This is a genomic window from Achromobacter sp. SLBN-14 (genome assembly GCF_006715415.1).
Taxonomy (GTDB): Bacteria; Pseudomonadota; Gammaproteobacteria; order Burkholderiales; family Burkholderiaceae_B; genus Achromobacter; species Achromobacter mucicolens.
The window spans coordinates 3,766,518-3,990,637 of record NZ_VFNE01000001.1; the positions used below are offsets into that span (position 1 = coordinate 3,766,518).

Annotated in this window: 212 protein-coding genes, 6 tRNA genes and 3 pseudogenes (2 of these 221 cut by a window edge); 82 read left to right on the forward strand and 139 right to left on the reverse strand. The window is 66.9% G+C overall.

What is annotated here, in order from left to right; translation table 11 throughout:
• Positions 1-219, reverse strand: the 5' portion of a protein-coding gene (locus FBY20_RS17055; RefSeq protein ID WP_142053594.1) for a PTS sugar transporter subunit IIC/EAL domain-containing protein. Its footprint begins 1,890 nt before the window's first position; 219 of the gene's 2,109 nt are visible here — the first part of the coding sequence; it begins with the start codon at positions 217-219; the stop codon falls past the left edge of the window.
• A 261-nt stretch (positions 220-480) separates the two neighbouring features.
• On the opposite strand from FBY20_RS17055, the gene FBY20_RS17060 reads away from it, so the two are divergent.
• The 5 genes from FBY20_RS17060 (at position 481) to FBY20_RS17080 (ending at position 5,410) form a co-directional block, all read left to right on the forward strand.
• The gene (locus tag FBY20_RS17060; protein ID WP_056326242.1) at positions 481-723 is read left to right on the forward strand and encodes a hypothetical protein; all 243 of its coding nucleotides are present in this window, start codon (positions 481-483) and stop codon (positions 721-723) included.
• 153 nt (positions 724-876) lie between these two features.
• Positions 877-1,353, forward strand: coding sequence for a sigma-70 family RNA polymerase sigma factor (locus tag FBY20_RS17065; protein ID WP_223572599.1), 477 nt, complete (start codon positions 877-879; stop codon positions 1,351-1,353).
• 11 nt (positions 1,354-1,364) lie between these two features.
• Complete coding sequence (locus tag FBY20_RS17070) at positions 1,365-2,366, forward strand: FecR domain-containing protein (protein WP_056326244.1); 1,002 nt, start codon at positions 1,365-1,367, stop codon at positions 2,364-2,366.
• 144 nt (positions 2,367-2,510) lie between these two features.
• Positions 2,511-4,994, forward strand: a complete 2,484-nt coding sequence (locus FBY20_RS17075; RefSeq protein WP_142053598.1) for a TonB-dependent siderophore receptor — start codon at positions 2,511-2,513, stop codon at positions 4,992-4,994.
• 71 nt (positions 4,995-5,065) lie between these two features.
• Positions 5,066-5,410, forward strand: coding sequence for a hypothetical protein (locus tag FBY20_RS17080; RefSeq protein ID WP_142053600.1), 345 nt, complete (start codon positions 5,066-5,068; stop codon positions 5,408-5,410).
• A gap of 11 nt (positions 5,411-5,421) precedes the next feature.
• Here the strand turns inward: FBY20_RS17080 and FBY20_RS17085 are convergent, their stop codons facing one another.
• Positions 5,422-7,068 (reverse strand): ATP-binding protein, encoded by a 1,647-nt coding sequence (locus tag FBY20_RS17085; protein ID WP_142053602.1) that lies wholly within the window; start codon positions 7,066-7,068, stop codon positions 5,422-5,424.
• Between the two features lie 140 nt (positions 7,069-7,208).
• Between FBY20_RS17085 and FBY20_RS17090 the strand changes: the two genes are divergently transcribed.
• The 3 genes from FBY20_RS17090 (at position 7,209) to FBY20_RS17100 (ending at position 11,256) form a co-directional block, all read left to right on the forward strand.
• Positions 7,209-7,730 (forward strand): sigma-70 family RNA polymerase sigma factor, encoded by a 522-nt coding sequence (locus tag FBY20_RS17090; RefSeq protein WP_142053604.1) that lies wholly within the window; start codon positions 7,209-7,211, stop codon positions 7,728-7,730.
• Positions 7,727-8,698 carry a FecR domain-containing protein gene (locus FBY20_RS17095; RefSeq protein ID WP_142053606.1) on the forward strand — a complete coding sequence of 324 codons (972 nt, stop codon included), beginning with the start codon at positions 7,727-7,729 and terminating at the stop codon, positions 8,696-8,698. The genes FBY20_RS17090 and FBY20_RS17095 overlap by 4 nt, the downstream gene beginning before the upstream one ends.
• A 95-nt stretch (positions 8,699-8,793) precedes the next feature.
• Positions 8,794-11,256 (forward strand): TonB-dependent receptor, encoded by a 2,463-nt coding sequence (locus FBY20_RS17100; RefSeq protein WP_142053608.1) that lies wholly within the window; start codon positions 8,794-8,796, stop codon positions 11,254-11,256.
• Here FBY20_RS17100 and FBY20_RS17105 read toward each other — a convergent pair.
• From FBY20_RS17105 to acnA, 3 genes are read right to left on the reverse strand one after another with little or no spacing between them, the layout of a single operon-like run.
• On the reverse strand, positions 11,253-12,302 hold the full coding sequence (locus FBY20_RS17105; protein WP_142053610.1) for a lactonase family protein: 1,050 nt from the start codon (positions 12,300-12,302) through the stop codon (positions 11,253-11,255). The genes FBY20_RS17100 and FBY20_RS17105 overlap by 4 nt on opposite strands.
• Before the next feature lie 49 nt (positions 12,303-12,351).
• Complete coding sequence (locus FBY20_RS17110) at positions 12,352-13,248, reverse strand: GntR family transcriptional regulator (protein WP_142053612.1); 897 nt, start codon at positions 13,246-13,248, stop codon at positions 12,352-12,354.
• Positions 13,245-15,875, reverse strand: coding sequence for an aconitate hydratase AcnA (acnA, locus tag FBY20_RS17115; RefSeq protein WP_142053614.1), 2,631 nt, complete (start codon positions 15,873-15,875; stop codon positions 13,245-13,247). Before acnA ends, FBY20_RS17110 begins: the two co-directional genes overlap by 4 nt.
• 89 nt (positions 15,876-15,964) lie before the next feature.
• On the opposite strand from acnA, the gene FBY20_RS17120 reads away from it, so the two are divergent.
• The gene (locus tag FBY20_RS17120) at positions 15,965-16,948 is read left to right on the forward strand and encodes a tripartite tricarboxylate transporter substrate binding protein (protein WP_142053616.1); all 984 of its coding nucleotides are present in this window, start codon (positions 15,965-15,967) and stop codon (positions 16,946-16,948) included.
• A 35-nt stretch (positions 16,949-16,983) separates the two neighbouring features.
• On the opposite strand, the gene FBY20_RS17125 is transcribed toward FBY20_RS17120, so the two are convergent.
• Positions 16,984-17,634, reverse strand: a complete 651-nt coding sequence (locus tag FBY20_RS17125) for a 2OG-Fe(II) oxygenase (protein ID WP_142053618.1) — start codon at positions 17,632-17,634, stop codon at positions 16,984-16,986.
• A gap of 148 nt (positions 17,635-17,782) precedes the next feature.
• Between FBY20_RS17125 and FBY20_RS17130 the strand changes: the two genes are divergently transcribed.
• Positions 17,783-18,472, forward strand: coding sequence for an HAD family phosphatase (locus FBY20_RS17130; RefSeq protein WP_142053620.1), 690 nt, complete (start codon positions 17,783-17,785; stop codon positions 18,470-18,472).
• 94 nt (positions 18,473-18,566) lie between these two features.
• Positions 18,567-19,085 carry an MgtC/SapB family protein gene (locus tag FBY20_RS17135; RefSeq protein ID WP_056326273.1) on the forward strand — a complete coding sequence of 173 codons (519 nt, stop codon included), beginning with the start codon at positions 18,567-18,569 and terminating at the stop codon, positions 19,083-19,085.
• Positions 19,086-19,151: 66 nt separating this feature from the next.
• On the opposite strand, the gene FBY20_RS17140 is transcribed toward FBY20_RS17135, so the two are convergent.
• The 8 genes from FBY20_RS17140 to FBY20_RS17175 form a co-directional block, all read right to left on the reverse strand.
• Complete coding sequence (locus tag FBY20_RS17140; protein WP_056326277.1) at positions 19,152-19,898, reverse strand: SDR family oxidoreductase; 747 nt, start codon at positions 19,896-19,898, stop codon at positions 19,152-19,154.
• Between the two features lie 42 nt (positions 19,899-19,940).
• Positions 19,941-20,309: a cupin domain-containing protein gene (locus tag FBY20_RS17145; RefSeq protein WP_056326280.1), complete on the reverse strand. Its 369-nt coding sequence runs from the start codon at positions 20,307-20,309 to the stop codon at positions 19,941-19,943.
• A gap of 101 nt (positions 20,310-20,410) precedes the next feature.
• Positions 20,411-21,220, reverse strand: a complete 810-nt coding sequence (locus FBY20_RS17150) for an AraC family transcriptional regulator (RefSeq protein ID WP_142053622.1) — start codon at positions 21,218-21,220, stop codon at positions 20,411-20,413.
• A gap of 16 nt (positions 21,221-21,236) precedes the next feature.
• Positions 21,237-21,629 (reverse strand): VOC family protein, encoded by a 393-nt coding sequence (locus tag FBY20_RS17155; RefSeq protein ID WP_142053624.1) that lies wholly within the window; start codon positions 21,627-21,629, stop codon positions 21,237-21,239.
• A 60-nt stretch (positions 21,630-21,689) separates the two neighbouring features.
• On the reverse strand, positions 21,690-22,691 hold the full coding sequence (locus FBY20_RS17160) for a formylglycine-generating enzyme family protein (RefSeq protein WP_142053626.1): 1,002 nt from the start codon (positions 22,689-22,691) through the stop codon (positions 21,690-21,692).
• 160 nt (positions 22,692-22,851) lie between these two features.
• On the reverse strand, positions 22,852-23,511 hold the full coding sequence (alkB, locus tag FBY20_RS17165; RefSeq protein WP_062839703.1) for a DNA oxidative demethylase AlkB: 660 nt from the start codon (positions 23,509-23,511) through the stop codon (positions 22,852-22,854).
• Position 23,512: 1 nt separating this feature from the next.
• On the reverse strand, positions 23,513-24,226 hold the full coding sequence (locus tag FBY20_RS17170) for a 2OG-Fe(II) oxygenase (RefSeq protein ID WP_142053628.1): 714 nt from the start codon (positions 24,224-24,226) through the stop codon (positions 23,513-23,515).
• Between the two features lie 78 nt (positions 24,227-24,304).
• A complete protein-coding gene (locus FBY20_RS17175) occupies positions 24,305-25,846 on the reverse strand; it encodes a phospholipase D family protein (RefSeq protein ID WP_142053630.1) in 1,542 nt (513 codons plus the stop codon).
• Positions 25,847-25,964: 118 nt separating this feature from the next.
• Between FBY20_RS17175 and FBY20_RS17180 the strand changes: the two genes are divergently transcribed.
• Both FBY20_RS17180 and FBY20_RS17185 read left to right on the forward strand, forming a co-directional pair.
• Positions 25,965-26,540, forward strand: coding sequence for a helix-turn-helix domain-containing protein (locus FBY20_RS17180; RefSeq protein ID WP_142053632.1), 576 nt, complete (start codon positions 25,965-25,967; stop codon positions 26,538-26,540).
• Positions 26,541-26,547: 7 nt separating this feature from the next.
• A complete protein-coding gene (locus FBY20_RS17185) occupies positions 26,548-27,084 on the forward strand; it encodes a GNAT family N-acetyltransferase (protein WP_056326289.1) in 537 nt (178 codons plus the stop codon).
• Positions 27,085-27,105: 21 nt separating this feature from the next.
• Here FBY20_RS17185 and FBY20_RS17190 read toward each other — a convergent pair whose 3' ends face one another.
• Complete coding sequence (locus FBY20_RS17190; protein ID WP_056326291.1) at positions 27,106-27,438, reverse strand: hypothetical protein; 333 nt, start codon at positions 27,436-27,438, stop codon at positions 27,106-27,108.
• Positions 27,439-27,698: 260 nt separating this feature from the next.
• Here FBY20_RS17190 and FBY20_RS17195 point away from each other — a divergent pair, with 260 nt between their 5' ends.
• The gene (locus FBY20_RS17195; RefSeq protein ID WP_056326294.1) at positions 27,699-28,514 is read left to right on the forward strand and encodes an SDR family NAD(P)-dependent oxidoreductase; all 816 of its coding nucleotides are present in this window, start codon (positions 27,699-27,701) and stop codon (positions 28,512-28,514) included.
• Here FBY20_RS17195 and FBY20_RS17200 read toward each other — a convergent pair.
• Together FBY20_RS17200 and FBY20_RS17205 are read right to left on the reverse strand one after the other, a co-directional pair.
• Complete coding sequence (locus FBY20_RS17200; protein WP_142053634.1) at positions 28,511-29,266, reverse strand: sulfite exporter TauE/SafE family protein; 756 nt, start codon at positions 29,264-29,266, stop codon at positions 28,511-28,513. The genes FBY20_RS17195 and FBY20_RS17200 overlap by 4 nt on opposite strands.
• Positions 29,263-29,679 carry a sel1 repeat family protein gene (locus FBY20_RS17205; RefSeq protein WP_142053636.1) on the reverse strand — a complete coding sequence of 139 codons (417 nt, stop codon included), beginning with the start codon at positions 29,677-29,679 and terminating at the stop codon, positions 29,263-29,265. Before FBY20_RS17205 ends, FBY20_RS17200 begins: the two co-directional genes overlap by 4 nt.
• A 122-nt stretch (positions 29,680-29,801) precedes the next feature.
• Between FBY20_RS17205 and FBY20_RS17210 the strand changes: the two genes are divergently transcribed.
• A complete protein-coding gene (locus FBY20_RS17210; RefSeq protein WP_142053638.1) occupies positions 29,802-30,815 on the forward strand; it encodes a LysR family transcriptional regulator in 1,014 nt (337 codons plus the stop codon).
• On the opposite strand, the gene FBY20_RS17215 is transcribed toward FBY20_RS17210, so the two are convergent.
• On the reverse strand, positions 30,739-32,139 hold the full coding sequence (locus FBY20_RS17215) for an MATE family efflux transporter (RefSeq protein ID WP_142053640.1): 1,401 nt from the start codon (positions 32,137-32,139) through the stop codon (positions 30,739-30,741). The two genes, FBY20_RS17210 and FBY20_RS17215, sit on opposite strands and share 77 nt — an antisense overlap.
• 133 nt (positions 32,140-32,272) lie before the next feature.
• On the opposite strand from FBY20_RS17215, the gene FBY20_RS17220 reads away from it, so the two are divergent.
• Positions 32,273-32,749, forward strand: a complete 477-nt coding sequence (locus FBY20_RS17220; protein WP_056326992.1) for a MarR family winged helix-turn-helix transcriptional regulator — start codon at positions 32,273-32,275, stop codon at positions 32,747-32,749.
• Positions 32,750-32,781: 32 nt separating this feature from the next.
• On the opposite strand, the gene FBY20_RS17225 is transcribed toward FBY20_RS17220, so the two are convergent.
• The 4 genes from FBY20_RS17225 to FBY20_RS17240 form a co-directional block, all read right to left on the reverse strand.
• The gene (locus FBY20_RS17225) at positions 32,782-33,273 is read right to left on the reverse strand and encodes a hypothetical protein (RefSeq protein ID WP_255452386.1); all 492 of its coding nucleotides are present in this window, start codon (positions 33,271-33,273) and stop codon (positions 32,782-32,784) included.
• Positions 33,270-33,818 carry a hypothetical protein gene (locus FBY20_RS17230; protein WP_142053641.1) on the reverse strand — a complete coding sequence of 183 codons (549 nt, stop codon included), beginning with the start codon at positions 33,816-33,818 and terminating at the stop codon, positions 33,270-33,272. Before FBY20_RS17230 ends, FBY20_RS17225 begins: the two co-directional genes overlap by 4 nt.
• Before the next feature lie 122 nt (positions 33,819-33,940).
• Positions 33,941-36,679, reverse strand: coding sequence for a cation-transporting P-type ATPase (locus tag FBY20_RS17235; protein WP_142053643.1), 2,739 nt, complete (start codon positions 36,677-36,679; stop codon positions 33,941-33,943).
• Between the two features lie 105 nt (positions 36,680-36,784).
• Entirely contained in the window at positions 36,785-37,753 is a 969-nt protein-coding gene (locus tag FBY20_RS17240) for a LysR substrate-binding domain-containing protein (RefSeq protein ID WP_056326315.1), read from the reverse strand.
• A gap of 106 nt (positions 37,754-37,859) precedes the next feature.
• Between FBY20_RS17240 and FBY20_RS17245 the strand changes: the two genes are divergently transcribed.
• Positions 37,860-40,157 carry an NADP-dependent malic enzyme gene (locus FBY20_RS17245; protein ID WP_128827249.1) on the forward strand — a complete coding sequence of 766 codons (2,298 nt, stop codon included), beginning with the start codon at positions 37,860-37,862 and terminating at the stop codon, positions 40,155-40,157.
• A 98-nt stretch (positions 40,158-40,255) separates the two neighbouring features.
• Here the strand turns inward: FBY20_RS17245 and FBY20_RS17250 are convergent, their stop codons facing one another.
• The 3 genes from FBY20_RS17250 to FBY20_RS17260 all read right to left on the reverse strand — a co-directional run bounded on the left by FBY20_RS17250 (position 40,256) and on the right by FBY20_RS17260 (position 41,733).
• Positions 40,256-40,636 (reverse strand): hypothetical protein, encoded by a 381-nt coding sequence (locus FBY20_RS17250; protein WP_142053645.1) that lies wholly within the window; start codon positions 40,634-40,636, stop codon positions 40,256-40,258.
• A gap of 137 nt (positions 40,637-40,773) precedes the next feature.
• Positions 40,774-41,139, reverse strand: coding sequence for a DUF4148 domain-containing protein (locus FBY20_RS17255; RefSeq protein WP_056326321.1), 366 nt, complete (start codon positions 41,137-41,139; stop codon positions 40,774-40,776).
• 378 nt (positions 41,140-41,517) lie between these two features.
• A complete protein-coding gene (locus FBY20_RS17260) occupies positions 41,518-41,733 on the reverse strand; it encodes a SlyX family protein (RefSeq protein WP_056326323.1) in 216 nt (71 codons plus the stop codon).
• A 98-nt stretch (positions 41,734-41,831) separates the two neighbouring features.
• Between FBY20_RS17260 and FBY20_RS17265 the strand changes: the two genes are divergently transcribed.
• The gene (locus FBY20_RS17265) at positions 41,832-43,898 is read left to right on the forward strand and encodes a TonB-dependent receptor (RefSeq protein ID WP_142056044.1); all 2,067 of its coding nucleotides are present in this window, start codon (positions 41,832-41,834) and stop codon (positions 43,896-43,898) included.
• Positions 43,899-43,903: 5 nt separating this feature from the next.
• Here FBY20_RS17265 and FBY20_RS17270 read toward each other — a convergent pair whose 3' ends face one another.
• The 4 genes from FBY20_RS17270 to FBY20_RS17285 form a co-directional block, all read right to left on the reverse strand.
• Positions 43,904-44,161, reverse strand: coding sequence for a PAAR domain-containing protein (locus FBY20_RS17270; protein ID WP_142053647.1), 258 nt, complete (start codon positions 44,159-44,161; stop codon positions 43,904-43,906).
• A gap of 201 nt (positions 44,162-44,362) precedes the next feature.
• Complete coding sequence (locus FBY20_RS17275; RefSeq protein WP_142053649.1) at positions 44,363-45,304, reverse strand: hypothetical protein; 942 nt, start codon at positions 45,302-45,304, stop codon at positions 44,363-44,365.
• 58 nt (positions 45,305-45,362) lie between these two features.
• Complete coding sequence (locus FBY20_RS28140) at positions 45,363-45,626, reverse strand: PAAR domain-containing protein (protein WP_142053651.1); 264 nt, start codon at positions 45,624-45,626, stop codon at positions 45,363-45,365.
• Positions 45,623-46,714 carry a DUF6708 domain-containing protein gene (locus FBY20_RS17285; protein ID WP_142053653.1) on the reverse strand — a complete coding sequence of 364 codons (1,092 nt, stop codon included), beginning with the start codon at positions 46,712-46,714 and terminating at the stop codon, positions 45,623-45,625. The genes FBY20_RS28140 and FBY20_RS17285 overlap by 4 nt, the downstream gene beginning before the upstream one ends.
• Positions 46,715-47,034: 320 nt before the next feature.
• On the opposite strand from FBY20_RS17285, the pseudogene FBY20_RS17290 reads away from it, so the two are divergent.
• Positions 47,035-47,223 (forward strand): annotated as a pseudogene (locus FBY20_RS17290) (hypothetical protein); the annotation flags it as partial.
• Between the two features lie 5 nt (positions 47,224-47,228).
• Here the strand turns inward: FBY20_RS17290 and FBY20_RS17295 are convergent.
• The 11 genes from FBY20_RS17295 to FBY20_RS17345 all read right to left on the reverse strand — a co-directional run bounded on the left by FBY20_RS17295 (position 47,229) and on the right by FBY20_RS17345 (position 59,438).
• Positions 47,229-47,486 (reverse strand): PAAR domain-containing protein, encoded by a 258-nt coding sequence (locus FBY20_RS17295; RefSeq protein WP_142056046.1) that lies wholly within the window; start codon positions 47,484-47,486, stop codon positions 47,229-47,231.
• 69 nt (positions 47,487-47,555) lie between these two features.
• Positions 47,556-48,533: a hypothetical protein gene (locus FBY20_RS17300; RefSeq protein ID WP_142053657.1), complete on the reverse strand. Its 978-nt coding sequence runs from the start codon at positions 48,531-48,533 to the stop codon at positions 47,556-47,558.
• A gap of 189 nt (positions 48,534-48,722) precedes the next feature.
• Complete coding sequence (locus FBY20_RS17305) at positions 48,723-49,700, reverse strand: hypothetical protein (RefSeq protein ID WP_142053659.1); 978 nt, start codon at positions 49,698-49,700, stop codon at positions 48,723-48,725.
• Between the two features lie 124 nt (positions 49,701-49,824).
• Positions 49,825-50,766 (reverse strand): hypothetical protein, encoded by a 942-nt coding sequence (locus FBY20_RS17310; RefSeq protein WP_142053661.1) that lies wholly within the window; start codon positions 50,764-50,766, stop codon positions 49,825-49,827.
• A gap of 58 nt (positions 50,767-50,824) precedes the next feature.
• The gene (locus FBY20_RS28145; protein ID WP_142053663.1) at positions 50,825-51,088 is read right to left on the reverse strand and encodes a PAAR domain-containing protein; all 264 of its coding nucleotides are present in this window, start codon (positions 51,086-51,088) and stop codon (positions 50,825-50,827) included.
• Positions 51,085-52,176: a DUF6708 domain-containing protein gene (locus tag FBY20_RS17320; protein WP_142053665.1), complete on the reverse strand. Its 1,092-nt coding sequence runs from the start codon at positions 52,174-52,176 to the stop codon at positions 51,085-51,087. Before FBY20_RS17320 ends, FBY20_RS28145 begins: the two co-directional genes overlap by 4 nt.
• Complete coding sequence (locus FBY20_RS17325; protein ID WP_142053667.1) at positions 52,177-54,810, reverse strand: T6SS effector BTH_I2691 family protein; 2,634 nt, start codon at positions 54,808-54,810, stop codon at positions 52,177-52,179.
• Between the two features lie 24 nt (positions 54,811-54,834).
• Positions 54,835-55,716, reverse strand: a complete 882-nt coding sequence (locus tag FBY20_RS17330) for a DUF4123 domain-containing protein (protein WP_142053669.1) — start codon at positions 55,714-55,716, stop codon at positions 54,835-54,837.
• Positions 55,713-57,821, reverse strand: a complete 2,109-nt coding sequence (locus FBY20_RS17335) for a type VI secretion system Vgr family protein (protein WP_142053671.1) — start codon at positions 57,819-57,821, stop codon at positions 55,713-55,715. The genes FBY20_RS17330 and FBY20_RS17335 overlap by 4 nt, the downstream gene beginning before the upstream one ends.
• Before the next feature lie 163 nt (positions 57,822-57,984).
• Positions 57,985-58,503 carry an Hcp family type VI secretion system effector gene (locus FBY20_RS17340; RefSeq protein ID WP_056326349.1) on the reverse strand — a complete coding sequence of 173 codons (519 nt, stop codon included), beginning with the start codon at positions 58,501-58,503 and terminating at the stop codon, positions 57,985-57,987.
• A 305-nt stretch (positions 58,504-58,808) separates the two neighbouring features.
• Complete coding sequence (locus FBY20_RS17345) at positions 58,809-59,438, reverse strand: nitrogen fixation protein NifQ (protein WP_142053673.1); 630 nt, start codon at positions 59,436-59,438, stop codon at positions 58,809-58,811.
• Between the two features lie 179 nt (positions 59,439-59,617).
• Here FBY20_RS17345 and FBY20_RS17350 point away from each other — a divergent pair, with 179 nt between their 5' ends.
• On the forward strand, positions 59,618-62,134 hold the full coding sequence (locus FBY20_RS17350) for an ankyrin repeat domain-containing protein (protein ID WP_142053675.1): 2,517 nt from the start codon (positions 59,618-59,620) through the stop codon (positions 62,132-62,134).
• Positions 62,135-62,271: 137 nt separating this feature from the next.
• Here the strand turns inward: FBY20_RS17350 and cyoD are convergent, their stop codons facing one another.
• From cyoD to FBY20_RS17395, 9 genes are all read right to left on the reverse strand, one after another.
• Positions 62,272-62,622 carry a cytochrome o ubiquinol oxidase subunit IV gene (cyoD, locus tag FBY20_RS17355; protein ID WP_056326358.1) on the reverse strand — a complete coding sequence of 117 codons (351 nt, stop codon included), beginning with the start codon at positions 62,620-62,622 and terminating at the stop codon, positions 62,272-62,274.
• Positions 62,622-63,236, reverse strand: a complete 615-nt coding sequence (gene cyoC / locus FBY20_RS17360) for a cytochrome o ubiquinol oxidase subunit III (protein WP_142053677.1) — start codon at positions 63,234-63,236, stop codon at positions 62,622-62,624. The genes cyoD and cyoC overlap by 1 nt, the downstream gene beginning before the upstream one ends.
• A 3-nt stretch (positions 63,237-63,239) precedes the next feature.
• Positions 63,240-65,216, reverse strand: a complete 1,977-nt coding sequence (gene cyoB, locus FBY20_RS17365; RefSeq protein WP_056326363.1) for a cytochrome o ubiquinol oxidase subunit I — start codon at positions 65,214-65,216, stop codon at positions 63,240-63,242.
• A gap of 2 nt (positions 65,217-65,218) precedes the next feature.
• Positions 65,219-66,127: a ubiquinol oxidase subunit II gene (cyoA, locus tag FBY20_RS17370; protein ID WP_056326366.1), complete on the reverse strand. Its 909-nt coding sequence runs from the start codon at positions 66,125-66,127 to the stop codon at positions 65,219-65,221.
• A gap of 259 nt (positions 66,128-66,386) precedes the next feature.
• Positions 66,387-66,938 (reverse strand): response regulator transcription factor, encoded by a 552-nt coding sequence (locus tag FBY20_RS17375; RefSeq protein ID WP_056326369.1) that lies wholly within the window; start codon positions 66,936-66,938, stop codon positions 66,387-66,389.
• A gap of 5 nt (positions 66,939-66,943) precedes the next feature.
• Positions 66,944-68,149 carry a HAMP domain-containing histidine kinase gene (locus FBY20_RS17380; protein WP_142053679.1) on the reverse strand — a complete coding sequence of 402 codons (1,206 nt, stop codon included), beginning with the start codon at positions 68,147-68,149 and terminating at the stop codon, positions 66,944-66,946.
• 251 nt (positions 68,150-68,400) lie between these two features.
• Positions 68,401-68,889, reverse strand: coding sequence for a copper chaperone PCu(A)C (locus FBY20_RS17385; RefSeq protein WP_142053681.1), 489 nt, complete (start codon positions 68,887-68,889; stop codon positions 68,401-68,403).
• A gap of 22 nt (positions 68,890-68,911) precedes the next feature.
• A complete protein-coding gene (locus FBY20_RS17390; protein WP_142053682.1) occupies positions 68,912-69,535 on the reverse strand; it encodes an SCO family protein in 624 nt (207 codons plus the stop codon).
• A gap of 103 nt (positions 69,536-69,638) precedes the next feature.
• Complete coding sequence (locus FBY20_RS17395; RefSeq protein ID WP_142053684.1) at positions 69,639-70,076, reverse strand: DUF2946 family protein; 438 nt, start codon at positions 70,074-70,076, stop codon at positions 69,639-69,641.
• Between the two features lie 244 nt (positions 70,077-70,320).
• Here FBY20_RS17395 and FBY20_RS17400 point away from each other — a divergent pair, with 244 nt between their 5' ends.
• Positions 70,321-70,989, forward strand: a complete 669-nt coding sequence (locus FBY20_RS17400) for a peptidoglycan DD-metalloendopeptidase family protein (RefSeq protein WP_056326379.1) — start codon at positions 70,321-70,323, stop codon at positions 70,987-70,989.
• Between the two features lie 200 nt (positions 70,990-71,189).
• On the opposite strand, the gene FBY20_RS17405 is transcribed toward FBY20_RS17400, so the two are convergent.
• The 3 genes from FBY20_RS17405 to FBY20_RS17415 all read right to left on the reverse strand — a co-directional run bounded on the left by FBY20_RS17405 (position 71,190) and on the right by FBY20_RS17415 (position 73,486).
• Positions 71,190-71,942, reverse strand: coding sequence for an amino acid ABC transporter ATP-binding protein (locus FBY20_RS17405; RefSeq protein WP_056326382.1), 753 nt, complete (start codon positions 71,940-71,942; stop codon positions 71,190-71,192).
• Positions 71,939-72,619, reverse strand: a complete 681-nt coding sequence (locus FBY20_RS17410) for an ABC transporter permease subunit (RefSeq protein WP_056327000.1) — start codon at positions 72,617-72,619, stop codon at positions 71,939-71,941. The genes FBY20_RS17405 and FBY20_RS17410 overlap by 4 nt, the downstream gene beginning before the upstream one ends.
• An 84-nt stretch (positions 72,620-72,703) precedes the next feature.
• Complete coding sequence (locus FBY20_RS17415; protein WP_063952100.1) at positions 72,704-73,486, reverse strand: amino acid ABC transporter substrate-binding protein; 783 nt, start codon at positions 73,484-73,486, stop codon at positions 72,704-72,706.
• 187 nt (positions 73,487-73,673) lie between these two features.
• Here FBY20_RS17415 and FBY20_RS17420 point away from each other — a divergent pair, with 187 nt between their 5' ends.
• Together FBY20_RS17420 and FBY20_RS17425 are read left to right on the forward strand one after the other, a co-directional pair.
• Entirely contained in the window at positions 73,674-74,759 is a 1,086-nt protein-coding gene (locus tag FBY20_RS17420; protein ID WP_174245476.1) for a P1 family peptidase, read from the forward strand.
• Between the two features lie 75 nt (positions 74,760-74,834).
• Positions 74,835-75,464, forward strand: coding sequence for a hemolysin III family protein (locus FBY20_RS17425; protein ID WP_056326386.1), 630 nt, complete (start codon positions 74,835-74,837; stop codon positions 75,462-75,464).
• A gap of 33 nt (positions 75,465-75,497) precedes the next feature.
• Here FBY20_RS17425 and FBY20_RS17430 read toward each other — a convergent pair whose 3' ends face one another.
• On the reverse strand, positions 75,498-75,971 hold the full coding sequence (locus tag FBY20_RS17430; protein ID WP_142053685.1) for an Lrp/AsnC family transcriptional regulator: 474 nt from the start codon (positions 75,969-75,971) through the stop codon (positions 75,498-75,500).
• A gap of 138 nt (positions 75,972-76,109) precedes the next feature.
• Here FBY20_RS17430 and kynU point away from each other — a divergent pair, with 138 nt between their 5' ends.
• Together kynU and FBY20_RS17440 are read left to right on the forward strand one after the other, a co-directional pair.
• Positions 76,110-77,360, forward strand: a complete 1,251-nt coding sequence (gene kynU / locus FBY20_RS17435; protein WP_056326391.1) for a kynureninase — start codon at positions 76,110-76,112, stop codon at positions 77,358-77,360.
• Between the two features lie 77 nt (positions 77,361-77,437).
• Positions 77,438-78,844: an amino acid permease gene (locus FBY20_RS17440; protein ID WP_062838690.1), complete on the forward strand. Its 1,407-nt coding sequence runs from the start codon at positions 77,438-77,440 to the stop codon at positions 78,842-78,844.
• An 83-nt stretch (positions 78,845-78,927) separates the two neighbouring features.
• On the opposite strand, the gene FBY20_RS17445 is transcribed toward FBY20_RS17440, so the two are convergent.
• From FBY20_RS17445 to FBY20_RS17460, 4 genes are all read right to left on the reverse strand, one after another.
• The gene (locus tag FBY20_RS17445) at positions 78,928-79,338 is read right to left on the reverse strand and encodes a VOC family protein (RefSeq protein ID WP_056326395.1); all 411 of its coding nucleotides are present in this window, start codon (positions 79,336-79,338) and stop codon (positions 78,928-78,930) included.
• A gap of 69 nt (positions 79,339-79,407) precedes the next feature.
• Entirely contained in the window at positions 79,408-80,097 is a 690-nt protein-coding gene (locus FBY20_RS17450; protein WP_142053687.1) for a YafY family protein, read from the reverse strand.
• 117 nt (positions 80,098-80,214) lie between these two features.
• The gene (locus FBY20_RS17455) at positions 80,215-81,072 is read right to left on the reverse strand and encodes a hypothetical protein (protein ID WP_142053689.1); all 858 of its coding nucleotides are present in this window, start codon (positions 81,070-81,072) and stop codon (positions 80,215-80,217) included.
• Between the two features lie 146 nt (positions 81,073-81,218).
• Positions 81,219-81,686, reverse strand: a complete 468-nt coding sequence (locus tag FBY20_RS17460) for a CopD family protein (protein WP_142053691.1) — start codon at positions 81,684-81,686, stop codon at positions 81,219-81,221.
• Between the two features lie 171 nt (positions 81,687-81,857).
• Between FBY20_RS17460 and FBY20_RS17465 the strand changes: the two genes are divergently transcribed.
• From FBY20_RS17465 to FBY20_RS17505, 9 genes are all read left to right on the forward strand, one after another.
• Positions 81,858-82,367 (forward strand): sigma-70 family RNA polymerase sigma factor, encoded by a 510-nt coding sequence (locus FBY20_RS17465; protein ID WP_056326405.1) that lies wholly within the window; start codon positions 81,858-81,860, stop codon positions 82,365-82,367.
• Positions 82,346-83,356 (forward strand): FecR domain-containing protein, encoded by a 1,011-nt coding sequence (locus FBY20_RS17470; protein ID WP_142053693.1) that lies wholly within the window; start codon positions 82,346-82,348, stop codon positions 83,354-83,356. Before FBY20_RS17465 ends, FBY20_RS17470 begins: the two co-directional genes overlap by 22 nt.
• Before the next feature lie 163 nt (positions 83,357-83,519).
• Positions 83,520-86,144 (forward strand): TonB-dependent receptor, encoded by a 2,625-nt coding sequence (locus FBY20_RS17475; RefSeq protein WP_142053695.1) that lies wholly within the window; start codon positions 83,520-83,522, stop codon positions 86,142-86,144.
• Between the two features lie 82 nt (positions 86,145-86,226).
• Positions 86,227-87,273 (forward strand): hemin-degrading factor, encoded by a 1,047-nt coding sequence (locus tag FBY20_RS17480; protein ID WP_142053697.1) that lies wholly within the window; start codon positions 86,227-86,229, stop codon positions 87,271-87,273.
• Positions 87,274-87,301: 28 nt separating this feature from the next.
• Entirely contained in the window at positions 87,302-88,144 is an 843-nt protein-coding gene (locus tag FBY20_RS17485; RefSeq protein ID WP_142053699.1) for a hemin ABC transporter substrate-binding protein, read from the forward strand.
• Positions 88,145-88,166: 22 nt separating this feature from the next.
• Entirely contained in the window at positions 88,167-89,141 is a 975-nt protein-coding gene (locus tag FBY20_RS17490) for an iron ABC transporter permease (protein ID WP_056326421.1), read from the forward strand.
• The gene (locus FBY20_RS17495) at positions 89,138-89,926 is read left to right on the forward strand and encodes a heme ABC transporter ATP-binding protein (protein ID WP_056326423.1); all 789 of its coding nucleotides are present in this window, start codon (positions 89,138-89,140) and stop codon (positions 89,924-89,926) included. Before FBY20_RS17490 ends, FBY20_RS17495 begins: the two co-directional genes overlap by 4 nt.
• A 77-nt stretch (positions 89,927-90,003) precedes the next feature.
• Positions 90,004-90,486: a YajQ family cyclic di-GMP-binding protein gene (locus tag FBY20_RS17500; RefSeq protein WP_056326426.1), complete on the forward strand. Its 483-nt coding sequence runs from the start codon at positions 90,004-90,006 to the stop codon at positions 90,484-90,486.
• A 17-nt stretch (positions 90,487-90,503) separates the two neighbouring features.
• The gene (locus tag FBY20_RS17505) at positions 90,504-91,409 is read left to right on the forward strand and encodes a LysR family transcriptional regulator (RefSeq protein ID WP_142053701.1); all 906 of its coding nucleotides are present in this window, start codon (positions 90,504-90,506) and stop codon (positions 91,407-91,409) included.
• Between the two features lie 22 nt (positions 91,410-91,431).
• Here FBY20_RS17505 and FBY20_RS17510 read toward each other — a convergent pair whose 3' ends face one another.
• Complete coding sequence (locus tag FBY20_RS17510; protein WP_142053703.1) at positions 91,432-92,877, reverse strand: AlkA N-terminal domain-containing protein; 1,446 nt, start codon at positions 92,875-92,877, stop codon at positions 91,432-91,434.
• Positions 92,878-93,023: 146 nt separating this feature from the next.
• Between FBY20_RS17510 and FBY20_RS17515 the strand changes: the two genes are divergently transcribed.
• The 3 genes from FBY20_RS17515 (at position 93,024) to FBY20_RS17525 (ending at position 95,838) form a co-directional block, all read left to right on the forward strand.
• The gene (locus FBY20_RS17515; RefSeq protein WP_174245423.1) at positions 93,024-93,590 is read left to right on the forward strand and encodes a methylated-DNA--[protein]-cysteine S-methyltransferase; all 567 of its coding nucleotides are present in this window, start codon (positions 93,024-93,026) and stop codon (positions 93,588-93,590) included.
• A gap of 85 nt (positions 93,591-93,675) precedes the next feature.
• Positions 93,676-94,761, forward strand: coding sequence for a tartrate dehydrogenase (locus FBY20_RS17520; RefSeq protein WP_056326436.1), 1,086 nt, complete (start codon positions 93,676-93,678; stop codon positions 94,759-94,761).
• Between the two features lie 96 nt (positions 94,762-94,857).
• Positions 94,858-95,838 carry a tripartite tricarboxylate transporter substrate binding protein gene (locus tag FBY20_RS17525; protein WP_142053704.1) on the forward strand — a complete coding sequence of 327 codons (981 nt, stop codon included), beginning with the start codon at positions 94,858-94,860 and terminating at the stop codon, positions 95,836-95,838.
• Positions 95,839-95,874: 36 nt separating this feature from the next.
• Here the strand turns inward: FBY20_RS17525 and FBY20_RS17530 are convergent, their stop codons facing one another.
• The 7 genes from FBY20_RS17530 to urtA form a co-directional block, all read right to left on the reverse strand.
• The gene (locus FBY20_RS17530; protein ID WP_142053706.1) at positions 95,875-96,480 is read right to left on the reverse strand and encodes a phosphatase PAP2 family protein; all 606 of its coding nucleotides are present in this window, start codon (positions 96,478-96,480) and stop codon (positions 95,875-95,877) included.
• Positions 96,481-96,571: 91 nt separating this feature from the next.
• Complete coding sequence (gene arsC, locus FBY20_RS17535) at positions 96,572-97,000, reverse strand: arsenate reductase (glutaredoxin) (RefSeq protein WP_142053708.1); 429 nt, start codon at positions 96,998-97,000, stop codon at positions 96,572-96,574.
• Between the two features lie 111 nt (positions 97,001-97,111).
• Positions 97,112-97,810, reverse strand: coding sequence for an urea ABC transporter ATP-binding subunit UrtE (urtE, locus tag FBY20_RS17540; RefSeq protein ID WP_056326447.1), 699 nt, complete (start codon positions 97,808-97,810; stop codon positions 97,112-97,114).
• A 2-nt stretch (positions 97,811-97,812) separates the two neighbouring features.
• Positions 97,813-98,652 (reverse strand): urea ABC transporter ATP-binding protein UrtD, encoded by an 840-nt coding sequence (gene urtD / locus FBY20_RS17545; RefSeq protein WP_062838708.1) that lies wholly within the window; start codon positions 98,650-98,652, stop codon positions 97,813-97,815.
• Positions 98,649-99,776 (reverse strand): urea ABC transporter permease subunit UrtC, encoded by a 1,128-nt coding sequence (gene urtC, locus FBY20_RS17550; protein ID WP_062838709.1) that lies wholly within the window; start codon positions 99,774-99,776, stop codon positions 98,649-98,651. The genes urtD and urtC overlap by 4 nt, the downstream gene beginning before the upstream one ends.
• Positions 99,773-101,404, reverse strand: coding sequence for an urea ABC transporter permease subunit UrtB (gene urtB / locus FBY20_RS17555; protein WP_142053710.1), 1,632 nt, complete (start codon positions 101,402-101,404; stop codon positions 99,773-99,775). The genes urtC and urtB overlap by 4 nt, the downstream gene beginning before the upstream one ends.
• 25 nt (positions 101,405-101,429) lie before the next feature.
• A complete protein-coding gene (gene urtA / locus FBY20_RS17560) occupies positions 101,430-102,683 on the reverse strand; it encodes an urea ABC transporter substrate-binding protein (RefSeq protein WP_063952076.1) in 1,254 nt (417 codons plus the stop codon).
• A 369-nt stretch (positions 102,684-103,052) separates the two neighbouring features.
• Between urtA and atzF the strand changes: the two genes are divergently transcribed.
• From atzF to FBY20_RS17575, 3 genes are read left to right on the forward strand one after another with little or no spacing between them, the layout of a single operon-like run.
• Positions 103,053-104,891: an allophanate hydrolase gene (gene atzF / locus FBY20_RS17565; RefSeq protein WP_142053712.1), complete on the forward strand. Its 1,839-nt coding sequence runs from the start codon at positions 103,053-103,055 to the stop codon at positions 104,889-104,891.
• Positions 104,892-104,918: 27 nt separating this feature from the next.
• Positions 104,919-108,557: an urea carboxylase gene (gene uca / locus FBY20_RS17570; protein ID WP_142053714.1), complete on the forward strand. Its 3,639-nt coding sequence runs from the start codon at positions 104,919-104,921 to the stop codon at positions 108,555-108,557.
• Entirely contained in the window at positions 108,554-109,282 is a 729-nt protein-coding gene (locus FBY20_RS17575) for a GntR family transcriptional regulator (RefSeq protein WP_056326468.1), read from the forward strand. Before uca ends, FBY20_RS17575 begins: the two co-directional genes overlap by 4 nt.
• Before the next feature lie 74 nt (positions 109,283-109,356).
• Here the strand turns inward: FBY20_RS17575 and FBY20_RS17580 are convergent, their stop codons facing one another.
• The 12 genes from FBY20_RS17580 to FBY20_RS17635 all read right to left on the reverse strand — a co-directional run bounded on the left by FBY20_RS17580 (position 109,357) and on the right by FBY20_RS17635 (position 119,726).
• Positions 109,357-110,172, reverse strand: coding sequence for an anti-sigma factor (locus tag FBY20_RS17580; RefSeq protein ID WP_142053716.1), 816 nt, complete (start codon positions 110,170-110,172; stop codon positions 109,357-109,359).
• On the reverse strand, positions 110,169-110,699 hold the full coding sequence (locus FBY20_RS17585; protein ID WP_142053718.1) for an RNA polymerase sigma factor: 531 nt from the start codon (positions 110,697-110,699) through the stop codon (positions 110,169-110,171). Before FBY20_RS17585 ends, FBY20_RS17580 begins: the two co-directional genes overlap by 4 nt.
• A 24-nt stretch (positions 110,700-110,723) precedes the next feature.
• Positions 110,724-111,092 (reverse strand): hypothetical protein, encoded by a 369-nt coding sequence (locus tag FBY20_RS17590; RefSeq protein WP_056326478.1) that lies wholly within the window; start codon positions 111,090-111,092, stop codon positions 110,724-110,726.
• Between the two features lie 103 nt (positions 111,093-111,195).
• Positions 111,196-111,660 carry a GNAT family N-acetyltransferase gene (locus FBY20_RS17595; RefSeq protein ID WP_142053720.1) on the reverse strand — a complete coding sequence of 155 codons (465 nt, stop codon included), beginning with the start codon at positions 111,658-111,660 and terminating at the stop codon, positions 111,196-111,198.
• A 96-nt stretch (positions 111,661-111,756) separates the two neighbouring features.
• Positions 111,757-113,133, reverse strand: a complete 1,377-nt coding sequence (locus FBY20_RS17600) for a DUF1501 domain-containing protein (protein WP_142053722.1) — start codon at positions 113,131-113,133, stop codon at positions 111,757-111,759.
• Positions 113,130-114,680, reverse strand: a complete 1,551-nt coding sequence (locus tag FBY20_RS17605; protein WP_056326492.1) for a DUF1800 family protein — start codon at positions 114,678-114,680, stop codon at positions 113,130-113,132. The genes FBY20_RS17600 and FBY20_RS17605 overlap by 4 nt, the downstream gene beginning before the upstream one ends.
• Positions 114,681-114,799: 119 nt before the next feature.
• Positions 114,800-115,504, reverse strand: a complete 705-nt coding sequence (locus FBY20_RS17610) for an SDR family oxidoreductase (RefSeq protein WP_056326495.1) — start codon at positions 115,502-115,504, stop codon at positions 114,800-114,802.
• Between the two features lie 80 nt (positions 115,505-115,584).
• Complete coding sequence (locus tag FBY20_RS17615; protein WP_056326498.1) at positions 115,585-116,901, reverse strand: sorbosone dehydrogenase family protein; 1,317 nt, start codon at positions 116,899-116,901, stop codon at positions 115,585-115,587.
• A 48-nt stretch (positions 116,902-116,949) separates the two neighbouring features.
• A complete protein-coding gene (locus tag FBY20_RS17620) occupies positions 116,950-117,378 on the reverse strand; it encodes a universal stress protein (RefSeq protein WP_142053724.1) in 429 nt (142 codons plus the stop codon).
• Between the two features lie 9 nt (positions 117,379-117,387).
• Positions 117,388-117,813: a universal stress protein gene (locus FBY20_RS17625; protein WP_056326504.1), complete on the reverse strand. Its 426-nt coding sequence runs from the start codon at positions 117,811-117,813 to the stop codon at positions 117,388-117,390.
• An 83-nt stretch (positions 117,814-117,896) separates the two neighbouring features.
• Complete coding sequence (murI, locus tag FBY20_RS17630) at positions 117,897-118,715, reverse strand: glutamate racemase (protein ID WP_056326506.1); 819 nt, start codon at positions 118,713-118,715, stop codon at positions 117,897-117,899.
• Between the two features lie 78 nt (positions 118,716-118,793).
• On the reverse strand, positions 118,794-119,726 hold the full coding sequence (locus FBY20_RS17635) for a LysR family transcriptional regulator (protein WP_142053726.1): 933 nt from the start codon (positions 119,724-119,726) through the stop codon (positions 118,794-118,796).
• Positions 119,727-119,862: 136 nt separating this feature from the next.
• On the opposite strand from FBY20_RS17635, the gene FBY20_RS17640 reads away from it, so the two are divergent.
• From FBY20_RS17640 to FBY20_RS17650, 3 genes are all read left to right on the forward strand, one after another.
• The gene (locus FBY20_RS17640) at positions 119,863-120,441 is read left to right on the forward strand and encodes a chromate transporter (protein ID WP_056326511.1); all 579 of its coding nucleotides are present in this window, start codon (positions 119,863-119,865) and stop codon (positions 120,439-120,441) included.
• Positions 120,438-120,962: a chromate transporter gene (locus FBY20_RS17645; protein ID WP_062838727.1), complete on the forward strand. Its 525-nt coding sequence runs from the start codon at positions 120,438-120,440 to the stop codon at positions 120,960-120,962. Before FBY20_RS17640 ends, FBY20_RS17645 begins: the two co-directional genes overlap by 4 nt.
• A gap of 69 nt (positions 120,963-121,031) precedes the next feature.
• Positions 121,032-121,715 (forward strand): DUF1345 domain-containing protein, encoded by a 684-nt coding sequence (locus FBY20_RS17650; RefSeq protein ID WP_142053728.1) that lies wholly within the window; start codon positions 121,032-121,034, stop codon positions 121,713-121,715.
• Here FBY20_RS17650 and FBY20_RS17655 read toward each other — a convergent pair.
• Entirely contained in the window at positions 121,684-122,964 is a 1,281-nt protein-coding gene (locus FBY20_RS17655; RefSeq protein ID WP_142053730.1) for an MFS transporter, read from the reverse strand. The two genes, FBY20_RS17650 and FBY20_RS17655, sit on opposite strands and share 32 nt — an antisense overlap.
• Before the next feature lie 52 nt (positions 122,965-123,016).
• Positions 123,017-123,775, reverse strand: a complete 759-nt coding sequence (locus FBY20_RS17660) for an SDR family oxidoreductase (protein WP_056326519.1) — start codon at positions 123,773-123,775, stop codon at positions 123,017-123,019.
• Positions 123,776-124,036: 261 nt separating this feature from the next.
• Between FBY20_RS17660 and FBY20_RS17665 the strand changes: the two genes are divergently transcribed.
• From FBY20_RS17665 to FBY20_RS17675, 3 genes are all read left to right on the forward strand, one after another.
• Complete coding sequence (locus tag FBY20_RS17665) at positions 124,037-124,993, forward strand: GlxA family transcriptional regulator (protein ID WP_056326522.1); 957 nt, start codon at positions 124,037-124,039, stop codon at positions 124,991-124,993.
• A 174-nt stretch (positions 124,994-125,167) separates the two neighbouring features.
• Entirely contained in the window at positions 125,168-126,355 is a 1,188-nt protein-coding gene (locus tag FBY20_RS17670) for an MFS transporter (protein ID WP_255452387.1), read from the forward strand.
• Positions 126,356-126,370: 15 nt separating this feature from the next.
• Entirely contained in the window at positions 126,371-127,615 is a 1,245-nt protein-coding gene (locus FBY20_RS17675; protein ID WP_056326527.1) for an arsenic transporter, read from the forward strand.
• 23 nt (positions 127,616-127,638) lie between these two features.
• On the opposite strand, the gene FBY20_RS17680 is transcribed toward FBY20_RS17675, so the two are convergent.
• The 10 genes from FBY20_RS17680 to FBY20_RS17725 form a co-directional block, all read right to left on the reverse strand.
• Positions 127,639-130,062, reverse strand: a complete 2,424-nt coding sequence (locus FBY20_RS17680; protein ID WP_255452388.1) for a TonB-dependent siderophore receptor — start codon at positions 130,060-130,062, stop codon at positions 127,639-127,641.
• A 201-nt stretch (positions 130,063-130,263) separates the two neighbouring features.
• Positions 130,264-131,247: a FecR domain-containing protein gene (locus FBY20_RS17685; protein ID WP_142053736.1), complete on the reverse strand. Its 984-nt coding sequence runs from the start codon at positions 131,245-131,247 to the stop codon at positions 130,264-130,266.
• Positions 131,244-131,756 (reverse strand): sigma-70 family RNA polymerase sigma factor, encoded by a 513-nt coding sequence (locus tag FBY20_RS17690; RefSeq protein WP_142053738.1) that lies wholly within the window; start codon positions 131,754-131,756, stop codon positions 131,244-131,246. The genes FBY20_RS17685 and FBY20_RS17690 overlap by 4 nt, the downstream gene beginning before the upstream one ends.
• 135 nt (positions 131,757-131,891) lie before the next feature.
• Complete coding sequence (locus FBY20_RS17695; RefSeq protein WP_142053740.1) at positions 131,892-133,010, reverse strand: class I SAM-dependent methyltransferase; 1,119 nt, start codon at positions 133,008-133,010, stop codon at positions 131,892-131,894.
• Between the two features lie 141 nt (positions 133,011-133,151).
• Positions 133,152-134,819 carry an OFA family MFS transporter gene (locus FBY20_RS17700; protein ID WP_056326541.1) on the reverse strand — a complete coding sequence of 556 codons (1,668 nt, stop codon included), beginning with the start codon at positions 134,817-134,819 and terminating at the stop codon, positions 133,152-133,154.
• 128 nt (positions 134,820-134,947) lie between these two features.
• Positions 134,948-135,205, reverse strand: coding sequence for a formate dehydrogenase subunit delta (locus FBY20_RS17705; RefSeq protein WP_062838734.1), 258 nt, complete (start codon positions 135,203-135,205; stop codon positions 134,948-134,950).
• Between the two features lie 18 nt (positions 135,206-135,223).
• Complete coding sequence (gene fdhD, locus FBY20_RS17710; protein WP_142053742.1) at positions 135,224-136,045, reverse strand: formate dehydrogenase accessory sulfurtransferase FdhD; 822 nt, start codon at positions 136,043-136,045, stop codon at positions 135,224-135,226.
• 22 nt (positions 136,046-136,067) lie between these two features.
• Positions 136,068-138,944 carry a formate dehydrogenase subunit alpha gene (fdhF, locus tag FBY20_RS17715; protein ID WP_142053743.1) on the reverse strand — a complete coding sequence of 959 codons (2,877 nt, stop codon included), beginning with the start codon at positions 138,942-138,944 and terminating at the stop codon, positions 136,068-136,070.
• A 13-nt stretch (positions 138,945-138,957) separates the two neighbouring features.
• Positions 138,958-140,538 carry an NADH-quinone oxidoreductase subunit NuoF gene (locus FBY20_RS17720; protein ID WP_142053746.1) on the reverse strand — a complete coding sequence of 527 codons (1,581 nt, stop codon included), beginning with the start codon at positions 140,536-140,538 and terminating at the stop codon, positions 138,958-138,960.
• Entirely contained in the window at positions 140,535-141,092 is a 558-nt protein-coding gene (locus FBY20_RS17725) for a formate dehydrogenase subunit gamma (protein ID WP_142053748.1), read from the reverse strand. The genes FBY20_RS17720 and FBY20_RS17725 overlap by 4 nt, the downstream gene beginning before the upstream one ends.
• 158 nt (positions 141,093-141,250) lie before the next feature.
• Here FBY20_RS17725 and FBY20_RS17730 point away from each other — a divergent pair, with 158 nt between their 5' ends.
• Genes FBY20_RS17730 through mobA form a run of 3 tightly spaced genes read left to right on the forward strand, consistent with a single transcriptional unit; the run spans position 141,251 to position 144,105 of the window.
• Positions 141,251-142,360 (forward strand): substrate-binding domain-containing protein, encoded by a 1,110-nt coding sequence (locus tag FBY20_RS17730; RefSeq protein ID WP_142053750.1) that lies wholly within the window; start codon positions 141,251-141,253, stop codon positions 142,358-142,360.
• A 7-nt stretch (positions 142,361-142,367) separates the two neighbouring features.
• Positions 142,368-143,471, forward strand: coding sequence for a GTP 3',8-cyclase MoaA (gene moaA, locus FBY20_RS17735; RefSeq protein ID WP_142053752.1), 1,104 nt, complete (start codon positions 142,368-142,370; stop codon positions 143,469-143,471).
• Positions 143,464-144,105, forward strand: coding sequence for a molybdenum cofactor guanylyltransferase MobA (gene mobA / locus FBY20_RS17740; protein ID WP_255452389.1), 642 nt, complete (start codon positions 143,464-143,466; stop codon positions 144,103-144,105). Before moaA ends, mobA begins: the two co-directional genes overlap by 8 nt.
• Here mobA and glp read toward each other — a convergent pair.
• The 5 genes from glp to moaC are packed head-to-tail and all read right to left on the reverse strand — an operon-like array spanning position 144,090 to position 147,024.
• Complete coding sequence (gene glp / locus FBY20_RS17745; RefSeq protein ID WP_142053754.1) at positions 144,090-145,295, reverse strand: gephyrin-like molybdotransferase Glp; 1,206 nt, start codon at positions 145,293-145,295, stop codon at positions 144,090-144,092. The two genes, mobA and glp, sit on opposite strands and share 16 nt — an antisense overlap.
• A gap of 3 nt (positions 145,296-145,298) precedes the next feature.
• Positions 145,299-145,820, reverse strand: coding sequence for a molybdenum cofactor biosynthesis protein B (gene moaB, locus FBY20_RS17750; RefSeq protein ID WP_056326575.1), 522 nt, complete (start codon positions 145,818-145,820; stop codon positions 145,299-145,301).
• Positions 145,817-146,299, reverse strand: coding sequence for a molybdenum cofactor biosynthesis protein MoaE (locus tag FBY20_RS17755; protein WP_142053756.1), 483 nt, complete (start codon positions 146,297-146,299; stop codon positions 145,817-145,819). Before FBY20_RS17755 ends, moaB begins: the two co-directional genes overlap by 4 nt.
• 4 nt (positions 146,300-146,303) lie before the next feature.
• Positions 146,304-146,555, reverse strand: a complete 252-nt coding sequence (locus FBY20_RS17760) for a MoaD/ThiS family protein (RefSeq protein WP_056326580.1) — start codon at positions 146,553-146,555, stop codon at positions 146,304-146,306.
• The gene (gene moaC / locus FBY20_RS17765; RefSeq protein WP_056326583.1) at positions 146,536-147,024 is read right to left on the reverse strand and encodes a cyclic pyranopterin monophosphate synthase MoaC; all 489 of its coding nucleotides are present in this window, start codon (positions 147,022-147,024) and stop codon (positions 146,536-146,538) included. Before moaC ends, FBY20_RS17760 begins: the two co-directional genes overlap by 20 nt.
• Positions 147,025-147,190: 166 nt before the next feature.
• Here moaC and FBY20_RS17770 point away from each other — a divergent pair, with 166 nt between their 5' ends.
• Complete coding sequence (locus tag FBY20_RS17770) at positions 147,191-150,775, forward strand: DUF748 domain-containing protein (RefSeq protein ID WP_142053758.1); 3,585 nt, start codon at positions 147,191-147,193, stop codon at positions 150,773-150,775.
• Positions 150,776-150,844: 69 nt separating this feature from the next.
• Positions 150,845-151,723 (forward strand): dienelactone hydrolase family protein, encoded by an 879-nt coding sequence (locus tag FBY20_RS17775; RefSeq protein WP_056326589.1) that lies wholly within the window; start codon positions 150,845-150,847, stop codon positions 151,721-151,723.
• Positions 151,724-151,753: 30 nt separating this feature from the next.
• Here the strand turns inward: FBY20_RS17775 and FBY20_RS17780 are convergent, their stop codons facing one another.
• Complete coding sequence (locus tag FBY20_RS17780) at positions 151,754-152,176, reverse strand: hypothetical protein (RefSeq protein WP_056326592.1); 423 nt, start codon at positions 152,174-152,176, stop codon at positions 151,754-151,756.
• A 251-nt stretch (positions 152,177-152,427) separates the two neighbouring features.
• Between FBY20_RS17780 and FBY20_RS17785 the strand changes: the two genes are divergently transcribed.
• Together FBY20_RS17785 and FBY20_RS17790 are read left to right on the forward strand one after the other, a co-directional pair.
• Positions 152,428-152,931: a peroxiredoxin gene (locus FBY20_RS17785; RefSeq protein WP_056326595.1), complete on the forward strand. Its 504-nt coding sequence runs from the start codon at positions 152,428-152,430 to the stop codon at positions 152,929-152,931.
• Positions 152,932-152,996: 65 nt separating this feature from the next.
• Positions 152,997-154,493, forward strand: a pseudogene (locus FBY20_RS17790) (MFS transporter); the annotation flags it as partial.
• A 7-nt stretch (positions 154,494-154,500) separates the two neighbouring features.
• Here FBY20_RS17790 and FBY20_RS17795 read toward each other — a convergent pair.
• The 9 genes from FBY20_RS17795 to FBY20_RS17835 form a co-directional block, all read right to left on the reverse strand.
• Positions 154,501-155,376 carry a DMT family transporter gene (locus FBY20_RS17795; protein ID WP_056327004.1) on the reverse strand — a complete coding sequence of 292 codons (876 nt, stop codon included), beginning with the start codon at positions 155,374-155,376 and terminating at the stop codon, positions 154,501-154,503.
• On the reverse strand, positions 155,373-156,392 hold the full coding sequence (gene bioB / locus FBY20_RS17800; protein ID WP_142053762.1) for a biotin synthase BioB: 1,020 nt from the start codon (positions 156,390-156,392) through the stop codon (positions 155,373-155,375). The genes FBY20_RS17795 and bioB overlap by 4 nt, the downstream gene beginning before the upstream one ends.
• A gap of 256 nt (positions 156,393-156,648) precedes the next feature.
• Positions 156,649-158,184, reverse strand: coding sequence for a helix-turn-helix transcriptional regulator (locus tag FBY20_RS17805; protein WP_174245424.1), 1,536 nt, complete (start codon positions 158,182-158,184; stop codon positions 156,649-156,651).
• A 179-nt stretch (positions 158,185-158,363) separates the two neighbouring features.
• Positions 158,364-158,440: transfer RNA gene (locus FBY20_RS17810), tRNA-Asp, on the reverse strand.
• A gap of 80 nt (positions 158,441-158,520) precedes the next feature.
• Positions 158,521-158,596 (reverse strand) — tRNA-Glu (locus FBY20_RS17815).
• Between the two features lie 49 nt (positions 158,597-158,645).
• Positions 158,646-158,721: transfer RNA gene (locus tag FBY20_RS17820), tRNA-Ala, on the reverse strand.
• A 104-nt stretch (positions 158,722-158,825) separates the two neighbouring features.
• A tRNA-Asp gene (locus FBY20_RS17825) sits at positions 158,826-158,902 on the reverse strand.
• Between the two features lie 64 nt (positions 158,903-158,966).
• A tRNA-Glu gene (locus FBY20_RS17830) sits at positions 158,967-159,042 on the reverse strand.
• Positions 159,043-159,074: 32 nt separating this feature from the next.
• Positions 159,075-159,150 (reverse strand) — tRNA-Ala (locus tag FBY20_RS17835).
• Between the two features lie 449 nt (positions 159,151-159,599).
• On the opposite strand from FBY20_RS17835, the gene FBY20_RS17840 reads away from it, so the two are divergent.
• Positions 159,600-160,607, forward strand: a complete 1,008-nt coding sequence (locus FBY20_RS17840) for an aldo/keto reductase (protein ID WP_142056059.1) — start codon at positions 159,600-159,602, stop codon at positions 160,605-160,607.
• A gap of 7 nt (positions 160,608-160,614) precedes the next feature.
• Here FBY20_RS17840 and lnt read toward each other — a convergent pair whose 3' ends face one another.
• The 5 genes from lnt to miaB all read right to left on the reverse strand — a co-directional run bounded on the left by lnt (position 160,615) and on the right by miaB (position 166,225).
• Positions 160,615-162,243: an apolipoprotein N-acyltransferase gene (gene lnt, locus FBY20_RS17845; protein ID WP_142053764.1), complete on the reverse strand. Its 1,629-nt coding sequence runs from the start codon at positions 162,241-162,243 to the stop codon at positions 160,615-160,617.
• The gene (locus FBY20_RS17850) at positions 162,240-163,130 is read right to left on the reverse strand and encodes an HlyC/CorC family transporter (RefSeq protein ID WP_056326602.1); all 891 of its coding nucleotides are present in this window, start codon (positions 163,128-163,130) and stop codon (positions 162,240-162,242) included. Before FBY20_RS17850 ends, lnt begins: the two co-directional genes overlap by 4 nt.
• 155 nt (positions 163,131-163,285) lie before the next feature.
• The gene (gene ybeY, locus FBY20_RS17855) at positions 163,286-163,759 is read right to left on the reverse strand and encodes an rRNA maturation RNase YbeY (protein WP_142053766.1); all 474 of its coding nucleotides are present in this window, start codon (positions 163,757-163,759) and stop codon (positions 163,286-163,288) included.
• Positions 163,749-164,774, reverse strand: coding sequence for a PhoH family protein (locus FBY20_RS17860; protein WP_142053768.1), 1,026 nt, complete (start codon positions 164,772-164,774; stop codon positions 163,749-163,751). Before FBY20_RS17860 ends, ybeY begins: the two co-directional genes overlap by 11 nt.
• The gene (gene miaB, locus FBY20_RS17865) at positions 164,771-166,225 is read right to left on the reverse strand and encodes a tRNA (N6-isopentenyl adenosine(37)-C2)-methylthiotransferase MiaB (protein ID WP_142053770.1); all 1,455 of its coding nucleotides are present in this window, start codon (positions 166,223-166,225) and stop codon (positions 164,771-164,773) included. The genes FBY20_RS17860 and miaB overlap by 4 nt, the downstream gene beginning before the upstream one ends.
• 171 nt (positions 166,226-166,396) lie before the next feature.
• On the opposite strand from miaB, the gene FBY20_RS17870 reads away from it, so the two are divergent.
• Positions 166,397-167,164: a phosphatase PAP2 family protein gene (locus tag FBY20_RS17870; protein WP_142053772.1), complete on the forward strand. Its 768-nt coding sequence runs from the start codon at positions 166,397-166,399 to the stop codon at positions 167,162-167,164.
• A 109-nt stretch (positions 167,165-167,273) separates the two neighbouring features.
• On the opposite strand, the gene FBY20_RS17875 is transcribed toward FBY20_RS17870, so the two are convergent.
• From FBY20_RS17875 to queA, 8 genes are all read right to left on the reverse strand, one after another.
• A complete protein-coding gene (locus FBY20_RS17875; protein ID WP_056326610.1) occupies positions 167,274-167,951 on the reverse strand; it encodes a VOC family protein in 678 nt (225 codons plus the stop codon).
• A 50-nt stretch (positions 167,952-168,001) separates the two neighbouring features.
• A complete protein-coding gene (locus FBY20_RS17880) occupies positions 168,002-168,319 on the reverse strand; it encodes a helix-turn-helix domain-containing protein (RefSeq protein ID WP_056326611.1) in 318 nt (105 codons plus the stop codon).
• Positions 168,316-168,684 (reverse strand): type II toxin-antitoxin system RelE/ParE family toxin, encoded by a 369-nt coding sequence (locus FBY20_RS17885; protein ID WP_142053774.1) that lies wholly within the window; start codon positions 168,682-168,684, stop codon positions 168,316-168,318. The genes FBY20_RS17880 and FBY20_RS17885 overlap by 4 nt, the downstream gene beginning before the upstream one ends.
• Before the next feature lie 160 nt (positions 168,685-168,844).
• A complete protein-coding gene (secF, locus tag FBY20_RS17890; RefSeq protein ID WP_056326612.1) occupies positions 168,845-169,780 on the reverse strand; it encodes a protein translocase subunit SecF in 936 nt (311 codons plus the stop codon).
• Positions 169,781-169,834: 54 nt separating this feature from the next.
• Positions 169,835-171,715 (reverse strand): protein translocase subunit SecD, encoded by a 1,881-nt coding sequence (gene secD, locus FBY20_RS17895; RefSeq protein ID WP_056326613.1) that lies wholly within the window; start codon positions 171,713-171,715, stop codon positions 169,835-169,837.
• Between the two features lie 108 nt (positions 171,716-171,823).
• Positions 171,824-172,168 (reverse strand): preprotein translocase subunit YajC, encoded by a 345-nt coding sequence (gene yajC / locus FBY20_RS17900; protein WP_054451553.1) that lies wholly within the window; start codon positions 172,166-172,168, stop codon positions 171,824-171,826.
• A 232-nt stretch (positions 172,169-172,400) separates the two neighbouring features.
• Entirely contained in the window at positions 172,401-173,537 is a 1,137-nt protein-coding gene (gene tgt / locus FBY20_RS17905; RefSeq protein WP_142053776.1) for a tRNA guanosine(34) transglycosylase Tgt, read from the reverse strand.
• Entirely contained in the window at positions 173,534-174,592 is a 1,059-nt protein-coding gene (queA, locus tag FBY20_RS17910; RefSeq protein ID WP_056326617.1) for a tRNA preQ1(34) S-adenosylmethionine ribosyltransferase-isomerase QueA, read from the reverse strand. Before queA ends, tgt begins: the two co-directional genes overlap by 4 nt.
• Positions 174,593-174,795: 203 nt before the next feature.
• On the opposite strand from queA, the gene dacB reads away from it, so the two are divergent.
• Both dacB and upp read left to right on the forward strand, forming a co-directional pair.
• On the forward strand, positions 174,796-176,244 hold the full coding sequence (dacB, locus tag FBY20_RS17915; protein ID WP_056326619.1) for a D-alanyl-D-alanine carboxypeptidase/D-alanyl-D-alanine-endopeptidase: 1,449 nt from the start codon (positions 174,796-174,798) through the stop codon (positions 176,242-176,244).
• 212 nt (positions 176,245-176,456) lie between these two features.
• Positions 176,457-177,092, forward strand: coding sequence for a uracil phosphoribosyltransferase (upp, locus tag FBY20_RS17920; RefSeq protein ID WP_056326620.1), 636 nt, complete (start codon positions 176,457-176,459; stop codon positions 177,090-177,092).
• Positions 177,093-177,171: 79 nt separating this feature from the next.
• On the opposite strand, the gene cysG is transcribed toward upp, so the two are convergent.
• Both cysG and FBY20_RS17930 read right to left on the reverse strand, forming a co-directional pair.
• A complete protein-coding gene (cysG, locus tag FBY20_RS17925; RefSeq protein WP_142053778.1) occupies positions 177,172-178,581 on the reverse strand; it encodes a siroheme synthase CysG in 1,410 nt (469 codons plus the stop codon).
• A gap of 115 nt (positions 178,582-178,696) precedes the next feature.
• Positions 178,697-179,278 (reverse strand): ANTAR domain-containing response regulator, encoded by a 582-nt coding sequence (locus tag FBY20_RS17930; RefSeq protein WP_056326624.1) that lies wholly within the window; start codon positions 179,276-179,278, stop codon positions 178,697-178,699.
• A gap of 405 nt (positions 179,279-179,683) precedes the next feature.
• Here FBY20_RS17930 and FBY20_RS17935 point away from each other — a divergent pair, with 405 nt between their 5' ends.
• The 9 genes and pseudogenes from FBY20_RS17935 (at position 179,684) to FBY20_RS17975 (ending at position 188,766) form a co-directional block, all read left to right on the forward strand.
• Positions 179,684-180,982, forward strand: coding sequence for a CmpA/NrtA family ABC transporter substrate-binding protein (locus tag FBY20_RS17935; RefSeq protein WP_142053780.1), 1,299 nt, complete (start codon positions 179,684-179,686; stop codon positions 180,980-180,982).
• Positions 180,983-181,008: 26 nt separating this feature from the next.
• Positions 181,009-181,839, forward strand: a complete 831-nt coding sequence (ntrB, locus tag FBY20_RS17940) for a nitrate ABC transporter permease (RefSeq protein WP_142053782.1) — start codon at positions 181,009-181,011, stop codon at positions 181,837-181,839.
• Between the two features lie 4 nt (positions 181,840-181,843).
• Positions 181,844-182,728, forward strand: coding sequence for an ABC transporter ATP-binding protein (locus FBY20_RS17945; protein WP_142053784.1), 885 nt, complete (start codon positions 181,844-181,846; stop codon positions 182,726-182,728).
• A 10-nt stretch (positions 182,729-182,738) separates the two neighbouring features.
• Positions 182,739-183,941, forward strand: a pseudogene (locus FBY20_RS17950) (NAD(P)/FAD-dependent oxidoreductase); the annotation flags it as partial.
• Between the two features lie 21 nt (positions 183,942-183,962).
• Positions 183,963-186,680, forward strand: a complete 2,718-nt coding sequence (locus tag FBY20_RS17955) for a nitrate reductase (protein WP_142053786.1) — start codon at positions 183,963-183,965, stop codon at positions 186,678-186,680.
• A gap of 108 nt (positions 186,681-186,788) precedes the next feature.
• Positions 186,789-187,514, forward strand: a complete 726-nt coding sequence (locus FBY20_RS17960) for a hypothetical protein (RefSeq protein WP_174245477.1) — start codon at positions 186,789-186,791, stop codon at positions 187,512-187,514.
• A gap of 83 nt (positions 187,515-187,597) precedes the next feature.
• Positions 187,598-187,915, forward strand: a complete 318-nt coding sequence (locus tag FBY20_RS17965) for a YqjD family protein (protein WP_056326638.1) — start codon at positions 187,598-187,600, stop codon at positions 187,913-187,915.
• A 68-nt stretch (positions 187,916-187,983) separates the two neighbouring features.
• Positions 187,984-188,400 carry a phage holin family protein gene (locus FBY20_RS17970; protein WP_056326639.1) on the forward strand — a complete coding sequence of 139 codons (417 nt, stop codon included), beginning with the start codon at positions 187,984-187,986 and terminating at the stop codon, positions 188,398-188,400.
• Positions 188,401-188,403: 3 nt separating this feature from the next.
• Positions 188,404-188,766, forward strand: coding sequence for a hypothetical protein (locus FBY20_RS17975; protein ID WP_056326640.1), 363 nt, complete (start codon positions 188,404-188,406; stop codon positions 188,764-188,766).
• A 68-nt stretch (positions 188,767-188,834) separates the two neighbouring features.
• Here the strand turns inward: FBY20_RS17975 and ubiD are convergent, their stop codons facing one another.
• The gene (gene ubiD / locus FBY20_RS17980; RefSeq protein WP_142053790.1) at positions 188,835-190,379 is read right to left on the reverse strand and encodes a 4-hydroxy-3-polyprenylbenzoate decarboxylase; all 1,545 of its coding nucleotides are present in this window, start codon (positions 190,377-190,379) and stop codon (positions 188,835-188,837) included.
• 81 nt (positions 190,380-190,460) lie between these two features.
• Here ubiD and FBY20_RS17985 point away from each other — a divergent pair, with 81 nt between their 5' ends.
• Positions 190,461-191,279, forward strand: a complete 819-nt coding sequence (locus FBY20_RS17985) for a lytic transglycosylase domain-containing protein (RefSeq protein ID WP_056326644.1) — start codon at positions 190,461-190,463, stop codon at positions 191,277-191,279.
• 59 nt (positions 191,280-191,338) lie between these two features.
• Here the strand turns inward: FBY20_RS17985 and FBY20_RS17990 are convergent, their stop codons facing one another.
• The gene (locus FBY20_RS17990; RefSeq protein WP_142053792.1) at positions 191,339-192,499 is read right to left on the reverse strand and encodes a pyridoxal phosphate-dependent aminotransferase; all 1,161 of its coding nucleotides are present in this window, start codon (positions 192,497-192,499) and stop codon (positions 191,339-191,341) included.
• Positions 192,500-192,542: 43 nt separating this feature from the next.
• Here FBY20_RS17990 and FBY20_RS17995 point away from each other — a divergent pair, with 43 nt between their 5' ends.
• From FBY20_RS17995 to FBY20_RS18010, 4 genes are all read left to right on the forward strand, one after another.
• Positions 192,543-193,454, forward strand: a complete 912-nt coding sequence (locus FBY20_RS17995) for an FAD-binding protein (RefSeq protein ID WP_142053794.1) — start codon at positions 192,543-192,545, stop codon at positions 193,452-193,454.
• Positions 193,455-193,586: 132 nt separating this feature from the next.
• Positions 193,587-195,875 carry an NADP-dependent malic enzyme gene (locus tag FBY20_RS18000; protein WP_142053796.1) on the forward strand — a complete coding sequence of 763 codons (2,289 nt, stop codon included), beginning with the start codon at positions 193,587-193,589 and terminating at the stop codon, positions 195,873-195,875.
• Positions 195,856-197,085 (forward strand): patatin-like phospholipase family protein, encoded by a 1,230-nt coding sequence (locus tag FBY20_RS18005; protein WP_062838766.1) that lies wholly within the window; start codon positions 195,856-195,858, stop codon positions 197,083-197,085. The genes FBY20_RS18000 and FBY20_RS18005 overlap by 20 nt, the downstream gene beginning before the upstream one ends.
• A complete protein-coding gene (locus FBY20_RS18010) occupies positions 197,082-197,549 on the forward strand; it encodes a barstar family protein (RefSeq protein WP_056326651.1) in 468 nt (155 codons plus the stop codon). The genes FBY20_RS18005 and FBY20_RS18010 overlap by 4 nt, the downstream gene beginning before the upstream one ends.
• A 1-nt stretch (position 197,550) precedes the next feature.
• On the opposite strand, the gene FBY20_RS18015 is transcribed toward FBY20_RS18010, so the two are convergent.
• Complete coding sequence (locus tag FBY20_RS18015) at positions 197,551-198,282, reverse strand: 16S rRNA (uracil(1498)-N(3))-methyltransferase (protein WP_056326652.1); 732 nt, start codon at positions 198,280-198,282, stop codon at positions 197,551-197,553.
• Between the two features lie 206 nt (positions 198,283-198,488).
• Between FBY20_RS18015 and tkt the strand changes: the two genes are divergently transcribed.
• From tkt to FBY20_RS18035, 4 genes are all read left to right on the forward strand, one after another.
• Positions 198,489-200,525, forward strand: coding sequence for a transketolase (gene tkt / locus FBY20_RS18020; RefSeq protein ID WP_142053798.1), 2,037 nt, complete (start codon positions 198,489-198,491; stop codon positions 200,523-200,525).
• Between the two features lie 15 nt (positions 200,526-200,540).
• Positions 200,541-201,551, forward strand: a complete 1,011-nt coding sequence (gap, locus tag FBY20_RS18025; RefSeq protein ID WP_056326654.1) for a type I glyceraldehyde-3-phosphate dehydrogenase — start codon at positions 200,541-200,543, stop codon at positions 201,549-201,551.
• A 93-nt stretch (positions 201,552-201,644) separates the two neighbouring features.
• Entirely contained in the window at positions 201,645-202,841 is a 1,197-nt protein-coding gene (locus FBY20_RS18030) for a phosphoglycerate kinase (RefSeq protein WP_056326655.1), read from the forward strand.
• A 148-nt stretch (positions 202,842-202,989) separates the two neighbouring features.
• Positions 202,990-204,678: a SulP family inorganic anion transporter gene (locus FBY20_RS18035; RefSeq protein WP_142053800.1), complete on the forward strand. Its 1,689-nt coding sequence runs from the start codon at positions 202,990-202,992 to the stop codon at positions 204,676-204,678.
• Between the two features lie 85 nt (positions 204,679-204,763).
• On the opposite strand, the gene fabI is transcribed toward FBY20_RS18035, so the two are convergent.
• From fabI to FBY20_RS18070, 7 genes are all read right to left on the reverse strand, one after another.
• Positions 204,764-205,537, reverse strand: a complete 774-nt coding sequence (gene fabI, locus FBY20_RS18040) for an enoyl-ACP reductase FabI (protein ID WP_142053802.1) — start codon at positions 205,535-205,537, stop codon at positions 204,764-204,766.
• Positions 205,534-206,718, reverse strand: a complete 1,185-nt coding sequence (locus FBY20_RS18045; RefSeq protein ID WP_142053804.1) for an acetate/propionate family kinase — start codon at positions 206,716-206,718, stop codon at positions 205,534-205,536. The genes fabI and FBY20_RS18045 overlap by 4 nt, the downstream gene beginning before the upstream one ends.
• Positions 206,719-206,790: 72 nt before the next feature.
• Entirely contained in the window at positions 206,791-207,735 is a 945-nt protein-coding gene (locus FBY20_RS18050; protein WP_142053806.1) for a phosphate acetyltransferase, read from the reverse strand.
• 5 nt (positions 207,736-207,740) lie between these two features.
• Positions 207,741-210,242, reverse strand: a complete 2,502-nt coding sequence (locus tag FBY20_RS18055) for a DUF3141 domain-containing protein (protein WP_142053808.1) — start codon at positions 210,240-210,242, stop codon at positions 207,741-207,743.
• Between the two features lie 177 nt (positions 210,243-210,419).
• Positions 210,420-211,052 (reverse strand): glutathione transferase, encoded by a 633-nt coding sequence (gene yfcF / locus FBY20_RS18060; RefSeq protein ID WP_142053810.1) that lies wholly within the window; start codon positions 211,050-211,052, stop codon positions 210,420-210,422.
• 103 nt (positions 211,053-211,155) lie between these two features.
• The gene (locus tag FBY20_RS18065) at positions 211,156-211,485 is read right to left on the reverse strand and encodes a DHCW motif cupin fold protein (RefSeq protein ID WP_056326667.1); all 330 of its coding nucleotides are present in this window, start codon (positions 211,483-211,485) and stop codon (positions 211,156-211,158) included.
• Positions 211,486-211,546: 61 nt separating this feature from the next.
• Positions 211,547-212,032, reverse strand: coding sequence for a GNAT family N-acetyltransferase (locus FBY20_RS18070; RefSeq protein ID WP_056326671.1), 486 nt, complete (start codon positions 212,030-212,032; stop codon positions 211,547-211,549).
• A 162-nt stretch (positions 212,033-212,194) separates the two neighbouring features.
• Here FBY20_RS18070 and FBY20_RS18075 point away from each other — a divergent pair, with 162 nt between their 5' ends.
• The 4 genes from FBY20_RS18075 (at position 212,195) to FBY20_RS18090 (ending at position 214,600) form a co-directional block, all read left to right on the forward strand.
• Positions 212,195-213,136 (forward strand): DnaJ C-terminal domain-containing protein, encoded by a 942-nt coding sequence (locus FBY20_RS18075; RefSeq protein WP_142056063.1) that lies wholly within the window; start codon positions 212,195-212,197, stop codon positions 213,134-213,136.
• 2 nt (positions 213,137-213,138) lie between these two features.
• Positions 213,139-213,453, forward strand: a complete 315-nt coding sequence (locus tag FBY20_RS18080; protein ID WP_056326673.1) for a chaperone modulator CbpM — start codon at positions 213,139-213,141, stop codon at positions 213,451-213,453.
• 80 nt (positions 213,454-213,533) lie between these two features.
• Complete coding sequence (locus FBY20_RS18085) at positions 213,534-214,256, forward strand: AzlC family ABC transporter permease (protein ID WP_056326674.1); 723 nt, start codon at positions 213,534-213,536, stop codon at positions 214,254-214,256.
• The gene (locus FBY20_RS18090; protein ID WP_142053812.1) at positions 214,253-214,600 is read left to right on the forward strand and encodes an AzlD domain-containing protein; all 348 of its coding nucleotides are present in this window, start codon (positions 214,253-214,255) and stop codon (positions 214,598-214,600) included. The genes FBY20_RS18085 and FBY20_RS18090 overlap by 4 nt, the downstream gene beginning before the upstream one ends.
• Before the next feature lie 15 nt (positions 214,601-214,615).
• On the opposite strand, the gene FBY20_RS18095 is transcribed toward FBY20_RS18090, so the two are convergent.
• The 4 genes from FBY20_RS18095 to FBY20_RS18105 all read right to left on the reverse strand — a co-directional run bounded on the left by FBY20_RS18095 (position 214,616) and on the right by FBY20_RS18105 (position 218,176).
• Entirely contained in the window at positions 214,616-215,272 is a 657-nt protein-coding gene (locus FBY20_RS18095) for a DsbA family protein (RefSeq protein ID WP_142053813.1), read from the reverse strand.
• 98 nt (positions 215,273-215,370) lie between these two features.
• Positions 215,371-216,846, reverse strand: coding sequence for an inorganic phosphate transporter (locus FBY20_RS18100; protein WP_142053815.1), 1,476 nt, complete (start codon positions 216,844-216,846; stop codon positions 215,371-215,373).
• A gap of 83 nt (positions 216,847-216,929) precedes the next feature.
• Positions 216,930-217,055, reverse strand: coding sequence for a hypothetical protein (locus FBY20_RS27995; protein ID WP_255357224.1), 126 nt, complete (start codon positions 217,053-217,055; stop codon positions 216,930-216,932).
• On the reverse strand, positions 217,052-218,176 hold the full coding sequence (locus FBY20_RS18105; protein ID WP_142053817.1) for a D-alanyl-lipoteichoic acid biosynthesis protein DltD: 1,125 nt from the start codon (positions 218,174-218,176) through the stop codon (positions 217,052-217,054). Before FBY20_RS18105 ends, FBY20_RS27995 begins: the two co-directional genes overlap by 4 nt.
• Before the next feature lie 263 nt (positions 218,177-218,439).
• On the opposite strand from FBY20_RS18105, the gene mog reads away from it, so the two are divergent.
• From mog to FBY20_RS18120, 3 genes are all read left to right on the forward strand, one after another.
• Positions 218,440-219,072 carry a molybdopterin adenylyltransferase gene (gene mog, locus FBY20_RS18110; protein ID WP_056326684.1) on the forward strand — a complete coding sequence of 211 codons (633 nt, stop codon included), beginning with the start codon at positions 218,440-218,442 and terminating at the stop codon, positions 219,070-219,072.
• Between the two features lie 97 nt (positions 219,073-219,169).
• Positions 219,170-219,508 (forward strand): hypothetical protein, encoded by a 339-nt coding sequence (locus FBY20_RS18115; RefSeq protein ID WP_056326686.1) that lies wholly within the window; start codon positions 219,170-219,172, stop codon positions 219,506-219,508.
• A gap of 5 nt (positions 219,509-219,513) precedes the next feature.
• Positions 219,514-220,380, forward strand: a complete 867-nt coding sequence (locus FBY20_RS18120; RefSeq protein ID WP_142053819.1) for a peptidoglycan DD-metalloendopeptidase family protein — start codon at positions 219,514-219,516, stop codon at positions 220,378-220,380.
• A gap of 30 nt (positions 220,381-220,410) precedes the next feature.
• Here the strand turns inward: FBY20_RS18120 and FBY20_RS18125 are convergent, their stop codons facing one another.
• The 6 genes from FBY20_RS18125 to FBY20_RS18150 all read right to left on the reverse strand — a co-directional run.
• On the reverse strand, positions 220,411-220,698 hold the full coding sequence (locus FBY20_RS18125) for a hypothetical protein (RefSeq protein ID WP_056326690.1): 288 nt from the start codon (positions 220,696-220,698) through the stop codon (positions 220,411-220,413).
• Positions 220,699-220,858: 160 nt separating this feature from the next.
• Positions 220,859-221,122 carry a translation initiation factor IF-1 gene (infA, locus tag FBY20_RS18130; RefSeq protein ID WP_006221179.1) on the reverse strand — a complete coding sequence of 88 codons (264 nt, stop codon included), beginning with the start codon at positions 221,120-221,122 and terminating at the stop codon, positions 220,859-220,861.
• Between the two features lie 518 nt (positions 221,123-221,640).
• The gene (locus FBY20_RS18135; protein ID WP_056326692.1) at positions 221,641-222,180 is read right to left on the reverse strand and encodes an SRPBCC family protein; all 540 of its coding nucleotides are present in this window, start codon (positions 222,178-222,180) and stop codon (positions 221,641-221,643) included.
• Between the two features lie 36 nt (positions 222,181-222,216).
• Positions 222,217-222,669 carry a GFA family protein gene (locus FBY20_RS18140; RefSeq protein WP_142053821.1) on the reverse strand — a complete coding sequence of 151 codons (453 nt, stop codon included), beginning with the start codon at positions 222,667-222,669 and terminating at the stop codon, positions 222,217-222,219.
• 152 nt (positions 222,670-222,821) lie between these two features.
• Positions 222,822-223,337, reverse strand: a complete 516-nt coding sequence (locus FBY20_RS18145; RefSeq protein WP_142053823.1) for a GAF domain-containing protein — start codon at positions 223,335-223,337, stop codon at positions 222,822-222,824.
• On the reverse strand, positions 223,334-224,120 hold the 3' portion of the coding sequence (locus FBY20_RS18150; RefSeq protein ID WP_142053825.1) for a tripartite tricarboxylate transporter substrate binding protein. The gene runs 188 nt beyond the window's last position; the window shows 787 of its 975 coding nt (coding positions 189-975); the start codon falls outside the window, past its right edge; its stop codon occupies positions 223,334-223,336. The genes FBY20_RS18145 and FBY20_RS18150 overlap by 4 nt, the downstream gene beginning before the upstream one ends.

Consider the following 224,120-nt stretch of genomic DNA (forward strand, 5'->3'; position numbering starts at 1 on the left):
GACGGCGGACAGCGCGCCGTGCAGGTCGGCCAGGGCATCGGCAATGCCGCCCGGCAGGCCCAGCAGCCGGGCGCAGACGGACAGCACCAGGAACAGCGCGGACACCAGCAGGCAGGGCATGGCCCAAAGCAGGCCTTCGCGGATGGCGCGCAGGGAATTGGCGCTTGCCAAAGCGGCCAGCCGATCCCTCGGGTACTGCGGGAAGATCGATTTCGGCATTGCCGTCGTAGGGCGCAGGGGGAGCGGGCGGCCCGTGTCCGTCCGGCGGGTAAAAATCCGTTGCCGCATGCTAGCGCCTGAATTCGGGCTTTAGCAATCCAAAAAAATGCGGTCGGCCTAGGGATTCCCCTCTGTCAATAATGCGTTGTCCCGGCTTTTCGACCGGGGACAAGTCTGGCCGGACGCTATACGATCGGAGGAACGCCGCTCTTTCGTAGACGGCGGCGCCTAGCGCACACGCTTCACCAGGAGGAGACCTGGATGTCTCAGTTGGATTGGACGCCCGGCGATACCGTGCCGGATCGTCAGGGTTATTACGAGACGCGGCTGGACACGGGCGGCACCGCGATTTCGCTGTACAGCGTATTGGGGTGGATGCCCGTGAAGACACCGGGCAACCTGGTGAGCTGGCGCGCCTTGCCCCCCGCCGTCGAGCGCCAGGAGGCCGAACGGCATCTGCAGGAGATCCGCGCCGCGCAGAGCCACGTGCCGATGGATTACTAGGCTGCGCGGCCAGACGGTTGCCGGCGGGCCACGCCTTGCAAAGACGAAAACCGCATTTATAATTGCGAATCATTTTCATCTTGTCTTTGCTCTCAGGCGGTGACGCCGGGCCGCACCGTCATGCCATCCTCCTCGTTTGCCTCTCATGCAGAGGTGCAGTCCGTTTACCAAGCCCATCACCAGTGGCTGCGTGGCGTGTTGCAACGCAAGCTGGGCAATGCGTCGGACGCGGCCGACCTGGCTCACGACACGTTCGAACGACTGATCCGCGCCAATGTCCGCGAACCGCTCAATGAGCCGCGCGCCTATCTGCGCACCATCGCCACGCGTCTGCTGATCGGCCGGGCACGCCGCGCCGCGCTGGAGGCCGCCTATGCCGAGACGCTGGCGCTGCAGCCCGTGGCGGTCGAGCCTTCGGTCGAGGCTCGCGCCCTGATTCTGGAGGCGCTTGCCGAGGTTTGCGAACTGCTGGACACCTTGCCCATGACCAGCCGCCGGATCTTCCTGATGGCGCAGATCGACGGCCTTTCCTATGCCGAGATCGGCAAGGCCCTTGGCCTGACGCCCAACGCCGTGCAGAAGTCGCTGGCGCGCGCGCTGGTGCACTGCTACACGGCCGTGTACGGCTGAATCCCGGTTCCATGGACAACGCCAAGCTGCTGCGGCCGCACGCACCCGAGGCGGGCGCCATCGACCCCAAGGTGATCCGGCAAGCGGCGGACTGGTGGGCGCGTCTGCGCGAAGACGCCAGCGCCGCAGACCGGGATCGCTTCGAGCAATGGCGGCGGGCGGCGCCCGCCCACGAGCTGGCTTGGCAGCGGCTTGGCGCATTGACGCGCGACGTGGCGGCGGGCGTGGCGCAGGCCGGGCCGTCGGTGGCGTCGCGCACCCTGGCGCAGGCGCCGCTGATCCAATCGCGTCGCACGGCGATTCGCCTGATGGTGGCGGCCGTTGGCATGGGCCTGGGCGCCTGGGCCGTCGGCGAGCGTGAAACGATCCGCCAGTTGTCCGCGGACCTGCGCACCGGCACCGGCGAACGCCGGTCGGTGACGCTGCCCGACGGCACGCAGGTGCAGTTGAACGCAGGTACTGCGGTCGACCTGCGCTATACCGCCAGCCAACGCGAACTGGTGCTGCTGCAAGGTGAGATCCTGATCGAAACTGCGCCGGACGCGAATGGCCGGCCGTTCCGCGTACGCACGCGCGGCGGCGTGCTTACGCCGGTGGGCACACGCTTTGTGGTGCGCGATCTGGAAATGGGCCGAATGCGGGTGGCGGTGCTGCAAGGCGCGGTGGACGTTCGCGGCTTGGCGCAGGACGCGGCGCCGCGGCGCGTGCGGGCCGGCGAGCAGGCGGACTTCACCGTGGACGGCGGCTTTACGGCGCGGACGCTGGAACCGGGCGTGTCCGCCTGGCTTGACGGCATGCTGATCGCGGATGAAATGCCCTTGTCGGAATTCCTGAATGAACTCGGACGCTACCGGCCGGGCCTGCTGCATTGCACCGGCGAGGCGGCCGGGCTGCATGTGGTGGGCGCGTTCCCGCTGGCTGACACCGACAAGGTGCTGGCCATGCTTGAGGAAATCCTTCCGGTGCGGGTGCGCCGCTACACCCGCTACTGGGTGACGGTGAGCCGGACGTGAGCCACCTCGTTGCAGGCCGATTCCCGGTGGCAGCGGGCTTTTTTGTAACAGCAACGGCGGATATCCCGACCTCGCGCTTCATGTAGGAAAAGCAGCCCGTGTCTTGGGGCTGCGCCGATCCTTCATGAGCCTGGGAACCCTTTCATGTCACCTCGTCCTGTCCGCGCCGCGAGCGCCGCGGCGCTTGTCCGTCCATCCCTGCGGCGCACGGCGCTGAACATCGCATTGCGCCGTCTCGCGCCCTGGTTTGCGGCGGCCGTGTTGGCGCCGGCGCCGGTGCACGCCCAGGCCCAGGCGCAGACCCAGGCCCCGGCGCCGCGCACCGTGGCGTTCAGCATTCCCGCCGGTCCGCTGAGCGCGGCGCTCGGCACGTTTGGCGTGCAGGCGGGCGTGATGGTGGCGTCCGATCCCGGCCTGACGGCCGGCGCCATGACGCGGGGACTGACGGGCACGTATGGCGTGCAGGCCGCGTTGGAGCGCCTGCTGGCGGGCACGGGACTGCAGGCGGTGGCACGCGCCGAGGGCGGATACCGCCTGCGGCAGGCGCCCGCCGAGACGACCGCGACACTGGCGCCCGTGATGGTGACGGGCACCTACAACACCACGACGGACGGGACGGGTTCGTACACGTCGCCAGCGGTCACCATCGGCAAGACCGCGCAGGCGCTGAAGGACATTCCGCAATCCATCACCGTGCTGACGCGCCAGCGGATGGACGACCAGGACATGACCAGCCTGCCCGACGCCGTCAACAACACGGCGGGCATGGTGGGCGTGCAGGGCGTGGGCGCCGGCGTCGCGATCAATTCCCGCGGCTTTCCCGTGGACCTGCTGCAATACGATGGCGTGTCCCTGCTGCGCAACAGCTACAGCCTGGGCAACTGGGAGCAGGACTCGCTGGTGTTTTATGACCGCGTGGAGATCCTGCGCGGCGCAGCCGGCCTGTTGCAAGGCGCGGGCAGTCCGGGCGGGGCGATCAACCTGGTGCGCAAGCGGGGTGGCGCGGAGCCGTCGGTGGTCGTGACGGGCAAGGTTGGGTCGTGGGATCACTATGGCCTGACGCTGGATGCGGGTGGCCCGCTCAATGAATCGGGCACGCTGCGCGGGCGGGTCGTGCTGGACGAGGATCGCAGCCATTCGTACATCGACTACGTGTGGGACAAGACGCGCAACCTGTACGCCGCGCTGGATTTCGACGTTACCGAAGCGACGACGGTAGGCCTTGGAGTGAGCAACCGGTACAGCCGGTCGCGGCCGATGTTCGTCGGTTATCCGCGGTTCGAAGACGGTGGCAGCATCGACCTGCCGCGCTCGACGTTCACCGGCTCGACCTGGAACCGCGCCACCAACGACCAGACCATCTTCAATGCCGACGTCACGCATCGCTTGAACGCATCGTGGCGTTTCAGGCTTGCCGGCGTGGCGATGGACGAAGACAACACGACCGTGCACCAGCGCGTTGCCGGGGCCGTGCAGCGCGACGGCAGCGGTCTGGACTACGGCAACTTCGGCGTGGATTTCAAAAGCCGCCAGCGCGGGATGGACATGTCGGTGGCGGGCGACTTCGACGCTTGGGGCATGGCGCAGGAAGTGGTGGTTGGCGCCAACTATTCCAAGCTCACGACGAATGACCGGTTCACCCGTGCCTGGGAGAGCGGCGGCAACATTTTCGATCTTGACCACCACCGTCCGTGGCAGGACATGGACTCCATCGCCCAGGCCAGCGGCTACGACTCGCGCAGCGCCTACGACATCCGGCAGAAGGGCGTCTATGGCACGTGGCGCGTCAAGCCCATCCAATCCCTGGCGCTGATCGGCGGCGGCCGCGTCGGCTGGTTCGATTACAGCTACAGCGGGGACGGCGACACGACGACATCCACCACGTCTGGCCGTTTCATTCCCTACGCCGGGATCGTGTATTCGCTGACCGACAACTGGTCGGTCTACGGCAGCTACACCACGGTGTTCGAGCCCCAGACCCAGCGCACCGTATCGGGCAGCCTGCTCAAGCCGATCGAGGGCAACAACTACGAGGTCGGCGTCAAGGGCGAACTGGCGGACGGCCGGGTCAACGCCCTGCTTGCGCTGTTCCGCTACGACCACAAGAACCGCGCCGTCAACGATTACGACGCCGGGTTTGCCTGCAATGGCTGGTACTGCTCGCGCGCGGCGGGCAAGGTCCGCAGCCAGGGCGTGGAAGCCGAGATTTCCGGCGAGGTGGTCAAGGGGCTGGAACTGTATGCGGGCTATGCCTACAACACCACGAAGTTCCTGGAAGATCCGGACAACCAGGGCAAGGTCTTCAGCACCTGGACGCCCAAGCACATGCTGCGACTGTGGGCCAATTACAGGCTGCCGGGCGCGTTGAACCGCCTGAGCGTGGGCGCCGGCGTGAATACGCAGACCGCCACGATCAGTTCGGACCGTGCGTTCAAGCTGGCGGGATTCACAATCTGGAATGCGCGCCTGGGTTACCAGGCCACGCCGGAACTGAGCTTCGGACTGAACGTGAACAACGTGTTCGACAAGAAGTACTACGTGCCGTCCTACAACACGCTATCCGGCAACAACTACTATGGCGAGCCGCGCAATGTGATGCTGACGGTGCGCTACGCGCCCAAGCTGTAAGGATGCTCTCGGCGGCTCGTGTATAACCTCCTGGACGGCGCCACCGGTGCGCGCTGTGCAAGGAGCTGATTTTGCGCGAGTTTGTTGCGACGTTCCTGGATGCGGGCCTGCTGGTGCTGGCGGTGCTGGCCTTCCTGTTGCCGGCGCTGTCGGCGCTAGCCCTGGTGCTGCGCGCAAAGGCCGGCAGGTTTCCCCGTCTGAACACGCCGGGCTGGCGCCGCGCAGGCATCGTGGTCCTGTGGCTGCCGTTCATCGTGATGGCCGTGTATGGCGGCACGGCATGGTGGGCGGCCAGCGTCTACGACCGCTACTATTTCTTCGGCCTGCTGATCTGCTTTGCGTATCTGCTGTGCGCCATGCTGTTGTCGGCCGCCGGCCTGTTCTGGATCCGCACGACGCGGGGCCGGCACCCCTGAGCGCCGCCCCGTCAGCGCATCAACGCATGCACCTGGCTCGACAGGTCATCGAGCATGAAGGGTTTGAGCAGCACCGGCGCGTCGCTGGCCGGAACATTGGCGCCTTCGCCGCCTTCGCCGTAACCGGTGATGAACAGCACCTTCATGCCGGGCCGCATCGCGCGGCCGGTTTCCGCCACGCGCCGGCCGTTCACGCCGCCCGGCAGCGCCAGGTCGCAGACCAGCAGATCAATTCGCGGCAGGGCGGTCAGTTGCCGCAGCGCGCTGGCGCCATCGGTAGCCTCGACCACGTCGTAGCCGATTTCCCTGAGCACTTCGGCCGTGACCTCGCGTACCGCGGGGTCGTCCTCGGCCAACAGGACCGTGCCCCCTTGCAGGACGCGGGGCGGCTGGGCCGCCGCCGCGACGGCCGAGGCCATGTCAATGTCGGCGCCGCGGTGGCGCGGGAAAAACAGGTCGATGTCGGTACCCTGGCCCGGTTGGGAGCGCACCTGCACGTGCCCGCCCGATTGCCGGACGAAATCGTGCACCAGCGCCAGGCCCAGACCCGTGCCGCGGTCGGCCGGCTTGGTGGTGTAGAAGGGCTCGAACATGCGTTGCACGGTTTCCGCCGTCATGCCGCAGCCCGTGTCGGAGACGCGCAGCAGCACGTGATCGCCGGCCTGCAGGCCACGGTCGCGCGCGGCTTGCGCGTCCAGCGTGACGTTGCGCGTTTCGATGCGCAAGAGGCCGCACGCGCCGAGGGCGTCGCGCGCGTTCAGGCACAGGTTCAGAAGCGCGTTCTCGAGCTGGTGCGAGTCGACCCATACGGGCCACAACCGGGGCGCGCAGTCCATTTCCAGCGTGACGGCGGATCCGGCGCTGCGCGCGATCAACGCTTCCATGCCGGCGATGACGCCATTGATGTCCACCACCGTGCGCTCGAGCGGGTGGGTGCGCGAGAAGGTCAGCAGGCGCCGCGTCAGGACGGCCGCCTTTTCGGCGCCGCTTTTTGCCACGGCGATGTGGCGGTCGAGGTCGTCGGTGTGGCCGCGCGCAAGACGTTGCGAGAGCAGTTCCAGGCTGCCTGAAATCCCCGTCAGCAGGTTGTTGAAGTCGTGCGCGACGCCGCCGGTCATCTGGCCGATGGCTTCCATTTTCTGGCTTTGCCGCAGGGCCTCTTCCGTCAGGCGCAGCGCATCGGCCTGGGCCTTTTCGGCTTCGACCCGCGCGGTGGTCTCGATGACGGTGTCGATCATGCCGACGACCTTGCCATGTTCGTCGTGCACCGGGCTATAGCAGAACGTGAAGTGCGCCAACTCCAGGCGGCCGTACCGCGCGAGCTCGACGGGATAGTCCTCGATGAAGGTGGCCTCGCCGGCAAAAGCGCGTTCGGCGATGGGGCCGATCTGGGACCAGGCTTCGCGCCAGACATCACTGAACGGGCGGCCCAATGCATCGGGCTTGGCGCCCAGGATGGGCACAAAAGCGTCGTTGTAGATGGAGATCAGGTCCGGGCCCCACACCAGACAGGACGGAAACCGGGACGACAGCACCATGCTGACGGCGATGCGCAGGGAGGGGGACCAGTCGGAGAGGGGGCCGAGCGGGGTGGCCGACCAGTCATGGCTGGCGACCCGGGCGCCCATTTGCCCGCCGCTGGCAAGGAACTGAGGCATGGACGGGGCGTTCGGCATGGCACTCGTGGCTGTGGCGGGAAGGTGTCCGATTCTATCGCACCACCCCGAAGCACGCGCGGGTGAGGACGGCTCGTATAGAATAAAAACAATTCCTATTTGCATGAAAGCCGAGGTGCGCCTTGCCTGCGCCGCTAATTCCATCCGCCGACAACGTCACGAAGCTCTATCGCGAACACCACGGCTGGCTCTCGGCATGGCTGCGCAAGAAGCTGGGCAGTTCCTTCGATGCCGCCGACCTGGCGCACGACACGTTCGTGCGGCTGATGGCGGGGCGGCGCCGGGAAGACACCGGCGACGAGCCGCGCGCGCTGCTGGCCCACATCGCCAAGGGCCTGGTGGCGGACCACTGGCGCCGCCGGTCGGTCGAAGACGCCTACCTGGCCGCGGTGGCGCAAGTGCCGCCTGCCGAAGCCCCCTCGCCGGAGGCGCGCGCACTGATCCTGGAAACGTTGCACGCCATCGACGCCGCCCTGCATTCGCTGCCGTCGCGTACACGCGAGGTCTTCCTGCTGTCGCAGTTCGACGGCATGGGCTATGACGAGATCGCCCGGCAGCTTCGCGTGTCGCTCTCGACCGTAAAGCGCCATATGCAGGCTGCTTTCGCCGCCTGCCTGATCGCCTACCAGGCAGATGCGGCATGAACGCGGTCATCGACCCCGCCATCCTTAAAGAGGCGGCCGGCTGGCTGGTGCGCGTGCAGTCCGAGACGCTGTCGGCGGCGGACAGCGCGGCGCTGGACCGTTGGCGGGCCCGCAGCGCCGATCACGAAGCCGCGTGGCAACGCGCCGAGACGATGTTGCGCAGTTTCGGCCAGGTCCCGCCGCACATCGGCGGGCAGACGTTGCGCCAGGCGCACCGCGCCGGGCGCCGGCAGGCCGTGCGGGCGCTGGCCGGGTTGCTGGTGCTGGGACCGGCGGCCTGGATGGGCGCGCGCGAACTGCCCTGGCGCGAATGGCGCGCGGACCTGCGCACGGCCACGGGCGAGCAGCGCCGCATCGCGCTGGCCGACGGCACGCAGCTGGTGCTGAACACGGCCAGCGCCGTGGACGTCGACTACACCCCTGCCCAACGCGTGCTGTGGCTGCGCGCGGGAGAAATCCTGCTCACCACGGGGCAGGATCCCGCGCCCGTGCGGCGCCCCTTCCTTGTGCAGACGACCCAGGGTGTGCTGCGTGCGCTGGGAACGCGCTTCATGGTGCGCGACGAGGGCGCCCGCGTCCGCGTGGCGGTGTACGAGGGCGCGGTCGAGGTCCGGCCTGCCCGGGAAGGCGCAAACCCGTTGGTGCTGGCCGCGGGCGAACAGACCGTCTTTTCCGCCGGGGGGGCCGCCGCGCCCGTCTCCGCCGATCCGCTGGCGGCATCGTGGGCGGACGGGATGCTGGCCGCGCGCAACTGGCGGCTGGCCGACCTGGTGGCCGAGCTGGGCCGATACCGCCACGGCGTGCTGCGCTGCGATCCTGCGGTGGCCGGCCTGCGGGTGTCGGGGGCGTTCCCGTTGAACGACATCGACGCCAGCCTGCGCCTGCTGGAAAAGACGCTGCCGGTGCGGGTGAGCCAAGTGACGCCGTGGTGGATCACGGTCGCCCCGCGCGACGCCGTTACACATTAATCGCCGAACGGCTGACACTTTTTTCCGCTTCGTCCGGTGTACCGGGTGAACCGCCGCGACATGCGCGCCACCCCATACCCACGAAGGATCGCTTGATGGTTTCCCGACTCTCCCGTCCGCCCCGCCTGCCGCGCGGCCTTGCCGTTCTATCGCCAGCGGCGTCGCTGGTCCGGGCCGCCGGCCTTGGGCTGGCGCTGATTGCGGCCACGGGAACGCTGGCGCCGGCGCACGCGGCCGAGCCCGCCGCTGCCGCCGCGCGCAAGTCCTACGCCATCGCGGCCGGACCGCTGGGCGACGTGCTGGCGCAGTTTGCCGCCACCGCAGGGGTGCCGCTGTCGTTCGATCCCGCCTTGGTGGCGGGCCAGCATAGCGACGGGCTGCAGGGCGTGTACACCGTGCGCGAAGGGTTCGCCCGCCTGCTGTCGGGGTCGGGCTATGCGCTGTCGGAACAAGGCGGCGGCGCGTACTCGTTGCGCAAGCTGCCGGTGGCCGCTGGCGAGACCACCGTGCTGCCCGCGGTGACCGTCGCCGGGGCAGGCGTGAGCCCGTCCGCGCTGCCCGCCGAATTTGCCGGCGGCCAGGTGGCGCGCGGGGCGCGTCTGGGCCTTCTGGGCAATCGCGACGTGATGGATACGCCGTTCAATGTCACCAGCTATACGTCGGAATTGCTGGCGAACCGCCAGGCCGTGACGCTGGCTGATGCGCTGACCGTCGAACCGTCGGTGCGCTTTACCGGCCAGATCGGCGGCGTGACCGACTCGTTCTACATCCGCGGCTTTCCGATCGGGGAGGGCAACCTCGGCGAAATCGCCTTCGACGGCGTCTATGGCGTGGCGCCCAACTACCACGTCTTCACCGACTACATCGAACGGGTGGAAGTGCTGAAAGGGCCCGCGGCGCTGCTGTACGGCATGTCGCCCAACAGCGGCGTGGGTGGCGTGATCAACATGGTGCCCAAACGCGCGCTGCCCGAGGACCTGACCCGCGTGTCGGCCGATTACGTCGGCGACTCGCAGTTCGGCGCCCGGGTCGACCTGAGCCGCCGGTTTGGCGACGCTGGCGAGTGGGGCGTGCGGGTCAACGGCATGCAACGGCAGGGCGACACGCCGCTGGACAACATGTCCTCGCGCACGACCATCGGCGCGCTGTCGCTGGATTACCAGGGCGAACGGCTGCGCGCCTCGCTGGACCTGCTGACGCAGCACGAGAAGATCGACGCCCCGACGCGGCCGTTCCTGGTGGCGCCCGGCATTGCCGTGCCCCGCGCGGCGGACGGCCGCCGCAATGCCACGCAGCCGTGGGGATGGTGGAAGTCCGACGGCCAGTCGGCGCTCTTGCGCGTGGAGTACGACATCAGCGACCGGCTGACCGTCTTTGCGGACGCGGGCGGTTCGGACACCGCGGTCTCGCGCCTGTCGGACCAGACGCCCACCATCGTGAACGAGGCCGGCGACACGGTGGTGACGCCCAACAACTTCCGCTTCCAGGTCGACCGCAGCACCTACAACGCCGGGCTGCGCGCCAAACTGGACACGGGGCCGGTGCGCCACGCCGTCAGCTTCATGGGCAGCCTGTACAGCGACCGCAACAGCCAGGCCGGCGTGAACGGCACGCCGCTCACGTCCAACATCTACCGTCCGATCACCCGTCCCGAGCAGCATATTCCCGCGCCGGCCAACGTGCCCAAGGTGTCCTCGTCCGATCTGTCCGGGCTGGCGCTGGCCGACACGCTCAGCATCCTGGACGAGCGCGCGCAGCTGACGCTGGGCCTGCGCCACCAGCGCATCGAGTCACGCAACTTCAATGGCGCGACGGGCGTGCGCACCGTCAGCTACGACGAAAGCGCGACCACGCCGCTGGCGGGCCTGGTCATCAAGCCCTGGCACAACGTGTCGCTCTATGCCAACTACATCGAAGGCCTGAGCAAGGGCGACGTGGCGCCCGCCACCGCCATCAATTCGGGAGAGGTCTTCAAGCCCTACAAGGCCAAGCAGAAGGAAGTGGGCGTCAAGGTGGAGGTGGACAGCGCGATGGTGACGCTGAGCGCCTTCGAGATCACCAAGCCCAGCGGGCAGCTCACGAACGGGGTGTATGCCGCCGACAGCGAGCAGCGCAACCGCGGGCTGGAGCTGAATGTGTCCGGCGAGCCGTTGCGCGGCCTGCGCCTCTTGGGCGGCGTGACGCTGCTGGATGCCGAGCTGACGCGCACCAGCAGCGCGGCCACGCAGGGCAACCGGCCGGTGGGCGTGCCGACCGTCGCGGTCAATCTGGGCGCCGAATGGGATACGCCGTGGGTGACCGGGCTGACCTTGACGGGCGGCATGGTCTATACCGGCCGCGAATACATCAACCAGGCCAACACGCAGTCCGTGCCGTCGTGGACCACGTTCGACCTGGGCGCGCGCTATGCCCTGAAGGTGCAGGGCCGGGACGTCACGCTGCGCGCCAATGTGGTCAACGTGTTCAACCGCGCGTATTGGTCCGGTGTGGCGTCGTACGGCACGATCTCGCAAGGCGTGCCGCGCACCGTGATGCTGTCGGCGTCGATGGACTTCTAAGCGCCGGCGAACACCATGCACACCGGGCTGCCAATGGGCAGCGCGTAGTCGTCATGCGTCAGCGTGCCGCTGGCCGGATCGACGCGAAAGCGTTGCAGCGTATCGCTGTCTTCGTTCAGCGCGAACAGGAACCGGCCATCGGGCGACAGCGTGAAAAAGCGCGGCGTGCGGCCGTGGGTGCGGGCGTGCTGCACCGCCGCGAGCCGTCCGCTGGCCGGGTCCACGCTGAACACCGCCATGCTGTCGCCGCCCCGGTTCGACGCATACAGATACAGGCCGCCCGCGCCGAGCGCGATGCCGGCGGCGCGGCTGTTGCCGGTGTAGGTGTCGGGCAGCGTGGGCAGCACTTGAAAGGGTAGCAAGACCCCTTCCTGCACGGCGTACGCGGTGACGGTGTTGTCCAGTTCGTTGACGACATACAGCCATTGGCCGGAAGGATGAAAGACGGCGTGGCGCGGCCCCGCGCCCTCGCGCGTGGCGACGGCGCTGGCGGGCTGCGCGGCCAGGCCGCGCGCGTCGGCCGCATACAGAAAGACCCGGTCCAGTCCCTTGTCCGGCACCGCGACATACCGGCCCGAGGGGGCCAGCACGTTGAAATGCGGCTTGGAAAACGGCTGTTCCTTGCGGTGCGGTCCCGGCTCGCCGGCCAGCGGCACGGTCTGCGCCACGGCCTGCAACGCGCCGTCCGCCGCCACCGGCAGCACCGCCAGCGTGCCCGTCAGGTGGTTGGACACCATCAGGTAGTGGCCCGAGGGCCCCAACGCGAGGTGCACGGGATTGCGGCCTTCGCATCCTTGCGTGTGCCACGGCGTCAGCGTGCCGTCGCGCGGATCGCGGCGCAGGGCGCTGACCTCGCTGCTGTCGCCATGCACGGTGTAGAGCACGGCAAGGGTGGGGTGCGGCAACAGATACGACGGGTTGTGCAACCCGCCCACGACCTGCTTGAGCGTCAGCGTTCCCGCGCCGGGCGCGTAGTCGTACACGCTGATGCCCTCGCCGCGGGCGTTGCGTTCCCGGGTGGTCCGGGAGCCGATGTAGACATGCATGGCGCGAGCCTCTTTTCTGCCAGTTGAAAACGGCCGCGCCCCGCGCGGCCTACGAAGTCAGGATGCCGCTGATGCGGGCCAGGTTGTCGAGGGTGCTGCGCAGATGGGCGGCCAGCGCGTCGGCCGCTTCGTCGTTGCGCTCGCGTTCCAGCAGGTCCAGGATGGCCAGGTGCTGATCGCAATGCTGCTTGTAGCGGCTGCGGTCCTGCATCGAGCGGTACGACAGCAGGCGGCGCACGCGATTGACGCGTTTGATCGTGTCGATGAAGAACGGATTGCCCGAGGCTTCCACCAGCGACTCGTGGAATCGCACGCCGCGATCGTGCAACTGATCGGCCGTGTCGGTGGCAATGCCGCCCTCGAGCAGGTGCATTTCGGCGGCGCGGCAGCGCGCCAGCACGGATTTGTCGATGTGAAAGCCCGGTTCGCGCAGCGCCGCCGGCTCCAGCGCCAGGCGCAGCCGGTAGGACTGCAGCAGGCTGTCGGGCGTGGTCATCATGGACGAAAACTCCCACCCGTAGCCCGGCCGGCGCTGCGCCCAGCCCTCCTGCGAGATGCGGGCCAGCAGCGCTTGCGTCTGCGCCTGCGTAAGCGCGTAGCGCGTGCGCAGCAACGCTTCGCTGCACTGCATGGGCAATTCGCCGCGCAGCAGATCGTCGGCCAGCGCGAAGTACGTCTGCGTGACGATGTCGTCCGCCGACGGGGGCGTGATGTCCGCGGGGGCGTCGCCCGTCGCGTCGAAGTCGCGCAACAGGAAATACCCGCGGTTGGGCTTGCGCGCCACGACGCCGTGCTGCGCGAGGATGCCCAGCGCATCGTTGACAGGCGACCGCGACAGCCGCAGGCGGTCGGCGATCTGTTGCGCGCGCAGGTGCGCGCCCTCCAGCAGGCGGTCTTCCCGGATCAGGTCCAGGATTTTTGTGACGGTATTGGTTTGCGCGCTCATGGGTGGCGGACGGCCGATGACAGGGTGTCCGACAGGATAGCGGGAATGACGCCGCCCAACTGCAACAGGCGGATCTCCAGCCGCGTTTCGACCGCGGCCGTGGCGGTTAGCGGTTCGGTCCCGCCCTGTGCGCGCAGGACGCGCACCGGGATGGCGGCGCGGGGCGTCAGCGCGGCGGCATCGGCATCGATGTCGATCCGGTCGCCCGCTTCCAGCCGCAGGGTGCCGGGCGTTACGCCGTCCGGCAGGCGCAGCGGCAGGATGCCCATGCCGATCAGGTTGGACCGGTGGATGCGTTCGAAGCTGACAGCCAGCACCGCGCGGATACCGAGCAGGCGCTGGCCCTTGGCCGCCCAGTCGCGCGACGAGCCCGTGCCGAAGCGTGCGCCCGCCACCAGCACCACCGGCTGGGAGGCCTCGGCGTAGTGCGCGGCGGCCTCCCAGATGGGTTCCAGCCTGCCGCTGGGCGCGTGCAGGGTGTGGCCCACGGGCGCCGGCGGACAGAGCAGATTCGTCAGGCTCTTGCTGTAGAACGCGGCGCGCATCATGACTTCCCAATTGCCGCGGCGCGAGGCGAATACATTCAGGTCATTGCGGTCGTCGCCGCGTTCGACCAGGAAGTCCGCGATCAGGCTGTCCGGCGGGATCGCGCTGGCCGGCGACAGATGGTCGGTCGTGACGTCGTCGCCCACCACCAGCAGCGGATACGCGGTGTAGCGGCCAAGCTGGCTGCCCGCCTCGGTGCTGGCAAACGGCGGCCGTTGCAGCGCGGTCGAGGCGGGGTCCCACGGAAATCGGGGCGTGTCGGGCGATTGCAGGGCCTGCCAGGCGGGATTCGCGCTGGCGATCTTGAAGGCTGCGCGATAGTCCTCGGGACGCTGCCCCGCGGCCAGGGCCGCATCGATCTCCGCTTCCGCCGGCCACAGGTCCGCCAGATGCACCGCGCGGCCATCAGGCGTCACCTGAATGGGTTCGCGGCTCAGGTCCCGTTCCGCGTCGCCCGCCAGCGCGAACGCGATGACTAGCGGCGGCGACATCAGAAAGCCCAGGTCCAGGTCGGGATGAATCCGCCCCGTGAAATTGCGGTTGCCGGACAGCACCGCGACGGGGTGGATGGCGCCGTCGGCCAGGGCATCGCGCACCACGGCCGGCAGCGGGCCCGAGTTGCCGATGCAGGTGGTGCAGCCGTAGCCGACGATGTCAAAACCCACGGCGGCCAGGTCGTCCAGAAGACCCGCGCGCGCCAGATAATCGGCGGCGGCCGGCGACCCCGGACCGAGCGAGGTCTTGACCCACGCTGGCGGCCGCAAGCCGGCCTGTCGCGCCTTGCGGGCCAAGAGGCCGGCGGCGGTCAGCAGGCGCGGATCGGACGTGTTGGTGCAGCTGGTGATCGCGGCGATGGCGATGGCGTGGCGGGGCAGGGCCGCGTGCGTGCGCGGCGTGAAAGCCAGCGCGGCAAGAATGGCGCGGGTCTGGCCGTAGGGATGCAGGTCCTGCGGGCGCTTTGGGCCCGCCACGTGCATTTGCACGGCGTCCAGCGCAAGGTCGACCACGCGGGTATAGCGCGGTTCGGCGTGCGGATCCAGCGCGATGCCGGTGCATCGCGCGTAGGCCTCGATGCGCGCGATCTGCGCCTCGTCGCGGCCCGTCTGGCGCAGGTAGGCCAGCGTTTCCCCGTCGATCGGAAAGTAGCCCGTGGTGGCGCCGTACTCGGGCGCCATGTTGGCGACGACGCAGCGGCTGCCGGCGGGCAGCGTGGCCACGCCCGGTCCGAAGAATTCGACGAATTCGCCGGAGACGTGGATGGCGCGCAGGCGCTGCGTGACGGTCAGCGCCAGATCGGTGGCGGTCACGCCCGGCTGTAGCGCACCGGTCAGCCGCACGCCGATCACATCGGGAATGCGCAGCATCGTCGGCATGCCGAACATGACCGTCTGCGCCTCCAGTCCGCCCACGCCCCAGCCCAGCACGCCGATGCCGTTGATCATCGGCGTGTGGCTGTCGGTGCCGATCATCATGTCGGGATACAGCGCGATGCCGTCGGGACCGGGTTGCTGGCAGACCACCGTGGCCAGCTGCTCCAGGTTGATGGTGTGCATGATGCCGGTGCCCGGCGGGTGGATGCGCACATTCGTCAGCGCCTTGGAGGCCCAGCGCAGGAAGCGGTAGCGCTCGGCGTTGCGGCGCAACTCAAGGTCAAGGTTGCATTGCGCCGCGTCGGCGCGCGCATAGGCTTCGACGGCCAGCGAGTGGTCGACCGACACGTCAACCGGCAGCACGGGGTTCAGGACCGCCGGATCGACGCCGGCCTCGGCCAGCGCGTCGCGCATTGCGGCAATGTCGACCAGCGCGGGGGTGCTGGTCGTGTCGTGCATCAGGACGCGGCCGGGTTGGAAGGCGATCTCGGCTTCGCTGGTGCCGTGCGCCAGCCAGCCGAACAGGGCGGCCACGGCGGCGTCGCGCTCGGCGCCCTGCATGTTGCGCAGCGCGTTTTCCAGCAGCAGGCGCAGCACGACCGGCAACCGGAAATAGTCCGCGCCGAACGCAGCCGGCAGGTCCGGGCAGGTGTACCGGGTGCCGTCCTGGGTGAAGTGCGTGCGGCGCAGCGGGGCATTGGTGTTTTCCATAGCTGCCAGTTTTGCATATTGACTGCATAAAATGCAATTAAGGAAAAACCCGGCCGCGCAATGACGCTGGCCCCACCGGAGACAAAACCATGCCCCCCATTCGCATCCTGGCCGCTGCCGCGGCCCTGACAATCGCCGCCTCATCGCCCCTGCACGCCGCAGACCTGCCGGCAAACCGGCCGATCACCTTGATCGTCCCGTTTGCGGCGGGCGGCGGCGTGGATGGCATGGGCCGGCTGCTGGCCGAGCGGCTGCGCAGCGAACTGCCGCAGGGCGTCGTCGTGGAGAACAAGCCCGGCGCCAGCGGCATGCTGGGCGCGGCGGCGGTCGTGCGCGCCGCGCCGGACGGCGGCACGCTGCTGCTGGGGTCGGCCGGCGAGACCGCCATCAATCCCCTCGTCTTCAAGACCAAGATGCAGTACCAGCCCGACAAGGACCTGGCGCCCATTGCGCTGATCGCGCGTGTTCCCAACGTGCTGGTCGCCAATCCCAAGCTGCCGGTCGCCTCGGTCGAACAGCTGGTCGCCTATGGCCGCGCGCATCCCGACAAGCTGACGTATGCGACCAGCGGCGTGGGCAATCCGCAGCACCTGAACGGCGAGCTGCTGCAGTCGCTGGCGGGCATCAAGATGGTTCACGTGCCGTACAAGGGCGCCGCGGCGCAATTGGTGGACGTGGCCGCGGGCAGCGTGGACCTCACCTTCGTCAGCCTGGCGGGCGCCTTGCCCTTCATCAAGAGCGGCAAGGTCAAGCCGCTGGCGGTGACGTCGGCCAAGCGCGCGTCGTTTGCGCCGGACATTCCGGCGCTGGCCGAGTACGCGCCGCTCAAGGACTACGCGCTGGAAAACTGGTTCGGCGTTTTCGTCCCGGCGGGCACGTCGCCGCAGGTGCAGCAAAAGTTGGCAGCCGCCATCGACGGCGCGCTGAAAGATGAGAAATTCGTGGCCAGCATCCGCGAGTTGGGCGGCGAAGTGCAGCCCATGAGCCAGGACGCATTCCGGGCATTCATCAAGGCGCAGACGGCGGTGTTTGCCAAGGTCGTGGCCGACGGCAACATCACGGCCGAGAACTGATCGGGACGCGCGCCGGACCGCTGCGTGGTGTGCGGCTACGGCGCGTCGTGCAGCATCAGATTCAGGCTGACGTGTTCGCCGCTGCGCACGCGGCTGATCGCCTGGCGCGCGGTGACGCGGTAGATGCCCTGCGCGCCCTGCACGGGCCGGTGCGACGTCGCGATCACCGCCGCGTCGCCCAATCCCATCGGCAGCACCAGGGGACGTGACTGCATCCGAGGGCGCTGCTCGGTCATGACCAGTTCGCCGCCCGTGTGGTCAACACCGGGTTCGGACAGCAGGACGATCAGCCGCAGCGGAAATACGCAGGTTCCGTCGGCGTGCTGCAGCAGCGGCTGGTAGCCGTCCGTGGGGGTGCGCTGGAGGGCGGACAGACTGCGCGATTGGCCCGCCTGGCGGTTCATTTGCGTGTAGGCGGCCAGCGTGTCCGGATACAAAGTGTCCAGATCCAGCGCGGCCGCCCAGGCGCGTGCGACCGGGAGCAGGCGGGCATAGAGCTCGGCGCGCAAGCGGGCAAGCGGCGCGGGCAAGGGCGCGGGCAGGGGGCCAGACTGCTCGGACGCCAGCGCGCGCGCGTCGTCCGCCGCGTAGAGCTTGGACAGGATCGTCCAACCCTGCGTGTCCAGGTCCTGGGCAACGCGTGTCCAGTCGTAGTGGCCGAGCGGCCGGGAGGCGGGCGTGGTCATGGTCAGTTGGTGGTCGAAGCGACAGCTTAGCCACTCCCGCCCGCCCGGGCACTCCGCCGCTTGCTGCGTGGCGGCCCCGCCCGCCCGGGGAGGCCGTGGCCGTGCAGTATGCTTACCCGCTTCATGGACACTCCCTTCGCTGCCCCCAATGACTGATTTTCCCTTTGACGCCGTGCTGTTCGACTGTGACGGCGTGCTGGTCGATTCCGAACCCATCACCAGCCGCGTGCTGACCGAGATGCTCAATGAGCTGGGCTGGGGCATCACGCACGCCGAGACGATGGAGATCTTCACGGGCAAGGCGGTCAAGGACGAACTGCCGCTGATCCAGGCGCGTACCGGCGCCACGATCACGCCAGCGTGGTTCGACCAGTTCCGCCAGCGCCGCAACGACGCGCTGGACCGCGACCTGGTCGAGATTCCCGGCGCGCCGCATGCCGTGCGCGCGCTGCACGACGCGCTGAGCGGACGCATTGCCGTGGCCTCGGGGGCGGACCGGCGCAAGGTCGAGCTGCAACTGGTCAAGGTCGGGATTGCCGACTGCTTCGAGGGCCGCGTCTTCAGCGGCCACGAAATGCCGCGCAGCAAACCCTTCCCGGATGTGTACCTGGCGGCCGCGCAGGCGCTTGGCGTGGATCCGAAGCGTTGCGCGATCGTGGAAGACACCGTCACCGGCGCGACGGCGGGCGTGGCCGCCGGCGCCACCGTGTTCGGTTATAGCCCGGGCGAACCCGGCCACAGCGGCGCCCAGGCGCTGCGCAGCGTGGGCGTGGCGCACGTCTTTACCGACATGCGCGCGCTGCCGGCGCTGCTGGCGGGTTGGCAAGCGGCCGCCTGACACGCAACGGCCGCGCCGCACGCGGGCGTCCGGGCGTGGCGGACTGCCGGCCGCCTGCTATGCTCGGTTTCTCCTCGAATCCAAGGACTCGTCGATGTCGCAAATCTGGCTGGAAATCTGGACTGCCGTGCGCACTGAATTTGCCGATATTCCCGATGTGGCAGAGGCAACGCGCATCGTGCTGCGCTTGAGCATGGCCGTCCTGTTGGGCGGCCTGCTGGGTTACGAACGGGAACGCAGCGGCAAGGCGGCCGGGTTGCGCACGCATATGCTGGTCGCGCTGGGCGCGGCCATTTTCGTGCTGGTGCCGTTGCAGGGCGGCATGGACGTCGGCGACCTGAGCCGCGTGCTGCAAGGCGTGATCGCGGGCATCGGCTTTCTGGGGGCGGGCGCCATCATCAAGCTGGGCGCCGAGCGCGAAATCCACGGGCTGACGACGTCGGCCAGCATCTGGATGACGGCCGCCATCGGCGTGGCCGCGGGCATGGGACGCGAGGCCACGGCTGTCGTCAGCACCTTGATGGCGCTCTTCGTGCTGGCCGTGCTGCGGCGCGTCGAAGCGCGCATTTCGGAAAGCCAGGCGAAGCCCGTGATTTCCACGGACGACAAGTAGCCGTCCCGCATTGCAGGCCTGGCCGGATGCCGGTGCCGGCCCGGCACAAGCTTGCCGGGCCGCGCGTTAGCTGCCGCCCGATACCTCGATGAACGATCCGCTGGTATAGCCGGCCTCGTCCGAAAACAGCCACATTACCGCCCCGGCCACTTCTTCCACCGTGCCGCCGCGGCGCAGCGGAATGACGCTTTTCAAGCGGTCCACGCGGCCCGGTTCGCCGCCGCTGGCGTGCATCTCGGTGTAGATCGTGCCCGGGCGCACGCCATTCACACGGATGCCTTCGGGCGCAACTTCCTTGGACAGGCCAATGGTCAGCGTATCCATCGCGCCCTTGGACGCGGCGTAATCCACGTATTCGTTGGGCGATCCCAGACGGGCCGCGGCCGAGGACACGTTGACGATGGCGCCGCCCTGGCCGCCGTGGCGCGGCGACATCCGCCGCACCGCTTCGCGCGCGCACAGGAATGCCCCGACCACGTTGGTGGACAGCACCCGGTGCAGCCGGGCGGCGTCCATGTCTTCGACGCGCATCTGCTTTTCCAGGATGCCGGCGTTGTTGACCAACGCGTCGATGCGGCCCAGGCGCTCGTCCAGCGTGCGGAACATGCGTACCACCTGATCCTCGTCGGCCACGTCTGCCTGGATGGCAACCGCCTTGCCGCCGCCGCGTGCGATCTCGTCCACCACGGCTTGCGCGGCATTGGCATTGGCATGGTAGTTGACGCCGACGGCGTAGCCGCGGCGGGCCGCCAGTTTGGCGATGGCGGCGCCGATGCCGCGGCTGCCGCCGGTGACCAGCATGACTTTGGACATGGTTTCCTCCTGTTGGGGCATCACGTTAGCAAAGCCTGACGCTCAGATCCATACGTCGTTGGGCGCGCGGCGCTCCTCGCCCGCGTCGCCCGTGTTGGCCACGCCGCGCGGCTCGATCAGCATGACTTGTGTTTCCTCCAGCGCACAGGGCTTGTGCTCGACGCCCTTGGGAATCACCGTCATTTCGCCAGGGCCCAGGTCGATCTCGCCGTCCCGCAGCGCGATCCGCAGCCGGCCGGCGATGACGATGAACGTCTCGTCCGTGTCGGCGTGCGCGTGCCAGACGAAGTCGCCCTTCAGCTTGACGAGCTTGAACTGGTAGTCGTTCATCTCGGCGATGACCTTGGGCATCCAGTGGTCGTGGATGAGGGCCAGCTTGGCGGCCAGATTGATGGGGGCGGGAGCGGACATGGCGTTGCCTCGGGATGGGGGAACCCCCACGATACGGCCATGCCGGGCAACGCGTCTTGTACGATCGAGCAGGTTTGCCGGGTTACTGCCGGCGCCGCGCCTCAGGCGTGCAGCATCCGCCGCCAGCGGTCGGGCGCCATGCCGTAAGCCTGCACGTGGCGGCGCGTCAGATGGCTTTGGTCGGTGAACCCGGCGTCGATGGCCGCCTGCGCCAGCGGATGACCCGCGGCAATGAGCCGCCGCGCGAGGTCCAGGCGACGCAGCATCACGTAGCGGTACGGGCTGGTGCCGAACAGGGCGCGGAAATCGCGCGACAGGCTCCAGCGGTCCGTGTCCGCGGCGCGCGCCAGATCATCCAGGGTGATCGGCTGGTCCAGCGACGCAAGGATGTAATGCCGCGCGCGCTCGGCGGCAATGTAGTCAGGCGCGCGCCTGCCCGTCCTGCGCCCCGCGGCGGCGCACAACGCGTGCGCCAGTGCAAACAGCGCGTCGTCTTCCTGCAGCGGGTCGATGGCGTGGCCCGTGGCCTGCAGCAGCGCGCCGCTTGCGGCGTATAGCCGCGGGTCGGCGCTGATGCCGTCGCGAATGAACGGCAGGGCTTGCCCGCCCAGGATCTGCTGGATGAGCGCCGGCTCGATGTAGATCATGCGGTAATGAAAGCCCGCGTCCGTGCCCGCCTGGCCGTCGTGGGCCTCGTCCGGATGCAGCACGATGGTGCCGCCCGGCAGGCTGTGCTGCATTGCGCGCCGATAGTGAAAGCTCTGCACCCCGGCGAGCGTGCGGCCGATGGCGTAGGTGTCGTGGCGGTGCATGTCGTAGCCATGCCCCCCGAAATACGCTTCGATGCGCTCGAGGCGGCTGGTCGGCGCGGCGCGCCGGATCCAGTCGTTGCAGCGCGCATGGCGGGGCATGGCCGCGGGTCCGTGTTCAGCCCGGCTGCTTCAATTGCACCAGCACGAACTCGTTGCCGTACAGGTCGATGAAGTGCGCGTAGGCGGCGGTTTCCTCGTGCACGGGCTCGCGGGTAAAGCGCACGCCCTTGGCCGCGAAGTGCGCATGATCGCGCAGCACGTCGTCCGTGTAGAACACGCCGACCGGCTGGCCGCCGGTCTGGTCGCCCACGCGATCGCGCTGCGCCTGCGTCTGGGCTTGCAGCAGCCACACGCCCACCGAAGGCTGATCGTGCAGGCGCAGGTGCACATAGCGCTGCTGGCCGACAGGCATGTCGACAGACACCTCCATCCCGAGCTTGTCCCGGTAGAAGGCGATGGCGGTGTCGTAGTCGTTTACAAGCAGGACGAGACGGCCCAGCGTGTGCATGTGAGGATTCTCTTCAAATGGATCGTGCGGCCATGCTAACCCACCAGGCAGTCTTTTTCTTCAGTCGGCGGCGTGGGCTTCGCGCACGAGGCGCACGCCGACCAGCGGATAGCGCGTTTCCTGCGTGTTCCAGTTGCGGTACGACGCGCGGGTGTACAGCGCCCAGGTGTGCCAGGAGCCGCCGCGCCGCACGCGCACGTTGCCGGTGTCCGGACCCTGCGGGTCGTCCGTGGGGGACTTTGCGTAGTAGTCCTCGCCGTACCAGTCCGCCACCCATTCCCAGGCGTTGCCGTGCATGTCGTACAGGCCGAATGCATTGGGCGCGTAGCTGGCGACGGGCGCGGTGAAGCTGTTGCCGTCGTGGCGCGGCGAGGCGAAGGCCTGCCATTTCGGCCACAGCGGGCTGGCGTCGGCATCGAAGCCGTTGCCCACGTCCGGCATCGCGGCCGGGTCGTCGCCGTTCTGGTAGCGGGTGCGCGTGCCGGCGCGGCAGGCGTATTCCCATTCGGCCTCGGTGGGCAGGCGGTACACGCGGCCCTCCGTCTTCGTCAGCCACTGCGCCAGCGCGGTGGCGTCGTTCCAGCTGATGTTCACGACCGGGTGATCGTCGCCCTGCGCGAAACCGGGATTGCGCCACGAATACCGGCGGTCACGGCCTTCGAAGGCGTCGCCCGAGGCAGACGTTTCCGGGTCGTAGGCGGCGTTGTAGCCGTAGCCGCCCGTGCCGTCGGCCTCGGACTCCGGCACGTAGCCGGACGCTTCGATGAACCGGCGGAACTGGCCCACCGTGACTTCGGTGCGTTCCAGGTAGAACGGCCGCGTGATGCGGACGGTGTGCACCGGCGCTTCGTCAAAGAGCTGGGCGTGGCGCTCCGGCGGATACTGCGGATAGGCGGCGGCCAGCGCGCGGGGGTCTTCGTCGCTGCCCATCTGGAACGTGCCCGCCGGCACGCGCACGAACGTCATGCCCAGCGAGTTCTCGATGATGTCGGGCGGCGTGGCCGCCAGGACGGGCGCGCAGGTCAGGGTGCAGAAGAGGGCGATGGCGGTGCGGGTACGCATGGGTGTCCGACGGGTTGGGCCAGAGGGTGCGCCATAGTAGGGCCGCCGCGCAGCCGCCGCCAGACATGGTGAACCCTCATGTTGCAGGCATCGGACGGCCAGCATGCGCATCCTGCCAAGTCGCACCAAGGCGTGCGGCCACGTCATGGCCGCCGCGCGCCTAACCCGCCTTGCGAATCGTGAAGTTGATGCGCTGGCTGCCCAGCCGCGGATGCGGCAGGTCTTTCAGCGGCATCACGCCGTGAAACCGCAGGCGGTCCACGCCGCCCCACACGACGACGTCGCCGTGAAACAGCGGCACCCGCGCGGCCCGGTCCGCGCGGTCGTCGCCGCCGAACAGAAACATCGCCGGCATGCCGAGGGACACGGAGACAATCGGCGCGCCGTAATCGCGTTCGTTGCGGTCCTGATGCAGCGACAGCCGCGAGCCGGGCGCGTAACGGTTGACCAGGCACGCATCCGGCGCGAAGTCCGCAAAGCCGGCTTCCCGCGCCGCGTCTTCGGCCAGCTGCCTGAAGGCCTGCGGCATCGCCGGCCAGGGTTGGCCGGACACGGGGTCGATGCGGCTATAGCGGTAACCGCGGGCATCCGTCGTCCAACCCAGCTCGCCGCAATTGGTCAGCGCCACCGACATCGTGTAGCCGCCGGGCGTTTCCATGTGGCGGAACGGGGCCTGCGCGATCACGTCGTCCACGCCGGCCAGCAGCGCGTCCACGGCGGGTAGCGCAAACCCGCGCAGCACCACCGACTGCGCACCGAGCGCCACGCGGCCGTGCTGGGCGGGATCGTCGCCGCCGAATAGGTCCAGGGTCGAGGTCATGTCACACCGCGTCGTGAAAGATGATGCCCAGTGTGTGGCGCCGGCCCGCGCGCAGTTCGCTCACGCCGTGGCGCATGGCCGCCTTGCGCCAGCCGCGCACGCCCGCGACGGGGCGCTGGTTCACCGTGAAGATCAGCGCATCGCCTTGCTGCAAGGGCAGCACGTCGGCGCGCTGCTCGCGGCTGCTGGTCTCGGTCATGACGAATTCTCCGCCCGTGAAGTCCACGCCGGGCGCCGACAGCAAGAGCGCGACCTGCAACGGAAAGACGTGTTCGCCGTACAGGTCCTGATGCAGGCAGTTGTAGTCGCCCGGCCCGTACCGCAGGATCAGCGGCGTCGGCCGGCGCTGTCCGGCCGCGTGGCACCGCGCCAGAAAGCCGGCGTGGTCTGCCGGGTACTGCACGTTGATGCCCATCTGGCGGTTCCAGCGGTTGGCGATGGGCGCTAGCCGGGCATACAACGCGCCGCGCAGCCGGGCAATCGGGCCGGGCAAGGGGTAGCGGAAATACTTGTATTCGCCGCGTCCGAATCCGTGGCGAGCCATCACGACGCGGCTGCGGTAGCGGTCGTCCTGGTCGTACGCATTGGACAGCACATTGCATTGCGCGGGCGTCAGCAGGGCGGGCAGGATGGCATTACCGTGCGCGTCGAGGTCTGCGGCGGCGCGGGTCCAGTCTTGCTGCGCGAGCAAGGCGTCGGCGGGCGTCAGGGTCATGATCGGCAAAAAAAGGAATATCGCTGCGTCCAGTCTACGCCTTGTGCATGCGCCGGCCACTCCGCTTGTTGCGGCCGCCTATAGCAGCGGTTCCAGCGGCAGCTTCGATGCAAACCACACGGTCGCGCGTTGCAGCAGGGTGGCGCCCGGCTCGCGGTCGTGCCGCACCGTCTGGCCGTCGCGTTCCTCCAGCCAATAGAGCTTGCCCATGTCGTCCAGCCGGACGCGGTAGGCGGTGCGGGGCAGCTCCTTGTCGAATGCGTTTTCGATGCCGCGGGCCAATGCAGGGCTGTCGATCACAAAGCCCAGCTCGGTGTTCAGCCGCGCCGAACGCGGGTCGAAATTGAACGAACCCACGAAGACGCGTTCACCGTCCACGGCGAAGGTCTTGGCGTGCAGGCTGGAGCCCGAACTGCCGAAGGGGCCCATGCTTCGGTTGCGCTCGACGCCGTGCGACGCGCGCTTCATTTCGTAGATCTCGACGCCGGCGGCCAGCAGATCCTTGCGGCGCTTGGCGTAGCCGGAATGCACCACCGCCACGTCGGTCGCTTCCAGGGCGTTGGTCAGCACCCGCACCCTGACGCCGTTGCGCGCCATCTTGGCGAACGCGCGCGTGCCGGCGGCGGTGGGCACGAAGTAGGGCGACACCAGCAGCAGATCCTTGGCCGGCACGCCCACGATGTCGTGCAGCTGGTGCGGCAGCATCGCCTCGGGCGGCGCGGTGCCCAGCGTCTTGCGGGGATCGTCACTGACCATGCGTGTCTTCGACCATTCCAGGGGCAGTTCGCCCCTGAGCAACTGGCGGATGAACGGCAGGTCGCGCATGGCCTGGGCATAGGCCGCGGCCTGCGGCGATCGCTCGACCGTGGCGGCATCGGCTTCCAGTTCCTCCAGTTCGTTGGAGGCCGCCTTCTTGACCAGGCCTTCCACGGGATAAGCGGAATCGCTGCACCAGTAGCGGTCGAAATCGGCCGACACGTCGCTGACCGTTTCCCCAATGGCCAGCACGTCCATGTCCGTGAACACGACGCCGTCGGTGGCGCCAAAGTATTCGTCGCCGATGTTGCGGCCGCCGACGATGGTCACCTGGTTGTCGGCGGTGAACGACTTGTTGTGCATCCGGCGGTTCAACCGGTTGAAGTCGGTCAGGTAGCCGAGCGGCTTTGGCCAGCGCACCGCAAACGGGTTATAGAGGCGGACTTCGATGTTCGGATGCCCGTCCAGGGCGGACAGCGTCCGGTCGAGCCCTGCCGTGCCGTTGTCGTCCAGCAGCAGGCGCACGCGCACGCCGCGATCGGCGGCCTCGTGCAGCGCCTCGAACAGCATGATGCCCGTCATGTCGTCGTGCCAGATGTAGTACTGCACGTCCAGGCTGCGCTCGGCCGCGCGCGCCAGCATGATGCGGGCGGCGAACGCGTCCAGGGGGTTGGCAAGGGCATGGATGCCGGATTTGCCGGGATGCGCGGCGGCCAGCGGCGCAATCGCCTGTCCCAGCGGCGTGGTCTGGGCCTGGTCTTCGGGAAGCGCCTGCGACACGCTGCGCTTGTCGAGCGAGGGAAGGGAACAACCGGAGGTCAACGCGCAAAGGATGGTCATGTAGAGGAGTTTGCCCAGTTGCATGACCGCTATTGTGCCGAATCCTGCGCGGGTCCTCCGTAGTGTCCGGCGGCCGAACGAATCGCGCATTGGGGAAACCACGCAGTCGACGGTTTTTCATATACGGGATAAATTCCCAAATATGGAAAACGCAAACGCTTCTGCCGACGCCGGGCTGGACCTTCGTCTTGCCGCCCGGCTCAAAATGCTGCGCCAGGAACGCGCCTGGTCCCTGGACGACCTGGCCGGCCGGGCCGGCATCAGCCGCGCCACGCTGTCCCGGCTGGAGAATGGCGAGGTCAGTCCCACCGCCAGCGTGCTCGGCAAGCTGTGCGCCGCCCACGGCATGACCATGTCGCGCCTCATGCTGTTGGTCGAGGTCGACTTTGCCGCCTGCGTGCCCGAAGCCACGCAGGCCGTTTGGGTGGACGAGAGCGTGGGCTTTACGCGCCGCTCGGTGTCGCCGCCCTCGCAACGCCTGGCCGGCGAGGTGCTGGCTTGTGAATTGGCTGCCGATGCCCGCATCCATTACGAGCAATCGCCCCGGCCCGGTCTTGAACATCACCTGCTGATGCTGGACGGCGAGCTGTCCGTCACGGTGGACGGGCAGGCGCACCGCCTGCTGCCGGGCGACTGCCTGCGCTACCAGTTATTCGGCGCCAGCGCTTTCGTCACCCCGCCGCATCGCGGCGCCCGCTACCTGCTTTTCATCGTCTGAGCCCCTCATGTCCCCTTCAAATCTTGAATTGATCCTGCTGCCGGCCGACGCCGCCGCGGCCGCCGTGTCCGACCTTGCCACCTTGCTGCACGCGTGCGTGCAGGGCGGCGCCAGCGTCAGCTTCGTGCTGCCGTACAGCCATGACGACGCGCAGGCGTTCTGGCGCAGCAAGGTGCTGCCGGCCGTGGAAAGCGGCGGGGTCAAGTTGTGGGTGGCGCGGGTGGACGGGCGGGTGGCCGGTTCCGTGCAGCTGGATGTGGATACGCCGCCGAATCAGCCGCACCGCGCCGAGGTGCGCAAGCTGTTGGTGCATCCGGATTTCCGGCGCCAGGGCATTGCGCGGCGGTTGATGGGCGAGGTCGAGGACATGGCGCGGCGGCTGCATCGCAGCCTGCTCACGCTGGACACGCGCACGGGCGACTCGGCCGAGCCGCTATATGCGTCGCTGGGCTACCAGACTGTGGGGGTGATTCCGGGCTTTGCGCGCGATCCGCTCGACCCGGACAAGGTGGATGGAACGACGATCATGTACAAGCAGCTATGACCGGCGTTCGGGGCGGGGCGATCAGGCCAGCGGCTTGATGCCCACGCTGTAGGGCGGCGCGTTGCCGCGGGCGGCGGCCTTGATCTTCAGCATGGAGCCGCCCGGCGTGAACTCGAATTCCTGGTAGGGCACTTCGAACCACTGGTGAAAACTGGTGCGCGAGAACTCCGGCACCCACACCTTTGCGCGCTTCGCATCGCAGTGGAATTCCACCAGCGTGCGGTCGATGCCCAGCGGGCGGGTGTTGCCGATGCGGTAGCTGACGCGCAGTTCGGCGCGTTCGGCTTGGCCGGGCCGCCAGGTCAGGCCAATGGATTCCATGAAGTGTTCGATCGCCTCAATGCCGCGATACATAGCTGACTCCGAAAGCAGCGGGGGCGGTTGCCCCCGTGATGATCCGCCGCGCAAGGCGGCGGCAAACAGACGGATTATCCGCCATATCGCATTGCCGTAGAAATAGGCAGGTTTCACGCAAGATCCTGCCTGTACGCCCGCGCGGGCGATTCTTACTATCCTGTCCAGGGCCGCGCCGGCCGTGGTTTTGCCAAGCGCGGCGGCATCGGCCGGGCGGCACGGCATCTTGCCGGCCGCCGCAAGCAAGGAAAGGGAATCGCATGAATACCGAAAAAATCTGGTTGGTGACGGACGTATCGGCGGGCCTGGGCATCACCCTGGTCAAAATGCTGCTGGACCAGGGACACAAGGTGGCCGCCACCTCGGGTGATGGCGATGCGTTGCTGGAGGCGGTGGGCGCCAAGCTCGAAGGGCGGTTCCTGCCGCTGACGGTCAACCTGGCCGACGAGCGCGCGGCGCGCCGCGCCGTCGATGCCGCCGTCGCCGCGTTCGGCGGCATCGACGTGGTGGTGAATGGCGCCGGGCAAGGGGTGCAGGGCGCGCTCGACAGGTTGACCGACGCGCAGTTGCGCGGCACGTTCGATACCCACGTGTTCGGGGTGCTGAACGTCATCCGCGCCGTGATGCCGCGCCTGCGCGCGCAGCGCGGCGGGCATGTGTTCAACATTTCGTCCATCCTGGGCTTCGACGGGCGCACGACGGAATGGGGCGCCTACAGCGCTGCCAAGTTCGCCGTCAGCGGGCTGACCGAATCCTTGGCCGCCGAAGCCGCGCCGCTGGGCATCCGGGTTTCGCTCGTCTATCCCGGGGCGATGCGCACAGGCGAATCCGAGGTGTCGCCAGAGCTTTCCGCGCGCGGCGCGCAGGGGTGGGATCAGAGCGGCGATCCGGCCAAGGCGGCGCAAGCGCTGATCGATGCCGCGCAGGCGCAATACGCGCCGCTGCATCTGTTCCTGGGCCGCGATTCCTTCGACCAGGCGCGCAGCAAGATCCAGTCGGTGCAGCAGGAGCTGGCGCGCTGGCGCGAGATGTCGGTCTCGATCGGTTTTGCCGACGCAAGACGGCTGGCCGCCTAGACGCCCAGCAGACCGCGTCCGGCCTGATAGGCGCCCAGCAGCGCCAGGCTGACCATTAAGCACAGCTTGAAGGTGCGTGCGGACATCCGGTTGCGCAGCCGTTGCCCCAAGGCCATGCCGGCCAGCGCGGGCAGCAGCATCAGAAGGGACGCGCTTGCCGCGCCTGCCGTGTAGCCGCCGTTGAGCCACAGCCCCGCGGCAAGCGCGACGGTCGACACTGTGAACGAAATTCCCATGGCCTGGATGAGCGCGTTCTTGTCCAGGTTCAGCGCCTGCAGATACGGCACGGCGGGGATGACGAAGACGCCCGTGGCCGCCGTGATGACGCCAGTAACGGCGCCGGTGGCGATGCCCAGCCAGGGTTCGTGACGGGGCTGCACCATGCGCGGCGCGCCAAACAGTCCCCACCCGGCATAGGCCACCAGCGCCAATCCCAGGCAGATGCCCGCCCACTCGCCCGAAGGCGGACCCAGCCACAGCGCGCCCGCCACCGTCCCGGCGCAGACGCCCGCCTGCATGCCCGCGATCCGGCCAAGCACCGCCCGCAGCGTGACCCACGGCCGCGCCTGCCACAGGTTGGTGATGAGCGACGGCACGATGAGCAGCGCCGCCGCCTGCGCGGGCGCCATCACCAGCGCCAACAGCGCCATGGAAATCGTGGGCAGGCCCAGGCCGACCACGCCCTTGACCACGCCGGCCAGGACAAACACCGCGACAACGGCGGCCAGCAAAACCGGATCCAAGAGATTCATGCGGGCTCGCAGTGCGCGGTCAGCGCATCCTTGGGCCGGCCGAACAAGGCATAGACCACGTCCTGCGACGGGCCCTCCTTCTGGCGGGCGGCGCGCAGCAGCCACGCGCGTCCTTCGCACAGATCGGCGGGCAGCGATGGACCATATAACGCCGGGCCGGCGATCAGGACGACGCCCAGCATCCGTTGCGCGGGCGCGTGGTCCCCGCGCGCCGCGGCGCGCAGCCACGCCAGCATCGCGGCATGATCGCCCTGGGTCTGCGCTTCCAGCGCCAGCGCGTATTGTTGGGCGGGCGTGATGGCGCCGCCAAGGCCGTTGTTCGCTTCGGCCACGCCTGAGGCCGGCAGCGCGAGTGCGATCGCGGCGGCGCCCGTCCAGCGCGCGGCGCGGGTACGCAAGGGTGCGAGGTTCATGTGTTTCGCCTGTTCTGAAGGGGGGTGAACACATTCTGCCGATCGCGCCCCGCTACACCTATCGGGATCTGGCTTACCCAGCCTATGGATGCGCCTGAGGCTCGCGTGCTACGCTTTTTTCCATGCGTTTCGACCTGACCGACCTTCGCCTATTTCTGAATGTGCACGAAACCGGCTCCATCACGGCGGGCGCGGGGCGTTCGCACATGACGCTGGCCTCGGCCAGCGAGCGCATCCGCGGCATGGAAGACGCGCTGGGCGTGCCGCTGCTGGTGCGCGAGCCGCGCGGCGTGCAGGTCACACCCGCCGGGCGCACGCTGGTCCACCATGCCCGGCTGGTGCTGGGCCAGATCGACCGCATGCGTGGCGAACTCGACCACTACGGGGCTGGCCTGAAGGGGCACGTTCGCGTGCTGTGCAACACCACGGCGCTCAGCGAATACCTGCCGCCCGTGCTCGGCGCGTTCCTCAAAGACCGCCCGCATATTTCCGTCGACCTGGAAGAGCGCCTCAGCCACGAGATCGCCGACGCGCTGCGGGCGGGCGCGTGCGACATCGGGGTGCTGGCGGACTCGGCCGACCTGCATGGCTTGCGCACGCGCATATTCCGGCACGATCCACTGACGCTGATCGTGCCGCGCGGCCATCCGCTGGCGGCGCAGTCGCAGGTGCTGCTGCAGGACGTGGCCGGGCATGACTTCGTGGGACTGGTGCAGGGCAGCGCGCTGCAGGAACACATTGCGCATCATGCGCGCCGCAGCGGCAGGCCCCTGTCCTATCGCGTGCGGCTGCGCAGCTTTGACGCTGTGTGCCGGATGGTGGGCCAGGGCGTGGGCGTGGCCATCGTGCCGCGGGCAGCGGCCCTGCGCTATGGCCGCGCGGCCGGCGTGAGCCGGGTGGCCCTGGCCGATCCCTGGGCCGCGCGCGACCTGGTGCTGTGCGTTCGCGACGATCTGCCTGCGTACGCGGACGAGCTGGTGGCGTATGCGTTGCGGGATGCGCCGGGAAATGCACGGGCAAATGCGCCGGAAAATGCGCCGGAAAAAGCGCCGGCAGGCGTCACCGCGCGAACAGCCGGCGCCCCGGCAGGTGCCCGGGGCCGAACCAGGACCCCGACGCGACGGCGGCCAGGATGACCAGGCCGTAGACGCACATTGCCACGGCCGCAATCACGAAGAACACGGTCAGCGACCCGGTCAGGTGCAGCGCAATGCCGCCCGCCCCGATGCCGATGAGCAGCCGCAGGAATCCCGCGGTCAATGGCCACTTCAGCCGTCCCGCGCCCTGCGACGCAAAGTACAGCGAAAAGCCGAGCGCAAAGAATCCGTACACCGGGCCCACCGTGCGCAAGTAGTCGGCGCCCGCCTGCAGCATGTGATCCTGCGCGCCAAAGAGACGCAGCCATGCCTCGGGAAAACACGCCGCGGCCAGCCCGATCGCCTCGGCCAGCACGAAAGCCATCGCCCCGCCGGTCAAGGCGATGCGCATGGCGCGCTCGGGCTGCCCGGCGCCGATGTTGGAGCCCACCATCGCCACCATGGGAGCGCCCAGGCCGAATGCAATCGGCATCAGCAGGTATTCAAGCCGGACCGCCACCCCATAACCCGCGACAGCCGCCTCGCCCGCGTAGGCGCCCACCAATGCGGCGGTCAGGGCCACCAGCGCGTTGGTCAGCAGCGGGTTGATGGTGGCCAGCGCACCCACGCTGAGAATGTTGCGCATCAGCGTCACGTGCAGCCGGCTGGCCACGAGCCGCGCCGCGTTGCGGCCGCTGGCGCAGTACGCGCCCAGGATGAGCGTGCCCACCGCGTAGTAGGTCACCAGCGCCCAGCCGCCGCCGGCCACGCCCAGCGCGGGGAAGGGGCCCCAGCCAAAAATGAGGCACGGCGACAGGGGAATCAGCAGCAGCGCGCCGCCGCAGATGACCGCGCCCGGCACCAGCATGTTGCCGGTGCCCCGGATGGCGCTGGCAAAGGCGTTCATCAGCCACATCAGCACGATGCCGCCGAAGATGACGTTGGAATAAGCCAGCGCCGCATCGAGGGCCGCGCCCTCGGCGCCCAGCGCCCGGTACAGCGCCGGACCGAAGGCCAGCAGCAGCACGCAGAACAGGACCCCCAGCAAGGCGTTGAGCACGACTGCGTGCAGCACGAGCTGATCCGCCTCTTGCTGGCGGCCGCCGCCCAGCGCCCGCGCCACCGCCGCGGATATGCCGCCGCCCATTGCGCCCTGCGACATGTTCTGCATCAGCATCAGGACCGGCACGACCAGCGCCACGCCCGCCAGCACCGGCGTGCCCAAGCGCGCGAGAAACCAGGTTTCGATCAGGCCGGTGGACGACTGCGCCAGCATCATCAGGATGTTGGGCCACGCCAGCCGCGCGAGCGTGGGCGCGATGGGGGCGTGCAGCATGGCCTGCAAACGCGCATTGGCGGGGCGAGGCGGAACGGTCGCGGTCATGGGACGGGCCGGTGAAAGGGGTCGGCAAAATTTACGTGCATATGCCAATATCTGTCAATATCGCGCTGGACGCGGGGCCTGCCCCGGCGTTAGCGTTATGTCCTTGCCCGCACACTTTCCTTCGCCGCTCGCCATGTCCGACGCCCCGCTCCCTGGCCCCGCCGTTCCTCCGGATCCGCTCATCTGCAACGGCGCGGCGTTGCGCAAGGCGACGCGCCGCGTGTCCCAGTTGTACGACACGGTGCTGGCGCCCTGCGGGCTGAAAGTGTCGCAGCATTCAATCCTGGTGCACATCGCGCGCGCAGGTTCGCCCTCGATGACGGATCTGGCCCGCGCAATGGTGCTGGACCGGTCTGCGCTGGCCCACAACCTCAAGCCCCTGCAGCGCGACGGCTACGTGCGCATGATGCGCGACCCGCTGGACGGCCGCAGCCGCCGGGTCGAACTGACCGAGACCGGCCGCGCGAAGCTGGCCGAGTCGCGCCGCCTGTGGAAGGACGCGCAGAACCGTTTCGAGGCCGCCTACGGCGCCGAGCGCGCCGCGGCCCTGCGGCACGCGCTGGCCGACATCTTTTCCGACGAGTTCGCGCTGGCCTTCAGCCGGGGGTAGCTGCCGCCCGGCGTTTGGCCCATTCAAGCGGGCTATTGCAGCCCGTTCCAGCGCGCCACCGAGGGCTCGGCAGCGGCCCACTTCCATTGGCCGTCCGGGCGCTGGCAGATCGTGCTGGCGTAGGCCGGGGCGGCGCCTTCGACCTCGACCGTGAACAGCACCTCGCGGCAATGCGCCAGCGGCGTCTTGATGTCGCGCACCGCCTGGATGCTGCCGCGCTCGTTGCCCACCGCCAGCGTGCGCTTGACCTGCCATTGCCGGACTTCGCCCAGGGGCAGCGCGCCCACCGCGTTGGCCATCACGTTCTGCTGGTCGTTCTTCCACTCGCGCAACACGTACTTCACCGTGGCGTCGACCACGGCCTGCACCGATACGCCGATGGCGAAGCCGGCGACGGGATTGGCCGTGGCCGCGCCGCTCAGCGTGCCGACCACCGCGCCCGTGGCCGGACCGATGGACGAACTCTGGCAGCCCGCGAGCGCGAGGCTGGCGGCCAGCGCCAGCATCCCAAACGCGCGCGTCACTGGAGCGAACCCCAGCGGGCGGTCGCCGGTTCGGCGCTGGCCCAGCGCCAGTGTTCGCCGTCGCGGCAGACGGTCGTGACGTAGAACTCGCGCTCGGGATCGGCGCCGGGCTTGTCGGCGGGGGTGTCCACCGAGAACACCACCTCCTTGCATTGGAGATCGCCGCCGCCGATCAGCCGGCTGACGGTGACCTGGCCCCGCGCGTCGTCTTCGATGGGCAGCTTGTGCTTGACGTTCCAACTGGCGACCTTGCCCACCGCGAGCGGGCCGGCGGCCTTGGCGATGGCGTCCTGTTCTTCGCCGCGGGTCTGGCGCTGCGCATAGGCCAGCGCGGCCTTGGCGCCGGCCTGCACGCCCAGGCCGATGCCGGTGGCGACGGTAGCGTTGTCCGTGACTTTATTGGCGATGGCCGTGCCGGCGATACCGGCCGCGGCGCCCGTGCCTTCGCCGAGCATCGAGCTGCAGCCGGAAAGCGCGGTCAGCGCGGCGATGCCCACGGCGGTAAGCGCGCGGCGGCTCGCAAGGATTGGCGAGATGGTGAACACGCTGCGTGCCCTCCTGCGTGAAACTTGGCGGGCGCAAGTATAGGAGCGCACACGGCCTTGCGGCCGCGGGCTTTACATTTGTTGGCATTTTCGTGGGCGGGCGCCTTACGCCGCCGGACGCTTCACGCCGCCGTTCGCTGCGCCAGCGCCACGCGGTCGCGCCGCGCCCGCCACATGCGCAGCACCAGCTTCTCGGCCTCGACCACGCAGAACAGGATGCCGGCGGCCACCAGAGTCAGCGTCCAGTACTCCGGCGGCAGCGGCACGGTGCCAAAGACGCGGTTCATCACGGGCAGGTAGATCAGCGCGCCTTGCAGCACGCCCAGCATGATCGTCACCAGCCAAAGCGCCTTGTTGCGGAACATGCTGGGCGTAAGCGGAAAGCGGTCCTGCAGGCGGCAGTTGAACAGGTAGGTCCATTGCGCCGTCACCAGCGTCTGCAGGATGACCGTGCGGATGAAGTCCGGATCGCGGCCGGCGGCGATCAGGCTCTTTTCGATGACGAAGGCCGACGCCATGAAAAGCAGCCCCACGAAGGCGATGCGCCAGATGGCGAAGGCGTCCAGGATGGACTTGGCCGGATCGCGCGGCGCGCGCTGCATCACGCCGGGCTCGGCCGGTTCGAACGCCAGGCCAAAGGCCAGCGTGATGGAGGTGGCCATGTTCATCCACAGGATCTGCAGGGGCGTCAGCGGCGCCTGCGCGCCCGCCAGCAGCGCCGCGATGACGAGCAGCCCTTGCGCCAGATTGGTCGGCAGGATGAAGAGGATCGTCTTTCTCAGGTTGTCGTAGACGCGGCGCCCTTCGCGCACCGCGTAGGCAATCGAGGCGAAGTTGTCGTCCGCCAGCACCATGTCGGCGGCTTCCTTGGTGACCTCGGTGCCCTTGATGCCCATGGCCACGCCCACGTCCGCCTGCTTGAGCGCGGGCGCGTCGTTGACGCCGTCGCCCGTCATGCCGACCACTTCGCCCATCGCCTGCAACGCGCGCACCAGGCGCAGCTTGTGCTCGGGACTGGTGCGGGCAAAGATGTCGTGGTCGCGCGCCAGCGCAGCCAGCGCTTCGTCGCTGGTCCGCTCCAGCTGCGCGCCGGTCACCGCCTCGCTGACGTGCGTCATGCCCAGCATCGTCCCGATGGCCAGCGCGGTTTCGGGATGGTCTCCGGTGATCATCTTCACGCGGATGCCGGCCTGGTTGCACTGCGCGATGGCCTCGATGGCCTCGGGCCGGGGCGGATCCATGATGCCGGCCACGCCCAGCAGTATCAGGCCGGTCTGGAAATCCGGATGGTCCAGTGCCGTGGCGCCGGCGGCGCCGGGCTTGTAGGCGGCAGCCAACGTGCGCAGGCCCTCGTGCGCAAAGGCTTGCAGCCCGCTTTCCCAATAATCCAGCCGCAACGGCTGCGGTCTGTCTTCGCCCTGTTCCTGCGCGCACAACTGAAACAGCACGTCGGGCGCGCCGGTGACGTAGATGACGTTCTGGCCGTGGTCGTCGCACCGGCGCGCCATGTATTTGTAGCCCGAGTCGAACGGCACCTTGCCATGCTTGGCCACGCCATCCAGGCCCTGGCCCGCCTTGGCGGCTAGCACCATCATGGCGCCTTCGGTGGGCCCGCCCACGATGCGCCACTGCCCGTCGGCGTCTTCGTGCAGCTGGCTGTCGTTGCAAATGGCCGCCGCGCGCACGAAGCGCGTCAGCGCGTCCTCCTGGCTCCAGTCCACCGGCATGCCGTCGGACTCGCGGGTGACCTCGCCGACCGGGCGGTAGTTGTCGCCCGACACACGATAGACGCCCTGCGCCAGCAGCACATTCTTGGCGGTCATCTCGTTCATGGTCAACGTGCCGGTCTTGTCCGAGCAGATCACCGTCATCGCGCCCAGCGTTTCCACGGTGGGCAGCTTGCGGATGATGGCGCGATTGCGCGCCATGCGCTGCACGCCCAGCGACAGGATGATCGAGATGATGGCCGGCAGCCCTTCGGGCACCGAGGCCACCGCGATGCTGATCAGCGACAACAGCAGGTCGGGCAGGGGCATGTCCAGCACGTAGCGGCCCAGCACGAACAGCGCCGCCACCATCACCAGCACCACCTGGAAGATGCGCTTGCCCAGCAGCTGCATCTGCCGCAGCAGCGGCGTCTGCAGCGTCCGCACGTTGCTCATCATCCGGTTGATGTGGCCGATCTCGGTGTCGCTGCCGGTGGCCACGACGATGCCGCGCGCGTTGCCCGCGCTGACGTTCGTGCCCGAGAAGCCCAGGTTCAGGCGGTCGCCCAGCGGCGCCTCGCCGGGCAGCGGCGCATCGTGCTTCTCGACGACGGTGGACTCGCCGGTCAGCATCGATTCCTCGACGCGGAAGTTGTGGGTGTCAAAGAGCCGCACGTCGGCCGGGATCTTGTCGCCGGGACGCAGGATCACGATGTCGCCCGGCACCAGGTCGCGGGCGTCGATCTCTTCCTTCTGGCCGTCGCGCACCACGCGGGCGTGGTTCGACAGCATGTTGCGGATGCCGTCCAGCGAGCGTTCGGCGCGGCTTTCCTGCACGTAGCCGATGACCGCGTTGATGACGGCCACGGCCAGGATGACGATCGTGTCCAGCCAATGGGCCATCAGCGCCGTCACCACGGCCGCCGCCAGCAGGATGTAGATCAGCACGTCGTTGAAGTGGCCCAGAAAGCGCAGCCAGGCGCTGCGGCGGGCGGGCGGGGGCAGGGCATTCAGGCCGTGGGTTTCCTGCCTGCGCCGGATCTGGTCCTGCGTCAGGCCCGACGGGCTGGTCACCTGCGCGTCCAGCGTCTCGTCGACGGAGAGCTGGTGCCAGGGGCGAGGAGTTTGCGGAGCCTGCGTGTGCGCCTGCGTCATTGCGACGGCCTCCCGGGAGGACCGGCGCCGTGGCCGGGCCGGGGGTCGGGGGCCGCACGCGTCAGTCCGGCGTCCATGATACGACGGCCAACTGCCCGTGGACGATCAGAGCGGCGGGCGGGCGCCCTTCAGATAGACCTCGCGCAAGGCGGCGGCGAAAAGGGCTTCGACGTTGCGCCGCAAGCCATCGGACCGCGTGAAAAGCGAGATCGGCGGCAGCGTCCAATCGAACGAGTACGGCACGATGGCCGCGCCCGCGATGCGGACCAGTTCGTCGGCGATGTCGGCCGGCAGGATCGTGACGGCGCGGTCGCTGGCCACGATCATTTCGCCAATCAGTTTGGACGAGTCGCTTTGCACGGACGGCGGCGGGGGCGCCAGGCCGGCCCGCAGAAAGATGTCGGCCACCTGCTCGCGGATCGGGCTGCCCGGCGTGCCCAGGATCCAGTCCAGGTCGGCCAGCCGGTTCCATTCCAGGCGCGACCGGCCCAGACGCGCGGCCAGCCGGCGGCTGGCGATCAGGCGCGGCTGCTGGTGATACAGGACCTCGAAGCCGATATGGGTCAGGTCCACCGAAGGCGTGGCCCAGCCCACCACCACGTCCAACGTGTGGTCACGCAGCTGGCGCAGCAGGGCCGGCCCCTGGCCTTCGTGGATGGTGGCCGTGAGCTGCCGGCCCTGCGGCAGCGTGCGGCCGATGGCCGCCGACAGCATCTGGCCCGACACGAAGGGGATGACGCCGATGTGCAGGTGGGCGGCGTGCCCGGCCGCGACCGTTTCCATTTCCTGCACCAGATGCCCCAGATCGTGCACCAGCCCGCGGGCGCGCGCCAGCACCACCGCGCCCATCGGCGTGGGCGTCATGCCCCGCACGGAACGGTCGAACAGCGGCACGCCGAACATGCTTTCCAGTTCGGCCAGTGCGTTGGTCACGGCCGGCTGGCTGGTCGCCATGTGTTCGGCCACCCGGGTCAGCGATCCGTGCTGCTCGATTTGCAGCAGCAGCATCAGGTGGCGCATCTTCAGGCGCGAGGTCAGTTTCCGGAAGACGGCATCCGGGTCGAAGGCTGTCATAGACAAGGCATTAGGAAAACATAATGGAACAATATTAAATCCGAATGATCGCCTTATGTCTTAACGCCTAGAATTTTGCTCATTCAAGACAGCGAGGCCACAGCCCATGAACAACCCCTCCGACCGCCAGGCAGCCCTGGACTATCACGAGTTCCCCACCCCGGGAAAGATCTCTGTCGTGGCGTCCAAGCCGCTCGTCAACCAGCGCGACCTGGCGCTGGCGTATTCGCCCGGCGTGGCGGCGGCCTGCGAGGAAATCGTGGCCGATCCGGCCAACGTGTACCGCTACACGGCGCGCGGCAACCTGGTGGGCGTCATCACCAACGGCACCGCGGTGCTGGGCCTGGGCAACATCGGCGCGCTGGCCTCCAAGCCCGTCATGGAAGGCAAGGCCGTGCTGTTCAAGAAGTTCGCCGGCCTGGATGTCTTTGACATCGAAATCAACGAGACCGACCCGGACAAGCTGGTCGAGATCATTGCCGGCCTGGAAGCCACCTTCGGCGGCATCAACCTCGAAGACATCAAGGCGCCGGAATGCTTCACCGTCGAGCGCAAGCTGCGCGAGCGCATGAAGATTCCGGTTTTTCACGACGACCAGCACGGCACCGCCATTACCGTGTCGGCGGCCTTCATCAACGGCCTGAAGGTCGTGGGCAAGGACATCAAGCAGGTCAAGGTGGTCACGTCCGGCGCGGGCGCTGCGGCGCTGGCGTGCCTGGACCTGATGGTGGACCTGGGCCTGCCGCTGGAAAACATCTGGGTGACCGACATCGAAGGCGTGGTCTATGAAGGCCGCACCACGCTGATGGACCCGGACAAGGCGCGTTTTGCGCAAAAGACCGACGCCCGCAAGCTGGCCGAAGTGATCGGCGGCGCGGACGTGTTCCTGGGCCTGTCGGCCGGCGGCGTACTCAAGCCGGAAATGGTTGCCGCCATGGGGCCGCGTCCGCTGATCCTGGCGCTGGCCAACCCCACGCCGGAAATCCTGCCGGAAGTGGCGCACGGCGTGCGCGACGACGTGGTGATGGCCACGGGCCGGTCGGACTATCCGAACCAGGTCAACAACGTGCTGTGCTTTCCGTACATCTTCCGCGGCGCGCTGGACGTGGGCGCCACGACCATCACGCGCGAGATGGAAATGGCGGCGGTGCATGCCATCGCCGACCTGGCCGAAGAAGAGCAGAACGAAGTCGTCGCTGCTGCCTACGGCACGTATGACATCTCGTTCGGCCCTGAATACCTGATCCCCAAGCCGTTCGATCCGCGCCTCATCGTGCGCATCGCGCCCGCCGTCGCCAAGGCCGCGATGGAAGGCGGCGTTGCGACGCGTCCGCTGGCCGACCTGGAAGCCTACGAAGAACAACTGCAGCAGTTCGTGTATCACTCGGGCGCGTTCATGAAGCCGCTGTTCTCGGCCGCCAAGCGCATCGTGCGTTCGGGCGGTAAGGCGCGCATCGTCTTCACCGAAGGCGAAGACGAACGCGTGCTGCGCGCGGTGCAGGTCATCGTCGACGAGGGCCTGGCGCGTCCCATCCTGGTGGGCCGTCCCGCCGTGCTGCTCTCGCGCATCGAAAAATTCGGCCTGCGCCTGCGTCTGGGCGAGGACGTCGAAGTCACCAACCCCGAATACGACGAGCGCTTCCATCAGTACTGGACGACGTATTGGGAACTGATGAGCCGCCGCGGCATCACCAAGGAAATGGCACGCGTGGAAATGCGCCGCCGCCTGACGCTGATCGGCGCGATGATGGTGCACCTGGGCGATGCCGACGGCATGGTTTGCGGCACGGTGGGCGCGTACCACGACCACCTGCGTTTCGTGGACGAAGTGATCGGCCGCAGCCCCGGCCACAACGTGTATGCCGCCATGAACATCCTGCTGCTCGACGAGCGCACGGTGGTGCTGGTGGACACGCACGTGAACGACGATCCCACGGCCGAGCAGATCGCCGAATTCACCATCATGGCCGCCCAGGAAATGGCGCGCATGAACCTGGCGCCAAAGGTCGCGCTGCTGTCGCGTTCGAACTTCGGCTCGGGCAGCTCGGCCTCCGGCGAAAAGATGCGCCGCGCGCTGGAACTGGTCCGCGAATCCGCGCCCGAACTTGAAATCGACGGCGAAATGCACGGCGACTGCGCGCTGGACGAGGCGCTGCGCATGCGCATCCTGCCGTCCTCCACGCTGAAAGGCGAAGCCAACCTGCTGGTGTGCCCGAACGTGGACTCGGGCAACATCGCCTACAACCTGCTCAAGACCGCCGCGGGCGGCAATGTGGCGGTGGGTCCGTTCCTGCTGGGCGCCAATGCCCCCGTGCACATCCTGACCAACAGCTCCACCGTGCGACGCATCATCAACATGACGGCCATGACCGTGCTGGACGCCAACCGCGTCGAAGGCGCCTGATCGGCCTTCACCAGCCCGCGCGTCTTGCGCGGGCATGACAATGCGCGCCACCCCTTACGGGGCTGGCGCGCATTTTTCTTCGGGGGGCGCCGGGCGGCCTAGTTGGCGCTGGCCTTCCAGGTGCCGTCGGGCTGTTTGCAGAACCAGAACTGCCACGTTTCCGTGGTGCTGGTCCGCGCAAAGTTGCCCACCAGGAAGCGGCAAACCCGGTCGTTGCCGGCGCGGGTGGTCTGCTTGGGAGTCAGCTGCACCGTGATCGGCGCCGCACGCTTGGGCTGGTGCGCGCTTTTCCATTCGGTGCTCTGGCCGTCGGCCGAGCTGTTCAGCGCTTGCGCCACGGCTTCGTGGAACGAGGCGCGGTCGGCCTTGGATATCTGGGTGATGAGGGCGTCGTTGAGCATGACGGGCGGGGCGGCAACCGCCACCGACGCCATGCCGCCGGACAGCAGCAACGCGGCAAGAACGCGGGGGTATATCAAGATGGGCTCCCTGATGTGAACAGCCGGTTTGGCGGTAAGCGAGTCTGCATCATGAATCTGAGCCGATAGTACGCCAAAAAAAGGCCGCCCAACCGGGCGGCCAACATACAACAAGGGGAGGGTAAATCTGCGCCGCTTCAGTTGCCGCGATACACGCCCGCGAACGGCATGTCATTCGGTTCCACGTTGGACACCTGGCCCGCGGCCTTCGCGGCGGCCAGTTCGGCCTGGACCTCGGCGCGGGTCTTGCCCGTGTACGGCGTGCCGTAGACACCCTGGAAGGGCGTGTTGTTCGGTTCGGCGTTGGTGTTGATCCCGGCGGCCTTGGCGGCGGCCTTCGCGGCGGCCAGTTCGGCCTGCACCTGGGCGCGGGTCGGACCTTCGTAGGGGGTGCCATAGACACCCTGGAAGGGCACGTTGTTGGGTTCGATGTTGGGCGAGGCGTAGGCGCCGGCGCTCAGTGCAGCCAGCGAAAACATCACAGCGGTTGCAAGGGTCTTCATGGTAAACCTCCGATTTCTAGAGCCTGGGAGCGAATACGGCGGCCTTTCCGTCGTGGTTCGTTGCTGTTTCCCGATGGCTGAATCTTGCGCCGATCTAGAATGCGGATAAACCCGGATATCCGTAAAAGATAATTCCATCAACGGAAAATTCTGGCCGTATTTCAGGCTTTGATGCCGCTGATGGAACGTTTGGTCGTGAGATAGTCTCGGCGTCGCCGGCGCGCACCGGCCGCTTCGACGAGCCGCGGCCAAGAACCCGATGGCCCCCGCGCAGCGGGCACGATATTCGCTGCGGGCGCGGGCGCGCCCCTATGGCGGATGCGCCAGCCAGGACCCTTGGGTAGGATGACCAGGCTGCAGCGCCTTCAGGCTTCGCGATCAGTAGTGCGGCGGCAGTTCGTCGCGCAGGCTGCGAAAAGGGGCTGCGCCCTCGGGCGCCTGCTGGCGCAGGTCGGCGACCTCGCGCATGAGCCGGTCGATCTGCTGTTGCTGGCGGACGATGATCTGGTTCAACTGCTCCAGAAGATCATCCGAGAAGCTGGCCTTGACCTCCAGGTCCAACAGCCGGCGTTCAATGTCTTGCGTATTTTCCATGGCGGGTATTAGAACCCATTCCCGCCCAGGCACAGGAGAGAAGTTTGGTACAGCGGCAATGGCGGGACAGCGGGACCTGGCGGTGGACGGCGGGCACAATACTGGCGCTTGCGCCGGCTGCCACCGCGCTGGCGCAGGCCGACACGCTGGCCCCGGTGGTGGTGACCGGCACACGGCTGGGCACCGAGGTGCTGGAGACGCCGGCTTCGGTCGACGTCGTCCAAGGCAGCGCCATGCGCTGGCAGCAGCCGGGCATCAACCTGTCTGAAGGGCTGGCAAGCGTGCCGGGCCTGCAGATCCAGAACCGCCAGAACTACGCGCAAGACCTGCAGATATCCAGCCGCGGCTTTGGCGCGCGCTCCACGTTTGGCGTGCGGGGCGTGCGCCTCTACGTGGACGGCATTCCCGCAACGATGCCGGATGGCCAGGGGCAGACCTCCAATATCGACATCGGCTCCATCGACCGCGTCGAGGTGCTGCGCGGCCCGTTCTCGGCGCTGTACGGCAACTCATCCGGCGGTGTCATCCAGGTCTTCACGCAGGACGGCGCCGACCCGCCCGAGATCACCGCCAGCGGCTGGGGCGGCAGCTATGGCACATGGCGCTATGGCGCGATGGCAAGCGGGGTGTCGGGCACGGGCGCCGGTCAACTGGACTATGTGCTGGACCTGTCGCGCTTCACCACCGACGGCTATCGCGACCACAGCGCCGCCCGCAAGAATCTGGGCAATGCAAAGCTCGGCCTGCAACTGAATGACGACAGCCGCCTGACGCTGGTCGTCAACAGCGTCGACCTGAAGGCGCAGGATCCGCTGGGCCTGACCTACCAGCAGTTCCAGGACGACCCGCGCAGCGCGCCACTTGCCGAGCAATACAACACGCGCAAGACGGTAAAGCAGACGCAGGGCGGGCTGGTCTTCGACCACCAGGTCGACGGCCGCAACGCGCTGCGCGTGATGGTCTACTACGGCCAGCGCGACACGACGCAGTACCAGTCGATTCCTCCCGCGGTGCAAATCCCACCCACGCAAGCCGGCGGCGTCATCGACCTCAAGCGCGAATATGGCGGCGCCGACGTGCGCTGGACGTCCGAGCTTGCCCTGGGCGGCCGGGCGCTGACCCTGATCGGCGGCTTTGCCTACGACGCCATGCAGGAAGACCGCAAGGGCTACCAGAACTTCACTGGCGCGGGCTCCAGCCGGCAACTCGGCGTGCAGGGCGCCCTGCGGCGCGACGAGACCAACCGCGTCTACAACGCCGACCCCTATGTCCAGGCGTCCTGGAACTTCGCGGACCGCTGGACGCTGGACGCCGGCCTGCGATACAGCACGGTCCGCTTCGATTCCGACGACCACTACATCACCCCCGGCAACGCCGACGACAGCGGCAGCGCGCGCTACCGCAAGGCCTTGCCCGTCGCCGCGCTGCGCTACGCCGTCAATGACGACGTCAGCGTCTACACCTCGTACGGTCGCGGTTTCGAGACGCCGACGCTGAACGAAATCTCGTACCGGCCCGACGGCGACCCGGGCCTGAACTTCGGCCTGATGCCGTCGGTCAGCACCAATCTTGAAGCCGGCATCAAGGCGCGCATGGCTGGCGGCCTGCTGACGGCTGCAGTCTTTCATACCCGCACCGACGACGAGATCGTCTCCGCCGGCAGTTCAGGCGGCCGCACCAGTTACCAGAACGCCGGTCGCACACGCCGCGATGGCCTGGAACTGAGCTGGTCCGGAGAATTCGCGCAGCACTGGCGCACGCAAGTGGCCTACACGCTGCTCAACGCCCGCTACGCCGACGACGGTTCGGGCAACATCCGCGCGGGCAACAAGATCCCGGGCATCGCACGCCAGGCGGCCTTCGCGTCCCTGGCCTGGGCGCCGCCCGAAGGCTGGCAAGCAGGCGTGGAAGGCCGCTACCTGTCCAAAATCTACGTCAACGACGCCAACAACGCGGACGCTCCCGCCTACTTCGTGGCCGCTGCCAGCGTCGGGTACGTGAAGCAGGTGGGCCAATGGAAACTGAACGCTTACGCCCGCGTCGACAACCTGTTCGATCGCGACTACGCGGGTTCGGTGATCGTCAACGAAGCGAACGGACGCTACTACGAACCGGCACCCGGCCGGAATGCGGGCGTTGGGGTGGGGGCGACTTATCGGTTTTGATGCCCTCAGTCCACCAGCCACGCCGATTCTCCCTCGACCAACACTCCACCATGGCTCGTGGTGTCGCCCAGCCGGGCGATGGCCCGTCCCTCCAGCGTGGCAGTGGACGACGCGGTCACGACCACTGCCCCGCAGCTGATCTTGTCCCCGACCCGCGCGATGGGGCGACCGTTGACGTGGGCTTGCTCGGCGCCGGTAATGACAGTGCCGCTGCCGTGAGTGGGGCAGGCGTGGCGATGGCCGACTAAGACGATGGGTTGCATGGGTGGTTCCTCGTATCGTGTGTTCAAAGCGCGGTAGAAATGCTGTGATGCGACTTCCGCGGAAGCAATGCCTCAAGCTGAGATAGGCTTCCGGCGCACAAGGTCGTTCGTCCGCAACAGGCCATTGACCGTTGGCGGCGCATCGTCAGAGGACGTGGGCGCGAAGGACAGTGGCATGCGGCGCTAACGCTGGGGCGGTGCTCATCCAATTGCGTTCCCGTCGTTGCCGACGATTTCGATCCCTCGCCCATCGAATCGGTAAAAGTGGTGCTTGTGAGGTCGAACAGGTGTGGTGTCATAGCCGCTAAGATCCGCGTCCGGCGCACAGAGGCGCTCGACCTCGGCGGGCCATTGGAGAAGCGACGCGCGACGCAGGAGGTAGCGATCGATGAACGGACCGCCGGCCAAGCAGTACGCGGGAAAGACGAAAAATTTCGCTAGGAGGAAACTGAGCACTCCATCTTCTTTCAGGGTGACAGATTTTGTGAATCCGCTTGGCTTGCAAGGGATGCGCTGAGGGTCGGGCTGCACGGCTGTTAGGCCCTCGGCCATGTAACGGCGCAAGAACTCCAGTCTTGTTAGGTTGTCGATCATTGCCGATTCATCACCGATGTCGAATGCACCTGACGCCATCGCCAGATCGGCCGGCCCAGTCTGAAAGACTAGTCTGATAGCGAACTTTCCGTCTGCCGAGGTACTGAACTCGGTGAAGGGGTGCACATCCCGCCATGCAACCGTGGTCGCTTTGCTCGGGCCGTCATAGATGTGAACGACCTGAGCTTGACGGTTGAACCGAACGCAGGCGGGTTCCAGCTTGAGCAGGACGCCAGCTAGCCAACCTGTAAGGGCCGAAAGCAGCAGGATTACCCAACTGTCGGTCAATGCCTCGTATGCCGTTCCGCCTTCGTCTAAGGTCCACCATACGAAGTAGACGATGAATGCAAACGACGTCAAAAATGCTCCGCAAAGCAGATAGAGGACAAACGCCATTTTTCCCGCAAATACGCGGCTCTCCACGTAGCGTTCGTTGAACATTCGAGGGTCAGATAGGTCATCTGAAAAACTCACCTGGCCCGGCCACATGGCAATCCGTATGTCCGGAAGCGCCTGCCAATCCGGGCGTGCCTTCAGGTTGGCCAGCATTTGTTGAAACGTGAGTAGGGGTTTTGGGTGCGGCATCAGTCTTTGCCCTCCAGTACGGCTAGCTTCCTGCGTTCACGCCGCGCTGAGACGCAACGAGTATGGCGCCACACGAAGTGCTGTCACCCTCGCGGGCAGGGGTCTTGCCGTTACTTTGGAAACCGGCGCAACTAGCAATGATTGAAGTGGCACCGTGGAGGGGGCAATGAACGGCATCTCCATACCCTGCCACGGGTGAGCCTCCTGCGGTAAAGCCGGTCGTCGCTGAGACCACCTTCCCGGCGTGTGTGGTGGAATCGCTCAACACAACAAATGGTTTGTTCATAGACGCCCCGTATGGGCATGAGGAGCGCTCGTCGGTGGGGGAACAGGTGGCCAGTCGGCTGCCACCGACAGGGGGGGGCACGGTTTTCCAGGAAGTCCCGCTTGGCGAATGATCTTGGGCCAGCGCGGCTCCCAACACAGAAGCAGCGAAATCCAATGCCCTGCTGTATGAATCAACATGACGGGAGATAGCAACACCGACAGCCAAACGACTAGCCGCCGCTGGCCAGCTCGCCAGAGCGGCTTAAGGAAGCTCCAGGGGGCCGCGAGCGACAGCCAAGGCCAAGGCAGCTTGGTCAGCAGTCTGCGGGGGCGCGGTACGGAATCGGGGCCTTCTTCCATGTATCGCCGAATGAACTCCCAGAGATTGACCAAGTCACTGGTCCCATCGGCCGTCTTGCCCACAAACATGAGGTGACTGTGAGGCAGTCCCGTCATGTCCTGCGTCCAGGCCAGCAAAAGCTGAGTGCCCGTGCCGGCAACCTCAGGCTTGCCCACCCCAGCTTCCGCCGAGACCTGTTCCCATGCGAGGACCGCAATTCCACCGGCGTATCGAGGGCGGTGCAGATACACCTGGCGAGTAATGCGATTGAAGCGGATCAGCAGACGGCGTTGAACAAAGTTCTCGAGGCGTAGCCAGCGCCATGCAAATCGGCGAAGCACGAGAATCAGCACCAGCGTTATCAGGGGCAACGCAAGAGCGGCAATGTAGTCGCCCGCATCTGCCGGCCTGCTCGACCATGGATAGACGTGAGTCCACCATACTGTGCTGAAAATGCTACTCATCTCCAGCAGCGTCAACACTAGATAGAGCGCCGGCAAAGTGAATAGCGTAAGGAAACCACGCTTATCTTGAAGTGCGCCAGCTCGAAGCTCGATATAGATATCGTTAAACGCGTAGATAGACCCTGCAGCACTGGGATGCTCGCTGACTTTCTCATCAATGCCGATCTCCCGTACAAATTCTTTCCCGATATTGGCCTTAAGCTCCTTTTCATCCGCTGTAGCTACCTTAATGGCATCCTCATACTCCCCGCGTAATGTTGCCGTTGTCTGCATTGCCCAGGCCTGCGCTTCGATAAAATACATTCAGTTCACCGTCCTCAAAGCTTCATACAATTTCCGTAGTTCGGTCGCCTCGTCTACGAATGGCTTGGCAAAACTATCCTGCGAGCGCGAGCCGAAGCAGCAGTGGGCGCACCACGTTGGCGAACGAGAACGGGCAGGGCGGCTCGAAGTAGTTGCCGCTCCGTGTTCAGAAGGATCCAACGGAGCAGCGCGCAGGAGGTCGATAGCGATAGCGATATGGACGCGGAGATTCCGGTGTGATTGCGCGTCAGAGTGCGCAGCCTGAATTCTGGGAGCCCAATTTCGGTATCGGTCCACCAGCCATCCAGACCGATTCCGGGGCGACCGCGAGCATCGGCTACATCAACCGCCGCGGCGCCCGGAAACTGAACGCCTACGCCCCCGTCGACAACCTGGTCTCTCGCGACTACGCGGGTACGGTGATCGTCAACGAAGCGAACGGACGCTACTACGAACCGGCGCCCGGCCGGAATGCCGGCGTTGGGGTGGGGGCGACTTATTGGTTTTGATGCCCTCAGTCCACCAGCCACGCCGATTCTCCCTCGACCAATACTCCACCATGGCTCGTGGTGTCGCCCAGCCGGGCGATGGCCCGTCCCTCCAGCGTGGCAGTGGACGACCCGGTCACGATCACTGCCCCACAGCTGATCTTTTCCCCGACCCGCGCGATGGGGCGGCCGTTGACGTGGGCTTGCGCGGCGCCGGTAATGACAGTGCCGCGGCCGTGAGTGGGGCAGGCGTGGCGATGGCCGACTAAGACGATGGGCTGCATGCGAGCTCCTTTCATGGGGTGTTCAATACCAGGCAAAAATCCGTGATGTGGATGCAAGACATTCCGTCTTCAACCGATCACTTCACCTTGCAAATTGACCAAGTCGAATCCTCGGCCGTTGAATCGGTGATACACGTGTTCATGGGCCTGCACGGGAGCCGTGTCGTAGCCGCTCAGATCGGCTTCTGTGGCACAAAGGCGTTCAACCTCGGCTGGCCACTGAGCGTCGGCAGCGCGCCGCAGTAGATAACGATCGATCAGCGGGCCGCCCGCCAATAAGTACGCCGGCAGCACTACAAATTTTGCGATGAGGAAGTCGATCAAACCGTCGTTTTTGAGCATGACGCGCGGTGTGAAGCCGCTTGGCTGGGTGGAAACGCAACGTGGATCGGGCTGAATGGATGAAAGGCCTCCGGCCATGTAGCGACGAAGAAACTCGAGGCGGGTGAGGTTCGAGACGAGCGCTGACTCATCAGCCACATCGAAAGCGCCGGAGGTCATGGCGAGGCCGGAGGGCTCCGTCTTGAACACGAGTCGAAGGGTGAACTTACCGTCCGCGGACGCGCTGAATTCGGTAAACGCGTGGACGTCTCGCCACGAGACCGTAGTTGCCTTGTACTTTCCGTTGTAGATGTGAACGGCCTGAGCTTGGCGATTGAACCGGACGCAAGCAGGTGTAATTCTGCTTAGCGCATATCCTAAAACGAGGCTGAACAGTCCAAAGGCGCCCATGTCCCAGTGCAGCACCAGCCCCTCTGCCACAGACCCGCCGCCTGATATCCAGTCGAACATGAGCCACACGAACGCGCTCGTCGTGAAGATGAATGCGCCGGATACGAGATAGAGAACAAAAGCCAGCTTTCCGACGAAGATCCGGCTCTCTATGTATCGCTCGTTAAACAGACTCCGATCTGAGAGATCGTCGGAAAAACTCACCTGGCCCGGCCACATTGCGAGACGGATATCGGGTAGCGATTGCCAGTCTGATCGTGCCCGCAGGTTGGACAGCATTTCTTGAAAAGTGAGCAGAGCATTTTGGTTGGACATGAGCTAGTTCGCGTCGTAGTGGCGAATGGGTGCGCGTTCTTGGAACCGGACGCCCGCTGCGCAGGAGCGGTATCTGCGCTGCCGACATGAAGCAGACAGGACGATAGGTTGCATGAGTCCTTCCGGGATAGTTCTGATGCTGTTAGGTAATGCGCCGGATACATGGCGGAGGCAATCTATGTATGTCGTTCAGCCGAGCACGGTTCCGTTGATGTCGACCAGGTCGAAGCCCTGACCGTTGAATCGGTGGAATATGCTTTTGTTTGCTTGCACGGGCGTCGTGTCATAACCGCTCAGGTCGGCGTCATGGGCGCAGAGCTGTTCGACTTCGGCAGGCCACTGCAGATTCGAGGCACGGCGCAAAAGATATCGATCTATGAGCGGGCCGCCCGCCAGGTAGTAGCCGGGCAGGGCCACGAGTTTTGCAAACAGAACCGTGATCAAATGGTCGTCTTTAAGCGAGACGGCTTTTGAGAACCCGCTGGGTTTGTACGCGCTGCGCGCCGGATCTGGCTGTATGGAACCTAAGCCCTCGGCCATGTATCGGCGCAGAAATTCCAGGCGAAGGAGGTTGTCTGATAAGGACGAGTCGTCACCAAAATCGAATGCGCCTGGAGCTACCACCCAATTTGCGGTGCCGATGCGAAAGACGAGTTTGAGCGAAAACGAACCTTCGCCGGGTGGCCTGAACTTGGTAAAAGGATGAACCTCGCGCCATGCGGCAGTGATCGCCTTTCCAGGGCTCTGATATATGTGGACCAACTGGGCTTGCCGATTGAACCGAACACAAGCCGGCTCGGATCTGCCGAAAAAGTATGCCAATGCGACCATCAGGACAGCGAAGACAACCATTATCCCGTACTGGAAAGCGATGTCGCCCAAACTTTTTTTCGCAAGGACATCATGCGTAATGGCAATAGCCAGGACCGTTGATGTAGCGACGAACGCGCCGCACGTCCCGTATAGCGCAAATGCCATTTTCCCAACGAAGACGTGACTCTCCATGTAACGCTCGTTAAACATCGTCTTGTCAGACACATCGTCTACGAACGTGACGTGCTGCGGCGACATTGCAAGTCGGATATCAGGAAGTTGTTGCCAATCTGGTGCGGCTTTCAAATTTGCCAGCATCTCATCGAAGCTGTGGGTCGGCTGCAATTCGGTCATTGGTGGGTCATCTCTGATGGCGGCTGTGGTTCAGTGAAAGCGTTAAGCCGAACAGAATCCGTTAGTAGCGATATGAGAAAAGCCGGCCGGCGGAAAATTGATTTTGGCGTGAGGTAACGGGTACTCAACCGATCACTTCGCCTTGTAGATTTACCAAGTCGAATCCCCGGCCATTGAAGCGGTAAAAGACGTCCCTGCTCGCTTGCACGGGCGTGGCGTCATAGCCGGTCACATCAGCGCCCGGCGAGCACAAGCGCTCCACCTCCTCCGGCCACTCGACGTTCGCCGTGCGACGGACTAGATGGCGATCGATCAAGGGGCCGCCGGTGAGGTAGTAGGCGGGCTTCACCAGCAGGATCGCGAAGAGATAAGTGAGCAGCCCATCTTCCTTGAACGTGACTGCCTTGGAAAAGCCGCTGGGTCTGTAGGGTGTACGTGCCGGATCGGGTTGGATCGCGCACAGGCCTTCGGCCATGTAGCGTCGCAGGAATTCGAGACGGGTGAGGTTGTCGACGAACGCCGACTCGTCGCCGATGTCGAACGCGCCAGAAGCCATCGTGAAGGCAGTCGGCCCCGTTTGAAACACGAGGTTGATTGCAAACTTGCCGTCTGCGGTCGGACTGAATTCGGTGAAAGGATGCACGTCTCTCCATGCAACCGTTGCTGCGCTTTTCCGCCCCTTGTAGATGTGAACGACCTGAGCTTGGCGATTAAAGCGCACGCATATCGGCTCCAGCTTCAGGAGCGCAATCGCCAAAACGCCTGTGAACGCGGCGAAAGTCAGCAATATCCAGCTCTTGGAAAGAAACCTGTAGAGCGTGCTGCCCGCAGAATGGCTCAGCCATGCGTCATAGGCGAAGCAAACGAGCGAGGCCAATGTGGCACCACACAATAGGTAGAGAACGAACGCTGCCTTTCCTGCAAATAGGCGACTTTCAATGTACTGTTCGTTGAATAACCGTTCGTCCGAGATGTCGTCGCAGAAGCTGACCTGCTGCGGCCACATGGCAACCCGTATGTCTGGAAGCGCCTGCCAATCCGGACGCGCCTTCAGGTTGGCCAGCATTTGTTGAAACGTGAGTAGGGGTTTTGGGTGCGGCATCAGTCATTGCCCTCCAGTACGGCTAGCTTCCTGCGTTCACGCCGCGCTGAGACGCAACTAGTATGGCGCCACACGAAGTGCTGTCACCCTCGCGAGCAGGGGTCTTGCCGTTACTTTGGAGGCCAGCGCAACTAGCAATGATTGAAGTGGCACCGTGGAGGGGACATTGAACGGCATCTCCATGCCCTGCCACGGGTGAGCCTCCTGCGGTAAAACCGGTCGTCGCTGAGACCACCTTCCCGGCGTGTGTGGTCGAATCGCTCAACACAACAAATGGTTTGTTCATGGACGCCCCGTATGGGGATGAGGAGCGCTCGTCGGTGGGGGAACAGGGGGCCAGTCGGCTGCCACCGACAGGGGGGGGCACGGCTTTCCAGGCAGTCCCGCTTGGCGAATGATCTTGGGCCAGCGCGGCTCCCAGCACAGGAGCAACGAAATCCAATGCCCTGCTGCATGAATCAACATGACGGGAGATAGCAACACCGACAGCCAAACGACTAGCCGCCGCTGGCCAGCTCGCCAGAGCGGCTTAAGGAAGCTCCAGGGGGCCGCGAGCGACAGCCAAGGCCAAGGCAGCTTGGTCAGCAGTCTGCGGGGGCGCGGTACGGAATCGGGGCCTTCTTCCATGTATCGCCGAATGAACTCCCAGAGATTGACCAAGTCACTGGTCCCATCGGCCGTCTTGCCCACAAACATGAGGTGGCTGTGAGGCAGTCCCGTCATGTCCTGCGTCCAGGCCAGCAAAAGCTGAGTGCCCGTGCCGGAAACCTCAGGCTTGCCCACCCCAGCTTCCGCCGAGACCTGTTCCCATGCGAGGACCGCAATTCCACCGGCGTATCGAGGGCGGTGCAGATACACCTGGCGAGTAATGCGATTGAAGCGGATCAGCAGACGGCGTTGAACAAAGTTTTCGAGGCGTAGCCAGCGCCATAGGAATTGGTAAGACCCAATACATGCCGCCACCGTCATCAAGGTTAAAAAGATCGTGAAAATGTAGAGCTCAACGGTCGCTGGACTACCGCTCATTACATTGACACCCCTGATGCAACTTACCCACGAGAGTACCGTGGTGTAGACGAGTGTCCACATGAGATACATCCATGGCAGTGTTACTAGGGTGACGACTCCACGCTTCGTTTGAAGAGCCCCAGCCTGCACCTCAATATAAGTTCTGTTAAATGCCAATATTGACCCTTCAGCATCTGGTTGATCGCTGACCCGATCACGAATTCCGATTGTGAGATCACGCTCCACCGAATTATTTCTTTCGGCTTTTTCTTCGCGAGCAAGCGATTCCTGGATGGTCTCGTCAAGCTCCATTCGCGATCTTGCGGTCGTCTGCAAATTCCACGCGCGCTCTTCAATAAGGTACATTTAATTCACCGCCTCAAGTGCTTCATACAGCCTCTGAATCTCTGTCGCTTCGTCCTTGTGTGGCTTCTCAAAGCTGCCGGGATCTCTCAAGCCGAAGCAGCTGTGGCGACACCAAGTTTCCATCGCGTCCGGTTCAAGCGTCCAAACGACCACTGTGATGGCAATTCCTAGCGCTGCGGACCAACCCAAGGCCAAACCTAGCATGGCGGCAATCTGAGTGGTGGCGAGGGCTTCCGCTTGTCGGACGACCGCTGGCAAGAGTGCCCGGAGAAGTTGCTTTTGCGTGCTCTCGAGTAACCAGCGAAGAAACGGGGCAGATGCTGATAGCGAAATGGCAGCGGAAAGTCCGGCTATTCCAAAACAAACGATTGCATGAGCCAGATATGCCGAGGCCAGGGCGTAGCGATCCCGACTAAATGCTCTCTGAAAGTCTACGGCATCCAACACGGCCATAATTGCGCCGCCGAGCGTCGCCAATCCCCCTCCCGCCAGTTTCAGTCCGCCCAACATAATCGATGAACCTCTGCCTACTACCGTAGCGGGGCCATACCTTGCAGCCACCGATCCCACGCTCATCGCAGCCAACTCGAAACCTGCGGCCGCCGTTGTCAGTCCTGCGGCAGTCAACTCCGCCCATTGCCGTGTGTCCTTGTCAGAGGCGCTACCCTTGGCCAGCAGCAAGACGGCCTCGATAAGCGCGATGATTGCCCCGCCTCGAATTTTGTAGAACTCGCTGTTACCTCCGGTCTGGAATTCGCGCGCAAGCGCTTCTCGGGCGCGTCCGATATGTGCATTCAACTGACCGGAAACGCGCGACGCGCTGGCAGCCTGACCCGCATGCGCCAGGTCTTGAAGCCGTATGTTCGTTGCTGCACGCCCCAATTGGGCGTGCATCAGGCCCATAAAGGGAACAAGTAATCGGCGGTCAACGGCGTTGCCTGGCACTTGCTTGAGCACGAACTGGTTGAGCTGCGCGAAGAGCGTAAAAACGTGCCCCAGTGGCCTGCCGGTGAACCAAGCGTGAGTGCCTGCCTTTCTAGCCGCCTCGACTGCCGCATCCGACTTCGCAATAAGGTCAGCCACATTCTTAAAACGTTCCCCCGCCGTACCGAGCAGCAAGGCAGCATTATCAACAGTCAAGACGTCGTCCGCTTTTGCTTTTGCCAGTGCCATCCTTGTTTCAACCTCGATGGCAATCTGATTGCGCGTCATCGCACGCAGCCCTAAATTTCCCGGTCCAATCTCGGTGTCGGTCCACCAGCTTTCCAGATGTGAGTTGCCATCAGGGCATCCGTTCAGACCAATCACGCTCAGGCCGATCTGTTCAGCAAAGGCCATCCCCCACACTGGCTCGTCCCGGTCGTACAAGTCAAGCGCGGCGTGCATCGCCGGACTTGCAATCCAGGCCAGGTGATCCGCGCTACGCGCATCCATTTCTTGCTGGACCGCTTTGTCGCGTTGATGAAATTCGCGCTGTACACCTGCCTTGGCGGTATCCCAGTCCAAAAGCTTCTGATACCTATCGAAGGCAGTCGCCGATTCTTTGGCTGCGATCTCTCGTACGCGTTCGGGCGTATAAAGATGCTGGTATTGACCTCCAAACTGCAACCCGGGTGGGTACCCAGCGTTGATTTTCGTGACCTGTTCCAATAGCCGCTCACCTCGCCGTGTCGCACGCGCCAGGTGACCTTTCTGCATTGCGGACTTGACGTTGTCCAGTGCCTGGGCCACGGCGTAACGGCGTTCGTTACTGATACCCTCGTGGTCTTTCGTTTCCAGCCAGGGGCGCATTTTTTCGACCGCGTCATTGCGCCAAGTATTGAGCTCCTGCGCGATGCCGATTGCATCTTCCAGGACAAAGGCGAACCCTTGGTCTACGCACAGCTCCCGATGAACGCTGGTCAAGATCGAACCCATGTCGGCCGGGGCGGCACCAGGATTGAGTCCGCTCCGAAAAGGCGGAAACGCCTGATCTTCCAGCGCGTTTTGGGTAGCCGGATTGGAGCTTGCGAGATACTCGGCGACTCTGGCGGGGATCTCATCTGGAGCAAGGACGTCGTGATAAACGCTGCATCCTTGAACGAGACCCCGAACGTCGAACTTTTGCAAGCGATTGCGGAAGGCGCTGATATCGCGATAGCGCGCCAATATGACGGGGCTCAGTGGATCTCTCGAAAACAGGAATCGCGATTCCTCCACATCCTCGGGGTCTGGAAGGGTGATGGTCCATGATCCGAGCGCGGCAATGCCCGTCCGAGGTACACCGGGATTGTCGGGCCACACGGGGTGCAGTAGGCCGCTCGCGTGTACCTGATAAGCCGCCTCGCACGTGAAGTGTCCACCAATCCGCTTGGTAAGCACGTATACGTATCCCTCTCGTAGCCAGCGTATGGCATAGCGCGGCGTGCTCAATTTGGGCACAAGCGCCTTTCCGAGGGTAGGGGGCCGATCTGGGGCCAGTATTTTCAGCGCAGACACATCCGTGCTGGCGATAACGCCGTATCGAAGCGGTAGTATCTTTACCGAGCGCTTGCATCCCACGCAGGGGCCCGTTGGCGTGTTTGCGGGATTCCGATTTGCAGCGTTGCCGCTGGATAAAAACAACCTCTCGATAGCGTCGGTGGAGTTGGTCATAGAAATTGTCGAATTTTTTAAGGTTCAGGTTTTCTGACTGACAAGCGCCAGATACGCTGCGCCGAGCCGTCCGTTGCCCGATGCGGCCATTTGGAGCGCTAGTTGCCACTGCGAGTCATCTCTCAGCTGCTGAGCGGGCCGGCTCAACGCCATGAAGACGTAGTCATGGAGGTCTTCAGACGATGACAGGCCCAGCATTTCTGCCGCTTTCAGGTGTGTTCGAACCCGCGCAAGCCTGACGTACCGGCAATCCGTGTCGAACAGGGACGGTTCGTGTGTTTGTGCTTCTCTGAGCAAGCGATGTGGAAATGGGTCTTCAGCCAACGCTTGCCACAGGTCGGCGTCCATGGTCAGCATCTCCAGCGGAAAGGTGTTGCCGGCTTGGGCGCCATTACCCGGAACACGACCCCACAGCCGGCGCTCCACGTTGGCCCCCGGTACCCACCAAGAAACAATCGGCGCGACAAAGGAGTTCCACCAGCCTGGATCCGCCCGCTGGTGAAGTATCGGCAGCACCAGCGGGTCGTAGTACCGCAGCAAGTAAGTGCAACCGTCGGGCCCCCTCGCGAGCGTCGCATCGCTAAGATGGGTTGCCAGTGCGTCGGCCGGTTGTGTGCTGATGATCCACCCCTGTAGGGCATTGAGAAGGCGGCCGTGAAACGCTTCCATCAGGTTGCCGCAATCTGCGAGAGTCGTGGAGCGAGCTGCAAGAAGAAGCGGCGAGTAGGGGCGCAGCGCAGCCCATTTCTCGTTTTGTAGTAGCGGATAACAGCGGCCGCCGAATAGATCGTTCACCGCATGGCGCATTGAATCGTCCAGACCGGCGATATCGCTTACCGCGATCAGGTGGCGCTGCGGCCCTGGCGCCGACAGCTCGGTGATCAGTTTCCGACTCAGCTCGCTCATGTTTTCACCACCGGGCTGTGATCGACGGCAGCTTTGATCCAGCACCCAACGCACACCGGTTCGCCCACGACGGGCATTCCGTCGAGGTTGAGGGGAACTCCGCCTTGCCCGCCCGACAGGTCGATGTTGCCCGCATTGAAATTGACGGCCGCGCCATTGAACTTCAGACCTCCAGAATCCAACGAGAGAACGCCGCCGGGCGTGCTCCAGCGTATCGAGTCCGCATGGACTTCATGATGTTGTGTCGTGATAGAGGCCATCTGGGCGGCTCGAAGTCTATGATGTCCTTCGACATCGATTTCGATGTGGCCTCCCACTGTCGTCGTGTAGTCCGCTGCGATCCGCTCCACTCGATGGTTACCAATTTCCTCTAGGTAATCCTTGGAGATCGACACCTGCTGGCTTCGTTCAACAACGATGATTTGATCGCGTTTGACGATTAGATGCCGGTCTTGGCCAACATCGATGCGCTCGTCGCGCATGATCCGGTCTTGCCTGTCCTGTCCGACTTTCAGCATTTCGTCACGACCGACGCTTTCGCTGCGGTCATTTCCCACAAACGTCGTCTCGTCGTGTTTGACGTGAATGTTCTGGTCCTTCTGCGCATGAACGTAGATCTCTTCTTGATCCAGTTCATCCTCGAAACGCAGCTCGTTGTACCCGTCGCCTTTGTGCGATTTGCTCTTGATCGTCATCCGCGTCTTGTGCTGCGGTAATTCGTAGGGGGGCAGGTTGGTCGCGCGATACGTGCGTCCGATGATGATGGGCTGATCGCAATCACCATCCAGAAAGTCCACGATCACTTCCTGTCCAATGCGCGGAATCGCCATGTGGCCCCACGCGGCGCCTGCCCAGTTTTGCGAGACGCGGATCCAGCAGGAGCTGTGTTCGTCGTGCCTGCCCAGGCGGTCCCACGGGAACTGGACCTTCACGCGGCCGTAGTCGTCGCAGTAGATTTCTTCGTTGGCGGGACCCACCACCGACGCGATTTGCGGGCCGTCGATGCGCGGTTTGCGAGCGGGTTCCGGCTTCCAGTCCACGCGGTCCGGGATGATGTCGGCGGTGTAGCGGTACTGGGTTCCTTGCAGGGCTTCTGCGGCTTCTTCCTGCTGGCTCGTGTGCTGCACGCCGTGATGGCGCATGCGCACCGGCCGCCAGCCGTGGTTCCAGTCCTCTCGCGGATGGCCGGTCAGGTCGAACGCGACGCCGGGCACGAGCCGCGCGTCGTCGCCCTCGACCGTGGCCATGCGCGCATCGCGGCGCAGGCCCAGCAGGCGGCTTTGGGTGAAGGGCTTGCCGGCTTCGTCGCGCTTGTAGCGGCCGGGATAGTCGTAGCGTTCGTAGCGGGTGGAGTGATGGGGCATGTCGCGCGTGACCGAAGAATGTTCCTGGTCGTACTGCGGATGCGTGTAGGTGTAGTCGCGGTGCGTCTGGCGCGCGGTGCGCACGTGCTCGGCGTAGGTGAAGCGGTGCAGTGCGGGTTCCGGCTGGTCGCCTCCGGGCGTCGGGTTGTAAGCCACGGGACCGCCGTCGATCGTCCCATGCACGTAGATGCGGTCGCCGTGGATCAGGCGGTGGCCGTGGTCCGAATGGACAAACCGGTAGAACAAGCCTTCTTCAGCGGCGAGTCGATCGAGAAACTGCAGGTCGGTGTCGCCCGCCTGCACGCAGTACTCGCGCGCCAGGTGCTCGTTGGTAGCGACCTGTTCGTAGTCGGTGATGCCATGGGATTTGAGGATCTGCTCGAGGATCTCGGGCACGGATTGCTGCTGGAAAATGCGCCAGTCCGAGCAGAGCGCCGTGCGCGCCAAGGCTGGTTCGACGACAGCGCGGTAGCGTGTCCTTCGGAAACCGGTATCGCCTTGCTCGAAACCGGTGACGACGCCGTGCACGTGCCGCACAGGCGTGTCGCCGCGCCAGATCGTGAATAGCGCAGGCTGGTCCAGCAGCGCGCCAAAGTCCACCGCGGGGTCAAAGCTGGACAGCTCCACGCGCAGTTGGTAGGTCGAGGAGAGCGCTTCGTCGAGCGTGAATTCGATCACTTCGAAGTTGGCGCTGGCTGCGATGGGGGCGAACGTGAACCGCATGTCGGATAAACGGGGCATCTCGGTATCCTGTGCGGCCATGACGATTGGGGCAATCGTTATGGCCGCAGATGGTCAAGAAGAGGACTGAGTTACCGGTGTGGGCAACTCCGGCGCCTGTGAGGCGCGATGAGCGCGAAGGCGCCGGGCCGTGCGGCGATTGGCGCGGCCCGGCGCGCCCGGCTTAGCTTTCCAGCGGCTTGCGCCAGTCGTCCGAAGCTTCCGTGCCGGCGATCGCATGCGTCCAGGTGATCTTGCGATACGCCATGGCCACCTTGATGAGCTGGGTGTAGTCCGCCTTGCTGGGGTCCTGCGCATGCGGCAGGACGCTGGTGATGTCCACGATCGTGGCGTCTTCCAGTTCGGTGGTGAAGAAGTGCTCCTGCTTGCCGTCAATGGAAGTGCGGTACCACTTCACTTCGACCTTGGGCAGCATTTCGCCGGCGGCCAGGGCCTGGTACAGCAGCGGCGTCGCCTTGTTCAGCGCGCTGGTGAACGTAAAGGGTTTGTGCACGCGCTGGCCGGAGGGTTGGCCGCTTTGCGGGTCGGTCGGGGTGTTGACGCGGTGCTCGATCTCTTGCACCAGGATCTGGTCTTCGTGGCCTTCCACGTAGACGTTGCCGACCGAGTCGGCGGTGAAGGCGCCCTGGGTGATGTTGCCTTGGGTCTTGCCGGTGATGCTGATATAGGCGGGAGTAGGCATGACGGATTCCTGTGTCGTCGTTGGGCCCGGTGGGGCCAGAAGCATCCCGAAGGTGGGATGCAACGACATATGCGAAATCCGTGCCAGGTTTGGCGAAGCGAAAAATACTGCAGTGAAATCAACGCTCTACGAACAATAAGCGCCGAATGCGCTGCACGCGGGCCGCCGTCTTTGTCCGGCCACGCGCGTGTTTGCGCGATGAGCCGGGCCAGTTTTGACCCGGCTCATCGTAAGCCGTTGATTCATAAGATAAGAGACCGGGCCATATTTGGCCCGGGCGGGTCAAATATGGCCCGCCCCGCTGCTTATGCCGCGGCCCGGTAGCAGAACTCGCTGTCCTCGCAGTCGCCGCATCCGGGCGCGGCTGCGCCGGGCAGGCCGGCGTGTTCGCAGGCGGAGTAGGCCAGGAATTTCTTCCAGCGCATGTTGTCGACGTTGCGGCTCACCAGTCCGGGGTAGTGGCGCGCGAGCAGCACGGTGACGTCTTCGCGTCCGGACAGGCCCAGGTCGCGCCACAGGTGATCGGGCCGCAGGCAGGCGTGCGCGAGGATGCTGCTGACCCATTGGGTCGTCTCGGGGCCGGGCGCGCGGTAGGCGTCCAGCAGCACGCGCATCAGTAGCGTGAACCCGGGTTGCGGATCGCTGGCGCCCCTGCCCACATAGGCGGCGAACTGTTCGCGCAGCGCGGACAGGGACGTGTCGAATCCGGTCAGGGCGCCGGGGAACAGATAGTCCAGAAGGTCCTTCAGTTCGGCGGGCGACAAGCCGCTGCGGGCAAGGTCCTCGTGCGCGATGCTGGTACCCAGGACCGCGGCAAAAAAACCGGCATCGGGATGGACGGGCGGCGCGTGACGCAACAAGGCGTCGGCAAACCGTTGGGCCCGATCGGCGATGCGGGGGTCGGGAGTAAAGGTCGGCACGGGCTCGGCGTCCATGGTGATCTGCTGCGGAAATGGTTTGCTAAGGTGTTAACTAAACAATGTAGGGGCGACTATATAACGAATAATCGGCGGGTTTGTGCCATCTACGGGTCAATCCCGTTGGGACATACCCGAGGGTGTCCAGCGGGGACAGGTATCATCGGCATCCCTTTCATTGCCGACGTCTCCTGTACATGCCGCGCCCGTTCCGCCCCGTTGTCACCCGTCTGTTTGGCGCCGTCGCGCTGACGCTGGCCGGCATGGCGGCAGCGCCGCCACCGGCCCTGGCATCCGACATCGGCGCGGTCATCGAATCGATCCGCCTGTCGCGCTATCCGCTGCGCGAACCCGAGCGCCGGGTCTGGGGTACCGAGAACGTCAAGGACGTGGTGCTGGTCGGGCAGATGGAGAACCGCCTGTACCTGTACCGCTATGTGCGCGAGGGAGGCAAGGACTTCCGGCTGGATTTCCGGTCGCAGCCGCTGGTGATCGACCCCGAAGGCTGGACGGCCTCGCGAGAGGAGAATGTGGCGGTCAGGTCGCCGCGCGCAGGCGAAGCCTTTTATTGGGTCGGCCTGGCCGATCACCGCACCCCGGCCAGCAAGGCCACGGGGTTTCTGGTGGACGGCAAGGGCGAGGCTGCATCCGTGAATGCGGACGTGCAGCTTGCCGTGGTCACGAGCGGCCGGCCGTGGGATGAGGCGCGCCGGGCGCAGGCCATGACGACACTACAGGCGGTGCTGCGCGAGTATCCCTCGCGGCTGGACGCGTTTCCCGCGCAGGTGCGCTTCGAGCACCAGACGGCCCCGGATGTGACGGCCACGTTCCGAACCCTGCATCAGGTGGCGCGCGCCATTCCGCGTGCCAAGACGGCCGAGTTCCAGCGGGCGCTGGCCGATCTGCGCCGTTTTGTGATGGCGCAGGATTATCGCGAGATCGATCCGGCCGGCAAGGACGCCGGGATGACGACCGCCTTGAACGACTACGGCTTCTGGCTGGCCGAGTCGGGCGACACGGCGCAGGCGGACCGCATCCTGACCGACGTGCTGCGGCGCGATCCGTCGCGCACCGCCGCCTACCTGAACCGCGCCGACGCCCGCTGGAAGCAGCGCGAGACGTCGCGCGAGGAACGTGCCTACTACGAGTCGCTGGCGCGCGAGGACTACCGGCTGTATTGCACGCGGCGCCTTGCGGCCAAGGAAGCCATTCCCGGCAACGTTGCCGCCCGCATCGGCGCCGCGCTGGAATCCCCGGCGCTTGATGCGACGGCCTGCCGTCCGCGCCTGGCGATCTTTCAGGCGATCCAGGCCGGTGATGTGAACGCGGTGCGCGCCGAGCTTGCCGGCGGTCAGGATCCGAATGGCGTGAACGAACACGGCAGGTCCGCGCTGGCCGTGGCCGTGTCGCGCAAACAGCTCGAGATGGTGCGCGCGCTGCTGGATGCGGGCGCGAAGGCGGATGGCCCTGACAACGGGTTCTCGCTGGTGGCCAGCGCATTGCCCGACGCCAAGGACACCCGCCCGGCCGCGGAGCGCTACGCGCTGGCCGACATGCTGATCGCCGCGGGCGCGCCGGTGGATGCATTGGACTCCAACGGCACACCGCTGCTGATGCGCCGCATCTCCTACTACAGCGACAGCAAGGACAACCTGGTCTACCTGCTGGAAAAGGGCGCCAATCCGAACGCGCGCGAAAAGAATGGGCGCTCGCTGCTGCACGCGGCGCTGCAAACCCCGAAGAACTTCTGGTTCGCCGAAAAGCTGCTCGCGCGCGGCGCGGACATCAATGCCGCCTATATCCGCATGTATTACGGAAACAGCCCCATGTGGGAAACGCCGCTGCTTTCGGCGTTGCGCGAATTTCCGGGCGGCGACCTGACGCCGGCCGCGACCTTTCCCGTCCCCGAGCGCGTGACGTTTGCGCTGGCGCACGGGGCCGATCCCGCGGTGGGCGGCTACGGCGCGACGAAAGAGAAGCCGGACCGCAATGGACTGGACGAGGGCCTGTCGCTGGCGGCCCGCTATCTTCAGCCGGGTCTGATCGATCAATTGGTGCAGGCCGCGCGCCCGCCTCAGGCGCCGCTGTCCACGGAGCCGCTGTCCAGCCTGCTGTCGGTGTGGAACCGCGCGGAGCAACGCGCGGCGGCTGACGGCAACAGCGCGGCATGGGACGGTCAGCGCGCGCGGCTGCGCGCCACCGCCGACCGCCTGGTGGCGGCGGGCGTGCCGCTTGCGGCCGCCGCGGACGCGGCGGTGCCGCTGCGCAACCGGATCGCGCCGCTCGGCCTGCCGTGGCTGCCCGACGATCTATATGAGTCCTGGTTGAAGGCGGGGGCGGACCCCACGGACCGGAGCGATCCGGACCTGCGGCTGGAAGGCGTTGCCGCGCCGGACGCGCTGCCGCTCGTGACCATGCTGAACCTGGGCAAGGACAACAAGGTGCGCTTGTTGCTGGAATACGGCGGCAGGCCCCGGACGCCGGCGCGTTGCGGCATGGCGGTGGCCGATGTGTTGGCCTGGCAGCTGGGCAATAGCGGTCCGGTGAGCCCGATGGGCGGACGCGCGGTCAAGCAGGTGCTCGATGCGGCCGCAGGCCCGGCGGGGTGCGACCTGAACCAGACCGCGCGCGTGCAGCCCTTCGTTGGCGTGACGGCCGCGGAACTGGCGCGTCGCGCCGACGTGACCCTTACGGCTGCCGGCCCGGCGCGCTGACCCACGCGGGCGCGCCGGCAGCGCAGCCCGCTGCCGCCGTGTTGCCCACCACGCGCGGTCGCGGCTTTCATTTGAGCGCAGAAAAAAAAAACAGGCGCCCGAGGGCGCCTGTTCCGCTTGCCTGACGGCAGGCCGTCTTACATGGCGTGGCCCATGTTGACGTTCATGTTGTACAGCACCCAGGCCGAACCACCGACGATGATGAAGATGATCATCACGGTGAAGACAAACGTGGCCAGGTTGTCGCGGGACGACTTCGATGCGCCCATGTGCAGGAAGTACACCAGCTGGACCAGCAGCTGGAGTATGCACAGCGCCACCACGCCAATGATGGTGGCGGTGTGGGACAGCGCGCCGTGCATCACCAGGCCGAACGAGCCGAAGGTGAGCAGCAGCGAGAGCACGAAACCGATGATGTAGGACTTCAGGCTGCCGTGATCGGCGGCGTGATCGTCGTGGCCGTGTGCGGCCGCAGCGGAGTGCGACATCAGAGGGCTCCCAGGAGGTAGACAAAGGTGAAGACGCAGATCCAGACGATGTCCAGGAAGTGCCAGAACAGGCTCAGGCACGCCAGACGACGCTTGTTGATCGAGTCCAGGCCATGGCGGCGGATCATGTCGAGCATGACGATGATCCAGATCAGGCCAAAGGTCACGTGCAGGCCGTGCGTACCGATCAGCGTGAAGAACGCGGACAGGTAGGCGCTGCGGCCCGGACCGGCGCCGATGCTGATCAGGTGATGGAATTCATAGAGTTCCATCGCGATGAAGCCCGCGCCGAACAGGAACGTGACCATCAACCAGCCCATGGCACGGCTCTTGTTGTTGGCGTGCACGTTCAGGTTGGCCATGCCGAAGGTGAAGCTGGACACCAGCAGCAACAGCGTTTCGACCAGGACGAAGTTCAGGTCGAACAGTTCCTTGCCGGACGGTCCGCCCGCGGTGGCGTTGGACAACACCGCGAACGTGGCGAACAGCACCGAAAAGATCAGCAAGTCGCTCATCAGATAGACCCAGAAACCGAAAACGGTCTTGGATCCATCGTCGTGATGCGCGTGATCGTCGTGACCCGCGTGGGGGTGAGTGGCTACGGCTTGAATCATGGCTCAGGCGGCCTTCTGCATTTTGTCAAAGTGAGCGTTTTCGATGCGTTCGACTTCCGCGGCCGGGACCCAGTAGTCGACGTCGCGGTCATAGGCGCGAACGATGAACGAACCGATCATGCCCACGAGGCCGGCGATCGACAGCCACCAGATGTGCCAGATCAGCGCAAAGCACATGACCAGGCCAAAGGCGCCAATCCAGACACCAGCGGCGGTGTTCTTCGGCATGTGGATGTCTTCGTACTTGGCCGGGCGCTTGTAGGCCTTGCCGCTTTGCTTGTCTTCCCAGAACTGGTCCAGTTCATCGACGTGAGGAACGTGGGCGAAGTTGTAGAAAGGCGCGGGCGACGAGATCGACCATTCCAGGGTGCGGCCATCCCAGGGATCGCCGGTGACGTCCTGGTTCTGCTTGCGCTGACGCACGGAGACGAACACTTGCTGCAGCAGGAAGAAGATGCCCAGCATGATCAGCGCGGCGCCAGCCAGCGCGACCAGCAGGTACGGCTGCCATTCGGGGTTGTCGTAGTGGTTCAGGCGGCGCGTCATGCCCTTGAAGCCCAGGATGTACAGGGGCATGAAGGCCAGGAAGAAACCGACGAACCAGCAGTAGAACGAGTAGCGGCCCAGACGTTCGTTCAGCGTGAAGCCGAACGCCTTCGGGAACCAGTAGATCATGCCGGCGATGCAGCCGAACACCACGCCACCGATGATGGTGTTGTGGAAGTGCGCGATCAGGAACAGGCTGTTGTGCAGCACGAACGACACGCCGGGGATGGCCAGCATCACGCCGGTCATGCCGCCGATGACGAAGACGATCATGAAGCCCAGCGTCCACAGCACCGGCGTCGTGATGCGCAGGCGGCCGCGGTAGATGGTGAACAGCCAGTTGAAGATCTTCGCCCCGGTCGGGATCGAGATGATCATTGTCGCTATGCCGAAGAAGGCATTGACGTTGGCGCCCGCACCCATGGTGAAGAAGTGGTGCAGCCAGACCAGGAACGACAGCACGCCGATGGCGGCCGTGGCGTAGACCATGGACTTGTAGCCGAACAGCGTCTTGCGGGCGAACGTGGCAACGATTTCCGAATACACGCCGAAAGCCGGGAGCACCAGGATGTAGACCTCGGGGTGGCCCCAGATCCAGATCAGGTTCACGTACATCATGACGTTGCCGCCACCGTCGTTCGTGAAGAAGTGCGTGCCCAGGTAGCGGTCCATCGTCAGCAGCGCCAGGGTCGCGGCCAGCACGGGGAAGGCGGCGACGATCAGGACGTTGGTGACCAGCGAGGTCCACGTGAAGATCGGCATCTTCATCAGGGTCATGCCAGGCGCGCGCATGCGCAGGATGGTGACGATGAAGTTGATGCCGCTAAGCGTTGTTCCCAGACCCGAGATCTGCAGCGCCCAGAGGTAGTAATCCACCCCCACGCTTGGACTGTAGTCCAGCCCGGACAGCGGCGGATACGCGAGCCAGCCGGTCGCGGCGAATTCGCCCACGAACAGCGAGATCATCATCAGCGCGACGCCGGCGCCGAACAGCCAGAAGCTCAGCGAGTTCAGGAACGGGTACGCCACGTCGCGTGCGCCGATCTGCAGCGGCACGACGATGTTCATCAGCCCGGTGATGAAGGGCATCGCCATGAAGAAAATCATGATGACGCCGTGGGCGGTGAAGATCTGGTCGTAGTGGTGCGGGGGCAGGAAGCCGGCCGAGTCTGCTGACGCGACGGCAAGCTGCGTGCGCATCATGATGGCGTCGGCAAAGCCGCGCAGCAGCATGATGAGCGCAACGATGATGTACATCACACCGATGCGCTTGTGGTCGACGGTGGTGAGCCACTCCGTCCAGAGGTACTTCCACTTCTTGAAGTAGGTGATGGCGCCGAAGACCGCTAGGCCTCCCAGGCACACGGCGGCCAGCGTAACCATGACGATAGGTTCATGGTACGGAATGGCCTCGAGGGTGAGTTTCCCGAGCATTGTTAGTTGATTCCTGCGATCAGATTATTCGACGTGGAGGTGCACGTGGCGGAGTCCACGCCGGCCATCTTGCTCATCGTGCTGCCCAGAATGAAATCAAACATGGCGGGCGGCGCCGACGAGTACTTCACGACCGGATTGCGCTCGCTGCGCTTGGTCAGTTCCGCGTAGACCTCGGGGGTCAGGGCGGTGGGAGAAGCCTTGGCTTCCTTGATCCAGTTGTCGAATCCTTCCTGCGACATGGCGTGGGCCTTAAAGCGCATGCCCGAGAAACCGCCGCCGCTGTAGTTGGCCGAAATGCCGGCGTAGGTGCCGATTTCGCGCGCATTCAGGTGCAACTTGGTTTCCATGCCGGCCATCGAATAGATCTGGCTGCCGAGCTGGGGGATGAAGAAGGAATTCATCACCGATGCCGACGTGATCCGGAAGTTGACCGGAACGTCCACGGGGAACGCGATCTCGTTGACCGTGGCGATGTCGTACTCGGGGTAGATGAAGAGCCACTTCCAATCCAGGGAGACCACCTCAATGGTCACCGGCTTGTGTTCGGACACGAGCGGCTTGTAGGGATCCAGCGCGTGCGTCGAGCGCCAGGTGATCACGGCCAGGATCGCCACGATGATGCAAGGGACGGTCCAGACGACGGCTTCGATTGCCGTGGAGTGAGCCCACTTGGGCTGGTAGTCGGCTTTGGTGTTGGAAGCGCGGTACTTCCACGCAAAAGCCACGATCATGATGAGGACGGGAATGACAACGATGAGCATGAGCCCGGTCGCCGTCAGCAGCAACGTCTTTTCCTGGATGCCGATATCTCCCTTGGGGGAGAGGATTTCCATGTTGCAGCCGCCAAGCAGCATGACCGCGCCGACGCCAAATATGCGCGTAAGGGTCGCAAGGAGGGGGTGTTTCACGTACAGCCTTGGATGGAAAGGTGGGAAATGCTGCAAAGCAGCAGACTGGAATGCTGCTAGGCAGCAACCTCCATCCTATCGGTTTGATTTTGGTCAAGCGTGCGACGAATGGTCGCATTGCCTGGGAAGAATCCGGCCCAAGGGCGTCGGATTCAGGGTTTTCCTAGGGGAGCAGACGCCCCGAGGGGAGGGGGTGGGGTGCGACGATATGTCGCACCTGCACACGGGGGTGTTGTAAAGATGTGTCGCCCCGCAGCATTCAATCCGCGACGACCTCGCGTTCCGGCCCCGGTTTTTTTGCCAGCTTGCGCTGGAGCGAGCGCCGGTGCATGCCCAGGAGGCGCGCCGCGGCGGAAACGTTGCCGCCGGTCTCGTGCAGGGCCTGATGAATGTGCTCCCATTCTAGGCGGTGCAATGGGGTCATGGTCGTTTCGATCGTAACTGTTTCTGGCTTCACCAGACCCAGCGTGCGCAGGATCATGGGCGCCGTGGCCGGCTTGGGCAGGTAGTCGTCGGCGCCGCGCTTGATGGCTTCCACGGCGGTGGCCACGCTGGCGTAGCCCGTGACCAGCAGGATGCGCATGTCCTCGCGCAGCGCGCGAAGCGGCCGGATGAGGGTCAGGCCGGAGTCTTCGCCCAGGCGCAGGTCGACCAGGGCAAAGGCCGGACGGATTTCTTCGGCCACGCGCAGCGCCTCGGCGATGCCGGTGGCGGTGCGGGTTTCCAGACCACGGCGCGACAGGCTGCGTTGCAGGGTGCGCACGTAGAGTTCGTCGTCGTCGATCAGCAGGCCAAGATCGTTTGCATTCATCACATTCAGGTCCCGGGGTTGCCGAGAGGTAAATAAAAGCGGATGCGGGTGCCGCCGCCTTCGGCCGCGGTCATGGTCATTTCGCCGCCCAGTTGCTCCACGGTGGCATGCGAGAGGGCCAGGCCCACGCCCAGTCCTCCCGGCTTGCCGCTGTTGAACAGGCTGGTCGCCGGCAGCATGGCATGGTCGGGATCGAAACCCCGTCCGTAATCGCGGACTTCGCCTCGCAGGGCGCCGTAGCCGTATTCCAGGTGCAGGTCCACGCGGGGCGCGTCGGCGGCCTCGCCCGCGTCGGCGGCGTTGTTCAGCAGCGCCTGCAAGAGGTGGGCGATGGCCGGATCGACGCGCAGGCTGGTGGGCAACGTGCCCGAGCGCTGCAGGTCGATGGTCGGGCGGATCAGGCGCCATTGCCCCACCACACGAACCAGATCCACGGCGGTTGGGACCGCCAGATTGCGGATCCGTTCCCGGCACAGGGCCAGAAGCTGGCTCAGGGTGGTGACGTCGGCCCGCAGGTCTTCGTCGTCCTGGACTTCGGCGGCAATCTCGTCGGTCAGCAGCGTCATGGTGGCGAGCGGCGTGTTCAGCTCGTGCGCCATGGCGGCCGCGTGCGTGGCCAGGGCGACGATGCCCTCGTTGCGGGTGAAGCGTTCGCGCAGGCGGGCAAGCTCGCGCTCACGGGCGCGCATGTCGGCGGCCAGCCGGGTCGAAAACACCAGCACGACCACCACCGAAATCAGGAAATTGGCGCCCAGGCCCCAGAGCAGCAGGCTATGGGGATCGACGTCGCCGCGCAGGGGCTGCCCGAAGATCGCGGCGGCGCCATAGCCCAGCACGCCGGCCAGCGCGGCCGCAAGCGCCCAGTTGCGCGGCAGCGCCAGCGCCGCCAGGGCGGTCAGGATCAGGAACATCGTTCCGAACGGGTTGCTGATGCCGCCGCTCCAGCCCACCATCCAGGCGAGCACCGCCATGTCGACGAACAGATGGCCGAAGGCGGTGGCGTGGGAGAGGTCGCGCGGGTGGCGCAGGCGCAGGCTGGCGTAGACGTTGAAACCGATCAACAGGCCCACGCCCAGCCACAATGGTTCCAGCGGCAGATCCAGGCGCAGCAGGCTGCTGGCCAGCAGGACGGTGGCGGCCTGGCCCGCGATGGCGAGCCAGCGCAGGCTGCAGAGGGTACGCAGGAATGAAAAGGCGGAACTACCGGGCATATCCAGATACAGAGGCGCCGGCCAGCCTGCCGGCAGTTACGGGCGCCCGGCTGCGCGGAACGCTGGCATCCTGAGCGCGGCGGCGGTGGCCGGCTGCCGCCTGGCCGGGTGGGCGCGGGCGGCGGATGTGCAGGCATTGTATGGCGAATCGGAGCCAGCCGCCGGGCGATGCCCGGCGTTATGCGTCCCTGATATCGCCGGTCTTACTGAATGGCGCCCTTGCCGCGACGCGGCACTGGCCACTATATAGTTCAGTGGCCGTGGCTGGCCGCCGGCGCGGCAGTTGCGTTCAGCGGCCGCGCCACCGCGTCCACGGGAATGCGCCGCTGCTGCTTGGAGCCGTCTTCAACGATCAGCGTCAGCGCGACGTGGTCGCCGGCCGCGATGGGCTTGGCCAGGTCGATCAGCATCACGTGGTAGCCGCCTGGTTTCAGTTCCACCGCCTTGCCGGCCGGCAGGTCGATGCCCGCCACCTGGCGCATCTTCATGACGTTGTCCTGCATGGCCATTTCGTGCACTTCGACGTGCTTGGCGGCCTGGGACTCCACGCCGACCAGCCGGCCGGATTCGGCGGCGGTCAGGCGCATGAACGCGCCGGTCGCGTGCTGGTTGGGCACCGTGGCGCGCACCCATGCGTCCTCCACGGTCAGTCCGGCGTTCTGGGCCAGCGCCATCGGGCCAAAGCCGGCCAGCGCCAATGCGAGCGCGGCGGCCACGGGTTTGATCGAAATCTTCTTCATGAGCGTTTCCTTGGGTATCGGATCAGAGGACGGTGCGCAGATCCTGCGCGCTGTCCTGGGCACTTTGTTCGTGGCGCAGCGCGATGCGCAGCTTGCCCTGGGCATCGATGACATAAGTCAGCGCGGTGTGGTCCATGGTGTAGGAGGAACCGGTGGGCACCTTCTGGAAGAACACCTTGAACGACTGGGCGGCGGCGCGGGTCTGTTCGGCCGTGCCGCGCAGGCCGATGAAGCCGGGATCGAAGGCCTGGGTGTACGCGCGCAGGATCTCGGGCGTGTCGCGCTCGGGGTCCACGGTGATGAACAGCACGCGCAGCTTGTCCGCGTCGGCGCCCAGCAGGGACTTGATCTCGACGGCGCGGGTCAGCGCGGTCGGGCAGACGTCCGGGCATTGCGTGAAGCCGAAGAACAGCATGATGGGGTGGCCCTGGTAATCGGCCAGCCGCCGCGTCTGGCCGTCGGTGTCCTGCAGCTGGAAGTCGCCGGTGGGCATGCCGGACAGATCCATGCCGTGCAGGGGCGGGGTGTCCTTGCCGCAGCCGGCCAGGGGCAGCAGGGCCAGGGTGGAAAGCAGCAGACGGCGCCGCGGATCGGGCGCGACGCCGCGCGGCGCGCCAGCGGACGCGCGGGTAAACAGCGAATTCATGGGTACCTCTGGATTGACGAGTCGGCCGCGCAGCCGGGGCGCGCGGCGGGGCAGTCCGTGCCCGTTGCGGATGCGCAAGGGGCACGGAAGATCCGGGACGGGGTCAGGCCAGCGGGGGTGGGGCGCGCGATCCGAGGGGTGGACCGTGGGCGGGCTGCGCGGGCAGCGCGCGATGGGCGGAGCAGGGCGGGGCGTGCCCGGCTGCCGTCAGCAGCAGCGGCACCATGGGCGGCGCGGTGGCGGGCGTGACGTGGGCGAGCAGTCCGAAGGGACATTGGGCGCCGGTATTGGCGGTGTCGTGCCCGGCCTTGCCGCCGTCGGCGGGGAGCGCCAGGCTGATCGCCGACAGGTTGCCCGCCGCCGAGCAGAAGGTGACTTCCAGGCGGCCGTCATGCAGGGCGCGGGTGTCCGGCATATAACCGGCCGGCACCAGCGCGCGCAGCGCCAGGGCCAGCAGTGCCAGCCACAGCACGCCGTCGGCGCGCAGAGCGCGCAGCGTGCAAAGGAGGCGGGTCGGGTAAGACCGGGTCGCGTAAGACATGAGAGGCATTCTATGCCAAGCGGTCCCGATTTCTTGGTACCCTTGAACGCACTTCTTTCCGACACGCGACCCCGTGCCCCAGGTTTCAGAGCTTTCCTTGTCCGTTTCGAGCGTGTCCGTTCCGACCTTGTCCGTTTCGACCGTGTCCGCTTCGACCTTGCCCATTTCCAACTTGTCCAGCAGCGTACCGCCCGCCGGACGGGGGCGTGCCGGGCCCTATACGCGCTTATGGTTGGGCGCGTTGATGGCGGCATTGCTTGTGCTGCTGACCGCGTGCGGCACGACCAAGGTCCAGCCTGGGTATTACCGGGTCCAGTCGGGCGACACGCTCTATCAGATTGCGCGCAAGGAAGGCACCACGGTCAGTAATCTGGTCCGGTGGAACAATCTGTCGAACTCCAATACGATCGAAGTCGGCCAGCTGCTGCGGGTCGAGCCGCCCGCCGGGCAGGCGCGCTCCTCGCCGCCCAGCAAGGCCAGCACCAAACCCAAACCCGCGCCGCGCGCCACCACCTCGTCCGGCAAGCGGCGCACGGCGCCGCCCGGCGCGATTTCGCTGGTCTGGCCCGCACAGGGCAAGGTCACGCGCGGCTACGACGGTTCCGGCTCGAACGGCATCGTCATCAGCAACGCCGCCGGCACGCCGGTTGTCTCGGCGGCCCCGGGCACCGTGGCTTATTCGGGCAGCGGCCTGCGCGGTTACGGGCATCTGGTGATCGTCAAGCACAACGCCAACTTCCTCAGCATCTACGCGCACAACAGCAAGCTGCTGGTCAAGGAAGGCCAGCGCGTGACGCAAGGACAGAAGATCGCCGAGATGGGCAACAGCGACAGCAAGCAGGTCGGGCTGTACTTCGAACTGCGCTACGACGGCCAGGCGGTCGACCCGGCGGGCTCGCTGCCGCCGAAGTAGCCGGCCATCTGCGCGTTGCGGCAGGTGTCTGACACCCTGGGGAGATGACCGTCAACTCGTGGCAGCTCCGCAGAGGGTGTCAGACACCGAGATAGTCGGCAGGCGTGGCGGCAGGTGTCTGACACCCTGGGGAGATGATCGTCAACTCGCGGCAGCCTCGCAGAGGGTGTCAGACACCGAGATCCACGAGCCCCCCGGATCTACGGCGCTTCCTGCGTCAGCGTCGAGATGAACGTGGCCGTGCGCGGATCCTGCGGTCGCGAGAACACCGTGCGGGAATCGCCGGCTTCGACCACCACGCCATCCAGCAGAAACACCACTTCCCGCGACACGCTGGCCGCCAGCCGCAAATCATGCGTGGCCATCAGCATCGTCATGCCTTCCGCGGCCAGCTGGCGCAGGACATCCACGACTTCCGCCGCCAAACCCGGGTCCAGCGCCGACGTCGGCTCATCGCACAGCAGAACACGCGGCGCGGGCGCAAGCGCGCGGGCGATCGCCACGCGTTGTTGCTGGCCGCCGGACAGGTTTGCGGGCCACGCATCGGCCTTTTCCAGCATCCCCACCTTGCGCAGCAGTTCCTCCGCCCGCGCCCGCGCACGATCGGCAGGCCATTTCTGGACAGTCACCAACCCTTCCATCACATTGCCGATCACGGTCTGATGCGGAAAGAGCTGGAAGTTCTGGAATACCATGCCGGTCTGCATGCGCACGGCCTGGACCTGTTCACGCGTCAGCTTACGGCCGGGTTCAAAGTCGACCGTTTCCGGTCCGATCTCCAGCCGCCCGCGATCCGGCACTTCCAGCAGGTTCACGCAGCGCAGCAGGGTGCTCTTGCCGCTGCCGGATGGGCCGATCAGGGCGGTGACGCTGCCTTCGTCGATCTGCACATCCACCTGCTTGAGCACGGGATTGCCGCCGAAGGACTTTTCGATTTTTTCAAGCCGGATCATCGGGTCTTCTCGCTAAACATCGCGTGCTGGCCGAAGCGCCGCTCCAGCCGCACCTGCGCCGCGGACAGGACGGAACTGAAGGCCAGATAGATCAGCGCGGCCTCGGTGTACAGGATCAGCGGCTCGTACGTGACCGCGGCGATGCGCTGGGCGGCCTGGAAAATCTCGGGCACCGTCAGCACGGCGGCGAGCGAGGTGTCCTTGACGAGCGCAATGAAGGAATTGGACAGCGGCGGCACGGCCACGCGGGCCGCCTGCGGCAGGATCGTGCGGCGCAGGGCCTGGCCGCGCGTCATGCTGAGCGAATAGGCCGCTTCCCATTGGCCCTTGGTGATCGATTCGATCGCGCCGCGGATCACCTCGGAGTTATAGGCGCCGACGTTCAGCGTGAAGCCGATGAGCGCGGCGGGCAGCGGGTCCAGCACGATGCCCACGCTGGGCAGGCCATAGAAGATCACGAACAGCTGCACCAGCAGCGGCGTGCCGCGGATCAGCCAGACGTAAAAGCGCACCACGGCCACCAGCGGCGCCGGGCCGAACAGGCGGATGAGCGCCACCACGAACGCCAGCGCCAGGCCCAGCGCAAAGGACATCAGCGTGAGCGGCACCGTGAACACCAGCCCCGCGTGCAGCAGCGGCCAGAACGAATCCGCCATCAGCTGCACCCAGGCCGGCACCGACCATTCGCCTATTTTTGCCAGCAGCCAGTCCGGCAGGAAGGCGTGAAGCCAAGGAGGCAGCGTCATGGGCGCTCCAGAGGTTTACTGCGCGGACAGGTCCGTGCCGAAGTATTTGACCGAGATGGTCTTGTACGTGCCGTCCGCCTTGATGTCGGCCAGGGCCTTGTTGATGGCGGCCTGCAGTTCAGGATTGTTCTTGCGGATCAGGACGCCCGAGTTGCTGAACTCCGCCGTCTTGTCCGTGGCCGCGATCTTCACGCGGGCATTGGGCTTTTGCTTCTTGAAGTCCAGGAACGACAGGTTGTCGTTGACGGTGGCCTCGACGCGGCCGGAGGTCAGGAGATCGATGGCTTCGTTAAAGCCCTGCACGGCGACCACTTCCGCGCCGTGGCTCTGCGCCAGCTTGCCGAAATTGCTGGTCAGCGTGTTGGCGGACTTCTTGCCCTTCAGGTCCGCGAAGGACTTGATGCTGGTGTTGTCGTCGCGCACGATCAGCACGGCGGCCGACGAGATGTACGGATCGGAGAAGTCGTACTTCGCGCGGCGCGCATCGGTGATGCCCACCTGGTTGATGACGGCGTCGTAGCGCTTGGCATCCAGGCCGGCGATCAGGCCGTCCCACTTGCCTTCGATGAATTGCGCCTTCACGCCTAGGCGCTCGGCGATGGCGCGGCCGATGTCCACGTCAAAGCCGGTAAGCTTGCCGGATGCATCGTGGAAGGTGAACGGCGCGTAGGTGCCTTCGGTGCCAATCTTGAAGACGCCCGCGGATTTGATCTGGTCCAGTTCGGACTGGGCATGAGCGGCGGACAGGGCGGCGACCTGGACGAGGCCGGCGATGAAAAGCGTGCGAAAGAGTTTCATGGCAATGCTCCACGGATGATCACTGTGGAGAGCATGTGGGCCTGCAATGCCCTCCGGCGTAGCGGCACTCTAACAACCGGCCTATTTTTCCACAAAGCATAAGGAATAGTAAAAATATAGCCACAGGTCATATAGCGTTACCAGACACCCGGCGCAGTCGGCCCGGGATCCTTCAGGCATTACCTTGATGGAGACGGATGTGCAACAGCAATGGAACAGGCGCGCGTTCATGATGGCGGCCGCGGGCGCGGCGGCGGCGGGATCGATGCCCGCGCAAGGCGCCGGTGGCGCGGCGGCGCTGCCGGGCGGCGGCAGCATCACCGACGTGGCGGGCTTGCGGGTCGGGCATTACACGGAAACGCGTCGCCCTACCGGGTGCACGGTCATCATTGCCGACGCGGGCGCGACGGGCGGCGTGGACGTGCGCGGCGCGGCGCCGGGCACGCGCGAGACCGACCTGCTCAATCCGATCAACATGGTCGACAAGGTGCACGCGATCGTGCTGACGGGCGGCAGCGCGTTCGGGCTGGACGCGGCCTCGGGCGTGATGCGGTATCTGGAAGAAAAGAAGATCGGCTTTGATGTGGGCGTGGCCTTCGTGCCCATCGTGCCGAGCGCGGTGCTGTTCGACCTGGGCGTGGGCAATGCGTCGGTGCGGCCCGATGCCGCCGCGGGTTATCAGGCCTGCCGGGCCGCCACCGCCGACGCGCCCCAGGAAGGCAACGTGGGCGCGGGGGCGGGGGCGACGGTAGGCAAGCTATATGGTCCCCAGCGCGCCATGAAGGGCGGCATCGGCAGCGCGTCGCTGACCGTGGCGGGCGTGACGGTGGGAGCGATTGTCGCGGTCAACGCGGTGGGCGATGTGCTGGACCCCGCTACCGGGCGCATCCTGGCCGGCGCGCGCACGGCGGACGGCAGGACGCTGCACGACACCCGCGCGGCCATCCTGGCGGGCGATCTGCCCAAGTCCATGCGCGCGGGCGCGGCCACCACCATTGGCGCGGTGGCCACCGATGCGCGGCTCACCAAGGCCGAAGCCCAGAAGATCGCCGGCATGGCGCATGACGGCCTGGCTCGCACGATCAACCCCATCCACACCATGCTCGACGGCGACACGATCTTTGCGCTGGGCACGGGCGCGTCGGGCAAGACGGCCAACGTGATGCTGCTGGGCGTCATGGCGGCCGAAGCGATGGCGATCGCGGTGCAGCGCGCAGTCCTGGCCGCGCGCGCCATCGAAGGCTATCCGGCCGCGGTGGATTTCGTGGGGTGATGCCGCTGTCCCGCCGCTGTCATATAAGCGCGCCATGATGACAGGCGCCGGCATGCCGCCGGCGCGGGGGCGCACATGCAGGAAGGCGAACGACTCAATGGCGTGACGCATCTGGCCGGGCTGGCGCTGGCGGTGCTGGCATCCGGCGCATTGATCACGCGCGCGGCCGAGCTGCGGGTGGACACGCGCCAGATCATCAGTTGCGCGGTGTTCGCGGCGTCGATGATCGCGGTGTATGCGTCGTCTTCGCTGTTTCATTGCTCGCGGGGGCGCCGCAAGGAAATGTGGGCCAAGGCGGACCACTGCGCCATCTACCTGCTGATCGCCGGCACGTACACGCCGCTGGCGTTTGGCCCCGTGGACCATCGTTGGGGCGCCGCGATGGGCGTGGCGATCTGGCTGCTGGCCTTCGTGGGCATCAGCCGCGAACTCTGGTGGGCGCGCAACGCGCCGCCCGCCTTGCCGCTGTACCTGGCGATGGGCTGGCTGGGCGTGGCCTTCGCCGCCCCGATTGCAGGCGCGCTGTCGACGGCGGGGCTGACGTGGCTGCTGGCGGGCGCGGCCATCTATACCTGCGGCACGCTGTTCTACGCCAACGACCAGCGCTGGCGGCATGCGCACGGCATCTGGCACCTCTTCGTCATGGCTGGCACGGCCTGCCATTTCGTGACGGTGTTCGGGTTTCTGGAGCACGCGCCGGTATAGCGCGTTCCGGTTGCGGACGGCGGACGGAAGCGGCTATCGCCAAGCCGCCAGCGGCAGCATGCCCTCGCGGTTCTTCACCTTGCGCATGACGATGTGCGAGCACAGATCGCGCATGCCCGGGATCTTGCTGAGCTTGTCTTCGACAAAATTCGAAAACGCAGACAGGTTGCGCGTCCGCACGGTCAGGATGTAATTGGACGCGCCCGTGACGATGCAGGCTTCGGTGATCTCGTCGTGCAGCGCGATGCCCGCCATGAATTCCTCGTGCCAGCCGGCGCGCGACTGGTCCAGCGACACATGGACGATGGCTTCCAGCTCGAAGCCCAGTTTTTCGGCGTCCAGCACCGCGCGGTAGCAGCGGATGAGGCCGGCTTCTTCAAGCGCGCGCACGCGGCGCAGACAGGCGGACGGCGACAGCGCCACCTGTTCGGCCAGGTCCTGATTGCTGAGGTGTCCGTCCTCCTGCAGGCGGGCAAGTATGCGCTGGTCTATGGCGTCGATCTGCATGGCGCAATCCAGTTCGAAAAAATGATGGTGAATGCAATTTAATGCGGAAAACTCGGGTAAGTCACGACCGATTTTGCAATTTTTCGGACCGAGTGCGCTGATAGCATGTATCCCGAATCCAGTTGGAAGGAACGGAACATGAACACTCGTGAAGCCTGCGTCAACGCCGATCGCCAGGACCCCCTGGCTGGCGTGAAAGAACAATTCGATCTGCCGCCCGGCGTGCTCTACATGGACGGCAATTCCCTGGGCGTCCTGCCCAAGACCGCCGCCGCCCGCGCCGCGCAGGTCATCGCGGACGAATGGGGCAACGGCCTCATCCGCAGCTGGAACACGGCGGGGTGGTTCGACCTGCCGGCGCGCCTGGGCGACAAGCTGGGCCGCCTGCTGGGCGCGCGCGAGGGCGAACTGGTCGTCACCGACACCACGTCCCTCAACATCTTCAAGGCGCTGGCCGCCGCGCTGCGCATCCAGCAGCACAAACAACCCGCGCGCCGCGTCATCCTGTCCGAGCGCGACAACTTCCCCACCGACCTCTACATGATCCAGGGCATGATCGACCTGCTGCAGCAGGGCTACGAAATGCGCCTGATCGATGACGACCTGCCGCTGGACAAGGCGCTGGACGATTCCGTCGCCGTCATGCTGCTGTCCCACGTCAATTACCGCAGCGGCCAGATGCACGACATGGCCGCCGTGACGGCGAAGGCGCACGAGCGTGGCGCGCTGGCCATCTGGGACCTGGCGCATGCGGCCGGCGCGGTGCCCGTCGACCTGAATGGCGCCAACGCCGACTTCGCCGTGGGCTGCACGTACAAGTACCTGAACGGCGGCCCGGGTTCACCGGCCTTCATCTGGGTCGCGCCGCGCCATACCAAGGATTTCTGGCAGCCGCTGTCCGGCTGGTGGGGACACAGCCGCCCCTTCGACATGGCCGTGGCCTATGAGCCCGCGGGCGGCATCCGCCGCTACCTGTGCGGCACGCAGCCGATCGTGTCGCTGTCGCTGGTCGAGTGCGGCCTGGACGTGGCGCACGCCGCCGGCATGGACGAAGTCCGCAAGAAGTCGCTGGCGCTGGGCGACCTTTTCATCGACCTCGTTGAATCGCGTTGCGCCGGCCACCCGCTGACGCTGGTGACGCCGCGCACGCATGCCGATCGCGGCAGCCACGTGAGCTTTCGCCATCCCAACGGCTTTGAAGTCATGCAGGCATTGATCGCGCGCGGCGTGATCGGCGATTACCGCGAGCCCGAGGTCCTGCGTTTCGGCCTGACACCGCTGTATTTCGGCTATGCCGACGTGTGGGACGCGGTCGACATCCTGAAGGACGTGCTGGACAACCGGGAATGGGACAAGCCCGAGTTCAAGCAGCGGTCCGCCGTGACCTGATCGCCGGAAATCAGGCCTCATCGCGCCGGCCCCGGGGGCCGTACATCCAACAAGAATGCGCAGTACAGGAGGAGACAATGCAACAACAAAAGGGGTTCGGCCAGATCGCCGAACGCGAACAGGGACTCAAGCGCCGGCTGACGTCCGGCCAGATGAGCATGATCGCCATTGGCGGGGCCATAGGAACAGGGCTGTTCCTGGGCAGCAAATTCGCCATCGGCTTTGCCGGTCCCAGCGTGCTCATCAGCTATGCCATCGGCGGCGTCATCACGCTGCTGCTCATGGCCTGCCTGGCGGAAATGACGGTCGCGCATTCCACGTCCGGCTCGTTCGGCGCCTACGCCGAGCACTACATCGGCCCGCTTGCGGGCTTTTTGGTGCGTTATGCGTACTGGTCCTGCGTGGTGCTGGCCGTGGGCACCGAGGTCACGGCGGTGGCCAAGTACATGGCCTTCTGGTTTCCCAGTGTGCCGGGATGGCAGTGGGTCTGCGTATTTTCGGCGGCGCTCATCCTCATCAATGCCCTGAGCGTGAAGGCGTTCGGCACGATCGAATACTGGTTCTCGACCATCAAGATCAGCGCTATCGTGGGTTTCATCATCCTGGGCGCCTATGTGGTCTGGGGCGATCCGCAGTACGGCACCGCGAACTACACCGCGCATGGCGGGTTTTTTCCGAACGGCGTGTGGGGCATGTGGATCGCGGTCGTGATCTCGATCTTCAGCTATCTGAGCGTCGAGATGATCGCCGTGGCGGCCGGCGAAGCCGAAGACCCGGAACGTGCGGTCAAGCAGGCGTTTCGCGCCACCATCGTCCGGCTGGTCGTGTTCTATCTGCTGACGCTGGCGCTGATCCTGGCCATCGTGCCCTGGAATGAAGCCGGCAAGGACGGCAGCCCCTTCGTGAAGGTGATGCAGGTGCTGGATATTCCGGGGGCGGCGGGCGTCATCAATTTCATCGTGCTGGTGGCTGCGCTGTCGGCCATGAACAGCCAGCTCTACATCACCACGCGCATGATGTTCAGCCTGTCGCGGGCGGGTCACGCGCCGTCGGCGATGGGCCGGCTGTCCCGCAACGGCACGCCGCTGAACGCGCTGCTGCTGTCCACCAGCGGCATCGCCATCGCCACGGTGCTGAACGTGCTTTATCCGGAAACGGCCTTCACGCTGATGATGGCGATCTCGATGTTCGGTGCGCTCTTTACCTGGATGATGATCTTTGTCACGCATTACTTCTTTCGCCGCCGCTGGGTGCGTGAGGGCGGCGCGAAGCTGTCATTCCGCATGCCGGGATTTCCGGTGCTGACGCTGCTGGGCGCGGGGGCGATGCTGGCGATTCTGGTGACCACGTACTTCACCAGTGTCTTCAAGCTGACGCTGGTGTTTGGCGTGCCGTTTCTTGTGCTGCTGGCCGCGGCGTATTACCTGCTGTTCAAGAAGCGCGGCGAAGCGGTGGCCATGAGCGCGCGCCGGCAGCGTGCGTGATGCATTATCGGCGGCCGCGCTCAAAGGCGCGGCCGTTTGCCGTCAAGCGGCCGTTTGCGGCCAATACGGCCGCCGAAATGCCTTCAAACGGCGGCGACCGCGCGCTCTGTCCGGACGGCAGCCGGTTCCGGCGCGGGGGCGAATACCCGCAGGCGGTGGCCGTCGGGATCCAGCGCCACAAAGGTGCGGCCAAAGTCCATGTCGGTAGGCGCCTGCAGGATGGGCAGGCCGCGCAGGCTCCAGTCCACATGACGCTGGTTGACCGCGTCGGCATCCGCCACGGTGAATGCCAGTTCGGACGCGCCGCCGCGTCCGGCCGCGGGGGGCGCCACGGTGTAGCGCGACCACAATCCCAGCATCAGTCCGGAGTCGAGCGCAAACAGCGCGAACGTGGGCGAGGACTCGACGGGCGGGCGCTGCAGCAGCGCGCTGTAGAAGGCGGCGCTGGCCTGCGGTTTTTCCACATACAGAATGACGAAATTGGTGTCTGACATGATGCGCTCCAGGGGGGTGATGCGCTCATGATAGGCAGGGGTACTGTCAGATTTTGGCAGTAGTCGATATCAATTCTTGCGGGCCTCGTGATCGAGCGCGCGCCACTCCTTGAGCAGGATGTGGCGGCGCCTGGGATATCGGCCTGCAATTGTCAGCGTCGCGATGCGGTCGGTGCGGAAATGCCGGAAGTCGCCGCGCAATTCGCACCAGGCCATCACCAGCCGCACGCTGTCGAAAAAGCCCAGCGCGAACGGCCAGATGATCCGGTTGGAGTCGGCGCCCTTGTCATCGCGGTACGTGATTTCCAGCTTCTGTTCGCCGCGGATCGCCTGGCGGATCAGCGACACGTCCACGCGATCCGTGACGGCCACGGCGCTGGGCGCGACCAGCAGCGGGATGGCGTCGAGCTCGTCCCGTAATTCCTGCGGCAGCACCGCGCCGATCTTGGCCAGCGCATTGCTGGCGGCCAGCCCCAGGCGTTCGTCCGAGCGGCGCGCCACCCAGCGCGTGCCCAGCACCAGCGCCTCGATCTCTTCGGTGCTGAACATCAGCGGCGGCAGCATGAAGCCGGGCCGCAGCACGTAGCCCACGCCGGGTTCTCCCTCGATCTCGGCGCCCTGACATTGCAGAGTGGCGATGTCGCGATACAGCGTGCGCAGGCTGACGCCCATTTCGGCCGCAAGCCGATGGCCGCTGACGGGCAGGCGGTGGCGGCGCAGGGTCTGGAGCAGGTCCAGGAGGCGTTCAGTGCGGGACATGGGGGCGGGCGCAGGGCGGACGGCGCAATACTGCCATGAAATGGCAGCAGGCGGGAACAGTCTGCCGCGGATCGTCCCCGATCTTCAACGCCGTTTGCCAGCCCTACCTGCCCGGCCTTAGTTGCGGACCGGCTTGCCCGACGCGACGTCCAGCACCGACCCGTCCTCCAGGCTGACGCGGTAGATCTCGCGCACGACGTTGCCGGCAAAGCCGATCTCCACGATCGAGACGTCCTTGAACGTGGTCTGGATGCCGTCGGGCAGCACGGCGTTGAACTTGTCCGATTCGGCCTTCATGGCTTCCTGCATGCGCGCGTCGTAGGGCGTCATGCTGTAGACCAGCGTGGTGTGCGGGTTGTGCGCGCGGACTTCCTTGCCGTCCTGCACGGTGTTCACGCCGCTTACGCCCAGCGTCTTGACCAGCTCCTTGCCGGCGTCGCTCATCTTGGCGTAGACCGGGCCCGTCACGCGCGGCAGCGGGCCGTCGCGCAGCGGGGCAAGAGCGGCGGTGGCCACGGTGTTGTAGCGCATCATGTCCTCGAAGCCCTGGCCGCTCTTGACGACGCCCAGGTCCAGCCACCACGGATGGCCCGCGCCCTTGGCGGCCTCGGTGGGATAGAAGGTCTTCAGTGTCACGGGCAGCGGTCCGGGCGGCTTGGGCAGCGCCTTGAGCATGCGCGCGGGCGTCTGCGGATCGGCGTTATGGATGTGGACCACGGTCACGTGCGGCAGGTTGGGCGTGTCGGCCTCGGTTTTCAGGCCGAGCACGATGAGGTCCTGCTTGAGGGTGCCGTTGACCTTGGCGTCGAGGATGGCGTTGACCTCGGCCGGCAGGCGGTAAACCACGCCGTAGGTGGCCTGGTGCGCGCGGAACCCGGGTTGGGCGAGGGCGCTGTTGTCGATGGGCTCGGCGTGGACGGCGCCGGTGGTGGCGAGAAGGCCGATGGCGGCCAGATGCAATGCACGTTTGATCATGGGTGTTCCCTGTTTTTGTGGACGTGACCCGCGAGAGTCATCCGCAGTGTGGCCAACGGGGATGTACGGCGTATTGCACCAAGGCCAAGATTTCCGATGGCAACCGGCAATTGTCCGATCGGTCCGGGGGGCGGCACGCCCCTTCGCTAGCCCAGGAACATGACGCCCACGATGGCGATGCCCAGCAGCAGGTTCACGCCGACCCAGCGCCGGATGCCGGCCATCGCGCGGCCGCCCGCCGGCCAGTCGGACGCCGCCACGGCCGTGGCCAGCCGCTTGTACAGCGCGAAGCGGATGTGGCCGAAGATCGCGATCATCACGATGCCGCCGCTGGCCATCAGCGTCCAGTTCCGGGGCATGAAGAACGCGCCGCCGGTCTGGGCGGCCTGGCTGGCCGACGCGCCGATCATCCAGGCGCCCGTCACCAGAATCAGGACGATGGCCCCCAGCACGGCGTTCAGAAACGGCCCCAGCACCGACGCCATGAGCGGCAACCGCACGGGAGGCTCCAGCTTGGCGGCCGCCGGCCGCAGAAAACAGTGGGCAAAGAGCATGCCGCCCACCCAAAGGATCACGGCCATGACGTGGACGAATTGCAGGACGGCGTAGAGCATGGGGATCAGCCTGTAGAAAGCGGCGCCACGGAAGGCGGCGCGTGTGGTTGGGATGATATATGGCGCGAAGCCGGCGCGCGGACTTGACCTGGATCATGGTTTTGCATTTAGAATGAGATTGATTTCTATTTGTAGTTGTGATTTTTGCAGTTGTGAGTCAGGGAGCCATCCGTGCCGAATTCCGTGCTCGCCTCGGGCGACGCCGTCAACCTGCTGTACCGCGCCCATCACGGATGGCTGCATGGCTGGCTGCGCGCCAAACTGGGCAACAGCTTCGATGCCGCCGATCTTGCGCAGGACACGTTCGTGCGTGTGTTGCGCCACCGGCACGAACTGAATGCGCTGCGTGAACCCCGCGCCTACCTGACCACCATCGCGAAGCGCCTGCTGCTGAACCACCATCGCCGCCGCTCGGTCGAGCAGGCGTACATGGAGGCGCTGGCGCTGATGCCCGAGGCGCTGGCGCCGTCCGCGGAGCAGCGTCTCATCATCCTGGAAACGCTGCAGGAGATCGAAGAAATGCTGGCCGGCCTGTCGCTGCCCGCCCGCCAGGCGTTCCTGATGGCGCAGCTGGAGGGGCTGAGCCACGCCGAGATCGCCAGCCGGCTCGATGTGTCGCTGCGCACGGTGCATCGCTACATCACCAAGGGACTCGAGCAATGCATCATGGCGGTGATGTGAGCGCGCAGGCCGATCCGGCGGGCGAGCTGCCCGCCGTCGAACGCAACGTCGCGCGCGAGGCCGCGCGCTGGCTGTTGCGCCTGAGCTCGGAACGCGCCACCGACGCCGACGTCCATGCCTGCGCCCAATGGCGCGCCAGCAAGGCCGAACACGAACATGCCTGGCAGCGGGCGCAACGCGTGAATGCGCGCTTCGGGCTGATTCCGTCGGCGCTGGGCATGGCGGCGCTGAATCGCCCGGATCTGAAGTCCCGCCGCGCCGCCGTCAAGACGCTGATCGCACTGATCGTGGCGGGGCCGGCAGGCTGGGCCGCATGGCGGGCCGATCCCCTGGACTGGCGCGCGGACTACCGCAGCGCCGCGGGCGAGCGGCGCGACGTGGTGCTGGCCGACGGGTCGACGCTGCATCTGAACACCTCCAGCGCCGTCGACGTGCTGTTTGACGACGCGACGCGGCTGTTGCGCTTGCGCGGCGGCGAGATCGCCGTGCACGCGGTGGCCGATCCCGCCAGCCATCCGCGCCCGTTCATCGTGCGCACGCGGCTGGGCGATATCGAAGCCCAGGCCTCGCGCTTCTGCGTGCGCCAGGAGGGTGGACGCTGTCAGCTCAGCGTGCAGGAAGGGCGCGTGCGCGTCGCCAGCAGCGGGCAGCCAGGGCATTACGTCGACGTGTCGGCCGGCGAGCAGAGCCAGCTGTCGCCCGGGTCCGTGGCCGTGGCCACGCCCGCGGACCCGCACGCCAGCGACTGGCTGCGCGGCGTGCTGTACGCCAGCGCGCTGCGGCTGGATGCCTTTGCGGCCGAACTGGGCCGCTACCGCCAGGGCATCGTGCGCTGCGATCCCGACATCGCGCACCTGCGCATTTCTGGCGCCTTCCAGTTGCACGACACCGATGCGGTGCTCGCTGCGCTGCCCGCGACCCTGCCCGTGCAGGTGCGTTACCGCACGCCGTATTGGGTGACGATCCTGCCGCGCGACGCCGCGGCATGAGGCCGGGCGAAGACATGACAGGCCGCTCGCGCGTCGTGTTGGCGGGCGCGATTTCCAGCGCACCGAAATTTTTTCGATCCTTGTTGTCCGGTTTTGAATTCACGAGGGTCATGGTCTGTATGGGCACACAGATGCCGATACCTGTTGGATCGAAAGGACGACCATGGCTTACTACCCCGCCGGCCGCGCAAGCGGCTCCCGATCAGCCCGAGGCGCGCAATGCCGGCTGACCCGTCTGGCCGCCGCCGTGCACGCGGCGCTGGCCTTGTGCGCGGCATCCGCCGCGATGCTGCCGATGTCCGCCGCGCAGGCGCAGGGGGCCGCGGCGGCGCAGGCCGGCATGCGCGGCTACAGCATCCCGGCCGGGGCGCTGGCGGATGCGTTGCCGCGCTTTGCGGACAGCGCCGGCGTGACCGTGCTGTTCGACGCGGCGCTGGTGGGGCAACGGCGCACTGCGGGATTGCAGGGGGCCTATTCCGTGCATGAGGGGTTCTCGCGTCTGCTGGCCGGCAGCGGACTGGGCGTGCAGGAACGCAGCGCGGGCGTCTTCGTGTTGCAAGCCCTGCCGCAGGGCGGCGTGACGCAGCTTGCGCCGGTGCGGATCGACGGCGAGGCCGCCGTCGTCACGCCGGCCTGGGACACCAGCACCGACCGCCGCCGCATGGACGATCTGCAGATCCGGAACTGGACCGACCTGGGCCGGCGCGCCGAACCGGGCGTGAACTTCAATCGCACGACCAATAGCATCAATATCCGCGGCCTCGACCAGGACCGCGTGCTGACCCGCGTGGACGGCATCCGCCTGCCGTGGCTGGACGACGGCGCGCGCGGCGTGAAAGGCGGCCTGGAGGCCGTGGACTTCAACAGCCTGTCGCGCCTGGACATCGTGCGCGGCGCGGACGCGACCGGCGGCGGCTCCGGCGCCATCTCGGGCATCGCCGACCTGCACACGCTGAACCCCGCGGACTTGCTGAGCGGCGGCAAGACCTTCGGCGCGCTGGCCAAGACCGACTTCGACTCCGCGGACAACAGCTGGGGCGCCAACGCCGCGCTGGCCGGGCAGATCCACAGCAACACGTTCTGGCTGGTGCAGGCGGGTGTGCGCAACGGTCACGAGCTGGACAACCGGGGCGACGTCGGCGGCTACGGCGCCACCCGCAGCGAGCCCAGCCCAGAAGACTACGACCAGCGCAGCTTCCTTCTGAAGCTGCAGCAGCGCGTGGACGGCGCGCATCTGTTCGGCCTGACGGGCGAATACTTCAAGCGCAATGCCGACATCGATAACATGTGGGAGCAAGGCCCCGGCACCAGCTACCTCATCGGCGAAAACAGCACGCGCAAGGAAACCGAGCGCGAGCGGGTGTCGTTCGACTACACGTACACGGCGCCGGACTCGGGCGGCCTCATCGACACGGCCCACGCCGTCGTGTACTGGCAGCGCGTGCGCCTGGACAACTCGCTCACCGGCATCCGCGGCGTCGACGCGCGTGCTCGCATTATTCCGGGCGATCCGTTCCGCTACGGCTTTCCCAACGGGCCGTATGGCCGCAGCAACTCGATCCAGCAGACGCTCTTTGGCGCCAGCACGGAATTGACCAAGCGCATCGCGGGCGCGTCGGTGTCGCAACTGTGGTCGTTCGGCGGCGAGTGGTACGGCAACAAGACCGAGCAGAACTCCAGCGGCTATGACAATTGCCCGGTGATCCGTCCGGGCACACCCGCGCCGTTCGGTCCGCGTGCGTGCGACATGCTGCACACCAACCAGGCCGACGTGCCGCAGTCCAAGGGCGACCAGTGGGCGCTGTGGGTGCAGGACGAGTTCAGCTTTGCCGACGGGCGCTACACGCTGGCCCCCGCCTTGCGCTACGACCACTACGAGCAACGGCCGCAGTCCACGGCCGGCTACGAAAGCAATCCCAACGCGGGCGCGCTGCCGCCCAGCAACAGCGGCAGCCGCTTCTCACCCAAGCTGCTGGGCACGTGGCGGGCGGCCGAGCAGCTCAGCCTCTATGCGCAGTACGCCTACGGCTTCAAGGCGCCCAGCGCCACGCAGCTCTACACCAACTATGGCGGCCCGGGCACCTATCTGCGCGTGGGCAATCCGTACCTGAAACCGGAGACCAGCAAGGGCTGGGAACTGGGCGCCAAGATGGGGTCCGACGACCTGGGCGGTGCAGTATCGTTCTTTGATAATCGCTATCGGAACTTTATCGATGGCGATGTGCCGCTGAACGCCAGTTCGCCGCAGTGGCAGCCGGGTTGGGCAGGGCAGTATCCGCTGGGCGTGACGGGCAACGTCAACCGCGCCAAGGTCCGCATCTACGGCGCCGAGGCAAGCGCGCACTGGAAGTTCGCGCCGGGCTGGCGCACGTGGGGTTCGCTGGCGTGGGCAGTGGGCAAGGACGAGGGCACGGGGCAGTACCTGAATTCCGTGGCGCCGCTGAAGGCGGTGCTGGGCTTGGGGTATGGCCGCGACGTGTGGGGCGTGGACGCCATGCTGACCACGGCGATGCAGCGCAACAAGGTCGAGTACCCCGAGGCGTCGGCCGACGCGCCCAATCCCGACTTCAAGGCGCCGGGCTACGGCGTGGTCGACCTGATGGGCTACTGGCGTCCGGCCGCGGTGAAGGGCTTGCAGGTGCAGGCGGGCGTTTTCAACCTGTTCGACAAGAAGTACTGGGAGGCCATCAACGTGCCGACCGCTGGCGCCACCGCGATTCCGCGCCCGGTGGACTGGTACACGGAACCGGGACGCAGCGTGCGCGTCTCGCTGACGTATCAATATTGAGCTCGGTCCGCCGCCATTCGGCGTTGACCGGACCCGGCGGCGGTTTTCAGCAATGTGTTTTGCACTGGCCGGAGGGCCTACGATGACGACTACCGATTTCACCACCCGCGCGCAAGCACTGCGCGCTCGCAACGAGGCGCTCGCCGCCTCGCAACCCGGGCTGCGCGCCCGCAATCTGGCGCAAGCCCTGGGCGTGTCCGAGGCCGAATGGGTGGCCGCGGGCTGTGGCGGGGTACAGGCGACGGCGCTCATTGGCACGCCGCAGGAGATCTTCCGCGAGCTGGGCACGCTGGGCGAGGTCATGGCGCTGACGCGCAACGACTGGTGTGTGCACGAGCGCCACGGCCGGTATGAGGACATCCAGGCCGACGGTCCGGTAGGCCTGGTGCTGGGGCCGGACATCGACCTGCGCGTTTTCTTTACCGCCTGGAAGTCGGCCTGGTCGGTCGAGCAGGATGGCCGCCGCAGCCTGCAGTTCTTCGACGGCGCGGGCGTGGCGGTGCACAAGGTCTACCGTACCGACGGCACGGATGCCGCCGCGTGGGACGCGCTGGTTGCGCGATTTGCGGGCCAGGCGCAGTGGCCCGTCACGCAAGCCTACGCGCCGTCTTCGGACGCCGCGCAGGTCGAGGACGCGCAAGCGTGGCGCGAGGCCTGGCTGGCCATGAAGGACACGCACGAGTTCTTCCCGCTCCTGCGCAAGTTCAAGGTGTCGCGCCTGGCGGCGCTGTCGGCCGCGGGTGAAGACCTGGCGCAGCCGGTGCCGGCCGACGCCGTCGAGCGCATGCTGCAGGCCGCCTCGGAATCGGGCCTGCGCATCATGTGCTTCGTCGGCAACCGCGGCATGATCCAGATTCATTCCGGACCGGTGCAGTCGCTGCGCCGCACGGGGCCGTGGTTCAACGTGCTGGATCCCAAGTTCAACCTGCACCTGGACACCACCGCGATCGCCTCGGCGTGGGTGGTCAACAAGCCCACGACGGACGGTTGGGTCACCTCGCTCGAGGTGTATGCCAGCACGGGCGACCTGATCGTGCAGTTCTTTGGCGAACGCAAGCCCGGCCAGCCGGAAATCCCGCAATGGCGCGAAATGATGGTCGGCCTGTGCAGCGCGCCGCTGGCCGCTTGAGCCCCGAGCGCATAAGGAAGCGAAAGCGATGAAGAAATGGTTGGCAGTGGCGGCCTGGTTACTGGCGGCGGGCGCGCACGCGTCGCCGCCCGAACGGGTGGCGACGCGGGTGGTGACGCTGGGCGGCAGTGTGACCGAGATCGTGTATCAGCTCGGGCAGGGCGGCAAGCTGGTGGGGGACGATCTGTCCAGCCTGTACCCCGAGGCCGCGACCAAGCTGCCGCGCGTCGGCTATTACCGCGCGGTGCCGGTGGAGGGCGTGCTGGCGCTCAAGCCGGATCTGGTCCTGGCGTCCGAGCAGGCCGGCCCGCCCGATGCGCTCAAGCGTTTGGGCGACGTCGGCGTGCGCATCGTCACGGTGCCGGACGCGCCGTCTGTGGACTCGCTGAAGGCTCGCATCCGCAACATCGCCGAGGCGCTGGACGTGGCCCCGGCCGGCGACGCGCTGGTGACCGAGATCACGCGCGACCTGAAGGCGGTCGAGGCGATTCCGGCCACCGGCGCCCGCGCGATCCTGGTCATCAACCGCACGGGCACGCTGCAAGGCGCCGGGGGCGGCACGGCGGCCAACGAGGTCATGACGATGGCGGGCCTGGCCAATGTGCTCAAGGACCAGCACGGCTACAAGCCCCTTTCTGCCGAGGCCGTCAGCGCGCTGGCGCCGGAGATCATCGTGGTGACGCGGACGTCGCTGGAAGCGTCCGGCGGTGTGGATAAGCTGCTGGCGCTGCCCGGCCTGGCTTCCACGCCCGCCGCGGCGCGCAAGCGCGTCATTGTCATGGACGATCTGCTCCTCTTGGGCATGGGCCCGCGCCTGCCGCTGGCGCTGACCGAACTCAAGCGGGAGGCGGCCGGTGTCATGGGGCGCTAGCGCAAGGCGCGTTTCGGCACCGATGGCGCTGGCCGTGCTGGGCGCCGTGCTGGTGGGGGTGGCACTGGCCGCCAGCGCCAGCGGCGCAGTGCAGATTCCGCTGCGCGACATGCCCGCGCTGCTGTTTGGCAATCCCGCGCCGGACGATGCGCTGTGGCGCAATGTCTTGATCGACATCCGGCTGCCGCGGGTGCTGTTTGCCATGGTGGCGGGCGCGGCGCTGGCCATATCGGGCGCGGCGATGCAGGCGCTTTTTCGCAATCCGCTGGCCGAGCCCGGCCTCATCGGCATTTCGGCGGGCGGCTCGCTGGGCGCGGTGGCCGCCATCGTGCTGACCGCGGGCGGCTTCTGGGTGCTGGCGCCGGCGGCCTTTGCGGGCAGTCTGCTCGCCACCTTCTGCGCGTACACGCTGGGTCGGCGCGTGCCCGGCATGGCGGGACTGCTGCTGGCGGGCATCGCCATCAACGCGGTGGCGGGCGCGATGATTGGCCTGTTCACGTTCGTGGCCAACGATGCGCAACTGCGCGACCTCACGTTCTGGACCATGGGCAGCCTGGCCGGCGCCAACTGGACGCTGCTGGCTTTTCTTGGGCCGTGGGTGCTGGCGATGTCCTGGTGGCTGATGCGCCAGTGGCGGGTGATGAACGCGTTGCTGCTGGGCGAGCGTGAAGCGCAGCATCTGGGTTATGCGCTCAAGCGGGTCAGGGCACAACTGGTGCTGGCCTGCGCGCTGATCGTGGGCCCGCTGGTCGCCGCCACCGGCGGCATCGGCTTCGTGGGCCTGGTCGTGCCGCATCTGGTGCGCATGACCTTGGGCGCCAACCACCGCTGGCTGCTGCCCGCGTGCGTGCTGGGCGGCGCGCTGGCGCTGACGCTGGCTGATTGGCTGGCGCGCGTGGCCGTCGTGCCGGCCGAACTGCCGATCGGGCTGGTGACTAGCCTGGTGGGCGGCCCCTTTTTCTTGTGGCTGCTGGCGCGCGGCCGGAGGCATGGATGATGCTCGCGGCCGATGAGTTGGTGTTGACGCGCGGGGGCAGCCGCATCCTGGACAAGGTGTCGCTGGCGGTGCGGCCGGGCGAAGTGGTGGGCCTGCTGGGCGCCAACGGCGCGGGCAAGTCGACGCTGCTGGGGGCAATGTCGTCCGAACTGGCGCCCGATTCGGGCAGGGTCCGGCTGGGCGATGCCGACGTGCGGCGGCTGGCGCACCGCCAGCAGGCCCGCTTGCGCGCGGTGCTGCCGCAAAAACCAGGGCTCAGTTTCGATCTGGCCGTGCGCGAGGTGGTGGGGATGGGCGCCTATCCGTTTCCGGAGCTATCGCCCGCCCAGGTGGACGCGCTGGTGGAGCAGGCGCTGGGCTGGGCCGACGTGGCGCATCTGCGCGCGCGCCGTTACCCCGAGCTGTCCGGCGGCGAGCAGCAGCGCGTGCAATTCGCCCGGGTGCTGGTGCAGTGCAAGGCGGCGCGCGGGCAGGGCGAACCGCGCTATCTGCTGCTGGACGAACCCACCGCCAGCCTGGACCCCAAGCACCAGGGGGATCTCCTGCGCGTGGCGGCAGGCCTGGCCCACGCCGGCGATACAGGGGTACTGGTGATCCTGCACGACATGAATCTGGCGGCGCGCTGGTGCGACCGCCTGTTGCTGCTGTGCGGCGGCCGCGCCATTGCGGCGGGCACGCCGGCGCAGGTGCTGACCCCGCGGAACCTGTTCCTGGCCTACGGCATCGACGCCCACGTCATGCCGCATCCCTTGCAACCCGAGCGCCTGCTGGTGGTGATGGCATGACGGCGTGACGCCGCGCGCGAGGCCGGTAAAATGGCGGGCATTGCATTTTTCCGCCAATTTTCACAGGATCCCGTGTCATGCCTACTTTTGACGTCGTCTCCGAAGTCGACAAACACGAACTGGCCAACGCCGTCGACCAGGCCAACCGCGAACTGGCCACGCGCTTCGATTTCAAGGGCACGGACGCCAAGTTCGAACTCGAAGGCTTCGTCGTGACCCAGGTCGCGTCCAGCGCGTTCCAGCTCAAGCAGATGCTGGACATCCTGCGCGGCCGCCTGTCTGCCCGCGGCATCGACGTGCGCTGCCTGGATGTGGCCGACCCGCTCGAAAACCTGGGCGGCGCCCGCCAGAAGGTCACGATCAAGCAGGGTATCGAGCAGCCCGTGGCCAAGAAGCTCATTGCCGCCATCAAGAACGCCAAGCTCAAGGTCGAATCGCAGATCAACGGCGACAAGCTGCGCATCTCCGGCAAGAAGCGTGACGACCTGCAGACCGCCATCGCGCTGCTGAAAAAGACCGACGTCGACCTGCCGCTGCAGTTCGAGAACTTCCGCGACTGAGCGGCCGGTCCACACCGATGGGCCATTCCGGCGAGCTGCTTCTTGTCGTGGAACTTGCGCGCGCGGGCGGCATGTCGGCCGCGGCGCGCGAGCTTGACGTCACGCCCGCCGCGGTCAGCAAGCGCCTCGCGCAGATCGAGGCGCGGCTGGGCGTGCGGCTGTTCAACCGCAGCACGCGGCGCCTGAGCCTTACCGCCGAGGGCGAGGTCTACCTGGAAAACGCCCGCCGCATCCTGGGCGAAATCGACGATCTGGATGCGCTCATCGCCAGCCGGCAGGCCGCGCCACGCGGGCTGCTCAAGGTCAATGCGCCGCTCGGTTTCGGGCGCAGTTACATCGCGCCCGCCATCGCGGAATTCGCGCAGAAATACCCCGAAGTCTCGCTGCAATTGCAGCTGACCGACCGGCCCGCCGACTTCGTGCGCGAGGCCTTCGACGTTGCCGTGCGCTTCGGCGATCTACCCGACACCAGCCTGATCGCCCGCAAGATCGCGCCCAACCGCCGCCTGGTCTGCGCGTCGCCCGGCTACCTGAAAAAGCACGGCACGCCGGCCACGCCGCACGACCTGGCGCGGCATCAATGCATCGTGCTGCGCCAGAACGAGGCGGCCTATGGCCTGTGGCGGTTCACCCGCGGCCGGCGCAGCGAAACCGTGAAGGTGCGCGGCAATCTCAGCAGCAACGACGGCGAGGTCACGCTGACCTGGGGGCTGGCGGGCCTGGGCATCCTGCAACGCGCCGAATGGGACCTGGCCCGCTACCTGCGCAGCGGCCGGCTGGTGCAGGTGCTGGAAGACTATGCGCTGCCGCAGGCGGACATCTACGCGGTGTTCCCCGAACGCCATCACCTGTCCGCGAAGGTGCGCGTGTTTGTGGACTTTCTGGTGGCGTATTTTGGCGAAGACTCGGAGGGTCGTTGGTGAAGGCCGGCCGCCCATGCCGTAGTCAGGCCGTCCAAAGGTGCTGCGCCGCATAGGCGCGCCATGGCCGCCAGGCCTCGGACCGCGCCAGCAGCTGTGCGGGCGTGTAGGGCCGGGACTCCAGCTTTTCCAGCGCGCGGATCAGGCCGATGTCCGCATGCGGAAACGCATCCGGTTCGCGCAGTTGCCGTAGCGCGATGTACTGCGCCGTCCAGTCCCCCACGCCGCGTATAGTGCGCAGCCGCCGCACCGCGTCTTCCAGATCGACGGCGGCGTCAAAGAGATGCGGGTCCGCGACGGCGGCTGCGGCCACCGCCGACAACGTCGCCGCGCGGCTGCGCGGCATGCCCAGCGATGCCAGCTCGGCGGCGGCCACTGTTGCGGGCTCGGGGAACACATGGGTCAGCGCACCGTCCGGTTGCGTCAGCGGCGCGCCGTGCGCCGCCACCAGCTTGCCGGCCAGCCGGATGGCCGCGGCCACCGTGATCTGTTGGCCCAGCACAGCGCGCATGGCGAGTTCAAACCCGTCCCACGCGCCCGGCACGCGCAAGCCCGGCCGCGCGTGCATCAGCCCCGTCATGACCGGATCGGCGGCAAACTGCGCGGCGATTGCCGTGGGGTCGCTGGCCAGATCAAAGACGCGGCGCAGGCGCGCAATTATCGCGGGCAGCGATTGCAGGCGGGGAAAGCGCACCGTCACGTGCAGTGCGTCGCCGGCGCCCGGCCGGACCGTGACCGTGCCCTGCGCGCCGTCCAGGCTGATGGTGCGCGCATAGGTGTCGCCGGTCACGGATTCCACCCCCGGGATGGCGCGCACCCGCAGGAAGGCCAGCATGGCCTCCCAGTCGTAGGGCGGGCGATAACGCAGCAACAGCTTGATTTCTCCGTCCCGTCCCGCGGGCACTTCCGGCTTGCCTGAACGCCGCAATTCGCCGGGCGCGCGGCCGAACAGGTCCAGGAACACCTCGTTGAAACGGCGGATGCTGCCGAAACCGGCGGCGAACGCGATCTCGGCCATGGGAAGCTGCGTTTCGTGGATGAGCTGCTTGGCCAGCAGCACGCGGCGCGTCTGTGCGAATGCGACGGGCGAGGCCCCCAGATGCTGGCGGAATTGGCGGCGCAACTGCCGTTCGCCGATGCCCAGGCGCAGCGCGAGCACGTCGACGCCGGCCTCGTCCAGCGCGCCCAGTTCGATGCGCTGCAGCGCGCGCGTCACGCTGGCCGGCAGTTCGTGGCCAGGGCCCAGTTCGGGCGCCGTTTCGGGACGGCAGCGCAGGCACGGGTGGAAACCTGCCTCTTGCGCGGCCGCGGCGGTCGAGAAGAACGTGACGTTCTTGGACAGGGGCGTGCGCGCCGGACAGACCGGCCGGCAGTAGATGCGCGTGGTTTTCACGGCCGTGAAGAAGCGGCCGTCGTAGCGGGCGTCGCGCACCTGGATGGCGCTGTAGCAGGCATCGTGGTTCAGGTTCATGAGGCGATGCTAACGCCGCCGGGCGGACAAGATCTAGCGGATTTCGGACGGGGATGTGAATGTCACACAGCTGTCCGAAAACCGCCAGCGCACGCGCCGGCGGCAGGTCTATATTGGCGGCTTGCTCACCTTTGCGGAGCGGCATCATGCCGGTACACACCTTTCTGCTCGAACGCGTGTCCACGCCCATCGGCCGGATGCTCGTGCTGACGGATGCGCAGGACCACCTGCGCGCCGTGGACTGGGAAGACTACGAATCCCGCATGCACCTGCTGTTGCAGCGCCAGTATGGCCGGGGCGCGGTGCAACTGCAGAGCGCCGCGCAGCCCTCGCAGGCTAGCCGCGCGTTGCAAGCGTATTTCGACGGCGATGTGGACGCCATCTCGGAGCTTCCGGTCGCCTTTGGCGGCACGCCGTTCCAGCAGCAGGTCTGGCACGCGCTGCGCGGCATCGACGGCGGCTGCACCATCAGCTACGGCACGCTTGCGGCGCGGATCGCGCGGCCCACGGCGGTGCGCGCAGTCGGGCTGGCCAATGGCGCCAATCCGGTGGGCATCGTGATTCCGTGCCACCGCGTGATCGGCGCCAACGCCGCGCTGACCGGGTACGGTGGCGGCCTGGCCCGCAAGCGCTGGCTGCTGGCGCACGAGGCGGGCTGGCGCAGCGCGCAGCCGTCGGCCGCGGCCGTGCGGGCACTTTCAACTTCAGGTTGAAAATGTTGTGAATCTGGGCGCGTGCGCCACGCGCCGCGCTCGGTAAAGTGCCAGCAGCATTCACCCCGCACGGAGCGCTGGCACCATGAAGACCTATCGCATTGCAACCATCCCCGGCGACGGCATCGGCAAGGAAGTGATTCCCGCCGGGCAGCGCGTCATGCAGGAACTGGCGGCCCAGGGCGGGCTGCGTTTCGAGTTCCAGGATTTCGACTGGGGCGGGGACTATTACCGCAAGCATGGCGTCATGATGCCGGCCGACGGGCTGGACGCGCTGCGCGACAAGGACGCGATCCTGTTCGGTTCGGCGGGCGACCCCGACATCGCCGATCACATCACGCTGTGGGGCCTGCGCCTGAAGATCTGCCAGGGCTTCGACCAGTACGCCAACGTGCGTCCCACGCGCATCCTGCCGGGCATCGACGCGCCGCTCAAGCGCTGCACGCCCGAACAGCTGAACTGGGTGATCGTGCGCGAGAACTCCGAAGGCGAATACTCCGGCGTGGGCGGCCGCGTGCATCAGGGCCATCCTATCGAGGCCGCGACCGACGTATCGATCATGACCCGCGCCGGCGTCGAGCGCATCCTGCGCTTTGCGTTCAAGCTGGCGCAGTCGCGGCCGCGCAAGCTGTTGACCGTCGTCACCAAGTCCAACGCGCAGCGCCATGCCATGGTGATGTGGGACGAGATCGCCGTGCAGGTCAGCCGCGAGTTTCCGGACGTGACCTGGGACAAGGAACTGGTCGATGCCGCCACCGCGCGCATGGTCAACCGCCCCGCGTCGCTGGACACCATCGTTGCCACCAACCTGCACGCCGACATCCTGAGCGACCTGGCCGCGGCGCTGGCCGGCAGCCTGGGCATCGCGCCCACCGGCAACATCGATCCCGAGCGGCGCTATCCGTCAATGTTCGAACCCATCCACGGCTCGGCCTTCGACATCATGGGCAAGGGCCTGGCCAATCCGGTCGGAACCTTCTGGTCGGTGGTGATGCTGCTGGAGCACCTGGGCGAAACCGAAGCGGCTGCACGGCTGATGCAGGCCATTGAAAGCGTCACCGCCGATCCCGCGCTGCACACCGGCGACCTGGGCGGCCGCGCGACGACCGAGCAGGTGACCAACGCAGTATGCAAAAAGCTGTCCGAATCGGCGCAGGCCAAGGCGGCGTAGCGGGATTCCGGATGCAGGTACGAGGACATCAGATCCGACGCCTGCGGCGGCCAACACAACAACAAGCGAAGCTCATTCGTAGTCAGGAGACAACTCATGCAAAAGAAAGCGATGACGGCGCGCGCCTTGGCGTTCGCCTGCCTGATCGGCGTTTCATTCGCGGGCGGCGCGCAGGCGCAGTTTTATCCGACGCGCCCGGTGAACCTCGTCGTGCCGTTTCCGGCCGGCGGCACGACGGATGTGCTGGCGCGCGCGCTGGGGCAGGAGCTGGCCAAAAGCCTGGGTCAGCCGGTGGTGGTGGAGAACAAGCCGGGGGCGGGGTCGACGCTGGGCGCCGACTACGTGGCCAAGGCCGCGCCGGACGGCTACACGCTGCTGATGGGCGCGGTGCATCACACCATCGCCACCAGCGTGTACAAGAACCTGAACTACGACTTCCAGAAGGACTTCGCACCGGTCACCACCGTGGCGCTCGTGCCGAATGTGCTGGTCGTCAATCCCAAACTGCAGGCCAAGGACGTGGCTTCGCTGCTGAAGCTGGCGCAGGCCTCTCCCGGCAAGCTGACCTACGGGTCCAACGGCATGGGCACGGGCCAGCACCTGATCGGCGCGCAATTCGAGCGCGCGGGCAACGTGCAGCTGTTGCATGTGCCGTACAAGGGCAGCGGGCCGCTGACGACCGACCTGCTGGGCGGCCAGATCGACATGTCGTTCGACACCATCACCCCGGTGCTTGCGCACATCCAGAGCGGCAAGCTGCGCGCGCTGGCCGTGACCACCAACCAGCGTTCGGCCGCGCTGCCGGACGTGCCGACAATGGAAGAGGCGGGTCTGAAGCCCTTCAACATGGGCACGTGGTTCGGCGTGCTGGCGCCCGCGGCGGCGCCCAAGGACGTGGTGGACCGGCTCAATGCCGAGATGGTGAAGATCATCCGTTCGCCGGACTTCACGCGGCGCATGGCCGAGATCGGCGCGGTGCCGATCGGCGACACGCCCGCCGAGATGAAGGCGCGCATCGGCGCCGACACCACCAATTACGCGAAGCTGGTCAAGGAAGCCAAGGTCGCGATCAATTGAGGCGCAGGGTGGCCGCGACGGCCGTCGCGGCCCCCGTTACGCCCGGATCCATCCGCGCGCGATCGGCAGGGCCAGCACCTTGCGGTACACCCCCTGCGTCGCTGCCGTCAGCGGCTCGCCCGCGCGTCGCCACACTGGAACCGTGATGGCCGCAGCCACGGGCGCCAGCAGCAATCCGCCCACGATATCCAGCGGGAAATGCACGCCCAGATACACGCGCGACGTCCCCACCAGCAAGGCGCCCGCCAACGCCAGCCAGCCCCATCCCGCCCAACGCCGGTCCAGGATCAGCGCGAAGGCAAAGGCGGCGATGATGATCGTGTGATTGCTGGGGAACGACGATGTGGGCTTGTGCGCGAAGAAGACGTGGCCCAGGCCGATCACGAAGGGACGCGGATGCGGCCATAGCGCGCCGCACAGGTAGCTGAGTCCCAGGGCCACGGCGACGCTGGCCAGCGCCTTGAGCATCAGGCTGCGCTGGGCTTGTCTGCCCCACAGCCACACGGCGGCCATGACGCCCGGCACCAGCAGAATGAGCTGGTTTGCCACCAGCATGGCGGCGTGGATCCGCCACGCGGGCGTGGCGGGATCGGCATTGATCAAAAGAAAAAGGGACTGGTTGAAGCTTTCCAGGAAATCCATGACACGTCATCGCGGCGTAATAATTCGGTTGCCGCGATGGTAATGACCGTACCCGTCAGTTCCCTTGCAAAGCGCTTCGATGCGGCCGTTTTTACTTCTGGATGCGATTGCCTTGCGCGTCGATGACGGGCTCGCCGCTTTCCTTGGCAAACGCGCCTTGCTGCGGGGACGGAAGAATGTCCAGCACCCCTTCGCAAGGCCGGCAGAGCTTCGCGCCCAGCGGCGTCGACACAAACGGACGGTTCAAAAGAATGGGATGCTGTTCGACCGCATCGAGCAGCGCGTCATCCGACAGCGACGTGTCGTCCAGACCCAGTTCCGCATACGGCGTGCCCTTTTCGCGCAGGGCATCGCGCACGCCGATGCCAGCCTGCTTGAACAGCGCCTTGAGCGTGTCGCGGGAAGGCGGCGTTTCCAGGTACAGCACGACCTGCGGCTCGATGCCTGCGTTGCGGATCAGGCCCAGCGTGTTGCGCGAGGTGCCGCACTTGGGGTTGTGGTAGATGGTGACGTCGGACATGAGAGCTCCTGTTCGGGTGTTGCGTAATGCCAATGCGCGATGCCAATGCGCGCCAGCAGACCCGGAGCATAGTCCATCCGCGGCGCCCAGCGATTAGCGCCGCGGCGCCCCTCAAACCGACAGATGCCGCCGCACGTCCTCGCCGTCGATCGCATCGCGCCCGCCGCGGGCCACCACCTCGCCGCGCGACAGCACCACGAACTGATCGGCCAATTCGCGCGCGAAGTCGAAATACTGCTCGCACAGCAGGATCGCGATGTCGCCGCGCTGGCGCAGCATGTGGATAACGCGCGCGATGTCCTTGATGATGGATGGCTGGATGCCTTCCGTGGGCTCGTCCAGGATGATGAGCTTGGGCTCGGCCACCAGCGCCCGCGCGATGGCCAGCTGCTGCTGTTGTCCGCCCGACAGGTCGCCGCCGCGCCGCGACAGCATGCTTTTCAAGACGGGAAACAGCTCGAAGACTTCTTCCTTGATGCGGCGGGCCCGGGCCGCGGGCTTGGTCGCCATGCCCATCAGGATGTTCTCTTCCACCGTCAGCCGCGCAAAGATGTCGCGGCCCTGCGGCACATACGCCATGCCGCGCGCGGCGCGCTGGTGCGGCGCCAGGCGGGTGATGTCGGCGCCGTCGAACGCGATGCCGCCGCGCGCCACGGGCAGCACGCCCATCACGCACTTGAGCAGTGTCGTCTTGCCCACGCCATTGCGGCCCAGCAGTGCCAGGCATTCGCCTTGGCGCACCGACAGCGACACGCCGCGCAGGGTGTGGCTGCCGCCGTAGTATTGGTCGATCGTGCTTACGTCCAGCATGTTCAGCGCCCCAGATAGACTTCGATCACGCGCGGGTCAGCCTGCACGCGGCTCATCGGCCCCTCTGCCAGCACGGACCCTTCGTGCAGCACGGTGACCTTGCCGTCGCCGGCGATCTGGTTGACGAAGTCCATGTCGTGTTCCACCACCATCAGGGAATGGCGGCCCCGCAGTTCGTTCAAGAGTTCGCCGGTGCGTTCGGTTTCGGCGTCGGTCATGCCCGCCACGGGCTCGTCCAGCAGCAACAGCTGCGGTTCCTGCATCAGCAGCATGCCGATCTCCAGCCACTGTTTCTGCCCGTGCGACAGCAGGCCCGCGGGGCGCCAGACCTCCGGCCGCAGCCGGATCAGGTCCAGTGTCTCGCCGATCCGGTCGGCTTGTTCGCTGGTCAGCCGCGAGAACAGGGTGGGGCGCACGCGCTTGTCCGTCTTCATGGCCAGCTCCAGGTTCTCGAAGACGGTGTGCTGCTCGAACACCGTGGGGCGCTGGAACTTACGGCCGATGCCGGCGTGCGCGATCTGCGCCTCGCTCAGCGTGGTCAGGTCGATGCTCTGGCCAAAATAGGCCGTGCCGGACGTGGGCCGGGTCTTGCCGGTGATCACGTCCATCATCGTGGTCTTGCCCGCGCCATTGGGGCCGATGATGCAGCGCAGCTCGCCCACGCCGATGTCCAGCGTCAGGTCGTTCAGCGCCTTGAACCCGTCGAAGCTGACCGTGATGCCTTCCAGGTACAGGATCGCGCCGTGGCTGGTGTCCAGGCCCTTGGGGCTGACGCGGCCGTAGCCGGCGTCGCCGCTGGGGCCGCCGTCCAGCATGGCCGATTCGGTGTGCGTGGTGGTCATGCCTTCTTCTCCTGGATGCGGGCCGCGATGCGGCGGGCAAGACCGACGATGCCGGTGGGCAGGAACAGGGTCACCAGCACGAAGATGAGGCCCAGCGCGTACAGCCAATATTCCGGCAGCACGCTGGTGAACCAGGTCTTCAGTCCGTTGACGGCGCCCGCACCGATGATGGGACCGATCAGCGTGCCGCGCCCGCCCGTGGCCACCCAGATCACCATTTCAATGGAGTTCTCGGTGGACATTTCGCCCGGGTTGATGATGCCCACCTGCGGCACGTACAGCGCGCCCGCGATGCCGCACAGCACGGCCGACAGCGTCCACACGAACAGCTTGAAGCCCAACGGGTCGTAGCCGATGAACCGCACGCGGCTCTCGGCGTCGCGCACGGCGGTCAGCACGCGCCCCAGCTTGCTTTGCGTGACCGCGCGCGCCAGGATCAGCGCGCCGGCCAGCGCGGCAAGCGTTACCCAGTAAAGCGTGGCGCGCGTGCCCGGTGCGGTGATGTCAAAGCCCAGGATGCGCTTGAAGTCGGTAAAGCCGTTGTTGCCGCCAAAGCCCGTGTCGTTGCGAAAGAACAGCAGCATCGCGGCAAAGGTCAGCGCCTGCGTGATGATCGAGAAGTACACGCCCTTGATGCGCGAACGGAACGCAAAGTAGCCGAACACGAACGCCAGCACGCCGGGCACCAGCACCACCAGCAGCATCGCGTACCAGAAGTGCTCGGTGAAGGACCAATACCAGGGGTAGGTCTTCCAGTCCAGGAACACCATGAAGTCGGGCAGGTCGCTCTGGTAGACGCCGTCGCGGCCGATGGCGCGCATCAGGTACATGCCGTGCGCATAGCCGCCCAGCGCAAAGAACAGGCCATGGCCCAGCGACAGGATGCCCGCATAGCCCCACACCAGGTCCAGCGCCAGCGCCGCCATGGCGTAGCACATGAACTTGCCGAGCAAAGCCACGGCATAGGCGGACACGTGCAGCGTATGGCCCGGCGGAAACCACAGATTCATCAGCGGAAGGAGGGCCAGCAGGACAACACCCGCAGCCAGCGCGGCCCACACCCGGCCCGAGAAGAGCGGGCGGCGCGCAAGCAGGTTCAGGTCGGTCAGCGCGGTCTGTTTCATTCGACGCTCCGGCCCTTGGGGGCGAACAGGCCTTGCGGCCGCTTTTGGACGAACAGCACGATGAGCACCAGGATGGTGATCTTGGCCATGACAGCTCCCGCGTAAGGCTCCAGGAATTTATTCACGCCGCCCAGGCCCAGCGCGGCGATGACCGTGCCGGCCAGCTGGCCCACGCCGCCCAGCACCACCACCATGAACGAGTCCACGATGTAGCCGCGGCCCAGGTCGGGCCCCACGTTGCCAAGCTGCGAGAGCGCCACGCCCGCCAGCCCGGCGATGCCCGAGCCCAGGCCGAAGGCCAGCATGTCGATGCGGCCGGTCGGCACGCCCACGCAGTCGGCCATCCGCCGGTTCTGCGTGATGGCGCGCACAAAGAGGCCCAGCCGTGTGTGGTTCAAGAGTGCCCACACCAGAAAGACCACAAAGAATGCGAAGCCGATGATGACGATCCGGTTGTACGTCAGCACCAGCCCGCCCAGCACGGTCACGCCGCCGGACATCCAGCTGGGATTGCCGACCTCGACGTTCTGCGCGCCGAAGAGCGACCGCACGCCCTGCATCAGCATCAGACTGATGCCCCAGGTGGCCAGCAGCGTCTCCAGCGGGCGGCCATACAGCCAGCGGATCACGGTGCGCTCCAGCGCCATGCCGACCAGCGCCGTCACGACGAACGCGAGCGGCAGGGCGGCCACCACATACCAGTCCAGCCAGCCCGGCAGCCACGCGCGAAACAGCGTCTGCACCACATACGTCACGTAGGCGCCAATCATCAGCAGCTCGCCGTGCGCCATGTTGATGACGCCCATCAGGCCGAAGGTGATGGCAAGACCCAGCGCCGCCAGCAGCAGCACGCTGCCCAGGCTGACGCCGTAAAACAGATTGCCCGCCCATTCGATCGTGGCCAGGTGCCGGTCGATCTGCTTGACCGCGTTGGCCGCCGCCTCGCGCACGCCGGCGTCGGGCTCCGCGTACGTGCCGTCGCGCTCCTGCGTCAGGGCGGCCAGCGTGGGCCGGAACGCGGCGTTCTGGGTGTCGCCCAGCACTTGCACGGCGTGGCGGCGCTTTGCGGGGTCTTCGCTTTTCAGTTCCAGATTGGCCTGCGCGATCAGCAGCGCATCGCGCACGGCCTCGTTCTTTTCCGCCGCCAGCGCCTTTTCCAGCATGGGCAGGCGCGCGGGGTCTCCCGTCTGCTGCAGCCGCCGGGCCGCGGCGAGCCGTTCGTTGGCGTCGTCGGAGAACAGACGCGATCCCGCCAACGCGGCTTCGATGGCGCGGCGAAGGCGGTTGTTGATGGAAATCGTGCCCGCATCCGCAGGCAGGTCCACGGCCGCGCCCGTGGACGGATCGGTGGCGCGCGTGCCGCTCGTGCCGATCAGCACGCGGCCGTCGGCGGTGGCGTAGAGCTGGTCGCTACCCAGCGCCTGCAGCACCGCCGCGGCGCCCGGATCGGGCAGTTGGCCCAGCGCGGCAATCGCTTGCAGCCTGGCGTCGGTGTCGTCGCCGGCCAGCGGCGCAAGCAGGGCCTGGTCCACGCCGGCGGCGGCCGCGGGTGCGGCCAGCGCCGGCACGGCGATCAGCCATGCCAGAAGGAAACGACGCAAGAAGTGTGCGATTGCCGCGATGCGCATGGCTGCCTTTTCCTTGATGTTGAGACTACAGGCCTTGCTTGCCTTCGTTGCCCGGGATGTACGGGCTCCACGGCTGGGCACGGATCGGGCCCTTGCTCTTCCAGACCACGCTGAACTGGCCGTCCGCCTTGATCTCACCGATGTAGACGGGCTTGTGCAGGTGGTGGTTGGTCTTGTCCATCTCGATGGTGTAGCCGTCGGGCGCGTTGAACTTCTGGCCGCCCATCGCCGCGATAACCTTGTCGACATCGGTCGTCTTGGCCTGTTCGACGGCCTGCTTCCACATGTGAATGCCGATGTAGGTGGCTTCCATCGGATCGTTCGTCACGACCGTGTTGGCGTTGGGCAGGTTCTTGGCCTTGGCGTACGCCTTCCACTTGGCAATGAACGCGTCGTTGACCGGGTTCTTGACGGACTGGAAGTAGTTCCAGGCGGCCAGGTGGCCGACCAGCGGCTTGGTGTCCACGCCGCGCAGTTCCTCTTCGCCCACCGAGAACGCGACGACCGGCACGTCGGTGGCCTTCAATCCCGCATTGCCCAGTTCCTTGTAGAAGGGCACGTTCGAGTCGCCGTTGATCGTGGAGATGACCGCGGTCTTGCCGCCCGTGGCGAACTTCTTGATGTTGGCGACGATGGTCTGGTAGTCGGAATGGCCGAACGGGGTGTAGACCTCGTCGATGTCGCTGTCCTTCACACCCTTGGAATGCAGGAAGGCGCGCAGGATCTTGTTGGTGGTGCGGGGGTAGACGTAGTCGGTGCCCAGCAGCACGAAGCGCTTGGCGCCGCCGCCGTCTTCGCTCATCAGGTATTCGACGGCGGGAATGGCTTGCTGGTTGGGCGCGGCGCCCGTGTAGAACACGTTCTTCTCCAGCTCTTCGCCTTCGTATTGCACGGGGTAGAACAGCAGGCCGTTCAGTTCCTTGAACACCGGCAGCACCGACTTGCGCGATACCGAGGTCCAGCAGCCGAAGACCACGGCCACCTTGTCCTGCGACAGGAGCTGGCGCGACTTCTCGGCGAACAGCGGCCAGTTCGACGCGGGGTCGACGACCACGGCTTCGAGCTTCTTGCCCATCACGCCGCCGTTGGCGTTGATCTCGTCGATGGTCATCAGGGCCACGTCCTTGAGCGACGTTTCCGAGATGGCCATGGTGCCCGAGAGCGAATGCAGGATGCCGACCTTGATGGTGTCCTCGGCGGCGTGAACCTGCGGCATCCATCCGGTCATGGCCAACAGGCTCACGGCGGTCAGTTGCTTAAGGGCTAGTCTGCGTTTCATGGTGACTCCTGGATGGAATAGGCCGGCCGGGCCGGCGAGAACGTTCAGAAAAAGCAGTCGCACAGGAGTCAAAAGCAAAACGTGTGCCAAGTGCTGGCAACGCTGCACGCTGCTGTATGAAGGGGGTGGGTTTACGCGAAGACGCGTGGCGGCCGGGGCGTGGCGCGCGTGCGATCAGAACGGTGCCGTCCGCACAACATCGGTGCGCGTTGCGCCCGATTCCGGTGCGGCGCACGGGCCGATGCGGGGACCGGCGCCGGCGGCTTGCGTGCGGTCTGGCCGCGCGTCAGAGGGAAAGCGCCGCGCGCCGCCAACATGGCACGCAGATTGCTTGGGAATCCGTACTTGTATACAAGAAAGGATTCCAGCATGAATGCCGCAGCAACGCAGAAGCAACCCGCCGGTTGGACCATCGCGCAATGGCAGGCCGCCTATCGCGGCGGGGCGCAGCCCGAAGCGCTGTTGGCCAGCTACGCCGGCGAGCCCGGCGCTAACGCAGACAAGGACAACGCCTGGATCCGGCGCGTGGACCGCGTCCAGCTCGATGAACAGCTCGACGGCCTGCGTCTCTTGCTGGCCGCGGCGGGCGGCGATCTCTCGCGCCTGCCGCTGTATGGCGTGCCGTTTGCCATCAAGGACAACATCGATGCGGCGGGCTGGCCCACCACCGCGGCGTGCCCCGCGTTCGCCTACACACCGCAGGAAGACGCGACCGTCGTGCGCCGTCTGCGCGCGGCCGGCGCCATCCTTATCGGCAAGACCAATCTGGACCAGTTTGCGACCGGCCTGGTGGGCACGCGCTCGCCGCACGGCGCCGTGGCCAACACGTTCAATCCCGATTACGTAAGCGGCGGCTCCAGTTCGGGCTCAGCGTCAGTGGTTGCGCGCGGCATCGCCGCGTTCTCGTTGGGCACGGATACGGCGGGCTCCGGCCGCGTGCCGGCGGGCTTCAACAATATCGTCGGCCTCAAGCCCACCAAGGGCTGGCTCAGCACCGCGGGCGTGGTGCCGGCATGCCGCACGCTGGACTGCGTGTCGATCTTCGCGCTGACCGTGGACGATGCCGACAAGGTCGCGCAGGTGGCGGGCGGGTATGACGACGCCGATCCCTATTCGCGCAGCGTGCCGGCGGGCGCGGCGCGCCCGTGGCCCAAGGCGCCGCGGCTGGCCGTGCCGGCGTCGCTGGAATTTTTTGGCGACACGCAAGCCGCCGCCGTGTTCGACGACGCCGTGCGCGCGCTGCGCGCCGATGGCGCCCAGGTCGAAGCCATCGACTTCTCGCCGTTCAGCGAACTGGCGGCATTGCTGTACCAGGGACCGTGGGTGGCCGAGCGCTTTGCCGCGGTCCAGGCGTTGTGGAACGAGAACCCCGACGCCATCAATCCGGTCGTGCGCGGCATCGTCGAGCAGGCCGCGAACTACAGCGCGCTGGACGCGTTCAAGGCCGAGTACCGCCGCGCCGAGCTGACCCGCCAGATTCACCGCGCGCTCGAAGGCTTTGACGCGCTGGTCGTACCGACCTCGCCGTCCATCTACACGATCGCCCAGCTGGAAGCGGACCCCGTCACGCTCAATTCCCGCCTGGGCGTCTACACCAACTTCGCCAACCTGGCCGACCTGTCCGCGCTGGCCGTGCCCGCCGGCATGCGCGCCGATGGCCTGCCCTCGGGCATCACGCTGATCGGCCTGGCGTGGCAGGACCGCGCGCTGGCGCAGTTCGGCAGGCAATGGCAGGTGCGCCGCGGATTGCCGCTGGGCGCGACGGGCGCACCGCTGCCCGCGCTGGCCGCCGATGGCGCGCCGTCCGCGGACACCGTGCGCGTCGCGGTGGTGGGCGCCCACCTGACCGGCATGCCGCTGAATCATCAGCTCACCTCGCGCCACGCGGTGTTCGTGGAGAAGACCGCGACAGCCGGCGACTACCGGCTCTTCGCGCTGGCCAACACCACGCCGCCCAAGCCGGGCCTGGTGAAGATGGACAGCGGCGCCGCCATCGAAGTCGAGCTGTGGGACGTGCCCGTGACGGCCTTTGGCGCGTTCGTGGCCGAGATTCCCGCGCCGCTGGGCATCGGCACGCTGGAGCTGGCCGACGGGCGCTTGGTCAAGGGCTTCATCTGCGAACCGCGCGGCCTGGACGGGGCGCAGGACATCACCGAATTCGGCGGTTGGCGCGCTTACCTGGCCAGCCTGAACGCCGCCACCCGATAACCCCGCCTCACCCCAGGGAGTCGCATCGTGTTCGATACCGTTCTGATTGCAAACCGCGGCGAGATCGCCGTCCGCGCCATCCGCACCCTCAAGCGGCTGGGCATCCGCAGCGTGGCCGTCTATTCCGATCCGGACCGCAATGCCGCGCATGTGCGCGAGGCCGACGTGGCCGTGGCGCTCGGCGGCGAGAAGGCCGCCGACAGCTACCTGCGCATGGACCTGTTGCTGGACGCGGCGCGCGCACACGGCGCGCAGGCGATCTATCCCGGCTACGGCTTTCTATCCGAGAGCGCCGACTTCGCCGAAGCCTGCGAGGCTGCCGGCATTGCCTTTGTCGGCCCCACGCCGCTGCAGATTCGCGAGTTCGGCCTGAAGCACCGATCGCGCGAACTGGCGGCTGACGCGGGCGTGCCGATGACGCCGGGCACCGGCCTCTTGTCCAGCCTGGGCGAGGCGCTGTCGCAGGCCGAACGCATCGGCTATCCGGTCATGCTGAAAAGCACGGCGGGCGGCGGCGGCATCGGCCTGTCGCGCTGCGAGAACGAGGCGGAACTGACCGTCGCGTTCGACAGCGTGCAGCGCATGGGCGAACACTTCTTTCGCGACGGCGGCGCGTTCATCGAACGCTATGTGGACAACGCGCGGCACGTGGAGGTGCAGATCTTTGGCGACGGCGCGGGCCGCGTGCTGGCGCTGGGCGAGCGCGACTGCTCGGTGCAGCGCCGCAATCAGAAGGTCATCGAGGAAACCCCGGCGCCGTTGCTGCCTGCCGCCACGCGCGCCGCGCTGCTGGATGCCGCCGTCAAGCTGGGTGAATCCGTGAACTACCGCTCCGCCGGCACGGTGGAGTTCATCTACGATCCGGCGCGCGACAGCTTCTACTTCCTGGAAGTCAACACGCGCCTGCAGGTCGAGCACCCGGTAACCGAGGCCGTGACCGGCCTGGACCTGGTGGAGTGCATGCTGCGCGTTGCCGCGGGCGAGCCGCTGGATTACGCCGCCATGTCGCGCACCCCGCAAGGCGCGTCGATTGAAGTGCGCCTGTATGCCGAGGATCCGCTGCGCCAGTTCCAGCCGTCGCCCGGGGTGCTGACGGAAGTGTCGTTCCCGGACGGCGTGCGCATCGATGGCTGGGTCGAGACCGGCACCGATGTGCCCGCGTTCTACGACCCGATGCTGGCCAAGCTGATCGTGCATGCGGACACGCGCGAGGCCGCGCTGGACAAGCTGGCCGACGCGCTGGCGCGCACGCGCCTGCACGGCATTGCGACCAACCTGGATTACCTGCGCCAGATCGTGGCCGATGCACGCTTTCGCGCTGGCCAGCTGTCCACGCGGTTTCTGGAAGGCTTTGCATACCGCCCCGCGGCCATCGAGGTCCTGGAAGCCGGCACCTACACCAGCGTGCAGGACTATCCTGGCCGCGCGGGCTACTGGGACATCGGCGTGCCGCCCTCCGGTCCCATGGACGATTACGCATTTCGCGTGGCCAACCGCATCGTCGGCAATGCGCCGGACGCGGCCGGCATCGAGACCACGCTGATCGGCCCGACGCTGCGCTTTCACGGCGATGCCGTCGTGGCGCTGACGGGCGCGTCGTGCGCGGCCACGCTGGATGGCGAGCCGGTGCCGATGTGGCAGCCCATCTTTGTCACTTCCGGACAGGTGCTGGCCACCGGCCGCGCGCTGTCCGGCTGCCGCAGCTACCTGGCGGTGCGCAACGGGCTGGACGTGCCGGTGTACCTAGGCAGCCGGTCCACCTTTGCGCTGGGCCAGTTTGGCGGCCATGCCGGCCGCACGCTGCGCGTGGGCGACATGCTGCCCGTCGTGCGTCCCGAACTGGCGGGCGCCACGGCCGCGCCGCCCGAGACGCTGCCGCAGGCCGCGCCCGCCGCGCTGATTCCCGAATACGGCAACACCTGGGAGATCGGTGTGCTGTACGGCCCGCATGGCGCGCCGGACTTTTTTCAGCCCGACGCCATCGACGCCTTCTTTGCGGCCGACTGGGAGGTGCATTACAACTCCAATCGCCTGGGCGTGCGGCTGATCGGTCCCAAGCCCACGTGGGCGCGGGAGAACGGCGGCGAGGCCGGCCTGCATCCGTCCAACATCCATGATTGCGAGTACGCAATCGGCAGCATCAATTTCACCGGCGACAGTCCCGTCATCCTGACGCGCGACGGCCCCAGCCTGGGCGGCTTCGTGTGTCCCGTCACCATCGCGCGTGCCGAACTGTGGAAGGTGGGGCAAGTCAAGCCTGGCGACCGCATCCGCTTCGTGCGCATCGATTACCCGCAGGCCGTGGCGCTGGAAGCCGCGCAGGACCGCCGCATCGCCGAACTGGCGCCCGCGGCGCCGGCCGCGACCGAGCCCGCGCCCGTGCCGGCGACGGTATCGGAGACCATCATCGCCGCGCTGCCCGCCGACGGGGCGCGCCCGTCGGTGTCGTACCGGCAGGCCGGCGACGGCTATCTGTTGCTGGAGTACGGCGACAACGTGCTGGACCTGGCGCTGCGCATGCGCATCCACCTGCTGATGGAGGCGCTCAATGCGGATCCGGTTGACGGCGTGCTGGAGCTGTCGCCCGGCGTGCGCTCGCTGCAGATCCGCTACGACAGCCGCGTCATCCTGCAGGGCGCGCTGATTGCGAAGCTGCTGGAGATCGAACAAGGGCTGGCCGACGTGGCGACCCTGAAGGTGCCCACGCGCGTCGTGTACCTGCCGATGGCCTTCGAGGATTCCGCCACGCTGGGCGCGGTGCAGCGCTATCAGGAAACGGTGCGCGCCAGCGCGCCCTGGCTGCCGAACAACGTCGACTTCATCCAGCGTATCAACGGGCTGGACGCGCGCGACGAGGTGCGCCGCATCGTCTTTGATGCCAGCTATCTCATCATGGGTCTGGGCGACGTGTATCTGGGCGCGCCGTGCGCGGTGCCCATCGACCCGCGTCACCGTCTGCTGACGTCCAAGTACAACCCCGCGCGCACCTTCACCGCCGAAGGCACGGTGGGCATCGGCGGGGTGTACATGTGCATCTACGGCATGGACTCGCCCGGGGGCTATCAACTCGTGGGCCGCACGTTACCCATCTGGAACAAGTTCCTGAAGAACCCGGTGTTCCAGGACGGCAAGCCGTGGCTGCTGCGGTTCTTCGATCAGGTGCGTTTCTATCCCGTCACCGAGGCGGAACTGGATGTCCTGCGCGAGGACTTCCGTGAAGGCCGTGCCACCGTCCGCATCGAGGAGGAAGTGTTCGACTTCGCCGCGCACCAGCGCTTCCTGGCCGAGCAGGCGGACAGCATCGCCGCCTTCCAGGCGCGCCAGAAGACGGCGTTCGATGCCGAAGTGGCGCTCTGGAAGACCGAGGACGTGGCGGCCGAACCGCCTGCCGCCGAACCCGAGGCCGAGACCGTGCTGCGCGAAGGCGAGCGGCTGGTCAGCGCCGACATGTGCGGCAACATCTGGAAGATTCCGGTCCAGGTGGGGCAGAGCGTGTCGGCCGGCGACACGCTGGTGGTGGTCGAGGCCATGAAAATGGAGCTGTCCGTCATCGCGCCGGCGTCGGGCACGGTTTCCGCCATCCGCTGCGTGCCCGGCAAGCCCGTCAACGCGGGCGATCCGCTGGTCGTGATCACCGAAGACGCCACGTGCGTCGTGACCGGATGATGCGGCTGGAAGCCGTCCAGGCCGGCCCGGCCATCCGCCCCGCGCCGGCGCTTGCCGGCTCGCTGGCCGATCAGGTCTACCAGCGCATCAAGGACGACCTGTTCGGCTTTCGGATGCTGCCCGGCGAACGCTTCACCGAGGCCGACCTGGTGGCGCGCCTGGGCGTCAGCCGCACGCCCGTGCGCCTGGGCCTGGCGCGGCTGGAACGCGAAGGCTTCGTGCTGGCCCGGCCGCGCAGCGGCTGGCAGGTGCGGCCGTTCGACTTCGAGCGCTTCGAAGCGTTGTACGACGTGCGCGTGGTGCTGGAGCAGGCGGCGGTGGAAAAGCTGTGCGCCCGCGAACACATGGATCCGGCCGGCATTCTGGGCGCGCTGACGGACGTCTGGCTGGTGCCGCCGCCGCAGCGCATCCTGGACGGCCGGCTGGTGGCGCAGCTGGATGAAGCTTTCCATTGCTCGCTGGTGGCCGCGGCAGGCAATCCGGAGATGGCGCAGATCCACCGCGACGTCACGGAGAAGATCCGCATCGTCAGGCGGCTGGACTTCACCAAGGACTTCCGCGTGGACGCCACCTACGACGAACACGCGGCCATCCTGCGGGCGATCCTGGCGCGCCGGGCAGAGGAGGCCGCGCGCATGCTGCGGTCCCACATCGAGATGAGCAAGGCCGAGGTGCGCAAGATCACGCTGCACATGCTGCACGAGGCGCGCGCGAGCGCGGGCTGAGCGGCAGCCGGCAGCCCGCTTGCTCGCACGTCGCCGTCCCGCAGCTGACCGCGCGTAGCCCGCAGCGGGTGCGTCTAGCCCTGCAGCTGGCGGTAGACCTCTTGCGACACGCGCTGCAGCTCGTCGCGGCTGACGGCGCCAGAGAGCGCGTAGCCGAACTCGCCTTCGACCCAATAGAACACCCGCACGGGGCCTTCCTGCGTGAACTGGAAGGCAGTCTGTCCGCCGGCGGCTTCGCGGGTGACGTACAGCGTCAGGCGCTGGCCATCGGCCGCGCCATACATGAACTGCGCCACCGGACCGGCGCCGCCCGGCAGCAGCCGCCCGCCGATGAGTTCATAACCCGTTTTCGACAGCGACGGCGCACGCATCGGCGCGCCCATGCGCTTGGTCAGCCACGTCACCAGCGCCTTCTCGTTTTCGCCGCTGACTTCGACGGGCCGGCCCATGTCGGGCGCATACACCGCGTGGGCGATGGCGGCGCGCTGGGCATAGCCGCCTGCAGCCCGCTCCGGGCTGGCGGTGGCCAGCACCGTCTGCAGATGGCGCGCATCCACGGCGCCGCGCAGCATCCAGGCCGCGCTGGCGCTGACCACGGCGACGGCCACGCTGGCCGCCAACGCGCGCCAGGGCCACGTCCGCGCCGGCGCGCGCAGCGGCAAGCGCAAGGGAAGGGGTTCGTCCAGCACGGGGTCCAGCAGGGCGTGCAGCGCGCGGCGCTGCGCCTGCCAGTCGTCCACCCGGGTCTGGTCCTGCGGGTGCGCGGCCAGGAATGCGGCTACCTCCGCATGGCGCGTGGCGGACAACTGGCCGTCGGCATAGCCATGCAGGTCGGCTTCCGTGATGGGCGTGCCCGCGGCGGGAACCGGATGGAGGCGTTTGTCGGTCATGGCATTTCACGCGGGGAGGGAACGGGCCGCAGCCGTCTGGCGGGTTCGCGGCCCTGCATCAGCGCGCCGAGCTTTTCGCGGGCGCGCGAGAGCCGCGACATGACGGTGCCGATCGGCACCGACAGGATGCGTGCGGTCTCCTGGTAGGACAGGTCTTCGACGGCGATCAGCAAGAGAACCTCGCGCTGCTCTGCCGGCAGAGCCAGCAGGCAGCGGTCCAGGTCCCGCACTTCAAGCTGGTCGGTCTGGGTGGCGCGCACTGGCGCATCGGGCAGGTCGCCGGGCACCGTCTGGTCGCTGCGCCGGCCCGCGGCGCGCACGCCGTCGATGAAATGGTTGTGCATGATGCCGAACATCCAGGCACGCAGCTCGCCGCGCTTCTGCCAGCGGGAATAGCGGCTCCATGCGCGCTCCAGCGTGTCCTGCACGAGGTCGTCGGCGCGATCCGGGTCGCCCGTCAGCCCGCGCGCATAGCGGCGCAGGCTGGGGATGCAGGCCAGGATCTGGGCTTCGTCTTCGGCGCGCATGGGCTGATCAGGCAGGTGTCCGGATCAGGGTTTGACGACGTGCCAGATTTCCTTGAAGTTGTCGCCAGTCTTGTCGCCCGGCTTGGTGTCCTTGGCGAACAGATACAGCGGTTTGCCCTTGAAGGCCCATTGCTTGCTGCCGTCGTCGCGGGTGATGACGGTCAGGTCGCCCATCGGCTTGGCGTCGGCGGCGGCCATGGCGGGCGGCCAGGCCTTCGCGCATGCGTCGACGCAGACGCTCTTGCCCGCGGAGTCCTTGTCGAAGGTGTACAGCGTCATGCCGGCGCTATTGACCAGGATGCCGTCCTGGGTCTTGACGGCCTGGGCGTGGGCGCCGGCCGAGAACAGGGCGGCGCAGGCGAGAGCCAGGGCCGCGGCGGTGTGTTTGCGCATGGTGTGCCTCGTAGGTGGGGAGGATTTGGGGGGACTGCCCTCTACGGACGCCGGCCGGCGCCGCTTTATTCCGCGGTCCGGAAAAAAATGTGCCGCAAAGGGCTCAACCACCCGGCCGGACGGCGCCGGGGTCATACCGCATTTCGTGCTCCAGCTCGGTCTCCATGACAGGGGTAAAGCCCAACGCCTCGTACAGCCGCCGGGCGGGATTGCCTTTCAGGACGCTCAACGTGACGGGCGCCCCTTCCTGATCCGCGCGGTCCAGCACGCCGGCCACCAGCCGGCGGCCCAGCCCCTGGCCCTGAAAATCCGGATCGATCTGGATCTGCACGATGCGCCAGCCGGCGGCATCGCGGTAGTGCTTGAACAGCCCCGCGGGCCGCCCGCCCAGCCAGACGATCTGGGCGTCATCGAAGTGGTACTGGATGCGCGCCAGGTGCCCGGCATCGTCCAGCGACACGCCTGCACGCTCCAGATGCTCCGTCATCGTGCGCTTGCGCAGGGCCAGCAGGAACGGCACGTCTTCTTCGGTGGCGGGCTGGAGCGCCAGATCGGGAGGCAGGTTCATGGTGCGATGCGCAAGGACCGTGGAAACGCGCGCGCCGCCGAATGGCGGGGCGGGGTGTCTGAGGTTATAGATCGGAAGTGGGGGGGACGCTAGTGCCTACCCCGTCAACATCCCCAACGGCTCCGGCCCGAAGTGCCGCAGGTTCGGAAACACCGTCCGCAGATCGTCCCGGCTGGCGCCGAACCAGGCGCCCAAATCCGCGCCCAGCTGATCCACCGCTGTCGTGGGCAGCAGGCGGCCGTTGTCGACGAATCCTGGGCCGTTCAGGGCGATTTCCGGGTGGGCGCCGTAGCAGCGCCCGCCGTTGACCGCGCCGCCCATCACGAAGTGGTGCCCGCCCCAGCCGTGGTCCGAGCCGTTGCCGTTGGATCCCAGCGTGCGGCCGAATTCGGAGGCCGTGAAGGTGGTGACCTGATCGGCCACGCCCATGTCCGACAGGGCGTTCTGGAATGCCGCCAGCGCCTGGCCCAGTTCCTTCAACAACGCCGGGTGCGTATCGGACAGGCCCGTGTGGTTGTCATAGCCATTCTGCGAGACGAAGAACACCTGCCGCCGCGCGCCCAGCGTGTCGCGGGCCGCGATGATGCGCGCCACGATACGCAACTGCTGCGCGAGCGGCGACGAAAAATCGCCGGGCACGGCGACGTCGGCCAAGGCGGCGCGCAGGCGCGTGTCCGCCGAGATGGACTGGGCGGCGATGCGCGACATCTCGCGTTCCATCAGGTGTTCGCGCGGCTCGGTGATCAGTTCGCGCAGCAGGGCGGTGCAGGCGCTGGAGCCATACATGTCGCGATGCAGCAGGTCGATCTGCGTGGATCCGTTGATGCCCACGCGATAACCCGCCACCTTGCGGCCGGCCAGCAGCACCGTGCTGCCGCCCGCCGTGATGCCGGTGAAGGTGCGGTGCGCGTTCGCGCCCGCGAAAAGATCGGTCAGCCGGCCCGCCCAGCCCGAGGACGCGCCCTCGGGCGCCAGCGCCTGCCAGACCGACTGCTGGTCGTTGTGCGAGAACAGCTTGGGCGGCAGCGGCACGCGCGCGCCGATGTATTCGGCCTTGGTGGTGGGCACGATCAGCGGGCCGACGTTCAACAGCGCGGCCATCTCGCCGCGTTCGTACAGCGGGGCCAGCGGCGCCAGCGCGGGGGCCAGGGCGAACTGCATGCCGCCCTGGGTGTCCGCCTTGCCGCGCAACACGGTAGCGCGCAGCGCGTCGCGCGGCAGCGCGATGTCGCCGCGCGCGGCGGCGTAGGCGCGATACGACGACGGATCGTAGGGGACCAGCGTGTTGTACGGATCGTTGCCGCCGTACAGGAAGACGCAGACCAGCGCCTTGTATGCGGGCGGGGCGGATTGCGCCGCGGCGGCGCCGATCGCGGCCAGGTTCAGCGCCAGCGGAGCGGCGCCGCGGGTTGCGCCCAGCGCCATGGCGCGCAGGAGAAAGTTGCGGCGGTCGAGGCCTTGGCGGTCTGTCATTTCTGCACCAGGTATTCCGGGGTGGCGGCCACCAGCATGATGGCGGCGCGGACCCGGTCGCGCGGGCGGTCCGGCGGCAGCGTGGCCACGGCCTTGGCGATGGCGGCCGCGGTGCGTGCGCTGAAGGCGTCGCCCGCCAGCAGCAGCACCACGCGCGCCACCAGCGCCTCGGGGTCCTTGGCCAGCGCGATCTCGGGTGTGTAGGCGGTTTGCAGGTCCTCCCAACCGCGGTCCACGTAGATGGCCAGGAAATTCAGATAGCCCGCGATGCTGGTCTCGTCGGTGATCTGCAGCTCCGGCGCAACCAGGTGGCGCCGCGCAAGCTCGGTGACGGGCGGCACGTAGCGGGGCCGGAAGAAGTTGAACACCGACGGCGACCGCATCGGGCTCTGCGCCAGCCGGATCGTGTTGTCGGTCGTGTCGGGCATGGCCCATTCGCCGTTGGTCGAATCCGCGCCGAACGCGCGGGCCCATCCCGAAAAGCGCAGGATCGGTTCGCGCACCTTGCCCCAATAGGGCGAGCTCAGGTCCGGCTGGCGCGCCTCCGGGTCCAGCAGGATCGCGCGCACCACGGCCTTCAGGTTGCCGCGCTGGCCCTTCCCGTCGTCATTGAACACGGCCGACACGCGGCCCACGTACGCCGGACTGGGATTGCTGGTCACCATGCGCTGGATGAGCTGCATGCCGATGAAGGGTCCCACGTTGGGATGGGCGCTGATGACCTCCATGGCGCGCTTGAGCGACAGGTGGCCATCCGTGCCGGGCGGGATGACCGCGCCCAGGAAGCGCTTCTCCGACATCGAGTGCAGCGCGTTGTTCAGCGCCATGGGACGGCGATGAAACTCCACGTCCGTTTCCGGGCCGTTGATGTCCCAGCCGGTAAAGACCTTGGCCAGCCCCTGCACGTCGGCATTGGTGTAGGTTTCCACGGGCGCGCCGTTGACGAGCTTGACCGTGCCGTCCTGCTCCAGCGCCAGCAGGCCGATGCTGAACAGCTGCATCACCTCGCGCGCGTAGTTTTCGTCGGGATGGCGGCCCGTCCTGGGGTCTTCCTTGCGGTTGCCGCGATAGGTCAGCATGCAGCCCATCGACAGGTTCTGCGTCACCGCGGTCAGCAGGTCCTGGTAATTGCCCAGGGCGTGCCTGGCCAGCAGATCCATGAAACCGGCCGCGCCGAAGAGCGGCCACGACGCCGTGATGGCGGACACGCCGACGACGAAGATCTCCGACAGCGAAAACGCGACCCGCGTGCGCACCTGGTCGGGCGCGCTGATGAACTTGCGCCACAGCGTGGATTCCAGCGGCGCATTGATGCCGTTGCCCTTGAAGGCCTCGGTGTTGCGGTTTTTCTGGAGCAGCCAGTCGAAATGCGTCTGCGATGGCGGCATGTCGAGCTGGGCGTCCAGCCAGGCGGCATAGCCGACCCGCACGACGGCGTCGATGTCGGCCGGCGTGGGGCCGAAGGTGGCCTGCGCCAGAAAGCGCGAGGCCTGGCCGGGAGTCGGGGGGGCGGACTGCGGCGCAGCCGCTGACGATGTAGCGGACATGCGCCAAACACCTCGTCGAATGTGAAAACCTACGGTACTAAAAGCCCGCCGGGGCCTTCAATACCGTCATTCGGACGAGGGACTACGCCAAATGCATGAGGCCGGCGATCCCGCGCGCGTCACACGGAGCGCGTGATGCCGCCGTCGATGCGGATGTTCTGGCCGGTGATGTAGGACGACGCGCTCGACGCCAGGAACGCGATCAGGTCCGCCACTTCCTGCGCCGTGCCGTAGCGGCCCATCGGGATGCGCACGCGGCGGTCTTCCTTTTCGGGCAGGCTGTCGATGAAGCCCGGGAGCACGTTGTTCATGCGCACGTTGTACTGCGCGTACTCGTCCGTGAACACCTTGGTGAAGGCGGCCAGCCCGGCGCGGAACACGCCCGACGTCGGAAACAGCGCTTCCGGCTCGAACGTGGCATAGGTGGAGATATTGACGATGGCGCCGGATTGCTGCTGCTTCATCACCGGCGCCACCAAGCGGGTGATGCGCACCACGTTCAGCAGGTAGAACTCCATGCCCAGGTGCCAGTCGTCGTCGCTCAGTTCCAGCAGCGGACCCTTGGGGCCGTGGCCGGCGCTATTGACCACCGCGTCGACGCGGCCCCACTTCTGCAGGGTGGCGTCCACCAGGCGCGACAGGTCTTCGGGCAAGCGGTTCGACCCGGTGACGCCCAGGCCGCCCAGTTCCTGCGCCAGCGCCGCGCCCTTGCCGGACGACGACAGGATGGCCACGCGGTATCCGTCCGCCGCCAGCTTGCGCGCCGCCGCCGCACCCATGCCGCTGCCGGCCGCCGTGAGGATCGCCACTTTTTCCGTGCTCATGCTCGCTCCAGTCTGGAATTCGGGAGCAGCCATTGTAGGGGCGGGCATGCGCTGCGCACAGCACCTGCGCGGGGGCGCGTCTACGGTTTGGCGGCCACGCGCCAGACCACATTGCCAACGTCGTCCGCCACCAGCAGGCCGCCCTGCTTGTCGATCGCCACGCCCACCGGCCGGCCCTGCGCCTGGCCGGACTCGTCCAGAAAGCCGGTGAGCACGTCCTTGGCCGGCCCGCCGGGCTGGTTCTGGTCGAAGGGCACGAAGATCACCTTGTAGCCGCTGCGCGGATCGCGGTTCCACGAACCGTGCTGGCCCACGAACATGCCGTGGGCATAGGGCTCGGGCAACGTGGTCCCGCCCGACCACGCCAGGCCGAGCGATGCGGTGTGCGGGCCCAGCGCGTAATCGGGCACGATTGTCTGCGCGACGAGATCGGGCCGCGGCGGCTGCACGCGCGTATCGACGTGCTGCCCGAAGTAGCTATACGGCCAGCCATAGAAGCCGCCGTCGCGCACCGAGGTCATGTAGTCCGGCACGAGGTCGCTGCCCAGCTCGTCGCGCTCGTTGACGGCCGTCCACAGCGTCTTGCCGTCCGGGGCCCAGGCCATGCCGACCGGATTGCGCAGCCCCGTGGCGTACAGCCGCTTTTGCCCGCTGGCCACGTCCAGCTCCCAGATGGCGGCGCGGCCTTCCTCGATGTCCATGCCGTTCTCGCCCGCGTTGCTGTTGGACCCCACAGACACATACAGCCGGGATCCGTCCGGGCTGGCGATGAGGTTCTTGGTCCAGTGGTGGTTCAGGCCGGCGGGCAGGTCGGTGACCTTGACGCCCGGCGCCGTGATGCGCGTCTGGCCCGGTTCGAAGGGAAAGCGCACGACGGCGTCGGCATTCGCCACGTACAGCTGGTTGCCGACGAGCGCCATGCCGAACGGCGAATTCAATCCTTCCAGCAGCGTCGTGCGCGTTTCCGCCACGCCGTCGTGATCGGCGTCGCGCAGCAGCGTGATGCGGTTGGCGCTGTCGGTCTTGGCGCCCGCGCGTTTCATCACCAGGCCGGCGGCCCATTGCTTGATGCCGCCCGGCGCGTCTTCGGGCTTGGGCGGCGCGTTGGTCTCGGCGACCAGCACGTCGCCATTGGGCAGCACGTACAGCCAGCGCGGATGATCCAGCCCGGTGGCGAACGCCGTCACGGTTAGGCCGTCCGCGGGCTGCGGCTGCGCGCCCGGCTTCCAGCCCACGGCCTTGGCCGTGTTCACCGTGGGGATGAGTGTGGTGTTGGGGGGCGGCAGCTGAGGCGTGGGCCCCATGCCGGCTTCGACGGGCAGCTTGGCGACCTCGCCGCAGGCGCTGAGCAACGTCAGCGCCAGGGCGGCCGCCAGCGCGAAACGCAGGTGGACCATGATGGGGATTCCAGGGCTTGCAATTCGCCCCATCATACCCAGGCGGGCTTACTTCACCAGTGTGACCGGCACCTGCGCCAGCTGCACCACCTGATTGGCCACCGAGCCGATCAGGATGTTGGTCAGCTTGCCGTTGCCGCGCGTGCCCATGACGATGCGGGCGCAGCGGTGGTCCTGCGCATAGCCGGCGATTTCGGCGGGCGCGTTGCCAAAGATCACATGGCTGACGTAGTCCACGCCGGCCGTGTCCAGCAGCTTGCGCGCGGCTTCGGTGGCTTCGCGGCCTTCGCGGGCGTAGAAATCGTCGATCATGTCCTGCGTGATCAGGCGCGACAACCCGGCGCGCCCGCGCGGCGGTGTCTGGATGTTGATGAGGTGGATGCGCGCGGATGTTGCGCCCTGCGCCAGGCGGCGGGCATAGTCGACGGCGCGGTCCGCGTTGTCGGAGCCGTCGACGGGAACGAGAATGTTCAGCATGGCGGCTCCTTACTTGACCAGCGTGACAGGCAGTTCGGTCAGGGACAGCACGCCCGTGGCGACCGACCCCATGAAAAGCGCCGACACCGAACCCAGGCCGCGTGTCCCCATGAAGATCTCGTGGGCGCCGGTTTCATCGGCCACGCGCGTAATGGTCTCGGCAGCCGCGCCGGCCTCGATGTGTATGTCGAACGGGACGCCGGCCTGCGTCAGCAGCGCGCTGGCGGCCTGCACCGCGGCCTCGCCTTCCTCGTGGTGATAGGCATCGATCTCTTCCTGCGACAGGCCGCTGCCGAACGCGCCGGCCTTCAAGGGCATCTGGACCGTCAGCAGGTCCACGCGTTCGACCGGGTCGTAGCGGCGCGCATCGAGCAGCGCCTTGACCGCGTTCAGGGAAGTTTCCGAACCATCGACGGGAATCAGGATGCGTTTCATGGCGTCTCCTTGCGGGCCGTGGGGGCGTGCGTTCCACTGTATCTCACATTCGCCCCGCCGGCGCCTCCGGGCGCTGCGGCAGATCAAGCGGGGCGCAGTCCCCGCCACGCGTCGGGCACCGTGCCGGCCGGCATGGGCGTACCCAGCAGGCGGCTTGCCAGCTGCGCCAGCGCGTCGGCGTCGCCCGTGGTCTGCAATTGCAGGGCGCCCGGGCCTTGGATCGCCAGCAGGCCGCGTTCATGCAGCTGGTGGCGCAGCCAGCGGGCCACCGGGGCGCCCGTCTCCAAGAGCGGCACGCCGGGCCCGGCGGCGTCCTGGATCACGTCGCGCAGGAAAGGAAAGTGCGTGCAGCCCAACACCAGCACGTCCGCCCCGGCCTCGCGCAGTTCGGCGACCGGCCCGCGCACGGCCTCGGCGGCTTCGGGGCCCGAGAGCAAGCCTTGCTCGACCAGCCGCACCCATTGCGGGCAGGGCCGCAGCACGATGCGAACCTCGGGTGCCTCGCGTTGCACCAGCGCGGCGAACTTGGGGCTGGCCAGCGTCCCGGTCGTGGCGAAGACGCCCACCACGCCCGTGTGCGTCAGGTGCGCGGCGGGCTTGATGGCCGGTTCGACGCCGATGATGATGAGCGCCGGATGGCGCTTGCGCAGCAGCGCGATCGCCGCGGCCGTGGCGGTGTTGCAGGCCACCACCATGGCGCGGGCGCGCTGCGACACGAAGTAGTCCGCGATGGCGCAGGCGCGTTGCTCGACGAAGGCCTGGGTCTTTTCCCCGTAGGGCACATGGGCGGAGTCCGCCACGTAGAGTAGCGGCTCGTGGGGCAGCAGGTCGCGGATCGCCCGGACGACGCTCAGCCCGCCGACGCCTGAGTCGTATACGCCGATGGGGGATTCGGAATGCATGGAAAGTCGGGGGTCATTGCAGGATGCGGTGGCGGCAAGTGTAGCGCCGGGGCAGGGCGGACCGAAGGCGGCCCCGCGTCAGGGGCTTTCGCCCGCCCGGGGTTCGTCGCGCTGGCGCCGCGCTTCGTCGATCAGCTTGCGGGCGGCGCCGGACAGGGGCGCGTCGCGCCAGATCAGGTTCAGCGGCGCGCGCAGCGCCGCCGGATGGGTGACGCTGACATACACCACGCCCTCGATGTTCACGCGTCGCAGCGACGCGGGCACCAGCGACACGCCCAGTCCCGCGGCGACAAAACTCAGGGTGGACAGCATGCGTGGCGCTTCCTGCGTGACGCGGGGGCTGAAGCCTTCGGCGCGGCATGCGCTGATGATGGCGTCGTACAGCCCCGGGCCGCTGTGACGCCGGTACAGGATCAGCGATTCGTCCGCCAGCTCCGACAGCGATATGCGCTTGCGCGCGCGGCCCCTGACGGCCGGGTGGTCGGCCGGAAAGGCCGCCAGCATGGCTTCCTCGAGCACGGTTTCCATTTGCACGCCCGGGTCCGCGCCATGCGCGCCGCGGATGAACGCGACATCGACGCGCCCCTCGGCGACCGCCTCGCGCAGCTCGCCCGTGCTGCTTTCTTCAAGCACCAGATGCACGTGCGGCGCGCTTTCGCGGAAACGCCGGATGACCGACGGCACGAACGGATGAAACGCCGCCGAGCCCGTGAACCCCACCGTCAAGCGGCCCGCCTCGCCCTGAGACACGCGCCGCACGCCGTCCACGGCCTGGTCCACCAGGGCGATGATGTTGCGCGCGTCTTCGAGCAGCGCGCGCCCGCTTTCGGTGAGCTCCATGCCGCGCGGCAGCCGGTGAAAGAGCGTCACGCCCAGCTCCGCCTCCAGCACGCGGATCTGCTGGCTGAGCGGCGGCTGGCGGATGCCGAGCCGGGCCGCGGCCTTGGTCAGATGGGATTCCTCGGCGACGGCCAGGAAGTACCGCAACAGCCGCAAATCAACGCTTGCCATATTCTGTGGATATGAGTTTTTGACGAGTCATATATTAGACATTATCTGACGCGAGGAGTAGCCTGCAATCTCGTGATCCACCCCCGGCGCGTTCCCCGCGCCAGCTCCCTTAGCCGGTTCCGCGCCGGCCACAATAATGACGAACGCAGCACTCTCCACCGACGAGGCCGGCTTACGGCCTCCCCCCACTTGCGGCCAGCTGTTCCACGGTTTTCTGATGCTGGGCCTGACCGCCTTCGGCGGCGCCTTGCCCCTGGCGCGGCGCATGGTCGTCGAAAAGCACCGCTGGCTGACCGGCGCCGAATTCACCGAACTGCTGGGCCTGTGCCAATTCCTGCCGGGCGGCAACATCATCAACCTGTCCGTCGCCCTGGGCATGAAATTCCGCGGCCCGCGCGGCGCGTTCGCCGCGCTGATGGGCCTGATCCTCGCGCCGTCCATCATCGTCGTCATGCTGGGCATGGTCTATGACCGTTTCCAGAACGATCCCGACATCCAGCATCTGTTTGCCGGCCTGGCGGCGGCCGCGGCCGGGCTGCTGATTTCCATGGCGGTCAAGATCGGCATGCCGGTCGTCAAGCGCCGCGATTGGCTTGCGGGTGTGGTCGCCACCGCCTGTTTCATCGCCATCGCCGTCCTGCGCATCCCGCTTCTGCCCACGATGCTGGTGCTGACGCCGCTCAGCATCCTGATGGTCTGGAGGCAACGCCGATGATCCATACCCTTGTCGCCCTCGTCCTCATTTTTTCCGAACTGTCCGTGCTGGCCTTCGGCGGAGGCAACACTATCCTGCCCGAGATGCAGCGCCAGGTCGTCGAGGTCCACGGCTGGATGACGGCCGCCGACTTCTCCGCGCTCTTTGCGCTGGGCCAGGCCGCGCCGGGGCCCAACCTGATGGTCGTCACACTGGTCGGCTGGCACGTCGCCGGCCTGCCGGGCCTGCTGGCCACGACCATCGCCAAGTTCGGCCCGTCGTCCCTCATCACCGTCCTCGCGCTGGGCCTGTGGGAAAAATTCAAGGACCGCCCGTGGCGCGGCGTCATCCAGGCGGGCATCTTCCCCATGACCGTGGGGCTGGTCGCCGCCAGCGCCTCGCTCATCACCGAGGCGTCCGTGCACACCTGGCTGCTGGGCGCGATCACCGCCGTCGTCGCCATCCTGGGCAGCGGCACGCGCATACATCCGCTGTGGCTGCTGTTCGGCGGCGCGCTGGCCGGTTTGCTGGGTATCGGTTAGCGTAGGGACCTATCGCGGGACCGCCACGGGCAACACGCCCCGGCCCCGCGGCGCAGACAGGAGCCCGCCATGCAGCCGCTCAAAGATGACAGCGCCGGAAACGCCTCGAACGCCGACCGGCTGCCGTTCTTCCATGCCCATCGCCGGCTGATGCTGTGCGCCGGCCTGCTGCTCGCGGTCGCGGGCGGGCTGTACGCAGCCGGCCTGCCGCCCAGTCTGGCCATCCTGCTGGGCTTTGACGCCGGGGCGCTGATCTTCCTGATCCTGACCGCCCGTGTGTTCGGACGCACCAGCGCCGCCGCCATGCGCCGGCACGCCCGCCAGCACGACGTCGGGCGCGGCGGCGTCCTCTGGAGCAGCGTCGCGCTGTCCTGCATGGTGCTGGTCGCGTTGTGGGTGGAAATGCGCGCGCAGAACAATGTGGGCGCGGTGGTCGACATGCTGGCCGCGGCCGTGACCATCGTGCTGTCGTGGCTCTACATGAACATGATCTTCGCACTGCACTATGCGCACGGGTATTACGGGCATGAAAACGCCATGCACAAGGGCCTGGATTTTCCGGGCACGGACGAGCCCGACTACTGGGACTTCGCGTATTTCTCGCTGGTGCTGGGCATGACCTTCCAGGTGTCGGACGTGCAGATCGTCAACCGCCGGTGCCGCCGCATGGCGATGACGCACGGCGTCATCGCGTTCTTCTTCAACGTGTTCATCATCGCGATCAGCGTGAACGTGGCGGCGGGGCGGGCGTAGGATCGAGGGGTGCTGCGTCCTGCCCCGGAGTCTGGCGGCGCTTATCCCACACAAACGCCGCGGCCTGCGCCATCGCGGCCACCAGTCCAATTGCCCAAATTGCACCGGCGCCAAGGATGGCGGCGCCCAGCGCGCTGCCCACCGAAAAGCCGAAATACATCGTCGACGTATTCAACGCCAGTGCAACCGGCGCCTGTCCCGGGGCCCCCGCGCCGATAAGGCGTGCCATCTGCGCGGGAAAGAATGACCAGACTGTGAAGCCCCACAGGAACACGGCGATCAACACGGGGGCTCGCGCGGCGGACGCAGGCAGCGCCGTTGCCAGCGACAATCCCAGGAACGCCAGTCCCAGCATGGTCAGCGACACCTGTACCACGCGATTTGCGCCCAGCCTGTCGGTCAGCGCACCGCCCGTTGTCACGCCGAGCGCGGCCGCCACGCCCCAGAGCGATATCGTCGCGCTGATGGCGGCGTCTCGAAATCCCAGCACGCTTGCCAAGTACGGTGCGAGGAACGGGTATGCCGTGAACGCGCCAATCGCCCAGAAAAGGCTGACCGACAGCAATCGCAGTATCGACGGTTGGCGCACGACTGCAAGACGCTGCCGAAACGTTGCGACCGCAATACCTGTTCCTGCATCGGCGGCGATGCCCACCCCGATGCCGGCGATGGCCACCAGGCTCATCACCGCGACGATGGAGAATGTGGCGCGCCAGCCCAGAAAGTGACCGGCCACCGCGCCCAGCGGCAGGCCTAGCGCAATGGCCAACGTCATGCCGGCGCTGACGATGGCCAGCGCCTTGCCCCGCCTTTCAGGCGCTACGATTACGCCGGCCAGCGCATTTGCGCCGGGCACGTACAAGCCAGCTGCCACCGCCATGACGACCCGCGCCGTCATCAGCGTCCAGAAGGTGGGCGACCAGGCAGCAAGCACGTTGCCCAAAGCGAACAATCCCATGGCGAGCTGCAGGGCCGCGCGGCGATTCCAACGTGCGGTCAGGACGGTCATGATGGGCGAGCTGACCGCCAGCGTCAGCGTGAACACCACGATGAGCGACGCCATCTGCGGGACCGTCATACGGAAATCCGCCGCCATCGTCGGCAAAAGCGGTGCAATCATGAAACCTTCCGTGCCGATGGCGAAGGTGCCGAGCGCCAGAAAGCCGGCCGGCAGCAGTTCTGCGCTGCGGCTCGCTGCCGCGGCTGTGCCCGCCGGCCCGGAGCTTGCGATATCCAATTTTGTTGTCATGGGATCTTTCCAGAGGGGGCGGCGCCCACGGGGGCGCCGCGTGCCGGCCGCGTCAGACCGGAATCGGTTCGTCCACCAGGCTTTGGTTGAACGCATGCACGAAGGCGTGCTCATTCGACCCAGGGTTGTCGCGCAGCGGGCGAATGGCCTGGACCAGCACCTCGGGCGCGTCGGACCCCAGCCCTTGCATCGTCTCGGCGATGAACGCATCCAGCGGCATGGCGCGCGGATCGCCGCTTTTCTTGATGAGGTCCGTATCGACCCACGGCGGGGCAATTTCCTGCACCGTGATGTTGGTGTCGCGCAGCATGAACCGTTGCGACAGCGCGTACGAATGCAGCGCGGCCTTGGAGGCGGAATACACCGCGTTCGAGGCGATCGGCACGTAGGCGAGGATCGACGTGTTGTGAATGATCGTCGCGCGCGCCTGGCCCTTCAGATGCTCGATGAGCGCGGACGTGAGGCGGATCGGACCCAGCAGATTCGTTTCCAGGATCCGCTGCGACACGGCGTCGTCGATCGTGGACGAGGGGTCGTCGAACGGCATGATGCCGGCGTTATTGATCAGCACGTTCAGCGACGGATATGTTGCGATCAGCGTCTTGGCGACGCGCTCGATGTCCTGGGCGTCGGAGATATCCAGCGCGATACCGTCAATGCCCGGATGCGCTGCGGCGATGTCGTCCAGCAGCGCCTCCCGGCGGCCGGCGACAATGACCTTGTTGCCCAGGTCGTGAAGGGCGACGGCCAGCGCGCGGCCGATGCCGGAGGTGCCGCCGGTGATGAAGATGGTGTTCTGGGTCAGTTGCATGCGGGTGCCTCGGTGGGGGGAGCGTCTGCATTGGAATCAGATCGCGGTGCAGCCACTATGCGGCAGATCGGTTTTGTCTCAAATGTCAATAAAGCGTCGATTTAAGACATAAGGTTCTGCAAGGCTTGGTCCAGGCTGGCGGCCGGACTGAAAAGCTTCCCGTGGAATGGGGAGGTTGTCGCCTTAGAAACGATTCGCTCATTGACGTCTGCCGATGGCTTTAATAGCCTATATCCGTCAATTACTGTCACGGATACGCGCATGCGCCAGATCGGCCTCATTCTCGAAGACGGTTTCCAGGTGATGGGCCTGGCCGCGCTGGCGGCCTTCGAGTTCGCCAACATCGCGCTGGAGCGCGACGGATACCGCGTGACCATCCTGTCGGAAGGAGGCGGCATCATCCGCTCGACCATGAACGCGGGCATCGAGACGGTGGCCCTGGGCGTCATGCCCGACACCCTGATCGTGGCGGGCGAGTTGATGCCCCGGCCAATCACGCCCGGCCTGGCGCGCTACATGGCGCGCGCCGCCACCGAAGCGCGGCGGGTCGCGGGCGTGTGCACGGGCGCCTTTGTCTTGGCCGAGTCGGGTCTCTTGAATGGCCGCACGGCCACCACCCATTGGGCGCATGCACGCACCCTTCAGGACCGTTTTCCCGAGGTGCGCGTCGACCCCGACCGCATTTTCGTGCGTGACGGCAACATCTGGACGTCCGCCGGCATGTCGGCCGCCATCGATCTCGCCCTGGCGCTGATCGAAGACGACCACGGCGCGGCGCTAGCCCGCGATGTGGCACGGCGGCTGGTCGTCTATCACCGGCGCCCGGGCGGCCAATCCCAGTTTTCCGCCTTGCTGGAACTGGAACCGCGCTCCGACCGGGTGCAACGGGCGCTGGTCTATGCCAAGGAACACCTGCGTAATCCCTTGACGGTGGACGAGTTGGCCGAGGCGGCGCGCCTGTCGCCGCGGCAGTTCAGCCGTGTGTTCCGCGAGGAGACGGGGCATTCCCCCGCCAAGGTGGTGGAGCTGCTGCGGCTGGAGGCGGCTCGCGCCATGCTTGAAGCCGGACGGCATTCGCTGGACATCGTGGCGCGGGACACCGGCTTTGCCGACCGCAACCGCATGCGGCGGGCGTTCCTGCGCGCCTATGGCCAGCCGCCCAGCGGGGTGCGGCGCGCGGGGCGAATGACCGCGCCGGATGACCCGCCGCCGCCGTGAAACTGTCATTGAGTTGAACGCGCGGGCGCCGTAGCGCAATGTCGCTGACTCCCGGATCGTTGTGATCTAACATGCGCCATTCCCGCTAGCCGCGCATGCGGTATCCACGTTCACACGGTTGCCTTGCACTCTCCATCACCCGCGACGCGTCCTCTCGATTGGCTGAATTTTTTCGTGGCCGATGTGCGGGATGGACTTGGGCCTTACCTGGCAATCTACCTGCTCGCCGTCCACCATTGGCGGCCCGACAGCATCGGGCTTGTCATGACGATCTCCGGGCTGGCCGCGCTGGCGGCGCAGACGCCGGCGGGCGCGCTGGTGGACCGCGCGTCGAACAAGCGCGCGCTGCTGATCGCCGCCGCCGTGGTGGTGACGGTGGCGTGCATGGCCGTCCTGGCCAGCCCGAACTTCGCCTGGGTCACGCTGACGCAAGCGGTCGCCGGCGTCGCGTCGTCGGTGTTCGCGCCCGCCATCGCCGGCATCACGCTCGGGCTGACCACGGCCCACGCTTTCACGGCGCGCATTGCGCGCAACGAATCGTTCAATCACGCCGGCAACGGGTTCGCGGCGCTGCTGGCGGGCGGGCTGGCGTATGTGTGGGGACCGGTCGCGGTGTTTTACCTGATGGCGGCGATGGCGCTGGCCAGCCTGGCGGCCACCCTGCGCATCCCCGCGCATATCGATCCTGACAAGGCGCGCGGCCTGGGCGCGAGCGCCAATGCGGGGGCGCATGCGCATCCCGTGCCGCTGCGCCAGTTGCTCTCGAACCGGCCGCTCCTGCTGCTGGCCTTGAGCTGCGCGCTGTTTCACCTGGCCAACGCCGCCATGCTGCCGCTGGTCGGGCAAAAGCTCGCCCTGGCAAACCCGGCGCTCGCCACGCCGCTGACCGCCGTCTGCATCGTGGCGGCGCAGTTCGTGATGATTCCCGCCGCGATGGCCGTGGGGCGGTACGCAGACCAATGGGGGCGCAAGCCGCTGCTGCTGATCGGGTTTCTCATCCTGCCGCTGCGAGGCGTGCTGTACACGTTTTCCGACGACACCGCGTGGCTGGTGGGCGTGCAGTTGCTCGACGGCATTGGCGCGGGCATCTTCGGCGCCGTCCTGCCCTTGATGGTGCTGGACCTGACCCAGGGCACGGGCCGCTTCAACGCCAGCCTGGGCGCCGTCACCACGGTGTTCGGCATCGGGGCCGCGCTGAGCAACGGGCTCGCCGGCGTGATCGTTCAGCACGCGGGTTACAGTGCAGCGTTTCTTGCGCTGGCCGGCATTGCCGCGCTGGCCTGCGTGACCCTGCTGGTCTTGCCGGAGACGCGCGCGTCCGCGGCATCGGTCCCCGCGCCGGCTTCCTCTTCCCTTCCTTGATGCGTTCCTGAAAGCATGTCGCTATCCAATGCCGTGATCTGGCTGATTGCCGCCGCGACCACCATGGCCATTCTCTTTCGTCCCTGGCGGCTGCCCGAGTACGTGTGGGCAACGGCCGGCGCGGTCGCCCTGGTGGTGCTGGGCTTGCTGCCTGCGCGGCAGGCCGGCGGCGCCATTCTGGAAGGCACCGACGTCTATCTGTTCCTGATCGGCATGATGCTGGTGGCGGAGGTCGCCCGGCAGGCCGGCCTGTTCGACTGGGTGGCCGTGCTGGCGGCCGATCACGCCGCCGGGTCGGCGCGGCGGCTGTTCGACCTGGTGTTCCTGGTGGGCACCGGGGTTACCGTGCTGCTGTCCAACGACGCCACGGCCGTCGTGCTGACGCCTGCCGTCTATGCGGTGACGCGTGTCGTCGGCGCGCCGCCGTTGCCGTATCTGTATGTCTGCGCCTTTATCGCCAATGCAGCCAGCTTCGTGCTGCCGATCTCGAATCCGGCCAACCTGGTCGTGTTCGGCGACCGCATGCCTGCGTTGGGGCCGTGGCTGGCGCACTTTGCCCTGCCGTCCGCCCTGGCCATCGGCGCCACCTACGTGACGTTGCGGCTGGTGTTTCGCCATGACCTGCGCCAGCCCTTGAAGCCGTCGCCGCCGCTGCCGCCCATGACCTTGCCGCTGCGCATGGCTGCGCTGGGCGTGGCCATCACCGCGGGCACGCTGCTCATCACCTCGGCGCTTGGCCAGCGGCTGGGCTTGCCCACGCTGATCGCCGGCTGCGTGTCGGCCGCGCTGGTGCTGGCGGTCACGCGATCCAGCCCGATTCGCCTCATCAAAGGCGTGGCGTGGGGCGTGCTGCCGTTGGTCGCGGGGCTTTTCGTGCTGGTCGAGGGCATGGCCGCGAGCGGCGTGCTGCAAGACCTGGCGAACCTGATGCGCAGCCTGTCCGCCGACGCGGCGCTATGGGCCGGCGGCGTGGGCGCCGCGCTATCGGGCAACGTCATCAACAATCTGCCGGCCGGGCTGATGGCGGGCACGCTGGCGCGCATGGCCGACCTGCCCAGCGCCACCACTGCAGCGCTGCTGATCGGGATCGACCTGGGCCCCAACCTGTCCGTCAGCGGATCGCTTGCGACCCTGCTGTGGCTGCTGGCGGTGCGCCGCGAGGGCATGCACATCAGCGCGCTCAGTTTCCTGCGGCTGGGCATCGTGGTCATGCCGCCGGCGCTGATCCTGGCGCTGGGCGCGCTGCACGTGTTCAGCTGACATCGCGCAGGCGCGCGCCCATTTCAGAATGTGCCGCGCACCGTCAGGGTGGCGTTGCGCGGATCGCCGTAGAAGCTGCCCCAGCCCGGCGCGCCGATGGTCTGGTAGTAGGTCTTGTCGAAGATGTTGTTCACGTTCAATGCGGCCGACCAGTTCTTGTTGATCTGATACCCGACGCGCGCATTCCACACCGCGTAAGCCCCTTGCGAGACGCGCACCGACCGCGTTTCCGTGTAGCTGCCCGTCTGGTAGTTCACGCCCGCGCCCAGCGACCACGCCGACAGTTCGCCCGGCAGGCGGTAGTCGGACCACAGGCGCAGGATGTGCTTGGGCGTGACCGTGCGGGCGAAGTTGGTGTTGGTGACCTGCGTGTCGTCCAGGAACTTCAGCGTATTGAAGGTGTAGCCCGCGAACAGCTGCCAGCCCGGCGCCACTTCGCCGCTGATCTCGGCGTCCAGGCCCTGGCTGCGCACCTTGCCGCTCGACAGGTAGCAGATGTCGCCCGTCGCGCACACGCTGGTCAGATCCTCTTGCGCGCGGTTCTTCTGGTCGACGCGAAAGAGCGCGATGGACGTGTTCACGCGGCCGTCCATCAGCTCGCCCTTAAGGCCGATCTCGTAGTTCTTGCCCACGATGGGATCGAGCACCTTGCCGGATGCGTCCACCGCATTCTGAGGCTCGAAGATCTGCGCGTAGCTGACGTAGCCGGACCATTGGGGATTGAACGCGTAGATCAGGCCGCCGTAGGGGGTGACGACGCCGTTGTCCTTGTACGGATCGACGTATTGCTCGCCGCTGTCGCGATAGCGGCTGGTGTTTTCGTACCAGCTCACCCGCGCGCCCGCCACCAGCGTCAGCGGGTCGGCCAGGCTGAAGCGGCCGACGCCGTAGACGCCCGTCTGCTTCATCTTCACGATCGTGGCCGCGCTGCGGTAGGCGTTTTCGCGCATCCAGTCATCGGTGGGCTCCGGCACATGATGATCCGGGTTCCACACATTCACGGCGCGATTCAGGCGATTCAACGCAAAATCGTTCTTGCTGGTGAGCTCGTTGATGCTGGCGCCGAAGCTCACCGAATGCTTGCGGCCCAGCGCGTCGAAGGCGCCGTCCACGTCCAGATTCAGCGCCTTGTTGCGCGTGGACATGTCGAACAGGCCCGCGTACAGCATGGGACCCAGGCCCGTCTCAGGGTTGACGGCGCCTTCCGTGAACGCGTACTTCGAATCGTTGGATTCCTGCGAGGACGTGCCCGTCAGCTTGAACGACCAGTCCTTGTTGAAGCGGTGCGCCAGTTCGGCAAAGACGGTGGTCTGCTTGCCGTTCCAGCGGTTCCAGTCCTGGCCCAGCGAGGTCGACCGCTTCAGGCCGATGTCGTCGCCATTGCTGTAGTGGGGCAGGCCGTGGAAGAAGGGGGTGGAACGCAGTTCCTCGTAGCTGACGCCGCCGGTCAAGGTGGTGTCCGGGCTGAAGTCATAGCTGAGCACGCCGTACAGCACGCCGGTGCGGCTTTGCGCTTCGTCGTAGAAGTAGTCGCGGTCGTTGTAGCTGGCCACGCCGCGGGCGCGCAGGGTGCCGGCTTCGTTCAGCGGCGCGCTGGCATCGATGTCGGCGCGGTAGTTGTTCCACGAGCCGCCGCTGGCCAGCATCTGCACCTGGGGCTCGGCGAGCGGGCGCTTGCGCACCAGGTTGACGGCCGCGCTGGGCGAGCCGGCGCCTTGCAACAGGCCCGTGGCGCCGCGGATGATTTCCACGCGGTCCAGCGTCACGGTCTCGGTGGTGAAGCTGTTGGCCTGTGGGTAGTAAAAGTCGCGGTTCACGCCGTCGAACTGAAAGCTGTCCACGCGAAAACCGCGCGAATACACGTAGCTGCCGCCCATCGGGCTCTTGTAGAGCGTCATGCCGGTGCTGTTGGCCAGCACGTCGTCCAGCGTGTTGGCGTTCTGGTCGTCCATGCGCTGGCGCGTGACCACGCTGACCGACTGTGGAATTTCCTTGAGCGTCTGGCGGCCCTTGCCGATGGTCACCACGCGGCTCGTGTAGCTGCCCGTGCCCTCGGTGACCGGATCGTCGGTCATGCCGGTCACGGTCACCGGCGCCAGCGTGGACACCCCCGGCGCGTCCTGCGGCATGCGCCGCAATTGATAGCCCTCGCCGTTGGCGTTGGCCACTGCCTGCAGGCCCGTGCCCGCAAGCAGCCGGGCAAGTCCCTGCTCGGGCGTGTACCGGCCCGACAATCCCTGCGTCCGCACGCCGCGCGTCAGCGCTGGCGAGGCCGCCACCGTGACCTTGGCGGCGACGCCAAACTGACCCAGCGCCACGTCCAGCGTGGCGGGTGCGATGGCGAAGGCAATCTCGCCGGCGGGCGCGGCCTGCGCCCACGACGCGGCAGGGGCGGCCAGCGAGGCGGCCGCCGTCAGGGCAAGGTGGACGGCAAGGCGCAAACGCATGCGCGGTGACGATGACAAGGCAAGGGGAGAGCGGGAATGGCGTCGTGCCATGACTGGAGGTTCCTGATTCGTCGATTGAAAAGTGCGGCCCTCGGGCGCCTCGGGGCCTTCTCTTCGTCTAACGAACCAGAAATGAAAATCTGCGGCGCGGTTACAAAATAGTCGGAATGGGCGGGGTGGGGCCTGCGGTGACCGGGTGGCTCACGCCCGGCCCAGGGTGACCCAGTAGCGCGTGCGATAGCGCAGCCTCAGGTCCAGCACGCTGGCCAGCACCTCCAGCGCCTTGTCCGTGTCGTCGATACGGAATGCGCCCGTGACCTCCCGGTGTGCCACGTCGGCGTCGCAGCGCACGATGCCCGGGCGGTAGCGGCCCAGCTCTTGCACGAACCGGTCCAGCCGCATGCGGTTAGCCACCAGCATGCCTTCGGTCCAGGCCGGCGCCGCGCCGTCCACCGCGGTCACTGGCGACAGGGCGTTGCGGTCGAATTCGGCTTGCTCGCCCGCATGCACCACACGGGCCGGCTGCACGCGCGAGTCCGGCTCCACGCGCACCGCGCCTTCAAAGACCGCGACGTGCGTGGCCCCTTGGCCGTCATCCTTTTGCCGCACCGAAAAGCGGGTGCCCAGCGGCGTCAGCAGGCCATTGGGTGTGCTGACGGCAAACGGCCGGCCCGCGTCGTCGTGGCCCGTGGCGATCAGGATTTCGCCGCTGCGCAGCGTGATGCGGCGTTGCCGCGTGTCGTAGCGCATCGCCACGGCGGAATCGGTGTTCAGCGTCAGCACCGTGCCGTCGGGCAGGAGCACGACGCGCTGCTCGCCCGTGGCGGTCCGGTACACGGTGCTGCCGTCCCACACGCCTTCGCGCGCGCCCAACCAGCCCATGGCGCCCAGACCGACGCCGGCCGCCATCCACTTCAGGGCGCCGCGGCGCGAACGCTGGTCGCAATAGCGCAAGATCGCCTGGCCCGCGGCGGCGCCGGCCAGGTTGGCGGAGGTGGCGGATTTCAGGTCCTGGCTGATGCCTTGCAGGCGCTGCCAGGCGAGTTCGTGGCGCGCGTCGGCCTCGCGCCATTGCGTACAGGCGGCTTGCGTGGCGGCGTCGGGCGCATCTCCGGTGCGCATCATCCACTGCGCCGCCTGCCGGATGATGTCCGGGTGCACCCGTTCGGCGTGGGCGGCGCTCATGCGTACAGCACCGCGTAGCAGTGTTCCCACGCCTTGATCATGTCGCGCTGCACGGCCGCCACCGAAATGCCCAGCTCGCGGGCGACGTCCAGATAGGGCAGGCCTTCCACCTGCGCCAGCACGAAAACCCGGCGCACGCGCGCCGGCAACTGCTCCATCATGCGGCACACGGCATCCAGCGCCTCGACCACCAGCGCATGCGTCTCGGGGCTGGGCTCGACCGCTTCGCTGCGCGCGGCAAGCGTCTCAAGATAAGCCTGCTCGATCGCCCGCCGACGCGACTGGTCGATCAACAGGCGCTTGGCCACCGTGGTCAAAAAACCGCGCGGCTCGGCAAACGCGGCACGCGATTCGCTGCGCATGACCCGTTCGAACGTGTCGTGCGCCAGATCGGCGGCGTTGTCGGCATTGCCGGCAAGCCGTCGGCGCAGCATCTGCACGAGCCAGCCGTGGTGCTCGCGGTACAGGCTGACGAATTCGGCGGAGGACGCAAAGTGGGCGGGCGGCACGGGTCGGCTTGGCAGATGCTAATGGGAATGATTGCTAATTGTAGCCAATCAGCGGCGCGTGGCGAATACTTTTCACGCGCCGTTGCGGTCCCACCCGCCGGGGGCCGCAGACCTTTCATCGTTGTCCGTATGCCTTCAAACCGCGCCCAATCGCCACAGCGACGTCATCTCCCGGGACCGCGCCGCATGCAGCGGATCGTTCGCGTCGCGGGCCTTGCCGTGCACCGGCCGGGTGTCCAGTTTTTCGATCACGCGCAGGCCGGCGGCCTCGATCATCGCAAGCAGTTGCTCGCGCGTGCGAAGCCCCAGATGTTCGGCCAGATCCGACAGGATCAGCCAACCTTCGCCATTCGGCGTCAGATGGTCTTTCAAACCATTCAGGAAGCCACGCAGCATGCGGCTGTCCGGGTCATACACGGCATGTTCCAGCGGCGAGCTGGGCCGCGCGGGCAGCCACGGCGGGTTGCAGACGATGAGCGACACGCGGCCTTCGGGGAAGAGGTCGGTCTGTTCGACCTCGACCTGCCCGGACAAGCCCAGGCGTTCCAGGTTCTCGCGCGCGCAGGCAATCGCGCGGGGATCCATGTCGGTGGCGATGACGCGCTTGCCGCCGCGGCGGGCGATGACGGCGGCGAGCACGCCCGTGCCCGTGCCGATATCGAAGGCCACGCTGCCGCGCGGCATCGGCGTGTTGGCGACCAGGTCGACGTATTCGCCGCGCACCGGCGAGAACACGCCGTAGTGCGGGTGGATGCGGTTGTTCAGGGCCGGAATCTCCACGCCCTTCCTGCGCCATTCGTAGGCGCCGATCAGGCCCAGCAGTTCGCGCAGCGACGCGACGTAGGGCGTATCGCCCGGCACGTTCGCGGCTTCGCAGGCCAGATGCGCGCCGGGCGCGCGGCGCAGGGGGATGGTATGACCGGCGTCGAAGGGAATCAGCAGCATGCCCAGGATGCGGGCGCGCTGCGATTGGACCTGACGATGCTGGTTGAAGGCCTCAAGTTGGGTTTCCACCGGTTTGCGCGGACGCTTGTCGACGCGGCGGGTGATGGCCTGCAACAGCTGGCGCGCGTTCTGGAAGTCGCCGCGCCACAGCAGGCCCACGCCTTCGCACGCGTGGCGGTAAGCCATGTCCGCGGTCAGGGTGTCGTCGGCGACGATGACACGCTTGGGCGGCGTGGCGCCGGTTTCCGAGTGCCAGCGCGCCGAGCGGGCGACGCCGTTTTCTTCCCAGTGCAGTTCGGGCGCGTTCAAGAGGTCGCTCCGGCGGGGAATGGGGGGAAGGGCAGGATCATTGGGAAAGGCACATAAAAGAGAAGGGCGCGGGCTGCCAATGTAGCAGCTTCGCGCCCTGGGGCCGTCGCGCGGCGCACCGGGCGCCGCGGCATGGCGGGGTCAGTGGAACAGCACGACGGCCTTTTGCAGCGTGATCCAGATGCCCCAGGCCAGCGGAATGCCGACGCAGGCCCATGCAAAGGCGATCAGCGCGGGCGGGGTGCGGAAGTTCGACCTGCCCACGCCGTGGGTTTCGGCGGCCACGGCGCGCTCGTGCGCCAGCGCCTTTTCCTTGGCCAGTTCCTCGTCGGTCATGAAGTACTTGGCGTTGACCGGGCGGATGGCAAGGTTGCACAGGAAGCCCACGACCAGCATGCCGGCCAGGATGTACATCGTGATGTCATACACCTGGGCGCGCGGCACGCCGATGGACAGCTGGTATTCGCGGATGTAGTTGACGAGAACCGGCCCGAAGATGCCCGCCGCGGACCACGCGGTCAGCAACCGGCCGTGGATGGCGCCGACCATCTGGGTGCCGAAGAGGTCGGCCAGGTAGGCGGGCACCGTGGCAAAGCCGCCGCCGTACATCGACAGGATCACGCAGAACGCGGCCACAAAGAGCGCCAGCGCGCCCATGTGCGCGGTCCACGGAATGGCCGCGTACAGGACGAAGCCCAGGACGAAGAAAACGAAGTACGTCATCTTGCGGCCCAGCTTGTCGGACAGGCTGGCCCAGAAGAAGCGGCCGCCGATGTTGAACAGGCTGAGCAGGCCGGTAAAGCCGGCGGCAATCGCGGCGATGGCCGCGAGCTGGTCCTTGTCGAGTTGCCCGAAGCCCAGTTCGGGTTTGTCGATCAGGCCGCCGCCAAACACTTCCTGCAGCAGCGGCGAAGCCATCCCCAGGATGCCGATGCCCGCCGTGACGTTCAGGCACAGCGCCCACCACACCAGCCAGAACTGCGGCACGCCCCAGACACGCTTCACGTGCACGTGGCGCTGCGTGATCATGACGTTGTTGACCTGCTTGGCGGGCGGCGTCCAGCCGGCGGGTTTCCAGCCGGTGGGCGGCACGCGGTAGCCCAGCGCGCCGGACATCATGAAGATGAAGTACACCAGCGCCATGGTCAGGAAGGTCTGCCAGACGCCCGGCGAGGTCGGGGTGGCAAAGTGGCGCATCAGCATGTCGGCCAGCGGCGCGCCGATCATGGCGCCGCCGCCAAAGCCCATGATGGCCATGCCCGTTGCCATGCCGCGGCGGTCCGGAAACCACTTGATCAGCGTGCTCACCGGCGAGATATACCCCAGTCCCAGCCCGATCCCGCCGATGACGCCCGACCCCAGCCACAGCATCCACATCTGGTGCAGGTAGATGCCGATGGCCGAGATGACCAGGCCGCCGCACCAGCACAGCGCCGACACCACGCCGGCCTTGCGCGGGCCGGCCCGTTCCAGCCAGCCGCCCCACAAGGCGGCCGAACACCCCAGCAGCACGAAGAACAGGGTGTACATCCACCCCATGGTCGAGATCTTCCAGTCGCAGCTCGTGGTGAACAGTTCGGCCACGAGGCTCATGTCGGGCGGGCAGGCCAGCGGCTTGGCCCCGCCCACCACCTTGGACAGCGGCAGCCAGAACACCGAAAAGCCGTAGGCCATGCCGATGCAAAGGTGGATGGCCAGCGCGGCGGGGGGCACCAGCCAGCGCGAGAAGCCCGGTCCCGCGATGGTGCGTTCTTTGTCGAAAAATCCCGGCCGGGAGCCCGGCAGGTCCAGGGTGGCGCTACTTTCCATGATGTCTCCTCAGGGGTGCGGCTTTATAGCGTGCGTGGGCCGGAAGTGCCCGGTCCCGCCGCCTCTTTTATGGATCTGTTGCTGTCCTGCCACTGCGGGTGGACCGCCGCGCGGGCGGTCGGGGTGCGCTATGCGACGCGCGCGCGCGGCGTCAGGCGCTCGCGATGCTGGGTGACGGCCTGCAGCACCAGCGGATGCAGCTGTTCCTCGCCGGCGTCGCCGTCCGGGTTGCGCGCCAGGAAATCCAGCAGTTCGGTGCGCATGCGCGGTTCCCAGAATTTCTGGATGTGGTTGGTGACGCCTTCCAGCGCCTCGGGCCGGTCCGGCATGGCGTCGAAGAACTGGCCGATGCGGTTGGCCATGCGGATCAGGTTGACGATTTCCATTGCTGTCTTGCGTCCGGTTCAGGTAAGGATGCGTTCGGGGTGGGTGTAGATGGCGGCGTCGCCATCGCGCGTGAAGCCCAGCAGGGTGACGTTGGCGTCGGTGGCCAGACGGATGGCCAGCGCGGTGGGAGCGGATACCGAAGCCAGCACCGCGACGCCGGCCGCGGCCGTCTTCTGCACCATCTCGAAGCTGGCGCGGCTGGACACCACGACGATGCCGTCGGCGCCGTTGACCGCCTGGCGCGCCAGCGCGCCGGCCAGCTTGTCCAGCGCGTTGTGGCGGCCCACGTCTTCGCGGACCAGCGCCACGGCGCCGTCGGCGCCCGCCCAGCCCGCGGCGTGCGTGGCGCCCGTGATGTCGTGCAGCGTCTGGCGGCCGCGCATGTCGCGCATGGCGGCCAGCACCGACTTGATGCGCACCGGCGCCCCATTGGCGACCGGCGCCACGGGCCGCAGCACCTCGGGCAGGGTTTCCACGCCGCACAGGCCGCAGCCGGTGCGCCCAGCCATGGCGCGGCGCCGCGTCTTCAGGCGCATTTCACAGGCGGACGAGATCTCCAGCTGCACGACGATGCCGCCGCATTGCGGCAGCAGATCGATGCCGCGCACGTCGCTCACGCTGCCGATGATGCCTTCGGACAGCGAGAACCCGACGGCAAAGTCCTCCAGGTCCGCGGGCGTGGCCAGCATGGTGGAGTGACTGATGCCGTTGAATTCCAGCGCCACCGGCGTTTCCTCGGCCACGTAATCGGTCTCGGCGTCGGTGGCGATGACCCCCGAGCGCACGCGGATGACCTGGGTCGGCGTGCAGTCGGGGCGGGCGGTGGTCGGCGTAGGCATGGGATCCCTGGCTGGCTGTCGGTTACTTCCCGGTCAGCGCCGCCTCGGTCTCGCGCGAGCGTTCGCGCAGGAGCTTTTGCTGGATGTCCGCAAATCGCGACCATTGCCGCTGCCATTCCGACGGCTGCGACACGCGCGTCACCTGCACGGCCGTGACCTTGTATTCGGGGCAGTTGGTCGCCCAGTCGGAGCTGTCGGTGGTGACGACGTTGGCGCCGGACTCGGGAAAGTGGAACGTGGTGTATACCACGCCCGGCTGCACGCGGTCGGTCAGCGTGGCGCGCAGCACGGTCTCCCCGGCGCGGCTCTGGATGCCGACCCAGTCGCCTTCGGCCACGCCGCGGTCCTCGGCGTCCTGCGGATGGATTTCCAGCACGTCCTCGCCGTGCCACATCACGTTGGGCGTGCGGCGGGTCTGCGCGCCCACGTTGTATTGCGACAGGATGCGGCCCGTGGTCAAGAGCAGCGGGAAGCGGCGCGTGCTGCGCTCGTCGGTGGGCACGTACTTGGTGATCATGAAGCGGCCCTTGCCGCGCACGAACTGCTCGATGTGCATGATCGGCGTGCCTTCCGGCGCGTCGTCGTTGCACGGCCATTGCAGGCTGCCCAGCTTGTCCAGCTTGTCGTACGTGACGCCGGCAAACGTGGGCGTCAGCCGCGCGATCTCTTCCATGATTTCGCGCGGGTGCTTGTAGTTCATCGGGTAGCCCAGCGCGTTGGACAGCGCCACCGTCACTTCCCAGTCGGACTTGCCGTTCTTGGGTTCCATCACCTTGCGCACGCGCGAGATGCGGCGCTCGGCGTTGGTGAAGGTGCCGTCCTTTTCCAGGAACGAGGAACCCGGCAGGAACACGTGCGCGTACTTGGCGGTCTCGTTCAGGAACAGGTCCTGCACGACGATGCACTCCATGGCCGCCAGCGATGCCGCCACGTGCTGCGTGTTGGGATCGGACTGCACGATGTCTTCGCCCTGGCAGTACAGGCCCTTGAAGGACCCGCCCAGCGCGGCCTCGAACATGTTGGGGATGCGCAGGCCCGGTTCGGGCTGCAGCGTGACGCCCCAGTCCTTTTCAAACTGCGCGCGCACGGCGTTGTCCGAAATGTGGCGGTAGCCGGGCAGCTCGTGCGGGAACGAGCCCATGTCGCACGATCCCTGCACGTTGTTCTGGCCGCGCAGCGGATTCACGCCCACGCCTTCGCGGCCGATATTGCCGGTGGCCATCGCCAGGTTGGCGATGGCCATGACGGTGGTCGAGCCCTGGCTGTGTTCGGTGACGCCCAGGCCGTAGTAGATGGAGCCATTGCCGCCGGTGGCAAACAGGCGCGCTGCGCCGCGCACCGCCTGCGCGGGCACGCCGGTGATTTCTTCCATGGCTTCCGGCGAGTTCTCGGGCAGCGAGACGAAGTCGCGCCATTCCTTGAAGGCTTTTTCTTCGCAGCGCTCGGCCACGAAATCCTCGGCGATCAGGCCCTCGGTGGCGATGACATGCGCCAGCGAGGACAGCAGCGCCGTGTTGGTGCCCGGCCGCACCTGCAGGTGGAAGTCGGCCTTGATGTGCGGCGAACTGACCAGTTCGATGCGGCGCGGATCGATGACGATCAGCCGCGCGCCTTCGCGCAGCCGGCGCTTCAGGCGCGAGGCGAACACGGGATGGCCGCTGCTGGGGTTGGCCCCCATCACGATGACCACGTCGGTGTGCATGACGGAGTCAAACGTCTGCGTGCCGGCCGATTCGCCCAATGTCTGCTTCAGGCCATAGCCGGTGGGCGAATGGCACACGCGCGCGCAGGTGTCGACGTTGTTGGTGCCGAAGGCGGCGCGCACCAGCTTTTGCACCAGCCAGGTTTCCTCGTTGGTGCAGCGCGAGGACGTGATGCCGCCGACCGCATCGCGCCCGTACTGGCTCTGGATGCGGCGGAATTCGGAGGCCGCATAGTTGATCGCCTCGTCCCAGGACACTTCCTTCCAGGAATCGGTGATGTGCTTGCGGATCATAGGCTTGAGCACGCGTTCCTTGTGCGTGGCGTAGCCCCAGGCAAAACGGCCCTTCACGCAGGAATGGCCGCGATTGGCCTGGCCGTCCTTCCACGGCACCATGCGCACCACTTCCTGGCCCTTCATTTCGGCCTTGAAGCCGCAACCCACGCCGCAGTAGGCGCAGGTCGTCACGACCGAGTGCTCGGCCTGGCCCATCATGATGACGGTCTTTTCCTGCAGAGTGGCGGTGGGGCAGGCCTGCACGCAGGCGCCGCAGGATACGCATTCGCTATCCAGGAACGGCTGGTCCTGGCCGGCCGATACGTGCGAGTCAAAACCCTTGCCCGAGATCGTCAGCGCGAATGTGCCCTGGGTTTCCTCGCAGGCGCGCACGCAGCGGTTGCAGACGATGCACTTGGATGCGTCGAACGTGAAGTAGGGGTTGGACTCGTCCTTTTCGGCCTTGAGATGGTTGGCGCCGTCCTGGCCATAGCGCACGTTGCGCAGGCCCACGACGCCGGCCATGTCCTGCAGCTCGCAATCGCCATTGGCCGGGCAGGTCAGGCAATCGAGCGGATGGTCCGAGATGTATAGCTCCATCACGCCGCGGCGCAGGTCGTGCAGCTTTGGCGTTTCGGTAAAGACGACCATGCCGTTCTCGGCGGGCGTCGTACAGGACGCGGGATAGCCGCGGCGGCCTTCGATCTGCACGAGGCACAGGCGGCACGATCCGAACGGTTCGAGGCTGTCGGTGGCGCAGAGCTTGGGGATGTTGATGCCGGCGTCCGCGGCCGCGCGCATCAGGGACGTGCCTTCGGGAACGGTGACTTCCTGGCCGTCGATGGTCAGGGTGACGGTCTTTTCGGACACGCGCGCCGGCGTGCCCATGTCGCGATCGCGCTTGATGACGGTTTCTAGCATGGCGGTCTCGGGTTCAGGCCGCGTGGGCGGCAGACTGGGAGGACTCGATGCCGAAGTCCTGCGGAAAATGGTTCAGCGCGGACAGCACCGGGTAGGGCGCCATGCCCCCCAGCGCGCACAGCGAACCGCCAAGCATCGTGTCGCACAGGTCGCGCAGCAGATGCACCTGCTGTTCGCGCTGTTCGCGGCTCTGGCTGCCGGCCGCGATCTTGTCGATGGTTTCCATGCCGCGCGTGGAGCCGATACGGCATGGCGTGCACTTGCCACAGGACTCGATGGCGCAAAACTCCATGGCGTAACGCGCCATGCGCGCCATGTCCACGGTGTCGTCGAAGGCGACGAGGCCGCCGTGGCCGATCATGGCCGAGATCTGGATGTAGGCTTCGTAGTCCAGCGGCACGTCCCATTGCGACTCGGGCAGGTAGGCGCCCAGCGGACCGCCCACCTGCACCGCGCGCAGCGGCCGGCCGGACGCGCTGCCGCCGCCGAATTCGTAGAGCAGGTCGCGCAGGCTGAGCCCAAAGGCCTTTTCCACCAGCCCGCCTTGCTTGAGGTTGCCGGCCAGCTGGAAGGGCAGCGTGCCGTGCGAACGGCCCACGCCGTAGTCGCGGTAATACGCCGCGCCCTTGGCCAGGATGATCGGCACGGTGGCCAGCGAGATGACGTTGTTGATGACGGTGGGCTTACCGAACAGGCCCGAGATGGCGGGCAGCGGCGGCTTGGCGCGCACCACGCCGCGCTTGCCCTCCAGGCTTTCCAGCAGCGAGGTTTCTTCGCCGCAGATGTAGGCGCCCGCGCCCTTGCGCACTTCCAGGTCGAAGCGGCGGCCGCTGCCGTGCACGTCGTCGCCCAGCCAGCCGACGCTGCGGGCGCGCGCGATCGCGGCTTCAAGCGTGGCGATGGCGTGGGGGTATTCGGAGCGGACGTAGATGTAGCCGTAGGTCGCGCCGACCGCCAGGCCTGCAATCGTCATGCCTTCGATCAGGACGTACGGGTCGCCTTCCATCAGCAGGCGGTCGGCAAAGGTGCCGGAGTCGCCTTCGTCGGCGTTGCAGACGATGTATTTGGTGTCGCCGGGCGTGCCCGCCACGGTCTTCCATTTGATGCCGGTGGGAAACGCCGCGCCGCCGCGGCCGCGCAGGCCGGATTCCACCATTTCGTCGACGATCTGCGCCGGCGCCATGGCCAGCGCGCGCTTCAAGCCTTGCAACCCGCCATGCGCGGCGTAGTCCTGCAGGGACAGCGGATCGATCACGCCGACGCGGGCGAAGGTCAGCCGCTCCTGGTGCTTGAGGTAGGGGATTTCCTCGGTCAGGCCCAGGCGCAACGCGTGTTCGCCGCCCGTCAGCCAGCCGGCGTCGAACAGCGAGGCCACGTCTTCCGGCTGCACGGGCCCATAGGCGATGCGGCCGTGCGGCGTGGCGATCTCAACCAGGGGTTCCAGCCACAGCAGGCCGCGCGAACCATTGCGTACCACTTGCACGGACAGGCCGCGCTGATCGGCCATGCGCTCGATGTCGCGGGCAACGGTATCGGCGTCCATGGCCAGCGCCGCGGCGTCGCGCGGCACGTAGATGACGACGGGGGCGCTCATGGCGTGTCCTCCAGCGTGCGGGCCAGCAGGAGGTCCAGCTTGGCTTCGGTAACGCGGGCGTGGGGCTGGCCGTCGATCATGACGGCGGGCGACTGCGCGCACAGGCCCAGGCAATACACGGGTTCCAGCGTGAAGTTGCCGTCCGGGGTGCTGGCGTGGAAATCACAGCCCAGCGCGGCGCGCGCATGGGCGGCCAGGCGTTCGCCGCCCATGGATTGGCAGGCTTCCGCCCGGCAGACCTCCAGCGTGTGGCGCGCGGCCGGCTCGGTGCGAAAGTGGGGGTAGAACGTGATGACGCCGTGGACTTCGGCGCGCGAGAGGTTCAGGGCCTCGGCGATGGTCTGCACCGCCTCGGCAGGAATACAGCCCAGTTCGTGCTGCACCGCATGCAGCACCGGCAGCAGCGGGCCGGGCTGGTCTTTCAGCCGGGCAAGGATGCGGGCCGTGGCCGCGATGGCCGGGGTGGCGGATGCCTGGGCGGCGTCCAGGGCCAGCTTGCCGCCCCGGGCGCCACCGCTGGATGCCAGATCGGATTTTGCCTCGCGCAGGTGCACGTCGGTCTCCTCCTGTGTTGCGTGACCCCATCAACGGGGGCTTATGTGGCGGGTGGATCACGGTCAATTAATATGTTTAAAAAAACATATAAACCGCGCGTCCGCCGCGTTATTTGTGTACTCTAACGAGGTACTTGAACGCCTTCAATAAGAAATAAATGACATATAAGTTCCGAATCGGCCTGCGGCCGCAATGGACATTGGGCGGAGACGACGACGCGACGCCCGTGCCGTTGCAAGACATGCTTGCACTGCTGGCGGCTATCGACGCCACTGGCAACATTGCGGGCGCCTGCCGCGCCTGCGGCCTGTCCTACCGGCACGCGTGGGGCGTGTTGCGGCGCTTCGAGTCCATCTTCGGCACGCAACTGCTCATCACCAACCGCCGCCAGGGCACGCAGTTGTCGCCTTTTGCGCAGCGGCTGCTATGGGCCAACCGCCGCATCGAGGCGCGGCTGATGCCCACGCTGGACAGCATGGCCTCCGAATTGCAGGAAGAGCTTGAACGCCTGCTGCCCGAAAGCGGCCCGCACCTGCGCCTGCACGCCAGCCACGGTTTTGCCGTGGAATCCCTGATGCAGCACATGGGCAACCGCACGCCCGGCCTGGAACTGCGCTATCGCACCGCAATCGAGGCCCTGGCGTCGCTGGAACGGCACGAATGCGACCTCGCGGGCTTTCAGGTGCCGCTGGGCGATTTCGAATCCCCCATCATGGAACGCTATGCGCAGTGGCTCAACGCCGACGAATACATGCTCATCCATCTGGCCGTGCGCAATACGGGGTTGTTCGTCACGGCCGGCAACCCCAAGCAGATCCGCGGCATGGCGGACCTGGCGCGCAGCGACGTGCGCTTCGTGAACCGGCAGATCGGCTCCAGCACGCGTTATCTGGTCGGCCTGATGTTGCAGCGCGCCGGCGTGTCCATCGGCGAAGTGCAGGGCTACGAAACCAACGAATTCACCCACATGGCGATCGCGGCGCACATTGCCAGCGGCATGGCGGACACAGGGGTCGGCGTGGAGACGGCGGCCTGCCGTTTCGGCCTGGACTTCATTCCGCTGGTGCGCGAGCGCTACTTCTTTGCCATCCGCAAGGCGTCGCTGGACACGCCGGCCATGCAGGACCTGCTGTCCATCATGCGCGGCCCGGACTATGTCGGTTACGTGGGCCAGCTTGTCGGCTACGACGCCCGCGACACCGGCCGGCTGCAGACCCTGGAAGAGGCCTTTCCGCGAGAACGCGCACCGCGATCCGCCGGGATATGATGTGCCAATGAGCAAAGTGATATTCCTTGCCGATCACCGGAGTTCGCCACGGCCTTTTGCCCAGCCCGGCGAACTTCCGCCGCACGGGCAGCCCGCGCTGGACCAGCGCGCGCGTCCGCTGCGCGACCTGCGCATTTCCGTCACTGACCGCTGCAACTTCCGCTGCACCTATTGCATGCCGCGCGAGGTCTTTGACAGCAGCTACAGCTTCATGCCGCATTCGGCGCTGCTGTCGTTCGAAGAAATCAGCCGGCTGGCCGGCATCTTCACGCAGTTGGGCGTCGAAAAGATCCGCCTGACCGGCGGCGAGCCGCTGCTGCGCAAGCACATCGAAAACCTGGTCGGCATGCTGGCCGAACTGCGCACGCCGCAGGGCCGTCCGCTGGACCTCACCCTCACCACCAACGGCAGCGTCCTCGCGCGCAAGGCCGCCGCGCTGAAAAGCGCCGGGCTCACGCGCGTGACGGTCAGCCTGGACGCGCTCGACGCCGCCATGTTCCAGGGCATGAGCGACAGCGGCTTCACGCCGGACGACGTGCTGCGCGGCATTGACGCCGCGGCGGACGCGGGCCTGGCGCCCGTCAAGGTCAACATGGTGGTGCGCAAGGGACTGAACGACGGGCAGATCCTGCCCATGGCCGAACGCTTTCGCCACAGCGGCCACGTGCTGCGCTTCATCGAATACATGGACGTGGGCAACAGCAACGGCTGGAATCTCGCCGAAGTGGTGCCATCGCGCGAAGTGCTGGATCGCATCGGCGCCGTGTATCCGCTGGAACCCGTGGAATCGGTCGAAATGGGGCGCGTCGCCGAACGCTGGCGCTACGTGGACGGCGGCGGCGAGATCGGCGTCATCTCCAGCGTCACGCACGCCTTCTGCGGCGGCTGTACGCGGGCGCGCCTGTCGCCCGAAGGCAAGCTCTACCTGTGCCTCTTCGCCCACGAAGGCCACGACCTGCGCGCGCCGCTACGCGATGGCGCGACGGACGAGGAACTGGCGCGCATCCTGGCCGGCATCTGGTCGGCGCGCGGGGACAACTATTCCGAACTGCGCGGCCAGAACATGGCGGACCCATCGCGCAAGATCGAGATGAGCTACATCGGTGGCTGAATTTCAACGCGACGGGCTGGCCGGCCTGATCCTCGCCGGAGGGCAGGGTTCCCGCATGAATCATCAGGACAAGGGACTGGTCGCGCTGCACGGCGAACCCATGGTCGCGCACATCGCGCGCCGGCTTGCGCCGCAGGTCGGCCGCCTTATCATCAGCGCCAACCGGCACCCGGAACGTTACGCGCAGTATGGCGACGTCGTTGCCGATGGCGAACGCGAACTGGGCGCCTGGCAGGGTCCGCTGGTGGGTATCGCGACGGCGTTGCAGGCGCTGCATGCGTCGGCTGCTGCGCCGCCCGAATCCGCCGCGCAGTGGCTGGTGGTGGTGCCCTGCGATACACCCTTCCTGCCGGAAGATCTGGCCGCGCGCCTGATCGGCGCGGCTGCCGCGGCCGATGCGCCGCTGGCCTATGCCGCGGCCCACGGCCAGCGCCATTCGGCCTGCATGGCGCTGCGCACGTCGTTGCTGCCGAACCTGCGGGAATATCTGCGGTCGGGCGACCGCAAGGTGGGTCTCTGGCAGGCGAGGGCGGGCGCGGTCGAAGCGGTGTTCGACGATTGCCCGCCGCATGCCTTCATGAACGTCAACACGCCAGAAGACCTGGCGCTGGCCGAGCGCTACGCCAGCCAGTGACGCAGGTCGTAATACGCGACCGTGTCCCTGTCCTGCACCAGCACGTCGGCCGGCAGGCGCGCCAAGCCGGTGGACCACGGCAATGAACTGATCACGCCCGATCCCTGATGGCCGTACGGCACGAGTTCGCTGCCGCCTTCGTCGGCCACGCGGCATTGCACCCGCAGGAATTCCTCGCGGCTGTCCTGGCGCGGCTGCGCGGTGCGCAGCGGCAACTGGCTGACCGGCGGGAAGATCTCTTCGCGGCCCTGCATGCGGCGCATCAGCGGCGTCACCAGCGTGGCGAACACGGCATAGGCCGACACCGGATTGCCAGGCAGGCTGACCACCGGCTTGCCGTCGATCTGCGCCAGGGCCACCGGCTTGCCGGGTTTCATGCGCACCTTCCACAACGACAGTTCGCCGCCCAGCGCGGCCAGCGCCGGTTTGACGAGGTCACGCTCGCCCACCGACACACCGCCCACGCTCAGCACGAGATCGCAATCGGCCAGCAGGGTCTTGAAGGCGTCCAGCAGATCGGCTTCGGTATCGCGGGCGTGCAGCACGTGAACGGGCAGGGCGCCCATGCCGCGCACCATCGCGGCCAGCATCGGCCCGTTGGAGTTGTAGATCTGTTCCGTGGCGCGCGGCTGGCCCGGCAGGACGAGCTCGTCGCCCGTGGTCAGGATGCCGACGCGAAGCTGGCCGTAGACGGGAATCGTCGCCATGCCTTGCGAGGCCAGGAGCGCGACGTGCGCGGCCTGCAGCAGCGTGCCCGCCGGCAGCAGCGCGGCGCCCGCCATCGTGTCTTCGCCGCGGCGGCGAATGTGCTGGCCCAGCCGGGGTTCGCGCGAAATCTGGACGTGGTTGTCGGTTTCGGTGGTGTCTTCCTGCATGACGACCACATCGGCGCCCGCCGGGATCACGCTGCCCGTGAAGAGGCGAATGGCGTGGCCGGGTTTTAAGGGTTCGGGCACGTCGCCCGCGTAGCAGCGCTGCTGGATCGGCAGGCGCGCTTGCGGGTTCCAGTCGGCCAGGCGCAGGGCATAGCCGTCCATGGCGCTGTTGTCGGCCGGTGGAATGTCCACGGTGGCGTCAAGGTGCGTGGCCAGAACGCGGCCGCTGGCCTGCGTCAGGTCGACGTGTTCGGTGCGTTGAAGGGGGGCGGCGGCGTTGGCCAGCAGGGTCTGGGCTTGATCGAAATCCAGCATGGGTCAGGCTTCTTGTTCGCGTTTCGATAACTGCGAGGCGAAATTGCAGGGGCCGTGGCCGCTGTCGAGCTGCTCTCGCAGAATCTTGGTCCAGGCGGTCTCGCACGCGTTGTTCGAGCCCGGCAGGCAGAAGATCAGGGTCTGGTTGGCCGACCCCGCGAACGCGCGCGACTGGATCGTGGAGCTGCCGATCTCGGTGTAGGAAATCTGGCGGAAGAGTTCGCCGAAGCCCGGAATCTCGCGATCCAGCAGCGGCAGGATGGCCTGCGGCGTGTGGTCGCGATGCGAAAAGCCCGTGCCGCCGGTGGTCAGGATGACCTGCACCTCGGGGTCGGCGATCCAGTCGCTGATGACGCGGCGGATCTGGTAGATGTCGTCGCGCACGATGTCGCGGCGCACGCACTGATGGCCGGCATGCGCCAGGCTGTGCGCCAGCAGATTGCCGGACGTGTCGTCACCTGCGCTGCGGGTGTCGCTGATGGTCAGTACGCCGCAGCCCAGCGGGACCGGGGTGGCTTCGCTCATGGATTCTCCTTGTTGCCGGCAGTGTCTTCATCCCAGGCGTCCGTGCGGTCCTGGTCGGATTGGCGCTGTTCCACCCAGAAGCTGTCGCCGCCGGCGAGGGTCTCGCGCTTCCAGAAGGGCGCGCGCGTCTTGAGCGCGTCGATGATGTATTCGCAGCCGCGGAAGGCGTCGCCGCGATGGGCGCTGGCCGCCGCCACGAAGACGATCTGCGCGTTGCGGTGCAGCGCGCCCACGCGGTGCACAATGACCGTGCCTGCCAGATTCCAGCGCGCGCGGGCCGTGGCGGCGATTTCTTCGAGCTCGCGCTCGCACATGCCCGGATAGTGTTCGAGAAAAAGCGTGTCGGTGGGGGTATCGGGCGCGTAGTCGCGCACGTAGCCCACGAACGTCACGATGCCGCCCACGCCGGGGCCGGCGGATTCCCGCAGCGCGGAGGTCAGCGCCGCGCCGTCGAAGTCGGCTTCCTGGACGCGGATCATGGCGTCAGCCTCCGGTGACCGGTTCGAACACCGCGACCTCGTCGCCCGCGCGGATCGGGGCGGTGGGCTTGGCGTGCGTCTGGTTGATGGCCAGCTTCAGGCGCGTGGCCGGTTCCAGCTGGGGATAGCGTTCGCCCAGTGCGGCCAGCAATTGCGCGCCCGTGGATTCGCCCGCGAGGGGCCAGGTTTCGGTGCGCTTGCCGACCAGTTCGGCAACGCGCGCGAAGTACAGCAGATTAATCGTTGCGCCATTCACCGCTTTTACCTCCCGCCTTGTACTTGAGGCGAACTTGTTCGATCACGATGCCTTTGTCGGCAGCCTTGCACATGTCGTAGATGGTCAGCGCGGCCACGCTGCACGCCATCATGGCTTCCATTTCGACGCCCGTCTTGTAGCTGGTGCGGCAGGTGGCCAGGATGTCGATGCGATGCTCGGCGTCGTTCAAGGCGAATTCCACGCCGACGAACGCGAGCGGCAGGCTGTGGCACAGGGGGATCATGTCGGCGCACCGCTTGGCGGCCAGGATCGCGGCCACGCGCGCCGTGTTGAGCACCTCTCCCTTGCCTTGGCCGGGTTGGGTCAAGAGGCCATAGGCGACGGCGTTCATGCGGATGCTGCCGGCGGCAACCGCCACGCGCTCGGTGTCCGTCTTGGCGATGACGTCGACCATGCGGACCTGGCCGGCTTCGTCCAGGTGACTCAAGGTGGGGGTGGTCTCGGACATGGAAATCGGGATCAAGAATTGTTAATGAATGAAAAGAGCGGGGCCGGGCTGGCCGGCGGGGTCCGCTGTTCCGCCTATGATAGACGAGCAGTTAAGGGGGCGCGATAATCGCGCCAGCAGTCAGAGGAAGGTTGGATCGCCTTCAATGTGTATCAGGAGACTTTCAATGCCCGTGCGGATGCCCAAGCTACGGTTCACCCGACGCGCCGGCAAGATTCTCCTGGGTATTGTGGCGTTCGTGCTGATTCTGTTTGGCGTGGCAGCGTGGCAGGTGCCGAAAGTGCTGCACGGCGTGCTGACCGATGACGTCGCAAAGATGATCGGGCGCGACGTTTCCGTGGGCAAGATCACCTTCAATCCGTTCACGCTGACCGTCCGCGCGCAAGACCTGACCGTGGCGCAGCCTGGCTCGCAGACGCCGCTGTTGACCTTGGCTGAACTGGATGCCAGCGCGTCGTGGACATCGCTGTTCTGGTTCGCGCCGGTGGTCGACCGTCTGACGCTTCGGCAGCCTAACATCGCCATCGTCCGCGAAGACGTCCTGCGCTTCAATTTCTCTGACATAGAACAACGCGTGGCCGAATTGGCCGCCGCCAAGCCCCAAGAGCCGCCCAAGCCGGACGAAGGATTGCCGCGCTTTTCGCTCAACAACATGGTGATCGAGGACGGCGCCATCACGCTGGACGACAAGGTCACCGGCCGCAAGCAGGTCGTGGACGAGTTCACCATCGGGGTGCCGTTCATCTCGACCTTCGGCTACGCCACCGATATCGACGTGCAGCCGCGCCTGCACCTGCGCATCAATGGCAGCCCCTTCGACCTGACCGGGGTGGCGCGGCCGTTCGACGTGGTCCCCTCGTCCACGCTGCGCGTGGCCTTCGACGGCCTGCAGCTCGAGAAGTGGGCCGACGTCTGGCCCATGCCGCTTCCCTTCAAGGTCGAGCGCGCGCTGCTCGACTCGAATCTGCAGGTCGTCTTCGAACAGCCCAAGGACGCGCCGCCCAAGATCCGCATCGTCGGCGACCTGGGGTTGCGCCGCCTGGACGTGCGCGACCCGTCCGGCGGCAATCTGGCCGCCTGGAGCGCATTGACCGTCAGCCGGCTGGAACTGGAGCCGATTGCGCGGCAGGTGTATATCGGCGAGGTCGGCCTCTGGGCGCCGCAAATCCATGTGCGTCGTCACGCCAACGAACACCTGAACTGGCAGGACGTCGTCGCGGGTTTGAAGGCGCTGGGCGGCGTGGAGCCGACGGCCACGCCGGTGCGGGACGACATGCGCAAGGCCAGCGGCCTGAAGCCGCTCTCCCCAAGCGGAGCGCAGGTTGCGCCGGGCGCGGCCGGCGCGCCTGCGCCGGTTCCTGCACCGGCCGGTCAAGCGCCCGCCGCGCCGGCCGCTCAAGCCCCGGCACCGCGCCCAGACCAGGCAGCCACGGCGCCCGCCGGTCAAGCGCCCGCCACGCCGGCCCCCGCGCCCGCCGAATGGAAGGTCGTGCTCGACGCCTTCAACCTGCATGAAGGCGAGGTCTACGTCACCGATGCGGTCAGCAAGCTGGACTATGTGATTACCGGCCTGGCCGCCACCGTCGAAGGCGTGGCGCTGCCGCAGCCGCCGGACCAGCCCATCAACCTGTGGCTGACCATGGACAACAGCACCGACGGCGGCTGGCTGCGCGCCAAGGGGCCGCTGGTCATCAAGCCGCTGTCGCTCGACATGAACGTGCGTCTGGGCAACATCGCGCTGGCGCCCTTGGCGCCGGCCGTGCGCAGCGCGGCGCCCATCACCCTGCTCGACGGCCGGCTGGGCGCCACCGCGCAACTGCACGTGCGCGAGAAGGGCGGCGCGATCGATGCGTCCGCCACCGCGGTGCAGGCCGACCTGACGCAGTTCAAGGCCCGCGACGAATCGCTCAAGCCGGTGCTGGACATCGCCATGCAGTCCCTTCGCATCACGGCCGACCGTCTAGCCCTGGGACCGGGCCCCAGCAACTTCACGGTGGCCGCAGCCGGCGTCCAGGGCGACGGCAAGCTGGACCTCAAAGGGGTCTTCACGCCGCAGCCGCTCACGCTCAAGACCGCGGTCGACCTGTCCAACCTGAACGTCGCCAGCTTCGCGCCGTACTTCGCCTCCAGCCTGAACGCCACCGTCCGCGCCGTCACGCTAAGCGCCAAGGGCAACGCCGAATTCACCGCCGCCGCCGGCAGTGCGCCGATGAAGGCCGGCTGGAAGGGCGGCGTCGACATCACCGACCTGGACCTGCAGGACCGCGTCAACAAGGACGACTTCCTGAACTGGAAGCGCCTTGGCTTTACCGGCATGGACATCTCCGTGGCGGGCGACAAGATCGGCGCGCGGTTGGGCGATATCGCCCTGGAAGATTTCTACGGCCGCATCCTGCTCAACGCGCAGGGCCGGCTCAACGTCATGGATCTGGTGGCCGCGCCCGGGCAGGCCGGCGGCTCGATCACGCAAGACACCCAGACACCCGGCCGCAGCGTCGAGCCCTCGGCCGCGCCGCCCGCGGCCGCCGCGCCGGCCAAGGGCAGCGGCGCGGCCGCCATGCCGGACATTTCGGTCAACAGCGTCACGCTGACCCGCGGCCGCATGACCTTCACCGACCGTTTCGTCAAGCCGAACTACGTCGCTGAACTGTCCAGCATCGAGGGCGACATCACCGCCGTTTCGTCCACCAATCCCCAGCCCGCCAAGGTCAAGGTCACGGGCCGTGTCTACACGACCGCGCCGCTCTCGATCAGCGGCATCGTGCAGCCTTTCGCCAAGTACCTGACGCTGGACCTGAAGGCCTCGGCCAAGGGCGTCGACCTGCCGCGCTTCAACACCTATTCGGCCAAGTACGTGGGCTATCCGATCAAGCGCGGCAAGCTGTCGGTCGACCTGGAATACAAGATCAAGAACCGGGCCTTGCAGGCGACCAATCACGTCGTGCTCAATCAGCTCACCTTCGGCGACAAGACCAACAGCCCGGACGCGACCAAACTGCCCGTGCTGCTGGCCGTTGCGCTGCTGAAGGACTCGCGCGGCAACATCGACATCAATCTGCCGATCTCCGGCTCGCTGGACGACCCCGAGTTCTCGGTCGGCGGCATCGTCGTGCGCGTGCTGATGAACCTGGTGGTCAAGGCGGTGACCTCGCCCTTCAGCCTGCTCGCGTCCGCGTTCGGCGGCGGCGAAGAGCTGTCCTATGTCGAATTTGCGCCGGGCAGCGCCGTGCTGACCGAAGATTCGCTCCAGCGCATCGAGACCCTTACCAAGGCGCTTGCCGACCGTCCGGCCCTGAAGATGGACATCAGCGGCCGCGCCGATCCCAAGACCGACACGGAAGGCCTGCGCCAGGCCTGGGTCGACGCCAAGATCCGCGCCGCCAAGGCCGCGGACGTCGCGCCGCGCGGCAAGAAGCCCGACCCCAAGGGCGTCGAGGTCTCCGGCGCGGAACGTGCCAAATACCTCGAAGCCGTCTACGATGACACCGACCTCAAGGACAAGCCGCGCAATTTCATCGGCATGGCCAAATCCATTCCGGCCGCGCAGATGGAAGCGATGCTGCGCGAGGCGGCCCCCGTCGGCGAGGATCAGCTGCGCCAATTGGCCGATGCCCGCGCGCAGGCGGTTTATGAGAAGTTGCAAGCCCAGGAAGGACTCGCGGATCGCGTGTTCATCGTCGCGCCGCAACTGGACGCCGATGGCATCAAGGACGAGGGGCAACCCTCGCGCGTGGACTTCTCCCTGAAGTGAACTCGGCAGGCCCCGGCAGGGACGCGAGGCGCGTCCCGCCGTGCCCGTCTTTTACCCGGAGATTGTTCGATGAAAGACCAGGACGCGCACTTCGACAGCCTGCTCCCGCCCTTGCGGCTGGACCGCCGAGGCTTTCTCGCCACCACCGCGGCGGCGGGCTTTTCGCTGGCGGCAGGCCCGGTGGCGGCACAGACTGCAATCGCCACGGACGCCAAGGGCCTCGTGGCCGGCAAGGTCGAGATCCCCACTTCGGATGGCAAGATCCCCGCTTACCGCGCCGCGCCGGAAGGCAAGAAGAACCTGCCCACGATCCTGGTCGTCCAGGAAATCTTCGGCGTGCACGAATACATCCAGGACGTCTGCCGGCGCCTGGCGCACCTGGGCTACCTCGCCATCGCGCCGGAACTCTACGTGCGCCAGGGCGACCCGTCCAAGTACACCGAAATCCCCAAACTGCAGGCCGAAGTCGTCAGCAAGGTCCCGGATAAACAGGTCACCGCCGACCTGGACGCCACCGCCGCCTGGGCGGCGGCGCATGGCGGCAACCCGGACCGCCTGGGCATCGTCGGCTTTTGCTGGGGCGGCCGCCAGGTCTGGCTCTACGCCGCCCACAACGCCAAACTCAAGGCCGGCGCCGCCTGGTACGGCCAACTGGCGGGCGACCCCTCCGAACTCAAGCCCAAGTCTGCCCTGGCCATCGTCAACGACCTGAAGGCCCCCGTCCTGGGCGCCTACGGCGGCAAAGACGCCGGCATCTCGCAAACCGACGTCGACCGCATGCGCGTCGAACTGGCCAAGGGCTCCGCCGCCGCCAAGGCCTCGCGCATCGACATCTACCCCGAAGCCGGCCACGCCTTCCACGCCGACTACCGCCCGTCGTACCGCAAGGCAGAAGCGGAGCAGGCGTGGACGCGGATGCTGGATTGGTTCAAGCAGAACGGGTTGTAAGGGAAGGGCGGCGCGGGCTGAGCCCACGGGCTACCGCGCCTTCTCCCCGGGTAGCCCGTCGCTGACCTCTGCCAGCGCGCGCTTCATATCCTCGTACTTCATCACCCGTTCGCTCTGAAACCCGCCCAGCACGCCCCGGCAGCCATCGACGCCGGACCGCTTCATGTCTTCCATCATTGTCTTGCCCTCGGCCTGCCCCTTGGCAAACTCGGCGTCATACGCGCTGGCGGCAAATCCATACTCTTCGGCATAGCGCGTGAGATTCTTGCGCGCCGTGTCCTGGTGCTGCGCCAGGTCGGGTTCGGACGCGCCGCACGCGCGCGCGGCGCCGTTTGATGCGCCGGCGGCCACGACAAACGAATCGTATTGGGCCTGCTCGGCGGCGTCGGGGGCCGCCATCACGGGGGCGGCTGCCGCCAGGGTCAAGGTCAGGGCGGTCAGGAATCTGCGCATCGAAATCTCCCTGTAAGGCCCGATTCGCGGCGCAGTGCCTCTCATGGCCGCGGCGGGCGATGTCTTTACCACGGCATTATGGCAAGCGCGCGTTTCCTCTCCGTGAGGCTGCCGTGTGGAGTCGTTTCGAACTGTTCATCTTCTTTTCGTGCTTACGCCAAAGGCAGCAAGCCGGCCGCGCACGAACTATGATGGGGGCTGTGAGGCGATCCTGCCTCAATGCATTGCCCCCTTTCCTCCTGGAGATCTACATGACGATCAAAGTCGGCGACCGCGTGCCCGATGGCACGTTGACCGAATTCATCGAAACCGAAACCGCCGGCTGCTCGCTCGGCCCCAACGCGTTCCAGGTCGCCGACCTGACCCGCGGCAAGACCATCGCGCTGTTTGCCGTGCCGGGCGCCTTCACGCCCACCTGCTCGGCCAAGCACCTGCCGGGCTACGTCGAACAGGCCGCCGCCCTCAAGGCCAAGGGCATCGATGAGATCTGGTGCGTGTCCGTCAACGACGCCTTCGTCATGGGCGCCTGGGGCCGCGAACAGAAGACCGACGGCAAGGTCCGCATGCTGGCCGACGGCTCCGCGCTGTGGACCAAGGAACTCGGCCTCGAACTGGACCTGGTCCAGCGCGGCATGGGCGTGCGCTCGCAGCGCTACTCCGCCCTGATCGTCGACGGCGTCGTGAAGCAACTGAACGTGGAAGCGCCTGGCAAGTTCGAAGTCAGCGACGCGGCCACCATGCTCTCGCAAGCCTGATCCCCGCAGGTTCCTGTTTTACCGCCAGTGTTGCGGGCCGCCCCGGCGGCCCGCGGCGCTGAAAGCCAGCAGCGGTTGTCCACGCCATGCTCTCCACGATCTCATCGTTCTCGTCGCTTTATTTTGCGACCTTGCTGATGCTCATCGGCACGGGTCTGTTCAATACCTACATGGGTCTGCGCCTGACTGCGCAGTCCGTCAGCGAGGTGTGGATCGGCACCTTGATCGCCGGCTACTACCTGGGTCTTGTGTGCGGCGCGCGGCTGGGACACAAGCTCATCATCCGCGTCGGGCACATCCGCGCCTTCGTTGCCTGTGCGGCCATTGCCACCAGCATGATCCTGGCGCAGACGCTGGTCGACTCCATGCCTCTGTGGCTGGTGTTCCGCGTTATCTCCGGCATCGTGATGGTGACCGAGTTCATGGTGATCGAGAGCTGGCTCAATGAGCAGACCGAAAACCACCAGCGCGGCCGCGTGTTCTCCGTGTATATGGTCGTTTCCGGCCTGGGCACCGTGCTCGGCCAATTGGCGCTCACCGCCTACGCCACGCTCGACCTGCGTCCGCTCACCCTGGTTGCGATGTGCCTGGTGCTGTGCCTGGTGCCGCTCGCGGTCACGGCGCGCTCGCACCCGCCCACGCCGCTGCCCGCGCCACTGGACGTGCGGTTCTTCATGCGGCGCGTGCCGCTTTCCATGACTGTCCTTTTCGTGGCGGGCAACCTGTCCGGCGCGTTCTATGGCCTGGCGGCGGTCTACGGCGCCAAGAACGGCCTGTCCACCTCGCAGGCTGCCATCTTCGTTGCCGCCGCCGTCACGGCGGGCCTCTTGTCGCAATGGCCGATGGGCTGGCTGTCCGACCGCATCAATCGCGCCGGTCTCATCCGGTTCAACGCCTTGCTGCTGGTCCTGCTGCCCGCCGTCATGTGGGGCTGGATTGCGTTGCCGTTCTGGGCGCTGGTCGCCATGTCCTGCATCTTCGGCATACTGCAGTTCACGCTGTATCCACTGGGCGCGGCGTTTGCCAACGACCACGTGGAGTCCGAGCGCCGCGTCAGCCTGTCGGCGGTGCTGCTCATGACGTACGGCCTGGGCGCCTGCGTCGGGCCCATGATCGCCGGCTGGATGATGTCGCTGGGCGGCCCCGCCATGTATTACGTGTTCATCTCGGCTTGCGCCGTGATTCTGGTCTGGCAGGTGCGGCCAACGCGCGTCACGGGCGCGCACCAGGTCGACGAGGCGCCGACGCATTTCGTGCCGATGCCCGACACCCTGCAAAGCTCGCCGGCGGCGGCGGTGCTGGATCCGCGGGTGGATCCCGAGAACGACATCGCCATGGAAATGGTGCAGCCCGATCCGTCCGCGGCGCCGGCGCCGCCCGAGGCCGCAGCAGAATCCGCGCCGGCGGATCCGCCCGCTGCCGATACGCCGATGGGCGCCTTTGCAGACCCCGTCGCGGGGCCGGCCGCCGGGGAGAATGCCACGCAAGGTGCGGCAGGCGATTCAACCCCGGATGCAACCCCGGAGGCCGAGCCCGAACGCCAGCGGCGCACGGGCACCTGAATCCCGCCTACCAGGGCGTCATCAGCACGATGGCGGACAACGCCAGCGCGATGCCCAGCAGGTTCAGACGCGTGAGCGGCTCACGAAACGCCAGGGCGCCCACCAGGGTGCCCAGCGTGATCACCCCCATGTTCATGGACGCGAACACCAGCGCGGGATGCTCGGGCAGCGACTGGTGTGCGCGCACATAGGTGAGGATGTTGCCGAAGTTGGCCATCCCCAATGCCACGCCCGCGGCCAGATGCCGTGCCTGCCAGCGCACGCGGCGCCACAACAGATACGCCAGCATCAGCGCGCCCGCCATCAGGAAGGCGAGCAGCAGGCCACCCGCAAACGCGGTGCCGGTGCGCGCGACCTGCTTGAACAGGATGTCGATCACGCCATAGCCCGCCCACACCACCAGCGGCCAAAGCCACATGGCGCGGCTGTCGCCCGCAGCCGTGTCCTCGGACAGGCGGATGCGCGGCGGCTGGCGCAACAGGCAGAAGAGGGCGGTGAACGCCAGCAGGATCGCGGCCAGCTTGCGGCCCGTGACCGGCTCGCCAAACAGCACGAACGCGGCCAGCAGCGGAATGAAGAGCGACAGGCGCTGCGCGGCATCGCTGCGCACGATGCCCGCATGCCGCAACGCCGCGGCCATCGCCAGAAAGACACTGGGCAACAGCACGCCCAGCGCCGCCAGCACCAGCCAGGGCGTTTGCGGCGCCAGCAGGCGCGCCGGGTCGGGGCGCAGCACCAGCCAGCAGAGCAGGGCGGCCACGGCGTAGTTCATGGCGATCGCCTGGCGCACGTCCACCTGCCAACCGCGTGCAAGTTTCAGCATGACGGCCACGGTGACACTGCAGGCGACGCTGGCCGCGAGATAGAGAAGGCCTGGGGTCAGGGGCATGCCGGCCCCTCGTGGTAGGAGTGGGCGGCCGCGTCGACCCGCATGCCCAGGCGATCGAGCAGGCGCTGATCGGCGGCCATCTGCGGGTTGGCGGTGGTCAGCAGCGCGTCGCCGTAGAACATGGAATTGGCGCCTGCCAGAAAACACAGCGCCTGCAGCGCGTCGTCCATGGCCTCGCGTCCGGCCGACAGGCGGACCGCGGCGCGCGGCATTGCAATGCGCGCCACCGCGATGGTGCGGACAAACTCGAACGGATCCAGCGCCTCCACGGCGGACAGCGGCGTGCCTTCGACCTGAACCAGGTTATTGATCGGCACCGACTCGGGGTAGGGCTCCATGCTGGCGAGCTGGGCGATCAGGCCGGCGCGCTCGCGGCGCGATTCGCCCATGCCGACGATGCCGCCGCAGCATACGCTGATGCCGGCGTCGCGAACGCGGTCCAGCGTATCCAGGCGGTCCTGGTAGGTGCGCGTGGAGATGATCTTGCCGTAGAACTCCGGAGAGGTATCCAGGTTGTGGTTGTAGTAGTCCAGGCCGGCGTCCTTCAACTGTTCGGCCTGGCCGTCTTTCAGCATGCCCAGCGTCACGCAGGTCTCCAGGCCCAGCGCCTTGACGGCGCTGACCATCTCGGCCACGGCATCCAGGTGATGCGGCTTGGGACTGCGCCACGCGGCGCCCATGCAGAATCGTTGGGCGCCGCCCGCCTGCGCCGCGCGCGCCGCGGCGACCACGTCCTCAAGGGGCATCAGCTTGTCGGCGTCCACGCCGGTGTCGTAGTGCGAGGACTGCGGGCAATACGCGCAATCCTCGGGACAGCCGCCGGTCTTGATCGACAGCAGGCTGGACAGCTGGATCACGTTCGGATCGAAATGGGCGCGGTGCGTCTGCTGCGCTCGGTGCATCAAATCCATGAACGGCAGCTCGTAGAGCGCCATGATGGCGTCGGTGCTCCATGCCGAGGCGGGCGGGCGCTTGGGCACCGTTGGAACGGGAATGGTCGCAGTCTGCATGATCGGGGGCTCCTTCGTTCGTGGCCGGATCTCGCCCCGGTGGCCAGTGGGCCAGGGGCTGGATCGGCGGATCGTAAGAAGGGGCGGCCGATTTGCGCAATGCGGGTGATAAGCGCGGATTTAAGGTTGGTTTGCCGGGGCGATCAATGAAAATGGCCGCTTTTGGGCGGCCACGAGTTCTAAAGCGACGGCATCTTCGGAGACGCCGAGGGGGTGAATATTTTGATTCAAATTGTAAATCAACCCCCGGCCGGTCTCAGGACTTCGACTGCTTATCGCGGTTGCGAGCGCTTTCGTGACCGGTGATGCCGCGGTCGCGTGCCCAGACAATGGCGGCGCTGCGCCGATGCACGCCGATCTTGCTGTAGATCGTGGCGACGTGATTGCGCACGGTGTTGCGCGACAGCTTGAGCGCCTTGGCGATGCCGTCGTCGTCGTGCCCCTGGCATAACAGCCCAAGGACTTCGCGCTCGCGCGAGGTGAGTTGCGCCAGTTCGGCCACGTCGCGCGTGGCGGGGGCGGGCTGGCGCAGTTGCGCCAGTTTCTCGATGATGCCGCGGCTGAACCAGGAAGTGTCCTGCATCACTGCCTCGATCGCGGTCAGCAGTTCGGTCTCGGATCGCTTGCGCTCGGTGATGTCCTGCATGACGATCAGCACGCGGCGCAGCCCGCCGATCATGACCGGTTCGGCCGACACCAGGCAGTCCAGCTCGCCGCCGTCGCGCGCAATCATCACGGCTTCGCGGTTGCGGACGCTTTCCCCGCGCTTCAGGCCGGCCAGCATGCCTTCGTACGGACGAAGTCCCAGTTCGACGAGGTCCTGTTCCGCCTTGTCGTCCAGCGACAGGCCGGTGGCCGCCGCAAAGGCGTCATTCAGGTTCAGCACGTTCAGGGTGTCGCCGTCACAGACCGCCATCGGCACGGGCGCCAGCTGGAACGCCTTGGAAAAGCGCTCTTCGCTTTCCCGCAAGGCTTCTTCGGTACGCTTGCGGCCTTCCAGGTCGATGAAGGTGAACAGCATGCACGGTTCGTCGTGCATGTCGATGGGCTGGCCCGCCACCACGACGAACTTGCTGGTGCCATCCGGCAGTTTCAGCACGCCTTCGCGCTGCGGAATGGTCTGTCCTTCGTTGAGCCGCGCCACGGCGGTTTCCTTGTCGTCGCTGCCGTCCAGCACGTCCAGTTCGTAGGCCGATTTGCCCAGCACCGTGTCGCGCGAATAGCCCGTCATCTCCAGGAAGCCCTGGTTCACCTTGACGTAGCGCAGATCGGAAAGCCGGCAGATCAGCGCAGGCGCCGGATTGGCGGAGAAGGCGCGCTCGAAGCGTTCCTCGGCATTGACCTGGGCCGTCTGGTCGTGAAGGATAAGCACGCGGTACGGAATGGGGCCGCCATCATCCAGGTCCAGCCCGCGCGCCATCAGGTTGCGCGTGAATTCGTCGTCGTCCTTGCGGCCCAGATCCAGCAGCAGGTCTTCGAACTCTTCGCCCGCCGAAAGCCGGTCCATTGGATACTGGCGGGCCGGCACGCGGTGATGATTGCGGTAGGTAAGCGTATACCGCTTGCGGTAGCCGGCGGGCGTGCCGCCCAGCTCTTCGATGGCGTTGGCCCCGTGCAGCGCGAGTGCGCTGGCGTTGGCCCAGGCGATCGAGCCGTCGGCCTCAAGCAGGATGATGCCCTCGTTCAGGCCCGCGATGATGCTTTGCAGGTGTTGGCGATGTGCTTGGGGTGCGGCGTCGTTGGGGGTCACGTAGGCCTCTTTTTTCTTCGCATGGCGTGTACGCGCAAGCATGAAGCCGCGCGCCGGTACTGTCCAGAGGTCAAAACGGACGAGTCTCGCGGAAGGGGTACAGCGGGAGGGGATTGCACCGCGAACGCATCGCCTTGAAGCAGATCCGCAAAAGCAAAAAGCTCCGGAATCCGGAGCTTTCGATGCGTGCTGCGAGCAGCGTTCGGTAAGCGCAATGTGCTTGGCGGAGCGGACGGGGCTCGAACCCGCGACCCCCGGCGTGACAGGCCGGTATTCTAACCAACTGAACTACCGCTCCGCAGCGGCTTACTGATGTCTTCAAACTTATTTACTGCGGCTGTGGTGTCAAGACAGCTTGTACTGCTTGCCAGCGGAAGCTGGCGTCCCCTAGGGGATTCGAACCCCTGTACTCACCGTGAAAGGGTGATGTCCTAGGCCTCTAGACGAAGGGGACCCGGAACTAACAACTTTACTACTGTACTGCGTTACTACTGTACTGCGACTGGTGGAGGTAAGCGGGATCGAACCGCTGACCTCTTGCATGCCATGCAAGCGCTCTCCCAGCTGAGCTATACCCCCAGGGCGTCCTGCTGTCCCAAACTTCAAACAACAAGGTCTCACACTTATAAAACAAAAAAGCCCCGAAAACGGAGCTCTTGAAAGACTCTGAGCGAGAGAGCTTTTGGCGGAGCGGACGGGGCTCGAACCCGCGACCCCCGGCGTGACAGGCCGGTATTCTAACCAACTGAACTACCGCTCCGCAGCGGCTTAACTCAACTACATTGTCACTTCAACTGCATCACTTCTACTGCATGCCAGAAGACTGGCGTCCCCTAGGGGATTCGAACCCCTGTACTCACCGTGAAAGGGTGATGTCCTAGGCCTCTAGACGAAGGGGACTTGGACTTGCTGTACTACTCTTCGCTTTGGACTGGTGGAGGTAAGCGGGATCGAACCGCTGACCTCTTGCATGCCATGCAAGCGCTCTCCCAGCTGAGCTATACCCCCGTTCCGCTAATCAATCCGTTCAACGTTTTTGCTAGAAACTTACTGTTTAAAGCGCGTTTTTTGCTGTTTCGTTGCCGGTTTTGTTTAGTGCCGTTGGCGAAGAAACGAGATTATGCACGAACTAAATTTGGTGTGCAAGTCGCTTCATGGCAAAAAACAAAAAAGTTGCGAAAAAAGAGGGATGGATAGCCGTTGGAAGGGCATTGTTTGGCGCGAAAACCACGCTGCAGGCCGTGGTCGATTGATGCAGAAATCAATAAAATCAACGGCTTGTGCAGGTGCTATCTTAAACGGCTGATTTTTTTTTGCGAGGCTCGCCTTTTTTTACACGTGCTCGCCCTGTGGCGAGCCGCACGGAAAGCTGCCGCAGACCGGCAAGGACATCGACACATGAGCACTTCTCCATGAGCAGCACCGCCTTTCCCACCGTCGCGCTGGGCCGCACGGACATGGAGATCACGCGCATCGGCCTGGGCGCCTGGGCGATGGGCGGCAATGGATGGGCGGTGGGCTGGGGGCCGCAGGAAGACGCCGAATCCATCAAGGCGATCCGACATGCGGTCGACCGTGGCATCAACTGGATCGATACCGCCGCGGTGTATGGGCTGGGCCATTCCGAGGACATCGTGCGCCAGGCGCTGGCCCAGATGCCGGCCGCCGACCGCCCTTATGTCTTCACGAAGTGCGGCCTGACGTGGTCGGCGGCGCAGCCGCAGGCCATGCCGCGGCGCACGGGCGCGCCGTCCAGTATCCGGCGCGAGCTGGAGGGGTCGCTGCGGCGGCTGGGCGTCGAGCGCATCGACCTCTACCAGATGCACTGGCCTGCGGGCGACGGCACACCGCTGGAGGCTTACTGGCAGGAGTTGCTGGACCTCAAGCAGGCGGGCAAGGTCCGGGCTGTCGGACTATCCAACCACAACCTGGCGCAGTTGCGTGCCGCCGAATACCTGGGACACGTGGACACGCTGCAACCCCCGTTTTCGGCGATCCAGCGTACTGCGGCCAGCGACCTGATTCCCTGGTGCGCGTCACACGGCACGGGTGTGATCGTGTACAGCCCCATGCATTCGGGCCTGCTGACCGGCAAGTTCAGCGCCGAGCGTGCACGGGCCTTGCCGCCGGACGATTGGCGGTCGCGGCACGCGGATTTCCGCTCACCGGACCTGGAGCGCAATCTGGCGCTGGCCGATGCCTTCAAGCCGATTGCGGAACGGCACGGCGCCACCGTCGCTGCCGCGGCGGCGGCCTGGACGTTGGCGTGGCCGGGCGTGACGGGCGCCATTGTGGGGGCGCGCAGCGCGTCGCAGGTGGATGGCGTGATCGGCGCGGCCGAGCTGGAACTGGACGCCGAGGACATGCAGGCCATTGCCGAGGCGATCGAAACCACGGGAGCGGGAAGCGGACCGTTGGCGCCGCCCGACGAAACAGGCTCGCTGCCCGCGAACCTGTTTGCGTGAGCCGGGATCAGCCGCGGCGCGGGCGGCGGGCGCTGCCCACCGCGGCAATGAGGGCCAGGCCGATCAGCGCGAGCGCGGTCTTGTCCCCAAAACGCGCGTAGGGCGTCAGCCCCGTCATGCCTTGGACGGAGACGGGCAGCACGCCCGCCTGCAGCGGCGCGAGCTGAGCGGCAACGTGGCCCTTCGCACCGATGGCAGCGGTGATGCCCGTGTTGGTGGCGGTCAGCATCGGACGCGCGGTTTCAATGGTGCGCAGCCGGCCGATCTGCAAGTGCTGGCGCAGGGCCCAGCTGTCGCCGAACCAGCCCAGGTTGCTGACGTTGACCAGGATGGTCGCGCCTGGTTCACCGTTGGGGCCGGGCTGCAAGGCGGGCAGCAGGTCGGGGCCGAAGAGGTCTTCGTAGCAGATGTTGAAAGCGATGTGCTGGCCGCCGACGGCAAAGGGCGTCTGGCGTTCGCCGCCCCGGTCGAAGTCGCCCAACGGAATGTTGAGCATTTCGACGAACCAGTGAAAGCCGGGCGGCACGTACTCGCCCCACGGCACGAGATGACGTTTGTCGTAGCGCATGGCGGTATTGCCGCCCAGCAGCTGTTCGACCGGCGTGGCGCCGTCAAAGCCGATGACGCTGTTGGTGTAGCGTTCGCGGCCGTCCACGCGATCGTGCAGCGGCACGCCCATCGCGATGACGGTGTTGCGCTGGCGGGCCAGGTCGCGCCAGACCTCCCAGACCCGCGGATCGAGCTGATCCTGGAAGATGGGCAGCACGGTTTCGGGCAGGATGACAAGTTGCGGCGCGGGCACGCCGGGCGCGGGCGGCATGGCCGTCAGATCAAGGTGGCGCCGCACGCTCTGCTCTAGAAGCGCCGGATCGAATTTCTGGGATTGTCCGATGTTGCCCTGCACGAGGCGCACGTTGAGCGGGTCGCCTACGGGCGCCGACCAGTCGATGCGAGACAGCGGCCAGCCCGCCCCGGCCAGGGCCAGCGCGATGCCGGCGGCGAGCGCGTGGCGCGGGGCCACGCCGGCCTTGCGGGAGGGCTGCCAGAGGCTTGCGGCGGCGGCCGCGACAAACGCGGCCAGGAACGCCATGCCGTGCACGCCGACGAGCGGCGCCCAGCCCGCGATGGGGCTGTCGACCTGCGCGTAGCCGATATTCAGCCACGGAAAGCCGGTCAGGAGCACCGCGCGTAGCCATTCGAACGCGGCCCACATCGCGGCCCAGGCCAGTGTGGCGGTCAGGATGCGGGATGGCGTGGCGTCCGCGGCCAGCGGCGCGTAGCGGCGCGCCAGCGCGTTGGCGGTGGCGGGAAACAGGGCCAGGAAGGCCGACAGCGCCAGCACCGCGGCAACGGCCAGCGGCGCGGCCAGATCGCCGTAGCGGTGCAGGCTGATGAAGATCCAGTACAGCCCCAGCGCGTAGCTGGCGAAGCTGAATAGCCAGCCGCGCAGCCAAGCCTGACGGGCAGACGGGGCGTACAGCGTGACGCGAGCCAGCACCGCCAGCGCGGCGATCTGGGTGAACGCCAGCGCCCATCCGGGCAGCGGGCCGGGGGCAAAGGTCAGGGCGTGGACGGCGCCCGCCAGCACGAGGCCGGCGGCGCCGCGCAGGAGTCGGCTGCGCGCAGTGCTGGTCATGCGTCGTTGGCGGGTGCTGCGGACTGCGGAGCGGCAAGGCGCTTGACGCGCAGCCAGATGGCCCGGCGGGCATCGCCGCGCGCCACTTCCAGGCGCAGGCCTTCGATGTCGGCGTGGTCGCCGCGGCGCGGGATGCGGCCGAGCTGACCGCCCATCCAGCCGCCGACGCTGTCGTACTCGTCGTCGGGCAACTGGCAGCCGAATACTTCATTGAAGTGCGAGATGTCGGTGGCCGCGAGCACGCGCCACTGGTTTTCGCCTTCAGGGAAGATGGAGTCTTCCTCGGTTTCGTCGAACTCGTCTTCGATGTCGCCGACGATCTGTTCCAGCACGTCTTCCATCGTGACCAGCCCGGAAATGCCGCCGTGCTCGTCGATGACGATGGCCTGGTGGTTGCGGCTGGCGCGGAACTCATGCAGCAGCACGTTCAGGCGCTTGGATTCGGGAATGAACACGGCCGGGCGGACCAGCGAGCGCACGTCGATGTTGGGTTCCAGCATGCAGCGCAGCAGATCCTTGGCGAGCAGGATGCCGATGATGTTGTCGCGATCGCCCTCGTAGACGGGGAACCGCGAATGCGCGGTTTCGATCACCGAGGCCACCAGGTAGGGAATGGGCTGCGTGACATCGAGCAGATCCATGCGCGAGCGCGGGACCATGATGTCGCCGACAGTGCCCTCGGACACGGCTAGCGCGCCCTTGATCATCTTGTACGACTCCGCGTCGAGCAGATCGCGCTCGTGCGCGGCTTCGAGGACGGCCTTGATGCCTTCGCGGTCCTCGGGCTCTCGGCGCACAAGGGAAAGCAGGCGGTCTAGGAGGGATTTGGTGGCGGGTTTGGCAGAGCGAGCGGAAGTCGCTTCGGGAGCAGGGTAAGGGTCAGACATCGTCCGGGAGGACAAGTTATGGAGGAGCCAGCATAACCGATACTGGCCCATCGTTTGTAACGCCAACCGGGAAAATGAGTGCATTGGACGCGATCTGCGCCTTGCTGCACGCCATTTTCCGGCAATTTCTCAGGGTTGACCCGGAGCCGCTGCGCTCAGGCGGCGACGTAGGGGTCGGCAATGCCCATTTGCGCGAGGGTGGCGGTTTCCAGGGCTTCCATGCGCTTGGCTTCGCGCGCCTTGATGTGGTCGTAGCCCAGCGAATGCAGCACGCCGTGGATGGTGAGGTGGGCGGCGTGGTCCAGCAAGGGCTTGCGCTGTTCGCGGGCCTCGCGCACCAGCACGGGCACGCACATGACGATGTCGCCGCGGGCCACGCCCATCGGGTCGACGCCGTATTCGAAGGTCAGCACGTTGGTGGCGTAGTCGCGGCCGCGGAAGTCGCGGTTCAGGCGGCGTCCCTCGGCCGCGCCGACCAGCCGCAGGCTGAGTTCGGCGGCCGAGAACGCGACCAGGCCGTCTTCATGGGCGGCGCCCAGCGCGCGTTCGGCCCACCGGCGCAGGCGCCAGCGGGGCAGGCGGGCTTCCTCGACCCCGTACTGCACAGACAGGGACAGCTCAGGCTTCATCTTCGGCGGCGCGGTCGTAGGCGTCGACGATGCGGGCGACCAGGGGGTGGCGCACGACATCGCGGCTGGTGAACTTGGTGGTGGCGATGCCCTGGACGTCATGCAGCACTTTCACCGCATGCGCCAGCCCGCTGACCTGGCCGCGCGGCAGGTCGACCTGCGAGGGGTCGCCGGTGATGACCGCCTTGCTGCCAAAGCCGATGCGCGTAAGGAACATCTTCATCTGCTCGGGCGTCGTGTTCTGCGCCTCGTCCAGGATGACGAAGGCGTGGTTCAGCGTGCGCCCGCGCATGTAGGCCAAGGGCGCGATCTCGATGGTCTGCTTCTCGAACAGGCGCTGCACCTTTTCGAAGCCCATCAGGTCGTACAGCGCGTCATACAGCGGGCGCAGGTACGGGTCGACCTTCTGCGCCAGGTCGCCGGGCAGAAAGCCCAGGCGTTCGCCGGCTTCGACGGCGGGGCGGGTCAGCACCAGGCGCTGCACCGTGTCGCGCTCCATGGCGTCGATGGCGCAGGCCACGGCCAGCCAGGTCTTGCCCGTGCCGGCAGGGCCGACGCCGAAAGTGATGTCGTGCTTGAGGATGTTATTCAGGTAGTCGCGCTGGCGCGGCGTGCGCGGACGCAGGTCGCTGCGCTTGGTGCGCAGTGCGATGCCGTCGCTTTCGTCGTCCAGGGCGGGCAGGGCATCGAGTTCCTGGGCCTGCTCTTCCTTGAGCTTGTCTTCCTGGCGGCCCACGCCGATCTCGACCAATCCCAGCTGGATGTCGTCGATGGACAGGGCGCGGTGCACGGCCTGTTCGTGGAAGCGGCGCAGGATGCGGCCGGCCAGTTCGGCCCGCTCGCCTTCGATGGTGACGCGGCTGCCGCGGCGCGACAGCTTGACCGTCATGCCGTCGGCAAGCTGCCGCAGGTTTTCGTCCAGGGGGCCGCAGAGGTTGGCCAGGTGGGTGTTGTCGCCGTCCAGGGTGACGATGACGGGCATGCTGCGACGCGCGCGGGAGCGGGGAGTGGTCATTCAGCCTCTTGCGATGTGCGGTCCACGTCGGCAACCCGGGCGCGCAGGGAGTTCGTGTGCGCCTCGGTGATGATGACGTCGACCATTTGTCCGATGAGCCGCGCGGGCGCGGGGAAATTGACGATGCGGTTGTTTTCGGTGCGGCCCATGAGTTCGTTCGGGTCGCGGCGCGAGGGACCTTCCACCAGCAGGCGCTGGCGCGTGCCCACCATGTTGCGGGCAATCGTTGCCGCCTGTTCGTTGATGAGCGCCTGCAGGCGCTGCAGGCGGCGCAGCTTCACGTCCTGGGGCGTGTCGTCCGTCAGGTCGGCGGCGGGGGTGCCCGGGCGGCGCGAATACACGAACGAGAACGACGTATCGAAGCCGACGTCCTCGATCAGCTTGAGCGTCTTTTCGAAGTCTTCCTCGGTCTCGCCGGGAAAGCCCACGATGAAGTCGGAGGACAGCGTGAGATTCGGGCGGGCGGCGCGCAGGCGGCGCACGACGGACTTGAATTCCAGCGTGGTGTAGCCGCGCTTCATGCTGGCCAGCACGCGGTCGCTGCCGGCTTGCACCGGCAGATGCAGGAACGAGACCAGCTTGGGCAGGCGGGCGTAGGCGTCCACCATGCGCTGGGTCATTTCCTTGGGGTGAGAGGTCGTGTAGCGGATGCGCTCGATGCCGGGGATCTCGTGCACGTATTCCAGCAGCATCGCAAAGTCCGCGATCTCGTCGGAATCGGTCATGCGGCCGCGGTAGGCGTTCACGTTCTGGCCCAGCAACGTCACTTCCTTGACGCCCTGGTCGGCCAGGTCGGCCACTTCGATCAGCACGTCGTCGAACGGACGCGAGACCTCTTCGCCGCGCGTGTAAGGCACGACGCAGAAGCTGCAGTACTTGCTACAGCCTTCCATGATGGACACGAACGCCGTGGCGCCGTCGACGCGCGGCGGCGGCATGTTGTCGAATTTTTCGATCTCGGGAAAGCTGATGTCGACCTGCGAGCGGCCTTCGTCGCGGCGGCGCTTGATCAGGTCGGGCAGGCGGTGCAGCGTCTGCGGGCCGAACACCACGTCGACGTACGGCGCGCGCTTGACGATGGCTTCGCCCTCCTGGCTGGCCACGCAGCCGCCCACGCCGATGACCAGGTTCGGATTGGTCTTCTTCAGGTGCTGCACGCGGCCCAGGTCCGAAAACACCTTTTCCTGCGCCTTTTCGCGCACCGAACAGGTGTTGAACAGGATGACGTCCGCCTCTTCGGGGTTGTCGGTCAGCTCGAGCCCGCCCTGGTCCTCGCGCAGCACGTCTGCCATCTTGTCCGAGTCGTACTCGTTCATCTGGCAGCCGAAGGTGCGGATGTACAGCTTGCGGGGGGAGCCGGCGCCGGGAACGGCCGAAGGCAGGACGGGGGAGCCGCCGTCGCGGGTTTCGCCGGGGACATTGCCCGCGCGCTTGAGAGAAGTTTCTTGCATGATGATCGCCGTGACGGGTGTAGATCCCGGGGGCTGGAAAGAGGGGAAAGGCGGAATTTTAACCCTTGCCCAAAAATTGTTTCTTGGTCGGGCGCGCGTTGGCCGTTACGATAGCGGTCCGAGCGCCGGGTGGCGCCGGCAAGATCTCCTTTTTATGCTCGTGCGGAACCGATGAATTCCAATCGCCTCACGCCTGCGGCAGCCACTCCGTCCCTCGATGGCGGCGCCGGTTCCGCCGTCCAGGACGAATACCGAAATCCCTATCCCACGTCGGTGTGGGCGCTGCTGGCAGGCGCACTGGCGCTGGCCGCGGCGGCCTGCGCGTTGTGGGTCGACCTGCCGCTCGCGATCTGGATCCAGCAATCGGTGTCGGCTGGCGTGGACCAGTCGTTTGAATGGGTGGGCGAGCTGGGTGAAAGCGGCCATTACATCGCGATGGCGCTGGCGTTCTATGTGATCGGCCTGGTGGGACTGTCGCGCGGGTGGCGCAATCCGCTGCGCGTCAGCTATGCCGCCATGGCGCGCGGCAGCCTGCTGATGCTGTCGACGATGGCGGTGGGCGGGCTGGTGGTGCTGGTGCTCAAGCGCACCGTGGCCCGCGCGCGCCCCGAGCTGTATTTCGAACAGGGCATCTACGGCCTGGGCGAATCGTTTTCCCGCGCCCAGCAGTTCAATTCCTTTCCTTCCAGCCACACCTACGCCGCCTTTGCCGTGGCGGTGGTGCTGGGCATCCTGGCGCCCCGCTGGCGCTGGATTTTTCTGCTGCTGGCGGCGCTGGTGGCGATCAGCCGGCTGGTGAACCTGGATCACTATCTGTCGGACGTGATGACGGCCGCCGGCATCGCCGTGCTGGTCGGCCACTATCTGGCCCCCCGGGTGCTCGGCAGCAAGTACCAATGGCCGCTGCGCGCCCCGTGGCGCTGGTGGAAGAAGGCCTGAGGCAGGGCTCGGGAAGCAGACAAGGCCGCGGAATCCGCGGCCTTTTTTTCGTCCGGTGACGGCGTCCGGGGACGGAATGCCGGCTTAAAACGGGGCCGGCGCGTGCGTGTCAGGCCAGCACTTTGACCCCGGACGGCGTTTCGATCTGCGCACGCAGGCGGGGCGGGCCGTCGGCCTGCTCGACGTCGATCAGGCTATCCGCGCCCATCCAGGCCAACCCCTGGCGCAGCAGCGAGGCGCGGGGATGGCAGCCGGTCAGGCGGAGCAAGCGCAGCGGCTGGCGCGGCAGGGTCGCGCCGGGCGGATTCTCGACGTCCCATTGGATCAGCGTGGGCAGCAGGCCTTCGCCAGCTTCGTAGCCGGCCTCGCGCCACGCCGGCAGGCTGCCGTCTTCCGGCACGGTCAGGCGCCAGCGCAGGTCGCCGCGCGTCATGGCGATGGCGGGCGGCAGCCGGTCGGGGTGCTCGGCCTGCATGCGCGTCAGGTCCAGCGGCGCCTCGACACGCGCGGCCCAGTGCGCCAGGAACGGTCCCTGTTCGAGACGCGCGCGCACGTCGCCCTGGTCCAGCCCGAACCAGCGGGGGCGCTCGGGCGCCGGCGCGTCGGGATCGATCGCGATGACTTCCAGATACAGGCCGTCCGCCATGCCCAGCACCCGGTTATGAGTGCCCATGCGCGGATGCGCGCCGCCGCCCTGCGGCGCGATGCCCAGCAGTCCGGCGACATATTCGGTACCGCTGGCGAGGTCCGCGGCGGCGATGACGAGGTGGTCGATGGTGAGTTTCATGAGGGGCATGGTAACGAATGGGCGCTCGTTCGTCCGGTTCGGTGTTGGTGTCAAGCCGCGACGGAGATGCCGGCCGCGTCAGACCGGCGGGCTTTGCGCACGCGGATTTCAACATGCTGATCCAGCGATACCAGCGCCTGCATCACCCGTTCCAAGGAAATGTTCTGGAGCTTGTACCGCCGCATTTGAGAGATTTTGGGTTGCGTCATTCCGGTCAGCGCAGCGACCTCCCGCTGGCTCAGGGCACGCTGATCGATCAAATCGTTGAACCTGATGGCCAGCTGGACCTTTGCGGTCAACTCGGCCGCGTCGTCAAAGCCAAGGTCATAGAGCACATTTTGCGTGCCGGGATGGGGCGTGCGGGTCATGGAGCGCTCCGGTGGGGATGTTGCCGAACCGTTGCACGCTTCAGCCGGCTTGATATGAGATCAAGGTCGGTCTGGGGCGTGCTGATGCCCGACTTGGATTTTTTCTGAAATGCATGCAGTACATGGATGGCGGTGTCGATCTTCATTGCGTAGGCAGTCCGATACGCATTGCCTCGCTCGGTTTCGGCAAGCTGATAAACGCCCGGCCCCAGCCCTTTCATGGCTTTTGCAGCATCGGGCCAACGGCCGCATTGCAGGGTGTACAGCGACATTCCCATTCGCTTTTGCACGGGAAGCGGGAACGCCTTGAAGTCCTTTCTGGAAGATCCTTCCCAGTAGAGAAGCTTGGGTTTTTCTGTCCACACGATATACCTGTTCGGATATATAAATCAACCGCCGTGGCGGGGGATCGGACAAACTAACCAAAAACGGTGGGGTGGACTATTCGTGCTCGCCGCACCTGCCCGTGCCCCAAAAGAAAAACCCGTCGCAAGCGACGGGTTCTTGGTGTCAGGGCCGTGGCAATCAGGCGACTTCGCCTTCTTCGCCTTCCTTCTTGACCGGCTTGATCAGGTCTTCGCGCTTGACGCCCATCCACATGGCCAGCGCGGCGGCGACGAACACCGACGAGTAGATGCCGAACCAGATGCCGATGGTCAGGGCCATGGCGAAGTAGTGCAGGGTGGGGCCGCCGAAGAACAGCATGGCCAGCACCATCATCTGGGTCGAACCGTGGGTGATGATGGTCCGCGAGATGGTCTGGGTGATGGCGCTGTTGATGACTTCGTGGACGTCCGCCTTGCGGTACTTGCGGAAGTTTTCGCGGATCCGGTCCATGATGACCACGGATTCGTTCACGGAGTAGCCCAGCACGGCCAGCACGCCGGCCAGCACCGCCAGCGAGAACTCCCACTGGAAGAACGCGAAGAAGCCCAGGATGATGACCACGTCGTGCAGGTTGGCGATCACGCCGGCCACCGCGAACTTCCATTCGAAGCGGAAGCCCAGGTAGACCATGATGCCGATCACCACGACCAGCAGCGCCATGAGGCCGTTGTGCAGCAGTTCCTGGCCGACCTGCGGGCCCACGAATTCGACGCGGCGCAATTCCACGCCCGAATCGGCGGCCTTCAGCGCGGCCATGACGGTTTCGCTTTGCGTGGCGGACGTCTGGCCTTCCTGCAGGGGCAGGCGGATCATGACGTCGTGCGACGTGCCGAAGTTCTGGACCTGGAAGTCGGTGTAGCCCAGCTTGGACACCACGCCGCGCACGTTTTCAAGCTGCGCCGTCTGGGCGTAGTTGACTTCCATGACCGTGCCGCCGGTGAACTCGATCGACAGGTGAAAGCCGCGGGTGACGATGAAAAAGACCGCCAGCAGGAAGGTGACGAGACTGATGATGTTCAGCACCAGCGCATGGCGCATGAACGGGATGGTGCGGTGAATCCGGAAAAATTCCATTTTTCGCCTTCGGTTCTTTTCTGTGGCGGACGGCCGGGGCCGTCCGCCTTATTTTCAGTTTGCCTTCGGCTTCCAGACTTCGCCGATGGAGATCGAGGTGAGCTTCTTCTTGCGGCCGTAGTACAGATTGGCCAGCGCGCGCACGCCCACGACCGACGAGAACATCGAGGTCAGGATGCCCAGGCAGTGAACCACCGCGAAGCCCCGGATCGGGCCCGAACCGAACGCCAGCAGCGCCAGGCCCACGATCAGCGTGGTCAGGTTCGAGTCGAGAATGGTGCCCCACGCGCGTTCGAAACCGTGATGGATGGCCTGCTGGGGTGTGGCCCCCGCACGCAGTTCTTCGCGTATGCGCTCGTTGATCAGCACGTTTGAGTCAATGGCCATGCCCAGTGTCAGCGCAATGGCCGCGATGCCGGGCAGCGTCAGCGTGGCCTGCAGCATGGACAGGAGCGCAAGCAGCAGCAGCACGTTGAGCGTCAGGCCGATCGTGGAGAACACGCCGAACAGGTGGTAGTAGATGATGATGAACGCGGCGATCGCCAGAAAGCCGTACAGCGTCGAGTAAAAGCCCTTGGAAATGTTGTCGGCGCCAAGGCTCGGGCCGATGGTGCGTTCCTCGATGATGGACATCGGCGCGGCCAGCGCGCCGGCGCGCAGCAGCAGGGCCGTATCGGCGGCTTCCTCGGAGGTCATGCTGCCCGAGATCTGCACCTGGCCGCCCGCGATTTCGCCGCGGATGACGGGCGCGGTGACCACTTCGCCCTTGCCGTTTTCGAACAGCAGGATGGCCATGCGCTTGTTGATGTTGTCGCGGGTGACGTCGCGGAAGATGCGGGCGCCCTTGGAGTCCAGCGTCAGGTGGACGGCGGCCTGCTGGGTCTGCGAATCGCGGCCGGGCTGGGCGTCCTGCAGGTTTTCACCGGTCAGGATGACCTGGCGGCGGACCAGGATCGGACGGCCGTCACGGTCGTTGTAGCGCTCAAGACCAAACGGGACGCTGCCTCCCAGCAACGCGGCCTGCGCGGCGGGGGAGTCGTCGACCATGCGGATTTCCAGCGTGGCGGTGCGGCCCAGCAGTTCCTTGGCCTTGGCCACGTCCTGCACGCCGGGCAACTGCACCACGATGCGGTCCGAACCCTGCTGCTGGATGACCGGTTCGGCCACGCCCAGCTCGTTGATGCGGTTGTGCAGCGTGTTGATGTTCTGCTTGAGCGCGGAATCCTGCACGCGGGTGACGGCGGCCGGGTTCAGGGCGGCCATCAGCAGCTGCTTGCCGTTTTCTTCGCGTTCGGTGAATTCCAGGTCGGGCAGGCGCGAGCGCAGCGTCGAGATGGCGCGGTCGCGGTCGTCGGAATTGGCGAAGGTGGCGGCAATGCCCATGCCGGAGCGTTCGACGCCGGCCACGGGGATCTTCTGGTCGCGCAGCACCGAGCGCACGTCGGCGGCCAGGGAATCATAGCGGGCGGTCAGGGCGCCTTGCATGTCGACCTGCAGCAGGAAGTGCACGCCGCCGCGAAGGTCCAGGCCCAGGTACATGGGCTTGGGAGCGAACCAGCCCAGGGCGCGCATCCAGGGCGGCGAGGCGGGCAAGAGGTTCAGCGCCACGGTGTATTGCGGGTCGCCGGGAACGGTGTTGAGCGATTTTTCGATCAGGTCGCGGGCCTGCAGCTGCACGTCGGTCGACGGGAAGCGGGCGCGAACCGTGCCGAGCGTGCCGTTCAGTTCGAAATAGGCGCCGTCGTTGGGAATCTTGGCATCGGCCAGGATCTGTTCCACGCGCGCCAACACGGTCGTGTCGACCTTGACCGTGGCCTTGGCGCTGGACACCTGAACGGCGGGGGACTCGCCGTAGAAATTGGGCAGCGTGTACAGCAGGCCAATGAGGACCGCGACCAGGACCGTAATGTACTTCCAGAGGGGATAGCGGTTCATTGCCGGCTACTTCATTGAAAGAGATGAAAGGGCCGCCCGGGCGAAACGCGGCGGGCGGCGGTAGGCGCCTTCTAGGACAAGAGCCCCGATGGGGCTCTTTTGGGACGCTTACAGGGCCTTGATGGTTCCCTTGGGCAGGACGGTCGACACCGACGACTTCTGCATGATGACTTCGACGGGCTTGTCGGCCAGTTCGGAGACTTCGACGGTGACGTAGCTGTCGTTGACCTTGGTGACCTTGCCGAGCATGCCGCCGGCGGTGACGACTTCGTCGCCCTTGGCCAGGGCCGCGATCAGGTTGCGGTGTTCCTTCTGGCGCTTCATCTGCGGACGGATCATCAGGAAGTAGAGGATCACGAACATCAGGATGATGGGCAGCATGCCCATCAGCGCATTGCCTTCGGGAGCGGCGGCCTGGGCCACGACGAGGCTGGCGGTATCGATAACGGACATTGAATTCTCCTGCGTTTGAGTCTGTTTGGGTTTATCGCTATGTTTTTGATGCGCCCATCCCCGCGCGAGCCATGGATAGGGCAAGCCGACTATTGTATATAGGTTATCGCCAGCCTTTAACTAGGGCGTCATCCCAAGCGCCAGGCGGCGGTCGCCTGCAATGGCGGCGTGCCTGGTCAAATGGGGGCGAAACCCGCCGGAAAAAGCCCCCGGCGGCGGCTTTTTTACCGGACTACTCCACGCCGCGGGCACGGTCCGCGGCGAACTGGGCGCGCCAGGCGTCAAAACGGCCTTCTGCAATTGCCTCGCGCATTTCCTTCATGATAGTCAGATAGAAGTGCAGGTTGTGCAGCGTGTTCAGGCGCGCGCCGGTGATTTCGTTGGCGCGCTGCAGATGGTGCAGGTATGCGCGCGAGAAATTGCCGCAAGTGTGGCAGCTGCAGCTCGGGTCCAGCGGACGGGTATCGTCTCGGTACTTGGCGTTGCGGATCTTGACGTCGCCAAAGCGCGTGAACAGCCAGCCGTTGCGCGCATTGCGGGTCGGCATCACGCAGTCGAACATGTCGACGCCGCGGCTCACGCCCTCGACGAGGTCTTCGGGGGTGCCGACGCCCATCAGGTAACGCGGCGCCTGCGCGGGCAGCTTGGGCGTGACATGCGCCAGGATGCGCATCATGTCTTCCTTGGGCTCGCCTACCGACAGCCCGCCGATCGCGTAGCCGTGAAAGCCGATTTCCTGCAAGCCAGCCAGCGATTCGTCGCGCAGCGACTCGTACATGCCGCCCTGCACGATGCCAAAGAGCGCGTTCGGGTTGCCCAGGCGGTCGAATTCATCGCGCGAGCGGCGCGCCCAGCGCAGCGACATGCGCATCGAGCGGGCGGCTTCTTCGACGGTGGCGGGGCGGCCGTCGATTTCATAGGGCGTGCACTCGTCGAACACCATGACGATGTCGGAGTTGAGCGAGCGCTGGATGCGCATCGATTCTTCAGGCGTGAGGAACAGGCGCGCGCCGTCGATGGGAGAGGCGAACTTGACGCCTTCCTCGGTGATCTTGCGCATGCCCTGCAGGCTGAACACCTGGAAGCCGCCCGAATCGGTCAGGATGGGCTTGTCCCACTGCATGAAGCCATGCAGGCCGCCATGCTTTTCCATGATTTCGGTGCCCGGGCGCAGCCACAGGTGGAAAGTGTTGCCCAGCACGATCTGCGAGCCGATTTCCTTGAGCTCGTGCGGCATCATCGCCTTGACGCTGCCGTAGGTGCCCACCGGCATGAAGATGGGGGTCTCGATCACGCCGTGGTTCAGCGTGATGCGGCCGCGGCGGGCGCCGCCGTCGGTGGCGAGCAGTTCGAAGTTGAGTCCGGTCATTGGGCAGGGGTTTCGATGAACATGGCGTCGCCATAGCTGAAAAAGCGGTAGCGCGCGGCGACGGCGTGGGCGTAGGCGCGGCGGATGGGCTCGACGCCGGCCAGCGCCGACACCAGCATCAGCAGGGTCGACTGGGGAAGATGGAAGTTGGTGACCAGCGCGTCCACCACACGGTACGCGTAGCCCGGGGTGATGAACAGGCGCGTGTCGCCCTGGGCGGTGGCCAGCGGGACGCCGGGGGCGGTGTGGCCCTCGGTCTGCGCGGCGGCCGATTCCAGGGCGCGCACGCTGGTGGTGCCGACGGCGATCACGCGTCCGCCCTTGGCGCGGGCCGCGGCAATGGCGTCCACGGTGGCTTGGGGCACCGTGAACCATTCCGCGTGCATGACGTGGTCGGCCAGGTTGTCCACGCGCACTGGCTGGAAGGTGCCGGCGCCCACGTGCAGCGTGACGAAGGCGCGGGCCACGCCCAGCCCGGCCAGGCGATCCAGCGTGGGCTGGTCAAAGTGCAGGCCGGCCGTGGGCGCGGCGACCGCGCCAGGTTCGCGCGCGTAGACCGTCTGGTAGCGGTCGTCGTCGCCCGCGTCCGCCGCATGCGTGATGTAGGGCGGCAGCGGCGTGGCGCCGTGCGCGTCCAGCAGGTCGAGCACGGGGCCCGGAAAGCGGATGTCGAAGAGTTCGCCCTCGCGGCCCAGCACGGTGGCCTCGAAGGCGTCGGCCAGGCGCAGGACCATGCCGGGGCCCGGCGACTTGCTGGCGCGCACGTGCGCCAGGACGCGGTCGGGCTCGGTGATGCGTTCGACCAGCACCTCGATCTTGCCGCCGGTGATCTTGTGGCCGGGCAGGCGCGCCTTGATGACGCGGGTGTCGTTGAACACCAGCAGGTCGTTCGGACGCAGCAGGGAGGTCAGGTCGGCGAACTGGCGGTCATGGAGCTGGCTGGCGGCATCCAGGTGCAGCAGGCGGCTGCCTGTGCGCTGGGCAGCGGGCGTCTGCGCAATGAGCTCGGGCGGCAGTTCGTAGTCGAAATCGGAAACGGTGAAGGACTGGGTCACGCGGATATCGGGATGAGTGGGGCCCGCCTGGCGGGCTTGGGGCAACCCGCTATTGTAAAGGGGACGGTTAATAGGGGCGGAACGGCGGCTTGCGCAGTTAAATGCGTCTGCGCCGGCGCTCGGGGCGGCCTCGCGCCGCCCGCAATCCGTCCAGGTTTTGTATGCTCTCGGTTTTGCTGGACGAGCAACCGGGTGGGCGTGCAATGACGGGACAAGTGATCAGGCGGGTGGGCGGACTGAAGCAATGGCTGGCCGGCGGTGTCCTGGCCCTGGCCGCGCACGCCGCCTTTGCGCAGGTTCCAGGATTGCCCCCCGACGTGGTCAAGGCCTGGAAGGCGAGCAAGCTGCCGGAAAGTTCGCTGTCGCTGGTGGTCCAGGAGGTCGGCGGCCCGCGGCTCGTGGCGCTCAACGCGAAGGAAGCCCGCAATCCGGCCTCGGTGATGAAACTGGTCACGACCTGGGCAGCGCTGTCCGAGCTGGGCCCCAATTACGTCTGGCGCACCGAATTCATGACGGCGCCCGGCGCGCGTCCCGACGCCAAGGGCGTGCTGGCCGGGCCGCTGTACCTGCGGGCCGGCGGCGATCCCCAATTCTTGATGCAGGACCTGTGGACGCTGCTGCGCGAACTGCGGCTGCGCGGGGTCAAGCAGATCAACGATCTCGTGATCGACCGCAGCATCTTCGGCCAGGTCACGACCGACCCGGGCGCGTTCGACGGCGCGCCCGACCGGGCTTACAACGCCAGCCCGGACGCGCTGATGGTGGGCTTTGGCGCGCTGCGGCTGCTGTTCACGCCGGACCCGGTCGCCAACAAATGGGTGCCGCTGATCGATCCGCCGCTGCCCGGCCTGAAGATCGAAGGCCAGGTCGAATGGAGCGACGTGCGCTGTCCCGGCCCGCCGGTGGTCACGACCGACCCCCTCATTACCCAGCAGGGCGTCACCATCCGCGTCAACGGCAAGGTGGCCGGTTCCTGCGGCGAGTTCAGCCTGTATCGCCTGGCGCTGTCCCAGCCCGAATACGCCACCGAAGTCTTCCGCATGCTCTGGAAGGAGCTGGGCGGCACGTTCAAGGGACAGGTCCGGTCCGGCATGGTGCCGGCCGACGCCGTGGTGCTGGCCTCGCACGACTCGCCCACGCTGGCCGAGGCGATCCGCCAGATCAACAAGCGCAGCAACAACGTCATGGCGCGCACCCTGCTGCTGACGCTGGGCGCCGAGCGGGGCCGCCGTCCGGCCACCGTCGGCAGCAGCGAGGAAGTGGCCAAGCAGCTTCTGGCCAAGCAGGGGCTGGACATGCCGGAACTGGTCATCGACAACGGCGCCGGCCTGTCGCGCGACGCCCGCGTGTCGGCGGACAGCCTGGCGTCGATGCTGACCGTGGCCTGGAATTCGCCGGTGATGCCGGAATACATTTCGTCCTTCGCCATCGCCGGCGTGGACGGCACCGTGCGCCGCCGCCTGAAGGGCAACGGCACGCTGGGCATGGCCCACCTGAAGACCGGCTCGCTGCGCGACGTGCGCTCGATCGCCGGTTACGTGCTCGGCGCCAGCGGCAAGCGCTACGTGGTCGTCAGCATCGTGAACCACGAGCAGGCAGGCGCCGTCCGGGCATTCGACGACGCCTTGATCTCCTGGCTCGCCGAACAATGAATATGAGCCCCCACGCCGCGCGCATTTCATGCGCTTGCTGCCCCCCAAGGGGGCTGCCCCGCCTTGGGGCGGCCCGGCGGCGGGGCGGGCCCAAAACGATTACGATCCTCTCGTGTGGCTCGCGAGCGGGTGGCGCAGGTGCGCTGCGCCGCGCCGGGTCCGCCTGAGGCCGAAAGCATTCTGACCAACAAATACTCTGGAGAGTTACGCACATGCCCGTGCACGAAATCCGCCATCCGCTGATCCGCCACAAGCTCGGGATCATGCGGCGCGCCGACCTCAGTACCAAGAGCTTCCGTGAACTGTCGCAGGAAGTGGGCGCGCTGCTGACGTACGAAGCGTCCAAGGACCTGCCGCTGGCGCCCGCCACGGTCGAGGGCTGGTGCGGGCAGGTCGAAGTCGAGAAGATCGCCGGCAAGAAAGTCACCGTGGTGCCCATCCTGCGCGCCGGCATCGGCATGCTGGACGGCGTGCTGAGCCTGATCCCGGGCGCCAAGGTCAGCGTCGTGGGCGTGGCTCGCAATGAAGAGACGCTGGAAGCCCACACCTATCTGGAACGCCTGGTGGGCGAACTCGACCAGCGCCTGGCGCTGATCGTCGATCCCATGCTGGCCACGGGCGGTTCGATGGTTGCCGCCATCGACCTGCTCAAGCGCGCCGGCTGCAAGGAGATCCGCGCGCTGGTGCTGGTGGCGGCGCCCGTGGGCATCGACGCGGTGCTCAACAAGCACCCGGACGTGCATATCTACACGGCGTCCATCGACGAGGGTCTGAATGAGCACGGCTACATCATGCCGGGCCTGGGCGACGCCGGCGACCGCATCTTCGGCACGCAGCAAAAGGGCTGAAGCCCCATCCGGCCGTGCCCGGCAGGGATATCGGCCGTGAAGAACCGGCGCAGCGCCGATGCCGCGCCGGACAGCGGTTCTAGGCCGTCAGCGCCGGCTGCCCCAGATGCTGGCCAAACCAGTGCAATTGGGGCGCCAGGCCGGCGACCTCGCCCACGATCAGCAGGGCCGGAGAGCGGACGGCATGGTCGCGGGCCAGTTCCGGCAGTTGCGCGAGCCGTCCCGACACCACGCGCTGTTCGGGCCGGCTGCCGTTCTCGATCAGTGCGAACGGCGTGTCTGGCGAGCGGCCGTGGCGGAGCAGGCGCTGCGTCAGCAGATCAAGCTGGCCCACCCCCATGTAGAACGCCAAGGTCTGCTTTTCGCGCGCCAGCGCGGGCCAATCCAGGTTGTCTTCGTCTTCGCGGCAATGCGCGGTGATGAGGCGCACCGATTGGGCGTGTTCGCGGTGCGTCAGCGGAATGCCGGCATAGGCCGCACAGGCCAGCGCCGCGGTGATGCCGGGCACCACCTCATAGCGCACGCCATGCGCGCGCAAAAACTCCAGTTCCTCGCCGCCGCGGCCAAAAATGAAGGCGTCGCCGCCCTTTAGCCGCACCACGCGGCGGCCCGCCTGCGCGTATTCCACCAGCAGACCATGGATGCGCGCCTGCGTGGCGTGATGGTTTTCGCCCGGCAGCTTGCCCACGGGCACGCGTTCGGCGTCGCGCCGGGCCAGCGACATGACCTCGTCGCTGACCAGGCGGTCGTAAAGAATGACATCGGCTTCGTTCAGCGCGCGCAAGGCCTTGAGCGTCAAGAGGCCCGGATCGCCCGGCCCCGCGCCCACCAGCACGACGCTGCCCTCGGCGGGCGCAATCGGCGCGGCTAACGCGTCGGCCAGCGCGGCCTCGGCCTGCGCCGGCTGCTGCTGGCGCAGAAAACCCGCCACCGGGCCGTCCAGCAGCCAGTCGTAGAAGCGCCGGCGCGCGCCCAGGTCGGGGTGGCTGGCGCGAATGCGCTTGCGGTAGACGGCGGCCAGGCCGGCCAGCTGGCCCAGCGTGTGGTCGAACAGCGACTCGATGCGTTCGCGGATGCGGCGCGCCAGCACGGGCGCCACGCCCGACGACGAAATGGCGACGATGACGGGGGAGCGGTCTACGATGGACGGCACCTGGAAGGACGACAGTTCGGGGTCGTCGACCACGTTGCTGAAAATACGGCGCGCCTCGGCGGCCTGGGACACCGCGGCATTGACCGTCCGATCGTCGGTGGCGGCCACCACCAGCCAGACGTCTTGCAGCCAATCGGGGTTGAACGTCCCGGGCAGGTGGCGCACGCGGCCCTCGGACACAAGCGCCGCCAGCGCGGGCGTCAGTGCCGGCGCGCCCACGACCACGTTTGCGCTGGCTTCCAGCAGGGCCAGGGTCTTGCGCTCGGCGACCGCGCCGCCGCCAACAACGAGTACCAGCCGGTCTGTCAGATCGGCAAAAATCGGGAAAAGCTTCATGTATGCCAGCCTCGGGCGCACCCGGCTCAATGTGGGTCGATGATAGGGACGGGCTCTCATCCCCACAACTTTTGATTTCTTTATTTCATATAGCCATAACTTATTTGGCTGCCCGTCAGGCGCTGCCCAGCCATTGGCTCATCTCGACGACCTCGCGGGCGACCTCGCCCAGCCGCTTCTGGCTCTGCATGGCGCGCTCGCGCAGCAGCCGGTGGGCCTCGTCCTCGGTCACGGCGCGCGTCTTCATCAGGATACCCTTGGCTTTTTCCACCCACTGCCGGTCCGCCAGCCTCAGTTGCGCCTCGCGCAATTCCTCGCGCCGGGTTTTTTCCATGGCGAAGCGCTCGATCGCCACGGTCAGCAGGGGTTCGATGCGTGCGGCCGGCACGTCCCCGACCACGTAGGCGGCAACGCCTGCGCGCAAGGCCGTGCGGATGGTTTCGCGATTGCCATCGTCGGTGAACATCACGACCGGGCGGTCGCTGTGCGAACTGGCCACACAGATGTTCTCCAGCGTGTCGCGGCCGGGGGCGTCGCTGTCGATCAGCACCACGTCGGCGGCGGACTGCGCGATGCTGGCGGCCAGGTCCGTGCCGGGCGCGACCTCGGCCACGACGTGCACGCCCGCCGCGGCAAGCGTTTGCCGCAGCGACGCCGCGCGTCCCTCGCCATCGTTGAGCAGCATGACCTTCAACATGAAACCCCCCCTGTGCGATGACTGATGCAAGTTCCATGCCATCGTTGCCGCGCGCGGCGCGGGGCGTGCGCGCACGATGGCGGGGCGTGCGCCGCACAGCGATGGTGCGGTGCGGCATCAGACTGCGCACCAACTTGGCTCCGCCCCTGATTCAGCCCGGCGAGGCCAGACCGGCGCGGGTTGGGCGCATCGCCAGCGCTGGCGCGGGTTGCGGCGCGGTTTGCGCAGACCGCCAGAAATCTGGCACGGCGATTGCTTGAGTGAAGTCGGGGCGGCCAACGGCGGTCGCCCGACGCAACGCGCCGCATCATGCGGCCAGGGACAACGACGTTCCGCTGCGCCACTGGATAGAGATCCGTGGCGCGCGGAACGTTTTTTTTTGCCGCCACCCGCAAGGAGCCTCGCATGACGCCTATGACCCGCAGTCCCTCGACCGACGCCGCCCGCGCCGACATGACCGCCAATGCCGGCCGCCGCAAATGGCTCAGCGGCACGGCGCGCGCGGTGGCTGGCGCCGGTCTGCTTTCATTGGTCGACCCGCTGGTGCGCGCCGGCGCGTGGGCGGCGGGCACCGACGCCCCGGAAAAGACCGAGGTGAAGATCGGCTTCATCCCGCTGACCGACTGCGCATCGGTGGTGATGGCGTCGGTGCTGGGCATCGACAAGAAATACGGCGTCAAGATCACGCCATCCAAGGAAGCCTCGTGGGCCGCCGTGCGCGACAAGCTCATGAACGGCGAGCTGGACATGGCGCACGTGCTGTATGGCCTGGTCTACGGCGTGCACCTGGGCATCGGCGGACCGAAGAAGGACATGGCCGTGCTGATGAGCCTGAACCAGAACGGACAAGCCATCACCCTATCGAACAAGCTGCTGGAAGCCGGCGCGCGCGACGGCGAATCGCTCGCCAAGCTGATGGCCGCGGACAAGCGCGAGTACACGTTCGCGCAGACCTTTCCGACCGGCACGCACGCGATGTGGCTGTATTACTGGCTGGCGGCGCATGGCATCAATCCCATGAAGGACGCCAAGGTGATCACCGTGCCGCCGCCGCAGATGGTGGCCAACATGCGGGTGGGCAACATGGATGGCTACTGCGTGGGCGAGCCCTGGGGCGCGCGCGCCATCATGGACAAGATCGGCTTCACCACGGTGACGTCGCAGGGAATCTGGACGGACCATCCCGAGAAGGTCCTGGGCGCCAGCGCCGATTTCGTGAACCGCAACCCGAACACCGCGCGCGCCGTCACTGCCGCGATCCTGGAAGCCGGCAAGTGGATCGACGCGTCGCCCGAAAACCGCCGCAAGACGGCCGAGACCATCGCCGCCAAGTCCTACGTCAACACGGACGCCAGCGGCATCGTGGACCGCATGCTGGGGCAGTACGACGACGGCCTGGGCAAGAAATGGTCGGACGCGCACGCCATGCGCTTTTACGCCGACGGCGCCGCCAACTTTCCGTACCTGAGCGACGGCATGTGGTTCCTGACGCAGCACAAGCGCTGGGGCTTGCTCAAGGAACACCCGGACTACCAGGCGATTGCCAGGCAGATCAACCGCATCGACCTCTACAAGCAGGCGGCGCAGGCCGCGGGCGTTGCGCTGCCTGCCAGTGAAACGCGCACGTCCACGCTGATCGACGGCGTGGTCTGGGACGGCAGCAATCCCGCGGCCTATGCCGACGGTTTCAAGGTCAAGGCCTGACGGCCGCTACGAGAAGGGGACTGGCGATGTCTACCGTAACGATGACAAGCCGCGGCAGCGAATTTGCCGCGCTGTGGCGGGAACGCCTGGAATCGGCATTGAAGGCCGTGGTGGGGCCGGTTGCCGGCTTTGCGCTCTTTGTGCTCGTCTGGCAGGTGGTGGCGATGCGCATCCCGGAGATTCCGACGCCCGGGGTCACGTGGCATGCGGCCGTGGAACTGTTCGCCGATCCGTTCTATGACAACGGTCCGAACGACAAGGGCATCGGCTGGAACCTGCTGGCTTCGCTGGAACGCGTGGCGGCGGGATTCGGGCTGGCGGCGCTGGTCGGCATCCCCGTGGGCTTTGCGATCGGCCGCTACGCCGCGGTGCGCGCGATGTTCTCGCCCATCGTCAGCCTGTTGCGGCCGGTGTCGCCGCTGGCGTGGCTGCCGCTTGGGCTTCTGCTGTTCAAGGCGGCCAATCCGGCCGCGATCTGGGCCATCTTCATCTGTTCGATCTGGCCGATGATCATCAACACCGCGGTGGGCGTGTCGCGCGTGCCGCAGGATTACCTGAACGTGGCGCGCGTGCTGAACCTGTCCGAATGGAAGCTCACGACCAAGGTGCTCTTGCCCGCGGTGCTGCCCTACATGCTGACCGGCGTGCGGCTGTCCATCGGCACGGCATGGCTGGTGATCGTGGCCGCCGAGATGCTGACGGGCGGCACCGGGATCGGCTTCTGGTTGTGGGACGAGTGGAACAACCTGAAGGTCGAGCACATCGTCATCGCCATTTTCGTGATCGGCATCGTGGGGCTGCTGCTGGAGACCCTGCTGGTCGCGCTGGCCCGCCGTTTCACCTACACCGAGGAATAGCGCCATGAAGAAATTCGTACGCATCGAGCGCGTGGGACAGACCTTTGACACCCGCAAGGGCGCCTTCGTGGCGCTGCGCGACATCGACCTGACGGTCGAGCAGGGCGAGTTCATCACGCTGATCGGCCACTCCGGCTGCGGCAAGTCCACCTTGCTGAACCTGATCGCCGGCCTGACCCGGCCGACGAGCGGCGTGCTGCTGTGCGCCGAACGCGAGATCACCGGCCCGGGTCCGGACCGCGCGGTGGTGTTTCAGAACCATTCGCTGCTGCCGTGGCTGACGTGTTTCCAGAACGTGCACCTGGCGGTCGAGCGGGTGTTCGGCGCCACGGAAAAGCGCGCCCAGCTGGCCGAGCGCACGCGCGCCGCCCTGGACCTGGTGGGCCTGCTGCCGGCGCAGAACAAGCTGCCGCGCGAGATCTCGGGCGGCATGAAGCAGCGCGTGGGCATCGCGCGCGCGCTGGCGATCGAGCCCGGCGTGCTGCTGATGGACGAGCCGTTCGGCGCGCTGGATGCGCTGACGCGCGCGCATCTGCAGGACGAGCTGCTCAAGATCGTGGCCAAGACCCGCACGACCACCATCATGGTCACGCACGATGTGGACGAGGCCGTGCTGCTGTCGGACCGCATCGTCATGCTGACCAATGGACCGGCCGCGACCATCGGCGAGATCCTGCAGGTGCCGCTGCCCCGGCCGCGCGACCGCGTGCGGCTCGCCAACGATCCGACGTACCTGGCGTGCCGCGCGGGCGTGGTGGACTTCCTGCATCGCCGGCATGGCAATCCCGAGCGTTCCCAGGCCGCGGTCCAGGCCAACGCCGCGCTTGCCGTCGTGCCCGCGCCGTTGCAGGAAGCCAGCGCAGCAGCAGCGGCGCGCGCCGCCGCGTAAGGGGGCGGTCATGCAAGCCAGGCAGAAGCTGGTCGTGGTCGGCAACGGCATGGCCGGCATCCGGACCGTGGAGGAGCTGCTCAAGCTCGCGCCCGATCTTTACGACATCACGGTGTTCGGCGCCGAGCCCCACACCAACTACAACCGCATCCTGCTGTCGCCGGTGCTGACCGGCGAGCGCACGCTGCAGGACATCGTGCTGAATGACGAGGCTTGGTATGCCAGCCACGGCATCCGCCTGCGGCGCCAGTGCACGGTGACCGGCATCGACCGCGCGCGGCGTATGGTCGTGGCCGACGACGGCACGCGCACGCCGTACGACCGGCTGTTGCTGGCGACCGGATCCAAGCCTTTCATCCTGCCGGTGCCGGGTCACGACCTGGCGGGCGTGGTGGCGTTTCGCGACATTGGCGACGTCAACCTGATGATCGACGCCGCCTCGCGTTACCGCCACGCCGTGGTGATCGGGGGCGGATTGCTGGGGCTTGAGGCTGCAAACGGCCTGGCGGCGCGTGGCATGGCCGTGTCGGTGGTGCATCTGGGCGCGGCGTTGCTGGACCGGCAACTGGACGGCGAGGCCGCCGCGCTGCTGCGCGAAAGCCTGGAGGCCCGTGGCCTGACGTTCCTGCTTCAGCACCAGACCGAGGCGATCCTCGGCGGGCCGGACGGGCGCGTGCGCGCGGTGCGCTTCGCGGACGGCTCCGAAGTCCCCGCCGACCTGGTGGTGATGGCGGCGGGCGTGCGGCCCAACACCGAGCTGGCTCAACGCTGCGGCCTGCATGTGGATCGCGGCGTTGTGGTCAGCGACACCTTGCAGACCTTCGACCCCCGCATCTACGCGGTGGGCGAATGCGTCAGCCATCGCGGCACGGCATACGGCCTGGTGGCGCCGCTTTTCGAGCAGGCCAAGGTCGCGGCCAATCACCTTGCGCAGCATGGCATCGGCCGATACGAAGGCAGTGTCACGTCGACCAAGCTCAAGGTCACCGGCATCGACCTGTTTTCCGCAGGCGACTTTGCGGGCGGCGCGCAGACCGAGACCATCACGCTGGCCGACATGCCGGGCGGCGTCTACAAGAAGCTGGTGATCCAGAACGACCGGCTGGTGGGCGCCTGCCTGTACGGCGATACGGCGGACAGCGCGTGGTACATGCGGCTCATTCGTGAAGGAACCGGCATCGGCGTGCTGCGCGAGCAGCTCATGCTTGGCGAAGGCGCGGCAAGGGAGTAGGACATGGACATGCCGATGGCGCGACGGATTGAAATCGTCAGTGAGGCGGCGCATGAGGTCGCGTCCATCTGCTGCTATTGCGGCACGGGCTGCGGGGTGCGCGTGCAGGTGCGCGGCGGCGCGGTGGCGGGCGTGCGCGGCGACGACTCGCATCCGGCGAATCGCGGGCGCCTCTGCAGCAAGGGCCTGGCGCTTGGCGACACCGTGCGGCGCGATGACGCGCGCGTGCTGTCGGCGCAATGGCGCGAGGCCCGTGGCGAGCCGCTGCGGGATATCGGGCTGACGCCCGCGCTGGACATGGCCGCGGACCGGCTGGCCGAGGCGATCGCCAAGCATGGGCCCGATTCGGTGGGCTTTTACCTGTCGGGCCAGTTGCTGACGGAAGACTACGCGGTCTTCAACAAGCTGGCGCGGGCGCTGGCGGGCACCAACAACATCGACACCAATTCCCGGCTCTGCATGTCGAGCGCGGTGTCGGGCTACAAGCGCACGCTGGGCGCGGACGCGCCGCCCGCCTGCTATGAAGACCTGGAGCTGGCCGACACGGTGCTGATCGCCGGGTCCAACATGGCCTACGCGCATCCGGTGCTGTTCCGGCGGCTGGAAGCCGCACGCGCGCAGCGTCCGGACATGAAGGTGATCGTGGCCGATCCGCGCCGCACTGACACGGCCGCGTTTGCCGACCTGCATCTGCCGATTGCGCCGGGGTCGGATGTGGCGCTCTTCAATGCCATGCTGCACGTGATGCTGCGCGAAGGCTTGGCCGACGAGGACTACATTGCGCGCCATACCGAGGGCTTCGAGGCGCTGCGGGCGAGCGTGCAGACGGTCACGCCCGAGGCGGCGCAGCGCATCTGCGGCGTGCCGGCAGACGACATCGTCCAGGCCGCGCGCTGGTTCGGCAAGGCGGGCGCGGCGTTGTCGCTGTACACGATGGGCTTGAACCAGTCGGTCGCGGGCACCGACAAGAACGCGGCGCTGATTCACCTGCATCTGGCCACGGGTCAGATCGGGCGTCCCGGCGCGGGGCCGTTTTCGCTGACCGGACAGCCCAATGCCATGGGCGGCCGAGAGGCCGGCGGCATGGCGACGCTGCTGCCGGGCCACCGTGATCCGGCGTCCGCTGCGCACCGCGCCGAGGTCGCGTGGCTGTGGGGCGTGGACAGTCTGCCCGACGCGCCGGGCGCCACGGCGCTCGATATGTTCGACGCCGTGGCGGACGGGCGCATCAAGGTCCTGTGGATTGCCGCGACCAACCCGGCGCAGTCGCTGCCCGATCAGGCGCGCGTGCGGGCCGCATTGGCGCGCGCCGAGTTCGTTATCGTGCAGGAGGCGTATGCCGGCACCGAGACGCTGGCCCATGCCGACCTGGTGTTGCCGGCGGCGACATGGCCCGAGAAGTCCGGCACCGTGACCAATTCCGAGCGGCGCATCAGCCGGGTCCGCGCGGCGATCGCGCCGCCCGGCGACGCGCAGCCGGACTGGCGGCTGGCGCAGGCGGTCGCCCTACGGCTGGCCGCGCGCATTGCGCCGCACAAGGCGGGTCTTTTCGCCTATCGCGATGAAAGCGAGGTCTTCGCCGAACACGCGCGCATGACGGCCGGCCGGGACCTGGACTACAGCGCGCTGGACTACGCCGCGCTGGAAGCGGGCGGACCGCAGCAGTGGCCGTATCGCGCCGGACAGGGCACGCCGCGCCTCTATGCCGACGGCGTCTTTCCCACGGCGAGCGGCCGGGCCCGATTCTGCGACGTGTCCTGGCGGCCGACGGCCGAAGCGGTCTCGGAAGACTATCCGCTGCAGCTCACCACCGGCCGCTTGCGCGATCACTGGCACACCATGGCGCGCACCTCGCTTGCCCGGGCGCTGATCCAGCACGTCGAGGAGCCGTGGGTGTCGCTGCATCCGGACGACATGCGCCGCCTTGGCCTTGCGGCCGGCGACCTGGCCCGGCTGGACTCGCGGCGCGGCGGTCTGGTGCTGCCGGTGCAGGCGGACGACACGCTGCGGCCGGGACACGCTTTTGTGCCGATGCACTGGGGCGGCGCCTTCATGGCCGGGTTGGGCGTGAACGCCCTGACCAATCCGGCGTCCGATCCCGTCTCGCGCCAGCCGGAGCTCAAGTTCACCGCATTGCGCGCGGAACCGGCCGGGCTTGCGTGGCAGGCCGCGGCCTGGCGGCAGGGCGACGCCGTGGCGTTGCGGGCCCGGCTTGCGCCGTGGCTGCGCCGTTTCGACTACGCCGTCGTGCTGCCGGCGGTCGCCGGGGGCGTGCGGCTGCGGCTGGCGAGCCGCGTCGCGCCGGATGCCGCCGTGCTGCATGAACTGGCCGACGCGCTGGACCTGCGGCGCCCGGCGGTCGCGTACGACGACCCGGCGCGCGGCTGCTTGCGGCGGGTCGCGGTCGGGCAGGGCGTGCCGCGCGCCTTTTTGCTGACCGGCGATCTGCGTGCGCAGGACGCGATGCTGGCCTGGGCGGCGGGCGGCGAGGCGCCGGCAAGCGCCGCGGCGCTGCTGATGGGACGCGTCGCGGGCGCGGCGCGCTCCCGGACGGTTTGCGTCTGCAACGGCGTAAGCGAAGCGGCCATCCTGAAGGGCATCGAGCAGGGTTGCGACCTGGCGGCGCTGAAGGACACGCTGGGCTGCGGCACCGGTTGCGGCTCGTGTGTGCCGGAGATCAGGTCGCTGATGACGCGCGCCCCGGCGGCGGCGCTTGCGTGACGACACGTTCGGACATACGCCGCGCGCGGCAACCGGTGTAGTATCAAGCCAGCCGTCCCTCAAGGCGGGGACGGCATTTTCCGTTTTCTGGAGTGGCTTGTGACGACGATGCGAAAAATGGCATCCCTGGTTCTAGCGGCCGGCGCGTTGGGCGCGGCCGCCTCGGTGCAGGCTGGCGTGTGCGACGCGCAATTCATGCACGACGGCGGCTCGGTCCAACTGACCGGCACGGGCAATCTGGCGCTGGGCGCCGACCTGACTTTTGCCGAGGTTACAAAAAGCAATGGCGACAACTGCCGCGCCCGCGTGCAGGGCTTGGCCACGTTCAGCTACGCAGGCCTGCCGCCCGGCAAATCCAAGCTCGATTACCTGATGACGGTCAAGGGCGGCCAAGCCACCTTCCTGCGCTACTCCACCGCCGGCGAAGCGCCCAAACCCTCCGAAGGCCAGTTCGACCTGCGCATGCTCGGCCTCTTTGCCTACGACGGCAAACTGGCTTCGGGCCAGAAGTTGCCCGGCTCGTCGTTTCGCCTGAAGATCGGCAAGGAAGCGCCCGTTGGCGGCCAGCCCAGCACCACGGTGCGCATCGGCGAAAAAACCGTCGGCCAGAAGACCGCGCTGACCACGGCGCTGGGCAAGCAGTCTTGCCACCCGATCACCTATACCCGCAATTCGGATCCCACGATGGCCACGTTCCAGGGCCTGACCATTCCCATTCCCGGCATGAACACGACGGTCACGGATTGGTATTGCCCGGCCGTGAATCTGGTGATGAAGCAGGACATCGATCAGGGCGGCGTGAAGTCCGCCGTTGAGATTACGCAGATCAAGTAGCACCCGGTAGCAAGCGGGCGTTTGCGCCCGCTTGGCCGCTGGTATCATCGTCTCGTCATGGACACACAACAGGAGCTCAGAAAATGGCAACGAGAAAATCCGAAGACGTCGCAAAAGAAAAACTGATCGACAGTGTCAAGACCAGCCTGAACGACGCCGAAAGCCTGCTGCGCGAAGCCGCCAGCAGCACCGGCGACAAGGCCAACGAACTGCGCGACCGCGCGCTGACGTCGCTGCGTCGCACGCGTGAGGCGCTGTACGAAGCGCAGGACGCCGTTCTCGAACGCGGCCGCAAGGCTGCCCGCGCGACGGACGACTACGTGCACGACAATCCCTGGCAAGCCATCGGGGTGGCAGGCGTGACCGGCCTGCTGCTCGGCTTGCTGATCAGCCGCCGCTGACAGGGCAGGATGTCCGGGCGGCAGGCACGGCGATACGCCGCTGCCTGCCGCCCGGCGTTCTTTCAGCCATGGGTCTAAGAAAAACTGTATTCGGTGTTGCCTCCAGCCTGGTCGGGCTGATGCGCACGCGGTTGGAGCTGCTGGCTCTTGAAGCCGCGGACGAAAAGGCGCGCCTGCTCAAGCTGCTGGGTCTGGCGTTTGCGGCCCTGCTATTTCTGACGCTGGCGGTGCTGGTGGCTACCATCACCATCGCCGTGGCGTTCTGGCCCACGGAAGACCGCTATCTGGCCCTTGGCCTGCTGGCGGGGTTCTATGGTGTTGCTGGCGTGGTGCTGCTGCTGGTGGTGCGCCACGGACTCGTCTACGGACCGGCGCCGTTCTCGGCCACGCTCGAAGAGCTGGGCCGCGATGCGGAGCTGCTGGACAGGGTGCGCGAAGCCCAAGCCGACGACGAGACGGCGGTGCGCCGGCGCGAGGGGTTCTGAGTCATGCACAAACGATCTCCCACCGTCGACCGCGCCGTGCGCATCGAACTGCTGCGCGCCCGCGCGGCAATCGAGCGCGAGTCGCTGGCGCAGAACATCGTGTCGGCCGGGCGCAGGCTGGAACCCAGCGCGCTCATCCGCGGCATGCTGCCGGGCCTGGCATCGGGCGGCGCGTCCCGCTGGGCCTTGCAGGCCATCACGCTGGCGCGGCGCTATCCCATCATCAGTTCGTCGCTGTCCGCCATGTTCATGCGTGGCGGCAAGCGGGGCAAACTGCTCAAACTTGCCGGCGGCGCGTTCGTGGGCTGGCAGATCCTGAAGGCCGTGCGCGGCATGCGCCAGGATGATGATCCGGAACGCGATTGAACTGACGCCAGCTGAAAAGACAAAGCCCCGTTTGACGGGGCTTTGTTATTTGCGCGCGGTGCAGCCGGCTACAGCCCCAACTGCCCCCACATGTCGTCCACGCGTTTCTTGACGTCGGCGTCCATCGTGATGGGCGTGCCCCATTCCCGGTTGGTTTCGCCCGGCCACTTGTTGGTGGCGTCCAGACCCATCTTGCCGCCCAGGCCGGACACCGGCGAGGCGAAATCCAGATAGTCGATCGGCGTGTTCTCCACCAGCAGCGTGTCGCGCACCGGGTCCATGCGGGTGGTCATCGCCCAGACCACTTCCTTCCAGTCGCGCGGGTTGATGTCTTCGTCCACGACCACGATGAACTTGGTGTACATGAACTGGCGCAGGATGCTCCACAGGCCGAACATGACGCGCTTGGCGTGGCCCGCGTACTGCTTGCGGATCGACACGACGGCCAGGCGATAGCTGCAGCCTTCGGGCGGCAGGTAGAAGTCCACGATTTCCGGCAACTGGCGGCGCAGCAGCGGCACGAACACCTCGTTCAACGCCACGCCCAGCACGGCGGGCTCGTCGGGCGGCTTGCCGGTGTAGGTGGAGTGATAGATCGGATTGCGGCGCATCGTGATGCGCTCGACCGTGAAGACCGGGAACCAATCCTGCTCGTTGTAGTAACCGGTGTGGTCGCCGTACGGGCCTTCCAGCGCCATTTCGTAGCCGGTGTCGGGCGGCGGATTGACGCCGTCGGGAACAACGGGCTTGTTGGCGCGCGGGTCCGAGGAGGGCAGCAGATGGCCTTCCAGCACGATCTCGGCCCAGGCCGGCACGGACAGGTTGCTGCCCAGCGCCTGCGCGACTTCGGTGCGCGAGCCGCGCAGCAGGCCCGCGAACTGGTATTCGGACAGGCTGTCCGGCACCGGCGTGACGGCGCCCAGCGTGGTGGCCGGATCGGCGCCCAACGCCACGGCGATGGGAAAGGGCGTGCCGGGGTTGGCGATCGCGTGGTCGCGGAAATCCAGCGCGCCGCCGCGATGCGACAGCCAGCGCATGATGAGCTTGTTCGGACCCAGCAACTGCTGGCGGTAGATGCCCAGGTTCTGGCGCTTGGCGTTGGGCCCGCGCGTGATCACCAGGCCCCAGGTCAAGAGCGGCGCCACGTCGCCCGGCCAGCAGGTCTGGATGGGCAGGCGCGTCAGGTCCACGTCCTTGCCTTCCCAGACGATTTCCTGGCAGGCGGGGCTCTTGACGTTCTTGGGGCTCATGTCCCACAGCGCGGACTTCAGCATCGACACCTTGGCCAGCGCATCGCGCAGGCCCTTGGGCGCCTCGGGCTCGCGCAGCGAGGCCAGCAGCTCTCCGATGTCGCGCAGCGCGCTGACGTCGTCGGCACCCATGCCGCGCGCCACGCGCGCGGGGGTGCCGAACAGATTGGCCAGCACCGGCATCTGCGCGGGCTGGCCGTTGTGGCGGGCGTTTTCGAACAGCAGGGCGGGGCCTTCGGCCCGCAGCACGCGGTCGGAAATCTCCGTCATTTCAAGCTGCGTCGACACCGGCGCGGCAATGCGTTTGAGCTCGCCCATGCGTTCAAGTTGGGCGATGAAGTCTCTAAGGTCGCGGTATTTCACTACAGATCCCAGCGATTTGGTTACATTTCAGGTTCAAAGAGAGGTTAACATTGACTCCCTCTTTTTTACGCAGGAGGTTTTATGCCCGATGCGTCAGTGGCCAGCCTGTTCAGGAACATGGCCCAAGGAGTGCACCAATATCTTGCCGAATCCCTGCGCATTTGCTCTGTCTATCTGGGCATTGCGGTCATTGTGACGGTAAGCATGGGATTCGCCCTGCCTGGTTTGCGCGACCAGGCATTGCAAGTGCACAAAGCCTTGTTGACCGCCCTCGCGCCTTCATCCATGCAGGCCAGCTCCGAATCCGAAGCCGGCTCCGAACTGGGTGCCGACACGTCGTCGGCAATTGCCATGGCCGTACCCGCCGCCCCTATCAGCAACGCCACCGGCATGCTGGGGCCGGCCCGACTCGCGCCGCCCGCGCCCAAGAAGACCGCTTCGGCGGCCACGGGGCCACAGGCGGAAGCACTGCGCAACTATATCTCGCGCAAATACAAGGTCGCGTATGACGCGACCGGCCCGCTGTTGAACACCGTGTACAAGGTCAGCCGCGAAAAGCAGCTTGACCCCTTGCTGGTCCTGGCCGTGATCGCCATCGAATCGCGCTACAACCCCCTGGCCGAAAGCCACGTGGGCGCGCAGGGCCTGATGCAGGTCATGACCAGCGTGCACCAGGACAAGTTTGACGCGGTCGGCAAGAACCCGCTGGACCCGGCCGCCAACATCGGCGTGGGCGCCACGATCCTGCGCGACTGCATCAACCGCCGCGGTTCCGTGGACGGCGGCCTGGCGTGTTACGTGGGGTCCACCGGTCCGGACGACAACGGCTATGGGGCGAAGGTGCAGGCGGAACGCCGCCGCCTGGCGCTCGCCTCGGGCATCGCGCTGGCACGCGACTGATCCTGCGTCCTGCTCCGGCAACAGGCGCGCCCCATCGGGGCGCGTTTTTTTTCGTCCGGTCAGCGTTGCAGCAGCACGCCCATCCGGGCCACCGCCTCTTCCAGGCGATCCAGGCCGGTGGCGTAGGAAAAACGCATGGTGTGGGCGGCGTGCGCCGGTCCGAAGTCCAGGCCCGGCACCGCGGCCACGCCGGCTTCCAGCAGCAGGCGCTGCGAGAACGCGGCGCTGTCCATGCCCAGGCTGCTGATATCCGCATAGATATAGAAGGCGCCGTCCGGCTTGACTGGCACGTCGATGCCCAGGCGTTCGAATTGCGGCAGCAGGTAGTCGCGGCGCTGCTTGAAGGCCTCGCGGCGGTGTTCGAAGATCTTCAGCGCGGCGGGAGTAAAGCAGGCGAGCGCGGCGTGCTGGGCCAGCGTGGGCGCGCAGATCGCCAGGCTGGAGGCAATCTTCTCCACCGGCGCGACCATGTCGTCCGGCACGATCATCCAGCCCAGGCGCCAGCCCGTCATGTGGAAGTACTTGGAAAAGCTGTTGATGACGATGACGTCGTCGTCCAGCGTCAGGGCCGAGCGCGGCTGGCCGTCGTACGACAGCCCCAGATAGATTTCGTCGACGATGGCAAAGCCGTCACGGGCGCGCACCTGCGCCAGCAGCTCGGCCAGTTCACCGTGGGCGATCGAGGTGCCAGTGGGATTGCTGGGCGAGGCCACCATCACGCCCTGCGTGGCCGGCGTCCAGTGGCGCGCGACGTCGTCGGCGGACAACTGGAAGCGCTTGTCGGCCGTGCTGGCGATCAGGCGGGGCACGCCGCCCGCGGCCAGCACGAAATTGCTGTTGGCGGGATAGGACGGATCGGGCATCAGCACCTCGCCGCCCGTGTTGACCAGCGCCGCGCAAGCCAGCGTCAGGGCGCCCGAGGCGCCCGCGGTGACGATGACGCGGCGCGGATCGATGGCGGCGCCGAACTGGTCGCGGTAGAACTGCGCGATGGCTTCGCGCAGCGGGGCGATCCCCGCGCCCGGGCTGTAGCCGCTCAGGCCCGCGCGCGCGGCGCGGTCCAGCGCTTCCACGACCTGAGGGGGCGCGGTAAAGTCCGGTTCGCCGATGCCCAGGCTGATAATGTCTCTTCCGGCCGCCTGCAGCGCCTGCGCCTGCTTGAACAGTTCCATCACCTGGAACGTCAGGAAATCGTGAGTGCGGGTGGCAAGGCGGGGCATCGGAATCTCGAAAGCGTCATCTAGCAAAAAAGGAATTGTAGTCATGCAGCCATCCCGGCGCGCCTTCCTCCTGGGACGTCGGCCCGTCCAGACGCCGTGGGCGGCCTTCGTGCAACGCCTGGCGCTGGTGTGCCAGGGCAAGGTCCGCGACCTGGGCGAGGGCGGCGCAGACGGCACGTGCGCCGTCGTGACGCCCGTCCGCGGCGCCGACGTCGTGCAGGCCCGCAAATTGTGCGCCGAATACCGGGTGGTCCTGGAACTGGAGGGCGCGGCGGGACCGTTCGCGCCTTCGGCCCGGCCTCGCCTGCGGGTCGATCCCGTGCTGCTGACCGGCTTGACGCGGCTGGCGGGCGGCACGCCCCGCTGGCACGCGCAGCCGGGCGTGACCTTGGCCGAGCTGGCCAGCGCCGGCCTGCGGCAATTTGCCGGGTTGCCGGGCGACTTGACGCTGGCTCAATGGGTGGCGGCGCCGGCTGCCTGGCCGGCGGGCCATTGCGCGGCCTCGGGCCTTGCGGCGGCGGACGTGCTGCTGGCCGATGGCGTCGAGGAAACGCTGGGGGCGTTTGGCGAGGCCGATGTCCAGCCCCTGCGCTCGGCCACCGTCCAGCGCCTGGTGCCCGCGCTGTTCCAGCTGGCCTCCGGCGGCGACGCGTTCGCCACCAACGACGGCTATCACTGGCTGGGCCGCTACCGGCTGGATGCGCTCAAGCCCGAGGCGCCGGCCACCGTCAACCTGGCGCAATTGCTGTTGGGCCACGGCGGCACGCTCGTCTGGTTGCAAGGCGCGGTGTTGACCGACGTGCCCCCTGGCAACGACGCTCAGGCCGCGGACGAGCCCGCTTCCCGCCCCGGGCCGGCGGCCCCCGGGCTGGCCACCGTCCGGCTGGACGGACGGGTCAAGACGTTGTTCGACCCGGACGGCTGCTTCCCGGAATTCCTGTGGCCGGAAGTCTGACAAACGTTCAGCTTACTGTAAGATTTCGGCGCTCGACCTCAAGAAAGCGCGAGGCGCGCGTATCGCGCCGCCCGGCATGGGAATAGAATTCCTCCCTCTTTCGTGTCACACACTCTAGCCAGTAGCCGCCCTATGGATGCCAACCTTCGCAAAGCCGCCCTTGAATATCACGAGCACGGGCGCCCCGGCAAAATCTCGGTCACGCCGACCAAGCAACTGACGAACCAGCGCGATCTGGCGCTGGCGTATTCGCCCGGCGTGGCGGCGGCCTGTGAGGAAATCGTGGCCGACCCGGCCAACGTGTACCGCTACACCGCCCGCGGCAATCTGGTGGGCGTCATCACCAACGGCACCGCGGTGCTGGGCCTGGGCAACATCGGCGCGCTGGCCTCCAAGCCCGTCATGGAAGGCAAGGCCGTGCTGTTCAAGAAGTTCGCCGGCCTGGATGTCTTTGACATCGAAATCAACGAAACCGACCCGGACAAGCTGGTCGAGATCATCGCCGGCCTGGAATCCACCTTCGGCGGCATCAACCTCGAAGACATCAAGGCGCCGGAATGCTTCACCGTCGAGCGCAAGCTGCGCGAGCGCATGAACATTCCGGTCTTTCACGACGACCAGCACGGCACGGCGATCTGCGTGTCGGCAGCCTTCATCAACGGCCTGAAGGTCGTGGGCAAGGACATCAAGAAGGTGAAGGTCGTCACGTCCGGCGCGGGCGCCGCGGCGCTGGCGTGCCTGGACCTGATGGTGGACCTGGGCCTGCCGCTGGAAAACATCTGGGTCACCGATATCGAAGGCGTGGTCTATGAAGGCCGCACCACGCTGATGGACCCGGACAAGGCGCGCTTTGCGCAAAAGACCGACGCCCGCAAGCTGGCCGAAGTGATCCAGGACGCCGACGTGTTCCTGGGGCTGTCGGCCGGCGGCGTGCTGAAACCGGAAATGGTGGCCGCCATGGGCCCGCGCCCGCTGATCCTGGCGCTGGCCAACCCCACGCCGGAAATCCTGCCGGAAGTGGCGCACGGCGTGCGCGACGACGTGGTGATGGCCACGGGCCGGTCGGACTACCCGAACCAGGTCAACAACGTCCTGTGCTTTCCGTACATCTTCCGCGGCGCGCTTGACGTGGGCGCCACGACCATCACGCGCGAGATGGAAATGGCGGCGGTGCATGCCATCGCCGACCTGGCCGAAGAAGAGCAGAACGAAGTCGTGGCCGCGGCCTACGGCACGTTCGACATTTCGTTCGGTCCTGAATACCTGATCCCCAAGCCGTTCGATCCGCGCCTCATCGTGCGCATCGCGCCCGCCGTGGCCAAGGCTGCGATGGAAGGCGGCGTGGCCACGCGCCCGCTGGCCGACCTGGAAGCCTACGAGGAACAGCTGCAGCAGTTCGTGTATCACTCGGGCGCGTTCATGAAGCCGCTGTTCTCGGCCGCCAAGCGCATCGTGCGCGAAGGCGGCCCCGCCCGCATCGTGTTCGCCGAGGGCGAGGACGAACGCGTGCTGCGCGCCGTGCAGGTGGTGGTGGATGAGGGCCTGGCCCGTCCGATCCTGGTGGGCCGCCCCTCGGTGCTCTTGACCCGCATCGAAAAGCTGGGCCTGCGCCTGCGCCTGGGCGAGGACGTCGAAGTCACCAACCCCGAATACGACGAGCGCTTCCACCAATACTGGACGACGTATTGGGAACGCATGTGCCGCCGTGGCATCACCAAGGAAATGGCGCGTGTGGAAATGCGCCGCCGCATGACGCTGATCGGCGCAATGATGGTGCACCTGGGCGATGCCGACGGCATGGTCTGCGGGTCCGTCGGCGCGTATCACGACCACCTGCGTTTCGTGGACGAAGTGATCGGCCGCCGTCCCGGCCACAACGTGTACGCCGCCATGAACATCCTGCTGCTCAACGAGCGCACGGTGGTGCTGGTGGATACGCACGTGAACGACGAACCGACGGCCGAGCAAATCGCCGAATTCACCGTGGCCGCCGCGCGCGAGATGCGCCGCATGTACCTGGCGCCCAAGGCCGCGCTGCTGTCGCGCAGCAATTTCGGATCGGGCAGTTCGGCATCGGGCGCCAAGATGCGCCGCGCGCTGGAGCTGGTGCGCCAGATGGATCCCGACCTGGAAATCGACGGCGAAATGCACGGCGACTGCGCGCTGGACGAGGCGCTGCGCATGCGCATCCTGCCGTCCTCCACGCTCAAGGGCGAAGCCAACCTGCTGGTGTGCCCGAACGTGGACTCGGGCAACATCGCGTACAACCTGCTCAAGACGGCCGCGGGCGGCAACGTGGCGGTGGGGCCCTTCCTGCTGGGCGCCAACGCGCCCGTGCACATTCTGACCTCCAGCTCCACCGTGCGCCGCATCGTCAACATGACCGCGATGACGGTGGTCGATGTCAATACACCGCGTTGAAGTCAAGCCGGCCGGCGGGTCGTGCCCGCGCACGCCCACCGGCCTGGTCCTGACGGGCGGCGGCGCACGCGCCGCGTACCAGGTGGGGGTGCTCAGCGCCATCATGGAGCTGCTGGACCCCGACTGGCACTCCCGTTTTCAGAACCCCTTCGACATCATCTGCGGCACCTCGGCCGGCGCGATCAACGCCGCCGCGCTGGCCTGCCGCGCCGACCGGCCGCATCTGGGTGTGCGGCGCATCCGCCGCCTGTGGTCGTCGCTGAACACCGACATGATCTACCGGGCCGACGCGCCGGGCCTCATCCGCACCGGCGTGCGATGGCTGGGCCTCTTGTCGCTGGGCTGGATGTATTCAGGCCTGACGCGCAAGCGCCCGCACTCGCTGCTGGACAATGCCCCCATGCAAGGGCTGCTGGAGCGGGTGCTCGACTTTCACAACCTGCGCGCCAACCTGGAAGGCGGGTCGCTGTCCGCGCTGGCCATCACCGCGTCGGGCTACACCAGCGGCGAGCACCTGACGTTCTATCAGGCGCACACCCCCATCGAGCCCTGGCACCGCTACCTGCGGCTGGCGATCCCCACGCCCATCGGCATCGAGCACCTGATGGCGTCGTCGGCCATTCCCTTCGTCTTTCCGGCGCGTCAGGTGCAGGTTCACGGCAAGGGCGAATGGTGCGGCGACGGTTCGATGCGCCAGCTGGCGCCGATCAGTCCGGCGATCCACCTGGGCGCGCACCGCGTGCTGGTGATCGGCACCGGCTACCGCGACGACACCCATCCGGAAAATCGCGAGGATTCGCCCCCGTATCCGTCGCTGGCGCAGGTGGGCGGACATGCGTTGTCCAGCATCTTCCTGGACGGCCTGTCCGCGGATGTCGAGCGCCTGGAACGCATCAACTACCTGATGGACCACGCCGACCCGAAGGGCGTGCCGCCCGCCGTGCGCCGCATCGAGGTGCTGACCATCACCCCCAGCCAGTCGCTGGATCTGATGGCGCTTGAGCATTTGCACGACATGCCGGCACAGGCGCGTGCGCTTTTCCGCGTACTCGGTGTATCGTCCGATCCACACCGTCCGGGGGGAGGGGCGCTGATGTCCTACCTGCTGTTCGAAGCCGGCTACACCAAGCGATTGATCGAACTGGGTTATGCCGATACGATGCGACGTAACGACGAAGTGATCGCCTTTTTCAGGGAGGCTCAGGCATGACGCGCAATGGCCAATCGAGTTTGCAGCGGCAGCTGATGCGCGGCGGAGCGCTGGCTCACGACGGGCTGGACAAGAAGGCCGTGGTGGACGCCGCGCATGAGCTTGGCCTGTCCTTGTTTGTTGCCAATTGCGACCCCTGCCGCAGCCGCTCAGCGGTCTTGCGCGCCATCGTCAAGGCGGTGGATTTCCCCGAATACTTCGGCGGCAACCTGGACGCCCTCTACGATTGCCTGTGCGACACGGTGCTGGACCACAAATCCGGCGTGGTGCTGTGGCTGTATCGCCTGCATTCCGGCGACCCGGCGTTGGCGGAAGACGCCGGCCGCATCGAAACCGTCTGCTCCGACGCGGCGGATTTCGCGCACGAAAACGGCCGCGTGTTTGCGTATGTGATCGAGCACGCCGGCAAGCATCCCGATCCCGAGCCCGGCGTGGCCGCGGCGCCCTACGGCGAAAACGACTGACCTACCAGCCGCGCAGGGCGCTGACCGCCGACAGCAGCGCCAGGCCGGCCGTCTCGGTGCGCAGCACCCGGGGGCCAAAGCGCACGGCGCGCACGCCGGCCTTGCGGGCCGCGTCCAGTTCCTTGTCCGACCAGCCGCCTTCCGGGCCGACCAGCAGGGTGATGGACGTCTGATCCGATGCGCCTTGCAGCGCGGTGGCCAGGTCGTCGGTGGCTTCCGGGTGGCACAGCACGCGTAATCCGTCGGCGGGCTGGGCCAGCCAGTCTTCCAGCGACTGCGGCGCATCAACGGCCATCAGACGGTTGCGGCCGCATTGTTCTGCGGCCGATTGCGCGATGCGCTGCCAGTGCCCGACACGCTTTTCCAGCCTCGCGCCCGACAACTGCAGCACGCTGCGCTGCGCCGCGATCGGGCTGACCCGGGCCGCGCCCAGTTCCACGGCCTTTTCCACCACCCAATCCATCTTGTCGCCCGAGGGCAGGCCCTGGGCCAGCGTGATGCGTCCGCCCAGTTCGGCTTCACGAGGGTTGAAGTCGCCCAGCTGGGCAAAGCCGGCCTTGCCCTCGACTTCCAGCACCGCGGGGTATTCGCCGCCCTGGCCATTGAACAGCGTGACGGTTTCGCCGGCGCGCAGGCGCAGCACGCGCAGCGCGTGATGGGCAAGCGCTTCCGGCAGGGCGATGCGGGCGCCGGCGGCCAGCGGGGCGTCGCAGTAGAAACGGGGGGCGGGCATGGGGAAGGGGACTCGAAATGATAGGGGACTGACGGAGTACGCGTAGCCTACCATCGCTTGCCGATCACCCTGAAACCCGCGATTACATAGGGCATCCGGCCGATGGCCTCCGGGAAATCCCCTGATGCTAAAATCACCTGCTTCGCAACCTACTCAACTGGCCCTATTTCTTGTCGTAGACGCGCCAGTTTCAAAGAGCCTTCCGAATGAGCAATCCGACCGCCCCTAAACTTGCCTTGGCGGATGCCATCCGCGCCCTCGCGATGGATGCCGTGCAACAAGCGAACTCCGGGCATCCGGGTGCTCCCATGGGCATGGCGGAAATCGCCCAAGCCTTGTGGGCCGGCAACCTGCGCCACAATCCCAAGGATCCCGCCTGGGCCAACCGCGACCGCTTCGTGCTGTCCAACGGCCACGGTTCGATGCTGATCTACGCCCTGCTGCACCTGACGGGCTACGACCTGCCGATCGAAGAACTCAAGAATTTCCGCCAGTTGCATTCCAAGACGCCGGGTCACCCCGAAGTGGGCATCACCCCGGGCGTGGAAACGACCACCGGTCCGCTGGGCCAGGGTCTGGGCAACGCCGTGGGCATGGCGCTCGCCGAAGCGCTGCTCGCCGCCGAATTCAACAAGCCGGGCCACACGCTCGTCGATCACCACACCTACGCGTTCACCGGCGACGGCTGCCTGATGGAAGGCATCTCGCATGAAGTGTGCTCGCTGGCCGGCACCCTCAAGCTGGGCAAGCTGGTCGTGCTGTACGACGACAACGGTATTTCCATCGACGGCCACGTCGAACACTGGTTCGCCGACGACACCGCCAAGCGTTTCGAAGGCTACGGCTGGAACGTCATCCGCGGCGTGGACGGCCATGACGTGGCTGCCGTGGACGCCGCCATCAAGGCCGCACGCGCGCAGTCGGACATGCCCACGCTGATCGTCTGCCGTACCGTGATCGGCAAGGGTTCGCCCAACATGGCCGGCACGCACAACGTGCACGGCGCGCCGCTCGGCAAGGACGAAATCGCCGCCACGCGCGCCGCGCTGGGCTGGTCGTCCGAACCCTTCCAGATTCCGCAAGACATCTACGACGGCTGGGACGGCCGCAAGCAGGGCGCCGAAGCCCAGGGCGAATGGCAGAAGCGCTTTGACGCCTACGCCGCCGAATTCCCCGCCGAAGCCGCCGAATTCACGCGCCGCATGAAGGGCGAGATGCCCGAGGGCTACGCGGACCAGTTCAAGGCCTTCCTGTCGGCCACGCTGGAAAAGGGCGAGACCGTCGCCACCCGCAAGGCCTCGCAATTCGCCATCGCCGCGCTGGCGCCGATGCTGCCGGAAATGCTGGGCGGCTCGGCCGACCTGACCGGCTCGAACTTCACCGACTGGAAGGGCGTTGGCGCCGTCCGCGCCGGCGACAAGGGCATCCAGTTCGGCCGCCACATCAACTACGGCGTGCGCGAATTCGGCATGGCCGCCATCATGAACGGCATCGCACTGCACGGCGGCTACCTGCCGTTCGGCGGCACGTTCCTCACGTTCTCGGACTACTCGCGCAACGCCATCCGCATGGCCGCGCTGATGAAGCAGCGCGTCGTCCACGTGTTCACGCACGACTCCATCGGCCTGGGCGAAGACGGCCCGACCCACCAGTCGATCGAGCACGCGGCCAGCCTGCGCCTCATCCCCAACCTGTCGCTGTGGCGTCCTTGCGATACGGCCGAGACCGCCGTGGCCTGGAACGCCGCCGTGACGCGTCCGGCCAGCATCGGCATGGACGTGCATGACGGCGGCCCGACGGCCCTCTTGCTGTCGCGCCAGAACCTGCCCTTCGTGCAGCGCGACGCGGCCACCGTGGACGCCATTGCCCGCGGCGGCTACGTGCTGCGCGACGCCGAAGGCGCCCGCGCCGTCATCATCGCCACCGGCTCTGAAGTCGCCATCGCGCTGGACGCGCAGGCGCAGCTGGCCAAGGAAGGCATTGCCGTGCGCGTGGTCTCCATGCCCAGCACCGACGTCTTCGACAAGCAGGACGCCGCCTGGAAGCAATCCGTGCTGCCCAAGGGCCTGCCGCGCGTGGCCGTCGAGGCCGGCGTCACCGCCTTCTGGCACAAGTACGTGGGCCTGGAAGGCGCCGTGGTCGGCATCGACCGCTACGGCGAGTCCGCGCCGGCCGGCGCCCTGTTCAAGTTCTTCGGGCTGACCGCCGACAAGGTGGCCGAGACCGTCAAGCAAGTTTTGTAAAAAAGGAGCTTAGTCATGACCATTCGCGTCGCCATCAACGGTTACGGTCGCATCGGCCGCAACATCCTGCGTGCCCACTACGAAGGTGGCAAGAAGCACGATATCGAAATCGTCGCCATCAACGACCTGGGCGATCCCAAGACGAACGCGCACCTGACGCGCTACGACACCGCCCACGGCAAGTTCCCGGGCACCGTCGAAGTCGACGGCGAGTTCATGGTCGTCAACGGCGACAAGATCCGCGTGCTGGCCAACCGCAACCCGGCCGAACTGCCGTGGGGCGACCTGAAGGTCGACGTCGTGCTGGAATGCACGGGCTTTTTCACCACCAAGGAAAAGGCCGGCGCGCACATCAAGGGCGGCGCCAAGAAAGTCATCATCTCGGCCCCCGGCGGCAAGGATGTCGACGCCACCATCGTCTACGGCGTCAACCACGGCGTGCTGAAGTCGACCGACACCGTCATCTCCAACGCGTCGTGCACCACCAACTGCCTGGCCCCCCTGGTCAAGCCGCTGAATGACAAGCTGGGCCTGGAAAACGGCCTGATGACCACCGTTCACGCCTACACGAACGACCAGGTCCTGACCGACGTCTACCACGAAGACCTGCGCCGCGCCCGTTCGGCCACCATGAGCATGATCCCCACCAAGACCGGCGCCGCCGCCGCCGTGGGCCTGGTCCTGCCGGAACTGAACGGCAAGCTGGACGGCTACGCCATCCGCGTCCCGACCATCAACGTGTCGCTGGTCGACCTGTCGTTCGTGGCCAGCCGCGACACGACCGCCGAAGAAGTGAACGGCATCCTGAAGGCCGCCTCGGAAGGCGAGCTCAAGGGCATCCTGGACTACAACACCGAACCCCTGGTCTCGGTCGACTACAACCACAACCCGGCCTCCAGCACCGTTGACGCGTCGCTGACCAAGGTCTCGGGGCGTCTGGTCAAGGTCTCGTCCTGGTACGACAACGAGTGGGGCTTCTCGAACCGCATGCTCGACACCACCGTCGCGCTGATGTCGGCCAAGTAAGCACGCCGCCAGTCCATAAGGGGACGGATTTGTTTTCCGCCATTGCGGAAAATGGGTTCGTCCCCTTTGTTCGCCTACCGAAGGAATCCAACTATGTCCAAGGTCCAAACCCTGTCCGCGCTGGCCAAGGCCGGCGCCCTGTCCGGCAAGCGTGTGTTCATCCGCGCCGACCTGAACGTCCCGTTCGATGACGCCGGCCGCATCAGCGAAGACACCCGCATCCGCGCCTCGGTGCCCGGCATCCGCCTGGCGCTGGACGCCGGCGCCGCCGTGATGGTCACGTCCCACCTGGGCCGCCCCAAAGAAGGCGTCTTGACCGACGCCGATTCGCTGGCCAAGGTCGGCCAGCGCCTGTCCGAACTGCTGGGCATGCCCGTGCCGCTGGTGCGCGACTGGGTCGATGGCGTGAAGGTCGATCACGGCCAGGTCGTGCTGCTGGAAAACTGCCGCGTGAACGTCGGCGAGAAGAAGGACGACGAGGCGCTTGCCAAGAAGATGGCCGCGCTGTGCGACGTGTACGTCAACGACGCTTTCGGCACGGCGCATCGCGCTGAAGCCACCACGCACGGCATCGCGCGCTTTGCCCCCGTGGCCTGCGCCGGCCCGCTGCTGGAAGCCGAACTGGATGCCCTGGGCCGCGCGCTGCACGAACCGAAGCGTCCGCTGGTCGCGATCGTGGGCGGCTCCAAGGTGTCGACCAAGCTGTCGATCCTGCAATCGCTGGCCGACAAGGTCGATCAGCTGGTCGTGGGCGGCGGCATCGCCAACACGTTCATGCTGGCCGCCGGCCTGTCCATCGGCAAGTCGCTGGCCGAGCCCGACCAGGTGGAGCAGGCCCGCGCCGTCATCGACATCATGAAAAAGCGCGGCGCGGCCGTGCCGATTCCCGTTGACGTGGTGTGCGCCAAGTCGTTCGGCGCCGACGCCGAGGCTACCGTGAAGGCGGCCACCGACGTGGCCGACGACGACATGATCCTGGACATCGGCCCGCAGACCGCGGCGCAACTGGCCGAGATCCTCAAGAAGGCCGGCACCATCGTCTGGAACGGCCCGGTGGGCGTGTTCGAATTCGACCAGTTCGCCAATGGCACGGAAGTGGTCGCCCGCGCCATCGCCGACTCCGAAGGCTTCTCGATCGCCGGCGGCGGCGACACCCTGGCCGCCATCGCCAAGTACAAGATCGGCGAGCAGGTCGGCTACATCTCCACCGGCGGCGGCGCCTTCCTGGAATTCCTGGAAGGCAAGACCCTGCCCGCCGTTGCAGTGCTGCAAGACCGCGCCGCGGGCTGATCCCGCGGTGTGACGGGTGTCTGGCGGCCGGCAGGTGTCAGACACCCGGATTGATTTACCTTGCACCGCCCTTGAGCGAGTTGGTTTAGGCTTGGTGGTCGTCCCGCGTCGTGTGGGAGTCCTTTTTTTCAGGTCGTCCTGCTGCACCATGAACCTTCGCGTCATTCCTGGCCTGGCCAACTTCCGGGGCATCACCCGCGACTCGGCCCGGCGCGACATCACGGCGGGCTTTAGCGTGGCCGCGGTGGCGCTGCCGGTGGGGCTGGCCTATTCCGCCATGATGGGGGTGCCGCCGGTTGCTGGGCTTTGGGCCGCCATTGCGGGCATGCTTGCCTACGCGTTCTTCGGCTCGTCGCGCACCCTCATCGTCGGTCCCGACACCGCCACCTGCACCCTCATTGCCGCCACGTTGACCGGCATGGCGCTGACCACACCCGAGGCGCGGCTGCAGGCCGCCACCAGCATCGCGCTCACCGTTGGCGTGGGTTGCCTCATCGCCCGGGTCCTGCGGCTGGGCGTGCTTGCGAACCTGCTGTCGCGGCCGGTGCTGATCGGGTACATGGCCGGCGTGGCGGTCACGCTGGCGACGTCGCAACTGAGCGGCCTGACGGGCGTGGGCCTGCGCAACAGCGGCCTGATCCACCCGTTCATGGAACTGTCCCACCGGCTGTCCGAAATCCGGCTGCCGACGCTGTTCCTGGGGCTGGCCTCGTGCATCTTCCTGGTGGCGATCAAACACTGGCGGCCTTCGTGGCCCGGCCCCATTTTGCTGGTGGTCGCGACCTGCCTGCTTTCCTGGCTGTTTAATTTCCCGGCGATGGGCATCGCGGTGGTGGGCGACGTGCCGGCCGGGCTGCCGGCCTTCCATCTGCCCGTCAGCCTGGAAGGCGTGGACGGCATCCTGCTGGGCGCGGCGGGGGGCCTGGTCGTCAGTTTTTCCAGTGGCATCGTGACAGCGCGCAGCTTTGCGGCGCGCACGGGCGACCACGTGGACCCGAACCGCGAACTGGTGGGGTTTGGCGCGGCCAATGTGGCCGCGGGCTTGTTCCAGGGCTACGTCGTGACGGGCGCCGATTCGCGCACGGCGGTCGGGCTGGTGGCCGGCGGGTCGTCGCCGCTCGTCAGCATCAGCGCAGCGGCCGCGCTGGCCGTCGTGGTGGGCTTGTTGAGCGAGCCGCTGTTTTGGCTGCCGCAGTTTGCGCTGTCGGCCATCCTGCTGCTCGCCGCGGCCAGCCTGTTCGACTGGCATGCCTTCAAGCGGCTGGCGCGGATCTCCCGGATCGAACTCGCGTTCGGCATCCTGGCGGCCGTGGGCGTGGTGGGATTCGGCGTGCTGCAGGGCGTGGCGGTTTCCGTGGGCGCAACGCTGCTCTATGCCATGTACGTGTCCGGCAATCCCCGCGATGCGCTGCTGGGCCGCTTGCCGGGCGAAACGGTGCTGGGCAAGATGCACCTGAATCCGCAGGCCCAGCCCGTGCCGGGCGCCGTGATCTGGCTGTTCGAGTCCTCGGTCTGGTTCTTCAATGCAGACGCGTTCCGGCGCCGCGCGCGCGAAATCATCGAACAGGCGGGCGACGTGCGCTGGTTCGTGCTGGACGCCGAAGCCATGACCCAGGCCGATGCCGACGCCGTCGAGGCGCTGTATGAACTCAAACGCATCCTGGACGAACGCGGCATCTCATTGCTGGTCGCGGGCGGCCACGGCAAGTTCCGCGAGGCGCTGCAGCGCTCGGGGCTGGTCAAGAAGATCGGGCCGGACAGGATCTTCGTCAGTCCTGAGCAGGCGGTGGAAGCCATCGAGCGCTGGCGCCAGGGCGGGCCGGCGACGCTGGGCTGACCTGCGAATTGCCAGGTGTAATGCCTCGGTGTCTGACACCCTCGAATGACCAGGTGTCTGACACCTTGCAAGCCAGCGATCCGCCTCAATCGATGATGTGATACCCGCCGTCGATGTACAGCGTCTGCCCCGTCATCAGACGCGCCGCATCGGTGGCCAGCCAGGCGGTCGCTTCGCCAACGTCGTCAATCGACACCAGGCTGCGCGCGGGCGCCTTGGCCTGGGCGCGGTCCAGCATGGTGTCGAATTCCGCAATGCCGGACGCGGCGCGCGTTTTCAAGGGTCCCGGCGAAATCGCGTGCACGCGGATGCCTTGCGGGCCCAGTTCGGCGGCCAGGTAGCGCGTGGCCGATTCCAGCGCGGCCTTGACCGGTCCCATCATGTTGTAGTGCTCGACCACCATCTGCGAGCCGTAATAGCTCATGCAGAAGAGGGCGCCGCCATTGCGCATCAGCGGCTCGGCCAGCTTGGCCATGCGGATGAAGGACCAGCATGACACGTCCATCGCCTGCAGATAGCCCGCCCGCGAGCAGTCCGTCACACGCCCGTGCAGGTCCTCGCGCGGCGCGTAGGCCACCGAGTGCAGCACGAAATCCAGCGCGCCCCATTCGTCCGTGATGCGGGCAAAGACGGCCTCCAGCTCGCCGTCGTTCAAGAGGTTCAGCGGCATCAGCAAGGGCGCGTTCACCTGTTGCGCCAGCGGCGCCACGTGCGGCAGGGCCTTGTCGTTCAGGTAGGTCACCGCCAGTTCGGCGCCCATCGCGCGAAACGCCTTGGCGCAGCCCCACGCGATGGAGTCGGCATTCGCGATGCCGGTCACCAGCCCGCGCTTGCCGGCCAGCGGCAGGTGCGCGCTCATTGCTGCCTCACGAGGGCAAGCGTGTGTTGGGCAATGATGAGCTCTTCGTTCGTGCGCACCACGTAGACGCCGATGCGGCTGTCGTCGGTGGAGATGCGCGGCCCGTGGCGGGCGTTGCGTTCGGGGTCCAGCTTGATGCCCAGCCAGCCCCAGTGCTCGCTGATCGCCTGGCGGATCTCGGCGGAGTTTTCGCCGACGCCGGCAGTGAAGACGATGCCATCGATGCCGTTCATCGCGCAGCCCAGGCCGATCATGCCTTCGGCCACGCGCCAGGCGAAGTACTTCAACGCCAGCTTGGCCGACGGCGCATTGCTGGCCAGGAGTTCGCGCATGTCGTTGCTGATGCCCGACAGGCCCTTCATGCCGCAGTCGTGATACAGCATGTGCTCGATCTCGTCGTGGCTCATGCCCTGTTCCATCATCCACAGCACCACGCCGGGGTCCAGGCGGCCCGGGCGCGTGCCCATCGGCAGGCCTTCCAGCGCCGTGAAACCCATGGTGCTGTCCACGCTCTTGCCCTGGTGGATCGCGCAGGCCGACACGCCGGACCCCAAGTGGGCGGTGACGATCTTGCCCATGGCGATGTCCGGTAGCGCCTGCTTCAGGCGCTGCGCGATGTACTCGTAGGACAGACCATGAAAACCGTAGCGGCGCACGCCTTCCAGGTACAGGCGCTCGGGCAGCGCATAGCGGTCGGCCACGTCGCTATGGCTGCGGTGAAATGCCGTATCGAAGCACGCCACCTGCGGAATCCAGGGCCGGCGTTCGCGGATGACGCGGATCGGCGCCAGGTTGTTGGGCTGATGCAGCGGCGCCAGCGGCGTGAACGTGTCCAGCTTGGCCAGGATGTCGTCATCGATCAGCACCGGCTCGGACAGGTCGGGCCCGCCGTGCACCACGCGGTGGCCAACGGCCAGTGGCGCGCCGCCCAGGTGGCCGCTCAACCACGTGCCCACGACCTCCTGCGCGTTGGGCACGTCGGGCGCGTGGCTGGGCGCAATGTCGCGCTCGACCAGCGTCTCGCCCGCCGCGTCGCGCACCCGCAGACGCGGATGCGTGGTGCCGATGCCTTCGAGCTGGCCGCCCAGCCGGGGCGCGAGCTGGTGGCTGGCATCGATGTCATACAGGTAGAACTTGATGCTGGAACTGCCGGCGTTGATGACGAGGATGGTGTCGCTCATGGCGGTGTGCTTCCATGTTGGGACAAATCGCGCGAAAGCCCGCGGCGGCGAACCGGGGGCAGGGCGCTGGCGTCAGGCCAGCGGTTTGGCCTGCTGCTGGGCAAGGTGGTGGGCGTAGATTGCCGCCACCGCGCACGAGGCAAGACGCGAGCGCGGGCTGTCGGCGCGGCTGGTCAGGATGATCGGCACGCGCGCCCCGAGCACGATGCCGGCGGCTTCGGCATTGGCGAGAAACGTCAGGTTCTTGGCCAGCATGTTGCCGGCTTCCAGGTCGGGTACCATCAGCACCTGCGCCACGCCCGCCACGGGCGAACGGATGCCCTTGATGCGTGCGGCTTCCGGGCTGATGGCGTTGTCCAGCGCCAGCGGGCCGTCCAGCACGCCGCCGGTGATCTGCCCGCGGTCGGCCATCTTGCACAGCGCGGCCGCCTCGATCGTGCTGGGGATGCTGGGCGTGACCTGTTCCACCGCCGACAGGATCGCCACGCGCGGTTCGCCCAGCCCCAGTCCCAGATGCAGGTCGATCACGTTGCGGATAATGTCGGCCTTGGTCTCCAGGTCCGGAAAGATGTTGATGGCCGCGTCCGTGATGAAGAGCGGCTCGGGATAGGTCGGTACCTCCATGATGAACACATGGCTGATGCGCCGGCCGCTGCGCAGGCCCGTCGTGCGTGCCACGACCTCATGCATCAGTTCGTCGGTGTGCAGGCTGCCCTTCATCAGCAGCGACGCCTCGCCGCTGCGCACCAGCGCGACCGCCTTTTCCGCGGCGGCATGGCTATGCGGCGCGTCCACGATGCGGGCATCGCCCAGGTGCAGGTTGAACTGTGCGGCCGTGTCGCGGATCTTGCCTTCCGGCCCGACCAGGATGGGCCGCAAGAGGCCCAGGTCGCGCGCTTCCAGCGCCGCGGACAACGAGGGCTCGTCGCACGGGTGGGCGATGGCGCACGCGGCCGGTTCAAGCGTCTGCGCGCGTGCGATGAGTTTGTCGTAGTGCGTGGACGTCGGGAGGCTCATGGTTGTCAGGCCTTGGCGGGTTGACGGGTGGCAGCCGCGCGCTTGGCGGGCGACTTGGCGGCGTTGGACGCGGTTTTATTGGCGGCTTTGGGAGCGGTTTTGGGGGCGGCTTTATTGGCGGCTTTTGCGGCAGTCTTTGCGGCGGTCTTGCCCGCAGCCTTGGGCGCGGACGCCGCATTCACGGCCTTGCGCGCGGCGTCGGGATGCGGGCGGGCGGTCTTGCCGGGCACCTGCGCGGCCTTGTCGACCAGGTCGGTGACCGGATCATCCAGCTTCGCGTCTTCGGCGCCGCGCGAGGGCTCGGCCTTCTGGCCCTGTTCGCGGCGCTGTGCGCGGCGCTCGGCCGCTTCGAAGATGCGCTCCATTTCGTTCAGGCTTTCGCGCGCTGCGTCGCTCAGCGGTTCGGCCGCTTCCAGGACGCCCTTCATGGCGTCCAGACCGGCACGGATCTCGGCAGCCGACGAGCCGTCAAGCAAGTGCGGCATGGCCTGGATGGCAGCGGTCGAATCCAGCGTCATCATCAGCGCCTGCTCGCGGATGACGTCCTTGAATTCCTCCAGCGACAGGGCGTTGTCGGCCTCGGCGCGCATCTTGCGGATCAGCGCGAAGCTGCGCTCGTCCAGGCCGCCCTCGGCGCCCGACACGTACAGCAGCATCCGGATTGCCGCCACGCGCAGTCCGCCTTCCTGCAGCATCGAGCGCAGTTCCGCGGCGCGTTCTTCCATGAAGCGGCGATGCTCCGGCGAGACGCCCGGATGCCTGCGCGGCGGGCCGGACTTGGCGCCCAGGCCGGCCAGATCCTGCACAACGGGCGAACCGTAGACGCTCATGAAGGTGCGTTCGTCGGCCGAATCGCGCAGTTCCTGCCAGATGTTCAGGCTGGTCTCGATCATGTTCGAGAACATCTCCTGCGCGACCAGGAACGGATTCGTGGGCGAGGCCTGCTTGCGGTTCTCGCGCACCTGTTCGGCTACCTTGGCGATGGGCGCGATGACCGGGTTGCGGTCGGAGATCAGTTCGTAGGGCAGGCGCAGCGGGTGCATGCGCTGCATCCATTCGGCAGACTGCGGCGTGACCAGGGCGCGCAGCCAGGGCTGCACGAAGCTGCGGTACATGCCCAGATTGATGTCGGAGATGCGGGCCACCGCGGCAAAACGCTGGTCGTCCTCTTCCTTGCGGTCGACGATGGCGCGCACGTCGTCCAGCTTGCGCTGTTCGAATGACAGCACGTAGTTGCCGTAAGCCAGGTCGGCGTTGGGCGTGTCCGGCGTCTTGTCGGCGATTTCGGCCTGGTAGATGCCGGGCGGCAGCACATCGATCATGTCGATGTTGGAGGTGAACTCCTGGTGCTCCTTGCGGGCCACGCTGCCGGACACGAAGATGCCCAGGTGGCCGATGCTTTCGTGGATGGCGTAGACGATGGTCTGGCCGTGGGCCAGGACTTCGGCCTCGTTCTGGTACAGGTCGGGAATCCAGCCCAGCGCCTGCGGAGGCGGGGTGATGTTGTCGCCCTTGGAGCAGAACACCACGATGGGCGAGCGGATGTTGCGCAGGTCGATGCGGATGCCGTCGGAGGTCACCAGACCCGCGGTCGCCAGGCGGTTGCCCACGAAGAGGTTGTCGACGATGTACTGGATCTCGGGGCCATTCAGGAACACGTGGCCGCCCCACCATTTCTCGAAGCTCAGGTAGCGGCTGGCCTCGGTGTCGACATTGGCGTACAGGTTGTACTGCTTGGACCACAGCGTGTTGGCCGGATTCAGGTTCTCGAAGTTCTGCACCAGCCAGGCGCCGTCGAACTTGCCGTTGCCCAGATCGCTGGTCATGGCCGTGAGCCAACTGCCGCCCAACAGGCCGCCGGCATAACGCATGGGATTCATGCCGCGCCAGCCCGCCCAGTACGACAGGGGCGCGCCCGCGACGATGATGGGGCCGAAGAGTTCAGGGCGCACCGCCGCGGTCATCATGATCTGCCAGCCCGCCTGGCAATTGGCCACGACGACGGGCTTGCCCTCGGCATCCGGGTGCAACGCGATGATCTCTTCCAGGAAGCGGGCCTCGGCCATCATCACGTCTTCGACGGTCTGCGTGGGCATGGGTTGCGGCAGGAACGTCGCGAAGTAGCAGGGGTGGCCGGCACGCACGGCCACGCCGATCTCGCTTTCCGGCTTGAAACCGCCAATGCCCGGCCCGTGGCCGGCGCGCGGGTCCACCACCAGGAAGGGGCGTTTGATCGGGTCCGTTTCGACGCCGGCCGGCGGCTTGATCCGCAAGAGGCCGTAATTGACCGGCCGGGGCAGGTCGCGGCCATCGAGCACCAGTTCGAATTCCATGCTGAGCACGTTGGGCGCCCGCTTGGCCATGTGATCGTGGTACTGGTTGCCGCGCTGGCGCATCACATCGGCGTAAAGCACGCCGCGCTGCCAGGCATCGATGGCGTATTCATAGGCGGCCGTCCAGGGGTTCAAGGACGGGGCAAGCGTGTGATCGGTGCCGGATCCGGCCATGGCGATCTCCTGTAAATAGCTGCTGGCGGCAAATGGCCGCCAAGCCGGTCCCCAGTGGAACCGGCGGAGTTGACCTCCCCATTACACCGCAATGGATGGTGCGGTGCAACATCGGAGCGTTTGCGTCAGGTCAACCCGGGCAGCAGGACGGAGCGCCGCCCTGGGGCAGGGATCAGTTCAACGCGCGGCGGCGTTGTGTTCCAGCCATTTCTGGACGGCGGGCCGCTGCCACTGCGCATCGGCGTAGGCGCGCAGCGTGTCGGGAAGGTCGTCGTGCGCAAGGCGCTTGAGCATGACCGCCAGATCGGTATCGGCGATGCACCACGCATCGAACAGCGTCGTCTGGTCAACGCCGATCAGGTAATTGGCCACCTGGATCAGCTTGGCGGCGGCGGCATGGGCGGCGTCGGAAAGCGGCTGGCCTGTTTCGCCGTAGAACACGGTTTCGGTGGGGCGTTCCTGGCGCAGGGCGGCCAGGTCGCTGCGCAGCCAGGCCTGCAATTGGCGTGCGCGTGCGCGTTCGTGGATGCCTGACGGAAACAGGGGGGCGTGGCCGGGCGCGGGGAAGGCTTCGTCCAGGTATTCGGCGATGACGCTGGATTCGGTCAGGTTGAAGTCCGCATGCGTCAAGGCCGGCACCCGGGCCGTGAGCGCGCGGCACTGGAAGGGCTGCATGCGCTGTTCGCCGGCGCTCAGGTCGATGGGGCGCACTTCGAAAGGCAACTGCTTTTCGGTCAGCGCCACGTAGACCGACATGGCGTACGGGCTGAGAAACAGGGAATCGACGTATAGCGTAATCGGGGCGCCCAAAGCTTGTCTCCGGTCAGGCGGGGTAACGAATGGTCAGGCTGCGCGCGGCGTCTGGTTTGCAAAGCGTAACGCAAGTGCAATACAGGCGTGTCGCGCGGGCGCGTCAGTCGACGATGAAGAGCTTGGCGCCGGTTGCGGTGGACGAGCGGTGCGGTTCGGCCTGATCGGCGACCTGATAGCTCATGCCGGGCGTCAGGACGAACTGGCGGCCGTCTTCCAGTTCGGTGTGCAGTTCGCCTTCCAGGCAGAACAGAATGTGGCCCTTGGTGCACCAGTGGTCGGCCAGGTAACCGGGGGTGTATTCCACCATGCGCACGCGCAGGTCGCCGAAATGGCGGGTCCGCCAGTAAGCCATGCCGGTGTCGCCGGCATGTTCGGTGCGTTCCACTTCGGACCAGTCGGTGGTGCCGAAGGGGATGTTGCTCATCTTCATCGTGATTCCTGCAGGGTCGGTCCGCCCCCGCATCCGGGGCGAAAAACACATACTACGCCATTCAGGCGGCCAGCTTTTTCTGCCAGAACATGGCGCGGCCGGTCGCATCGTCCAGCGCGTAGCCCTCGAAGCCCAGCTTGCGGTAAAGGCCCTGGGCGACGGTGTTGCCCTCCAGCACTTCCAGCGTGATCTTGCAGCAATCCATCTGGCGGGCGCGGTCCTCAAGCGCCGCAAGCAGCGCCTTGCCCACGCCCTGGCCCTGAAACCGGGGCGACACCGCCAGATCGTGCAGGTTCAGCAGCGGGCGGCAGGCAAAGGTGGAGAAGCCTTCCACGTAGATTGCGACGCCGGCGGCCTGGCCGTCGACGCGCGCCAGCAACGCGCGCACGGTCGGGCGGCGGGCGAGCTCGGGAATCAGGTTGGCCTGCGCATGGGCCGGCAAGGGCGTATTGCCGCCCATGGGACCGCTCGCGTATTCGTTCAGCATGGCCAGCACCTGGCGGCCGTGGTCAGGGTCGTTGAAGTCGGCGTCGATGATTTCCAGCACGATCGGTCCTTTGGGGTAAGCCGCGCAAACCGACCATTATGCGCCTGGCCGCCAACTGCGCAATCGCATTGAAAAATCGGTCCATAACCCCTATCTTCTGGCTATTCAAGGCCGGATCCGGCTGTGCCGGACGCGGCCTCAACCCTCTACGTGAGCTGGAATATGGAGTTCAAGGACTACTACAGCATTCTCGGGGTGGAACAGGGCGCGTCCGACGACGACATCCGCAAGGCGTACCGCAAGCTCGCCCGCAAATATCACCCCGACGTCAGCAAGGAAAGCGACGCCGAAACCCGCATGCGCGACGTGAACGAAGCGTATGACGTGCTGCGCGACGCCGAAAAGCGCCAGGCCTATGACAATCTCGCGGCAGGCGTGTCGCCCGGCGGCGGCTTCCAGCCGCCGCCCGGCTGGGACGAAGGCTTCGAGTTCCACCGCGGCGCGGCGCCCGGCGACGAGGCGCAATTCAGCGAATTCTTTTCGTCGCTGTTTGGCGGGCGGGGCGGCCGGCATGGCGCGCGGCAACAGGAATTCCGCGCGCGCGGCGAGGACCACCACGCCGCGATCGAGGTCGACCTGGAAGACGCGATCAAGGGCGCCACGCGCGACATCAGCCTGCGTTCCATGCAGATGGACGACCAGGGCCGCCCGCACATGCAAAGCCGCACGCTCAGCGTCAAGATTCCGGCAGGCGTGCGCGAAGGCCAGTACATCCGGCTGGCGGGGCAGGGCATGCCGGGCTACGGCGGCGGCGACAACGGCGACCTGTACCTGGAGGTGCGCTTCAGGCCGCATCCGCGCTACCGCGCCGAAGGGCGCGATCTCTACATGACGCTGCCGGTCGCGCCCTGGGAAGCCGCCCTGGGCGCCAGCGTCAAGGCGCCCACGCCGGGCGGCACGGTCGAAGTGTCGGTGCCGCCCGGTTCCGGCAACGGCCGCAAGCTGCGGCTGCGCGGACGCGGCATTCCGGGCGATCCGCCGGGCGACCTGTACCTGGTCCTTGACCTGGTGCTGCCGCCCGCCGACAGCGACGCCGCCAAGGCCGCCTACCGCAAGCTACAGCAGGACCTGCCCTTCAACCCGCGCCGCAACCTGGGGGTCTGAGCATGAAAAAGATAGTGATCACCAGCGCCACCGTCGTGGGCAAGTCGCAGCCGCTCAGCGCCGACGACCTGGCCCGCGCGTGCGGCGCGGAAGTGGAGTGGGTGGCACAACTGGTCGAGGTCGGCATCGTCAACGCCAGCGGCAGCGGCCCCTCGGAATGGCGCTTCTACAGCGTGGACCTGCAGCGTGCCCTGCACGCGCGCCGGCTGGAGCACGACTTTGGCGCGGGCCTGGACGCCGTGGCCCTCATCCTGGACCTGAGCCAGGAGGTGCGCCGGCTGAAGTCGCAACTGCGGGCATTGGGGGCGATGCCCTGAGCGCGCGGGCCACGCGGGCCACGCGATAGCGCGCGTGCGGCGCTAGGTAAAATGGGCGCCCGCCGCACTACGTAGAAGCAATGAGCGCCTTGGAGACTCCCCCCGACGCCGCGCGCGCCCCGTCCGGCAGCGCGCGCATCGATGGACTGAAATCGTGTCTGCCGGTCATGATCGGCTACTTTCCGGTGGCCGTGACCTTCGGCATCGCCGGCGTCGCGGCCGGCCTGACTCCGCTGCAGGTCGTCCTGATTTCCGTGCTGGTCTACGCCGGCGCCAGCCAGTTCCTGTTGCTGGCCTCCATCAAGGCGGGAACGCCCTGGCTCTGGGTGGTGGCGCTGTGCTCGCTGCTGAACGCGCGGCACCTGCTCTACGGCCCGCTCCTGTCGCGCTTCCTGCCCGCTGCGCTGCGCGATCGCCTGAAGGTCGCCTTCCTGCTGACCGACGAAGTCTTTGCCACCGCCTTCAACCGCCTGCAGGCCGTCGAGCCCGGCCGCCGCCAGGGGTGGATGATTGCGCTGGGCCTGGGCGCATGGCTGACCTGGATCGCCGGCACGGCCGTGGGCGTGTACGCCGGCGATGGCCTGGAGAAACACTATCCGATGCTGTCGCAGGTCATGCGTTTTGCGCTGCCGGCGCTGTTCATGGCGCTGGTGTGCCAGAGCGCGCGGCGCGGCATGGGATGGCCCATCCTGGCCGCCGTGGGCGGGGCCGGGCTGATTGCCGCGCTGGGATACACCAGCCTTGCCATCCTGGCCGGCGCGGTCATCGGCTGCGCAGCCTATCGCATGAAGAGGGCCGCATGAACACCCATGGCTTGGAATTCTGGGGCGCCGTCATCGCGATGGCGGTCATCACGTACCTGACGCGCGCGCTGCCCTTCATGCTGTCCCAGCGCAGCCGGCTGCTGCGGCGGCTGTCCCGCGAGGGCTCGGCGCTGTCCGCGCTGGGGCCGTCGCTGCTCGCGGGCATCGCGGCCGCCGTCATCGTGCCCGATCTGCTGGGCGCGGCAAACGAGGCGGCCCGCATGGCGCCGTACGTGGGCGGGCTGGTCGTCACCGGCGTTGCCGCGCGCCTGGTCAGCAATACGGGCGTCGCGGTGCTGCTTGGCATGGGCGGGTACGGGGTATTGCTGGCCTTGGCGGCCTAGCAAGCGCGCGAGGCGTCAGGCGCCGCCCTGGATGCGCGTTTGCAGATGATCGCGCCATGCGTCGGGGCGGCCCAGATAGCGGCTGGGTTCGAGCAGCGTGAAAACGCCATCGCGCTCCAGCGCCAGCGTCGGAAAACCCGTACCGCCCACCTGCGCCAGCAATCGGCGGCTGGCGGCAATATGCGCGGCCGTCTCGTCGCCCTCGGCCTTGACGTAGGCGGCGTCGAAGGCACCGGTGTCCAGGCCGATATCGGCAGCCAGCGCGCGCAGCACGGCGGGGTCGGCGATGCGCAGGCCTTGAACGTAATGCGCGCGTTGGAGGCGGCGCAGCAGGTCCAGGCCGCGGCCCGCCAACGTCTGCGCGGCCAGGATGGCGGTGGTGGGCGGTTCCGAATCGAACACGGCGCCGGTGTCGCGTAGCAGACCGTCGAAGTAGTCCTTGCCGAACGGCTGGCCCGTCAGGCCGGCGATGCGTTCGTCGTGCGGCATGACATAACGGCGCAGGGCGTCGGTGACCGGCTGGCGGTTGCTGCCCGTCATCATGCCGCCGCCATGGGGCTCGATGTGAAGGCCCGCAATGCCGCGGGCGGCCTCCACCAGCGGCGCGGCGCCATAGCACCAGCCGCAAAGCGGATCGAAGATGTAATGCAGGGTGGGGGAGGCGGTAGTCATGGCGCCATCGTAGACGGCGCGGGGCGCGGGCGCATAGGCCTGCGCAGTACCCAGAGTGTTGCAGCGGCCGTGCAGATTGCCTGCACCGCCGGGTTTCATCAGCCGGTGAACTGCACGCCGATCCAGAAAAGGCCGGCGGCCAGCAGCATCGAGGCGGGCAGGGTCAGCACCCACGCCAGCAGAATGTTGCGCACGGTGTTGCCCTGCAGTCCGGACTTGTTGGCGATCATGGTGCCCGCCACGCCGGAGGACAGCACGTGGGTCGTCGACACCGGCAGGCTGAAGACGTTGGCCAGCCCGATGGCGCCCACGGCGGTCAGCTGCGCCGACATGCCTTGCGCGTACGTCATGCCTTGCTTGCCGATCTTTTCTCCCACGGTCAGCACCACGCGGCGCCAGCCGACCATGGTGCCCGCGCCGAGCGCCAGCGCCACGGCCACGATTACCCACAGGGGCGCGTACTCGGTGGTGGCGGTCAGGTCCGCGCGCAGCCGTTGCAGGTCGGCGGCCTCGCGGGCGGGCAGCCCTTCCAGGCGGGCCACCTTCTTGGCGGTGTCGTCCAGGCACAGCAGGTAACGGCGCACGTCGATGCGCTTCTGCGCGGACAGGTCGGCGTAGTTGGACACGCCGTGCAGGTCTTTCTGCAGCGCCATGATGGTCGGCACGGTCAGCGTGGGATCGCAGCGGAAGTTGGCCGGCAGTTCTTCCTGCATGTCGACGCGGCGCAGCGACAGGTAGTCGCCCAGCAGGGCCTCGTTGCGCTGGTAGAACACCAGCAGGTGATTGGCCGCGTCGCGCGTGCGTTCGATCTGGTAGGTGGTGCTGTGGGTGTCCAGCACGAAATTGGCGGGCACGATGCCGATCAGCACCAGCATGATGAGGCCGATGCCCTTCTGCCCGTCGTTCGAGCCGTGCACGAAGCTCACACCCATCGCCGACAGGACCAGCACCAGGCGGTTCCAGAATGGCGGGTGCTTCTTGTTGTCGATGGCGCGGCGCTGTTCGGGCGTCTTGTGCATCTTGGACAGCGGCAGCCAGCGCTTGAGCGCCAGCAGCAGCAAGCCGGCCACGGCAAAGCCGGCGATGGGCGAGGCCACCAGCGACATGCCGATGTCGACGGCTTTGCCCCAGTTCACCCCTTCGCCCAGCGGCAGGTCGGTGATGAGCGCATTGGCCAGGCCCACGCCCAGGATCGAGCCGATCAGCGTGTGCGAACTGGAGGCGGGAATGCCGAAGTACCAGGTGCCCAGGTTCCAGGCGATGGCCGCCGCCAGCATGGCGAACACCATCGCAAGTCCGCGGCCGGTATCGACATTGATCAGCAGCTCGACGGGCAGCAGATGGACGATGGCGTAGGCGACGCCCACGCCGCCCAGCAACACGCCCAGAAAGTTGAAGATGCCGGACAGGACCACCGCCAGGTGGGGCGGCATGGCCTTGGTGTAGATGACGGTTGCCACGGCGTTCGCCGTGTCATGAAAGCCGTTGATGAATTCGAAGGCCAGGACGAATGTCAGGGCCAGCACAAGACTGAGGCCAACCCAAAGGTCTAGGCCGTGGAAGAGGTCGAACATGGGGGAGGGGGCGAGGTTCCGGCGAGAATGCCCCGATTATTGCAGATTTATGACCTGTCCCTGAATGAAGCGGCCCCCAAATCTTAGAACTTCGAATATTGGAATTCGATCTCCATGGGTTTGCCCAGATTGGCGGAGGTATCCGCCTGGATGACCATCACGGCCAGGATGCCGAGATACAGCAGGCAGAGCCACAGTGTTCGTTTCATGGGCGGAATACCTCGGCGATCTTCTGATTGACGCGCAGCCAGCCCAGCTCGCCCAGATGCTGCACGTCGCGCAGCGTGCCCACCTCGAAGGGCGCGTCATACATATCCATGCAGGTCATCGCGTAAGTCTGGCACAGGCCCGCGACCTGACGCTGGATCGGGTCGAACCGGTCCAGGTCCTTGAAGACCATGGGGTGCAGGGGCTGCATGACGAACAGCGCATTGACCTCGTGCTGGCGCAGCAGCGCCATCAGGGCGGCCAGTTCGCGCAGTTCGTCGCGCCCGGTCAGGGGTTGCGGCTGGTAGGCGGTCTTGCCGCCGGCGGGGATGGTGCGCAAATACTTGTTGAAAAATTCGTCGCGCACGGCATAGCGGTTGTCCGTCATCAGCGCCTGTTCGGCGGCCTGGGCGTCGGCGGCCAGCGCGTCCCAATCCACGACGCGAGCCGCCATCGCCGGGCCCTCGCGCTCCGGTTCGGGGGCGGGCGCGGCATACGCCGGCGCCCACAGGCCCGCCAGGCGTTGGCGGAACACGTACGCCTGTTCGGCCGCCATCGACCAGTACACGCCCGCGTCCGCCTTGGCGTCCAGCCAGCGCATGACCTCGGTCCGGCCATCTGGCTGGCGCAGCAGGCGCGGCAACAGCGGGTTGGCGTGCTCCTTGAATTCGTCCGGTCCCAGTCCGCCGTCGCCATCAAACCAGCCGGGAGACAACATAACCACCACGCGTGAGGCCGGCGACAGGTCGTCGGCCAGCGCCGCCAGCACGAACTGCATGCCCAGCGACTGAAAGCCCGAATGGCCGTACGCCAGGACGGGCATCTGCAGTTCATCGGCCAGGAAGCGGTAGGGCACGAAGCGCAGGTCGTTGCTGGTGAGCTCCGACGAGCCCAGGATCACCAGCCGGTCGCCCGTGCGCAGCGCCTGGCTGAGCCGCGACAGGTTGCGCGTCTGCTCGTCCAGCGTATTGCCCAGGTTGGGAATGTATAGGCCCGGCGCGGCGGCGGGCACCGGTTCGGTCTTCAAGGCCAGCGTGTGCAGGGCCGCCCAGCCGGCCACGGCCGCGGCGGACAGGGCCAGCGCCGCGGCAAGCGCGTGCTGCCGGAGAGTGCGTGTGAACATGGAAAACCTGAAAATGCGCCGCGCCGCGATATTGGGCCGGGATTGTTAGCGGATGTTATCCAGCGCCCATGACGCGAACAAGCGCGGGAAACCCTGGGCGGCGGGCGGTTTCCCCTTTTTGCGACACTTGGCGCCGCCGACCCCGCCGCATGCCGCCTTAGAGAATGCGATAGCATCGATGTCGCGCGGCCGTCCGGCAAGCCACGGCGGCCGCGCTGCCTGCCGCCGCCGCGGCGCTTCATTGCCGGATTCCCCGCTACGCCATGACCCACATTGCCCGCATCGCCCGCAGCCACCCCGACGAACTCATCGTGGGCCTGGTGTCCGTTTCCGACCGCGCCTCCACCGGCGCCTATCAGGACCAAGGACTGCCCGCGCTGCGCGAGTGGCTGGGCGGGGCGCTGGCCTCGCCGTGGCAGGCGGTCGACCGGCTGATTCCCGACGAGCCGGCCCGCATCTCCGAGACCCTGATCGAGCTGGTCGACGGCTGCGGCTGCGATCTCGTCCTGACGACCGGCGGCACCGGCCCGGCGCGGCGCGACGTCACGCCCGAGGCCACGCTGGCCGTCGGCACCAAGGAAATGCCCGGTTTTGGCGAACAGATGCGCCAGATCAGCCTGCGCTTCGTGCCCACGGCCATCCTGTCACGTCAGGTGGCCGTCATCCGCGAAACGGACGGCCATGCCGCCCTGATCGTGAACCTTCCCGGCCAGCCCAAGTCCATCCGCGAGACGCTGGAAGGCTTGAAGGGCGAGGACGGCGCCGTGCTGGTGCCCGGCATCTTCGCCGCCATCCCGTACTGCATCGACCTCATCGGCGGTCCCTACGCCGAGACGCGTCCCGAGGTCATCGCGGCCTTCCGCCCCAAGTCCGCCCGCCGCCCGCCGCAGGCGTGAAGCCTTGGCCGGGCGTTGCCGGGCCAAGGCGCCAAAAGACCGTGCGGTATAGTTGGCCGCCCCGATCAATCCCTACCGACCGAGAGTTTCCATCGTCATGAAGGCTCGTATCATCCTGTCCCTTACCGTCCTGGCTGCCCTGACCGCCTGCGCCAACGTCAAAGACGTCCGCGACCGCGAGCCCGTCTTTTACGGCTCGACCGCGCGCACCGCCCAGGACTACACGCAATGCGTGGCGGACGCCTGGAAGGGGCTGGGCGTCAATTTCGAACAGAAGCCGGTGCGCAATGGTTACGAGCTCATCCTGCACGGCAGCCTGGGCGTCGAGGCCGTCATGACGACGACCCACTGGCAGGGCAAGACCGAGACCCGCCTGTCCACGCGCATCGCCCGCCGCGACCAGACCATCATCGAACCGGCCAACCTGTGCCTGTAAGCCCCATGTTCGAACGCCGCGACGTCCTGCGCGCCGGGCTGGCCGCGGCCAGCCTGTGCCTGGCCTGGCCCGCGCGGGCGCAGCAGGGCAGCTACATCAGCCGCAAGCTCGACGCCCGCGTGCCGGGCGGGGTGGCCGTCCTGACGCTGGGCGACGCGGCCAGCGCGCCCGAGGTCACATACCAGGACCGGCGCGTGCTGGTGGTGCGGGAACAGGGCAAGCAGTGGATCGCCGTGGTCGGCATCCCGCTCAGCGTGAAGCCGGGCCAGGAGCACGTCCAGGTCAAGGACGCCGCCGGCACGCGCCAGGTGGCCTTCTCGGTGGGGGCCAAGGATTACGTCGCCCAGCACATCACGCTCAAGAACCGGCGCCAGGTGGATCCGAACCCGGACGATCTCAAGCGCATCGAACGCGAGCTGGCCGAGCAGATCGAGGCCTACCGCGGCTTTCGTGCCGGCGTCACGCCCAGCAACCTGATCCTGGACCGGCCCGTCAACGGCGGACGCCTGTCCAGCCCGTTCGGCCTGCGCCGCTTCTTCAACGGCCAGGAACGCAATCCCCATTCAGGCCTGGACTTCGCCGTGCCGGCCGGAACGCCCATCAAGGCGCCGGCTGCCGGGGTGGTGGTGCTGGTGGGGGATTACTTCTTCAATGGCAAGACGGTATTCCTGGACCATGGCCAGGGCTTGATCAGCATGTTCTGCCATATGTCGGCCGTCGACGTGAAAGTCGGCGACGAGGTGCCGCGCGGCGGCGTGGTGGGCAAGGTGGGCGCGACCGGGCGGGCGACAGGCCCGCACCTGCACTGGAACGTCAGCCTGAACGATGCGCGCATCGATCCGGCGATCTTCATTGGGGCCTTCAAGCCCTGACGAACGGCGGGGATCGAGGGCGGGCCGGGTTCAGGCCTGCTCTGCCGCCAGCGCGATGCGCTTGAGCACGTACTGGTGCATGCGCTCGGCGTATTCCATCTGCTGCTGCACGCTGCGTTGGCCGGCCTCCTGGTCATCCAGGCAGTTGTCGTATTTGGTCTTGGCTTCGGCGTAGGTCAGGCCGGTGTTGCGCAGGCTGTTGATGAAGGCCTCGCGCGACTGGCGCAGCAGGCGCAGGCCTTCCTCGCCCTTCGCGAATCTTCTTCGCGCCAGGGCAAGCTGGTCTGCGGCGGCTTGCAATTCTTCTTTCAGGTCCATCGTGCTTCGTGCGTATCCGGCCTGGCGTTGCGCCAGGCGAGGGAGCGCCATTCTTTCATGAACAGGCGTTCCACGCATTACGGCAGAACGCGAATCGGGCTTTAGGATTCGCGAAAAGTAGGTGCCGGGCGCCGGCATGAAGCCGGCCCGGGCGGCCGGCTTAGCGGCGGTATTGCTGAGGACGATGCGGGGCGGGAGCGCGTTCGTCCTTGTGGCGGAAGTTGATGCGGCCCTTGGTCAGGTCATAGGGCGACATTTCCAGGGTGACGCGATCGCCCGCGAGGATGCGGATGCGGTGCTTGCGGATACGGCCGGATGCGTAGGCGCCGACTTCGATGCCGTTGTCCAGTTTGACGCGGTAGCGGCTATCGGGCAGCACTTCGTCAACGATGCCATCCAATTCGATGAGTTCTTCTTTAGCCATGCTCTACTCCTTGATCAAAACGCGCAGCCATGCCGGCGGCATGAGGCGCCGCGCAAGGCGGCAAGCGCGTCGGACTCGGATAAACCGGTCCAGCGGTTTGAACGCAAAAAAACGTTCGGGCAAGCGTGGGTATGGGCCACGGCATCCGAAGGGATGTCTGAAATGGCGGATACTCGCGCCCTGAGGTAAGTGCGCGCGGTGCGCGCCGGGGTCGCGGCGTGGGTGCTGCGGGCACCTGGCCGGAAGAAGCGGGGTTGCAGCGGTTGCGGCAACGCCTGGCGCCACGAGGACTGCAGCGGCGTGCTGGGCAGTGACGGGGGCGCCCAATAAAAAACCGGATCTCGTTCGCGTCGCTGACGTTCATTCAGTAGCGCCCTTTGGTGGGCGCTACAGGTTGGCACGCAGGATGACCGAAGTCCGGTTTTTGCGGAAAAATCACGGTCTTATGTTACTGCAAAGCGGGCGGTTTAGCCAGCTTTTATGCCAGATCGGCCCGTGATAGTTGCGCTTGAACGACTCTAGCGCCGGGGGATGCGGCGCTGGTACTCGGCCTCCCAGGCGGCATTGGCCGACCAGAACGGGCCCGGATCGCGGCCGGCCAGCCGGGCTGCGAGTACGTTCAGATGCGTGTGCCAGCCGCCCGCCACGTCGACCATGTCGTCCCGGGTGGCAAGCTTGCGGTGAGTGAGGACGAGCAGGGCGGAATCTGCTTTGGGGGACAGTTCGAACATCACCTCGGATGGCGCGCCCGCGGATCCGCCCCAGGTGTAACTCAGGAGGTGCGGCGGTTCGCACCGGGTGATGAGGCCTTGCGTGGTGAGGCCTTCTTCGTAGGGCTTGTAGGCCTCGGGCGTCGGTTCGCGCACGGAGGACAGGTCGGCATGCAGGAACCGCAGCGTGACGCCGCCCCCTTCCATCAGGTCCATGTCGCCTGAAGCCAGCCACTGGCCGCGCTTGTCGGATTCGGTCAGCCAGGCCCACACCTCGTCCACGCTGGCCGGCAGCGTGCGCGTGAAACGCAGGGTGGTGGGGTCCAGTACGACGCCAAAGTCGCTCATATCAGTCTCCTGTGAAGTCCGGAGCCGGACGTGGGTTCATCTTCCGTGTGAAAAGGTCAGTGGCGGCACCTGCGGATCGTGCTCGGGCGCTTCGTCCATGGCGCCGGGATGCTGGGGCAGCGCATCCGTGATGTCGTACCACGGCGCCTTGCTCGCGACATGGTAATGCGCCTCGGGCTTGACGCCCGGATCGTCGTCCAGCGGGCCCAGCGGCAGGCCGTAGACGTCGGGCGTCTGGTCAAAGCGGCTGAGCAGGGGCGTGCCGCAGGCCTCGCAGAAGCCCCGGTAGTTGCCGGGCGACGAGGCGTACCAGGTCACGTGGTCTTCCCCCTGGGTCCAGGCAAAATCCTTGGACTGGACCGTTGCGCGGCTGCGGAAGGCCGCGCCATGCGTCTTGCGGCACATCACGCAATGGCAGTTCAGGGCGTCGGTGAGCGTACCGTTGATCTCGTAGGCGACACGGCCGCAGAGGCAGGAACCTTTGATCATGATGAGCGCCAGGCAGGTTGGGGAATAACCCCAATATACCCGCGGCGCCGGGCGTCGGCTCCCGCTTTTGAGCCGGATGTCTTTCAGATCGTTGCTGCGTCGGGGTTTCCGCCGGATGCCGGGCAACGCGCGGCATCCGGGCCGGGCAGCGGTCAGGCGGCGGGCTGTGCCGCCTGCAGCGCATGGAACGCGGGCAGGGCCAAGAGGGCCGCCAGCCGTGCCGCGTCAATGTCCGCCTGCGTCACCGCGGCGCGCGGCATCAGGAAGTTCACGGTGCCCAGGCACGCGCCGCCATAGACGACCGGCACGTTGATGACGGATTTCAAGCCCAGTTCGCGGATGGCGTCGTGGTCGTTGAAGAACTCGCGGATGGCGTCCTGTCCCTGGCCGACGAACACCTGCTGCTCGAGCAGGACGTGCCGGCCCCAGGCCGTGCCGGTCTTGTCCTTGCTCCCGCCCGGCGGGTAGGCCTGCGGGTTCGAGCTATACAGCCGCACCACGCGCATGGCGCTGGCGTCGTAACGATTCACGGTGCACAGCGTGTGCGCGAGGGCGAGCCCGGCGTAGGCATCGATGGCCTGAAAGGCCGCCTGCGCATTGCCCTGCGCGTACGCCTGGCCGATGGCTTGCACGCCCGTGGCGGCCGGGCTGAGGGCGTGGTCCGTCATTCCGCGGTGATGCCCAGTTCTTTGATCAACTTGCCGTACTTGTCGGCGTCGCGCGCCAGGATCTGGCCGAACTGCTCGGGCGTGGTGTCGGTCAGCAGCACGCCCATGTCGCCCATCTTCTTGATGACATCGGGCCGCTTCAGAATCACGTTGATCTCGCGGTTCAGCCGGGCCGTCAGTTCGGGCGGCATGCCGGCCGGGCCAAACGCGCCGTACCAGACCGCCAATTCATAGCCGGGCAGCGTTTCGGCCACGGTGGGCACATCGGGCAGCAGCGGCGAGCGCTGTTCTTCCGTGACGGCCAGCAGCTTGAGCTTGCCCGACTGCACGTGCGGCAGCGTCTGCGTGCCGGCGCTGAACAGCACCTGCGTGCGCCCGGCCACGGTGTCCAGCACCGCAGGCGCGCCGCCGCGGTAGGGGATGTGCATCATCTTCACGCCGGCGGCCTTCTCGAACAGGACGGCGCTCAGGTGGTTGGTCGAGCCCTGTCCCGCCGAGGCATAGGCCACGTTGTCGGGATTGGCCTTCACGTAGGCGATGAATTCCTTCAGGTTCGAGGCCGGCACCGACGGATGCACGACCATCGTGTTGGTCACGAGGGCTAACTCGGCGATCGGCGTGAAATCCTTCACGCCGTCGAACGGCATGTTGGAATAGAGCGCTTGGTTCATCGTGTGGGTGCTCATCGAGCCCACCAGCAGCGTGTAGCCGTCCGGCTTGGCGCGCGCCACGAACGCCGTGCCGATGTTGCCGGACGCGCCCGAACGGTTTTCGACGATCACG

What these genes read in the sequence shown, in the direction of transcription:
- FBY20_RS17415 (WP_063952100.1), bottom strand. Translation starts at nt 73,486, where the DNA reads ATGAAACTCTTTCGCACGCTTTTCATCGCCGGCCTCGTCCAGGTCGCC.
- FBY20_RS18010 (WP_056326651.1), top strand. Translation starts at nt 197,082, where the DNA reads ATGACGCGCAATGGCCAATCGAGTTTGCAGCGGCAGCTGATGCGCGGC.
- acnA (WP_142053614.1), bottom strand. Translation starts at nt 15,875, where the DNA reads ATGGAAAACACCAATGCCCCGCTGCGCCGCACGCACTTCACCCAGGAC.
- FBY20_RS17455 (WP_142053689.1), bottom strand. Translation starts at nt 81,072, where the DNA reads ATGATCAAACGTGCATTGCATCTGGCCGCCATCGGCCTTCTCGCCACC.
- FBY20_RS17505 (WP_142053701.1), top strand. Translation starts at nt 90,504, where the DNA reads ATGGGCCATTCCGGCGAGCTGCTTCTTGTCGTGGAACTTGCGCGCGCG.
- FBY20_RS17660 (WP_056326519.1), bottom strand. Translation starts at nt 123,775, where the DNA reads ATGCAACTGACCCAGAACACCATCTTCATCACCGGCGGCACCTCCGGC.
- FBY20_RS18085 (WP_056326674.1), top strand. Translation starts at nt 213,534, where the DNA reads ATGAGCGCCTTGGAGACTCCCCCCGACGCCGCGCGCGCCCCGTCCGGC.
- FBY20_RS17875 (WP_056326610.1), bottom strand. Translation starts at nt 167,951, where the DNA reads ATGAAACTCACCATCGACCACCTCGTCATCGCCGCCGCGGACCTCGCC.
- FBY20_RS17975 (WP_056326640.1), top strand. Translation starts at nt 188,404, where the DNA reads ATGCACAAACGATCTCCCACCGTCGACCGCGCCGTGCGCATCGAACTG.
- FBY20_RS17985 (WP_056326644.1), top strand. Translation starts at nt 190,461, where the DNA reads ATGCCCGATGCGTCAGTGGCCAGCCTGTTCAGGAACATGGCCCAAGGA.
- FBY20_RS17685 (WP_142053736.1), bottom strand. Translation starts at nt 131,247, where the DNA reads ATGAGCGCCGCCCACGCCGAACGGGTGCACCCGGACATCATCCGGCAG.
- FBY20_RS17345 (WP_142053673.1), bottom strand. Translation starts at nt 59,438, where the DNA reads ATGGACGCCGAGCCCGTGCCGACCTTTACTCCCGACCCCCGCATCGCC.
- ntrB (WP_142053782.1), top strand. Translation starts at nt 181,009, where the DNA reads ATGTCTACCGTAACGATGACAAGCCGCGGCAGCGAATTTGCCGCGCTG.
- FBY20_RS17405 (WP_056326382.1), bottom strand. Translation starts at nt 71,942, where the DNA reads ATGATCCGGCTTGAAAAAATCGAAAAGTCCTTCGGCGGCAATCCCGTG.
- FBY20_RS18080 (WP_056326673.1), top strand. Translation starts at nt 213,139, where the DNA reads ATGAAAAAGATAGTGATCACCAGCGCCACCGTCGTGGGCAAGTCGCAG.
- FBY20_RS17295 (WP_142056046.1), bottom strand. Translation starts at nt 47,486, where the DNA reads ATGCAGCCCATCGTCTTAGTCGGCCATCGCCACGCCTGCCCCACTCAC.
- FBY20_RS17805 (WP_174245424.1), bottom strand. Translation starts at nt 158,184, where the DNA reads ATGCTTGCGCGTACACGCCATGCGAAGAAAAAAGAGGCCTACGTGACC.
- secF (WP_056326612.1), bottom strand. Translation starts at nt 169,780, where the DNA reads ATGGAATTTTTCCGGATTCACCGCACCATCCCGTTCATGCGCCATGCG.
- urtB (WP_142053710.1), bottom strand. Translation starts at nt 101,404, where the DNA reads ATGCGCATCGCGGCAATCGCACACTTCTTGCGTCGTTTCCTTCTGGCA.
- FBY20_RS17880 (WP_056326611.1), bottom strand. Translation starts at nt 168,319, where the DNA reads ATGACCCGCACGCCCCATCCCGGCACGCAAAATGTGCTCTATGACCTT.
- FBY20_RS18035 (WP_142053800.1), top strand. Translation starts at nt 202,990, where the DNA reads ATGAACCTTCGCGTCATTCCTGGCCTGGCCAACTTCCGGGGCATCACC.
- FBY20_RS17320 (WP_142053665.1), bottom strand. Translation starts at nt 52,176, where the DNA reads ATGTACCTTATTGAAGAGCGCGCGTGGAATTTGCAGACGACCGCAAGA.
- FBY20_RS17785 (WP_056326595.1), top strand. Translation starts at nt 152,428, where the DNA reads ATGACGATCAAAGTCGGCGACCGCGTGCCCGATGGCACGTTGACCGAA.
- FBY20_RS17635 (WP_142053726.1), bottom strand. Translation starts at nt 119,726, where the DNA reads ATGGCAAGCGTTGATTTGCGGCTGTTGCGGTACTTCCTGGCCGTCGCC.
- urtA (WP_063952076.1), bottom strand. Translation starts at nt 102,683, where the DNA reads ATGAAACGCAGACTAGCCCTTAAGCAACTGACCGCCGTGAGCCTGTTG.
- FBY20_RS17220 (WP_056326992.1), top strand. Translation starts at nt 32,273, where the DNA reads ATGTCCGACGCCCCGCTCCCTGGCCCCGCCGTTCCTCCGGATCCGCTC.
- dacB (WP_056326619.1), top strand. Translation starts at nt 174,796, where the DNA reads ATGACGGGACAAGTGATCAGGCGGGTGGGCGGACTGAAGCAATGGCTG.
- FBY20_RS17575 (WP_056326468.1), top strand. Translation starts at nt 108,554, where the DNA reads ATGATGCGGCTGGAAGCCGTCCAGGCCGGCCCGGCCATCCGCCCCGCG.
- FBY20_RS17850 (WP_056326602.1), bottom strand. Translation starts at nt 163,130, where the DNA reads ATGTCTGACCCTTACCCTGCTCCCGAAGCGACTTCCGCTCGCTCTGCC.
- FBY20_RS17585 (WP_142053718.1), bottom strand. Translation starts at nt 110,699, where the DNA reads ATGCGCGCCGAAGACGAAGCCCAGATCCTGGCCTGCATCCCCAGCCTG.
- urtC (WP_062838709.1), bottom strand. Translation starts at nt 99,776, where the DNA reads ATGAAACAGACCGCGCTGACCGACCTGAACCTGCTTGCGCGCCGCCCG.
- FBY20_RS17475 (WP_142053695.1), top strand. Translation starts at nt 83,520, where the DNA reads ATGGCTTACTACCCCGCCGGCCGCGCAAGCGGCTCCCGATCAGCCCGA.
- FBY20_RS18075 (WP_142056063.1), top strand. Translation starts at nt 212,195, where the DNA reads ATGGAGTTCAAGGACTACTACAGCATTCTCGGGGTGGAACAGGGCGCG.
- FBY20_RS17960 (WP_174245477.1), top strand. Translation starts at nt 186,789, where the DNA reads ATGCGAAAAATGGCATCCCTGGTTCTAGCGGCCGGCGCGTTGGGCGCG.
- FBY20_RS17720 (WP_142053746.1), bottom strand. Translation starts at nt 140,538, where the DNA reads ATGAGCGCCCCCGTCGTCATCTACGTGCCGCGCGACGCCGCGGCGCTG.
- ybeY (WP_142053766.1), bottom strand. Translation starts at nt 163,759, where the DNA reads ATGAAGCCTGAGCTGTCCCTGTCTGTGCAGTACGGGGTCGAGGAAGCC.
- FBY20_RS17245 (WP_128827249.1), top strand. Translation starts at nt 37,860, where the DNA reads ATGAACAACCCCTCCGACCGCCAGGCAGCCCTGGACTATCACGAGTTC.
- FBY20_RS17425 (WP_056326386.1), top strand. Translation starts at nt 74,835, where the DNA reads ATGCAGGAAGGCGAACGACTCAATGGCGTGACGCATCTGGCCGGGCTG.
- FBY20_RS17185 (WP_056326289.1), top strand. Translation starts at nt 26,548, where the DNA reads ATGTCCCCTTCAAATCTTGAATTGATCCTGCTGCCGGCCGACGCCGCC.
- alkB (WP_062839703.1), bottom strand. Translation starts at nt 23,511, where the DNA reads ATGACCTCGACCCTGGACCTATTCGGCGGCGACGATCCCGCCCAGCAC.
- FBY20_RS17340 (WP_056326349.1), bottom strand. Translation starts at nt 58,503, where the DNA reads ATGCCTACTCCCGCCTATATCAGCATCACCGGCAAGACCCAAGGCAAC.
- bioB (WP_142053762.1), bottom strand. Translation starts at nt 156,392, where the DNA reads ATGCAGACTGCGACCATTCCCGTTCCAACGGTGCCCAAGCGCCCGCCC.
- FBY20_RS17155 (WP_142053624.1), bottom strand. Translation starts at nt 21,629, where the DNA reads ATGCACACGCTGGGCCGTCTCGTCCTGCTTGTAAACGACTACGACACC.
- FBY20_RS17285 (WP_142053653.1), bottom strand. Translation starts at nt 46,714, where the DNA reads ATGTATTTTATCGAAGCGCAGGCCTGGGCAATGCAGACAACGGCAACA.
- FBY20_RS17610 (WP_056326495.1), bottom strand. Translation starts at nt 115,504, where the DNA reads ATGAGCACGGAAAAAGTGGCGATCCTCACGGCGGCCGGCAGCGGCATG.
- FBY20_RS18095 (WP_142053813.1), bottom strand. Translation starts at nt 215,272, where the DNA reads ATGACTACCGCCTCCCCCACCCTGCATTACATCTTCGATCCGCTTTGC.
- FBY20_RS17530 (WP_142053706.1), bottom strand. Translation starts at nt 96,480, where the DNA reads ATGGATTTCCTGGAAAGCTTCAACCAGTCCCTTTTTCTTTTGATCAAT.
- FBY20_RS17200 (WP_142053634.1), bottom strand. Translation starts at nt 29,266, where the DNA reads ATGAATCTCTTGGATCCGGTTTTGCTGGCCGCCGTTGTCGCGGTGTTT.
- gap (WP_056326654.1), top strand. Translation starts at nt 200,541, where the DNA reads ATGACCATTCGCGTCGCCATCAACGGTTACGGTCGCATCGGCCGCAAC.
- FBY20_RS17495 (WP_056326423.1), top strand. Translation starts at nt 89,138, where the DNA reads ATGATGCTCGCGGCCGATGAGTTGGTGTTGACGCGCGGGGGCAGCCGC.
- FBY20_RS17645 (WP_062838727.1), top strand. Translation starts at nt 120,438, where the DNA reads ATGATCCATACCCTTGTCGCCCTCGTCCTCATTTTTTCCGAACTGTCC.
- FBY20_RS17595 (WP_142053720.1), bottom strand. Translation starts at nt 111,660, where the DNA reads ATGAACCTGCCTCCCGATCTGGCGCTCCAGCCCGCCACCGAAGAAGAC.
- FBY20_RS17650 (WP_142053728.1), top strand. Translation starts at nt 121,032, where the DNA reads ATGCAGCCGCTCAAAGATGACAGCGCCGGAAACGCCTCGAACGCCGAC.
- FBY20_RS17510 (WP_142053703.1), bottom strand. Translation starts at nt 92,877, where the DNA reads ATGAACCTGAACCACGATGCCTGCTACAGCGCCATCCAGGTGCGCGAC.
- yajC (WP_054451553.1), bottom strand. Translation starts at nt 172,168, where the DNA reads ATGTCCGTTATCGATACCGCCAGCCTCGTCGTGGCCCAGGCCGCCGCT.
- FBY20_RS17935 (WP_142053780.1), top strand. Translation starts at nt 179,684, where the DNA reads ATGACGCCTATGACCCGCAGTCCCTCGACCGACGCCGCCCGCGCCGAC.
- FBY20_RS17235 (WP_142053643.1), bottom strand. Translation starts at nt 36,679, where the DNA reads ATGACGCAGGCGCACACGCAGGCTCCGCAAACTCCTCGCCCCTGGCAC.
- FBY20_RS17620 (WP_142053724.1), bottom strand. Translation starts at nt 117,378, where the DNA reads ATGCTGAACATTCTCGTTCCCGTCGACGGCTCCGACAACGCGGACCGC.
- FBY20_RS17145 (WP_056326280.1), bottom strand. Translation starts at nt 20,309, where the DNA reads ATGTCCGCTCCCGCCCCCATCAATCTGGCCGCCAAGCTGGCCCTCATC.
- FBY20_RS17520 (WP_056326436.1), top strand. Translation starts at nt 93,676, where the DNA reads ATGAAGACCTATCGCATTGCAACCATCCCCGGCGACGGCATCGGCAAG.
- FBY20_RS17485 (WP_142053699.1), top strand. Translation starts at nt 87,302, where the DNA reads ATGAAGAAATGGTTGGCAGTGGCGGCCTGGTTACTGGCGGCGGGCGCG.
- moaC (WP_056326583.1), bottom strand. Translation starts at nt 147,024, where the DNA reads ATGTCCGAGACCACCCCCACCTTGAGTCACCTGGACGAAGCCGGCCAG.
- secD (WP_056326613.1), bottom strand. Translation starts at nt 171,715, where the DNA reads ATGAACCGCTATCCCCTCTGGAAGTACATTACGGTCCTGGTCGCGGTC.
- FBY20_RS17680 (WP_255452388.1), bottom strand. Translation starts at nt 130,062, where the DNA reads ATGCGTTTGCGCCTTGCCGTCCACCTTGCCCTGACGGCGGCCGCCTCG.
- FBY20_RS17460 (WP_142053691.1), bottom strand. Translation starts at nt 81,686, where the DNA reads ATGCTCTACGCCGTCCTGCAATTCGTCCACGTCATGGCCGTGATCCTT.
- cyoB (WP_056326363.1), bottom strand. Translation starts at nt 65,216, where the DNA reads ATGCTCGGGAAACTCACCCTCGAGGCCATTCCGTACCATGAACCTATC.
- atzF (WP_142053712.1), top strand. Translation starts at nt 103,053, where the DNA reads ATGAATGCCGCAGCAACGCAGAAGCAACCCGCCGGTTGGACCATCGCG.
- FBY20_RS17470 (WP_142053693.1), top strand. Translation starts at nt 82,346, where the DNA reads ATGCATCATGGCGGTGATGTGAGCGCGCAGGCCGATCCGGCGGGCGAG.
- FBY20_RS17625 (WP_056326504.1), bottom strand. Translation starts at nt 117,813, where the DNA reads ATGAAACGCATCCTGATTCCCGTCGATGGTTCGGAAACTTCCCTGAAC.
- FBY20_RS17600 (WP_142053722.1), bottom strand. Translation starts at nt 113,133, where the DNA reads ATGACAGACCGCCAAGGCCTCGACCGCCGCAACTTTCTCCTGCGCGCC.
- FBY20_RS17215 (WP_142053640.1), bottom strand. Translation starts at nt 32,139, where the DNA reads ATGACCGCGACCGTTCCGCCTCGCCCCGCCAATGCGCGTTTGCAGGCC.
- FBY20_RS17945 (WP_142053784.1), top strand. Translation starts at nt 181,844, where the DNA reads ATGAAGAAATTCGTACGCATCGAGCGCGTGGGACAGACCTTTGACACC.
- FBY20_RS17770 (WP_142053758.1), top strand. Translation starts at nt 147,191, where the DNA reads ATGCCCGTGCGGATGCCCAAGCTACGGTTCACCCGACGCGCCGGCAAG.
- FBY20_RS17180 (WP_142053632.1), top strand. Translation starts at nt 25,965, where the DNA reads ATGGAAAACGCAAACGCTTCTGCCGACGCCGGGCTGGACCTTCGTCTT.
- FBY20_RS17130 (WP_142053620.1), top strand. Translation starts at nt 17,783, where the DNA reads ATGACTGATTTTCCCTTTGACGCCGTGCTGTTCGACTGTGACGGCGTG.
- FBY20_RS17870 (WP_142053772.1), top strand. Translation starts at nt 166,397, where the DNA reads ATGAATTCCAATCGCCTCACGCCTGCGGCAGCCACTCCGTCCCTCGAT.
- FBY20_RS18000 (WP_142053796.1), top strand. Translation starts at nt 193,587, where the DNA reads ATGGATGCCAACCTTCGCAAAGCCGCCCTTGAATATCACGAGCACGGG.
- FBY20_RS17260 (WP_056326323.1), bottom strand. Translation starts at nt 41,733, where the DNA reads ATGGAAAATACGCAAGACATTGAACGCCGGCTGTTGGACCTGGAGGTC.
- FBY20_RS17450 (WP_142053687.1), bottom strand. Translation starts at nt 80,097, where the DNA reads ATGTCCCGCACTGAACGCCTCCTGGACCTGCTCCAGACCCTGCGCCGC.
- FBY20_RS17500 (WP_056326426.1), top strand. Translation starts at nt 90,004, where the DNA reads ATGCCTACTTTTGACGTCGTCTCCGAAGTCGACAAACACGAACTGGCC.
- FBY20_RS17325 (WP_142053667.1), bottom strand. Translation starts at nt 54,810, where the DNA reads ATGACCAACTCCACCGACGCTATCGAGAGGTTGTTTTTATCCAGCGGC.
- FBY20_RS17390 (WP_142053682.1), bottom strand. Translation starts at nt 69,535, where the DNA reads ATGAATTCGCTGTTTACCCGCGCGTCCGCTGGCGCGCCGCGCGGCGTC.
- FBY20_RS17150 (WP_142053622.1), bottom strand. Translation starts at nt 21,220, where the DNA reads ATGCCCCGCCATGCGCGCTGCAACGACTGGATCCGGCGCGCCGCGCCG.
- fdhD (WP_142053742.1), bottom strand. Translation starts at nt 136,045, where the DNA reads ATGCCTACGCCGACCACCGCCCGCCCCGACTGCACGCCGACCCAGGTC.
- FBY20_RS27995 (WP_255357224.1), bottom strand. Translation starts at nt 217,055, where the DNA reads ATGAAACGAACACTGTGGCTCTGCCTGCTGTATCTCGGCATCCTGGCC.
- FBY20_RS17700 (WP_056326541.1), bottom strand. Translation starts at nt 134,819, where the DNA reads ATGGAAAGTAGCGCCACCCTGGACCTGCCGGGCTCCCGGCCGGGATTT.
- FBY20_RS17335 (WP_142053671.1), bottom strand. Translation starts at nt 57,821, where the DNA reads ATGCCCCGTTTATCCGACATGCGGTTCACGTTCGCCCCCATCGCAGCC.
- FBY20_RS17125 (WP_142053618.1), bottom strand. Translation starts at nt 17,634, where the DNA reads ATGACCACGCCCGCCTCCCGGCCGCTCGGCCACTACGACTGGACACGC.
- FBY20_RS17665 (WP_056326522.1), top strand. Translation starts at nt 124,037, where the DNA reads ATGCGCCAGATCGGCCTCATTCTCGAAGACGGTTTCCAGGTGATGGGC.
- FBY20_RS17205 (WP_142053636.1), bottom strand. Translation starts at nt 29,679, where the DNA reads ATGAACCTCGCACCCTTGCGTACCCGCGCCGCGCGCTGGACGGGCGCC.
- FBY20_RS17840 (WP_142056059.1), top strand. Translation starts at nt 159,600, where the DNA reads ATGGAGATCACGCGCATCGGCCTGGGCGCCTGGGCGATGGGCGGCAAT.
- FBY20_RS17605 (WP_056326492.1), bottom strand. Translation starts at nt 114,680, where the DNA reads ATGTCCGCTACATCGTCAGCGGCTGCGCCGCAGTCCGCCCCCCCGACT.
- FBY20_RS17110 (WP_142053612.1), bottom strand. Translation starts at nt 13,248, where the DNA reads ATGAGCGCGCAAACCAATACCGTCACAAAAATCCTGGACCTGATCCGG.
- FBY20_RS18115 (WP_056326686.1), top strand. Translation starts at nt 219,170, where the DNA reads ATGAAGGCTCGTATCATCCTGTCCCTTACCGTCCTGGCTGCCCTGACC.
- moaA (WP_142053752.1), top strand. Translation starts at nt 142,368, where the DNA reads ATGAGCAAAGTGATATTCCTTGCCGATCACCGGAGTTCGCCACGGCCT.
- FBY20_RS17175 (WP_142053630.1), bottom strand. Translation starts at nt 25,846, where the DNA reads ATGCAACTGGGCAAACTCCTCTACATGACCATCCTTTGCGCGTTGACC.
- FBY20_RS17275 (WP_142053649.1), bottom strand. Translation starts at nt 45,304, where the DNA reads ATGCTGGCCAACCTGAAGGCACGCCCGGATTGGCAGGCGCTTCCGGAC.
- FBY20_RS17310 (WP_142053661.1), bottom strand. Translation starts at nt 50,766, where the DNA reads ATGCTGGCCAACCTGAAGGCGCGTCCGGATTGGCAGGCGCTTCCAGAC.
- FBY20_RS17395 (WP_142053684.1), bottom strand. Translation starts at nt 70,076, where the DNA reads ATGTCTTACGCGACCCGGTCTTACCCGACCCGCCTCCTTTGCACGCTG.
- FBY20_RS17970 (WP_056326639.1), top strand. Translation starts at nt 187,984, where the DNA reads ATGGGTCTAAGAAAAACTGTATTCGGTGTTGCCTCCAGCCTGGTCGGG.
- murI (WP_056326506.1), bottom strand. Translation starts at nt 118,715, where the DNA reads ATGCATTCCGAATCCCCCATCGGCGTATACGACTCAGGCGTCGGCGGG.
- FBY20_RS17730 (WP_142053750.1), top strand. Translation starts at nt 141,251, where the DNA reads ATGACATATAAGTTCCGAATCGGCCTGCGGCCGCAATGGACATTGGGC.
- FBY20_RS17140 (WP_056326277.1), bottom strand. Translation starts at nt 19,898, where the DNA reads ATGTCCAAAGTCATGCTGGTCACCGGCGGCAGCCGCGGCATCGGCGCC.
- FBY20_RS17095 (WP_142053606.1), top strand. Translation starts at nt 7,727, where the DNA reads ATGAACGCGGTCATCGACCCCGCCATCCTTAAAGAGGCGGCCGGCTGG.
- FBY20_RS17400 (WP_056326379.1), top strand. Translation starts at nt 70,321, where the DNA reads ATGGCGGCATTGCTTGTGCTGCTGACCGCGTGCGGCACGACCAAGGTC.
- FBY20_RS18120 (WP_142053819.1), top strand. Translation starts at nt 219,514, where the DNA reads ATGTTCGAACGCCGCGACGTCCTGCGCGCCGGGCTGGCCGCGGCCAGC.
- FBY20_RS18100 (WP_142053815.1), bottom strand. Translation starts at nt 216,846, where the DNA reads ATGTTCGACCTCTTCCACGGCCTAGACCTTTGGGTTGGCCTCAGTCTT.
- FBY20_RS17330 (WP_142053669.1), bottom strand. Translation starts at nt 55,716, where the DNA reads ATGAGCGAGCTGAGTCGGAAACTGATCACCGAGCTGTCGGCGCCAGGG.
- FBY20_RS18065 (WP_056326667.1), bottom strand. Translation starts at nt 211,485, where the DNA reads ATGAAGATGAGCAACATCCCCTTCGGCACCACCGACTGGTCCGAAGTG.
- FBY20_RS18005 (WP_062838766.1), top strand. Translation starts at nt 195,856, where the DNA reads ATGTCAATACACCGCGTTGAAGTCAAGCCGGCCGGCGGGTCGTGCCCG.
- tkt (WP_142053798.1), top strand. Translation starts at nt 198,489, where the DNA reads ATGAGCAATCCGACCGCCCCTAAACTTGCCTTGGCGGATGCCATCCGC.
- FBY20_RS17070 (WP_056326244.1), top strand. Translation starts at nt 1,365, where the DNA reads ATGGACAACGCCAAGCTGCTGCGGCCGCACGCACCCGAGGCGGGCGCC.
- FBY20_RS28140 (WP_142053651.1), bottom strand. Translation starts at nt 45,626, where the DNA reads ATGAACAAACCATTTGTTGTGTTGAGCGATTCCACCACACACGCCGGG.
- FBY20_RS18140 (WP_142053821.1), bottom strand. Translation starts at nt 222,669, where the DNA reads ATGATCAAAGGTTCCTGCCTCTGCGGCCGTGTCGCCTACGAGATCAAC.
- FBY20_RS17305 (WP_142053659.1), bottom strand. Translation starts at nt 49,700, where the DNA reads ATGACCGAATTGCAGCCGACCCACAGCTTCGATGAGATGCTGGCAAAT.
- FBY20_RS17350 (WP_142053675.1), top strand. Translation starts at nt 59,618, where the DNA reads ATGCCGCGCCCGTTCCGCCCCGTTGTCACCCGTCTGTTTGGCGCCGTC.
- FBY20_RS17990 (WP_142053792.1), bottom strand. Translation starts at nt 192,499, where the DNA reads ATGCCCCGCCTTGCCACCCGCACTCACGATTTCCTGACGTTCCAGGTG.
- FBY20_RS28145 (WP_142053663.1), bottom strand. Translation starts at nt 51,088, where the DNA reads ATGAACAAACCATTTGTTGTGTTGAGCGATTCGACCACACACGCCGGG.
- FBY20_RS17995 (WP_142053794.1), top strand. Translation starts at nt 192,543, where the DNA reads ATGCAGCCATCCCGGCGCGCCTTCCTCCTGGGACGTCGGCCCGTCCAG.
- FBY20_RS17965 (WP_056326638.1), top strand. Translation starts at nt 187,598, where the DNA reads ATGGCAACGAGAAAATCCGAAGACGTCGCAAAAGAAAAACTGATCGAC.
- FBY20_RS17075 (WP_142053598.1), top strand. Translation starts at nt 2,511, where the DNA reads ATGTCACCTCGTCCTGTCCGCGCCGCGAGCGCCGCGGCGCTTGTCCGT.
- FBY20_RS17380 (WP_142053679.1), bottom strand. Translation starts at nt 68,149, where the DNA reads ATGCCCGGTAGTTCCGCCTTTTCATTCCTGCGTACCCTCTGCAGCCTG.
- FBY20_RS17100 (WP_142053608.1), top strand. Translation starts at nt 8,794, where the DNA reads ATGGTTTCCCGACTCTCCCGTCCGCCCCGCCTGCCGCGCGGCCTTGCC.
- FBY20_RS17135 (WP_056326273.1), top strand. Translation starts at nt 18,567, where the DNA reads ATGTCGCAAATCTGGCTGGAAATCTGGACTGCCGTGCGCACTGAATTT.
- kynU (WP_056326391.1), top strand. Translation starts at nt 76,110, where the DNA reads ATGAACACTCGTGAAGCCTGCGTCAACGCCGATCGCCAGGACCCCCTG.
- infA (WP_006221179.1), bottom strand. Translation starts at nt 221,122, where the DNA reads ATGGCTAAAGAAGAACTCATCGAATTGGATGGCATCGTTGACGAAGTG.
- FBY20_RS18045 (WP_142053804.1), bottom strand. Translation starts at nt 206,718, where the DNA reads ATGAGCGACACCATCCTCGTCATCAACGCCGGCAGTTCCAGCATCAAG.
- FBY20_RS17515 (WP_174245423.1), top strand. Translation starts at nt 93,024, where the DNA reads ATGCCGGTACACACCTTTCTGCTCGAACGCGTGTCCACGCCCATCGGC.
- FBY20_RS17580 (WP_142053716.1), bottom strand. Translation starts at nt 110,172, where the DNA reads ATGACCGACAAACGCCTCCATCCGGTTCCCGCCGCGGGCACGCCCATC.
- FBY20_RS17480 (WP_142053697.1), top strand. Translation starts at nt 86,227, where the DNA reads ATGACGACTACCGATTTCACCACCCGCGCGCAAGCACTGCGCGCTCGC.
- FBY20_RS17755 (WP_142053756.1), bottom strand. Translation starts at nt 146,299, where the DNA reads ATGATCCGCGTCCAGGAAGCCGACTTCGACGGCGCGGCGCTGACCTCC.
- FBY20_RS17375 (WP_056326369.1), bottom strand. Translation starts at nt 66,938, where the DNA reads ATGAATGCAAACGATCTTGGCCTGCTGATCGACGACGACGAACTCTAC.
- FBY20_RS17300 (WP_142053657.1), bottom strand. Translation starts at nt 48,533, where the DNA reads ATGTCCAACCAAAATGCTCTGCTCACTTTTCAAGAAATGCTGTCCAAC.
- FBY20_RS17160 (WP_142053626.1), bottom strand. Translation starts at nt 22,691, where the DNA reads ATGCGTACCCGCACCGCCATCGCCCTCTTCTGCACCCTGACCTGCGCG.
- urtD (WP_062838708.1), bottom strand. Translation starts at nt 98,652, where the DNA reads ATGACCACCACGCACACCGAATCGGCCATGCTGGACGGCGGCCCCAGC.
- FBY20_RS17705 (WP_062838734.1), bottom strand. Translation starts at nt 135,205, where the DNA reads ATGGAAATCGTCAACCTGATCCGCATGGCCAACCGCATCGGCCAGTTC.
- FBY20_RS17445 (WP_056326395.1), bottom strand. Translation starts at nt 79,338, where the DNA reads ATGTCAGACACCAATTTCGTCATTCTGTATGTGGAAAAACCGCAGGCC.
- fdhF (WP_142053743.1), bottom strand. Translation starts at nt 138,944, where the DNA reads ATGCTAGAAACCGTCATCAAGCGCGATCGCGACATGGGCACGCCGGCG.
- FBY20_RS17210 (WP_142053638.1), top strand. Translation starts at nt 29,802, where the DNA reads ATGCGTTTCGACCTGACCGACCTTCGCCTATTTCTGAATGTGCACGAA.
- arsC (WP_142053708.1), bottom strand. Translation starts at nt 97,000, where the DNA reads ATGTCCGACGTCACCATCTACCACAACCCCAAGTGCGGCACCTCGCGC.
- FBY20_RS17105 (WP_142053610.1), bottom strand. Translation starts at nt 12,302, where the DNA reads ATGCATGTCTACATCGGCTCCCGGACCACCCGGGAACGCAACGCCCGC.
- FBY20_RS17060 (WP_056326242.1), top strand. Translation starts at nt 481, where the DNA reads ATGTCTCAGTTGGATTGGACGCCCGGCGATACCGTGCCGGATCGTCAG.
- FBY20_RS18030 (WP_056326655.1), top strand. Translation starts at nt 201,645, where the DNA reads ATGTCCAAGGTCCAAACCCTGTCCGCGCTGGCCAAGGCCGGCGCCCTG.
- FBY20_RS17085 (WP_142053602.1), bottom strand. Translation starts at nt 7,068, where the DNA reads ATGCCTCAGTTCCTTGCCAGCGGCGGGCAAATGGGCGCCCGGGTCGCC.
- moaB (WP_056326575.1), bottom strand. Translation starts at nt 145,820, where the DNA reads ATGAGCGAAGCCACCCCGGTCCCGCTGGGCTGCGGCGTACTGACCATC.
- glp (WP_142053754.1), bottom strand. Translation starts at nt 145,295, where the DNA reads ATGCTGGATTTCGATCAAGCCCAGACCCTGCTGGCCAACGCCGCCGCC.
- FBY20_RS17270 (WP_142053647.1), bottom strand. Translation starts at nt 44,161, where the DNA reads ATGCAACCCATCGTCTTAGTCGGCCATCGCCACGCCTGCCCCACTCAC.
- FBY20_RS17385 (WP_142053681.1), bottom strand. Translation starts at nt 68,889, where the DNA reads ATGAAGAAGATTTCGATCAAACCCGTGGCCGCCGCGCTCGCATTGGCG.
- miaB (WP_142053770.1), bottom strand. Translation starts at nt 166,225, where the DNA reads ATGCAAGAAACTTCTCTCAAGCGCGCGGGCAATGTCCCCGGCGAAACC.
- upp (WP_056326620.1), top strand. Translation starts at nt 176,457, where the DNA reads ATGCCCGTGCACGAAATCCGCCATCCGCTGATCCGCCACAAGCTCGGG.
- FBY20_RS17655 (WP_142053730.1), bottom strand. Translation starts at nt 122,964, where the DNA reads ATGACAACAAAATTGGATATCGCAAGCTCCGGGCCGGCGGGCACAGCC.
- cyoC (WP_142053677.1), bottom strand. Translation starts at nt 63,236, where the DNA reads ATGATTCAAGCCGTAGCCACTCACCCCCACGCGGGTCACGACGATCAC.
- FBY20_RS17255 (WP_056326321.1), bottom strand. Translation starts at nt 41,139, where the DNA reads ATGAAGACCCTTGCAACCGCTGTGATGTTTTCGCTGGCTGCACTGAGC.
- FBY20_RS17440 (WP_062838690.1), top strand. Translation starts at nt 77,438, where the DNA reads ATGCAACAACAAAAGGGGTTCGGCCAGATCGCCGAACGCGAACAGGGA.
- FBY20_RS17775 (WP_056326589.1), top strand. Translation starts at nt 150,845, where the DNA reads ATGAAAGACCAGGACGCGCACTTCGACAGCCTGCTCCCGCCCTTGCGG.
- FBY20_RS17640 (WP_056326511.1), top strand. Translation starts at nt 119,863, where the DNA reads ATGACGAACGCAGCACTCTCCACCGACGAGGCCGGCTTACGGCCTCCC.
- FBY20_RS17675 (WP_056326527.1), top strand. Translation starts at nt 126,371, where the DNA reads ATGTCGCTATCCAATGCCGTGATCTGGCTGATTGCCGCCGCGACCACC.
- cysG (WP_142053778.1), bottom strand. Translation starts at nt 178,581, where the DNA reads ATGAAGCTTTTCCCGATTTTTGCCGATCTGACAGACCGGCTGGTACTC.
- FBY20_RS18090 (WP_142053812.1), top strand. Translation starts at nt 214,253, where the DNA reads ATGAACACCCATGGCTTGGAATTCTGGGGCGCCGTCATCGCGATGGCG.
- FBY20_RS17780 (WP_056326592.1), bottom strand. Translation starts at nt 152,176, where the DNA reads ATGCGCAGATTCCTGACCGCCCTGACCTTGACCCTGGCGGCAGCCGCC.
- FBY20_RS17195 (WP_056326294.1), top strand. Translation starts at nt 27,699, where the DNA reads ATGAATACCGAAAAAATCTGGTTGGTGACGGACGTATCGGCGGGCCTG.
- FBY20_RS17930 (WP_056326624.1), bottom strand. Translation starts at nt 179,278, where the DNA reads ATGTTGAAGGTCATGCTGCTCAACGATGGCGAGGGACGCGCGGCGTCG.
- FBY20_RS17240 (WP_056326315.1), bottom strand. Translation starts at nt 37,753, where the DNA reads ATGACAGCCTTCGACCCGGATGCCGTCTTCCGGAAACTGACCTCGCGC.
- urtE (WP_056326447.1), bottom strand. Translation starts at nt 97,810, where the DNA reads ATGCTGGACGTAAGCACGATCGACCAATACTACGGCGGCAGCCACACC.
- FBY20_RS18015 (WP_056326652.1), bottom strand. Translation starts at nt 198,282, where the DNA reads ATGCCCGCCCCCCGTTTCTACTGCGACGCCCCGCTGGCCGCCGGCGCC.
- mog (WP_056326684.1), top strand. Translation starts at nt 218,440, where the DNA reads ATGACCCACATTGCCCGCATCGCCCGCAGCCACCCCGACGAACTCATC.
- FBY20_RS18105 (WP_142053817.1), bottom strand. Translation starts at nt 218,176, where the DNA reads ATGTTCACACGCACTCTCCGGCAGCACGCGCTTGCCGCGGCGCTGGCC.
- tgt (WP_142053776.1), bottom strand. Translation starts at nt 173,537, where the DNA reads ATGACCGGACTCAACTTCGAACTGCTCGCCACCGACGGCGGCGCCCGC.
- FBY20_RS17430 (WP_142053685.1), bottom strand. Translation starts at nt 75,971, where the DNA reads ATGCAGATCGACGCCATAGACCAGCGCATACTTGCCCGCCTGCAGGAG.
- FBY20_RS17490 (WP_056326421.1), top strand. Translation starts at nt 88,167, where the DNA reads ATGGCGCTGGCCGTGCTGGGCGCCGTGCTGGTGGGGGTGGCACTGGCC.
- FBY20_RS18125 (WP_056326690.1), bottom strand. Translation starts at nt 220,698, where the DNA reads ATGGACCTGAAAGAAGAATTGCAAGCCGCCGCAGACCAGCTTGCCCTG.
- cyoD (WP_056326358.1), bottom strand. Translation starts at nt 62,622, where the DNA reads ATGTCGCACTCCGCTGCGGCCGCACACGGCCACGACGATCACGCCGCC.
- FBY20_RS17525 (WP_142053704.1), top strand. Translation starts at nt 94,858, where the DNA reads ATGCAAAAGAAAGCGATGACGGCGCGCGCCTTGGCGTTCGCCTGCCTG.
- FBY20_RS17590 (WP_056326478.1), bottom strand. Translation starts at nt 111,092, where the DNA reads ATGCGCAAACACACCGCCGCGGCCCTGGCTCTCGCCTGCGCCGCCCTG.
- FBY20_RS18135 (WP_056326692.1), bottom strand. Translation starts at nt 222,180, where the DNA reads ATGAGCGACTTTGGCGTCGTACTGGACCCCACCACCCTGCGTTTCACG.
- FBY20_RS17190 (WP_056326291.1), bottom strand. Translation starts at nt 27,438, where the DNA reads ATGTATCGCGGCATTGAGGCGATCGAACACTTCATGGAATCCATTGGC.
- fabI (WP_142053802.1), bottom strand. Translation starts at nt 205,537, where the DNA reads ATGAGCGCGCACCTGCCGCTGGCCGGCAAGCGCGGGCTGGTGACCGGC.
- FBY20_RS17170 (WP_142053628.1), bottom strand. Translation starts at nt 24,226, where the DNA reads ATGACCCTGACGCCCGCCGACGCCTTGCTCGCGCAGCAAGACTGGACC.
- lnt (WP_142053764.1), bottom strand. Translation starts at nt 162,243, where the DNA reads ATGACCAGCACTGCGCGCAGCCGACTCCTGCGCGGCGCCGCCGGCCTC.
- FBY20_RS17860 (WP_142053768.1), bottom strand. Translation starts at nt 164,774, where the DNA reads ATGACCACTCCCCGCTCCCGCGCGCGTCGCAGCATGCCCGTCATCGTC.
- FBY20_RS17120 (WP_142053616.1), top strand. Translation starts at nt 15,965, where the DNA reads ATGCCCCCCATTCGCATCCTGGCCGCTGCCGCGGCCCTGACAATCGCC.
- FBY20_RS18145 (WP_142053823.1), bottom strand. Translation starts at nt 223,337, where the DNA reads ATGACGGACCACGCCCTCAGCCCGGCCGCCACGGGCGTGCAAGCCATC.
- FBY20_RS18055 (WP_142053808.1), bottom strand. Translation starts at nt 210,242, where the DNA reads ATGGCCGGATCCGGCACCGATCACACGCTTGCCCCGTCCTTGAACCCC.
- FBY20_RS18050 (WP_142053806.1), bottom strand. Translation starts at nt 207,735, where the DNA reads ATGAGCCTCCCGACGTCCACGCACTACGACAAACTCATCGCACGCGCG.
- FBY20_RS17420 (WP_174245476.1), top strand. Translation starts at nt 73,674, where the DNA reads ATGGAGACGGATGTGCAACAGCAATGGAACAGGCGCGCGTTCATGATG.
- FBY20_RS17615 (WP_056326498.1), bottom strand. Translation starts at nt 116,901, where the DNA reads ATGGTCCACCTGCGTTTCGCGCTGGCGGCCGCCCTGGCGCTGACGTTG.
- FBY20_RS17955 (WP_142053786.1), top strand. Translation starts at nt 183,963, where the DNA reads ATGGACATGCCGATGGCGCGACGGATTGAAATCGTCAGTGAGGCGGCG.